Annotated in this window: 168 protein-coding genes, 2 tRNA genes, 3 pseudogenes and 2 riboswitches (1 of these 175 cut by a window edge); of the genes and pseudogenes, 75 read left to right on the forward strand and 98 right to left on the reverse strand. The window is 71.6% G+C overall.

Annotation, left to right across the window (positions count from 1 at the left end; genetic code table 11):
• Both ACIRQH_RS02640 and ACIRQH_RS02645 read left to right on the forward strand, forming a co-directional pair.
• Positions 1-813, forward strand: partial view of a bifunctional o-acetylhomoserine/o-acetylserine sulfhydrylase gene (locus tag ACIRQH_RS02640; RefSeq protein ID WP_388932170.1) — the 3' portion only. 546 nt of this gene lie to the left of the window's left edge; the window shows 813 of its 1,359 coding nt (coding positions 547-1,359); its start codon lies off the left edge, out of view; it ends in the stop codon at positions 811-813.
• Entirely contained in the window at positions 810-1,961 is a 1,152-nt protein-coding gene (locus tag ACIRQH_RS02645) for a homoserine O-acetyltransferase (RefSeq protein WP_404223987.1), read from the forward strand. Before ACIRQH_RS02640 ends, ACIRQH_RS02645 begins: the two co-directional genes overlap by 4 nt.
• Positions 1,962-2,063: 102 nt before the next feature.
• On the opposite strand, the gene ACIRQH_RS02650 is transcribed toward ACIRQH_RS02645, so the two are convergent.
• The 9 genes from ACIRQH_RS02650 to ACIRQH_RS02690 form a co-directional block, all read right to left on the reverse strand.
• A complete protein-coding gene (locus ACIRQH_RS02650; RefSeq protein WP_388932172.1) occupies positions 2,064-3,188 on the reverse strand; it encodes an LLM class flavin-dependent oxidoreductase in 1,125 nt (374 codons plus the stop codon).
• Between the two features lie 16 nt (positions 3,189-3,204).
• Positions 3,205-4,296 carry an LLM class flavin-dependent oxidoreductase gene (locus tag ACIRQH_RS02655; protein ID WP_388932174.1) on the reverse strand — a complete coding sequence of 364 codons (1,092 nt, stop codon included), beginning with the start codon at positions 4,294-4,296 and terminating at the stop codon, positions 3,205-3,207.
• Positions 4,293-5,669, reverse strand: a complete 1,377-nt coding sequence (locus tag ACIRQH_RS02660; protein ID WP_358821302.1) for an NtaA/DmoA family FMN-dependent monooxygenase — start codon at positions 5,667-5,669, stop codon at positions 4,293-4,295. The genes ACIRQH_RS02655 and ACIRQH_RS02660 overlap by 4 nt, the downstream gene beginning before the upstream one ends.
• A gap of 19 nt (positions 5,670-5,688) precedes the next feature.
• Positions 5,689-6,930 carry an LLM class flavin-dependent oxidoreductase gene (locus ACIRQH_RS02665; RefSeq protein WP_404223823.1) on the reverse strand — a complete coding sequence of 414 codons (1,242 nt, stop codon included), beginning with the start codon at positions 6,928-6,930 and terminating at the stop codon, positions 5,689-5,691.
• Positions 6,931-7,003: 73 nt separating this feature from the next.
• Positions 7,004-7,120: a putative leader peptide gene (locus ACIRQH_RS02670; protein ID WP_358821304.1), complete on the reverse strand. Its 117-nt coding sequence runs from the start codon at positions 7,118-7,120 to the stop codon at positions 7,004-7,006.
• Positions 7,121-7,230: 110 nt separating this feature from the next.
• Complete coding sequence (locus ACIRQH_RS02675; protein ID WP_404223826.1) at positions 7,231-8,004, reverse strand: GNAT family N-acetyltransferase; 774 nt, start codon at positions 8,002-8,004, stop codon at positions 7,231-7,233.
• Positions 8,005-8,095: 91 nt separating this feature from the next.
• A complete protein-coding gene (locus ACIRQH_RS02680; protein ID WP_388865365.1) occupies positions 8,096-9,121 on the reverse strand; it encodes an ABC transporter substrate-binding protein in 1,026 nt (341 codons plus the stop codon).
• Between the two features lie 190 nt (positions 9,122-9,311).
• Entirely contained in the window at positions 9,312-10,076 is a 765-nt protein-coding gene (locus tag ACIRQH_RS02685) for an amino acid ABC transporter ATP-binding protein (RefSeq protein ID WP_404223989.1), read from the reverse strand.
• A gap of 98 nt (positions 10,077-10,174) precedes the next feature.
• Entirely contained in the window at positions 10,175-11,179 is a 1,005-nt protein-coding gene (locus ACIRQH_RS02690) for an amino acid ABC transporter permease (protein WP_388865364.1), read from the reverse strand.
• A 459-nt stretch (positions 11,180-11,638) separates the two neighbouring features.
• Positions 11,639-11,784, forward strand: a riboswitch (SAM riboswitch).
• A gap of 36 nt (positions 11,785-11,820) precedes the next feature.
• On the opposite strand from ACIRQH_RS02690, the gene ACIRQH_RS02695 reads away from it, so the two are divergent.
• Both ACIRQH_RS02695 and ACIRQH_RS02700 read left to right on the forward strand, forming a co-directional pair.
• Positions 11,821-11,886, forward strand: coding sequence for a putative leader peptide (locus tag ACIRQH_RS02695; protein ID WP_323178258.1), 66 nt, complete (start codon positions 11,821-11,823; stop codon positions 11,884-11,886).
• A gap of 209 nt (positions 11,887-12,095) precedes the next feature.
• The gene (locus ACIRQH_RS02700; protein ID WP_404223829.1) at positions 12,096-12,845 is read left to right on the forward strand and encodes a glutathione S-transferase C-terminal domain-containing protein; all 750 of its coding nucleotides are present in this window, start codon (positions 12,096-12,098) and stop codon (positions 12,843-12,845) included.
• Between the two features lie 103 nt (positions 12,846-12,948).
• Here the strand turns inward: ACIRQH_RS02700 and ACIRQH_RS02705 are convergent, their stop codons facing one another.
• The 6 genes from ACIRQH_RS02705 to ACIRQH_RS02730 all read right to left on the reverse strand — a co-directional run bounded on the left by ACIRQH_RS02705 (position 12,949) and on the right by ACIRQH_RS02730 (position 17,857).
• Complete coding sequence (locus ACIRQH_RS02705; RefSeq protein WP_404223830.1) at positions 12,949-14,235, reverse strand: MFS transporter; 1,287 nt, start codon at positions 14,233-14,235, stop codon at positions 12,949-12,951.
• Positions 14,236-14,291: 56 nt separating this feature from the next.
• A complete protein-coding gene (locus ACIRQH_RS02710) occupies positions 14,292-15,551 on the reverse strand; it encodes a PP2C family protein-serine/threonine phosphatase (protein WP_404223832.1) in 1,260 nt (419 codons plus the stop codon).
• 90 nt (positions 15,552-15,641) lie between these two features.
• Positions 15,642-16,400: an IclR family transcriptional regulator gene (locus ACIRQH_RS02715; protein WP_358821311.1), complete on the reverse strand. Its 759-nt coding sequence runs from the start codon at positions 16,398-16,400 to the stop codon at positions 15,642-15,644.
• Positions 16,401-16,473: 73 nt separating this feature from the next.
• On the reverse strand, positions 16,474-16,932 hold the full coding sequence (locus ACIRQH_RS02720; protein ID WP_358821312.1) for a MarR family transcriptional regulator: 459 nt from the start codon (positions 16,930-16,932) through the stop codon (positions 16,474-16,476).
• Positions 16,933-16,993: 61 nt separating this feature from the next.
• Complete coding sequence (locus ACIRQH_RS02725) at positions 16,994-17,356, reverse strand: DUF6204 family protein (protein ID WP_404223835.1); 363 nt, start codon at positions 17,354-17,356, stop codon at positions 16,994-16,996.
• A gap of 117 nt (positions 17,357-17,473) precedes the next feature.
• Entirely contained in the window at positions 17,474-17,857 is a 384-nt protein-coding gene (locus ACIRQH_RS02730) for a hypothetical protein (protein WP_358821314.1), read from the reverse strand.
• Positions 17,858-18,224: 367 nt separating this feature from the next.
• Here ACIRQH_RS02730 and sigK point away from each other — a divergent pair, with 367 nt between their 5' ends.
• From sigK to ACIRQH_RS02770, 8 genes are all read left to right on the forward strand, one after another.
• A complete protein-coding gene (sigK, locus tag ACIRQH_RS02735) occupies positions 18,225-18,821 on the forward strand; it encodes an ECF RNA polymerase sigma factor SigK (RefSeq protein WP_388865352.1) in 597 nt (198 codons plus the stop codon).
• Positions 18,818-19,555 (forward strand): anti-sigma factor, encoded by a 738-nt coding sequence (locus tag ACIRQH_RS02740; RefSeq protein ID WP_358821316.1) that lies wholly within the window; start codon positions 18,818-18,820, stop codon positions 19,553-19,555. The genes sigK and ACIRQH_RS02740 overlap by 4 nt, the downstream gene beginning before the upstream one ends.
• A gap of 204 nt (positions 19,556-19,759) precedes the next feature.
• Positions 19,760-20,614: an MIP/aquaporin family protein gene (locus ACIRQH_RS02745; protein ID WP_388865350.1), complete on the forward strand. Its 855-nt coding sequence runs from the start codon at positions 19,760-19,762 to the stop codon at positions 20,612-20,614.
• Between the two features lie 24 nt (positions 20,615-20,638).
• Entirely contained in the window at positions 20,639-22,156 is a 1,518-nt protein-coding gene (glpK, locus tag ACIRQH_RS02750; RefSeq protein ID WP_358821318.1) for a glycerol kinase GlpK, read from the forward strand.
• A 252-nt stretch (positions 22,157-22,408) separates the two neighbouring features.
• Entirely contained in the window at positions 22,409-22,900 is a 492-nt protein-coding gene (locus ACIRQH_RS02755; protein WP_358821319.1) for a peptidylprolyl isomerase, read from the forward strand.
• Between the two features lie 523 nt (positions 22,901-23,423).
• A complete protein-coding gene (locus tag ACIRQH_RS02760) occupies positions 23,424-24,071 on the forward strand; it encodes a hypothetical protein (RefSeq protein ID WP_404223839.1) in 648 nt (215 codons plus the stop codon).
• A gap of 289 nt (positions 24,072-24,360) precedes the next feature.
• Positions 24,361-24,807 (forward strand): DUF485 domain-containing protein, encoded by a 447-nt coding sequence (locus ACIRQH_RS02765; protein ID WP_358821321.1) that lies wholly within the window; start codon positions 24,361-24,363, stop codon positions 24,805-24,807.
• On the forward strand, positions 24,804-26,435 hold the full coding sequence (locus ACIRQH_RS02770) for a cation acetate symporter (RefSeq protein WP_388865344.1): 1,632 nt from the start codon (positions 24,804-24,806) through the stop codon (positions 26,433-26,435). Before ACIRQH_RS02765 ends, ACIRQH_RS02770 begins: the two co-directional genes overlap by 4 nt.
• Before the next feature lie 28 nt (positions 26,436-26,463).
• Here the strand turns inward: ACIRQH_RS02770 and ACIRQH_RS02775 are convergent, their stop codons facing one another.
• Both ACIRQH_RS02775 and ACIRQH_RS02780 read right to left on the reverse strand, forming a co-directional pair.
• Positions 26,464-28,056, reverse strand: coding sequence for a helix-turn-helix domain-containing protein (locus ACIRQH_RS02775; protein ID WP_404223842.1), 1,593 nt, complete (start codon positions 28,054-28,056; stop codon positions 26,464-26,466).
• Entirely contained in the window at positions 28,053-28,364 is a 312-nt protein-coding gene (locus ACIRQH_RS02780; RefSeq protein WP_404223844.1) for a helix-turn-helix transcriptional regulator, read from the reverse strand. Before ACIRQH_RS02780 ends, ACIRQH_RS02775 begins: the two co-directional genes overlap by 4 nt.
• A 297-nt stretch (positions 28,365-28,661) precedes the next feature.
• Between ACIRQH_RS02780 and ACIRQH_RS02785 the strand changes: the two genes are divergently transcribed.
• Both ACIRQH_RS02785 and ACIRQH_RS02790 read left to right on the forward strand, forming a co-directional pair.
• Positions 28,662-29,036: a hypothetical protein gene (locus ACIRQH_RS02785; protein WP_358821325.1), complete on the forward strand. Its 375-nt coding sequence runs from the start codon at positions 28,662-28,664 to the stop codon at positions 29,034-29,036.
• 200 nt (positions 29,037-29,236) lie between these two features.
• On the forward strand, positions 29,237-29,659 hold the full coding sequence (locus ACIRQH_RS02790) for a metalloregulator ArsR/SmtB family transcription factor (protein ID WP_358821326.1): 423 nt from the start codon (positions 29,237-29,239) through the stop codon (positions 29,657-29,659).
• Between the two features lie 45 nt (positions 29,660-29,704).
• Here the strand turns inward: ACIRQH_RS02790 and ACIRQH_RS02795 are convergent, their stop codons facing one another.
• Positions 29,705-30,082, reverse strand: coding sequence for a toxin Doc (locus ACIRQH_RS02795; RefSeq protein ID WP_388865338.1), 378 nt, complete (start codon positions 30,080-30,082; stop codon positions 29,705-29,707).
• Positions 30,082-30,318, reverse strand: a complete 237-nt coding sequence (locus ACIRQH_RS02800; protein ID WP_358821328.1) for a hypothetical protein — start codon at positions 30,316-30,318, stop codon at positions 30,082-30,084. The genes ACIRQH_RS02795 and ACIRQH_RS02800 overlap by 1 nt, the downstream gene beginning before the upstream one ends.
• A 158-nt stretch (positions 30,319-30,476) precedes the next feature.
• On the opposite strand from ACIRQH_RS02800, the gene ligA reads away from it, so the two are divergent.
• Positions 30,477-32,570: an NAD-dependent DNA ligase LigA gene (ligA, locus tag ACIRQH_RS02805; protein ID WP_388865336.1), complete on the forward strand. Its 2,094-nt coding sequence runs from the start codon at positions 30,477-30,479 to the stop codon at positions 32,568-32,570.
• Between the two features lie 90 nt (positions 32,571-32,660).
• On the opposite strand, the pseudogene ACIRQH_RS02810 reads toward ligA, so the two are convergent.
• Together ACIRQH_RS02810 and ACIRQH_RS02815 are read right to left on the reverse strand one after the other, a co-directional pair.
• A pseudogene (locus tag ACIRQH_RS02810) lies at positions 32,661-33,167 on the reverse strand (GNAT family N-acetyltransferase); the annotation flags it as partial.
• A gap of 46 nt (positions 33,168-33,213) precedes the next feature.
• The gene (locus ACIRQH_RS02815) at positions 33,214-33,624 is read right to left on the reverse strand and encodes a Fur family transcriptional regulator (protein WP_358821331.1); all 411 of its coding nucleotides are present in this window, start codon (positions 33,622-33,624) and stop codon (positions 33,214-33,216) included.
• A gap of 524 nt (positions 33,625-34,148) precedes the next feature.
• On the opposite strand from ACIRQH_RS02815, the gene katG reads away from it, so the two are divergent.
• The 4 genes from katG to ACIRQH_RS02835 all read left to right on the forward strand — a co-directional run bounded on the left by katG (position 34,149) and on the right by ACIRQH_RS02835 (position 39,931).
• On the forward strand, positions 34,149-36,371 hold the full coding sequence (gene katG / locus ACIRQH_RS02820; RefSeq protein ID WP_358821332.1) for a catalase/peroxidase HPI: 2,223 nt from the start codon (positions 34,149-34,151) through the stop codon (positions 36,369-36,371).
• 181 nt (positions 36,372-36,552) lie between these two features.
• Positions 36,553-37,953: a dihydrolipoyl dehydrogenase gene (lpdA, locus tag ACIRQH_RS02825; RefSeq protein ID WP_404223848.1), complete on the forward strand. Its 1,401-nt coding sequence runs from the start codon at positions 36,553-36,555 to the stop codon at positions 37,951-37,953.
• 170 nt (positions 37,954-38,123) lie between these two features.
• Positions 38,124-38,957, forward strand: coding sequence for an ABC transporter ATP-binding protein (locus ACIRQH_RS02830; protein ID WP_404223850.1), 834 nt, complete (start codon positions 38,124-38,126; stop codon positions 38,955-38,957).
• Between the two features lie 254 nt (positions 38,958-39,211).
• Positions 39,212-39,931 (forward strand): FAD binding domain-containing protein, encoded by a 720-nt coding sequence (locus tag ACIRQH_RS02835; protein ID WP_358821335.1) that lies wholly within the window; start codon positions 39,212-39,214, stop codon positions 39,929-39,931.
• 73 nt (positions 39,932-40,004) lie between these two features.
• On the opposite strand, the gene ACIRQH_RS02840 is transcribed toward ACIRQH_RS02835, so the two are convergent.
• Positions 40,005-40,763 carry a siderophore-interacting protein gene (locus tag ACIRQH_RS02840; RefSeq protein WP_404223852.1) on the reverse strand — a complete coding sequence of 253 codons (759 nt, stop codon included), beginning with the start codon at positions 40,761-40,763 and terminating at the stop codon, positions 40,005-40,007.
• A 112-nt stretch (positions 40,764-40,875) separates the two neighbouring features.
• Here ACIRQH_RS02840 and ACIRQH_RS02845 point away from each other — a divergent pair, with 112 nt between their 5' ends.
• Entirely contained in the window at positions 40,876-41,484 is a 609-nt protein-coding gene (locus ACIRQH_RS02845; RefSeq protein WP_388865790.1) for a GNAT family N-acetyltransferase, read from the forward strand.
• 340 nt (positions 41,485-41,824) lie between these two features.
• Positions 41,825-43,399, forward strand: a complete 1,575-nt coding sequence (locus ACIRQH_RS02850) for an MFS transporter (protein WP_404223854.1) — start codon at positions 41,825-41,827, stop codon at positions 43,397-43,399.
• Between the two features lie 125 nt (positions 43,400-43,524).
• Here ACIRQH_RS02850 and ACIRQH_RS02855 read toward each other — a convergent pair whose 3' ends face one another.
• Positions 43,525-44,172 carry a TetR family transcriptional regulator gene (locus tag ACIRQH_RS02855; protein WP_388932343.1) on the reverse strand — a complete coding sequence of 216 codons (648 nt, stop codon included), beginning with the start codon at positions 44,170-44,172 and terminating at the stop codon, positions 43,525-43,527.
• A gap of 216 nt (positions 44,173-44,388) precedes the next feature.
• Here ACIRQH_RS02855 and ACIRQH_RS02860 point away from each other — a divergent pair, with 216 nt between their 5' ends.
• From ACIRQH_RS02860 to ACIRQH_RS02870, 3 genes are all read left to right on the forward strand, one after another.
• Positions 44,389-44,853, forward strand: a complete 465-nt coding sequence (locus tag ACIRQH_RS02860; protein ID WP_358821339.1) for a hypothetical protein — start codon at positions 44,389-44,391, stop codon at positions 44,851-44,853.
• A 169-nt stretch (positions 44,854-45,022) separates the two neighbouring features.
• Positions 45,023-46,192, forward strand: a complete 1,170-nt coding sequence (locus ACIRQH_RS02865; RefSeq protein ID WP_388865785.1) for a PP2C family protein-serine/threonine phosphatase — start codon at positions 45,023-45,025, stop codon at positions 46,190-46,192.
• A 104-nt stretch (positions 46,193-46,296) separates the two neighbouring features.
• The gene (locus ACIRQH_RS02870) at positions 46,297-47,946 is read left to right on the forward strand and encodes an FAD-dependent monooxygenase (RefSeq protein ID WP_404223857.1); all 1,650 of its coding nucleotides are present in this window, start codon (positions 46,297-46,299) and stop codon (positions 47,944-47,946) included.
• A gap of 76 nt (positions 47,947-48,022) precedes the next feature.
• Here the strand turns inward: ACIRQH_RS02870 and ACIRQH_RS02875 are convergent, their stop codons facing one another.
• Positions 48,023-48,475, reverse strand: coding sequence for a flavodoxin family protein (locus ACIRQH_RS02875; RefSeq protein ID WP_404223859.1), 453 nt, complete (start codon positions 48,473-48,475; stop codon positions 48,023-48,025).
• Between the two features lie 127 nt (positions 48,476-48,602).
• Here ACIRQH_RS02875 and ACIRQH_RS02880 point away from each other — a divergent pair.
• Positions 48,603-48,675, forward strand: a tRNA-Gly gene (locus ACIRQH_RS02880).
• A gap of 191 nt (positions 48,676-48,866) precedes the next feature.
• Here the strand turns inward: ACIRQH_RS02880 and ACIRQH_RS02885 are convergent.
• The 4 genes from ACIRQH_RS02885 to ACIRQH_RS02900 all read right to left on the reverse strand — a co-directional run bounded on the left by ACIRQH_RS02885 (position 48,867) and on the right by ACIRQH_RS02900 (position 52,360).
• Positions 48,867-48,940: transfer RNA gene (locus ACIRQH_RS02885), tRNA-Met, on the reverse strand.
• Positions 48,941-49,010: 70 nt separating this feature from the next.
• Positions 49,011-49,568, reverse strand: coding sequence for an AAA family ATPase (locus tag ACIRQH_RS02890; RefSeq protein ID WP_358821216.1), 558 nt, complete (start codon positions 49,566-49,568; stop codon positions 49,011-49,013).
• Positions 49,569-49,718: 150 nt separating this feature from the next.
• A complete protein-coding gene (locus ACIRQH_RS02895; RefSeq protein ID WP_358821217.1) occupies positions 49,719-50,150 on the reverse strand; it encodes a hypothetical protein in 432 nt (143 codons plus the stop codon).
• A gap of 224 nt (positions 50,151-50,374) precedes the next feature.
• The gene (locus ACIRQH_RS02900; protein ID WP_404223861.1) at positions 50,375-52,360 is read right to left on the reverse strand and encodes a DUF1996 domain-containing protein; all 1,986 of its coding nucleotides are present in this window, start codon (positions 52,358-52,360) and stop codon (positions 50,375-50,377) included.
• Between the two features lie 266 nt (positions 52,361-52,626).
• Between ACIRQH_RS02900 and ACIRQH_RS02905 the strand changes: the two genes are divergently transcribed.
• Positions 52,627-54,018: a PP2C family protein-serine/threonine phosphatase gene (locus ACIRQH_RS02905; RefSeq protein ID WP_404223863.1), complete on the forward strand. Its 1,392-nt coding sequence runs from the start codon at positions 52,627-52,629 to the stop codon at positions 54,016-54,018.
• Between the two features lie 17 nt (positions 54,019-54,035).
• Here ACIRQH_RS02905 and ACIRQH_RS02910 read toward each other — a convergent pair.
• The 4 genes and pseudogenes from ACIRQH_RS02910 to ACIRQH_RS02925 form a co-directional block, all read right to left on the reverse strand.
• A pseudogene (locus tag ACIRQH_RS02910) lies at positions 54,036-54,523 on the reverse strand (SulP family inorganic anion transporter); the annotation flags it as partial.
• 418 nt (positions 54,524-54,941) lie between these two features.
• On the reverse strand, positions 54,942-55,982 hold the full coding sequence (locus ACIRQH_RS02915; protein WP_404223865.1) for a hypothetical protein: 1,041 nt from the start codon (positions 55,980-55,982) through the stop codon (positions 54,942-54,944).
• Between the two features lie 125 nt (positions 55,983-56,107).
• A complete protein-coding gene (locus ACIRQH_RS02920; RefSeq protein ID WP_404223867.1) occupies positions 56,108-57,283 on the reverse strand; it encodes a DUF2306 domain-containing protein in 1,176 nt (391 codons plus the stop codon).
• 85 nt (positions 57,284-57,368) lie between these two features.
• The gene (locus tag ACIRQH_RS02925) at positions 57,369-57,899 is read right to left on the reverse strand and encodes a PadR family transcriptional regulator (protein WP_388865312.1); all 531 of its coding nucleotides are present in this window, start codon (positions 57,897-57,899) and stop codon (positions 57,369-57,371) included.
• 167 nt (positions 57,900-58,066) lie between these two features.
• Here ACIRQH_RS02925 and ACIRQH_RS02930 point away from each other — a divergent pair, with 167 nt between their 5' ends.
• Positions 58,067-58,384 carry a hypothetical protein gene (locus ACIRQH_RS02930; RefSeq protein WP_358821222.1) on the forward strand — a complete coding sequence of 106 codons (318 nt, stop codon included), beginning with the start codon at positions 58,067-58,069 and terminating at the stop codon, positions 58,382-58,384.
• 66 nt (positions 58,385-58,450) lie between these two features.
• Here the strand turns inward: ACIRQH_RS02930 and ACIRQH_RS02935 are convergent, their stop codons facing one another.
• Positions 58,451-59,878: an NlpC/P60 family protein gene (locus tag ACIRQH_RS02935; protein WP_404223868.1), complete on the reverse strand. Its 1,428-nt coding sequence runs from the start codon at positions 59,876-59,878 to the stop codon at positions 58,451-58,453.
• 8 nt (positions 59,879-59,886) lie between these two features.
• Positions 59,887-60,058: riboswitch (cyclic di-AMP (ydaO/yuaA leader) on the reverse strand.
• Positions 60,059-60,522: 464 nt separating this feature from the next.
• Between ACIRQH_RS02935 and ACIRQH_RS02940 the strand changes: the two genes are divergently transcribed.
• Entirely contained in the window at positions 60,523-60,747 is a 225-nt protein-coding gene (locus ACIRQH_RS02940; RefSeq protein WP_358821224.1) for a hypothetical protein, read from the forward strand.
• Between the two features lie 44 nt (positions 60,748-60,791).
• Here ACIRQH_RS02940 and ACIRQH_RS02945 read toward each other — a convergent pair whose 3' ends face one another.
• From ACIRQH_RS02945 to ACIRQH_RS02965, 5 genes are all read right to left on the reverse strand, one after another.
• Positions 60,792-61,538 carry an alpha/beta hydrolase gene (locus ACIRQH_RS02945; protein ID WP_404223869.1) on the reverse strand — a complete coding sequence of 249 codons (747 nt, stop codon included), beginning with the start codon at positions 61,536-61,538 and terminating at the stop codon, positions 60,792-60,794.
• A 446-nt stretch (positions 61,539-61,984) separates the two neighbouring features.
• Positions 61,985-62,158, reverse strand: a complete 174-nt coding sequence (locus tag ACIRQH_RS02950; RefSeq protein WP_404223870.1) for a hypothetical protein — start codon at positions 62,156-62,158, stop codon at positions 61,985-61,987.
• A gap of 145 nt (positions 62,159-62,303) precedes the next feature.
• Positions 62,304-63,002 carry a beta-glucanase gene (locus ACIRQH_RS02955; RefSeq protein ID WP_388865304.1) on the reverse strand — a complete coding sequence of 233 codons (699 nt, stop codon included), beginning with the start codon at positions 63,000-63,002 and terminating at the stop codon, positions 62,304-62,306.
• Between the two features lie 252 nt (positions 63,003-63,254).
• Positions 63,255-63,821, reverse strand: a complete 567-nt coding sequence (locus ACIRQH_RS02960) for an exonuclease domain-containing protein (RefSeq protein ID WP_404223872.1) — start codon at positions 63,819-63,821, stop codon at positions 63,255-63,257.
• Between the two features lie 76 nt (positions 63,822-63,897).
• Positions 63,898-64,353, reverse strand: a complete 456-nt coding sequence (locus ACIRQH_RS02965) for a MarR family transcriptional regulator (RefSeq protein WP_358821229.1) — start codon at positions 64,351-64,353, stop codon at positions 63,898-63,900.
• Between the two features lie 186 nt (positions 64,354-64,539).
• Here ACIRQH_RS02965 and ACIRQH_RS02970 point away from each other — a divergent pair, with 186 nt between their 5' ends.
• Positions 64,540-65,994, forward strand: coding sequence for an MFS transporter (locus tag ACIRQH_RS02970; RefSeq protein ID WP_358821230.1), 1,455 nt, complete (start codon positions 64,540-64,542; stop codon positions 65,992-65,994).
• 144 nt (positions 65,995-66,138) lie between these two features.
• On the opposite strand, the gene ACIRQH_RS02975 is transcribed toward ACIRQH_RS02970, so the two are convergent.
• Together ACIRQH_RS02975 and proP are read right to left on the reverse strand one after the other, a co-directional pair.
• Complete coding sequence (locus tag ACIRQH_RS02975; protein ID WP_388865297.1) at positions 66,139-66,786, reverse strand: GNAT family N-acetyltransferase; 648 nt, start codon at positions 66,784-66,786, stop codon at positions 66,139-66,141.
• Positions 66,787-66,955: 169 nt separating this feature from the next.
• A complete protein-coding gene (proP, locus tag ACIRQH_RS02980) occupies positions 66,956-68,452 on the reverse strand; it encodes a glycine betaine/L-proline transporter ProP (RefSeq protein WP_404223875.1) in 1,497 nt (498 codons plus the stop codon).
• A 439-nt stretch (positions 68,453-68,891) separates the two neighbouring features.
• Between proP and ACIRQH_RS02985 the strand changes: the two genes are divergently transcribed.
• Both ACIRQH_RS02985 and ACIRQH_RS02990 read left to right on the forward strand, forming a co-directional pair.
• Entirely contained in the window at positions 68,892-69,230 is a 339-nt protein-coding gene (locus ACIRQH_RS02985; RefSeq protein ID WP_358821233.1) for a UBP-type zinc finger domain-containing protein, read from the forward strand.
• 277 nt (positions 69,231-69,507) lie between these two features.
• Positions 69,508-71,706: an FUSC family protein gene (locus ACIRQH_RS02990; protein WP_358821270.1), complete on the forward strand. Its 2,199-nt coding sequence runs from the start codon at positions 69,508-69,510 to the stop codon at positions 71,704-71,706.
• Positions 71,707-71,724: 18 nt separating this feature from the next.
• Here the strand turns inward: ACIRQH_RS02990 and ACIRQH_RS02995 are convergent, their stop codons facing one another.
• From ACIRQH_RS02995 to ACIRQH_RS03015, 5 genes are all read right to left on the reverse strand, one after another.
• Positions 71,725-72,165, reverse strand: coding sequence for an Lrp/AsnC family transcriptional regulator (locus ACIRQH_RS02995; RefSeq protein WP_358821234.1), 441 nt, complete (start codon positions 72,163-72,165; stop codon positions 71,725-71,727).
• A gap of 43 nt (positions 72,166-72,208) precedes the next feature.
• Entirely contained in the window at positions 72,209-73,558 is a 1,350-nt protein-coding gene (locus tag ACIRQH_RS03000; RefSeq protein ID WP_404223877.1) for a transaminase, read from the reverse strand.
• A 239-nt stretch (positions 73,559-73,797) separates the two neighbouring features.
• On the reverse strand, positions 73,798-74,784 hold the full coding sequence (locus ACIRQH_RS03005; RefSeq protein WP_388865290.1) for an LLM class F420-dependent oxidoreductase: 987 nt from the start codon (positions 74,782-74,784) through the stop codon (positions 73,798-73,800).
• Positions 74,785-74,864: 80 nt separating this feature from the next.
• The gene (locus tag ACIRQH_RS03010) at positions 74,865-75,944 is read right to left on the reverse strand and encodes a membrane dipeptidase (protein WP_358821237.1); all 1,080 of its coding nucleotides are present in this window, start codon (positions 75,942-75,944) and stop codon (positions 74,865-74,867) included.
• Positions 75,941-77,332, reverse strand: a complete 1,392-nt coding sequence (locus tag ACIRQH_RS03015) for an amidohydrolase family protein (protein ID WP_388865288.1) — start codon at positions 77,330-77,332, stop codon at positions 75,941-75,943. The genes ACIRQH_RS03010 and ACIRQH_RS03015 overlap by 4 nt, the downstream gene beginning before the upstream one ends.
• Before the next feature lie 166 nt (positions 77,333-77,498).
• Here ACIRQH_RS03015 and ACIRQH_RS03020 point away from each other — a divergent pair, with 166 nt between their 5' ends.
• Both ACIRQH_RS03020 and ACIRQH_RS03025 read left to right on the forward strand, forming a co-directional pair.
• On the forward strand, positions 77,499-78,350 hold the full coding sequence (locus ACIRQH_RS03020; RefSeq protein WP_388865286.1) for an IclR family transcriptional regulator: 852 nt from the start codon (positions 77,499-77,501) through the stop codon (positions 78,348-78,350).
• Entirely contained in the window at positions 78,347-79,297 is a 951-nt protein-coding gene (locus ACIRQH_RS03025) for an ornithine cyclodeaminase family protein (protein WP_404223880.1), read from the forward strand. Before ACIRQH_RS03020 ends, ACIRQH_RS03025 begins: the two co-directional genes overlap by 4 nt.
• Positions 79,298-79,366: 69 nt before the next feature.
• On the opposite strand, the gene ACIRQH_RS03030 is transcribed toward ACIRQH_RS03025, so the two are convergent.
• From ACIRQH_RS03030 to ACIRQH_RS03050, 5 genes are all read right to left on the reverse strand, one after another.
• A complete protein-coding gene (locus ACIRQH_RS03030; RefSeq protein WP_404223882.1) occupies positions 79,367-79,657 on the reverse strand; it encodes a hypothetical protein in 291 nt (96 codons plus the stop codon).
• Positions 79,658-79,914: 257 nt separating this feature from the next.
• On the reverse strand, positions 79,915-80,541 hold the full coding sequence (locus tag ACIRQH_RS03035; protein ID WP_388865280.1) for a sigma-70 family RNA polymerase sigma factor: 627 nt from the start codon (positions 80,539-80,541) through the stop codon (positions 79,915-79,917).
• A gap of 221 nt (positions 80,542-80,762) precedes the next feature.
• Entirely contained in the window at positions 80,763-81,491 is a 729-nt protein-coding gene (locus ACIRQH_RS03040) for a DUF2071 domain-containing protein (RefSeq protein ID WP_358821243.1), read from the reverse strand.
• A 69-nt stretch (positions 81,492-81,560) separates the two neighbouring features.
• On the reverse strand, positions 81,561-81,824 hold the full coding sequence (locus ACIRQH_RS03045; RefSeq protein WP_388932255.1) for a hypothetical protein: 264 nt from the start codon (positions 81,822-81,824) through the stop codon (positions 81,561-81,563).
• A 257-nt stretch (positions 81,825-82,081) separates the two neighbouring features.
• Complete coding sequence (locus ACIRQH_RS03050; protein WP_358821245.1) at positions 82,082-82,330, reverse strand: WhiB family transcriptional regulator; 249 nt, start codon at positions 82,328-82,330, stop codon at positions 82,082-82,084.
• A gap of 278 nt (positions 82,331-82,608) precedes the next feature.
• On the opposite strand from ACIRQH_RS03050, the gene ACIRQH_RS03055 reads away from it, so the two are divergent.
• From ACIRQH_RS03055 to ACIRQH_RS03070, 4 genes are all read left to right on the forward strand, one after another.
• On the forward strand, positions 82,609-83,502 hold the full coding sequence (locus ACIRQH_RS03055) for an oxygenase MpaB family protein (RefSeq protein ID WP_404223885.1): 894 nt from the start codon (positions 82,609-82,611) through the stop codon (positions 83,500-83,502).
• A gap of 115 nt (positions 83,503-83,617) precedes the next feature.
• Positions 83,618-85,645 carry an ATP-binding protein gene (locus ACIRQH_RS03060; RefSeq protein WP_404223887.1) on the forward strand — a complete coding sequence of 676 codons (2,028 nt, stop codon included), beginning with the start codon at positions 83,618-83,620 and terminating at the stop codon, positions 85,643-85,645.
• 84 nt (positions 85,646-85,729) lie between these two features.
• Complete coding sequence (locus ACIRQH_RS03065; RefSeq protein WP_388865271.1) at positions 85,730-85,963, forward strand: DUF6480 family protein; 234 nt, start codon at positions 85,730-85,732, stop codon at positions 85,961-85,963.
• A 396-nt stretch (positions 85,964-86,359) separates the two neighbouring features.
• Positions 86,360-87,409 (forward strand): MerR family transcriptional regulator, encoded by a 1,050-nt coding sequence (locus ACIRQH_RS03070; protein ID WP_404223890.1) that lies wholly within the window; start codon positions 86,360-86,362, stop codon positions 87,407-87,409.
• A 69-nt stretch (positions 87,410-87,478) separates the two neighbouring features.
• Here ACIRQH_RS03070 and ACIRQH_RS03075 read toward each other — a convergent pair whose 3' ends face one another.
• From ACIRQH_RS03075 to ACIRQH_RS03110, 8 genes are all read right to left on the reverse strand, one after another.
• Positions 87,479-88,687 (reverse strand): cysteine desulfurase-like protein, encoded by a 1,209-nt coding sequence (locus ACIRQH_RS03075; RefSeq protein WP_404223892.1) that lies wholly within the window; start codon positions 88,685-88,687, stop codon positions 87,479-87,481.
• A gap of 169 nt (positions 88,688-88,856) precedes the next feature.
• Positions 88,857-89,342, reverse strand: coding sequence for a DUF427 domain-containing protein (locus ACIRQH_RS03080; protein WP_358821250.1), 486 nt, complete (start codon positions 89,340-89,342; stop codon positions 88,857-88,859).
• Positions 89,343-89,557: 215 nt separating this feature from the next.
• Positions 89,558-89,836, reverse strand: coding sequence for a GlsB/YeaQ/YmgE family stress response membrane protein (locus ACIRQH_RS03085; protein ID WP_081222608.1), 279 nt, complete (start codon positions 89,834-89,836; stop codon positions 89,558-89,560).
• Between the two features lie 77 nt (positions 89,837-89,913).
• Positions 89,914-90,828, reverse strand: a complete 915-nt coding sequence (locus ACIRQH_RS03090) for a YihY/virulence factor BrkB family protein (RefSeq protein ID WP_358821251.1) — start codon at positions 90,826-90,828, stop codon at positions 89,914-89,916.
• A complete protein-coding gene (locus tag ACIRQH_RS03095) occupies positions 90,818-91,399 on the reverse strand; it encodes a hypothetical protein (RefSeq protein WP_388865265.1) in 582 nt (193 codons plus the stop codon). The genes ACIRQH_RS03090 and ACIRQH_RS03095 overlap by 11 nt, the downstream gene beginning before the upstream one ends.
• Positions 91,399-92,502: a DUF6286 domain-containing protein gene (locus tag ACIRQH_RS03100; protein ID WP_388865263.1), complete on the reverse strand. Its 1,104-nt coding sequence runs from the start codon at positions 92,500-92,502 to the stop codon at positions 91,399-91,401. The genes ACIRQH_RS03095 and ACIRQH_RS03100 overlap by 1 nt, the downstream gene beginning before the upstream one ends.
• Positions 92,499-92,684, reverse strand: coding sequence for a hypothetical protein (locus ACIRQH_RS03105; RefSeq protein ID WP_358821254.1), 186 nt, complete (start codon positions 92,682-92,684; stop codon positions 92,499-92,501). The genes ACIRQH_RS03100 and ACIRQH_RS03105 overlap by 4 nt, the downstream gene beginning before the upstream one ends.
• Before the next feature lie 69 nt (positions 92,685-92,753).
• On the reverse strand, positions 92,754-93,293 hold the full coding sequence (locus ACIRQH_RS03110) for an Asp23/Gls24 family envelope stress response protein (protein ID WP_388865260.1): 540 nt from the start codon (positions 93,291-93,293) through the stop codon (positions 92,754-92,756).
• A 217-nt stretch (positions 93,294-93,510) separates the two neighbouring features.
• On the opposite strand from ACIRQH_RS03110, the gene ACIRQH_RS03115 reads away from it, so the two are divergent.
• Genes ACIRQH_RS03115 through ACIRQH_RS03125 form a run of 3 tightly spaced genes read left to right on the forward strand, consistent with a single transcriptional unit; the run spans position 93,511 to position 95,059 of the window.
• Positions 93,511-94,092, forward strand: a complete 582-nt coding sequence (locus tag ACIRQH_RS03115) for an RNA polymerase sigma factor (RefSeq protein WP_388865258.1) — start codon at positions 93,511-93,513, stop codon at positions 94,090-94,092.
• A complete protein-coding gene (locus ACIRQH_RS03120) occupies positions 94,089-94,724 on the forward strand; it encodes an Asp23/Gls24 family envelope stress response protein (RefSeq protein WP_358821257.1) in 636 nt (211 codons plus the stop codon). The genes ACIRQH_RS03115 and ACIRQH_RS03120 overlap by 4 nt, the downstream gene beginning before the upstream one ends.
• Complete coding sequence (locus ACIRQH_RS03125) at positions 94,721-95,059, forward strand: hypothetical protein (protein WP_404223896.1); 339 nt, start codon at positions 94,721-94,723, stop codon at positions 95,057-95,059. The genes ACIRQH_RS03120 and ACIRQH_RS03125 overlap by 4 nt, the downstream gene beginning before the upstream one ends.
• Positions 95,060-95,233: 174 nt before the next feature.
• On the opposite strand, the gene ACIRQH_RS03130 is transcribed toward ACIRQH_RS03125, so the two are convergent.
• The 7 genes from ACIRQH_RS03130 to ACIRQH_RS03160 all read right to left on the reverse strand — a co-directional run bounded on the left by ACIRQH_RS03130 (position 95,234) and on the right by ACIRQH_RS03160 (position 100,638).
• Positions 95,234-95,893, reverse strand: coding sequence for a fasciclin domain-containing protein (locus tag ACIRQH_RS03130; protein WP_388865254.1), 660 nt, complete (start codon positions 95,891-95,893; stop codon positions 95,234-95,236).
• 439 nt (positions 95,894-96,332) lie between these two features.
• Positions 96,333-96,788, reverse strand: coding sequence for an ATP-binding protein (locus tag ACIRQH_RS03135; protein ID WP_388865252.1), 456 nt, complete (start codon positions 96,786-96,788; stop codon positions 96,333-96,335).
• An 80-nt stretch (positions 96,789-96,868) separates the two neighbouring features.
• Positions 96,869-97,240 carry an STAS domain-containing protein gene (locus ACIRQH_RS03140; RefSeq protein WP_388865251.1) on the reverse strand — a complete coding sequence of 124 codons (372 nt, stop codon included), beginning with the start codon at positions 97,238-97,240 and terminating at the stop codon, positions 96,869-96,871.
• A gap of 156 nt (positions 97,241-97,396) precedes the next feature.
• The gene (locus tag ACIRQH_RS03145; protein ID WP_388865249.1) at positions 97,397-97,762 is read right to left on the reverse strand and encodes a PRC-barrel domain containing protein; all 366 of its coding nucleotides are present in this window, start codon (positions 97,760-97,762) and stop codon (positions 97,397-97,399) included.
• 210 nt (positions 97,763-97,972) lie between these two features.
• Positions 97,973-98,248, reverse strand: coding sequence for a hypothetical protein (locus tag ACIRQH_RS03150; RefSeq protein ID WP_388932282.1), 276 nt, complete (start codon positions 98,246-98,248; stop codon positions 97,973-97,975).
• A 368-nt stretch (positions 98,249-98,616) separates the two neighbouring features.
• On the reverse strand, positions 98,617-100,284 hold the full coding sequence (locus tag ACIRQH_RS03155; RefSeq protein ID WP_404223993.1) for a SpoIIE family protein phosphatase: 1,668 nt from the start codon (positions 100,282-100,284) through the stop codon (positions 98,617-98,619).
• A 177-nt stretch (positions 100,285-100,461) separates the two neighbouring features.
• Complete coding sequence (locus ACIRQH_RS03160; RefSeq protein WP_203659033.1) at positions 100,462-100,638, reverse strand: hypothetical protein; 177 nt, start codon at positions 100,636-100,638, stop codon at positions 100,462-100,464.
• Between the two features lie 169 nt (positions 100,639-100,807).
• Here ACIRQH_RS03160 and ACIRQH_RS03165 point away from each other — a divergent pair, with 169 nt between their 5' ends.
• Positions 100,808-101,269 carry an SRPBCC family protein gene (locus ACIRQH_RS03165; RefSeq protein ID WP_358821264.1) on the forward strand — a complete coding sequence of 154 codons (462 nt, stop codon included), beginning with the start codon at positions 100,808-100,810 and terminating at the stop codon, positions 101,267-101,269.
• 126 nt (positions 101,270-101,395) lie between these two features.
• Positions 101,396-101,980, forward strand: a complete 585-nt coding sequence (locus tag ACIRQH_RS03170; RefSeq protein ID WP_404223900.1) for a DUF4383 domain-containing protein — start codon at positions 101,396-101,398, stop codon at positions 101,978-101,980.
• A gap of 80 nt (positions 101,981-102,060) precedes the next feature.
• Here the strand turns inward: ACIRQH_RS03170 and ACIRQH_RS03175 are convergent, their stop codons facing one another.
• Complete coding sequence (locus ACIRQH_RS03175) at positions 102,061-102,420, reverse strand: hypothetical protein (protein ID WP_358821266.1); 360 nt, start codon at positions 102,418-102,420, stop codon at positions 102,061-102,063.
• Positions 102,421-102,676: 256 nt separating this feature from the next.
• Here ACIRQH_RS03175 and ACIRQH_RS03180 point away from each other — a divergent pair, with 256 nt between their 5' ends.
• Together ACIRQH_RS03180 and ACIRQH_RS03185 are read left to right on the forward strand one after the other, a co-directional pair.
• On the forward strand, positions 102,677-102,823 hold the full coding sequence (locus ACIRQH_RS03180; protein WP_358821267.1) for a hypothetical protein: 147 nt from the start codon (positions 102,677-102,679) through the stop codon (positions 102,821-102,823).
• Positions 102,824-102,947: 124 nt separating this feature from the next.
• Positions 102,948-103,349 (forward strand): STAS domain-containing protein, encoded by a 402-nt coding sequence (locus ACIRQH_RS03185; RefSeq protein WP_358821268.1) that lies wholly within the window; start codon positions 102,948-102,950, stop codon positions 103,347-103,349.
• 95 nt (positions 103,350-103,444) lie between these two features.
• On the opposite strand, the gene ACIRQH_RS03190 is transcribed toward ACIRQH_RS03185, so the two are convergent.
• Positions 103,445-103,804: a DUF5133 domain-containing protein gene (locus ACIRQH_RS03190; protein WP_388865242.1), complete on the reverse strand. Its 360-nt coding sequence runs from the start codon at positions 103,802-103,804 to the stop codon at positions 103,445-103,447.
• Between the two features lie 309 nt (positions 103,805-104,113).
• Between ACIRQH_RS03190 and ACIRQH_RS03195 the strand changes: the two genes are divergently transcribed.
• Positions 104,114-104,671 (forward strand): DNA starvation/stationary phase protection protein, encoded by a 558-nt coding sequence (locus ACIRQH_RS03195; protein ID WP_358822783.1) that lies wholly within the window; start codon positions 104,114-104,116, stop codon positions 104,669-104,671.
• 152 nt (positions 104,672-104,823) lie between these two features.
• Here ACIRQH_RS03195 and ACIRQH_RS03200 read toward each other — a convergent pair whose 3' ends face one another.
• On the reverse strand, positions 104,824-105,759 hold the full coding sequence (locus ACIRQH_RS03200; RefSeq protein WP_404223903.1) for an anti-sigma factor RsbA family regulatory protein: 936 nt from the start codon (positions 105,757-105,759) through the stop codon (positions 104,824-104,826).
• A 416-nt stretch (positions 105,760-106,175) separates the two neighbouring features.
• On the opposite strand from ACIRQH_RS03200, the gene ACIRQH_RS03205 reads away from it, so the two are divergent.
• The 4 genes from ACIRQH_RS03205 (at position 106,176) to ACIRQH_RS03220 (ending at position 114,948) form a co-directional block, all read left to right on the forward strand.
• The gene (locus ACIRQH_RS03205) at positions 106,176-107,057 is read left to right on the forward strand and encodes an RNA polymerase sigma factor SigF (RefSeq protein WP_404223905.1); all 882 of its coding nucleotides are present in this window, start codon (positions 106,176-106,178) and stop codon (positions 107,055-107,057) included.
• Positions 107,058-107,415: 358 nt separating this feature from the next.
• Positions 107,416-111,687, forward strand: coding sequence for a HAMP domain-containing protein (locus ACIRQH_RS03210; RefSeq protein WP_404223907.1), 4,272 nt, complete (start codon positions 107,416-107,418; stop codon positions 111,685-111,687).
• A gap of 138 nt (positions 111,688-111,825) precedes the next feature.
• Positions 111,826-114,270 carry a SpoIIE family protein phosphatase gene (locus ACIRQH_RS03215; RefSeq protein ID WP_404223995.1) on the forward strand — a complete coding sequence of 815 codons (2,445 nt, stop codon included), beginning with the start codon at positions 111,826-111,828 and terminating at the stop codon, positions 114,268-114,270.
• Between the two features lie 282 nt (positions 114,271-114,552).
• On the forward strand, positions 114,553-114,948 hold the full coding sequence (locus tag ACIRQH_RS03220) for an SsgA family sporulation/cell division regulator (RefSeq protein ID WP_388865776.1): 396 nt from the start codon (positions 114,553-114,555) through the stop codon (positions 114,946-114,948).
• Positions 114,949-115,037: 89 nt separating this feature from the next.
• Here ACIRQH_RS03220 and ACIRQH_RS03225 read toward each other — a convergent pair whose 3' ends face one another.
• From ACIRQH_RS03225 to ACIRQH_RS03235, 3 genes are all read right to left on the reverse strand, one after another.
• Entirely contained in the window at positions 115,038-115,895 is an 858-nt protein-coding gene (locus tag ACIRQH_RS03225; protein WP_358820645.1) for a DMT family transporter, read from the reverse strand.
• 228 nt (positions 115,896-116,123) lie between these two features.
• Positions 116,124-117,779, reverse strand: a complete 1,656-nt coding sequence (locus ACIRQH_RS03230) for a sulfite oxidase (RefSeq protein ID WP_388865233.1) — start codon at positions 117,777-117,779, stop codon at positions 116,124-116,126.
• Positions 117,780-117,894: 115 nt separating this feature from the next.
• Positions 117,895-118,632 (reverse strand): anti-sigma factor domain-containing protein, encoded by a 738-nt coding sequence (locus tag ACIRQH_RS03235; protein ID WP_388865231.1) that lies wholly within the window; start codon positions 118,630-118,632, stop codon positions 117,895-117,897.
• Between the two features lie 359 nt (positions 118,633-118,991).
• Between ACIRQH_RS03235 and ACIRQH_RS03240 the strand changes: the two genes are divergently transcribed.
• Positions 118,992-120,098 carry a PP2C family protein-serine/threonine phosphatase gene (locus ACIRQH_RS03240; RefSeq protein ID WP_388865229.1) on the forward strand — a complete coding sequence of 369 codons (1,107 nt, stop codon included), beginning with the start codon at positions 118,992-118,994 and terminating at the stop codon, positions 120,096-120,098.
• A 42-nt stretch (positions 120,099-120,140) separates the two neighbouring features.
• Here ACIRQH_RS03240 and kstD read toward each other — a convergent pair whose 3' ends face one another.
• The gene (gene kstD / locus ACIRQH_RS03245) at positions 120,141-121,949 is read right to left on the reverse strand and encodes a 3-oxosteroid 1-dehydrogenase (protein WP_388932297.1); all 1,809 of its coding nucleotides are present in this window, start codon (positions 121,947-121,949) and stop codon (positions 120,141-120,143) included.
• Positions 121,950-122,200: 251 nt separating this feature from the next.
• Between kstD and ACIRQH_RS03250 the strand changes: the two genes are divergently transcribed.
• Complete coding sequence (locus ACIRQH_RS03250) at positions 122,201-123,844, forward strand: GMC oxidoreductase (protein ID WP_388865225.1); 1,644 nt, start codon at positions 122,201-122,203, stop codon at positions 123,842-123,844.
• Positions 123,845-123,922: 78 nt separating this feature from the next.
• Here ACIRQH_RS03250 and ACIRQH_RS03255 read toward each other — a convergent pair whose 3' ends face one another.
• Positions 123,923-124,402: a carboxymuconolactone decarboxylase family protein gene (locus tag ACIRQH_RS03255; protein ID WP_388865773.1), complete on the reverse strand. Its 480-nt coding sequence runs from the start codon at positions 124,400-124,402 to the stop codon at positions 123,923-123,925.
• A 12-nt stretch (positions 124,403-124,414) separates the two neighbouring features.
• Entirely contained in the window at positions 124,415-125,488 is a 1,074-nt protein-coding gene (locus ACIRQH_RS03260) for a dihydrodipicolinate reductase (protein WP_358820650.1), read from the reverse strand.
• Between the two features lie 134 nt (positions 125,489-125,622).
• On the opposite strand from ACIRQH_RS03260, the gene ACIRQH_RS03265 reads away from it, so the two are divergent.
• On the forward strand, positions 125,623-126,243 hold the full coding sequence (locus ACIRQH_RS03265; RefSeq protein WP_164370179.1) for an L-threonylcarbamoyladenylate synthase: 621 nt from the start codon (positions 125,623-125,625) through the stop codon (positions 126,241-126,243).
• An 87-nt stretch (positions 126,244-126,330) separates the two neighbouring features.
• On the opposite strand, the gene ACIRQH_RS03270 is transcribed toward ACIRQH_RS03265, so the two are convergent.
• Positions 126,331-128,724 carry a M4 family metallopeptidase gene (locus tag ACIRQH_RS03270; RefSeq protein WP_388865223.1) on the reverse strand — a complete coding sequence of 798 codons (2,394 nt, stop codon included), beginning with the start codon at positions 128,722-128,724 and terminating at the stop codon, positions 126,331-126,333.
• 346 nt (positions 128,725-129,070) lie between these two features.
• On the opposite strand from ACIRQH_RS03270, the gene ACIRQH_RS03275 reads away from it, so the two are divergent.
• The 3 genes from ACIRQH_RS03275 to ACIRQH_RS03285 all read left to right on the forward strand — a co-directional run bounded on the left by ACIRQH_RS03275 (position 129,071) and on the right by ACIRQH_RS03285 (position 132,725).
• On the forward strand, positions 129,071-131,350 hold the full coding sequence (locus ACIRQH_RS03275; RefSeq protein WP_358820652.1) for an MMPL family transporter: 2,280 nt from the start codon (positions 129,071-129,073) through the stop codon (positions 131,348-131,350).
• Between the two features lie 10 nt (positions 131,351-131,360).
• The gene (locus tag ACIRQH_RS03280) at positions 131,361-132,092 is read left to right on the forward strand and encodes an AAA family ATPase (protein WP_358820653.1); all 732 of its coding nucleotides are present in this window, start codon (positions 131,361-131,363) and stop codon (positions 132,090-132,092) included.
• A 90-nt stretch (positions 132,093-132,182) separates the two neighbouring features.
• Complete coding sequence (locus ACIRQH_RS03285; RefSeq protein WP_358820654.1) at positions 132,183-132,725, forward strand: GNAT family N-acetyltransferase; 543 nt, start codon at positions 132,183-132,185, stop codon at positions 132,723-132,725.
• On the opposite strand, the gene ACIRQH_RS03290 is transcribed toward ACIRQH_RS03285, so the two are convergent.
• Complete coding sequence (locus tag ACIRQH_RS03290; RefSeq protein WP_388865217.1) at positions 132,697-132,933, reverse strand: DUF6296 family protein; 237 nt, start codon at positions 132,931-132,933, stop codon at positions 132,697-132,699. The two genes, ACIRQH_RS03285 and ACIRQH_RS03290, sit on opposite strands and share 29 nt — an antisense overlap.
• Positions 132,934-133,121: 188 nt before the next feature.
• Here ACIRQH_RS03290 and ACIRQH_RS03295 point away from each other — a divergent pair, with 188 nt between their 5' ends.
• Positions 133,122-135,854: a SpoIIE family protein phosphatase gene (locus ACIRQH_RS03295; RefSeq protein ID WP_388865215.1), complete on the forward strand. Its 2,733-nt coding sequence runs from the start codon at positions 133,122-133,124 to the stop codon at positions 135,852-135,854.
• Positions 135,855-135,947: 93 nt separating this feature from the next.
• Here the strand turns inward: ACIRQH_RS03295 and ACIRQH_RS03300 are convergent, their stop codons facing one another.
• The 4 genes from ACIRQH_RS03300 to ACIRQH_RS03315 form a co-directional block, all read right to left on the reverse strand.
• Positions 135,948-137,576, reverse strand: a complete 1,629-nt coding sequence (locus tag ACIRQH_RS03300) for an MFS transporter (RefSeq protein ID WP_388865213.1) — start codon at positions 137,574-137,576, stop codon at positions 135,948-135,950.
• 114 nt (positions 137,577-137,690) lie between these two features.
• Entirely contained in the window at positions 137,691-138,551 is an 861-nt protein-coding gene (locus tag ACIRQH_RS03305) for an ABC transporter permease (protein ID WP_388865211.1), read from the reverse strand.
• Positions 138,511-139,476 (reverse strand): ABC transporter ATP-binding protein, encoded by a 966-nt coding sequence (locus ACIRQH_RS03310; protein WP_388865209.1) that lies wholly within the window; start codon positions 139,474-139,476, stop codon positions 138,511-138,513. The genes ACIRQH_RS03305 and ACIRQH_RS03310 overlap by 41 nt, the downstream gene beginning before the upstream one ends.
• Positions 139,473-139,934 carry a MarR family winged helix-turn-helix transcriptional regulator gene (locus ACIRQH_RS03315; RefSeq protein WP_388865207.1) on the reverse strand — a complete coding sequence of 154 codons (462 nt, stop codon included), beginning with the start codon at positions 139,932-139,934 and terminating at the stop codon, positions 139,473-139,475. Before ACIRQH_RS03315 ends, ACIRQH_RS03310 begins: the two co-directional genes overlap by 4 nt.
• Before the next feature lie 267 nt (positions 139,935-140,201).
• Here ACIRQH_RS03315 and ACIRQH_RS03320 point away from each other — a divergent pair, with 267 nt between their 5' ends.
• On the forward strand, positions 140,202-140,579 hold the full coding sequence (locus ACIRQH_RS03320) for an STAS domain-containing protein (protein WP_404223915.1): 378 nt from the start codon (positions 140,202-140,204) through the stop codon (positions 140,577-140,579).
• Positions 140,580-140,855: 276 nt separating this feature from the next.
• Here the strand turns inward: ACIRQH_RS03320 and ACIRQH_RS03325 are convergent, their stop codons facing one another.
• Positions 140,856-141,287, reverse strand: a complete 432-nt coding sequence (locus ACIRQH_RS03325; protein ID WP_358820661.1) for a MarR family transcriptional regulator — start codon at positions 141,285-141,287, stop codon at positions 140,856-140,858.
• A gap of 228 nt (positions 141,288-141,515) precedes the next feature.
• Here ACIRQH_RS03325 and ACIRQH_RS03330 point away from each other — a divergent pair, with 228 nt between their 5' ends.
• The 6 genes from ACIRQH_RS03330 (at position 141,516) to ACIRQH_RS03355 (ending at position 147,470) form a co-directional block, all read left to right on the forward strand.
• Positions 141,516-142,688 carry a PP2C family protein-serine/threonine phosphatase gene (locus ACIRQH_RS03330; protein WP_358820662.1) on the forward strand — a complete coding sequence of 391 codons (1,173 nt, stop codon included), beginning with the start codon at positions 141,516-141,518 and terminating at the stop codon, positions 142,686-142,688.
• Positions 142,689-142,860: 172 nt separating this feature from the next.
• Positions 142,861-143,760: an STAS domain-containing protein gene (locus tag ACIRQH_RS03335; RefSeq protein WP_404223918.1), complete on the forward strand. Its 900-nt coding sequence runs from the start codon at positions 142,861-142,863 to the stop codon at positions 143,758-143,760.
• Positions 143,757-144,176, forward strand: coding sequence for an STAS domain-containing protein (locus tag ACIRQH_RS03340; protein ID WP_358820664.1), 420 nt, complete (start codon positions 143,757-143,759; stop codon positions 144,174-144,176). Before ACIRQH_RS03335 ends, ACIRQH_RS03340 begins: the two co-directional genes overlap by 4 nt.
• Before the next feature lie 47 nt (positions 144,177-144,223).
• On the forward strand, positions 144,224-144,619 hold the full coding sequence (locus ACIRQH_RS03345) for an anti-sigma regulatory factor (RefSeq protein WP_358820698.1): 396 nt from the start codon (positions 144,224-144,226) through the stop codon (positions 144,617-144,619).
• Positions 144,616-145,683: a SpoIIE family protein phosphatase gene (locus ACIRQH_RS03350; protein WP_388932314.1), complete on the forward strand. Its 1,068-nt coding sequence runs from the start codon at positions 144,616-144,618 to the stop codon at positions 145,681-145,683. The genes ACIRQH_RS03345 and ACIRQH_RS03350 overlap by 4 nt, the downstream gene beginning before the upstream one ends.
• Positions 145,683-147,470 carry a PP2C family protein-serine/threonine phosphatase gene (locus ACIRQH_RS03355; RefSeq protein ID WP_404223921.1) on the forward strand — a complete coding sequence of 596 codons (1,788 nt, stop codon included), beginning with the start codon at positions 145,683-145,685 and terminating at the stop codon, positions 147,468-147,470. The genes ACIRQH_RS03350 and ACIRQH_RS03355 overlap by 1 nt, the downstream gene beginning before the upstream one ends.
• A gap of 12 nt (positions 147,471-147,482) precedes the next feature.
• Here the strand turns inward: ACIRQH_RS03355 and ACIRQH_RS03360 are convergent, their stop codons facing one another.
• Both ACIRQH_RS03360 and ACIRQH_RS03365 read right to left on the reverse strand, forming a co-directional pair.
• Positions 147,483-147,977, reverse strand: a complete 495-nt coding sequence (locus ACIRQH_RS03360; RefSeq protein WP_358820667.1) for a MarR family transcriptional regulator — start codon at positions 147,975-147,977, stop codon at positions 147,483-147,485.
• Positions 147,978-148,157: 180 nt separating this feature from the next.
• A complete protein-coding gene (locus ACIRQH_RS03365) occupies positions 148,158-148,568 on the reverse strand; it encodes an ATP-binding protein (protein WP_358820668.1) in 411 nt (136 codons plus the stop codon).
• A gap of 443 nt (positions 148,569-149,011) precedes the next feature.
• Here ACIRQH_RS03365 and ACIRQH_RS03370 point away from each other — a divergent pair, with 443 nt between their 5' ends.
• Positions 149,012-150,226, forward strand: coding sequence for a phosphatidylserine/phosphatidylglycerophosphate/cardiolipin synthase family protein (locus tag ACIRQH_RS03370; RefSeq protein ID WP_404223924.1), 1,215 nt, complete (start codon positions 149,012-149,014; stop codon positions 150,224-150,226).
• A 97-nt stretch (positions 150,227-150,323) separates the two neighbouring features.
• On the opposite strand, the gene ACIRQH_RS03375 is transcribed toward ACIRQH_RS03370, so the two are convergent.
• Positions 150,324-151,043 carry a GAF and ANTAR domain-containing protein gene (locus ACIRQH_RS03375; protein ID WP_358820670.1) on the reverse strand — a complete coding sequence of 240 codons (720 nt, stop codon included), beginning with the start codon at positions 151,041-151,043 and terminating at the stop codon, positions 150,324-150,326.
• Between the two features lie 253 nt (positions 151,044-151,296).
• Here ACIRQH_RS03375 and ACIRQH_RS03380 point away from each other — a divergent pair, with 253 nt between their 5' ends.
• The 4 genes from ACIRQH_RS03380 (at position 151,297) to ACIRQH_RS03395 (ending at position 153,044) form a co-directional block, all read left to right on the forward strand.
• Positions 151,297-151,557: a WhiB family transcriptional regulator gene (locus tag ACIRQH_RS03380; RefSeq protein WP_081222660.1), complete on the forward strand. Its 261-nt coding sequence runs from the start codon at positions 151,297-151,299 to the stop codon at positions 151,555-151,557.
• A gap of 114 nt (positions 151,558-151,671) precedes the next feature.
• On the forward strand, positions 151,672-152,106 hold the full coding sequence (locus ACIRQH_RS03385) for an ATP-binding protein (protein WP_358820671.1): 435 nt from the start codon (positions 151,672-151,674) through the stop codon (positions 152,104-152,106).
• A gap of 109 nt (positions 152,107-152,215) precedes the next feature.
• Positions 152,216-152,521 carry a hypothetical protein gene (locus ACIRQH_RS03390; protein ID WP_388932319.1) on the forward strand — a complete coding sequence of 102 codons (306 nt, stop codon included), beginning with the start codon at positions 152,216-152,218 and terminating at the stop codon, positions 152,519-152,521.
• 169 nt (positions 152,522-152,690) lie between these two features.
• Positions 152,691-153,044, forward strand: coding sequence for a hypothetical protein (locus ACIRQH_RS03395; RefSeq protein ID WP_404223927.1), 354 nt, complete (start codon positions 152,691-152,693; stop codon positions 153,042-153,044).
• Between the two features lie 42 nt (positions 153,045-153,086).
• Here ACIRQH_RS03395 and ACIRQH_RS03400 read toward each other — a convergent pair whose 3' ends face one another.
• Both ACIRQH_RS03400 and ACIRQH_RS03405 read right to left on the reverse strand, forming a co-directional pair.
• Positions 153,087-153,545, reverse strand: a complete 459-nt coding sequence (locus ACIRQH_RS03400) for an ATP-binding protein (protein ID WP_404223929.1) — start codon at positions 153,543-153,545, stop codon at positions 153,087-153,089.
• A gap of 82 nt (positions 153,546-153,627) precedes the next feature.
• Entirely contained in the window at positions 153,628-153,801 is a 174-nt protein-coding gene (locus ACIRQH_RS03405; RefSeq protein WP_358820675.1) for a CsbD family protein, read from the reverse strand.
• 274 nt (positions 153,802-154,075) lie between these two features.
• Here ACIRQH_RS03405 and ACIRQH_RS03410 point away from each other — a divergent pair, with 274 nt between their 5' ends.
• From ACIRQH_RS03410 to ACIRQH_RS03420, 3 genes are all read left to right on the forward strand, one after another.
• On the forward strand, positions 154,076-154,456 hold the full coding sequence (locus tag ACIRQH_RS03410; protein WP_358820676.1) for a hypothetical protein: 381 nt from the start codon (positions 154,076-154,078) through the stop codon (positions 154,454-154,456).
• Entirely contained in the window at positions 154,453-154,920 is a 468-nt protein-coding gene (locus ACIRQH_RS03415; RefSeq protein ID WP_358820677.1) for a peroxiredoxin, read from the forward strand. Before ACIRQH_RS03410 ends, ACIRQH_RS03415 begins: the two co-directional genes overlap by 4 nt.
• Positions 154,921-155,236: 316 nt before the next feature.
• Complete coding sequence (locus tag ACIRQH_RS03420) at positions 155,237-156,184, forward strand: TauD/TfdA dioxygenase family protein (RefSeq protein ID WP_388865188.1); 948 nt, start codon at positions 155,237-155,239, stop codon at positions 156,182-156,184.
• Positions 156,185-156,213: 29 nt separating this feature from the next.
• Here ACIRQH_RS03420 and ACIRQH_RS03425 read toward each other — a convergent pair whose 3' ends face one another.
• The 6 genes from ACIRQH_RS03425 to ACIRQH_RS03450 all read right to left on the reverse strand — a co-directional run bounded on the left by ACIRQH_RS03425 (position 156,214) and on the right by ACIRQH_RS03450 (position 162,502).
• Positions 156,214-157,680 carry an FAD-binding protein gene (locus tag ACIRQH_RS03425; protein ID WP_388865186.1) on the reverse strand — a complete coding sequence of 489 codons (1,467 nt, stop codon included), beginning with the start codon at positions 157,678-157,680 and terminating at the stop codon, positions 156,214-156,216.
• 236 nt (positions 157,681-157,916) lie between these two features.
• Positions 157,917-159,410, reverse strand: a complete 1,494-nt coding sequence (locus ACIRQH_RS03430) for an integrin alpha (protein WP_388865184.1) — start codon at positions 159,408-159,410, stop codon at positions 157,917-157,919.
• A 177-nt stretch (positions 159,411-159,587) separates the two neighbouring features.
• The gene (locus tag ACIRQH_RS03435) at positions 159,588-160,781 is read right to left on the reverse strand and encodes an SPFH domain-containing protein (protein ID WP_358820681.1); all 1,194 of its coding nucleotides are present in this window, start codon (positions 160,779-160,781) and stop codon (positions 159,588-159,590) included.
• An 11-nt stretch (positions 160,782-160,792) separates the two neighbouring features.
• Positions 160,793-161,044 (reverse strand): hypothetical protein, encoded by a 252-nt coding sequence (locus tag ACIRQH_RS03440; RefSeq protein WP_358820682.1) that lies wholly within the window; start codon positions 161,042-161,044, stop codon positions 160,793-160,795.
• Between the two features lie 128 nt (positions 161,045-161,172).
• Positions 161,173-162,054 carry a hypothetical protein gene (locus tag ACIRQH_RS03445; protein WP_388865182.1) on the reverse strand — a complete coding sequence of 294 codons (882 nt, stop codon included), beginning with the start codon at positions 162,052-162,054 and terminating at the stop codon, positions 161,173-161,175.
• Between the two features lie 208 nt (positions 162,055-162,262).
• Positions 162,263-162,502, reverse strand: a complete 240-nt coding sequence (locus ACIRQH_RS03450) for a chaplin (protein ID WP_358820684.1) — start codon at positions 162,500-162,502, stop codon at positions 162,263-162,265.
• A gap of 197 nt (positions 162,503-162,699) precedes the next feature.
• Here ACIRQH_RS03450 and ACIRQH_RS03455 point away from each other — a divergent pair, with 197 nt between their 5' ends.
• Complete coding sequence (locus tag ACIRQH_RS03455) at positions 162,700-162,906, forward strand: hypothetical protein (protein ID WP_388865180.1); 207 nt, start codon at positions 162,700-162,702, stop codon at positions 162,904-162,906.
• Positions 162,907-163,000: 94 nt separating this feature from the next.
• Here ACIRQH_RS03455 and ACIRQH_RS03460 read toward each other — a convergent pair whose 3' ends face one another.
• Entirely contained in the window at positions 163,001-163,651 is a 651-nt protein-coding gene (locus ACIRQH_RS03460; protein WP_358820686.1) for a DUF4360 domain-containing protein, read from the reverse strand.
• A gap of 364 nt (positions 163,652-164,015) precedes the next feature.
• Between ACIRQH_RS03460 and ACIRQH_RS03465 the strand changes: the two genes are divergently transcribed.
• Positions 164,016-164,558, forward strand: coding sequence for a hypothetical protein (locus ACIRQH_RS03465; RefSeq protein ID WP_358820687.1), 543 nt, complete (start codon positions 164,016-164,018; stop codon positions 164,556-164,558).
• A gap of 27 nt (positions 164,559-164,585) precedes the next feature.
• Here ACIRQH_RS03465 and ACIRQH_RS03470 read toward each other — a convergent pair whose 3' ends face one another.
• From ACIRQH_RS03470 to ACIRQH_RS03490, 5 genes are all read right to left on the reverse strand, one after another.
• Positions 164,586-165,422, reverse strand: a complete 837-nt coding sequence (locus ACIRQH_RS03470; protein WP_404223935.1) for a hypothetical protein — start codon at positions 165,420-165,422, stop codon at positions 164,586-164,588.
• A gap of 107 nt (positions 165,423-165,529) precedes the next feature.
• Positions 165,530-166,045 (reverse strand): hypothetical protein, encoded by a 516-nt coding sequence (locus tag ACIRQH_RS03475; RefSeq protein WP_388865176.1) that lies wholly within the window; start codon positions 166,043-166,045, stop codon positions 165,530-165,532.
• A gap of 188 nt (positions 166,046-166,233) precedes the next feature.
• Complete coding sequence (locus ACIRQH_RS03480) at positions 166,234-167,622, reverse strand: FAD-binding oxidoreductase (protein WP_404223937.1); 1,389 nt, start codon at positions 167,620-167,622, stop codon at positions 166,234-166,236.
• Between the two features lie 112 nt (positions 167,623-167,734).
• Positions 167,735-169,861 (reverse strand): glycogen debranching protein GlgX, encoded by a 2,127-nt coding sequence (gene glgX / locus ACIRQH_RS03485; RefSeq protein WP_388932328.1) that lies wholly within the window; start codon positions 169,859-169,861, stop codon positions 167,735-167,737.
• A gap of 42 nt (positions 169,862-169,903) precedes the next feature.
• Complete coding sequence (locus tag ACIRQH_RS03490) at positions 169,904-170,419, reverse strand: pep a2 (protein WP_358820692.1); 516 nt, start codon at positions 170,417-170,419, stop codon at positions 169,904-169,906.
• A gap of 323 nt (positions 170,420-170,742) precedes the next feature.
• On the opposite strand from ACIRQH_RS03490, the pseudogene ACIRQH_RS03495 reads away from it, so the two are divergent.
• A pseudogene (locus ACIRQH_RS03495) lies at positions 170,743-170,934 on the forward strand (DUF5133 domain-containing protein); the annotation flags it as partial.
• Between the two features lie 106 nt (positions 170,935-171,040).
• A partial coding sequence (locus tag ACIRQH_RS03500; protein WP_404223939.1) for a maltotransferase domain-containing protein occupies positions 171,041-171,954 on the forward strand: 914 nt, incomplete at its 3' end.

A 171,954-nucleotide genomic window follows, 5' to 3' on the forward strand; every position in this document is an offset into this window, starting at 1 on the left:
AACGTGCTCGACGTACGGGCCGTGGCGGACGTAGCGCACGAGGCGGGCGTCCCGCTGATCGTCGACAACACCGTGCCGACGCCGTATCTGCTGCGGCCCATCGAGCACGGGGCCGACATCGTCGTCCACTCGGCGACCAAGTTCCTCGGCGGGCACGGCACCACCATCGCCGGCGTCGTCGTCGACGGCGGCACCTTCGACTTCGGTGCGCACGCCGACCGCTTCCCGGACTTCACCGAGCCCGACCCCAGCTACCACGGGCTCCAGTACTGGCCCGCGCTCGGCCCGGGCGCCTTCGCGGTCAAGCTGCGGGTGCAGTTGCTGCGGGACATCGGCCCGGCGCTCTCGCCGCACTCCGCGTTCCTGCTCCTCCAGGGCGTGGAGACGCTCAGCCTGCGCATCGAGCGGCACTCGTCGAACGCCCAGGCCCTGGCCGAGTGGCTGGAGCAGCGCGACGAGGTGGCCGCCGTGCACTACCCCGGGCTGCCGTCCAACCGGTGGTACGAAGCGGGGCAGCGCTATCTTCCGCGCGGAGCGGGCGCGGTCCTCGCGTTCGAGCTGCGGGACGGCGTCGAGGCCGGGAAGCGGTTCGTGGACGCCGTCGAACTGTTCAGCCACCTGGCCAACATCGGAGACGTACGCAGCCTGATCATCCACCCGGCCTCGACCACCCACAGTCAGCTGGACGAGGCGCAGTTGGAGGCGACCGGCACCTCACCCGGGCTGGTGCGGCTGTCGGTGGGCATCGAGAACCTGGTCGATCTCAAGGCCGATCTGGAGGCAGGTTTCCGCGCGGCGAAGGGTGCGTCCTGAACCGCGAGGTCACTCCGTCCGCGGTTCTCCTCCCGCCGGCCTCCGGGGGCTGGCGGGAGGGCGACCCGCCCGGGCGCCGGCAGTGGCACCTGCGCGACAAGGCGCTGCCCTTGGAGGCGGGTGGTGAACTGCCTGACGTGCGGCTGGCGTTCGAGACGTGGGGGCGGCTCGCGCCGGACGCGTCCAACGCCGTGCTGGTGCTGCACGCGCTCACCGGCGACAGCCACGTCGCCGGACCGGCCGGGCCCGGTCATCCGACGCCCGGCTGGTGGGACGGACTGGTCGGACCCGGTCTCGCCCTGGACCCGGACCGCTGGTTCGTCGTGGCGCCGAACGTGCTCGGCGGCTGCCAGGGGAGCACCGGTCCGTCCTCGGCCGGCCCGGACGGACTGCCGTGGGGCGGCACGTTCCCGTTCCTGACCCAGCGCGACCAGGTGGCGGCCGAGGCCGGACTGGCCGACGCGCTCGGTGTCGGCCGCTGGGCGCTGGTGATCGGCGGCTCCATGGGCGGCATGCGCGCCCTGGAATGGGCGGTGTCGTACCCGGAACGCACGGACGCGCTCCTGCTGCTGGCCACCACGGCGGCGGCGAGCGCGGAGCAGATCGCCTGGGCCGACATCCAGACGCGGGCGATCCGGAGCGACCCGAACTGGCGTGGTGGCGACTACCACGGCACCGCGCCGGGCCGGGGGCCGCACGCGGGCCTCGGTCTGGCCCGCCGCCTCGCCCACGTCACGTACCGCAGCGAGCCCGAACTGGCGGTCCGCTTCGGCCGTGCGCCGCAGGGCGCGGAGGACCCGTGGGACGGCGGCCGCTACCAGGTGCAGTCCTACCTGGACCACCATGCCGCCAAGCTGGTGCGCCGCTTCGACGCGGGCAGCTACGTGACGCTGTCGGAGGCAATGAACAGCCACGACATCGGGCGGAGCCGTGGGGGCACGCGCGGCGCGCTGAACCGGGTCACGGCGCGAACGCTGGTCGCCGGAGTCGACTCCGACCGCCTCTATCCACCCTCCCAGCAGGCCGAGTTGGCGGCGGGAATCCCCACGGCGGACGTACCCCGGGTGATCGAATCCCCCTACGGGCACGACGGCTTCCTCATCGAGGTGGAGCAGGTCGCCGCGCTCGTCCACGAGCTGGCCGGCTGACGGCCGGGCGGGAGGTCCGCCCGGCACGCGGCGGAGGGCGCCCGGACCGCGCGGCCACGACGGCGTCGTCCCGTGGCTGCCCGGCCGCCGTCCGGCAGCGGTTCAGCGTGTACGCCACTCCTCGGCCAGCAGCTCGTACGACCGCACCCGGTCCGCGTGGTCGTGGGTGATCGTGGTGATCAGCAACTCATCGGCGCCCGTGGCCTCCTGGAGCTGGGCCAGCCGGTCCGCCACCCGGCCCGGGGATCCGACGAACTGGGTGTCGAGGCGGTCCTGGACGAGCGCGCGGTCGGCGTCGGACCAGACGTGGGCGCGCGCCTCGTCCGGGGTGGGGAACGGGACGGCCCCCTCGGCGTTACGGATGCTGCGGACCCAGAGGCCGTAGCCGGTGGCGAGTTCACGGGCGGTCTCGTCGTCGTCGGCGACCACCACGTCCGCGGAGACGCTGATATACGGCTTGTCGAGCACGTCGGACGGCTGGAACGCGGCGCGGTAGCCCTCGGCTGCCTCCAGCACGGTGGCAGGACTGACGTGATAGTTGGCCGCGAACCGCAGGCCGTTGCGGCCGGCGACCTCGGCGCTCACGCCGCCGCTGCTGCCCAGGATCCATAGCTCCAGTTCCGCCCCCTCCCCCGGGACGGCGTGCGCCTCGACGCCGTCGGTCGAGCGGTAGGTGCCCGCGAGGAGGGCGAGGATGTCGTCGATCTGCTCGCCGTACTCCTGCGACGCCGCGTTCGGCTGCTGAAGCAGGGTGCGCTGCAGGGCGACCCGCGGTGATCCGAGCAGGTGCTCGAACGAGAAACGGGACGGAATGCGCAGCCCGTTGGGAGTACGCCCGTCGACGACGGGCGTGGTGCCCGGCCGGGCGGCGGGGCCGCCCGGAGGGGCTCCGCCCGAGCGGCCCAGTCCCAGGTCGAGGCGCCCGGGGTGCAACGCGTCGATCAGGCCGAACTCCTCGACCGTGGACAGGGCTGTGCGGTGGCCGAGTTGGACGGCGCCCGAGCCGAGCCTGATCGTCGAGGTCGCCGAAGCGGTCAGGGCGAGGACGACCGCGGGCGAGGTGCCGGCGACGCCCGGGTTGAGGTGGTGCTCGGCGAACCAGTAGCGGGCGTACCCGAGGTCCTCGGCCCGGCGGGCCAGGTCGACGGAGTTGCGCAGTGCCTCGGTGGCGGTGGAGCCGGACGAGATCGGGACCAGGTCGAGGACGCCGAGAGGGATGTCGGACATGGCGGGTCGGGGCTCCTCAGTGGTCGGCGGGCACGGGTTCGCCGGTGGACGGTGCGAGGACCGGCCCCCAGGGGAACGGCGGGTCGGGGATCTCTCGGCGCAGCACCGGTGCCACGTCCGACTGGAAGAGTTCCAGCGCCGTTCGGTGTTGACGGTCCGTCAGCCCGCCCGCGTCGGCGTGCAGATGCAGCACGCTGTGCCCGAACTGCTCGTGGTAACGGTGCACCTTCTCGATGATCTGCTGGGGGCTGCCGATCAGCGCCGAGCTGCGCTCCACGTAGTCCTCCAGGGTCGGGAACACGGGCTCCAGGCCGAGGCGCCTCTGGAACGCCAGGTTGCCTTCGAACACGGGCCGGTAGACGGCGAGTGCCTCCTGGGAGGTCCGTGCCGCGTAGAAGCCCGCGGTGCCGGCGCCGACCGCGAGGGCGGCCGGATCGTGGCCGTAGTGCTCCCAGCGTTCGCGGTAGTAGCGGATCAACTCGGCGTAGGGCTCGATGGGGTTGGTGACGTTGGCGGAGAAGAGCGGGTCGCCGTACCGGGCGGCCAGGTCGACCGACTCCTTGCTCGTGGCACTGCCGTGCCAGACCCGGACGGGCTGCTGGAACGGTCGCGGCCACACCTCCGCGTCCTGGAGTTCCGGGCGGAAGCGGGTCGCCGCGGTGACCTTGTCCTGCCGCCAGATGCGGCGGAACACCTCGTAGCTCTCGGCGTTGCGGTCCCACTGGTCGTCGGTCGTGATCCGGAACAGCTCGCGCTGGGCCGCTCCGTTTCCCTTGCCGACGATCAACTCCAGGCGGCCGCCGGACAGATGGTCCAGGGTCGCGTAGTCCTCGTACGCGCGGACCGGGTCGAGGAGGCTCAGGGTGGTGACGGCCGTGAACAGCCGGATCCGGGAGGTGAGCGCGGCGATGTGGCTGAGGACCACGGGTGGTGAGGAGGAGATGAAGGGACGCTCGTGGCGCTCCCCCACGCCGAAGCCGTCGAATCCCAGCTCCTCGGCGAGCAGGGCGTTGTCGATCACCTCGCGGAAGCGGTCGTTGGTCGGCTTCTGGATCCCCGTCACCGGGTGGGGAGCGTGCACGATCAGGGTGATCGCCAGGAACTTCATGACGCGGCCCGGTCGGTCCGCGCCCCGGCGTCGGGGTGGGTCAGGCCGAGGTGGTCGCGCAGGGTGCGGCCCTCGTACGCGGTGCGGTAGACGCCGCGTTCCTGCAGGAGCGGGACGACACTGTCCGCGAAGGAGTCCAGGCCGCCCGGTGTGATGTGCGGGACGAGGATGAAGCCGTCGGAGGCGTCGGCCTGGACGAAGTCGTTGATGGTCTCGGCGACCGTGGCCGGGGTGCCGACGAACGCCTGGCGGTTTCCCGTCTCGATGACGAGGTCGCGGATGGACCAGTTGTTGGCCGCCGCCCGCTCCCGCCACTCGCGGGCGGTGGCCAGCGGGTCGCGGTACATCCGGACCTGGGCGCGGCCCCGGGCGACGGTGTGTTCGCCGAGGTCCGGGTCGATGTCGGGCAGCGGGCCGTCCGGGTCGTAGGCGGACAGGTCACGGTTCCAGACGAACTCCAGGTGCTTGATGGCGGTGGCGCCGCTGACCTGGGCCCGCCGTATGTCACGGGCGTGCTCCTCGGCCTCGGCGTCGGTGTCCCCGAGGACGAACGTCGCGGCGGGCAGGATCAGCAGCTGGTCGTGGCGTCGGCCGTGGCGGGCGAGGCGTCCCTTGACGTCGGTGTAGAAGGCCTGGCCCTCCTTGAGGGTGGCGTAGCGGCTGAAGATGGCGTCGGCGCCGGCGGCGGCGAACTCGCGCCCCTCCTCGGAGTCGCCGGCCTGGAAGATCACCGGGCGGCCCTGCGGGGAGCGCGGGACGTTGAACTGGCCCTCGATGTCGAAGTGCCGTCCCTGGTGGACGAAGGCTCCGGCCTTGGCGTCGGCGAGGAAGGTGCCGCTCTCCTGGTCGGCGACGATCTCGTCCCCGTGCCAGGAGTCGAAGAGTTCGTTCGCCGTGGCCAGGAACTCCTTGGCGCGCGAGTACCGCTCGTCCTTCGGCAGGAAGCCGCCGCGGCGGAAGTTCTCACCGGTGAAGGCGTCCCAGGAGGTGACGACGTTCCAGGCGGCCCGGCCGTCGGAGAGGTGGTCGAGACTGGCGAACTGGCGGGCCACCTCGTAGGGCTCGTTGAAGGTGGAGTTGATGGTGCCGGTCAGGCCGAGGTGCTCGGTGACGGCGGCGAGCGCGGTCAGGATGGCGAAGGTGTCGGGGCGTCCCACGACGTCCAAGTCGTATATCTTTCCGCCCTGTTCCCGCAGCCGCAGTCCTTCAGCGAGGAACAGGAAGTCGAACTTGGCGCGCTCCGCCGTCCGCGCGAACCGCGCGAACGAGCTGAACTCGATGTGGCTGCCGGCCTCGGGGTCGCTCCACACGGTGGTGTTGTTGACACCGGGGAAGTGTGCCGCGAGATGGATCTGCTTGAGCGGCTTGCTCATGGTCGGGGGTCCTTCCGGCTCAGGCGGTCGTGGCGGGGGGTGCCCCCTGCTGGGAGAGCTGGGGGGCGAAGCGGTTCGCCGGGCGGGAGAGCCCGAGCAGTCCGCGCAGGGTGCCGGCCTCGTAGGCGGTCCGGAAGACGCCCCGGCGCTGGAGTTCGGGCACGAGGCCGCGCGTGATCGCGGGGAGGTCGTGTCCCACGACGGCGGGGCGCAGCCGGAACCCGGAGAGCCCTGCGGCGGCCAGCTCCTGGAGGAGGTCGGCCAGCTGGGCGGGTGTCCCGGCGAAGATCCGGGCGTCGCTCGTGTACGGCTCGCCCGCCAGCGCGTCCAGCCGTTCGCGGCGGGCCTCGGCGGCCCCCGGGTCGTCGTCGAGGAAGACCACCAGATCACCGAAGACGTGCACGGTGTCGTCGGCTCGGCCGGCCGCGTCCTGTTCGGCGCGGATCTCCTGGACGATGGCGTGGGCCTGGCCCGCGTCGTGCGGGGTGACGTAGCCGATGTCCGCGGCCCTCGCGATCAGCCGGTACGGGATCGTCGCGTGGGCCAGGGCGGTGACGACCGGCTGTCCCTGAGGCGGACGGGGTGTGATCGAGGGGCCCTTGACGCTGAAGTGCCGGCCCTCGAAGTCGATGTAGTGCAGCTTGTCGCGGTCGACGAAGCGGCCGGTGGCGACGTCGCGGATCTCCGCGTCGTCCTCCCAGCTGTCCCAGAGCCTGCGGACGGCCTCGACGTGGTCGGCGGCCTCGTCGAAGAGGTCGTTCACCACTTCCCGCACGGCGGGGGTGTCGTACTCCTCGAAGCGGAACGCCGGAATCGTGCGGCGTCCGAAGTGCGCGGCCTCGTTCTGGCGGGCGCTGACCTGGACGCGCAGGCCGGCGCGGCCGGCGCTCACGTAGTCGAGGGTGGCGATCGCCTTGGAGATGTGGAAGGGCTCCGTGTGCGTGGCGATCACGGTCGGCACCACGCCGATGTGGTGGGTGAGGGGCGCGATCCGCGAGGCGATGAGGACGGCGTCGAGGCGGCCGCGGACCTGGTCGGTGCGGCCGTCCGGTTCGGTGGGCGAGGAGGACTGGAGGCCGAGGCCGTCCTCGATGGTCACGAAGTCGAGGAGGCCGCGCTCGGCCTCGGTGACCAGCTCGGTCCAGTAGGCGGCGGTGAGCAGTTCGCGGGGGCGTGCGACCGGCTCGCGCCATGCGGCCGGATGCCAGCCCGCACCGTCCAGCGCGACGGCGAGGTGCAGAGGTGTGGGTGACGAGGACACGGGAGGTGCCTTCCTGATCGACCGTACGAGGAAGCCCGCCCCGGCGAGCGGGACGCGGCTGCGTGGGAACGGGTCAGGGGCGACAGAGCGCGCCGGCGACCCGCAGCAGATCGATGTGGGACCGGCCGTACAGGTGCAGGGGGCGGGGCGTGAGCGGCTTCGGCGCGCGGCGGTGGGACAGGCGGCGCACGGGCCTCACCTCCGCTCTCTCGCCCCGGTGCTCCGGGGCCCCTGGTCCGCCCGGTCCTCGCGGGTCCCCGGCGGGGCGCCACGTGGTCCTGGACAAGCACAACTGCACGGCTATGCCCTTTCTTCCGGCTGCCCGGATTCTTCTTGCCCGTTCCGGGTCTCCAGCGGGCCGCCGGGGGTGCGCACGAGGACGAACCGCGTTCGGCGGCGCAGGGTGAACCCGATCGACTCGTAGAGCCGGATCGCGTTCGTGTTGTCGGCGGCGGCGTGCAGGAAGGGGACGTCTCCGCGTTCCCTGATGCCGGCCGCGACCGCGCGGACCAGGCGGGTCGCCAGGCCCCGTCCGCGGTGGTCTGGGTGGGTGCACACCGCGCTGATCTCGGTCCAGCCCGGCGGGCGCAGGCGTTCGCCGGCCAGGGCGATCAGGCGTCCGTCCTTCCGGATGCCCAGGTAGGTACCGAGTTCGACGGTGCGGGGCAGGAAGGGGCCGGGCCGGGTGAGGGCGATCAGGTCGAGGATCTCGGGCACGTCGGCGGGTCCCAGCGGTACCGCTTCGGGAGCGGGGGCCGTGACCAGCGCGGTCGCGATCAACTGGACTCCGTAGCCGCTCTGTTCGGTCGTCCAGCCGTCGGGCACGGTCTGGACGGCGGTGACCGGGGTGAGCGCGCCGGGTCCGACGAGTTCGGCGAGATCGTCCCAGGAGCGGGGATCGGCGGGATCGGCGAGGGCGCTGAAGGGCGACACGTCGGCGGGATAGCGGGCGGCGCGGCCCACGCGTTCGGCGAGGTGGGCGTGCGGACCGGTCAGCGCGGCCCACGCCGCGTTGTCCAGGACGTGCGATGCGGTCGGGCTCGGGGAAGGGGCGGGGTCGACGCTGGTGGACATGACGGTGCGGGTTCTCCGTATCGGGAAAGCGGCCGGACGCGCCCCGGGACCCCGCCGGTCGGCGGCGGAGTCCCCTGAGGTGGGCGGTGGTTCAGGAGTTGCTGAGCGGCAGGCCGGGCGGGTTGACCTGGGAGGTGTCCACGGCCTCGTTGGAGAGGTTCCAGGCGGCCAGCCACTTTGCGTACTGGCCGTTCTTGACGAGGTGGTTGATCGCGTCGGCGAGGGGCTTGGCGAGCCCGCTGTCCTTCTTCGCGGTGGCCGCGATCAGACCCTGGAGGGTTTCTCCCGCGCCGGAGAACGTGCCCGCGTTGCGCGTCGGGTTGGGCGTCTTGGCGGTCTGGGTGACGTGGTAGGCGATGCCGGGGTTGGGGCCGAAGGAGACGTCGATCTTCCCGCTGGACAGGGCCAGGGCGGTGGCGTTGTTGTCCTGGTAGTACTTGACGTTGAGCTTCTTGCCCTCCTTGGCGAGCTTCGCCTTCCACTCCAGGAGGATCTTCTCCTGGTTGGTGCCGGCGCTCACCGCGACGGTCTTGCCCGCCAGGTTCCGGTAGTCGTCGTCGAAGTTCCAGGTGCTCTTCTTCCGCACCTCGAAGCCGAGGTTGTCCTGCCGGTAGGAGGCGAACTCGTACTTCTTCTTGCGCTCCTCGGTGTCGGTGACGTTGGAGAAGGCGACGTCGACCTTGCCGCTGTCGATGCCGACGAAGAGGTTCTCCCAGGTCGAGTTCTTCACCTCCGGCTTGAGACCGAGGACCGCGGCGACCAGCCGGCCGAGGTCGGGTTCGGCACCGGTGAGCGTCTTCTGGTCCCCGCCCACGTACGCGAGCGGCGCGAATCCGGCGGGCAGCGCACCGACGCCGATCCTCAACGTGCCGCTCTTCGCGACGGACTTGGGCAGTCCCGCGCTGATCGACTTCACCTCGGACACCTTCAGCTTCGTCTCCTTGGCGGCGCCGTTGGAGAGCGCGCCGACGGTGACCGATCCGGCCGAGACGTCCTGGGTCCGGGTTGCCGCGTCACTGTCACCCCCGCAGGCGGCGAGCCCGGCGGCGAGGGAGGCGACGGCCGCCGTGGCGGTCACGCCGCGAAGGATCCTGCTGTTCAGGGGGAGGGTGCGCATGGTTGTCCTTGTCGGGTGTGTGCGGTGAGGGTGTGGGGGGCGCGGTCCCGGCGGGCCGCGACATCGGGTGGGCGTGCTCGTGCGCGCCGGCGGACGGTCGGAGGTCCGCGGCGACAGGTGGCCGGCTGTTGCCGGCGTGGGGTCGGGGTGGGGTCGGGGTGGGGTCGGGTGCGGGCTGGGTCCGGGCCGGTCAGAGGACCTTGCTCAGGAAATCCTTGGTGCGCTCCTGCCGCGGGTGGTCCAACACCTGTGCGGGAGATCCTTGTTCGACGATGCGGCCGGCGTCCATGAAGGCGACCCGGTCGGCGATCTCGCGGGCGAAGCCGATCTCGTGGGTGACGATGACAAGGGTGGTGCCGCTTCTGGCCAGATCCTTGATGACGGCGAGCACCTCGCCGACCAGTTCGGGGTCGAGCGCGGACGTCGGCTCGTCGAAGAGGATGACCCCGGGCCGCAGGGCGAGGGCACGGGCGATGGCCACCCGCTGCTGCTGTCCGCCCGACAACTGCCGAGGGTAGGCAGCGGACTTGTCCGCCAGTCCCACGCGGGCGAGCAGATCGCGGGCCAGCCGCTGGGCCTCGGGCCTGGACAGCCTGCCGGTCGCCACCGGCGCCGCGGCCACGTTGTCCAGCACGGTCAGGTGCGGGAAGAGGTTGAAGTTCTGGAAGACGAACCCGATGCGGCTGCGCTGGCCGAGGATGACGCGCTCGCTCAGTTCCTTGAGCCGCTCGCCGTGCCTGCGGACCCCGATGAGCTCGCCGTTGAGGCTGACATGACCGACTTCCGGCTTCTCCAGGTGATTGATGACCCGCAGCAGGGTCGACTTGCCGGATCCCGAGGGTCCGAGGATGACCGTGACCTCTCCCGGCCGGACGGTCAACTCCACACCGTCCAGCACCTGGTGGGAGCCGTACCACTTGTGCACGTCGTGCACCTCGACCGCGGCGGGCCGGATGTCGAGCGTTTCCACGCTCCCGGCCGCGGGGGCCGGGTGTGTCGACCCGCGCTCCGGAGCCGCCCCGGTCCGCGCCGTCTTCGTACGCGCTTCGCCGCTCATGTCGCCGTCTCCCTGCGGAGTCGGGCCCGCGCGTCGCGCAGACCGTTCCGTACCTTCTGCAGCGGGGTCGGCGGCAGGGTGCGCAGCGCGCCCCGCGAGTAGTGCCGCTCGACGTAGAACTGGATGACGGACACGACGCTGGTCAGGATCAGGTACCAGGCGGTGGCGACCAGGAGCAGCGGCACGATGTCGCCCGGATAGGTGCTGCCCATGCTCTGCACGGAACCGAACAGGTCCAGCAGGGAGACGTAGAAGACCAGGGAGGTTCCCTTGATCAGGCCGATCAGCTGGTTCACGTAGTTGGGGGTGATGGAGCGCAGCGCCTGCGGGAAGACGATCCTCGCGAACTGGTACCGCTTCGGCAGGCCCAGCGCGGAGGCCGCCTCGTGCTGGCCCTGGTCGACCGAGAGGAGGCCGCCGCGCACCACTTCGGAGGCGTACGCCGCTTCGTTGAGGCTGAGTCCGATGACGGCCACGGCCATGTCGGTGGCGAGGCGGGACTCGTCGAAGGAGAAGAAGGCCGGCCCGAACGGCACTCCGACACTCAACGTCTTGTACAGGGCACTGAAGTTGTAGAGGAAGAGCAGGACGACGATGAGCGGCACCGAGCGGAACAGCCAGGTGTAGACCCAGCTCACGGCACGGAGCACCGGGCTCGGCGAGAGCCGGGCCAGCGCCAGCAGGATGCCGCCCAGCAGTCCCAACACCGCGCTGTACACCGCGACTTCGAGAGTGATGAGGAGGCCGTCGAGGATCGTCGGGCGCAGGAACCAGTACTGGAACCGGTCCCACTGGTAGAAGGGGTTGGTCACCAGACCGTGGGCGATCTGGGCGACCAGCACGAGCACGACGGCCGTGATGATCCAGCGGCCGGGACGCCGGAGCGGAAGGACTCGCTGCGCCGTCAGGGGCTTCGGCGCGGCGGGGACGTCGGAACGGGGGATCACCTCGGCGGGCGGCGCTGATCCGGAGGACACAGCTATGCCCGGAGATTCACTCATGGAGAGCTCCAGCGGATTCGGACACCCCGGACCACGGCGAGCGGCAGCGTGGTGTGGAGCCGGTACGGCTCAGCACACGACGCGACACGGGCGCACGGGGAACGAGGGCTGGACGGAGAGAGGGACACCGCGACAGCGGTGGTCGTCAGAGGCTCGGAAGAGGAGCCGTCAGCCTTGGCGGAGGGTGCGACACGTGCCCGTACACAGTGCGCTGTTGACGCGCAGAAGGTCTACGGAGCGGTCCGCGCACAGCACGTCGCGGCCGAGGCGCCGCCATGCGGCCGTCCCGTCAGCTGCGTACATCGCTGTCACCATCACTTCTCCGGCCCTGGGGCATCTCGTTGTGGGCCGCACGTTAGGCCCGGCCCGAAAAGAATGTCAATGCGCGTGCCCACCAGGTGAGACCGCGTCACCCGCCTTCTTGACGGCGCCGCGGGGCGCGTCGAGACTGGCATGGACGGTCACGATTGTCAGCGCCCACGGCGCGGGTTCGTCCCGCTCCTGTGGTCATCGGCCCCGGCTCGCTGACAGGCAACCCTTCCACCGCGACGGGGTGCCCCGGGTGACGACCGGGTCCCGCCGGTGCGGTGGGGCAAGCGTGGTCTCGCGTCCCGCGAGCCCAGGAGGTGGGACCGGTGAGAATGCCGAGGAACGACTTGACGAGGCGCCTGCACATCGATCTGTTGCGCGTCTCCAGCGCCTACTGATCCGCTGCCGGCCCGTTCGGTCCCGGCCCGCGCGTCCGGCGCGGTCGCTTCGCATTCAGCCGCTCATCGCCCATGCCCACAAGGCGGCGATGGCTTCCTCGTTCCCCCTAGGGAGAGTCATGCCCGAGACAGCTTCGCGCGGTTCCAGCACAGCCGGATCCCTTCCCTGCGGCCAGAGTTCACCCACGCACACCGCTGACGAGGAAAGCGTGTTCACCCGTACCGGTGGCCAGAGTCCGTTCCCTTCGGCCACCCGCTCCAGGACGTCCACGCCTCCCCTGCTCCCCCGTACCGCCCACAGCCGCATCGGTGTCGGCCTGGCCGGCGGCTTCTACCCGGCGCCGCACCGCTACGAGGTGTATCTGGCGGCGAGTTGTCCGCGCTCTCTGCGTATCTCGATCACACTCGGCCTGCTCGGTCTGACGAACTCGGTCGCCACGACCCTGCTCACCCACCCCGCGGGAACACCCGACGCCTTCGCCTCCCTGCGCCGCGCCTACGAGGCCACCGAGCACCACTACGGCGGGCCGTTCACGGCGCCCGCGCTCTGCGACCGCTGGACCGGACGCATCGTCAGCAACGACACCTCCGACATCCTCCGGGACCTCACGGGCCTGCCGTCCGGGCACGCGGCGGGTCGCGCGCCGTCGCTGCTCCCGCCGTCTCTGGCGACCGACATCGAGGCCCTCCGGGACCTCCTCGACCGGGATGTCACCCCGTCGGCACACCCCTCGGACCGCACCGCGGCCCTGGACCTACTGGACTGCCAACTCTCCAGCGCCGCCTACATGTTGGGGGACAGTCTGACGGCGGCGGATGTGGACGTCTGGGTGGCTCTCTCCCGACTCGCCCCGGCCGGAACCCTGTGCGCGCACCCTCGCCTGCGCGACTACGTCCGCCGCCTCGGTGAACTCCCCGCCTTCCGGACCGGGAACGACGGGGTGCGCGCCGCGGCGTGAGACCCGGCCCGTGAGGGGAAGGGGCCGAAGTCCTCGCACGCCTCTCCGAGGACCACCGCGGGCCCTGTCGAACGGGCTCCCCGGAAGCGGGAGCCACCCCGGGTCAGCCGGCCGCTTCCTCGCCCGTCTCGCACTCCACGGACCTGGGTGCGGGCACCGGTGCCTGGGCCTTGTCGACGGTGGCGCGCAGGGTGCGTACCTGGGGCGACAACAGGGCGGCCGCCGTGGCCAGGACGATCAGGGCGGCGCACCCCGCCAGGGCCCGGTCCGTACCCACGGCGGTGGCGACGGGCCCGGCGACGAGCAGCCCGAGCGGTGCGAGAGCCAGGGAGCCGAACCAGTCGTAGGAACTGACGCGGGAGAGAACCTGCTCCGGGATCTCCCGCTGGATGGTGGTGGCCCAGAGCACGCCGAAGACGTCCGACGCGACGCCCGCGCCGAACATGGCGCCGGCGATCAGCCAGACCGGGGCCGCCACGCTGAGCAGCCCGATCGGCAGGGCGGCCGGAAAGGTGCACAGGACGGCGACCAGGAGAGGGCGCCGCACGCGGACCCGGGCCGCGAGCCCCGCGCCGGCGACGGTGCCGACGGCCTGCGCCGCCACGATGACCGACCACGCCCTCGCTCCGCCGAAGTGCTGCTCGGCCGTCAGCGGGCCCAGGACCCCGACGTTGGCGTTGAGTGCCGCGACGACCACCCCGTACTGCGCCACCACGGTCCACAGCCACTGCCGGGAGGTGAACTCCCGCCGGCCCTCGCGCAGATCGGCCCATCCCGACGTCCGGCGGCGCGGCCTCGCGGTCACCCGCAGCCGGGCGGTCAGGAGCGCGCTGAAGACGAACGACGCGGCGTTGAGCGCGAGTGCCCACCCCGGGCCGACCAGCGCGACCGTGACCCCCGACAGGGCGAGTCCCAGCAACAGGGAGCTGTTGGTGGCCATCCGCAACAGCCCGTTGGCCCGTTGCAGCCGCTCCCGTGGCACGACGAGCGGCACCATGCCGTCCATCGCCGGGGCGAACAGCGCCGACGCGGTTCCGGCGGCCACCGCCAGCAGACACATGGCCGCAAGGGGCGCGTGCCCGGTGAGCACCATCGCGGCGAGTCCGGCGTAGGCCCCCGCCCCGAGGACGTCCGCGAGCACCATCAGCCGCGAGCGCGACATCCGGTCCGCGATCACTCCCCCCACGAGGACGAACGCCAGTTGGGGCACGGCCTGGCACGCGAGGACCAGCGACAGGCGGCCCGCGCTCGCTCCCGGCAGGGCGAGCACCGCGAACGCGAGCGCCACGCGCGCGAAGCCGTTGCCGAGCACGGAGACCACCCGTGCGGAGGCGAGCAGGAGGAACCGCTGGTCGCGCCACAACGTCGATTCACTCAGGGAGACCGTCACGGCCAGGCACCCTAGAGGGCCCCGGCCGGCGCACGACGTGATCCAGCCAGTCGCGGTTACTCCGCGCCCATGCCGCAGCCCACTCCGGAACCCGTGGCCGCGGGGCCGCTCCGGGCGACGGTCGTCAGGGAGCCGGCGCCCGTGAGGACGGCGGGCGCCGGGTCCGCCGGGCCCTGAACCGTCGGCTTGCGGAGCAGCAGCAGCGCAGCGTCGTCGTGCAGCCGTCCGCCCACGTGGGCCTGCAGTTCGGCGTCGAGGGCGTCGAGGGTGGCCGCCGGCTCGTCGGACACGTGCCGGGCCAGGCCCTCGGCGAGGGGATAGAACGCCCGGCCGTGGTCACGGGCTTCGGTGACTCCGTCGGTGTAGAGGAGGAGCTGGTCACCGTCGGCCAGCGGCAGCACCTGCAGGCTGGGCGTCTCACCCGTCAGCCCGCGCAGTCCGAGCGGCGGTGCCGGCTGGGCGGGATCGACCGACGACACGTGTCCGTCGGCCCGGACGTGCAGCGGGGGCGCGTGTCCGCAGTTGACGACCTCCAGCCGGCCCGGCTCCGGGTATCCGGCGACCACGGCGGTGACGAAGTCGTCGAATCCGAGGTTGCGTGCCAGGCTCCGCTCGATCCGGCCGACCACGGCGAGGAGGTCGGGTTCGTCGTAGGCGGCCTCGCGGAAGATGCCGAGCACGAGCGCGGCGGTGCCCACGGCGGGAAGTCCCTTGCCACGGACGTCGCCGATGATCATCCGGACACCGTAGGGCGTGGGTACGAGCGCGTACAGGTCTCCGCCGATGCGGGCCTCGGCCGCGGCGGCGCTGTAGCGGACCGCCACCTGGAACGGCCCGACGCTCGACGGGATGGGTGCGAGGACGGCGTGCTGCGCGGCTTCGGCGACCGAACGAACCGCCGCGAGCACCCGCTCACGGCGCCACCGGAGCGCACTGGCCAGGGCGCTCGCGAGAGTGACGGCGGCCAGGGCGGAGAGGACGGCGGCCGCCTCGGCGCTGTGGACACCGCCCTGGATGCCGAGCAGCGCGCTGAGGATCCCGGCGAGGAGACCGACGCAGAGGACTCCGCGCGGCCGGCTCGTGGCGGCGGCGAGCGCGGGAGCCGCGGCCAGCAGCGACAGCCAGATCACGGCCGTTCCGGCGGCCAGGTCGACGAGCACGACGGCGGCGACGACGAGCAGGGGAAGCACCGGGGTGCCGAGGGCGACGTGTGCGGCGGCGCGCTTACCGCCCGCCGCCGCTCCGGTACCGAGGATCCGGTTCCTGCCCGCACCTTTCCGTCCGTGTTCGCCGACGTACTCTCGGTCCTGACTCATATCCGGGCGCAGTCCTCACCTAGATTCTTCCTGAAATGTCCGTTTCATCTAGGAAATACGTTCGAGGTAAGTACCGCAAGGAGCGGGATTTCAGATAGTGAGCGACAGCCCCCGCGTCACCCGGTTCGCCGTCGGGATGAGCCGCGTCAGGACCTCCCGGATCCGGGGCAGCCGGTCGGCGGGCAGCGAGACACCGAGCGAGCCGAGCGTGTCCCCGCTGTAGACGGGCACGGCGACGCAGACAGTGCCGAGGGCGTACTCCTCCAGGTCCGTGACCGCGGGCGCCACGGGCGACGCGGCGAGCCGGCGCAGCAGCTCCGGCCGGCTGGTGATGGTCCGGGGGGTGAGGTCGGCGAGGGAGTGCCGGGCGAGGTAGTCGTTGCGGGACTCCTCGTCCATCTCGCGCAGGACGGATTTGCCGAGCGCGGTGGCGTGTCCCGCGTCCTCGAAACCTACCCAGAGGTCGACCCGGGGCGCCCGGGGACCGTCGACGATCTCCGCGACCCGGATCTCGCCCTCCTCGTAGAAGGTGAGGTAGGCGGCGCTCGCGAGTTCGTCGCGCAGCGCGGCGAGCGTGGGGCGGACCCGGCCGAGCAGTTCCTGCCCGCGGCCCCGGGTGTGCAGCGTGCGCACCTTGTCACCGAGGATGAACCCGCCGTCGTCGAGCTTGCGTACGTATCCGTCGTGGACCAGGGTCCGCAGCAGGTGATAGGCGGTGGCCAGCGGCAGGCCCGTCTCGCGCGCCAGCTGCTTCGCGGGCGCGCCGTTCTCGTGCGCACTCACCGCCTCCATCAGGCGGAATGCCCGCTGAACGGAGGTGATGAGCGTCGGCCCGTCGCGAGCTCCCATGTGACCAGGGTGCGCCGAGGTCACGGGACCGGCAACGCGCACGGGACGGAGGGCGGTCGCGGTGGCCGCGGACTCAGAGGCGGGTTGCCCCTCCGGGCGTCAGGCCGGTGCCCCCGAGCCGGGTGAGCAGGCCGGCGAGCCGCCCCGTCTCGTCCTCGGTCCAGGCGGGTTCGGCGAACACCTCGCGGGCGACGTGATCGGCGGTGGCGCGCATCTCCGCCAGCCTTTCCCGGCCGGTACCGGTCAGCGCCGCGTAGGCGACCCGGGCGTCACGCGCGTCGGCGTCGCGCCGTACGAGCCCGATGCGCTCCAGGGGCACCAGCCCCCGGGTGACGCCGGAGGCGGTCAGCCCCAGCGCCTCGGCCAGATCCACCCGGCGCATCCGGTCGCCCGGCGCCTGGGACAGCCGCAGCAGGAGGGTGAAATCGGCCAGGCTCACCCCGTGCAGCCCGCTGAGACTCGCGTCGAACCGCTTCACCAGGGCGGCCTGCGCCCGCATCAGACGCAGGGCCGCGTCCAGTCCCGAACTCATTGACACCTCCTTGACTGCTCAAGCATAGGCGCACGCGAAAGCGGCCAGGAGGTCTACGGGATCAGGGGGTCGCGCTCTGGGCGATCGCCCGCCGTTGCCGCTTGCCGAGGGGAGCCTGGGAGAGATCCTCACCCTGGGCCCTGAGGCGCTTGAAACCGTAGCCGCGTCCGACGAGCCAGGCCGTCGCGGCGGTCTCGGCCCGTTCGACCGCGTCCAGGATGTCCTCCTCGGCCTCCCCCTCGTCCAGGAACCGGAAGGTGAAGGCCGGGCGGGCGGCCAGGTCGTAGCTGAGGTGTCCCTCGGCGGTGAAGGCCGCCTGCAGGACGTCGTGCTCCGCCGCCCCGGTGAGGAGTTCGGCGCGTTGCTCGGTGCTGAGTCCGTCGAAGACGCCGCGGACGGTGATCCGGAAGGTGCGTGTGGTCATCCGCGCAGCCTAACGAGCGAGGTCCGGACCGCTCCACCGGGTTTGCGACGCTCCCCGCCCCGCACGGGCGGGGACCGGAGAGGAGTCGCTCCGGTCCTCACCCGTGGTCAGGAGTGCTCAGTGGTGGTGGCAGTCCCAGTGGCCCTTGACCCACTGGTGGTCCCAGTGGCCGGGGACATAGACCCACTGGTTCTTCCAGTCGTGACTGTGATGGCCCGGGTGCCAGCCGCCATGGCTGTCACGGAAGCCCTGGTGCCAGGTGTCGTGGTTGACCCACTTCTTGACCCAGTGGCCAGGAACCCACTTCTTCTCCCAGTGGCCCTTCTTCCACTCGCAGCGGTCGTGGTGACCCTGGTGGTCAGCGGTCACCACTGAAGGCGCGGACGTCGGCGTCGCAGCTGCGGCGGCGACACCGGACATACCGAGCGCGGCACCACCGGCCAGCAGGCCTGTCGCGGCGGCACCGGCCAGCAGGCGCCGGGTGCTGATGCGTGTGGTCATCGGACTCACCTCCCTAGAAAGCGTCATCGGCGTGCACAAAGGAAGCCGACGTGAGGGGAGTTCGCACCCTGGGCACTGGTACGCCCCGAGGCTCACGATGTGCGGGACACAAGGTATACGGAGCTGTAAAAGGTATGTATGAGGATAGACCCGTACGAGTTTCCGGGGGCACCGGGGCCGCGACCCCGGAGCGAAGGCCGATGCCCCGCCCGGGCCGGACGGCCCGACAGTCATACGCGGGGCGGGGTGGCTACGAATACACGGTGACGGCGAGGCCCGGCCGGAGAGCGCCCCGGGCTGCGGAAACAGCCCTCGGGCAGGAGAGTCGAACGGACGAGAAGCAAGCTACGGACGGATTCTGGGAGCGATGTCCAAGAGCGGCCAGGACGGAAGCGGTTCGCCACGGCGATCCTCGGCGGAGGCGTGGCTCGACGCCCGGCTCAAGCGCGCCGCGACGGGTGACCACGACGCCTTCGCGGACGTCTATGACACGCTCGCCCGGCCGGTCAAGGGTCTGATCTGCCGTGTACTGCGGGACGAGGCGCAGGCGGAGGAGGTGACGCAGGACGTGATGGTGGAGATCTGGCGGACGGCGGACCGCTACCGCCCCGAACTCGGCGCCGCCCGCGCCTGGGTGCTCACCCTGGCCCACCGGCGGGCCGTGGACCGGGTCCGGCACGCCCAGGCCAGCACGGCCCGCGAGCAGCGCAGCGCACTACTGGCCGAGGACCGCCCCTTCGACGAGGTCGCCGAGACGGTCGAGCGCCACGAGGACCGGCGGCACGTCCGGCACTGCCTCGCCGCCCTGGAACGGCACCAGCGCGTACCGCTGATGCTCGCCTACTACCAGGGCATGACGTACCTGGAGGTGGCCGCGTGTCTGGCCACTCCGGCCGGCACCGTGAAGTCCCGGATGCGTTCCGGGCTGCGGCAGCTCCGCAAGTGTCTGGAGGCCAGGTCATGACCGCCGAGGACCAGCACCAGCTCGTCGGCGCGTACGTCCTGCACGCCCTGCCGCCCGCCGAGGAAGCGGCGTTCGACAACCACCTGGCCGAGTGTGCGGCCTGCCGGGAGGAAGTGGCGGAACTGTCCGCCGTCACCCTCGAACTCGCCTCCGGCCACGAGGCGGAGCCCTCCCCCGGGCTGCGCGGGCGGGTCCTCGACCAGATCACCCGCACGCGGCAGGAGCACACCGCGCCCCGCGCCGCGATCCGCCGTCGCAGCCGGGTCCTGCGGGTGGCGCTCGCCGCGTGCCTCGCCCTCGCCGCCGCGATCGGCGGCGTCGCCGTCTGGCAGCACCAGCAGGCCGACGAGGCCCGCGCGGAAGTGTCGAGCGAGCGGGCGAAGTCGGAGGTCGTCACCGACATCATCACCGCCCAGGACGCCACGATCACGACACAGAAGCTGGACGACGGCGGCGACATCAGCGTGGTGGCCTCCCGGGCGCAAGGCCGCGCGGCGGTCGTCGCCGCGGATCTTCCGCACCTCGGCAAGGACAAGGTCTACGAACTCTGGTACGCGGCGAAGTCCGGCGACCTGCGCCCGGCGGGCCTGCTCCCCGGTTCGGGCGGCGGCTACGCCCAGGTGCTCAGCGGCTCACTGGAGGACGTCGCCGCCGTGGGCATCACGGCCGAGCCCGCGGGGGGATCGGAGCAGCCGACCACCGAGCCGCTCGGCATCGTCACGGTGCCCGCATGACCCTCTTCTTTCGCCGTGTCATCAGCACCGGCTCGCGAGGCCGCTCGACGCCCTCACCTGGGCGCACTTCACCCATCACACAAAGCATCAGAACGCGATATTTCCCTTTTGATGCGGTTAGCACTTGATCATCCTATGCTGATGTCAGGGAGGGCTCTGGTGGCAGTAGTCGGCCGGTCCTGAACCGGCGGGAAGCGGGCTTCCATGGCTGAGCGGTTTAAAAGGCTGGGGATTATCGGCGAGATGTCCGCCGAGTTCCTCGGCACGATGATTCTCATCCTCTTCGGATGCGGCGTGGTGGCCCAAGTGGTCGCGGGCGGAGCACTCACCACGCCACCGGGCGGTCTGGGCGACCACGACAGCATCGCCTGGGCCTGGGGTATCGGCGTCACCATGGGTGTCTACGTCGCGGCACGTATCAGTGGCGCGCACCTCAACCCCGCGGTGACTCTCGCGCTCGCCACCTTCAAGGGGTTCCCCTGGAAGAAGGTGGCGCCCTACATGGTGGCGCAGACGATCGGCGCCTTCGTGGCGGCGCTCATCGTGCGCTGGAACTACACGGACGCGCTGGCGAAGGCGGACCCCGGACACACCATCAAGACCCAGGGCGTGTTCTCCACCCTGCCGGCCAACGGCAACCCGAACCTGCCGGTCCACGAGTGGGGCGCGTTCCGCGACCAGATCATCGGCACGGCCATTCTGCTGCTGGTGATCCTGGCCGTCACGGACCTGCTCAACACGCCTCCCGGGGCGAACATGGGCCCGTTCATCATCGGTCTGCTCGTGGTGGGCATCGGTATGGCCTGGGGCACCCTCGCGGGCTACGCGATCAACCCGGCCCGTGACTTCGGCCCCCGGCTCGCGAGCTTCATCACGGGATACGGAGGAGCCTGGCGAGATCAGTACGGGAACATCTACTTCTGGGTGCCGATCATCGGCCCCCTGATCGGTGGACTGGTCGGCGCGGGCATGTACAAGCTCTTCGTCGGCAGGTTCCTGCCGACGGCGGAGCCCGAGCCCCCAGGACGCATCCCGGTCTCCGAGCAGCCCAAGCCCTGACACCCACAACTGAGGCGGCACTTCATGGCTGACTTCGTGGGCGCGGTGGACCAAGGCACCACCAGCACCCGATTCATGATCTTCGACCACGCCGGCAACGAGGTGGCGAAGCATCAGCTGGAACACGCACAGATCCTCCCGCGCTCCGGATGGGTCGAGCACGACCCGGTGGAGATCTGGGAACGCACCAACTCGGTGATCCAGAACGCCCTGCGCCACGGCGGCCTGTCCGCGGAGGACCTGGCGGCGATCGGCATCACCAACCAGCGCGAGACCACCGTCGTGTGGGACCCGCGCAACGGACGCCCGTACTACAACGCCATCGTCTGGCAGGACACCCGCACCGACTCGATAGCCGCCGCCCTCGACCGTTCCGGCAAGGGCGACGTCATCCGGCGCAAGGCGGGCCTGCCACCGGCGACGTACTTCTCCGGGGGCAAGATCCAGTGGATCCTGGAGAACGTCGACGGCGTCCGGGAGGCGGCGGAGCAGGGCAACGCCATCTTCGGCAACACCGACGCCTGGGTCCTGTGGAACCTGACGGGCGGCCCCGACGGCGGCATCCACGCCACCGACGTGACCAACGCCAGCCGCACCATGCTGATGGACCTGGAAACGCTCGACTGGGACGACGAGTTGCTGGGCTTCTTCGGGATCCCGCGGGCCATGCTGCCCACCATCAACCCGTCCTCCTCCGCCGAGGCGTACGGCACCACCCGGACCTCCCGGCCGCTGCGGGCCTCCATCCCGATCGCCGGAGTGCTCGGCGACCAGCAGGCGGCCACGGTCGGACAGGTCTGCTACGCCCCCGGCGAGGCCAAGAACACCTACGGCACGGGCAACTTCCTGGTCCTCAACACCGGGACGGAACTGGTCCGTTCGGAGCACGGCCTGCTGACCACCGTGGCCTACCAGTTCGGTGACAGCCCCGCGGTCTACGCCCTGGAGGGGTCGATCGCCGTCACCGGCTCGGCCGTGCAGTGGCTGCGCGACCAGATGAAGATCATCAGCGACGCGGCCGAGAGCGAGACACTGGCCCGCACCGTCGAGGACAACGGCGGGATGTACTTCGTCCCGGCGTTCTCGGGCCTGTTCGCCCCCTACTGGCGCTCCGACGCCCGGGGAGCGATCGTGGGGCTCGCCCGCTACAACGACAGCGGGCACCTGGCCAGGGCGACCCTGGAGGCCATCTGCTACCAGAGCCGCGACGTCGTCGAGGCCATGGAGCAGGACTCCGGAGTCCACCTCGATGTGCTGAAGGTCGACGGCGGCGTGACCGCCAACGACCTGTGCATGCAGATCCAGGCCGACGTGCTCGGCGTACCGGTCAGCCGGCCCGTGGTCGCCGAGACCACCGCGCTCGGCGCCGCGTACGCGGCGGGCCTGGCCACCGGGTTCTGGTCCGACACGGACGAACTGCGCACCCACTGGCAGGAGTCCAAGCGCTGGGAGCCCCAGTGGTCGGAGGACCGGCGTCAAGAAGGCTACGCGGGCTGGAAGAAGGCGGTGGAACGCACACTCGACTGGGCGAAGGTCGAGTAGAGCGGCCGTTCGGTCCCGCGCCTGATGCAGGGTCGCGAGGTTCAGCCCCTGACGCGTTTCACGTCAGGGGCTGAACGCTGCGCCGGGCCTCCCGCACGGAGAACTACCGGTGCGGTCCGGCGCCCGGTCCGCCCGCGGCGAGGCACTCGGCGACGACGGGCCACGTACCGAATGATCACCCCCGGTCACGCCCCCACCGCCGTGGGCTCTCTATGCTCGGGGGCGACCATGTGAATTCAGAGGAGCAGAGCAATGAGCGAGAACGTCTTTTTCGAGGTCACGGCCGACGGCGAGCCGATGGGCCGCATCGAGATCAAACTCTTCGACGACGTCGTCCCGAAGACGGCCCGGAACTTCCGTGAGCTGGCCACCGGCGCGCACGGTTACGGCTACAAGGGCTCGCCGTTCCACCGGGTCATCCCGGACTTCATGCTCCAGGGCGGTGACTTCACCCGGCAGAACGGCACGGGCGGCAAGAGCATCTACGGTGACAAGTTCGCCGACGAGAACTTCACGCTGAAGCACACCCGCCCGGGTCAGCTCTCGATGGCCAACGCGGGTCCGAACACCAACGGCTCGCAGTTCTTCATCACCACGATCGTCACCGACTGGCTGGACAACAAGCACGTCGTCTTCGGCGAGGTCGTCGAGGGCATGGACGTCGTGAAGGCGATCGAGGCGCTCGGCAGCCGCTCCGGAGACACGAAGAAGAAGATCATCATCTCCGACTCCGGCACCGTCTGAGCGGTCCGGCGACCGGGGGGTCACCCACGGACGAGTGCCGACGGAGGCGGCGGTTCGACCGCCGCCTCCGTCGGGCGTCCCCGACCCCGGGCCTCGTCGGCCGACGGCGCGCGCCGCCCTGACGGCCGGCGCGCCCTCCTCGGGCAGGCCGACGTGACGTAACTGACGCGCCTGCTTGCGATCACCTGCCGCGCCCCCGCGACGGCCTCGACCGGTACGCGGGCTCCAGCGCCTCCCCCATGAGTTCCCCGTCGACGTGGGACCCGTACACCTCGACGGGTGTCGAAGACCGTGATGCCCCGGTCCGACAGGCGAGGACTCAGGACCCACCGCTGCCCCGGGCGACGGGCCCTGCCCCCTGAGCGCTCCGGCAGGAAAGAGTTCGGCCTGATTGGTGGCCGGATCTCGCCCTCCGCACGGTCGGACCCCCTCCGATGGGTAGCCCTAGCCAGACGCCGAGGCGCGCGAGGGTTGGGGGGAGCTGGCCCGAGTGACATCCAGGGGGAGAACGCCCGGGAAAAGCTTGTCGGGACGGGCGCAGCGACGCTCGACGGTCCGGCGGCTGCGGGCGCAGGGGCGGTACGGTCCCGGGCTGCGCGAGGTACTGCCCGCGCTCGCCGGGGTCGTCGTCGTCCTCTGCGCGGTCGTGGCCGGACTGGTCGTGGGATACCGCGTGGCCGGCGTCGCCGTGCCCCTCGGCGCGTTGGCCCTCCTCGTCGTTCTCGGCCCGGCCCTGGCTCGCCGGCACCGGCCGCTGGCCCGGCGGCGGCTCGGCTTCTACACCGCCGAGGAACTCGCGGAGCTGGACGCCCAGGGCCTGGCCCTGGCCGTGTCGCGGATGCTGCGGCGCGACGGCTGGCGGGTGCTCCCCGCGCCGCGGGTCCAGGACCGTCCCCGTGTCCGCGCGCGGGACGGCTTCGGGCAGCGTCTGGAGGTGGCGTTCCGACCCGTGGCCGAGCCGCTGCCGGACGAGGACCCGCCCGCGCCCTCACGTCCCGGTCGTGCGGAGTCCGCGGGCGCCCCGCTCCGCCTCCTGGTGCACCGGGGCGCCTTCAGCCGCCGCGACGTCCAGTGGGCGCACCGCCAGGGCGGTGTCCACCTCATCGACGGTTCCTGTCTCACCCGGTGGGCGCACGGCACACCGCTGCACGAACTGAGCGAGTCCCCGTGAGCGCGCGCCTGCGTCGCCACCGGCTTCCGCGCGGCCCTCCCCCGGCGCGATTCCCGTCGCCGCGGAAGGCATCTGCCGGGACGCCACAACGCTCACTCGCAGCCCTCGGACAACAGCGGTTTCATCGACAACATCCGAGGTCAGCGGCATGGACGTAGTCCGACCAGGTACTTGAAGGAAAGCCCTTCGCACCGGCCGACGGGCCGAATAGCGTGCGAGGACCCGAGCCGCGCCCCACCCGTCCCGCGGTCCATGTACGCCGGGCCCGCATCCCCACGAGGAGACCGGCATGTCGTACGACAGTTCCGCCGCCCGTTCCGCGCGACAGCTCCACGGACAGCACGACGACGACGCCACCATCCCCGTCCGCCTCGTCCCGGACACCGGCGAACAGCCCCTGCGCGACGCGGCGTTACCGCGTGCCTGGACGGGACACCATCGTGATCTGCGCATCCTGCGGCGCGCCTATCGTCGACAGCGGCGGGTGACCACGTTCGCGGTGCTCGGCTACTTCACCCTCTTCCTCGGACTCTCCGCGGGCGCCCCCGACTTCATGGACCGGCCGGCCGCCGGCGGTCTCTCCGTGGGGCTGCTCCTCGCCCTCTCCCAGATACCCGCCACCTGGCTCGCCGTGCTGCTGTACGAGGGCACCGCGCGCCGCTACGTCGACCCGCTCGCACGCCGCGTGAACCGCAGTGTCCCCTGGGCCGGCGGCGAGCAGGAGCGGGAGCGGTGAGTCCCTTCACGGGCGCCACCCAGTCCTGGTCCCTCGTCGCCTTCAGCATCGCCGTCACGGTGACCCTGCTGCTGTGCGTGCTCACCGGCCCCGACAGCGACGACCTCGCCGAGTTCTACACCGGGTACCGCTCGCTGTCCCCGTTGCGCAACGGACTCGCCATCGCCGGCGACTACATCTCGGCGGCGACCGTGCTGACGGTCGGCGGAGTGATCGCCCTGTGCGGGTACGACGGTGTGGTCCTCGCTCTCAGCACGCTGCTGTCCCTGCTGGTGCTGATGTTCCTGCTCGCCGAACCCCTGCGGAACACGGGCAAGTTCACGATGGGCGACGTCCTGGCGCGGCGCATGCCCGGGCGCGCCGTGCGCATCACGGCGTGCGGTGTCACGATCGCCGCTCTCGTCCCGATGATGCTCGTCCAGCTCGCCAGCACGGGGCAGTTGCTGGCCTTCATCCTCGGATTCTCCGACAGCTCCATGAAGACCGGCTGCATCGTGGGCGTCGGCACGCTGATGATCACCTACGCCGCGATCGGCGGGATGCGCGGCACGGCGCTGATACAGCTGCTGAAGATGGTGGTGCTCCTCGGATCCGGGATCGTCGTCGCCGTTCTGATGCTCGGTCAATTCCATTGGAATCCGGCCGAGTTGTTCAACGCGGCGGCGAAGCGCAGTGGCGCGCCGCACGAGTTCCTGCACGGGGGGCTCCAGTTCGCCGGTGGCCCCCATCCCCGGCTCGACATGGTCAGCACGCAGTTCGCGATCGTGATGGGCGGTGCCTGTCTGCCGCACGTGACCATGCGGATGTTCACCGCGAACAGCGCCCGGCAGGTGCGGCGTTCGATGTCGTGGGCGGTGTCGTCCGTCGCCCTGTTCGTGATGGTCGCCAGTGTAATCGGTATCGGGGCGACGGCTCTGATCGGCCGGTCCCACATCGCCGCCGCCGACCCGCGGGGACACACGGCGTATCTGCTGGGCTCCCGCGCCGCGTTCGGTCCGGTGGTCTCCCGCGCCGAGACCCTGGTGTTCACGACGGTCACGACGGCGATCTTCCTCACCCTGCTCGCGTCGGTCGCCGGGATGACGCTCGCCTGCGCCAACTCTCTGGCCCACGACGTCTTCGCCGGCCGGAGGACCACGATGTCCCCGCAGCGCGAGACGGCGTTCGCCCGTGGCTCCGCCCTGGTCGTCGGCGCACCGGTGATCGCACTCGCGGTCCTCGTGCAGCACCGGAGTCTGCAGCCGCTCGCCACCATGTCGTTCTGCGTGGGCGCCTCGGCGATCGCCCCCGCCCTCGTCTACAGCCTTTTCTGGCGCCGCTTCACCCGCGCCGGCCTGCTGAGCACGCTCATCGGCGGCACGCTCGCCGTCCTCGTCCTGATGCCGGGCACCAGCCTGGTGTCGGGCTCCCCCACCTCGGCCTTTCCCGCGGCCGACTTCAACTGGTTCCCGTTCACCACGACCGGCCTGGTGTCCATTCCGCTGGGCTTCGCCTTCGGCTGGCTGGGCAGCATGCTCTCCGGCCGCCGCGCCGCGGACCGGGAACGCCAGGTGTACGAGGGGGTCGAGAGTCTGATCCTCGCGGGCCCGCGGCGGAAGGCGGCGCCCACGAGGGCGGACAGCGGGTGACCGGGACGGCCGGCGCGGACCAGGGGTGTCAGACCTCCTGGTCCGGCAGCCCGGGCAGGTTCCCGCCGACCGCGTAGGTGTCCTTGACCTTCACCTCCGCGACGCCGCGGCCCTCGGGGAACACCCCGCGCCAGTCCCCGGTCACGTGCAGTTCGTCGGTGCCCATCGCCCGGACGACCATGAGGCCCTCGTCGTAGGCCCGGTACGCCTTCATCCAGAGGTTCGCGAAGGCCTGCGAGCGGATGAGGTGCATCCAGTCGGGCCGGTAGAGCTCCCGGTTGTAGTTCGACTCCCCCATCGTGGAGACGAACTTGGAGTACATCGCCTTCACGTACTCCAGTGTCACCTCGTCGTCCTCGGCGATCGCCCGGTCCCGGGCGTCCTTGAGCGCGACGCGGAACTTCTCCAGCAGGCCCTCGGTCGCGCCGGAGGTGAACGACTCGTGGATCCGGGGAGGATCACACAGGCCGTACGTCGGTCCCGCAAGACGCAGCAGCAGCCGCAGCGTGGGTTCGGTGACCCACAGCGGGCCCGGCTCGTCGCGGTTGCCCAGGGGGTTCGGCAGGACCGCTTCGTGATCCCACGCGGAAGGCGTGACGAGGTGCACGCCGGCACGGCGACGGTCGTGCTCCGGTGACGTCGAGTGCTCCAACTGCCCGATCGGGAGATGGGTCTTGAGGGCCGACAGATAGGCGCCGTTGACGTCGAGCGCGGTGACCTCGTGCGTCCCGGGCGGAAGTTCGGCCCGGGTCCACTTGGGCCGGGCCTCCCAGATCCGGTCCGCGCCGCGGGCGCTCTGCTTGCGCAGCACGTCGGGGATCCAGGGGTGCGCCACCACGTCGTAGCGGCCGCCCCTGCGCGTCTCGTCCAGCAGCGCCATCGCGTCCGGGATGGCCCGCTTCACCAATGCGGCCGTGGCCGCCTCCACATCGCCCGCCGAGGCAGCGAGTTCGGCCGCTACGGCCCGGCCGATCAGGTCGGGTGCATCGGCGGCCTGCGCGCGTCGGCCGACCGGTACCACCTTCGTCGGCCTCGCCGGACGCCCGGGGACACTCCGGCCGGCCGGCTGCTCGCGCGGCGTCGACGCGGCCGGCTGCTCCTCGGTGACCTGACTCGGCTGCGGCGACGGTACGGGCGCCGCGCACTCGGCGGGATCGAGGTGCTGGGGGAATCCGGCGACCTGGTGCCGGGCCGGCTGCCCGCAGAGCACGCAGGGCCGGGGCTGCGCGAGGGCCTCGACGTCGTCGGCGGAATCGTCGCCCGCCCCCGCGTCCGTGCCTCCGTCGACACCGCCGTCATGGTCGTGCCGCGGGTCGCCGGGGCCGGTCTCGGTCTCCTCGGCCGCCACATCGACGGTTTCCTCGGCCCGCGCAGCCCGGTCCCGCAGTTTGGAGCGCGCGCCGTCGAGGAAGTACGCGTACTTCTCGCGGATCTCGCCGCTCGGATCCCGTCCGGACTCCCAGCCGCCGACCGTGGACGGGCCGACCCCGAGTGCCCTGGCCACCTGGGCACGCGAGAGGTTCACGCCCTCGCGCAGGGCCCTGCGCTCCTCGGCGATGGGCAGCGGAACCTCCTGCCGGGCTGCGGCGAGCAGGGCGTCGATCGTCTCGAAATCAGTCATCGTGCCGATTCCTCCCGTGCCAGAGGGAGGATCACGGTGGGACGCCGGCCCGGGGACCGGCGTCGGCCCTCGGGCAGCGCCTCGGAGGCCCGTGTCGGTCCGGACAGCAGGTCCAGCACGTCGATGCCGAAGTGGGCGGCCACGGCGTCGCAGTCGTCCAGGCTCCACGCGGCCGTGCCGGACTGACGGCGGCTCACCTGGGCCTGACTCACGCCCAGGGCCGTGGCGAGTTCGGTCTGCGACTCACCGGTCGCGTGCAGGAGCGTGGCCACCGCCGACCGGACCCGCTCCGCCAGGGTCATCCGCATACCGTGGAATCTAACACTCACATCCCATGCCTCATACGTATGGAGCATGTCTGGGCCAGGAGATCGAGAGGAACCTGCCGACCCCTCGGTTCCTCTTCGGCCACCCCATCATCCGGCCATCAGCGCTCAACGGCCGGCCAATAACGATCAACGAACAGTGCGAGGAAGGTCGTTTCGGTACTCCTTCCGCCAGTCCCGAAAGAACTCGGCTGGCCACCGGGGACGGTCCGTAGGGTCCGGAACATCGACGGGGCCGGAAATCCCCCGGCCGCGCGGTGACCAGGAGGGGACATCGGGATGGCGAATGTGGAGGTCTCCCTCAAGGAGACGATGACGTCGATCGAAGGCGCGCTGGGCGCCGCTCTCGTCGACTACACGAGCGGCATGGCACTGGGCACGCTGGGGGGCGGCGGCGACCTCGACCTGAACATCGCGGCGGCGGGCAACACCGACGTGATCCGGGCGAAGATGCGGACGATGGAGCACCTCGGGCTCAAGAGCGAGATCGAGGACGTGCTGATCACGCTGGAGAGTCAGTACCACGTGATCCGGCCGGTCAAGGGCCGTGAGGGCAACGGTCTGTTCCTGTATCTGGTGCTCAACAAGGCGACGTCCAACCTGGCCATGGCCCGCCACAAGCTCGCGCGCATCGAGGCGGACCTGGAGGTCTAGACGGCGGACCTCTCCTCGCCTCCGCACGCCCACGACTTGAAGACTTCTTCAATTGGGTACATCCAGATCAGGTCAATCCCCTGGGTGTGCGGAGGCGGAGCCGCGAGGATCGGTCCGTACGTCACCGCGCGTGGCGGCGCCTGAACAGCCGCCGTGCCGGTGGGAGAAGCAACCCGTCCGAGGCGGCAGGGAGCGAACGATTGACCAGACAGGTTCCCCTCTACCAGGCCAAGGCCGAGTTCTTCCGCATGCTCGGGCACCCCGTGCGCATCCGGGTCCTGGAGCTGCTGCAGAGTGGTCCCGTCTCGGTGCGCGACCTGCTGAGCGAGATAGAGATCGAACCGTCCAACCTCTCCCAGCAGTTGGCCGTCCTGCGCCGCTCGGGGATCGTGGTGTCCATCCGTGAGGGTTCGACCGTCAGTTACGCGCTGGCCGGCGGAGACGTCGCCGAGCTGCTGCGCGCCGCCCGTCGCATCCTCACCGAACTTCTCTCCGGACAGACCGAGTTGCTGGCCGAGCTGCGTCAGGCCGACCGCGACCCCGGACTGTCGGCCGGGCCGCACCCGGGGGCGCTGGTGACCACTGCGCCACCCCGGCCCGCCCCCGCGGTCCCGGGACGCTGACGGGGACCCGCCCGACCCACAGGACGGCAGCGCCCGGTGCGGGCCTCAGACCTTCCAGGACCGCAGCTGATCGGCGACCGTACCGATGGACAGGCGGGTGTCGCGGACCTTGCGCACGAGGTCGGACAGCGCGCCGTACGGCGGGTCGATGCCCTCGCCCGACTGGTCCATGTACTGGGCGGCGACGAACGCCGCGAACAGGCTGTTGCGGTGCGGCAGCGGCTCCAGCCGGACGATGGTGTGCATCAGCGCGGCCGCGCGCCACGCGGCGTCCGGGTCGGCCGAGGCGAGGGTCGGCAGCTTGGTCCGGTGACGGGCCACGGCCGCGACGAGCGCCGAGTAGTCCGAGACGGACATGTCCTCGTCGTCGAGGGCGGCTTCCTGGACGTCGAGCAGCCACGCGACGTCGACGTAGAGATGCATCAGGCGGCCGCGGCCCCGTCGCGCTCGGACGGTGGCACCTCGTCGGGGAACGCCTCGTCGAACTCCTCGCGCAGCCGGTCGGCCCACGCGGCGGCACCGGTGACGAACTGGCGGCGCTGCATCTCGCGCACCCCGAGGTCGTGCAGGTACTGCTTGAGGCTCTTGCCCTCGGCCGCGGCGGCCGCCCGCACGCCTTCGAGCTCGGCCTCGGTGAAGGACACATTCAGTGACGGCATGACCCGATGGTACCTAGTAGGTGCCTGGAGGGCGAGGGCCGGTACCTCCGGGAGGCCGGCCCCCGTACGCGCGAGGGCCGGGAGGCGTGCCGCGGACGCCGTTGCGCGACCCGGGACGGGGCCTCGGCGAGGGGGCGTTGTCAGTGGCGGCAGGCAGGATGACCTGCATGACAACTCCTGTTGCAGTGATCGTGGACGCCGTCGCCTACGCGCAGGCGGTCGAGGACGCCACCAAGGCCTCGGCCGCCTACTACGAGGGCGGCACGTCCGTGCTGGACGACGACGCCTACGACCGGCTGGTGCGGGGGATCGCGGCCTGGGAGGCGGAGCATCCCGACGCGGTGCTCCCGGACTCGCCGACCGGAAAGGTGGCCGGCGGGGCCGTCGAGGGGGACGTTCCGCACACCGTCGCGATGCTGAGCCTGGACAACGTTTTCTCGCCGGACGAGTTCACCGCCTGGACCGCGTCGCTGACCCGCCGGACCGGTCACGAGGTGGAGGCGTTCAGCGTCGAGCCCAAGCTGGACGGTCTGGCGATCGCCGCGCGCTACGAGCGGGGCCGGCTCACACGGCTGATCACTCGCGGGGACGGGACGGCCGGGGAGGACGTCTCGCACGCGATCGGCACCGTCGAAGGCCTGCCGGACGAGCTCTCCGAACCGGTCACGGTGGAGGTGCGGGGCGAAGTCCTCATGACCACCGCCCAGTTCGAGCACGCCAACGAGGTGCGCACCGCTCACGGGGGGCAGCCGTTCGCGAACCCGCGCAATGCCGCGGCGGGCACCCTGCGCGCCAAGGACCGCGCCTACACCGTCCCGATGACGTTCTTCGGGTACGGCCTGCTCCCGACGGCCGCGACACAGGCCGCGGTGGCCGGAGAGCTGGGGGAACTCGCGCACAGCGACCTGATGCGGCGGGCCGCGGGGCTAGGTGTGAACACCACGGCTGGCACGGCCGTTCCGGGGATCACCGCCGCGACGGCCGAGGAGGTCATGACCCGCGTCCAGGAGATCGCGGCACTGCGCCCGGAACTGCCGTTCGGGATCGACGGGATCGTCATCAAGGCGGACCTGGCCGCGGACCAGCGGGCCGCCGGATCTGGCTCCCGCGCACCGCGCTGGGCGATCGCCTACAAACTACCGGCCGTCGAGAAGATCACCCGCCTGCTGGAGGTGGAGTGGAACGTGGGCCGGACCGGCATCATCGCCCCGCGCGCCGTCCTGGAGCCGGTCGAGATCGACGGCTCGACCATCACCTACGCCACGCTGCACAACCCGGCGGACATCACCCGTCGCGACCTGCGGCTGGGCGACCACGTGATGGTGCACCGCGCGGGCGACGTCATCCCGCGCATCGAGGCGCCCGTCGCCCACCTGCGCACCGGCGAGGAACAACCCATCGTCTTCCCCGAGATCTGCCCGCGCTGCGGCTCCGCCATCGACACCAGCGAGCAGCGCTGGCGTTGCGAGCAGGGCCGCATGTGCCATCTGGTCGCCGCCCTCTCGTACGCCGCGGGACGCGACCAGCTCGACATCGAGGGCCTCGGCCACACCCGGGTCGTCCAACTCGTCGACGCGGGCCTGGTCGGCGATCTGGCGGATCTGTTCACGCTGACCCGTGAGCAGCTCCTCGGTCTGGAGCGCATGGGCGAGACCAGCACGGACAACCTCCTCGGGGCGATCGGGGCGGCCAAGGGCCGGCCGCTGTCGAGGGTGCTGTGCGCGCTCGGCGTCCGCGGAACGGGCCGCTCCATGTCCCGCCGGATCGCCCGGTACTTCGCCACCATGGAGCAGGTCCGTGCCGCGGACGCGGAGGCGATGCAGCGGGTCGACGGCATCGGCACGGAGAAGGCGCCGTCCATCGTCGCCGAACTCGCCGAGCTGGCGCCGCTCATCGACAAGCTCGCCGCCGCGGGGGTCAACATGAGCGAGCCCGGTGCCACCCCGCCCGTCGCGGCGGACGCGTCGGAACCGGGCGCGGAGGGCGACGAGCAGGCCGGAGGACCGCTGGCGGGGCTGACGGTGGTGGTCACGGGCGCGATGACCGGTGCGCTGGAGAAGCTCAGCCGAAACCAGATGAACGAACTCGTCGAGCGCGCGGGCGGCCGTTCGTCGTCCAGCGTCTCGAAGAAGACGAGTCTGGTGGTCGCCGGGGACGGCGCCGGTTCCAAGCGCGCCAAGGCCGAGACGCTCGGGATCAGACTCGCGGAACCGGAGGAGTTCGCGACGCTGGTCGCCGACTACCTGGCGTAAGGCGACGGGTATCCGATCCGAGGCGACGGGTGGGGCACGGCCCGTGGTTCCGGTGGTCGGCCTCGCCCCGCCCGTCAGCCGATCCGTCGTTCCAGCACCTGTCCCGGAGAGGAAGCTGTCGGTGGGGGTGAACCCGTTGCGCTCGTAGTAGGCGACCAGGTCGCCGCCGCCGCCCGCCCAGCAGTCGACCCGGAGCAAGGAGACGCCCGCTCGCCGGGCCTCCCCGACGGCATGGGCCAGCAGCACCGCTCCGATGCCCCGACCCGCGTTCCGGCGGTCGGAGACCAGCAGGCGCACATACCGCTCGGGTTCCTCCGCGGGCTTGATCATCGGCATCTGCGGGCTGGGCCCGGAGTCCAGCACCAGGGTTCCGACCGGGGTCCCGTCCAGCTCCGCGATGTAGGGGGCGCATTCGGTGGTGTACCGCCGCACCCTCTCCACCCCGCCCGAGGTGCGCGAGTACGGGACGGTGCCCCACTGCTCAGTGTTCCCCCGGCTGTTCATCCAGGCCACCGCCAAGTCCAGCATGTCCAGGACGGCCGGCGCGTCACCCGGGCCGCCCGGCCGGATCCGTAGGTCGTGCGTGCTGTCGTTCACGGGCGGAAGCCTAGGCACCCGCGGGCTCGGGCACGAGAGGCGGCCCTCAGGCGCACGAAGGGCACAGCCCCCGGTAGGTGACCTCGACGGCGGCCACCGTGAAGCCGAAGCGCTCCCCCGCCGGCAGGTCGGACAGCGGGTTCCCGGTCGGGTGGACGTCGCGGACGGTGCCGCAGCCGGAGCACACCAGGTGCTGGTGCGGGTGGTGCGCGTTCGGGTCGTAGCGCTTGGCGCGGCCGTCCGTGGCGACCTCGATGACCTCGCCCAGGGAGACCAGCTCCCCCAGAGCGTTGTAGACGGTCGCGCGGGAGATCTCGGGCAGGCGCTCCGCCGCGCGGGCGTGCACCTCGTCGGCCGTGAGATGCACATGATCGCCGTCGAGGACCTCGGCAACGACACGCCGCTGCGAGGTCATCCGCCAGCCACGCCCGCGCAGTCGCTCCAGCAGGTCACTCATGTTCGTTCACCTTTTCGGTTTCGGTGGGATGCCCGCAGTTTATCGGTGCAGATCCGGGATCCGATCGGATATGGGATTGGCGCCCTTCTTGACTTGGACTCTGTCCATCGTAGGATCGGTTCAGGCGCTAGCCAAGGGACAGGATGACTCCAGTACGGGCAGGAGAGACAGACATGTCGGGACCACCGTCGCGGGACTGCGCGGCGCCGGTCTGCACGTGACGACCTCCCAGGGCGCGAAACCGCATTCCGCCTCACGTCGCACACGGCCCTCCGTCCGCTCGCCGTGGCAGGACGCGTACCCCGCGCCGGACCGGTTCCCCCGGCTCGCCGCGCAGGGTGTCGCGCGTCCCGGCCGTCGGCTGTGCGGCCGGCGAGGCCCCCTGCCCGTGTCCGTCCCGGCATCGCGGCCTTCCCGTCGGCCCCATCGACGGTTCCGAGGCCGCCTCCCCTGGCCCCCGCCCCCGAAGCTTCACCCCCCTCAGTTCCTGAGCACCGAGATCCGCCCCGTCCGGAAGGATTCCCATGTCTGAGAACCACGATGCGATCGTCACAGACCCGAAATCGGAAGAGGCCGGAGGTGGCTGCCCCGTCGCGCACGGCCGCGCCCCGCACCCGACCCAGGGCGGCGGCAACCGTCAGTGGTGGCCGGAGCGCCTCAACCTGAAGATCCTCGCGAAGAACCCCGCCGTGGCCAACCCGCTCGGCGAGCAGTTCGACTACGCCGCCGCGTTCCAGGGCCTCGACCTCGCGGCCGTGAAGCAGGACATCGCCGAGGTGCTCACCACCTCCCAGGACTGGTGGCCCGCCGACTTCGGCCACTACGGCCCCTTCATGATCCGTATGGCGTGGCACAGCGCGGGCACGTACCGCATCAGCGACGGCCGCGGCGGCGCGGGTGCCGGCCAGCAGCGCTTCGCCCCGCTCAACAGCTGGCCGGACAACGGCAACCTCGACAAGGCCCGCCGTCTGCTGTGGCCCGTGAAGAAGAAGTACGGCCAGAGCCTTTCCTGGGCCGACCTCATGGTCCTCACCGGCAACGTCGCCCTGGAGCAGATGGGCTTCGACACCTTCGGCTTCGCCGGCGGCCGCGCGGACGTCTGGGAGTCCGAGGAGGACGTGTACTGGGGCCCGGAGACCACCTGGCTGGGCGACGAGCGCTACACGGGCGACCGCGAGCTGGAGAGCCCGCTCGGCGCCGTTCAGATGGGCCTCATCTACGTCAACCCCGAGGGCCCCAACGGCAACCCGGACCCGCTCGCCGCGGCCCGCGACATCCGTGAGACGTTCCGCCGTATGGCGATGAACGACGAGGAGACGGTCGCCCTGATCGCGGGCGGTCACACCTTCGGCAAGACCCACGGCGCCGGCCCGGCGGACAACGTCGGCGACGACCCCGAGGCCGCCCCGATCGAGGCGCAGGGCCTCGGCTGGAAGAGCACGTACCGCACCGGTAAGGGCGCGGACGCGATCACCTCCGGCCTGGAGGTCACCTGGACCACCACGCCCACCCAGTGGAGCAACGGCTTCTTCGACAACCTCTTCGGCTACGAGTGGGAGCTGACCCAGAGCCCCGCCGGCGCCAACCAGTGGAAGCCGAAGGACGGCGCGGGCGAGGGCACCGTCCCGGACGCCCATGACCCGTCGAAGAAGATCGCCCCCTCGATGCTCACGACGGACCTGTCGCTGCGCTTCGACCCGATCTACGAGCCGATCTCCCGCCGCTTCCACGAGAACCCGGCGGAGTTCGCGGACGCCTTCGCCCGCGCCTGGTACAAGCTGACCCACCGCGACATGGGCCCGAAGTCCCTCTACCTCGGCGCCGAGGTGCCGCAGGAGACGCTGGTGTGGCAGGACCCGCTGCCCGAGGCGCAGGGCGCGGCCATCGGCGCCGAGGACGTCACCGCTCTCAAGGCGAAGCTCCTCGACTCCGGCCTGTCCGTGTCGGAGCTGGTCTCCACCGCGTGGGCGTCGGCCTCGACGTTCCGCGGCAGCGACAAGCGCGGCGGTGCCAACGGCGCCCGTATCCGTCTGGAGCCGCAGCGCGGCTGGGCGGCCAACGACCCCGACCAGCTGGCCTCGGTGCTGCGCACGCTGGAGAGCGTCCAGCGTGAGTTCAACGCCGGTGGCAAGCACGTCTCGCTGGCCGACCTGATCGTCCTCGGCGGCGTCGCGGCCGTCGAGAAGGCCGCCAAGGACGCCGGTCACGACGTCCAGGTGCCCTTCACCCCGGGCCGCGTCGACGCGACGGACGAGCACACCGACGCGGAGTCGTTCGCCGCGCTGGAGCCGGCCGCCGACGGTTTCCGCAACTACCTCGGCAAGGGCAACCGTCTGCCGGCCGAGTACCTGCTGCTCGACCGTGCGAACCTGCTGACCCTGAGCGCCCCGGAGCTGACGGTCCTCGTCGGCGGCCTGCGCGCGCTGGGTGCCACCCAGGGACAGTCGGCGCACGGTGTCCTCACCGAGACGCCGGGCAAGCTGACGAACGACTTCTTCGTCAACCTGCTCGACCTGGGCACGACGTGGACGGCGACGTCCGAGGACGCGACCACGTTCGAGGCCCGCGACGCCTCGGGCAAGGTCAAGTGGACCGGTACGCGGGCCGACCTGGTGTTCGGCTCGAACTCCGAGCTGCGCGCGGTCGCCGAGGTCTACGCGAGCGACGACGCGAAGGCGAAGTTCGTGAAGGACTTCGTCTCCGCGTGGGACAAGGTCATGAACCTCGACCGGTTCGACCTGGTCTGACAGCCGCCGCGGAACGTCTCCCGTCCACGGTCTGACGACTGAGGACTGACGACCGCCGTCAGGGCCGGCCTCCTTCGGGGGCCGGCCCTGACGCGTGTCCGGCCCGCAGGACCCGGGAGCCGGGGCGTCGCCGAGCCGCCGCTCAGGCGTGAGCCGCGGGACACCCCATAGGCTGGCAGCCATGAGCGCACACTTTGACGTGGTGGTCCTGGGCGCCGGCCCGGGTGGTTATGTCGCGGCGATCCGGGCGGCCCAGCTCGGACTCAGTACGGCGGTCGTCGAGGAGAAGTACTGGGGCGGTGTGTGCCTGAACGTGGGATGCATCCCGTCGAAGGCGCTGCTGCGCAACGCGGAGCTGGCCCACATCTTCACCCAGGAGGCCAAGACGTTCGGCATCCGCGTGGACGGTGAGGTGACCTTCGACTACGGCCAGGCCTTCACCCGTAGCCGCAAGGTGGCGGACGGCCGAGTCAAGGGCGTCCACTACCTGATGAAGAAGAACAAGATCACCCAGTTCGACGGGCGCGGCACCTTCTCGGACGACCACACCCTCCAGATCGCCCTCACCGACGGCGGCTCGGAGACGGTCACGTTCGACCACTGCGTCATCGCGGCGGGCGCCACCACCCGGCTGCTCCCGGGAACGTCACTGAGCGAGCGCGTGGTGACGTACGAGGAGCAGATCCTGTCGGACACGCTCCCGGAGAGCATCATCATCGCCGGGGCGGGCGCCATCGGCGTCGAGTTCGCGTACGTGCTCCACAACTACGGCGTCGAGGTCACCCTCGTCGAGTTCCTCGACCGGATCGTCCCGCTGGAGGACGAGGAGGTGTCCGCCGAGCTGGCCCGGCGCTACAAGCGCCTAGGCGTCAACGTGCTGACGTCCACCCGGGTCGAGGCGATCGACGACTCCGGTGACGCGGTCAAGGTCATGGTGACCACGGGCGGCCAGCGGCAGACGCTGGAGGCGGGCAAGGTGCTCCAGGCGATCGGGTTCCAGCCGCGGGTGGAGGGCTACGGCCTGGAGAACACCGGGGTGAAGCTCACCGAGCGCGGCGCGATCGACATCGACGGCCGGGGCCGCACGAACGTGCCGCACATCTTCGCCATCGGGGACGTGACGGCGAAGCTGATGCTCGCGCACGCGGCCGAGTCGATGGGCATCGTGGCGGCGGAGTCGATCGCCGACGCCGAGACGATGGAACTCGACTACGTGATGATCCCGCGGGCGACCTACTGCCAGCCGCAGATCGCCAGCTTCGGCTGGACCGAGGCGCAGGCCCGCGAGCAGGGCTTCGACGTCCAGGTGGCGAAGTTCCCGTTCACCGCGAACGGCAAGGCGCACGGCCTCGGCGAGACCGCGGGCTTCGTCAAGATCCTCTCCGACGCGCGGTACGGGGAACTCCTCGGCGCCCATCTGATCGGGCCCGAAGTCACCGAGCTGCTGCCGGAGTTGACGCTCGCCCAGCAGTGGGACCTCACGGTCCACGAGGTCGCCCGCAACGTGCACGGGCACCCGACGCTCGGCGAGGCGGTCAAGGAGGCCCTGCACGGGCTCGCCGGGCACATGATCAACATGTGAGGGCGCTCGACCTCCCACTGGTCCGCCCGCGACCCCTCCCCGGTCCCTCCCTGCCCCCCCCTGGCCCCCTGGCCCCGCCCCGCCGCTGTCCACGAGGCGGACAGCACGAACAACAAGGTGTTGGGTGCATCTAGTGTGCGGGTACGCCGACCGCAGAGGGGAGCCCGGGGATGGGTGAGGTGCCGACCGAGGAAACAACCGAACTCCGAGAGGCGGTCGTCGCACTCCGCGGGGTGAGCGTGCGCCGTCACGCGACGGGTCAGGCGATCCTCTCGGAGATCGACTGGACGGTCCGGTCCGGTGAGCACTGGGCGCTGCTCGGCGCCAACGGCGCGGGCAAGACGACACTGCTGCGGCTGCTGGGGGCGCTCATGCACCCGACGTCCGGGACCGTCGAGGTGCTCGGGTTCCGGCTGGGCCGCGTCGACGTGCGGGAACTGCGCGCCCGCCTCGGCCACGTGAGCACCGCGCAGCGGGTGCCGCTGGACATGCCCGCGCACACGGTCGTCCTGACGGGCCACACCGGCACCGTGCAGCCGCTGTGGCGGAAGTACGACGACGCGGTGCGCGGGCGGGCCGACGAACTGCTGGCCGAGCTGGACATCAAGGAGCTGGCCGAACGGCCGTACGGCGTCTGCTCGGGAGGGCAGCGGGCCCGTGTCCTGATCGCCAGGGCACTGATGGCCGACCCGTCCCTGCTGCTTCTCGACGAGCCGTTCAACGCACTGGACCTGCCCTCCCGCGAGGATCTCGTGGACGCGATGCAGCGGCTGGCCGAGAGCCGTCCGGGCCTCGCGACGGTGACGGTGACGCACCATCTGGAGGAGCTCTCCCCGGCCGTCAGTCACACTCTGCTGCTGCGGGAGGGCCGTGTCCTCACCCGCGGCCCCGCGGACGAGACCCTGACCGATACGTGGCTGACCAGCTGCTTCGGCCGCCCCATCACCGTGGCCCGGCACGACGGCCGGTGGGCGGCCTACTCCGGTCGCTCCGGCGGTCGCTGACGGTCCGTCGGGAACCTGCGGCCGACTGGGGGCCACCACGGCGGATCTTCCCGTCGGTGTGTGCCGGCGGCGCTCCTGGGCATGATCCGACGGGGGCTCGTACGTGCGCGTGCGTGCGAACGGGGCGCACCAGGCGACAGAGTGAGCCCTGTACGCGCCCCCTGCCGTGCGGCGAAAATGCGCCTGTCGAGGGTCATGTGGCCGCGACATCGCGTACCCCGCCGCCAAGTCACCAGGAAAGCAGGTCGGCTGCCGTGCTGTTGCGTCTGCCCACGTCCGTGTCCGAAGCACAGGAGTGCATGGCCGAGGGGGCGGTGCCGATAGGCGGCGCGACGCTGGTGTGGGCCGCCTGGCAACGGGACGGTTTCCCGGAACTGGCGATGTCGCTGCGCGACCTCCCGGAGGCCAACACGATCGGGGGCGAGACGCTGGGAGCGGCCGTGCTGCTGCACCGGATCGACGACCGTGTACCGGAGGTGCTGCGCCGGGCCGCGGCCACCGTGGGGACCGGGGCGGTACGCCGGACGGCCACCGTCGGCGGCAATCTCGTCGGCAGCTCGTTGCGCTGTCTGCTGCCCGGCGCCCTGGTCCTGGACGCGCGCGCGGTCATCCTGGAACAGGACGGGGTCCGCGAGACCGATCTGGCGGAGGTCATCGCCAAGCGCCACCTGCTCCTCGGCCTGCGCTGGAGCGCTCCTACGGCCAGCAGTTACCACAAGTCGCAGGGCGAGGCGGGCGGGGCGCCGCCGCTCGTCGTGGCCGCCGCCCTGCATCCCTCCGCCGACGGGCAGTACCTCCTGCGCGTCGCCGTGCGCGACGGGTACGAGGTGCTCGACGACAGCATCGTGTGCGACACGGACACGGACTCCGTCCTCGGCACGCTGCGCAACGGCGACCTGGGCCAACTGCCGTCCGCCGCCTGGGACATCGTGAGCCGTCGGACCACCGACCTCCTGGCCCGCACCGCGGGGTGACAGGGCCACGCGGAAGACCCGGCGGGCATCGCGTCCGAGGACGGCGTTCCGGCCGGGCCTTCGGGTCCGCGGGCTACTCCCCCGCCGGGCCGCCGACCGCGACGGGAACGGGGGCCGCGCGCCAGTAGCCGAGAGCATGCACCCGCGGGCGGGGGACGTTCAGCTCCTTGCGGACGTAGGCGGAGAGGGTCCGCGTGGTCGTGGTGTCGCAGGTGATCCAGACGTACGGGTCGGGTTCGTCGCGCAGCAGTTCGGGCAGCTCGGCCCTCACCCGCTCGACGAGGTGTGCGCCGTCGTCCCGGCGGGGCAGCGGACGCAGCTCGTGCCGGGCCGGGTCGAGGGCGCACGGGAGCCCCTCGGGGTCGCCCTCGAACCAGATGGTCGCGGGTGCCGAACCCAGCGCGCCGATCAGGGAGTTGAGGGCGGGCAGGGCGGCCGGGTCGACGACGGCGAAGACGTGGGACGGCGCGGGCGCGGGTTCCTCGAAGTCCGTGCCCTGAACCGTGGCCTCGATCGTGTCGGCGGGCCGCGCGGCGCGCGCCCAGTCGCTCGCGCACCCTTCGTGCAGCGCGAACTCCAGGGCGAAGGTGCCCGTCGCCGGGTCCGGGTCGACCAGCGTGTACGCCCGCTGATGGGGCCGCCCCGCGTTGGCGAACCACAGGCGGACCCACATGGTCGGGTGGACGCCGGTCGCGGCGAGCAGACCCCCGTCACCGACCCGCAGGCGCCGGTAGAGCGGTGCCACGTCCTCCACGGCCGTCACGGTGAGGACGAAGTCCCTGGCCCTCAGCAGTTTGAGGACCGCACCCTCCCAACCACGTCGCTGCCCCATCCACCCTCTCCCCTCCGAAAACGATCTCTTGGCGATATTAGGCAAGCCTAACCTAATATGATCCGCCTCCGGTCACGACGGGCCGGCCGACACAAGGAGTTCCATGTCCGAAATGTGCGCCCCCGCCCGGCCGTTCGTGCACGAAGAGCACCTTCCCGGCGTCGGTACCTTCCGCATCCTGCCCCTCGACCCCGCCGTCGACTGCGCGACGATCCACGCGTGGGCCGGCCAGGAGCGCGCCGCCTTCTGGGGCATGAACGAGCTGACTTCCAGCCAGATCACCGACATCTACAGCGAGTTGGGAAAGTTGACGACCCACCACGCCTTCATGGTGGAGAAGGACGACGAGCCGATCGCCCTGCTGCAGACGTACGAGCCGGAGGCCGACCGCGTCGGCGAGTGCTACGAGGTCCGCTCCGGGGACATCGGGATCCATCTGCTGCTCGCGCCCGCGGGCCCGGAAGGGAGCCACGCGGGCTGGACGGCGTCCCTGTCCGCCGTGATCGCCACGTACGTGCTGTGCGGGCTCGACCGGCGGAGAGTCGTCACCGATCCCGACGTCCGCAACCAGAAGGCGATCGACAGACTCCTCAGACAGGGATTCGTGGCCGGACCCGTGGTCGTCCTGCCCGAGGTCGACCTACCGGAGGTTCATCTCCCCGAGAAGCACGCCCAGTTGGCCTTCCTGCCGCGCGAGGTCGTCTTCCCCGACGGCTCCTGAGAAACCGGCCGACCCGTCGGTGCCCAAGGCGGCGCAGCCCCCCGCCCGGCACGCCGTACCGCCGCGCGGAAAATTCAACAAGGGCCGCCGTCTCATCCGGATCGAGGAGCGCCGGCACCGGCGGCACCGTCCGAGAGGGATCGGAGCAGGGTACTCAACGCCGAGCTGACCTGCGTATTCACCAGGTGCGACTCACAGGGCCGCGGCCCTGTGACATCGTCCTCTCACCGTCCGCCGCAATCCGGAAGATTTCATCGGCGTGGAAATCGTCGCGCTGACTGCCGAGTCTGGTGTGAGGCACCGGGATCCACCCGGACCGCTCGGACGAAGGACAGAGGCCATGCCCTCCACGCGCGCCCAGACCGCCGGCTCCCCGCCGGCCGCACGTCACAATCTGATCCTGGTGGTCACGTGTCTGGCCCTGGGCACGGTGGTCGCCGCCATGGCCTCGTTGAACGTGGCCCTGCCCGACCTCGCCCGCGAGACCCACGCCAGCCAGACACAGCTGTCCTGGATCGTCGACTCCTACAGCCTCGTCTTCGCCTCGCTGCTGCTTCCGGCCGGTGCGCTCGGAGACCGTTTCGGCCGCAGGCGGGCGCTCCTCGCGGGCCTGTCGATCTTCGGAGCCGGATCGGCCGCGGCCTCTCTCACGACCGACCCGTCGACGCTGATCGCCCTGCGCGGAGTGCTGGGCGTGGGGGCCGCCCTGGTGATGCCGGCCACGCTGTCCACCATCACCAGCACCTTCCCGCGGGCCCAGCGGGCGCGGGCGGTCAGCGTCTGGGCCGCGGTCGCCGGCGCCGCCGCGCTCGTCGGGCTGTTCGCCACCGGCGCGCTGCTGGAGGGCTGGTCATGGCGCTCGGTGTTCCTGCTGAACGTGGTGCTGGCCCTGGTCGCGCTGATCGGGACCCTGCTCTTCGTACCCGAGTCCGCGGAGCCTCAGCAGCCCCGGCTCGACATCGGGGGCGCCCTCCTCGCCGTGGCCGGTCTGGTCGCGCTCGTCTACTCGGTGATCGAGGCGCCGACCCGCGGCTGGGCCGACCCGGTCACGCTCGGCGGCATCGGGCTCGGCCTGGTGGTCCTGGCCGGTTTCGTGCTCTTCGAACTGCGTCGCGCCAACCCGCTGCTGGACCCCCGGCTGTTCCGCAACCAGCACTTCGCCGCCGGTTCGCTGTCGATCATGCTCCAGTTCTTCGTCTTCTTCGGCTTCATCTTCGTGATGATGCAGTACCTCCAACTGGTCCGCGGAGACAGCGCGTTGATGGCCGCGACCTCCATGCTGCCGATGGCCGTGACGATGGTCCCGGTCTCGCGTGCGACGCCGCGCCTGGTGGCCCGGTTCGGCTTCCGCGGGCCGTGGGTGGCCGGTCTGGTGGGCGTCGCCGCGGGCATGGGCGTCCTCTCCCTGCTCGACGCGTCCAGCCCGTACTGGCTCATCGCCACAGGTCTCGTACCGCTGGGCGCCGGAATGGGGCTGGCCATGACGCCGGCCACGACCTCCATCACGGACGCCCTGCCGCGCTCCCTGCAGAACGTCGGGTCCGCGATGAACGACCTGGCGCGTGAACTGGGCGGGGCCCTCGGGATCGCCGTCCTCGGCAGCCTGCTGAGCGCCACCTACCGCGACCACCTGAGCCTGCCGGGCCTGCCGGGCCACGTGGCGGACGCGGCCCGGTCCTCCCTCGCGGCAGCCCACACCATCGGCGGCCCGGTCTCGGACCACGCGACGACCGCCTTCGTCGACGGCATGCATGTCGCGCTCCTGGGAGCCGCTGCCGCGGCGGTGCTCGCCGCGGTGACTGTCGCCCTGCTGCTCCGTTCCGCCCCGCGTCCGCAGCAGTTCGACGACGACGAGGTGACCGACGTGACGGGTTCCGCCGACACCGAGGCGCAGGAGCAGCCCGCGTACCGGTGAACTCGGAGGGCCGGGGCCCGAGATGCCTCCGACAACGCCCGGACCGGCGCCTCGCATCGAGCGGGGCGCCGGTTCCGTCGTGGGCGCGTCGAAGCGGTCCGTCCGCGGCACCCCCGGTCGGCGGGTCAGGGGCGAACCCCCGGTGGCCGCACCGGACGGATGCCGGGCGCCTGGCGGCCGGGGCCCCGCAGCGCCTGCCGTAGTTGCGGGCTCACGAAACGGACCACCTCTTCGACGCTCATGGACACGATCGGCTCCAGGCGCAGCAGATAGCGCGTGGTGATGAGCCCGCCGATCACCGTGGTGAACGAGGCGGCACGCTGCCGGGCGTCCCGTCCGGGCACGAGGCCGGCGATCCGTTCCACGATCTCCCGCTCGACCGCTTCCTTGACGAGATCGCCGAAGCCGTCGTCGTCGATCGCGCTCTTCAGCATGGCGAGCAGGGGCGGCCCCGACACCGGGTCGTCCCAGACGCCGAGGACCTGGCGCAGGACCCGTTCGGGGAACGTACTCAGGTCCCCGTCCTCCGCGACCTGCGCGAGGATCTCGGCCGGGTTCGCACCGAGGGCGAGTGCGGCACCGAACAAGCCCTTCTTGGAGCCGAAGTAGTAACTGATCAGGGCGAGATCGACCTCGGCCTCACCGGCGATCGAGCGCAGCGTCACCGCGTGGTAGCCGTCCTCCAGGAAGCGGCGCCGTGCGACGTCCAGGATCGCCGCCCGGGTGTCCGGGCTGCCCGGCCTGCGTCCGCGCTGGGACCCGGATTTTTTCATCACGGATGAATTCTAGGGTCCGTGCCTCTGACCGGATACGCCGGGCAAGCTGCGGATTCGTCCGGTGTGAAGCTCTCCGGAACGATTCTCACGAAATGATGTCGTTCATCCATATGAGTGGTGCATCACACATCGGGGCCGTAGCGTCATGGCAGAGACGGAAGCCGGTGATCACCTGCCGGCGACCGAACGACAGTCGTCCCGCACGGAGCACATATGCGCAGCAGCACAGCGAGAACAGCAATCACCCTCTGCGCGGCCGCCTCGCTCGCCGCGGTCATGGGTACCGCCTCGGCAGCTCCGCAGTCCCCGGAGGCAGCACAGGCTCCGCGGCCGAAGCAGTCGACGCCCGTCCTCGTCGACTGCCTCTGGAAGCCGGACGTCCGCCCCACCGACTTCATCCTGGCCTGCGGCGACGGGAACAGCCGCCTCGTCTCCCTGCACTGGTCGCACTGGAACCAGAACTCGGCGGTGGCCCGGGGCGTCAACATGGTGAACGACTGCAAGCCGTACTGCGCGGCGGGCAAGTTCCACTCGTACCCGGTGGTCGTGAAGCTGGACCACCCGCAGGCGTGGAAGAAGAAGCCGCACCAGCGGCACTACACACAGATGACGCTGGTGTACACCCACGACCGCCCCGAGGGGTTCGACCGCACGGTCAGCTATCCGTTGTGGAACTGACGTCGGCACGCCGCCGGACCACCCGCGCGGCGCACTGACGGCGGGCCCTGGGCCCGCCGGGATCGCCTCCGAGGACGGCCGTCGCGCCGGACCGCCGGCGGTCCCGGCCCCACCCGAAACCCGTCCCTTCGTAAATCAGGGCAAACTGGTACACGTGGGCAACCGGCGCATGTCAGTGGGCAGCCTCGTGGAGCAACCGTCGGGCCGCGGCCTGGTGGCGATCCCACTGGCGTTGATAGTCGTGATCGCCGTCGTGGACATCCGCTCCCCCACCGACGTGCACCTCGGCCCGTTGCTGGTCATCGCGCCCACGCTCACGGCGTCGTTCTCCGGCCCCCTGCTGACGGCGCTCGTCGGACTCCTGGCCGTGATCGCGCAGATCGTCATCGCCGTGCTGCACGGCGGCCTCACCACCACCAACCACATGGCGCAGATCATCGCCCTGATCGTGCTCTCCACCCTGGTGGTGTTCGTTTGCCATGTGCGGGAGCGGCGGGCGCGCGAGCTGGTGCGGGCGCGGTCGGTGGCCGAGACGGCCCAGCGCGTGCTGCTGCGGCCACCCCCGCGCCGGATCGGTCCGCTGCGCACGGCCTGGCTGTATCTGGCGGCCGAGGACGACACGCAGATCGGCGGCGACCTGTTCGCCGTCACCCGCGCCGCCGGCGCGTCCACCCGCGTGATCATCGGCGACGTACGGGGCAAGGGGCTGGCCGCCATCGGCGAGGCCTCGGTCGTACTGGGCGCCTTCCGCGAGGGAGCCCACCGGTACGAGACCCTGCCCGAGCTGACGGCGGCCCTCGAGGTGAGCGTGTGCCGCGACCTGGACGAGGTCGCCGACACCCGGCACGACCCCGGCGAGCACTTCGTCACGGCCCTCGTCCTCGACATTCCCGACACCGACGCCGAGGTCGGGATGATCAACTGCGGCCATCCCCCACCACTGCTCCTGCGCGACCGCGAGGTCACGGTGCTGCACGCCCGGCACTCCGTCCCGCCACTGGGCATGTGCGAGCTGCCCGCCGCGAGCCACCACACCGATCCGTTCACCTTCGAAGCCGGTGACTTCCTGCTGCTCTACACCGACGGCGTGATCGAGGCCCGCTCACCGAGCGGGGCCTTCTACCCCCTGGCCGAGCGGCTCGCGTCCTTCCCGGCCTCCGGTCCCGACACCCTGCTGCGCCACATCCACGACGACCTGGTCCGTCACATCGGCGACGAGCCGGCCGACGACGCCGCCCTCCTCGTCGTCGAACGCACCACCGCCCACCACCTGCGGATCCCCCATCGCGTGCAGCAGGCCGAGGGACCGCCGCCCCGGCCCGACGCGAAGACGTCCTGACCGGGCCGACGGCGCACGTCCGGTCGAGTGGCGGGGCCGGGCGCCGCGGGGCGACGATGGAGGAAGTGCTGCTCGGCAGCGGGGGCCAACGCAGGGAGGCGCCCGTGGCGCACATCTTCGCAACCGACGTCCTCGTCGCGGGCGCCGGCCCCGTGGGCCTCACCGCGGCCGTGGAGCTGCGCCGACGCGGCGTCCGCTGCCGGATCGTCGATCCGCTCCCGGCCCGCCTGCCCTACGCGAAGGCCGTGGGCATCCAGCCGCGCACCCTGGAGATCTGGGACCACATCGGGCTCGCCCGCACGGCCCTCGAAGCGGCTGTGCCGATGTACGGGCAACTGTCGTACGTCAACGGCGTCGAGCAGCCCCGGATCGACCTCGTGCTCCCGCCCGAAGTGCCCTATGGATTCGCCGCGATGCCGCAGTACGAGACGGAGCGGATCCTCGACGAGTTCCTCCAGCGGTTCGGGACGACCATCGACCGCGGGACCGAGCTGGTCTCCTTCGACCAGGACCTCGACGGGGTGACGGTCGCGCTGCGGTCGGCGTCCGGCGCCGAGGAGGAGGTCAGGGCACGGTACCTGGTGGGCTGCGACGGCGCGCACAGCACGGTGCGCAAGCAGCTGGGGCTCACCTTCGAGGGCAGCGCCTTTCCGGAGGAGTACATGCTCGGCGACGTCGAGGTCGACTGGGATCTTCCCCAGGGTTACGGCGTTCGGGCCATGCACCGGAGCGCCGACGGCGAGGTGGACGATCTGCTGGTCTGCATCCCGCTGCCGGGCCAGGGCCGTTACCGGATGTCGATGATGGTTCCGCCCGAACTCTCCGCCGCCGCACGTGAGTCGGAACCACCCGACGGAATCACCCACGGCCTGGAGAGCGGCACCGGTCCCACGCTCTCCGACATCCAGACCGTCCTGGACCGGCTCTCCCCCCGGCCCACCACGGCCTCCACCCTGCGCTGGTCCTCCGTGTTCCGCATCAGCCACCGGATCGTCGACCGGTACGGCGACGGGCGCGTCTTCGTGGCCGGCGACGCGGCGCACATCCACCCGCCGACGGGCGCCCAGGGCATGAACACCGGCATCCAGGACGCCTGGAACCTGGCGTGGAAGCTCGCCCTCGCGATCCAGGAGGGCACGCATTCCAGCCTGCTGGCGGCGAGTTACGACGCCGAGCGGCGGCCCGTCGGCGAGGAGGTCGTGGAGCGCACGGTTCGACACGCGGGCCAGGGCATCCAGGCCGACGCGGGCGACCCTGTGACCCTGTTGATGCGCGAGGCCCAGCTCCTCGTCGGCTACCGCGGCAGCCCGATCGTCGACCCCGAGTCCGCGGGCCCGGCACCGCAGCCGGGTGACCGCGCACCCGACTGTGCGGGCCTCGCCGTACCCAACGCGACCTATCCGCTGCGTCTGTACGACGTACTGCGCGACCGCGAGCACGTGCTGCTCCTGTACGGCGACACGGACCGGGACTGCGACGGCGTCCGGCAACTCGTCGACCTCGCCCGCGATCTCACACGCGACCGCGTCGACGTCTGCGTCATCCTTCCGTCCGAGGCCCAGCCCGACGCCGGGGGCCCGCCGGTCTACGTCGACACCCTCGGCGAGTTCGCCCGCCTCTACGCGGTGCCGGACCGGGCGACGGCCTTCCTGATCCGCCCGGACGGACATCTCGCCGCCCGCCTCTCGCCGCCCACCGTGGCCGGCCTGACGGCGGCCCTGGCCCGCCCCTTCGCTCCGCCGGGATACGCGTAGCGCAGACGCGGATTCCCTGAAGGGCCATCAACAAGCTTGACCAGACGTTCCGTCGAGCGGGCACGACGGGGCTCCGTCACTCCATCAACCGGGCGGCGAGGGTGGCTCCGAGTTCCCAGCAGGCCTCGATGTCGGCCTTGCCCGGTTCGCCGGTCACCGTCACCGCGTCGGCGGCCCGCCGCCAGCCGAGGCCGGTCGTGATCGCCTCGATGCCGCGCACCGCGCCCGTGACGTCGTTGCCGCCGTGCACGTAGTACCCGAAGTGCCGCCCGGCCGTCGCGTCCAGGCACGGGTAGTAGACCTGGTCGAAGAAGTGCTTCAACGCGCCCGCCATGTAACCGAGGTTCGCCGGGGTGCCCAGCAGGTAGCCGTCGGCGTCGAGCACATCCGAAGCGGTCGCACTCAACGCGGCTCGCCGCACCACCCGTACGCCCTCGATCTCGGGAGCGGTCGCCCCGGAGACCACTGCTTCGAACAGGGCCTGGCAGTTGGGCGAGGGCGTGTGATGGACGATCAACAAGGTAGCCACCCCCGCACCTTGCCGCCCCACCCCGCCCACCGCAAGCACCGTCCCGACGCCCGGCCCCGTCGGACCCACGCAGGCCGGCTGCTACGCTGAACACCGAGCCCACACCGAACATCCGGTGCCGGGCCCGGCGTCGGTGGTCCAAGGAAAGACGCCCCGCTTCCTGCGGGGAAATGCAGGTGCAAGGCCTGCCCGGCGCTCCACATACACCGCCCCCGGTTGTCCGGGGGCGGTGTTTTGCGTGCCCCTCCGGGAGGAGGGGGCCAGTGACAGTCGTCGTCGCGGAACATCCGTTCCTGGATCGACGCATGCACGACTGGGCGCCGCCCAGTGCAAGAAAAAGGAGTACGACAGAGGGTCCGGCACCATTGGTGCCGGACCCTCTGTCTTCGAGTAGCGGGGACAGGATTTGAACCTGCGACCTCTGGGTTATGAGCCCAGCGAGCTACCGAGCTGCTCCACCCCGCGTCGTTGAACACAACCCTACGCCATGTTTCGCGGGTTCAAGACCATGATCCATCGCGGGCTCGGGGAGTGATCACGGGTGGTGGCTCCGAGGGGGGCCGGGCGGAGGCCCGGCCAGGTGGGCCAGCCAGGTTTCCGTGGCCCGGGGTGTGCGGAGGTGGACGACCTTCAGAGCGGTCGGGCGGGGGGCCGTGCAACGGGTGGCGATGTGGGTTCTGCGCGTCTCGTACTGCGACCAGGCCCACCACACCGGGTGCTCGGCACTGAACCACGAGCCGAACGTCTCCACGTTCCCGCCGAAGACCCGGCGTCGGAGCAGTGTGCGGGCCGCCGACCTGCGCAGTACCCGGCGCATGACCACCGGACGGGGATAGTCGAGCCAGACGACGGTGTCGGCGCGTTCCCACAGGAGGTCGCGCACGCTCGGGTGGCCGAAGGAGTCGATCACCCAGCCGGGACCGTCACTGAGACGCGAGACGTCGTCGACCAGGCTGGGGTTCTCCTGCCAGCCGGGCCCCGTGATGGCCAGGGCGTCCATTTCGTGGAAGGGAACCCCGAGGCGTCCGGAGACCGCCCGCGCCAAGGTCGTCTTGCCGGCGCCGGTGCTCCCCGCGACCAGGATTCTTCGCATACCCGATCTTCACCGCACAACGTGATGCCGGGCAAGATCCCCGGGACGGACACAACGCTGCCGAAGCGAGGCATGTCGGCAGTACTCCGGCCCGCACCGCCCAGCCGTCGCTACGGCGGGCCGGCACAGGCCGGCGTACCCCGGTACGTCTCACACATCGGTGGGCAGACCGCTCACCTCGGCGATGCCCCGCAGTTCCTCGTCCTGGCGGTGGCGCTCACCGATGTAGTCGGCGATCTCCTTGCACCGCTCGGGATCGTCCGCCGTCCCCGAGTCCGTCACGACCCGGACGACACCGATCTCCTCGGTCTCCAGCTCGACGATCCGGTTGTCCAGGCGGCCCGTCACAGCCACCGCGACCACGAGGGAGGCCTCGTCACGGACCTCCTGCGGGACGTCGTCGGCGTCTTCGCCGTCCAGGTTCAGTTCGATCGCTCCAGCCCTTTCCTCCCTGATCGCTTCGAGTACGGGCTCGACCATGCGCAGCAAGAGCGCGTAGTCCGCCGGAGCCATGCGCAGGCGGAGCATTTCGAGGTACAGGTCGAGGGGCCGGTCATCCGGTGCCTGCTCTGATGCGTCCATGGAGCTTCGCCTTCCCCAATGTGGACGACATGATCGCGTCTCACCCCAGGATGCTGTGAATCGGCGCACACCGCCGGTCGAGATCGCCGCCCGGGATACCTCTGAGGGGGCTTGTGCCCAGCGTGGACCGGGCACAAGCCCCCTCAGGACTCATTCGTACGACCGGGCGTCCGACACTCCTCAGGACGCTTCCGTCAGGAGTCGTCCCTCGCCGGGCGGCGGTGTCACATGGCGCCCCGCCTGATCCTGCGGAGCAGGACGAATCCGGCGATGACGAAGATCCCGCCGATCGCGGCCGGCCACAGCTGCGCCCCGGTGTCGGCGAGTCCGCCACCAGCGACGGCCTGCGGTTCGGTCTGCGAGGCGGCCGACGGAACGGATCCGGCCACCGGTGCGGTCGACGCGGCGGTCCCCACGTCGCCCGAGCCCTCGTGCGAGCCGTCGTGCGAGTCACCGGACCCGGCGGCCTGACCCGACGAGGAGACGTCGGCCTTGGGCTCGACGTCGACCGGCGGTGCGTCGTCCCCGGCCGGCTCGGTGCCCGGTGTGTCGGCCGTGGGCTCCGTGGTCTGGCCGCCGTCGTCGTCACCGGGGGCCTGTCCGCCGTTGTCGTCGGACGGGTCGTCGGCGGTGGGTGCCGGCTGCTCCGTGGGCTCCTCGGAGGGGTTCGGGGGCTCCGCGCTCTCCGAGGGGTTCGGCGGCTCGGCGCTCTTCGACGGCTCCTGCGGCTTGCCCGACTCCTCGGGGTCCTGGGAGTTGTCGTCGCCCGCGCCGACCCCGCACTTCCGGCCCTGGTTGATGCAGTCGACCGCGTCCTTCATGAGGCCTTCGTCGAAGACGTTGATGAAGTCGCCGTGGTCGGTGACCGGCTTGTGCAGCTGCTCCGGGAAGGAGTCCACCGCGAACAGCGGAGACGTACGGCCGCCGTCCTTCAGGCTCGGCGCGTCGACGTCGTAGACGATGCGCTGCACCAGCTGCGGAATGGCCTTGAACCCGCCGGCGCAGTTGCCCTCGGCGTCCTGGAACGCCACGTGGGTGCGGTGGTTGGCGCTGTCGATGTTCGCGCCGTCCCAGCAGCTCTGGAACCTGAACGTGCGGACCACGTCGCTGCCCTGGGGGCAGACCGGGTACTTGTCCTTCAACTGCCGGTCCTCGAAACCGGTGCAGCTCCAGGAGGCGTTGGCGTTCGCGGTGCCGTTGACGAAGGCCTTGGCGTCACCGGTGATGATGCGCAGCAGACGCGGCATGGCGGTGACCTTGCCGCGCGCGTTGCCGACGAAGGTCAGCGTGACCTGCTTGGGCGTGACGATCTTGCCGGCGTTGCCCTCGGTGCCGCCGCCCGCCGCGTCGGCGTCGCGTTCGCGGGTGCCGTTCTGGAGACGCAACACCGGCCAGTAGTAAGTGGACTTGTCGCCGTCGTCCTTGCAGGTGGTGTCGGCGTTCGCCAGGTCGCTGTCACTGGCGAAGGCGTTGTTGGACTGGTTGCCGATGTAGTCGTGGAAGTGGTGGGCGCCGTTGGTTACGCCGGGAGCCACGATCACGTTGTCGGAGTTGAACAGGCCGTTCGCGTTCACACCGCAGCTCGTGACGAACTCGCCGGTGGAGGCGCCGTCCTGGGGCCGCGGGGTCTGCGCGGCGGGCTGGACGGAGTTGATGTCCGCGAAGTCCGCGGCCACGGGGCCGTTGCCGGCCGGCGCGTCGCCGCCCTGCTGACCGTCCTGGCCCTGGTCGCCCTGTCCCTGCTCTGCCTGGCCCTGGTCTCCCTGGCCCTGGTCACCGTTCTCGTCCGCGCCGCTCTGGTCGCCGCTGGAACGAAGGGTGCAGGCCGCCAGGTCGTCGAGTCCCTCGGGCCGGTCGCCCGCGCCGTCGACGGCGGTGACGATGCGGCCGATCGACTCGGTCCGCTTCTCCTTCAGCGGGTTCATGACCGCGTCGGCGCCGCTGTCGCCGTTCTGCTCCATCTGCGCCCCGTCGGAACGGAGTTGCTGATAGGCCTCGGCGATCTGCTGGTCCAGGGAGGCGAGTTCCTTGTCGACGTCGCCCTTCGCCGCGTCCGGAACGGTCGTCAACTTCTCGCCGACATCGGGGCAGTCGATGGTGGCCGCTCCGGCGGACAGGACGTGATTGCCCGCTCCCTGCGCACCTCCGCCCGCACCGCTCTCGGTCGCCGACGCGTAGACGTTGACGGCGACGAGCCCGCCTCCGCCCATAATCAGCGCGACTGCTGCAGAGGTTGCGCGTCGTGCGCCCGTGGGGCGTCTGCGCCTGTTGCGTCCCAAGGAAATGCTCCTACGCGTCGTGGTCGGCCCCGCCTGAAATCCCCCAGCCCTATACGCGAGAGAGCGGCGGAGTGTTCAGCCGTCCCCCGAATTCACAGCAACCCCGTATGGAGCAACGGCCCGAGGCGTCTTCGCGACCGCCCCCGCGCAGGCGCGCACCGGGCGTACGGGACCACCTGACGGCCTCCGGTGATCTCGTGAAGACTCCGCGCTTGCACCGGCCGCCGACCGGTGGCCTGATGGGAACACTGCACCACCCCTGGGCCAAGGCCATGGCCGAGCCGGTGGGACAGGGTCGAATGCTCCGCCGCTTCCACCGTGGGCACGACCAGGGCCACGGCGGGAGGCGGGTGAAGCAGGTGGCGGGAGTCGCGTTCGACTACACGCGCGTGTTCCACGCGCTGCCCGGCATGGTCGCCCTGCTCACCCCGGAGCTGGTCTACGTCGACGCCAACGACGACTATCTGGTCAGCTCCGGCCGTTCCCTCGAGCAGTTGGTGGGGCGCTATCTGTTCGACGTGTTTCCCGAGCGGCCCGACGATCCGGCGTCCGACGGGGTACGCAACCTCGAGGCGTCGCTGCGCCGGGTGGTGGAGACCGGGCAACGCGACGCCATGGCCCTTCAGCGCTACGACGTGGAGTCCCTGGAGCGGCCGGGTGTCTGGCAGGAGCGGTACTGGAGTCCGGTCAACGCACCCCTGCTCGACGAGGACGGCAACGTGGTGCTGCTGGTCCACCGGGTGGAGGACGTCACCGAGCTGATGCGGGCGCGCGGCAGGCGGACCGACTCCGACCCGGGCCGCTCTCTGGAGGCCGAGCTGTTCACGCGCGCCCGGGAACTCCAGGCCGTCAACGAACGTCTGCGGCGGGCTCACGCCCGCGAGCGGGAGGTCGCGCTCGCCCTCCAGGACGCGCTGCTGCCGGCCGCGCACTACATGGGCCCGCACCGGGCCGCCGTACGCTACCGGCCGGCCACCAGCGCTCTCAACGTGTGCGGCGACTGGTACGACCTGGTGGACCTGACCGACGGCCGGATGTCGATCGCGGTGGGGGACGTGGTCGGCCACGGGCTGTCCGCCGCCTGCGTCATGGGGCAGCTGCGCAGCGCCCTCAGTGCCGCGTCACGGGCTTCGAGCAGCCCCGCCAGGGCACTTGAGGTGCTCGGCCTGTACGCGCGTTCCGTCCAGGGCGCCGAGTCCACCACGGCGGTGACCGTCCGCGCCGACTGGGAGAACCACTCCCTCACCTACAGCAGCGCCGGACATCTCCCACCGCTCCTGTTGCGCGGTGACGGACGGGTGGAGTTCCTGGACCGGGCGACCGACCCGCCGCTCGGCGCCCGGCCCTACCACGTGCCCCGCCCCGAGGCCGGCACCGGCTTCGCCGAGGGCGACACGCTGGTCCTGTACACCGACGGTCTGATCGAGCGTCGCGGGGAGGACATCGACGTGGGGCTCGGGCGCCTCGCCGCCTCCCTGTCCGACCACCGGGCCGACGAACCCGAGGCCCTCGCCGACGCCCTGCTGTCGGAGCTGCTTCCGCCCGGCGGCGCCACGGACGACACCGCCCTGGTGATCCTGCGCCTCTGAGCGGGCCGCCGGGTATGCATCAGCGCGAGCCCGGCGGCGGTCAGCGGTAGACCGCCCAGGCACGTTCGTCAGCTCCGGCACCTACGCCAGGAAGACGAGGATCGTGAGGGAGTCGACGAAGCCGACCATCACGCCGCGCGGTACGAACCGCATCAGCTCGGCGATCCCGAGCGCGCCCGGCACGATCTGCAGGACACCGGCGAGGATCACGGCGACGAGGTGACCGAAGCCGTGCTCGCGGTTGAGCGGAGCGGTGACCAGGGCGACCGGGCCCGTCGCGGCGGAGATCATCGCCCGGCGCCCGCCGACGACGCCGATCGTCACGGCCATGGTGAACGAGGCGAACAGGCCGACGGCCGGGTCGACCCCGGCGATGACGGAGAACGAGATCGCCTCCGGAAGGGCGCGGGCCCGACGACCAGTCCGGCCGCACCTCGGTGCGCCAGCCCTTCGGGTCGGAGAGCCAGGCGGGGGCGGGCGGACGCAGCCGGGAGGCCGCGGACAGCCGTGAGAACGGGCAACCGTCTTCGTGTCGGGCGCCCGAGTCCAGACCCCGGACACACCACGCGTCGTGCTCGTTCGTCCCGTCCCGTCCCGACCCGTCGCGCTCGGTCTCCGGGGGACGAGGCGTCCTCGGTGCATCCCCCGCCGCGGCCCTGCGTTGCCGGGAGTGCGGGGCGACGGAACGCCGGCCGGGCGTCGTTGCCCGAAGTCCGTGCCGTCACCGGCCGCGGGTGCGTGGATCGCCGGGCCGACCGCCGTGAACGCCTAGCGGCGCGTCCGGCACGCGAAGACTCCGGCCTGGCGCGGGGATCGGCGAGGCACGGCGCGATGGGCCCCCGAACTCCCCGTACCGACGGGCCCACGACGGCTCCGTGACACCGGCGGCGCAGGCGGCGGCTGTCGCTACGATCGGACTGCCGCTACGACCGTGCCGGTGAGGTCCTGGTGAGGAGCACGCGCCCGCTCGCGCCGGCGAACAGCAGGCCCGCCACCATGCAGACCAGGGAGAGGGCCGGGCCGGAGTGCCAGTCGACGGCGGAGGCGCGGCAGGCGAGGACCACGGTGACGGTGACGGCGGTGCACGGCAGGGCAATCAGGGCCGCGCCTGTGCGGGTGAGGTCGTCCTCGGCGAGGGCACCGAGGACGCCGACGCCGAGAGCGAGCGCCCCCACGCCGAGGGCCTGGGCGTCCACACGATGGGTGCTCCAGGGCACGAAGGCGGCCCAGAATCCCGGCCGGGTCAGCAGCCCCGCGCCGATGCCGAGCCAGGCCGAGCCGAGCACCGCCAGGGCCGGTTTCGACCAGCCGGGAAGAGGCGCGGTGCGCGGACCGAGCGGTTCGGCGGGAGCGAAGTACTGCCAGGCCAGGGCGACGAGGGCGAACACGCAGAGCACGCCGAGGACGAACAGCCAGCCGAGGCTGAACAGGACGGGGACGACGGAGCCGCCGCGAGCGACGTAGAGGTCACCGGCGTTGAGCAGGCTCACCGCGAAGAGGCCGACGAGGACGACCGCCAGCGGGAGGACCAGGGTGCGGACCTCGTGCCACGCCCGGGCCCTGCTCACGGCGAAGAGTCCCGGCGCGGTACCGAGCATCGCCGCGCCGATCAGTCCCGGCGTCAGCGACTCGGGCGAGCGCCAGGCGCCGAAGACGTGTCCGGTGAGCCCGACGGCCATCAGGAGCCCGCCGACGAGGACGCTCACCACGGCCACGGCGGTGGCCAGCATCGCCACACCCGCGGTGAGCGGCCGTCCGCCACCGCCCCCGGCCGGAGGCGCGGCGGCTCTCTCCCCATCGTTGCCCGGAGCCTCGCGCACTGCGGACGCAGGGGTCGGCTCGGCCACGGCGGGCGGTTCCGGCGCCGTCCCACCGGTCGCGCCGGTCGGGTCCGCCGCCGGTCGCGGGGTCCGCGGGTCTTCCTCGGTGTCGTCGTGACGGGGCAGGTCGGATGCGTTGGCCATGGGATTCCGTTTCCGGACGGGGTCGATGACGAAGTGGTCGGGCCGGGCCGGACGGGCGTCGGGCACGGTCCGGGGCCGGCCCCTGCGGACACGCGGTTCCGGTTCCGGGTGCGTACGGCGTGCCGTCAGGAGACCGGCGACGAGAGGCGGGGAGCCGTGACGCGAGCGGGGGCGGCCCGCTTGAGGACCTCCCGGGCGTACATGACGCGCAGGCTGACCACGAGGGTCGCCGTGGTCGCCAGTGCGCCGCAGCCGATCGCCGCTCCCGCCGAGACCGCCGTGAGCCGGTCGAGGCCCAGCGTCCGTTCGATGAGCGGAGCGGCAGCGGCCGACAGCACCGGTGCCAGGCACAGGGCCGTCCAGTGCAGACGCCACTCCTCACGGGCCCAGAGGCGGCCTTCGCGGCCGGTACGCAGGGCGCAGGAGGCCATGACCGCGTAGGTGACGGCGTACGGCAGGAGATACGCGAGCAGCAGCCGACGCCCTGGGGCGCCGAAGTCCAGCGAGGAGCGGACGATCCAGGTGAGGGCAGCCGCTCCGGCGAGATGGGCGACGGCCAGGACGGGCAGCGGGGCCCACGACCGGGACATGCCGGCGAGCTTCCGGCGCCGGTCCAGGGAGCGCGAGGCGATCAGGGCGCCGAAGGCCACCACCGAGCCGAGGTGCATGGTGGCCGCACGGTTGATCTCCGCCATGGAGAGCCCGGGCATGATCATGGGCAGGCCGCCCCACTCGAACCGCAGCAGGGGCGCCGTCAGGAGGAAGGCGTAGCAGAGGAGCATCCAGCGCTGGTGCAGGTCCGGATAGCCGGCGACGGCGGAGAGCACGCCGAACGTCACGCTCAGGACGGTGCCCACCAGGATGGTGGCGAGCACGATCCAGAAGGCGGCCCCGCTGAACGCGTCCTCGGGCGCGGTACGCACCAGGTACAGCGCTGCCCCGGCCATCGACGCGTAGACGGTGACCGCGAAGACCACTCCGAGGGCGCGGTGCAGCCTGGTCCGCCGACGCACGGCGGTGAGCACCTGTGCGGGACCGAGGAGCATGAGCAGGCCGCCGAGGACGGAGTGCACGATCAGCGGGACGAGGCTGTGACGGTACGGCTCGATCCGGGTGGCCAGGGCGTCCGCCACGTAGCGGGGCGAGACCGCGTGCCCGAGGATCCATTCGCCGAACGCCGGGGCGCCGGGGCGCGCGTACGGCCACAGCTCGGTCATCGCGACGGGCGCGTAGCCCACGCACACGGCGGATACGGCGATGACGGCTGTGCGGCGCCAGGTGGTGCCCGTCGGACGACGCACGGCGACTCCCTGCTCGTGGTCGTGACCCGACCATCGATAGTCTCTTTTGGACTATCGAGACGGTAGGGCCGCCCGGGCGCCGCGGTCAACGGTCTGTCGCGTCCTCTTCCCGCCGCTGCACCCATTGCCAGAAGTCGACCATCATCCGCTCGTACCGGATGCCGAACTCCAGAGCGTCGCGCTGTCCGCGGGTCAGCAGCTCCCCCACGCTCTCCGCGAGCTCCTCGTAGTCGCCGAGGGTCTGCCGGTGCTCGCCGAGCTGTACGGGACCGAGCAGATCGGGCCGGCCGCCGAACCAGAGCTTGAGGATGCCGCGCTCCCGGGCCTCGACCGGGACGAAGGCGGTGTCGTCCAACCAGTCGCGCAGCGCGGCCCTGCCCTCGTCCGTCAGCGTGAGCACCCGGCGGTTGCGGCCGCTCTCCTGCCGCACCTGCGACAACAGGCCGGCCTCCAGGAGGCGGTCGCACTGCGCGTAGACCTGGGCGTGCGGAACGGACCAGAAGGGTGCCACCGTGCGCGCCGCCTCACCCTTGACGTCGTACGCGCTGGCCTCGCCGAGCTTGTCGATGACGCCGAGCACGAGGAACGAGGCGGTGGTCAACCGAGCATCAGCCATGCGTCCGACCGTATCGCCACCCGAACACCGCACGGCACACCCGTGACCACGCCGCAGAGGGCGCCCGACGCGAAGAAGCCGCGGGTGACCGTCACAATGCGGGGTATACGGGCGATCACACTGCCGACCGCACTCAGGCCCGCGGGGCACGCACGCTAGGAGTTCCTGTGACCACCTACGTCATCACCGTTCCCGGGACGTTCGTCCACGGCGTCTCGGACGCCTCCCGCGCAGACGTGGAACGCAGGCTGCGCCCTCAGGACCCGCAGAACACGGACCTGGGCGAGACCGAGGAGCTGAGCCTGCTCAGCGTGGACGAGAACCACACGTTCTCGGTCCGGCTGGAGGTCGAGGCGGCGGACCGGCGGACCGCCGAGGCGGAGGCCGTTCGGCTCGTCTCCGGCGCGCTGCGCGAGAGCGGCCTCTCGGAGAACGACGCTCCGCTGGGACCGGCCGCCGTCACGGGAATCGACAGCGAGTTCTGACGAGGCGAGAGAGCCGGAGTGGCCGGTGGGCCGCGGTGTGCCCGCGGCCGACCGGTCCCCCGCACCTCAGACCGGCCGCACGACGCTGTGGATCGCCGCCTGCCCGGCGTGCTGGACGGACTCCTCGCTGATCCGCCCTCCGGGGCTGGGCGCGTGGACCATCATGCCGTCGCCGACGTAGATGCCCACGTGGCTCAGGTCCCCGTGGAAGAAGACCAGGTCGCCCGGCTGGACACCTGCCAGGGCGATCGCCGGTCCGATCCGCGCCTGGTCGGACGTCGACCGCGGGAGCAGCACACCGGCGCTGCGCCAGGCGGCCTGGGTCAGGCCGGAGGGGTCGTACGAGCCGGGCCCGGACGCTCCCCACACGCACGGCCTGCCGACCTGGGCGCGGGCGAACGCGACGGCCTCGGCGGCCCGGGTGTCGTACCCGGTGACCGGCGGCGCCGCCACGGCGGTGATGCTCCCGGTGTCGTAGCCGGGGTTCGGAGCGGCGGACCAGGGAGCGCCGGGCGCAGGCTCGTTGACGGGCGCCGGCCACGACGGGCGCCAACTGTCGTCGACGGCCGGGGCGGACCACGACTCCCGCACCGGCCGGTACTCGACCGCGGCGGCCGGCAGCGGGGCACTCTCCACCTGGGGATGTCCGGCCTCCACGGCCGGCCACGCGGCACTCGCCACCGACGGGTACGTGGCCGGCGCGGCCGGCACCGGCACGTTCTCCGCCGGCCAGTACGGGGCCGGCGGGACGGCCGTCTCCGCGGCCGGCAGCTCCACGGACGGGTAGGCGACCGGCACCGCCACGCTCTGCCGGGCGTTGTGCCGGGTCAGCAGTTCCTGTGCGGCGGCCAGTTTGCGCCGGGCGCGGTCCTTGCGGAACCGCGGGGAGGACGTGTCCGGGGCGGGCGTGGGTTGTGACACCACCGGAAGGGGTCCGGTGGCCGGGGAGCCCCTGTCCGGCACCGCGAGGGCGCGCCCGGTCGTCGGCCCGGACACAGGGCCCGCGGTCAGTTCGAGAACGGGGCGCGCGGTGAGTTCCGCGACAGGTGCCGCGGTGAGTTCCGCGACCGGGCCCGCTGCCACTTCCCGTACGGGGGCCGCCGTCAACTCGGCCACGGCGCGGGCGCCTTGGGCAGGCAGCTCCCCGGGGCTTCCCGCACCCCCACCGGGCCGGCCGGCCACGCGCCCGCGGTCGGGCTGCCGGTCCATGGGCAGTACGGCCGCGACCGTGGGCCCGAGCCGGGAGCGCGCCCCGTCGAACCACTGCCGCATCAGGTCGCTTTGAGCGGGATCGACACCTCCGCGCTCGTCCGCGGCCGGGCGCTGGTCCGTGAGCCGTCGGGCCACGGCGCGTCGGTCGCCCTGGCGGGAGGAGAGGCTCGACAGAGCGCGGGTGGCGTTGAAGTTGCCGGTGTCGTCCTCGGCCCGGTCGTAGAGGGATGCGAGCCGTCGGCGGACTTCATCGCCACTGGGCTGGGTGCGTTCCGGCGCCATGGGGATGGCACTCCTTCCGTCGTCCGCCTACCGGGTTAGCTGTCGGGTTCGGGCGGACGGTTCCGGAAGGTATGCCCTACGGCCTGTGCCTCGTGAGGCAGTCGGCCGATTCACCCCAGGTTCGGTGGGTCCCCGGCTCCGGCTGCCACGAGGGCGGGCCGGACTCGGCGGAGGCCGCGCCGCCCGGCGAGCTTTCGCCGGAGGGAGTCGGGCGGCCTGGTCGTCAACTTAGCCATGTTGTGACCCCCGTGTGAAGATCCACGTCCCAGATGTCCGATACATTTTCGTGACCTTCGTCGCATCGCCCCGCTGTGCGACGACGGGAGCACGCCCCGTACGCGAACCGGCCGTCGGGACAACCGCGTTCGGCGGTGAGCCCCCTCCACGAGTCCGTCCTCGTCCAGCTCCGTCCACCAAGTCTCCACGGCGGGCCGGGGCTTCCGGTCGGCCCGGAACAGGCCGTTCGAGGTGCGAACAGAACTGGCGTTCCCTGACGGCTCGTTCGACATCGGCGGCTGTCGATGGTCATGCGGTGACCGGTTCTGGCCGACCCGGCCGGATGACCACCGCGTCGGCGTCGCGGCCCTACCGTCGAGGCATGGAAGGCCCGCGGAAGGCCCTGAGAGCGAGTCGAGGATCCCCACGTGCACGATGCACCGATCTATGCCCAACTGATCTCCGAACGCGGTGACATACCGACGCTCGTCCGGAGCGAGGCCCGGCGGCTGCAGCGCGACTTCGAGTGGATCCTCAGCTGGGATCCGTCCACGGGCGGTCCGCTTCCCGGGTCCGCCCCGCGCGTGACGGCCGGCTCGCGTCGTTCCTTCGCCCCCGGCCCCGATCCCGCAGACCGGCTGGAGTCCGCCTAGGGCCTGTCCGGCGGGAGCCGCCGCGTACAGGGTCGGACGCGGAACTAGAGGACGCCGGGTTCGCCGTCCGGCCCCTCGGCGGGAAGCCGTCCGCCCGGGCCGTCGGCCCGGGACACCAGACCGGCGACCGCCGAGCCCGTGGCCTCGTGCCAGGTCCGCGCGCGCCGCAGCATCGCGTGGTCACCGTTCGCCACCCGTACGGCGCTCGCGGAGGAGCCTTCCTTCGCGGCCCGGCGCACCAGGGCGAAGGACGCCGCGGGCTCGGTGATCCGGTCCCGGTCGCCGTGCAGCACGATCACCCGCTTGTCCCGCAGATGCGCCACGGGCTCGCCCTCCGGGCACCAGGGCGCGAGGGCGACCACGGCCCGGACCTGGGGAGCGGCCGCGGCGCGCAGCGCGGCGCGGCCGCCCATCGAGTGGCCGACGAGTACCACCGGCACGTCTCCCACCAACTCCGTGAGTTCGGTGAGGGCCCGGTGTACGTCGGCGACCGGATCGGCGGCGGCTCCGTTCCACCCGCGTACCCGGTAGCGCACCTGCCCGACGAAGACGTCCTCGTCCGGCACGGCCCGGGTGACGGAGCCCACGAAAGGCCGCATGCGCAGGCCGGAGACGTGCCAGGGCCGGGAGGGAGCGAGGCTGTCCGCCCTGCCCCCGTGCAGGATCAGCACCGCGGCCCGCGTCGGTCCCGCGTCCCCGCCTGAGAGCCGGCGCGGCACCAGCGCCGTCAGCGTCCGGGCCGCCCCGGGCCGCAGTCCGTCACGGGCGGACATCCGCGCAGAGCCTCGCATGACACCTCTTCACCGTCAGAGCGCTTTCCACGCCTCACCCTAGGCCGACGAGGGATCGTGCCGCCGGTCACTGGGTATCCGTAGCCGAGGCGGGCGCGGTTTGGTGAGGCCTCCGCCCGTCGGGGCGTGTACGCGCCGGCTTCCGTGGGGCCTGGTCGTCGCGACGTCGCGAACGGTCGCCGGGAATGCCCCGGGTCTTACGGGCGGCGGCGCGTTCTCGGCGGAGCTGCCGTTCCCGTGCCGTCCGGTTCGCCGCGATGAGCCGGTTCCGGACGCGTTCGCGGCTCACCCGCGGATCTGCCCGGGGCCCGCCCCCGGTCGTCCCTGTCCAGCTCGACCGGAGGCGGGCAGCAGGGGGAACCACAGCTCCCCCACGTCGTCCCGGCCGTGTGCGGTCACGAGACGGGGACGCGCGTCGGCGTTCGCGGCGGGCGGTCGGCGCGGTCTCACCCGGCTCCTCCGGGGCGGGTGCCGTAGCCGTTGCGCCACTCCTGGTAGAGCCGCCACAGTCGCTCGGCGTTCGGACAGCGGCCCGACTCCCGCTGGCACGTGCGGCAGCTGCCCACGTGGCCGATGTACGCGGCCTCGGGAGTCTCTCGCCCCGGTTGCGGATTCGTCATGGCCCTCGGCACCCGTCGGTGCGACGTGCACGAACGCGACGTCGCTACTGATGCCGTACTTCCGCGCCACGTCGCCCGTTGGATGCACCCGCTGGGACCCAATTTCGTTCTGGCCCACCCGACTTCGCCCGTCGCGCCCGCCGGGTCAGTCGAGCAGGCCGACGTCCACCGCCACACCGTCCGGCTCGTCGGACCCGGGTCTGCGGACGATCAGGCCGTCCACCGCGAAGTCCATCTCGGAGACGTCGGGAGTGGGCGGCGGGTGGTAACGCCCGCCGCACACCGACAGGTTGACGATGAGATACGCCTCCCAGTGCCTGCCCACCCCGCGCCGGTCGGCGAAGGCGCGGACGCCGTTCACCCACCACACGACGCGGTGGGCGCCGAACTCGACCACGAGGTCCACCCACGCCCCGGGCCGAACCGCCCCCTCCCTGTAGTAGTGATGGGCGTCTCGGACATGGTTGGAGAGTTCGAGCAGGTCGGGGTTGTCGGGGTGGTACTCGAAGACGTCGATCTCCTGGCCGCCGTCCCGCCACGTCCAGATGGCCGGCCACGCACCGAGGGCCGTGGGCAGTCTGACCCTGGCCTCCAGCACGTCTCCCGTGCGGACCATGAACGCGTCCTCGCTGCCCTCAGTGGTCAGAAGCCCCGCGTCCCACGCCCCGTCGGAGCGGCGGGTGGCACGGAAGACCCCCGTTCGGCAGTAGGCGGGGTCGGCCACCAGGTGGTCGAGCTTGTCGTCGCCCGGGTTGACCGGGCCGCCGTCGGGATAGGCCCACGAGTGGCCCGCGACCCATTGACGGGTGGAGGCGAAATCCGCGGTGAAGACGACATCGGACACGCGGGGCTCCCCGGGGACGGCGTTCACGAGCCAGGTTCTCCCCCGGGAGCCCCGCCTCACACGCCGTTCGCCCGGACCTGCCGGGAAACAACCCTTGGGAGTGAACGGGCCCGACCCCCGGCCCCGGACCACGGGGTCGCATCGCCGGCGGCCGTCCCGTCGCCGCGCTGGTTCTCGGTCTCGCCGTCGTCGGCGCCGGGCCGGTGCGCGGCGAGCCGGTACGCCAACGGTCCTCGCCGTGGTGTCACGGTCCTAGGGACCGTCCGGCCAGGCGCCCCGTTCGGCGAGACCGAGAACCAGCGCGGCGATGTTCCAGGCGTCGTCCTCGCCCCGGTGATGCCGTCCCTCCAGGGGCAGTTCGGCGAACCGCAGGGCCTGCGCCATGCCGGGCCGCTTACGCAGGCCGTGGGCGGCGGCGAAGGCGGCCTTGGCGTTCGTGTGCCGGTGACCGAACGGGTAGCGCGTGTCGGTGGCGGCGCACTGGCGGGTGAACTGGTGGCGGTCGTAGTCGCCCCAACTCGCCCACGGACGCTCCCCCGCGCGGTGTCGCACGGCCAACTCACGGCAGGCGTCGGCGAAATCAACCCCCAGGTCGACCTCGTCCCGGGTCAGCCCCGTCAGCTCCGTACAGAAGGCGCTCACGGTGGACCGGGCGGGCCGCACCAGCAGCCGGTGCTTCTCGCGCCGTACGCCCTGCTCCAAGTCGACGACCGTCAGACCGATCTCGATGATCTCGCTCACGGCGCCGGGCGGCGGTGTTCCTTCCCAGCAGGTCGCCTCGACATCGACGACGTTCAGCAGTCCCCCGGTCTTGTCCATGCGGGTGAGGCTAGGGGCTGCCGGGCCGGCCGGTCACCGGGTTTTCCGGTGGCCCGTCCCCCGGCCGGCGGTCGGGTCAGGGACGCGGCCAGGGGCGTCCGCCGATGCGCTCGATGTCGGCGTTGAAGCGCCGCAGGTACGACGCGAACGCGGCGATGTCGGACTCCGGCCAGTCGGCCATGACACGGTCCAGAGAGCTGATGAGCCCCTGCCGCTCCTGGTCCAGGAGGCGTGAACCCTCTTCCGTGATGCGGAACTTGCGGGCCATGCCGCCGTCGGGGTCGGGGATGCGGTCGACGAGACCGGCACGCATGGCGGCCGCGGTCTGCCGGTTGAGGGTGGAGGCGTCGAGCCCGAAGGCGTCGCTCAGTTCACCGATCGACATCGGCCCCTGGACCCGGATGCGGCTGAGCAGGATGTACGCGCTGCGCTCCAGGACGCCGTCCTTGGTCCGGCCACCCTTCTGGTGCATCAGGCCGTGGCGGCTCAGCAGCATCTGCTCGTACTCGACCTCATGTGTGGGCCTGACCATCGCGCCTGTCGCCTCCCGCTCTCGCACGGGCCGCGCGTCGCACGGATGGGCACGGCCCCGCACCATGCTCCCACATCAGCATGCATGAGCCACATCACATGCGCGATACATACGACGTGTACGATGCACATCCCTTGCCCCGCAGGCAGTCACCAGAGACACGCCGAGACACCCGAGGAGTCCCTCATGGACGCCCCCCAGCCCACCGCCCGAGCGGGCGGTGTGATCGCCACACTGGCCTTCGCCGGCACCGTGGCGGCGATCATGCAGACGCTGGTCACTCCGCTCATCGCCGAGCTGCCGGAGATCCTGCACACCACCCCCGCGAACAGCGCCTGGGTGATCACCGTGACGCTGCTCGTCGCCGCCGTCTGCGTTCCGGTCTCCGGCCGGCTGGGCGACCTGGTGGGCAAGCGGCGGATGCTGCTGGCCTGTTCCGTCCCGCTCGTGGTCGGTTCCGTCGTCTGCGCGCTGTCCTCGTCCGTCACACCGATGATCGTCGGGCGCGGGCTGCAGGGCATGGGCATGGGCATGGTTCCGCTGGGCATCGCCCTGCTGCGCGACGTGGTGCCCGCGGAGAAGCTGAGTTCGTCGATCGCGCTGGTCAGCGCCTCCATGGGCATCGGCGGCGGCCTCGGTCTGCCCATCTCCGCGGCGGTCGCGCAGTACGCGAACTGGCGGGTCCTCTTCTGGGGTTCCGCGGTCCTCGCCGTCGTCATCGGGACGCTGATCTGGTTCCTCGTCCCCGACGTGCCGGCCAGCGCCAAGGGGCAGCGCTTCGACGTCCCCGGAGCGCTCGGGCTCGGCGTCGGCCTGGTGTGCCTGCTCCTCGGTGTCTCCAAGGGCTCCGACTGGGGCTGGGGTTCCGCCACGACGCTCGGGCTGCTCGTCGGCGCCGTCGTGGTCCTGCTCGCCTGGGGCGCCTGGGAACTGCGTACCAAGGACCCGCTGGTCGACCTGCGCACGACGGGCCGCCCCCGCGTCCTGCTGACCAACGTCGCCTCGATCTTCGTCGGCTTCGGCATGTACGCCAGCATGCTGATCATCCCGCAGCTGCTCCAGTTCCCCGAGGCCACCGGCTACGGTCTGGGGCAGTCGATGCTCGCCTCCGGCCTGTGGATGGCCCCCGGCGGCATCATGATGATGATCGTCTCCCCGTTCGGCGGGAAGCTCACCGACGCCCGGGGCCCGAAGTTCACGCTGATCTGCGGTGTCCTGGTCATCGCCCTCGGCTACGGTCTGTCCCTGACCCTCATGGGCTCGGCCTGGGGTCTCATGCTGGTCGGCATGGTGATCAACAGCGGCGTCGGCCTCGCCTACGGTTCGATGCCCGCGCTCATCATGAGCTCCGTACCGCTCTCCGAGACCGCCGCGGCCAACGGCTTCAACACCCTCATGCGCTCGCTCGGCACCTCGGTCGGCTCGGCGGTCGTCGGCGTCATCCTCGCGCAGATGACGACCTCGGCGGCCGGCTACTCCTTCACGTCCGAGAACGGTTTCCGCACCGGGCTCGCCGTCGGCGGCTGCGTGGCCCTGGTCGCCGCGGCGATCGCGGCCGTCATCCCCGCAGTCCGCGCCGCGGCCGGCACCGACAAGACCGGCCCGACGACCGCGCCCGAGGTGACCGCGGCCGCGCGCTGAGGCCGGAGACCGAAGGGCCGTTCGTTCACACCGGTTCCGGCGGGTGGTCGTCGTCCGCCCGCCTCGCCGGAACCGGTGCCCACCGTCACGAGCGCACCACGGACTTCCGGATGTCCGTGGAAGGCCGTGCGGCGCCCGCGGGCGTCAACTCCCTTTCGGCGCCCGCCCCTGCGCGACCGCCGTGGACCTGCCGAGATACGTGAGCGGCCCGGGGTCCTCCACGGCAATCTCGTGGAAGCCGAGACGGTCGTAGAACGCCCGGGCCGCCTTGTTCGCGGTGACCATGCCGAGATGGACGGCGGGCACCCCGCGGTCGTGCAGCGCGGTCAGGAAGGTGTGCATCAACGCCCTTCCATGACCGCGGCGTTGGTGTTCCGGCAGCAGGTCGATGTGCAGGTGCGCCGGATAGGCGGCCAGTTCGGGCAGGATCATGCGCTCGGGGGTGTGCAGCAGCCCGACCATCTCCTCGGTGGGCGTGCGCGGCGCCCCCGCGAGGGCCGGGTAGCGGTGCGCGACCCGCGGGATCCACGACTCCCGGAATCGCGCCGCGAACGCCTCGGTGTCACCCGTGCCGACGACGTAGCCGACCGCCCGCCCGCTGCCGTCGTCGAGGACGAAGGCCAGTTCGGGCTCCAGATGGCAGTAGGGCTCGGCGAAGATCGCCGGCATCAGCCCCTCGTCGGGGTACCGGGCACGCGAGTCCCCTCCCTCGTCCGCGGTGCTGACACAGACGTCGGCGACGGCTGAACGGTCGGCGGGCCGGTAGGGGCGAATGCTCGGCGATGCGCTCATGGACGGCATCCTGACGCCTTGGGAGCGCTCCCACAAGAGGCGGGGACTGCCCGGCCAGAAGGCACGGCAGCAGACTTCCGCGGGCCCAACGGGCGCGGCAGCCGTACGGGAACGGCTGCCACGCACCGGACACACCCGGACGCTTGCGACCGGAGACGAGCCCCGGAGCTCAGAACCGCGGAACCGGCGCCTGACGTTCCACCAGTTCGGCGGCCTCCTCCGGAGTGCCGACGGCGGGCGGCGATCCGGCCAGCGGCTGCCGCGCGGTCTCCTTCATGCAGGCCACCGCGATGACGCCGACGAGGGCCGCCGCCATGGCGTAGTACGCCGGCATCAGTTCGCTTCCGGTCACCGAGATCAGCGCGGTGATCACCAGCGGGGTCGTACCGCCGAAGAGGGAGGCGGAGAGGTTGTAGCCGACGGAGAGGGAGCCGTAGCGGACCTGGGTCGGGAACAGCGCGGGCAGGGCCGCCGACATCGTGCCCAGCATGCAGACCAGGGAGAGCCCCAGCATCAGCATGCCCGCCGACACCGCCATCATGCTGCCCTGCTGGACCAGCAGGAAGGCGGGGACGGACAGGAAGAGGAAACCGAGCATGCCGGCCATGAGCAGCGGCTTGCGGCCGAAGCGGTCGGAGAGCTTGCCCACCTGGCTGATGATCAGCATGAGCACCGCCATCGTGACGATCAGGATGATCAGCCCGTGCGTCTCGCTGTAGCCCATCTCGTCGGACAGGTAGGTCGGCATGTAGGACAGCAGCATGTAGTCGGTGATGTTGTAGGCGCCGACCAGGCAGACGCACAGGATGAGCGTCGGCCAGTAGTCACGGAAGATCTTCGCGAGGTCTCCCTTGGCGGTCGTCTCCACGGCGGAGGCGGCGTCGGACGCCTTGTGCGAGGACTCGTCCTCCAGCTTCTGGAACGCCGGGGTCTCGTCCAGCCGCAGTCGCAGATAGAGACCGACGAGTCCGATCGGCCCCGCCACCAGGAACGGCACGCGCCACCCCCAGGACTCCATGCCGCCACTCCCCAGCGCGGAGGTCAGCACCGTGACCAGGCCCGCCGCGCCCACGTACCCGGCGAGCGTGCCCAGTTCCAGGAAGCTGCCGAAGAACCCACGGCGCCGGTCCGGCGCGTACTCGGCGATGAACGTGGAGGCGCCGCCGTACTCACCGCCCGTGGAGAAGCCCTGCACGAGGCGGAACAGGATCAGCAGGACCGGTGCCCAGAAGCCGATGGTGGCGTAGGAGGGGATCAGCCCGATGGCGAAGGTGCCGACCGCCATCATGATCATGGTGACGGCGAGCACCTTTTTGCGGCCGACCCGGTCGCCCATGGGCCCGAAGACCATGCCGCCGAGCGGGCGGACCAGGAAGGACACGGCGAAGGTCGCGAACGACGACAGGAGCTGGACGGTGCCGTTCCCTGACGGGAAGAAGACGTGTCCGATGGTGACGGCGAGGTAGCTGTAGATGCCGAAGTCGAACCACTCCATGGCGTTGCCGAGCGACGCCGCCTTCACCGCGCGCTTGACGGCCGCCTCGTCCGTGACCGTGATGTCGGTCCGCCTCAACGGGGGATTCCTGCGCCTCCGTACGGCCCTGAACAGCGTGCGATGACGCTTGACCGCCTCCGGATCGACAGGGTTGGTCTCGGTGACTGCCATGAAGCGCCCTCTCCGCCTTCTGTGTCTTCGTTGCTCTGAGCCCGGGAGATGTCCAGAGACTCGTTTGCTCGTTCGTGGCAGATGCAAACAGATTCGCGGCAACGATGATCTTCGTCACGGCATCGCAGGCGCGGTGCCGCCCCCGGCGCCGTGTCCTCGCCCGGCGCTCACTCGTTCACCGGCCATGTCACCAGCTGATCCGATCAACGGGCCGAGGACCGTCGGTACCCAGCACACGGCGGCGCCGGCCGGCCGGGCCTCGCATCGCCCCGAAGCGCCGGCCGCACCGGCCGCCCGGCGGTCCGAAGGCCCAGGAGCGCCGCCCGCACCGGACCGGTCCGCCTTCGTCAACCGTTGGTGCACCGTGGTCTTCTGACCGGCCCCGCTCCGCGGTCCCGGACGGACTGCGTGGCCCGTGCCGGGCGGGGAGACTCGACGTATGGCACCCGACGAGACAACGGCACAGGGCTGGGTGGTCGCCGCCGACGGCGGACGACCGGAGGGACGGAGCTGCTCCCACCTGGAGCGGGCCGTGCCCGGGATCGGCTTCTCCGGCGCGGAAGGCTGTGCGGAGTGCCTCGCCCGGGGCAGCACCTGGGTGCATCTGCGCGCCTGTCTGACCTGTGGCCATGTCGGCTGCTGCGACAGTTCGCGCGGGCAGCACGCCACCGCTCACCACGAGCGGTCGGGCCACCCGCTCGTCCGCTCGGTGGAGCCGGGCGAGACCTGGGCCTGGTGCTACGAGGACGAGGTCTTCCTCCGGCCCGAGCCGTGCTGAGTCCCCGCCCGCTGCCGGCCGCGTCCGCCGCGTATCCCCGTCGACGCGTGGCGGCTCGCCCCCGGCCGGAACGCGGTGGTCCGCGTCCTGCGGTCGCGTCGGCCGAGGAGGCGGGACGGTGGGGCAGCTCGGACCGTGTGACCCCCGCATGCCATGCTGGAGTTCCGGATCATGACGCGGGAGCGGGGAAAAGCGCAGCGTGAGGACAGTGACCAAGCCGAGTCGGGCGGGGATCTGGGACCGGTACGCGGCCTCCGACCCGGGGTTGCTGCGGCTGATGGCCGGCCTTCGGACCGTCGGCGCCATCGCGCTGGCGCTCGCCGTCCTGAGTCTGCTCGGCGCCGATGTCACTCACATGGTGGCCGGTTCGATGACGGCGATGGTCGGCACGTTCGCGATCAAGGAGAAGCAGCGCGGCGACCAGGCCCGCACCCTCCTGCTCGGCCTGCCCGTGGCCATCGTGGCGATGACGCTGGGCGCGTGGCTGAACCACCATGTCGTCGCGGGCGACCTGTTCTTCGTCGCGCTCATCTTCACGGCGGTCTACAGCCGCCGGTTCGGGGATCGCGGGTGGGCGCTCGGGCTCATCGGGTTCCAGATCTACTTCGTCTCGCTGTTCGTCGGAGTCACCTTCTCCACGCTCCCCGGACTGATCGCGACGCTCGCCGTCGCCTTCGCCTGCAGTGCCGTCGTCCGGTTCGGTCTCGTCGTCGAGACACCCGAACGTGTCCTGCTGCGGCTGCGCGAGGCGTTCCGGGCGCGGCTGGCCCAGCTGGTGTCCGTGCAGATCGACCTCCTCGACGCCACTCCCGACCGGGCCGAGAAGGCGCTGGAGGACGTACGGCAGAACACCGCGCGGCTGCACGAGAGCGCGATGATGATCCAGGGCCGCCTGGAGGAGGGCACGAGCGACAGCACGGTCGCCTCGCTGCTCCAGCGCCGGGTGGCCGACGCCGAGATCTCCGCGGAGCGGCTCGGTGTCCTCATCCTCACCGCACGCAGCGCCGAGCGGGCCGACACCCTCACCCTGCATCTGCCGGACGCGCCGCTGCCCGCGCCGGGCGACCGGCTGCGGGCGCAGGACGACACCACGGCGGTCCTGCGGCGCGACCTCGAGGCGCTGCGGCTGCTCGTCGCCCGCCCGGCCTCCGGTGAGCGCGGCACGGGCGTCGCCCAGGTTCGCAACCGCCTTCTGGGCTACCGGGACGAGGAGAACCTGCCGCGTGCCTCGGCCGCCGTGCAGGACGTGTTCCGCGGTATCGGCGAGGCGGCGCGCTCCGTCCTCGGTCTGCGGCTGGCGCTCGACGGACCCCAGGACGAGTCGGACGACTCGCCGGAGACCACGCGTTCCCGCGAGGAGCTGGACGCCGAGGACGTCGCCATCGCGGGCGCCGAGGAGGCCGAGGAGGACGAGTCGGCGCGCAAGGGACTGCAGCGGCCGACGACTCGGGCGGCGGTGCAGGTCTCGGTCGGTTCGGCCCTCGCCATCGTCGGCGGGGAGTTCCTGTCCAGCCAGCGCTGGTACTGGGCGGTGCTGACCTGCTGGGTCGTCTTCCTCAACACGTCCTCGACCGGGGAGATCCTGGTCAAGGGCTACCGTCGGCTGCTCGGCACCGTGCTCGGCGTGATCGCGGGTGTCGGACTCGCCGGCATGGTCGGAAACCACACCTGGATCGCGTTCACGCTGGTGCTGCTGTTCATCTTCGCGATGTTCTTCACCGCCCCGCTGTCGTACGCCCTGATGTCGTTCTTCGTGACGGCGATGCTGGGACTGCTCTACACGCTGCTCAACACCTACAGCGCCTCGGTGCTCTTCCTGCGGATCGAGGAGACGGCGCTCGGTGCGGCCTGCGGTGTGGTCGCGGCGGCCCTGGTGCTGCCGGTGCCCACGGACCGGCGTACCGACGAGCTCCTCGCCACCGTGCTGACCCGGCTCGGGGACGTCAGCAGCGCGGCGGTCGAGCAGCTGAGCGGCGGGGTGGCGCTCGACCTGCTGGACAAGGCCCGTGATCTCGACACGGCGCTGGAGGATCTACGGTCGTCCACGCAGCCGTTGACGCACCCGATCACGCCGCTCAGGGCCCGCCGCCAGACCGCCCGCTACCTCGTCGCCCTGCTGGAGACCTGCGCGTACCACGCCCGGTCGCTGGCGGCGACGGCCGAACTCCTGCCCTACAGCCGGACGGTGGCCGCCGACCCGCGGCTCAAGCTCGCGGGCCGGCGCATCAGCCACAACATCGACGTCCTCGTCGCGCGGGTCGAGGACGAGAGCGCCGACGGGGTCGCGGAGACGGGTGCGAGTCTCGCCTCGATGCTGGAGCCGGACGCGCCGGGTTCGCCGCGCCACGACCGCGTCACGGGCCGGGTCCTGCGTCATCTCCAGCGCCTGGACGAGGGCGTGATCGGTCTGGCCCGCCCGCTCGGCCTTCAGGTCGCCACGCCCGAGAAGACGTCGCCGCGCAGTGCGGCGCCGTGACCCCCGCGGAGCGCTCGTTCAGCCGACGTTCCAGAGGAACCGGTGCGTGTGGATCCCGAAGTACGGGAACGACTGCACCCGCCGGACCCCTTCGACCGGCCGCACGACGTCGTTGACGAAGTCCAGCAGCTCGCGCGGGCCCGGACAGACGACCTCGGCGAACAGGTCGAACCCGCCCGAGGTCAGCACGGAGTAGACGACCTCGGCCCGTTCGGCGAGCGCGTCGGCGACGGCTCGTGGATCCCCGTCGACGCCGATGCCGAGCAGAGCCATCGCCTGACCTCCCATGCCCATCGGGTCGGTGACGCCGACGACCTGCACCGCCTGGGCGTCGAGCAGGCGTTGCAGACGCTGGCGGGCGGCCGACGCCGACAGGCCGACCTTCGGGCCGAGTTCGGCGTACGCGATACGGCCGTCGATCTGCAGTTCGCGCAGGATGGCCTTGTCGATCTCGTCCACGCGGTTCCTTTCCGTCCGGCTCGCGGCGGTCGAACGACGCTGCTCAGCCGACCAGTTCGGCCAGGGCGCCGGCGAAGACCTCGGTGTGCAGGTCGACGTCCCGCTCCGTGGTGTCGGGGCACATCAGCGCCATGTTGTGGAAGGGGGTGAGGAGGATGCCCCGGTTGGCGAGGTACAGGTGGAGGAAGTCCTCGAGTTCCGTGTCGGCGGCGGCGGCCGACGCTGTGCCGGTACGCGGCGCGGGATCGGCGAACCGGTACTCGGTGCGGGCGCCGAGGCGGCTGACCGACCACGGCAGTCGCCACCGCTCGATACCCGCGCGCACCCCGGCCTCGAACCGCTCGGACAGCTTCGCCATGGCGGCGAACGCCCCGTCGGTGAGGACGTGTTCGAGGGTCGCCCGCATCGCGGCGACGGAGAGGGCGTTCCCGGCGAGGGTGCCGCCGACACCGCCCATGTCGATCAGGTCGAGGTCGGCGCGGCCCAGCAGCTTTTCGGCCAGGTCGGCCGAGAGCCCGTAGGCACCGGCCGGGATGCCCCCGCCGATCGCCTTGCCGATGGTCAGTATGTCAGGCTCCAGGTTCCAGGCGGCGGTGCAGCCGCCCGGTCCGGCGGAGAAGGTGTGCGTCTCGTCGTTGATGAGGAGGGTGCCGTAGCGGCGGGTGAGCTCGCGGACTCCCTCCAGATAGCCCGGTTCGGGCAGGACGATGCCGATGTTGGTGAGCGCGGGCTCCATGAGGACGGCGGCGACGTCTCCGTGGGCGAGTTCGCGCTCCAGCTGGGCGAGGTCGTTGAACTCGGCGACGCGGCTGGTGAGGGTGACGTCGCAGGGTGCGCCGACGTTTCCGGGGCGGGCGGCGCCCTGTCCGTCGGGGCCGACCACGATCAGCGATTCGTCGACACTGCCGTGGTAGCTGTAGCTGTTGACGAGGATCTTGGGGCGTCCGGTGACCGCCCGGGCGAGGCGGATGGACCAGCGGTTGGCGTCGGTCGCGGTGAGCGCGAAACTCCAGCGGGCGAGCCCGAAGCGGCGGGTCAGTTCGGCGCCGACCCACTCCGCCTCCTCGGTGGGCAGCATCGCGGTCGCGCCGCCGCTCTCGGCGAACCGGGACCGCACGGCCTCGGCCACCACCGCCGGGGAGTGTCCGGCCATCGCGCCGGTGTCGCCGAGGCAGAAGTCGACGTACTCGTGACCGTCGATGTCCGTGAGGCGGGCGCCGCGAGCCGTGTCCAGGTAGCGCGGGAAGGCTCCGGCCGTCTTGTTCATCCAGGTCATCGGGACCCTGCCGAAGAGATGGTCGGCCCGGTCGTAGGCGGCCCTGGACCGTGGGTTGCGGCGCTCGGCCTCGGCACTCTCGCGGGCCAGGAGCTGCTGCAGACGGGTGCGGTCCATCGAGAGGCTCCTCCGGTCCGGTGAACGAATACGCCGATGCTACGAACGGATACGCCTCCACATCAAGAGCTGACGACGGATTCGATTGTCGGGACGCGTGAATCGAGCGCCACCGGGTGCTCGGCCCGCCCGTCCGAGCGTTCGTCCCCCGGGCCCTCGAAGGGGCGCGGGCGACGGGTGGCGGGCACGCGCTGCCCGCGACGACCCGTCGCCCGCGTCCCTTCCCAGCGGGCCGTTCCTCAGATGCCGTCCGGTCGTGCGGCCTTGCGGGCGCCCGGCGCCAGCGCGGCCAGGGTGCGTTCGCCTCCCGGGTCACCGTCGGTGGCGGGGACGAGGGCGATCTCGTCCAGCCCCGCGGCGGCGTAGGCGGCGATCCGGGCCTCGATGGTGGCGAGGTCGCCCACCAGGCCGACCGTGGTCGCGGCCTCTTGCGGGAGCTTCGCGAGCAGGGTCTCCCGGTCGGTACCGGACCGCGCCTGTTCGACCGAGTCGCCGAAGCCCGCCGCGGTGAACATGTCGCTGTAACCCGGCACCGTCAGGTAGCCGACGACACTGCCCAGGATCTGGCGGACCGACTCCGGCTCGGGGTCGACGGCCGCGGGCAGCCAGGCGGCGAGGGTCGGCGGTGTCCTGCCGACGCGTTCGGCGGCGGCGACGAGTTTGGCGCGCAGCCCGGCCACCTGCTCGGGGGAGACGACGTCGAGGAGCATCCGGTCCGCGTGTTCGGCGGCCGCCGCGATCGCCCGGTCGCCGAAGGCCGCCACGGTGAGCGGCCCGCCCGGCGGCCGCTGCCGGCGGCGGAAGGAGCTGCCGGGCACGATCGGCTCGCCCGGTGCGCCGTGCAGGAGGGCGCGGACGGCCTCGGCGGACCGGGCGAGTTCCGCGGCGGGCCGAGTCCGGGGGCGGCCGTGCACGCCCTCGACGACCCGTTTGCTGGAGGTCCCGAGGGCGACACCGACCGGACGGCCGATCACGGCGGCGGCCGACGCGGCGCCTCTGGCGATGGTCAGTGGGTCACGGACCGAGACCGGCACCGGTCCGGCCGTCACGGAGACGCGCTCCGTGACCTGTCCGACGGCCGTGGCGAGCACGAACGAGTCCCAGGTGGGCCCCTCCCCCGCCCACACCTCGTCGTACCCGAGCCGGTCGGCGACCGTCGCGACCCTCAGGGGTTCCTCTACCGGGCTGTCGTCCTCTCGCGCTGCGGCGACCACGCTGATCTTCATGCCTGCCACCGTAGTCACGCCCGGAGCGGGGGCAACAGGGGCCCCCGGGAGCGGACTTGTGCCGGCGGGACACGGGTGGGCTACCGCGCGGCCTCCGGTTCCCACACCCGGTCCGCGTAGTCGAGGAAGTTCGTGCCGAGGATCTTCTCGATGCGCCCGGAGGTGTAACCCCGCTGCTCCAGAAGGCGGATCAGGTCGCGGAACTGGTCGACTCCGCGGAGGTCGATCACGAACGGCAGCGTGTCGTCCCGTTCTCCCGCCGCGCCGACGCCGGCCTCGCGGCGCAGGGCCACGTGCTCGGCGAGGTGCGCGCGATAGGCGTCGAGGTCGTCGATGGAGGTGACGGTGCCGTCGGTGCCGATGCCGACGTGGTCCTCGCCGCACACGTTCACCGCGTGGACGATGTGCTCGACGACGTCGGCGGCGCTCGCGTGACCGGACGGGTTCAGGAACGGCATGAAGTAGATGCCCACGAAACCGCCGCGCGAGGCCACCAGGCGCAGTTCCTCGTCCGTCTTGTTGCGGGGCAGGTCGGCGACGGCCCGGCAGCCGGTGTGGTTGATCGACACGGGGAGCCGGGCGGCCTTGGCGGCCTCCAGGCAGGTGCGTTCACCGCTGTGGGAGAGGTCGACCATGAGGTGGTGCTCGTCGAGGGCCTCGACGACGGCGCGGCCGAACTCGGTCAGGCCCCGGTTGCCGGGAGCCATCGAGCCGTCGCCGATGTGGTTGGCCTGGTTGTACGTGAGCTGGACGACCCGCACCCCCCGCTCGGCGAAGGTGGCGACGCGGCTCGTGTCGTCCCCCACGGCGACGGCGTTCTGGAAGCCGTAGATGACACCGATCCGCCCTTCCTGCCTGGCGCGGTGGACGTCGGCGACCGTACGGACCTTGAGGAGGTCGGCCGTGTTGTCGCGGATGATCCCGTCCCACACGTCGATCTCGTGCAGCGTGTGCTCGTACGGGGGCAGGTCCCCCATGGTGTAGCCGAGCGTGATGTTGACGGCGGTGAGGCCCGAGGCGTGTGCGTCGGCCAAGGTGCGCGCGTCGATGGTCAGTTGCTCGCTCGAGGGGTTCAACTCGGCGGCGGCCTCAGCCGACCCGGGAGCGTTCGGGTTGTCGAGCTGCCCGAGCGCGTTGACGATCAGGGGGAGGGCGGTCATCGGGTCTCCTCGGCACGGTGGGTCGGTCCGGGCTCTTCGGCCTCGGGGGACGGGACGGGGGCGGGCCGCTCCGCGTGGGAGTCGGTGCCGTCGAACGCACGGCGCTCGAAGCGGTGGCCTCGCTTGACGGTCAGCGTGACGCTCCGCAGGTTCTCGATGTCGTGCAGCGGATCGTCGGCCAGGACGACGAAGTTGGCGAGCTTGCCCGCTTCGACGCTGCCCATGACGTCCTCGGCTCCGGCGCTGCGGGCCCCGATCAGCGTGGCCGAGCGCAGCACCTGCTCGGGTGACATCCCGCAGCGGTGCACGAGGAAGGACAACTCGTCGAACAGCGCCGGGAAGGGCGCCTCGGGGTCGGTCTCGTAGTCCGTGCCGGTCGCGATGTCCACGCCCGCCCGGTGGGCCTGCGCGGTGAGCACCGCGGCGAGTTCGGTGTTGGCGGCCGCCCGCTCCGCGTCCTCGGGTCCGTCGCCCGCGAGGGCCTCGCTCGCCCACATGCCGGCGGTGGCGTCGAGGACGGTCCCGCGCTGCCGCATCAGGGCGAACAGTTCCTCGATGCGGGGGTCGTCGCCGGCGGCGAACCTCTCGTACGCGACGCGGGGCTTGTGCTTGTAGCTCGTGAGGGGCTCGTCCGCGCCCTCGAAGGCGAGCAGGGTGACATGCGAGACGCTGTCCGCGCCGGCCTCGACGATCTCACCGGGTGAGGCCGGGAAGACGGTCGCGTGGGCCCAGACCGGGACGCCCTGCCGGTGCGCCTCCGCGGTGATCGCGGCGACGGTGGTGTGGTCGAGGTCCGCGTACACCTTGATCGCGCTGGCGTGGGTTCCGCGGGCCAGCGCGACCGCCAGCGGCAGATCGGTGTCCTTCGTGATCGCCTGCATCCACGGCACAGCTCCGGGCGTCTCGCCCTGTGACACCTGGTGGGTGCGCGGGTCGTCGAAGAAGCCGGGGCCCGCCATGAGCGCGGCGTACCGGATGTCGGGGCCGGGGATCTCGCCGACGAGCGTGGCCCGCGCCAGATCTCCGACCTGGCGCAGGTCGTCGGCCATGTCGCGGATGGCGGTGACACCGCTGTGCACGAGACGGCGGAGCACGGCCTCGGCGGCGGGGCGGTCGGGCGGCGTCGCGATGTGCTGGTGCGCGTCGATCAGTCCCGGCACGACGAAGCTGCCGTCGAGGTCGAAGACCTGTGCGTCGGCGGGCAGTTCCGCGGCGATCGCGGCGTCGTCGCCGACCGCGCGGACGACCTGACCGTCGACGACGATCGACGTGCCGGACCGGGCGGGGCGCCCGGTCCCGTCGAACAGCGTCGCGCCGCGGTACACCGCGACGGTTCCCTCCACCGCGGGAGCGTGCGGGGCGGGTGCGCCCGAAACCTCGTCCGTCATCTTCACCTCGTCATAGCTCTGCCTGAACCCCGTCGCGGCCGGACTCCGGTCCGTCCGATCGACGCCTGTCGGGATCTTGTTACGGTGTGTGTAACAGGCGTATCGCCTCCCGAAACATGCGCTACCGTACGCTCGCATCCGACGGCATCACAAGGAGGGGCCGGAATTGCCCGCAGAGACACGGACCGCGGTGGACAAGGCCCTCGACCTCGTCGAGGCCGTGGCCCGCGCCGACCGGCCGCCGCGCCTCACCGACCTGGCCGAGGAGGTCGGCCTGCACCGGGCGACCGCCTACCGGGTGCTCGTCGACCTGGTCCGGCGCGGCTGGGTGCTGCGCGCGGGCGATCGCTATCTGCCCGGCACGGCCGTCCTGCGGTTGTCGTCCTCGGCCGCCAGGAACTCGCTCGGAGCGCTCGCCCGGCCGGTGCTGGACACGTTGTCCGAGCGCACCGGCATGATGGTCAACCTCCAGGTGCCGGAGGCCGACCGCTCCCGCGTGATCGACGTCGTGCGGCCCGACCGGCTGGCGATGATCAGCCGGCTGATGGGCGAGGCCCTGCCCGTCCACCGGTTCGCGGGCCCGCTCGCCCTGGTCGCCGCCCTCGAACCGGCCGACCGGGCCCCCTATGTGCGGGCCGCCGAGGCGGACGGTTACCCGCTGGACGGACCCGACGGGCTGCTGGCCGACATCGAACGGACCGCACGCACCGGGTTCGCCGTGGAGTACGGGCGCAACGAACAGCCCGTCGCCTCGCTCGGCCGGGCGGTCGTCACGCGTCCGGGCGCGCCGGTCTGTGCCGTGACCGTGGTCGGCCTGGGCGCCGAGATCGACGAGAACCGACTCGGCCTGCTCCAGGAGGTGCTGCGCGAGGCGACGGACGCACTGGGCCGGATCCTCTCCGGTCCCGGATCGCCCACCCCGGGTTCACCGCCTGAGGAGACACCCTCGGCGGCCGCCACCGATACGACCGCGGCCACACCCCCGTCCCCGTCTCAGTCCCTGGAAGGTCCGGCATGAGCGAGATCCGCTTTCTCGACGGCGCGCAGACCCGGGCCGCGCTCGATCCGCGGCGGGTGATGGAAGCCGTGGCGACGGCCCTGATCGCCGTCAGCAGGGACCAGGTCTCCGCGCCGTCACGGATCGCGGCGCACACTCCGGGCGGTCTGCTCGGCGCCATGCCCGGTCACGTGCCCGGCCTCGGGCTCGCCGCCAAACTCGTCTCCGTGTTCGGCGACCCCCAGCGGCCCGGGCGCAGCAGTCACCTCGGCATCGTCGCGCTGTTCGACGCGGTGGACGGCCGCCCGCTCGCCCTGATGGATGCCGAGCCCCTCACCGAGATCCGTACCGCCGCGAGCGCGACCCTCAGCGCCCGCGCCCTGGCCCGCGCGGACGGGGGCCCGGTGGCCGTCGTCGGAACCGGCGCCCAGGCACGGGCCCAGCTGACCCTTCTCGCGGCGCTCGACCCGAAGACCCCCGTCCGTGTCGCGGGCCGCGACCCGGAGCGGGTGGCGAGCGCTGCGGCATTGCACCCCGCAGGCCGGGCCGCGCCCGGCATCGAGGACGCCGTGCGCGGGGCCGGAACGGTGTTCTGCTGCACCGGAGCGGTACGGCCCGTGGTCGACCGCGACTGGCTCGCCCCCGGCGCGCACATCAGCTCGGTGGGCGGTTCGCATGGTCCCGAGATCGACGCGGCGACCGTCCGCGACGCCACTCTCTTCACCGAATGGCCCGGCGCCGCCACGACCCGACCGCCGTCCGGCGCGCACGAGTTGCAGGGCCTGCCGCCCGAGCGCCGGGTGACCCCGCTCGGCGCGGTCCTCGCCGGGGACCGTTCCGGCCGCCGCGACGACGTCGAGCTCACGCTGTTCAAGTCGACGGGGCACGCCGCGCTCGATGTCGCGGCGGCCCATGTCGCGCACGCCGTCGCGGTCGCGGAGGGGTGGGGCACCCGGCTCGCCATGTAGGCGTTCACGCGGGGGTGTTCCACACCTGAGGACGGGTGGGCGCTCAACAGGGCGTCCGCACAGGGGAGTTCACGAAGGCGGACGGCGACCGGTCTCCGGTGCGGGCTCGGTCCGCTCGGCGCGCACCTCGGCGAGAATCGCCTCCCACACCCGCGCGGGCGGGCTCACGAGAGGTGCGTGGGGATGGCTGTCGCGGGCCGCCGCACCGACGCGCTCGAAGGCTCGGACGCGGTCCCGGCAGAGGGCGCAGTGTCCGAGGTGGTCGAGCCCCTCGGGCGGCCAGGGGGTGCGCGGCCCGTCGAGAACGTGCTGGGCGAGGTCTGCGGGCGGGAGATGGCCCGACGGCCGGGCGCCGCTCATGTGTCACCTCTTCACCTGCCGGAGCCGCCGCGCGGACGTCGCGGACACCTGGCCCCGGTGGCGCGAGAAGTGGCCCGCCGACGGGACCCCGGACCGTGACATCCGTCCTTCGCTCCTGCTTCCCGGCCTGCCGCCCCGTCGGATGCACCGCCGGGGGCATGTCGTCCGCGCCGCGCGCCCAGGGACGTACTCCGCGCCCCGGGGTTCACGGACTGCCGGACCTCCGCGCGACTGCTCCGCCGCCGGCCGTCGTCACCTCACGCCCGCAGGCCGTCCTCCCGAGCGTCCTGCAGGCAGCGGCTCAGGCCGTGCAGCCCACGGCGGGCGTGGCTCTTGACCGTTCCCAGGGGCAGGCCGGTGACCTGGGCGATCTGGGTCTGGGTGAGGTCGTCGTAGAAGGCGAGGCTGAGCACCCGTCGCTGCGCGGGAGGGAGCTTCGACAACTCGTGGCCGACCAGCACCCGGTCCAGTACGGCGTCCGGCTCACCGGCCCGGTCCTGGGTGCGGAGCGCCATCACGGCACCGGCGGCCGCCACCAGGTCGGCGCGGCGGGTGCGGGCCGACAGTGCGTCGGCGATCTTGCGCCGGGTGATCCCGACGAACCAGGCCGCGAGGGCACCGCGCCCGGGCGCGTAGCCGGCCCTCCCCCGCCAGGCGGCCAGGAACACGACCTGGGTGACGTCCTCCGCCTCGGCGGCGTCCCCCAGGGAGCGCCGGGCCAGGGTGTACACCAGCCGGCCCCAGCGGTGGTAGGCGGCGGCGAGTGCCTGCTCGTCGCCGCGGACGAACGCGGCGGCGAGTTCCTCGTCGTCGAGCGACTCCTGTACCGGAGCCGCCCACGGAGCGCCGTGCAGCGGCTGCTCGGTGGTCTGCTGTGCGGTCATGGCGACTGCTCCTCGGACCGTGCGGTTGCGTCCCGCCTCCGGTCTGCGGCCGTTCCTCGTGGCAGCACCGTCCCGAAGGCGTCGGGCGTGCCGGGCACGCGGCGTGAATCCGCGATTCCGGCTCTGCCACCATCCGCAACATCGATGCACCCCGGCAACTTGCATCGACTTTGCATCGCATTGCTCCGGCCGCGGCACTCCGGGCTTCGACCCGCCCCCGCTCACGTGCCGGGAAGGGCCACCGGGGTACCGAACCGCACCGGCACACCCGGGGCGTACAAGACGCTGAACGGCTCCTCGCGCGGTTCGGGCAGTCCGGCGGCCGCGATGAGCGAGTCGTCCCAGTCGAGCAGGCCGCAGCGGCGGAAGGTCCACGCCGGATGGGTGTTCGGCAGGTAGTACGACCTCCCGAAGGCCCGTCCGTGCAGTCCCCAGCGGTTGGTCAGGAACTCCTCGACCGGGTCCGGCGCCACCGGGTCGGTGCCGACGTCGAGCCACACGCGCGCCCGCGCTTCGGGCGCCCCGCGGCGGCTGGTGCGGTACAGCAGGCGGGTGTCGAACCATTGGCTGTGGATGCGCGACCACCGGTACGGAAGGCGGAAGGACGCGTCGGCCGCCAGCACGGGCAGCAGCCGGTCGCACTCCAGCGAGCGGAACACCACGCCTCGGCGCCCCTGGGCGTCCCTGCTGTAGAGCCGGACGTTGACTTCGTCGAACGAGCCCAGGTACGGGACGGCGGGGGTGCCACCGAAGGTGAGGTCGCGCAGCCGGAAGAAGACCAGCCCGACGTACGTGCGGCCGTTGTGGAGGTCGGGGACCGTGCCGGGCGGCAGCAGTCCGGCCACCTGGAAGGGGTCCGCCTGCCAGTGCAGGAACACCAGGTCGCGCCAGTTCTGCCGGAACAGCGTCCGGCGCACCGGCCTCGGTGCGAGCGGCGTGACCGGCTCCACGGGACGCGTGGTCCGGTGGTGCTGTCGGGACTCTCCCCGGCCGGGCACGTGACTCCCCGTCCGCCCCTGCTACCGGACCACGTCGAGGGACGCGCCGATGCCCGGCCGCACGAGCCGGGCGCCTCTCGTGAGCGCGTCGACGATCGCGTCCACCCATTGGTCGGCTTGGTCGACGTGGCGAGGAGTGTGGCCGCAGGCCGGCGACCCCCGAGCGAGTGCGGCGCGGCCGGCGACGGCCGCCGCGGCGCCCCGCGCGTGCAGACGCGACGCCGGGGCGGCGCCGAGCGCTCCGGTCGCGCCGGGCACCGGCATCCGCGCACCCGTGATCCGCATGCCGTACCTCCTACGGCCCGGTTCTGCGGGCCGTCCACGTTCGTCTGCCTATTCGGTGGGTGATCGATGCCCGGATGCGGCGGCGAGCGGCGCTCTGCGGGTTTGCCGGCGGCGGGCACTGCGGGTGGGGACGTGCGTACGGCGACGCTCGTCCCCTGCCACCCGTGACCGCCGGGAGGGGACGGTTCCGTCACCGGCGCTCACCCCATCCCGGGGACTCGTCGTCTCGCGATGCCGGGCCCCGGCCGCCGTACCGGTCAGGGGTCGTGACGCCCCGAAGCGGCCCGGAATCTCAGGGCGCGGCGCTCCGCCGCCGTCATGCCGCCCCACACCCCGTCGTACTCCGCGTTCAGCAGGGCCCAGCTCGCGCACGCGCGCAGCACCGGGCAGCGGTGGCAGACCGCGCGGGCCTGCGCGATCTGTCCTCTGGACAAGCCGTCCTCACCGAGAGGGAAGAAGAGTTCCGGATCCTCGGTGCGGCAGGCAGCCGATTCACGCCAGTTCATGACTCATCCGGTCCTCCGCCGGTCGCCGCGTGCTCGCGGGCAGGTCGTCTCCGCGGTGCTCCTGGCACCGCCCGACCCGGCAGAGGTAGGCATCAATCTAGGCTTTCCCGGCGAATTCGGCCATGCTGGGGAGTGCCTCGGCCGGTTCGCGTGACGGGCCGGAACTCGCCCTCACGGGCTGCATCCGACCGGTCGCGCCCCGGCGAATTCACCGGGGGTCGGTCCGCTGTGCGACGCGGGCCGCCCGGAGGACGACACGGAGGGAGGCCGCCCGTCCCATGAGAGTCACCGGACCGGACACCGCCGGAGTGCGGGAACGGCTGGGCAGCGCGCTCTTCGCCCGCGTCGCGGGTCCCGAGGGGCCGAAGAACCGCGCCCGCATCCACGAGACGCCCGGACCCCGCTGGTTCGGGCCGGAGCGGCCCATCCGCAGGGTGCACGGGGACGCGTCCATGTTCATCGGCGGGCTCTCCGCGCTGCTGCTCCAGTCGCTCCACCCGCTCGCCATGGCCGCCGTGTCCGCCCACTCGGGATTCCGCGGAGACCCGTGGGGACGGCTCCAGCGCACGAGCACCTTCCTCGCGATGACGACCTACGGGACCGCCGAGAGCGCCCAGGAGGCCTGCGACCGGGTCCGCGCCGTCCACGAGCGGGTCAGCGGGACGACCTCGGAGGGCACGCCGTACCACGCCGCGGATCCGCATCTGCTCGCGTGGGTGCACGTCGCGGAGGTCGACAGCTTCCTGCGCGCGCACCAGCGGTACGGCGTGCGTCCGCTGAGCGGGGAGGGATGCGACGGCTACGTCGCCGACACCGCCCGCGTCGCCGCCGCGCTGGGCGTTGCGGACCCGCCGACGAACCGCGCCGAACTCGCCGAGCGGCTGGACTCCTACCGCTCCGAGGTGCGTGCCACCCCGGAGGCACGGGAAGCGGCGCGGTTCCTCCTGCTGAACCCGCCGGTGCCGCTGGCCGTACGCCTCCCGTACGGGGTCCTCGCGGCGAACGCGGTGTCCCTGCTGCCCTCCTGGGCCGCCGCCGAACTGCGCCTGCCCCGGCTGCCGTTGGTCGACACCGTGTGCGTCCGCCCGCTCGGCTGCGCCATCACCTCGGTGGTCCGCTGGGCCATGGCGCCGTCGCGCCCGACGGCCCCTGCCCCGGCGTCCGCCGGGTGAACCGCGACCGCGACGGCACGCCCGTCCCGGCAGGCCGTTCCCTCCCGCACCGAACCCGGGGACCGAGTCGGCGAAGTCCGTGCCATGCAGGATCCAAGGCCGAAAGACTGTCCCCGTGTTGAGGAACCTGCCGTCCGTTCCGCCCGACTTCGTAGGACGCGGGGACGAACTGGCGCACCTCGCCGGGGCGTTGCGCGACCACCGCGTCGTCACCCTGACCGCGGCCGGCGGTGTGGGCAAGAGCCGTCTCGCGCTTCACGCGGCGGACCGGCACCTCGGCGGCAGCGGGCGCGGAGTGGCCTGGACGGACCTCTGGCCCCTGCAGGACGACCGGCTCCTCGTCGCCACCGTGGCCGACGCGGTGGACTTCTCCGACCACACCACGAACATGGCGCTGGACTCCCTGGCGGACTGGCTGTCCGGCAAGGACGTCCTTCTCGTGCTCGACTCCTGCGAGCACCTGGTCGGACCGTGTCGCCGCATGGTGGCCCGCCTGGTGCTCTCCTGCCCCCGGCTGACCGTCCTCGCGACCAGCAGGGAACCGCTCGGCGTACCCGGTGAACACCTCGTCGCCGTCGGCCCGTTGCCGCCAACGACGGACGCCGTCGAGATGTTCTGCCGACGGGCCGCGGCCGCGGGCACCCCGGTGTCGGCCCCGGCGGACATGGTGGCCGTGGCCCGGCTGTGCCGGCGGCTCGAAGGGATGCCCCTGGCGGTGGAACTGATCGCGGGGCAACTGACGCAGCGCACGGTCGCGGAGGTCGACCTGGAACTCGGCCTGCGTCTGGACATCGCGGCCGACACCGTCCTCGCCGGGCCGCCGCGGCACCGCGCGGTGCGGACCACGATCGGCTGGAGCCACGAGCTGTGCACGCCCGCCGAACGTCTGTTGTGGGCGCGGATGTCGGTGTTCCGGGACGGCGTGGACGCGCACACGGCCCGCACGGTGTGCGCCGGTGGTCCGCTCACGGCGGAGGACGTCGACGGGGCCCTGGAGGGCCTGTCGAGGAAATCGGTCCTGACGCGTGTCGGCGCCGCCCACCGGATGCTCGACACCGTCCGGGAGTACGGCACGATGTGGCTCGAACAGCTCGGAGAGAGCACCGAGTTGGCGCGGCGGCACGCGGACCACTTCCTGGCGATGGCCCGCGAGTCCCACGACGGCTGGCTGGGCGAGCGGCAAGCCCACTGGTACGCGCGGCTCGACGCGGCGCACACCGATCTGTGCGCGGCGCTCGACCACCTCCTCGACGACCGGCCCGACACGGCCCTCGACCTGATCGGGCTGCTCGGCTTCCCGTGGAGCTGTTGCGGCCGTCTGAGGGAGGCCTCGGCCTATCTGGAGGACGCCCTGGCCCTGTCCGACACCTCCGGCCCGGAACGCACGCGGGCCCTGTGGGCGCTGGGCGTGACCCGTGTGCTGCGCGGGGAGCACGAACCGGCCCGCCGGCTCGCCGAGTTCTGCCAACGGCGTGCGGACCTCCAAGACGATGTGGAGGGAACGCTGCACGCCGCGTATCTGCTCGGCCTGGCCCATCTCCTCCAGGGCCGGCCCATGACGGCCAGGCACCACGTGGACGGCGCTCTGCGGGGCGCGGGCGGGACCGCGTTCACCTCGGCGGGGCACCTCCTGTGCCACCTGGTGCGGGTCTTCGCCCTGACGGCCGAGGGGCTGCTCGACCACGCCCGCGGGGAGGCGGAGGAACTGCGGCGCGGCTGCGTGGAGCGCGGTGAGTGGTGGACCCGCTCCTACGCCGACTACCAGTTGGCGCTCATCTCCCTGTTCGCCGACCGTGCCGAGGACGCCTCCGCCCACGCCCTCTCGATGCTGGACGGCAAGCGCCGTATCGGGGACAGCTTCGGCCTTGCGCTCGGCCTCGACCTGCCGGCCTCCGCACTGGCCGCGCAGGGCGCGGGCGAACGGGCGGTCGCCGCGTTCGGTGCCGGGGAGACGTACTGGAGCGCGGTGGGCCATCCGCAGCGCGGCACGCCCGAACTCGGTCCGGTCCGCGAACGCTACGAGGACACGGCCCGTTCCCTGCTGGGCGACGACGGGTACGAGCAGGCGCTCCTGCGCTCGGCGCTCGCCGACCCGGAAGCGGTGCTGCGGCAGTTTCTCGACAGTTCCGGCCGGGGGTCCTGAGGCCGGGGTCGCTGTCCGGAGCGTGGTCCCGGCATCGGCCCGGTCCGGTGCGGGCGGCGCCCGGGGCACAGCCTCGGACACGGGTTGCGTCGTCGCCCCGAAGATGCGCCCTCACCCGTTCGGGCGGACGGTGGAGAGATGGCACATCCACTCGTACCACCAGGCGAGACCCCGCCCGCCGAGGGCTCCATCGCGGAAGCGCATCAGGAGCGGCCGGACGGCGGGATCTGGGAGCACCCTTATTTCTGGCTCGGGCTGATCATCATCGGCTCGCTGGTCGTCGCCGCCTTCTTCGTGGCCAGGATCAGCGGCCTCTGACCCTGCGCACGCGTCCTCCCCGCAGAGCCATCGCGCTCCGCGGGGAGGACGCGCTGCCGTGCGGGGACGGGTGACCGCGGCGTCGGTGTGCCCGAAACCGCTCGGGACTCCCCGCCAGGCATGACGGGCGCCTCGTCCGGCAATCGCATACCGGCCGTCGGCCCGTCGAAGGCGCCTCCCCGCACACCGGTCACCGTCGCTGCATCCGTCCCGCGTCCCGGGGCCGAAGGAGGGGTGAGACCGGCGGACCAGCCGGTCCCGGACGGCTTCGGAAGCGAGGCGAGCCCCTGCCATGACCTGCTACCGCCGTGCGCCGGAGCCCGCAGCCCCGAACCGGGCCGTACCCGTCGACCGATTCGCGCCCACCGTGCCCGCCGCGTCTCGGGAGGCCGGGCCATGGAGCTGAGCGCTCACGCGGACGCGGACACCGAGAGCGCCGAGGGCGCCGACGCAGGAGTGACCACCGGCTTCCTGGCCAGGAAGCTCGGGGTGTCGCCGACGACACTGCGGTCCTGGGACCGTCGGTACGGACTCGGTCCCGCGGTGCGTCCCGACGGACGGCATCGCCGCTGGTCCCCCGACGACGTCGCCATGGTCCAGGAGATGTGCCGGCTGACGGCGGTCGGCCTGCCCCCCGCCGAGGCCGCGCGCGCCGCGAAGGGGACGGCGCGGGGCGCTGGTCCCGGCTCCCCTCTCGCGGTCGCGCGGCATCCGGCCGGCGTCCGCATCCCGGAACGGCCGTCGGCCACACCCCGGCGGGAGGGGCCCAAGGCCTCGCGGTCCCCCTCCGGACTCCCGCTCGGCGACGTGCGCCAGGAATGCCGGGGACTCGCGCGGGCCGCCGTACGCCTGGACGCCTCGGCCATCCAGGAGCAGTTGACGGCGGCGGTGCGGGCGCACGGCCTGACCAAGGCGTGGGAGGAGGTCATGGTGCCCACGCTGCGCGCGGTGGGCCGTAAGTGGGAGTCGTCGGGCGACCGGTACGTCGAGGTCGAACATCTCCTGTCCTGGCACGTCTCCGCCACGCTGCGGCACGTGTACGTGTCCGCGGCAGGCCGTGGACGGGACGATGTCGCCCCGCCCGTCCTGCTCGCGTGTCTTCCCGGCGAGCCGCACACCCTGCCGCTGGAGGCGCTCAACGCCGCGCTGGCTGAGCGCGGGATTCCGGTCCTCATGCTCGGCGGTGCCGTGCCGCCGGAGGCGCTGATGACGGCGTTCCACCGCGTCGGACCCTCGGCGGTGGTCCTGTGGTCGCAGTCGTCGGACACGGCGAACCTGCCGCTGGCCCGTCACATCGCCGCCACCCGCTGGGGTGTACGGGGCGCGCGGACGCAGAGCCAGGTCCTGCTGAGCGGACCCGGCTGGGGCAGACAGTCGGTTCCTGGCCTACTGCGCCCCCGCCACCTGGCCGACGCCCTGCGCCTGGTCGCCGCACGGGAGAACTGACCTGCCCGCGACACCACCGTCGGAGCCGCGTCGCTGTCTCCGCCTCTCCCCGTCTCGGCCCGTGTCCCGCTACGACCGCCAGAACGCGGCCAGACCCTCCAACAGCCGTGCCACGTCGTCCTTGTCGTTGTAGGGCGACAGGCCGACGCGCAGTCCGCCCGTGTCGCCGAGGCCGAGGTGCCGGGACGCCTCCAGGGCGTAGAACGATCCCGCCGGCGCGTGCACACCGCGATCCGCCAGGAACCGGTAGGCGTCGGCCGCGTCCCGGTCCTCGAACGTCAGCAGCAGAGTGGGCGTGCGTTCGGCGGCCCGGGAGTGGACGGTCACACCGGGAAGCGCGTCCAGCCCCACCTCCACCTCCTCACGCAGTGCCTCCTCGTGGTGCTCGACGGCCGCGAACGCGGACCGGAGCCGGTCCCTGCGTCCGCCCGTCGCGTCCGGTGCGAGGCCGGCCAGGAGGTCGACGGCGGCGGTGGTGCCGGCCAGCATTTCGTAGGGCAGCGTGCCGAGTTCGAAGCGCTCGGGCACGGCCTCGGTGGAGGGCAGCAGCTTGTCCGGCCGCAGCCCCTCCAGCAGGTCCGGGGAAGCGACCAGGACGCCGTGGTGCGGGCCGAGGAACTTGTAGGGCGAGCAGACGAAGAGGTCCGCGCCGAGCCGGGCGAGGTCCACGAACGCGTGGGCGGCGTAGTGCACTCCGTCCACGTGGAGCAGGGCCCGCGGGTGGCGGTGGACGAGCTCGGCGATCGCCGCGATGTCGGGGACCGTGCCGATCAGGTTCGACGCGGCGGTCACGGCGACGAGCCGGGTACGGTCGGACAGCAGGTCGCCCACGGCCTCGGGCGGGAGCTCACCCGTCGCGGGGTCGAAGTCGGCCCAGCGCACCACGGCCCCGGCCCGCGTCGCCGCCTGGATCCAGGGTCGGATGTTCGCGTCGTGGTCGAGGCGGCTGACCACGACCTCGTCACCGGGCGCCCAGTCCTTCGCCAGGGTGTACGCGAAGTCGTACGTGAGCTGGGTGGCGCTGCGGCCGAAGACGACGCCGGAGGGATCGGCGCCCACCAGGTCGGCCATCGCCTCCCGGAACTCGCGCACGCAGGTCTCCGCGTTCGCCTCTCCCGGCGTCAGCCGTCCCCTGATGGAGAGCGGGCCCGTGAGCGCGTCGGTGATCGCCCGGGCGACCCGGGCCGGGGTCTGCGTTCCGCCCGGGCCGTCGAAGTGGGCGACACCGGACTGCAGGGCGGGGATCTCGGCGCGCAGCGCACCGACGTCGAAGGTCACTCGGGCTCCTCACGGACGGGTCGCGCCCCGCGCCGGGCCGGACCCGGGACACGCTCGGGCGGGCCGGGGCCGGTGCCCGGACGGAGCACACGGTGTCCGACGATCATCGCAGGACGGCCGCCGGACGGGGAGGGCGCCTTCGCCGCCGGGGGCGGGCATCCTGGGCGGCTCACCAACCCCGCGTTCCGGGGCCGCCCTTGAACGGCCCGCGGATCTCCGCGGTGATCCAGCCGCCGTAGAAGTCGCCCTCCTGTGCCGTGACCGGCTCGCCGTCCACCGTGCACCGGTCGACCCGCGTCGGGTAGAAGGCGAAGTGCCCGGCGAGCGAGGCGTACGCCCGCACCGGTTCGGGGTAGCTCCACGCGGCGCTCGGCCGGACGTGGGCGCCGACGGCCAGGTCCCAGTAGACGGCGGGCCCTTTCCACTCGCACCGACTGCGTTCCGTGGTGGGGCGGAGCAGGTCGGTGCGTACGTCGTCCGGCGGCAGGTAGAAGACCGGAGGGTGGCTGGTCTCCAGTACCCGGAGGGCTCGGGTGGTCTCCGCGATCCGTACTCCGGCGCTCTCGACGACGACGAGCCGATCGTCCTGTTCCGTCGCCGGGGGACGCGGATAGTCCCATACCGATTCGGGACTCAGGTGTCCGTGCGGTGCCATGACCACTCCTGTCCGCGCCGGGACGCCGCGCTCGCCCTGTCCGGCCGGCGTTCACGAGGACTTCGGGGATCACCGTGACCGCGGATGCACGGTGGGCGGGCGCCGGCCCGGGTGGGCTCCCGGTGCGCGACGAACGGCTCGGGGCCGGCGTCCGGAGGATTCCGGTGCCGGCCCCGAGCCGTGAGTCATCGGTGCGCTGCGGGAGTACGGACTCCTCAGGCGTGTCGGTGCGAACGACGGTTGCCCGTCAGCACCCGGTACAGAATCAGCAGGATCAGCGATCCGACGATGGCGGCGATCCACGTCGACACCTCGAAGAAGCCGTCGACCGAGTCGACGTTGAAGATGACCTTGCCCAGCCAGCCGCCCAGCAGGCCGCCGGCGATGCCGATCAGCATGGTGATGATGATGCCGCCCGGGTCCTTGCCCGGCAGGAGCAGCTTGGCGATGGCACCGGCAAGCAACCCGATCAGAATCCAAGCGATGATGCCCACAGTTCCTCCACCGTCCGTACAGAATGTGACTTCCTCAGTCCGTGTGCGCCGAACGGGCCGACACAAACCTTCGAATCTCAAACTGTTGCCTTCTGGTCGGCCGTCGCGGCCTCGCTCAGTTCGGCCGCGAACTGCGCTCCCGCCAGCAGCGCGAGGTTGGACAGCCACAGCCAGACGAGGAAGACGACGAGCCCCGCGAGTGAGCCGTAGAGCCTGCTGTAGGTGCCGAACATGGAGGCGTACACGGCGAATCCCGCGGAGACCACCAGCCAGAGGAACGCCGCGAGGACGCCGCCGGGCAGGCTGTAGCGGCGTCGGCGCGCGACCACGGGGCCCGTATGGAAGACGACGACGACCAACAGGGCGACCAGGCACAGCAGCAGGGGCCAGCGGAGCACGCCCCACGCCACGGCCACCTGGCCGTCTAGGCCGAACACCCGGCCCGTGGCCTCGGCCACCGGGCCCGTCAGCAGCAGAACGAGTGCGCTCACGACGAGCAGTCCGAGCAGCGCCAGCGCGGTCAGTACCAGGCGGTGCGCGGTGCGCCAGGCCGAACGGCGGTCCGCCACGTCGTGCATCCGGTGCAGGGCACGGCGGAACACGGCGAGATAGCTGGAGGCCGACCAGAGCGCGCTGGCCGCCCCCGCGACGAGCAGGGTCCAGGCCGCCGACCGCTGCCGCAGCATCTCCCCCAGCGCCTGGTGCAGTTCCGCCCCAGACTGGGCGGGCGCGTACGCCGTGACGTGGGCGATGAACTGCTCCGCGGTGTCCGGACTGATCAGGCCGAAGGCGACGACCATGACGAGCATCGCCGGCAGGACGGCCAGGATCGCGTAGTACGTCAGCGCGGCGGCCCAGTCGGAGACGTCGTCGTTCCACATCGACACCGGGGTGCGGCGCAGCGCCGGCCACCACAGGGCGGGACGGGGGCGTGGCAGCCGGGTGGGCCGCACCGTCTCGATCGCGCCGTTGGGTCCTGGCTCAGCGGACATGCGCGGTCCGTTGGGAACGGCTGCTGATCCGTACGTGGGTGAGGACCCGGCACGGGGCGGCCGCGGCCCGTGCTTCCTCCATGAGCGCGGCCAGGGTCAAGAGAACTCCGTTCGGTGCGGTGTCCGGGGCGAGCCGGACGTGGGCACGTACGTACAGCCGTCCGCGGCGGGCACGGACGGCGACGCGGCTGTGGGCGACGCCGGGGAGGGCGGACGTACGCCGGGTGAGCAGGTCGGCGAGGGCCCGGGTCCGCAGGACGGCACCCCGGGGGGTGAGGGCCAGGCGCGGGCGGGTCCCGCCGCTGATCCGGCTCGCCGCCCACAGGAGGCAGAGGAGCGCGGCGAGGGCCGTCGCGGCGACGGCCGCCGGAACCCACCATGCGTGCTCGCGCAGTTCGGCCACCTGACCGGCGGAGACCCACACGGCGTCGGCGTCCGCTCTCGGCCACCACCCCGGCATCCGGTCCGCCACGGACGCGCCGGCGGTCGCCGACCAGATGCCGGCCGACAGCAGGACGAGTCCCGCCGCGGCCAGTGCGGCACGGTTGACCGTGCCGGACGGCTGTTCCATCACGCCTCGCTTCCGGCGGGCCGGGCGGTCTCGGCACGGGCCGGCGGGTCCGCCGGCCGAGGCCCGGAGAACCGCGGCTCCGCTGAGGGGTGTTCCACGGATCGTGGTCCCGCAAGCGTGGGTCCCCCGGTCAGGGGCGCCACGGGCCGGGGTTCGTACGGTCCTGATTCACCCGACCGGGGATCCGCCGGCCGGGACTCCGGCGACCCGGGTTCCGAGCCGGGCGGCTGCCACGCCCGAGTCGGCCGGACCGTGACGCGCAGGCGCGGAGCCCGGCGCAACGCGCAGCCGTCGATGGCCCGGTGGGCCGCGGCCACGGCTGCCTCGGCCGTGGCGTCCCGCTCGCCGAAGGCCAGTGCGGCCCGGACACGGGCGCGCCTGCGGCCGACGCGTACCCGTACCTTCTCGGTCCCGGGCACGTCCGCGACGGCGTCGCGGATCACCGAGGCCACCGCCGTGCGGTCCACCGCGGCGTTCAGGCCGGGTGGAGCGGCGCCCAGCAGGCCCCGGCGGCCGGGTGTCAGAGCGAGCACGCACAGCCAGAGGCCGACTCCCGCGAGGGCGATCCCGAAGGCGACCGGCAGGTCCGCAGGACCGCGCTGTTCCAGCGTGTCCAGCAGCCCGGTCCGCCAGGCGGCGGCCGGGTGCCCGGCGAGATGGACCCGCAGCACGTCGACGGCGACCGCGCCGCAGCCGAGGGCCACCGCGAGAGCGAGTCCCACGACGGGGACGCGCCGCGCCGACCAATGACGCCGGGGTGTGCGGCCGGAGGCGGGGGGCTTCGCGAGCGTGGGTGCCGACGGTCGAGCGGGACCGGTGAGTCCGGTCACGGTGACCCGCGCGGGCCCCACACGCAGGCCGGTGAGCCGGCCGGTGCGGGCCGTCACATGCCGTTCGACGCGCTCGGCGGTCGCGGCGAGCGGTGCCGGGTAAGGGAGGGTGATGCCGAGGGACACGACGGCCGTCCGGCCGCGAACGGACGCGGAGCCGCGGGCCGACGGACGCGCCTGACCCGGGAGGGCCTCGGCGACCGCGCGCTCGGCGATCTTGCGTACGGCCTTCTCCGAGACGGTGGTGGTGCCGCGCACCGCCGCGTCCGTCATCGGTTCCTCCGCTCGAAGAGGTCCCGGAGGTCCTCACGACGGACCCCACCCTCCAGGTAACGGCCCACGCCGTAGCCGACCGCGCCGAGTACCGCCACCAGCAGGAACGCGCCGAACCCGCCGAAGTAGCCGGCGAACGCCAGGGCCATGCCCACGAACATGCCGACGATCGCTCTGCTCATTCCTCACCTCTCACCGCCGGTCGGGCCGGCTTCCGCGGCCGCGGGTTTGTTCAGGGCCTGTCGGGGCTCTCATTCCACGCGCGAGTCCCCGTACGCCTCCTCACCGTCGTCCTCCGGAAGATGCACGTCGTTGACCGTGACGTTCACCTCCACGACCTCCAGGCCGGTGATGCGCTCCACCGCGGAGACGACGTTCTCGCGCACGTCGCGGGCGACGTCGGTGATGGGCACCCCGTACTCGACCACCAGGTCGAGGTCGATCGCGGTCTGCCGCTCGCCGACCTCGACCTTCACCCCGCGGCCCACGTTCGGGCGTCCGCCGGGCACACGGTCGCGCACCGCGCCGATCGTGCGGGACAGCCCGCCGCCCATGTCGTGCACACCGGGAATCTCCCGCGCGGCGATTCCGGCGATCTTCACGACGACGACGTCGGCGATGGACGTCCTGCCCCGGCTCTCGGCCGGCGCGCCCGCGCCGGACAGGCCACCGCTCAGCGTGGTCGATCCGGTGGCCCCGGCGCCGCCCGCCACACGCGCCGAGGGCGTCGGCTCGGGGCGGGAGGGGGCGGTCTCGCGGCGGGACTCCGGCGCTGTCTGCTGGGTGGTCATGACGATCTCCCACTTCACTCGGTGTGAACTGCCTTCTCCACGACAGACCCGGCCGGGGCCGTTCTGTTACGCGGCCCGACCACGTTCTCTTTCCGGAGTGCGCCCTCCTCCGCCGGACAACAGGACGCAACGGATGCATCCGCGGGCGCCGCGGGTGCGTAACAGGGAACCGCGCAGGCGTGTCCAACCCGCAGAGGCGAGCGAGAGGAGCCACCGAGTGCCGGGGGCCCAGAGACAGATCACCCAGCCTGAGGACGTCGCGTCCGACGACGTACTGCTGGCCACGCGGGCGGCCGAGGGCGACGAGGAGGCCTTCGAGTCGCTCGTACGACGGCATGCCCCGCGGCTGGTGGGGCTGGCGGCGCGGCTGCTCGGCAGCCGTTCGGAGGCCGAGGACGCCGTGCAGGACGCCTTCGTGAGCGCGTGGCGCAAGCTGCCCGAGTTCCAGGGCCGGTCCTCCTTCGGCACCTGGATGTACCGGATCGTCACGCACCGCTGCCTCAACGTGCTGCGCGCCCGGCGGCAGGAGAGCGGCCTCGACGCGGTCGCGGAGATCGCCGCTCCCGAGCACGTCGCCTCGCCGGCGCGGCTGGCGGAGTCCCGGGCGGCGCTGGGCGAGCTGCAGACCGCGCTCGCGGACCTGTCGGCGGAACAGCGCACATGCTGGGTGCTGCGCGAACTGGACGGCCGCTCCTACGAGTTCATCGCGGACACCGTCGGGATCAGCCAACAGGCGGTCCGCGCCCGTGTCTTCCGCGCACGACACCGACTGACACAAGCGATGGGGGCTTGGCGATGACCCACCACTCCGGTCCGCCGGACCGCCGGCTCGGGCCCGACGAGGACGACGAACTGCTGCCCTGTGGGCGTCCGCTCTCCGAGGTCTGGGAGATCGCGGAGGACCCCGCCCGTACCGACTCCCACGGGGAGCGGTGCCCGCACTGCGGGCGGGCCCGCGACGAGTGGACCCGGCTGGAGTCCCTCGTCGGCGGCCTCCGCGACGAGACGGACACCGTCGCCTCGTACGACGCCACGCCGCTGACACGGCGGGTGATGGACGTCGTCCGGGTCGAACTGCGGCCCGGCAGGCCCCTCCCGCTGGGTGACCCCGCCGAGGACCTCTGGATCATGGAAGCGGTCGCGGCCCGCACGCTGCGTACCGCCGGGGAGACGGTCGCCGGCGTCCGTGCCGGGTCGTGCCGGATCGTTCCCCACGCGCTGTCGGCGCCGGGCGACTCCGCCGGGGTGGACGTGCGGCTGGACATCGTCGCCCCCGCGGGTGCCGCGCTGGAACACCTCGCCGAGCGGGTGAGGGAGCGGGTGCTCGACGCGGCACGCACCCGCCTCGGGATGGACGTGACGGCCGTGGACATCCGCATCACCGATCTGACCGGCCCCGTGGCCGACTTCGAGGAAGGCCAGGACCGATGACGCGGTTCGCCGTGCACGACACGTTGACGGAGGCGCTGGCACGGACGGTCCTCGAGGTGTCGGGGGTCGCGTTCCTGAAGCCCGGCCTCGGCGATCTGCTGCGCTCGCGCACGGGTGCGGGGGCCGGACGGTCCGGCGGGCAGACGGCGGGGATCCGGGTGACACGCTGCGACGGGTCCGAGCCGTGGGAGGTGGACGTGCGGATCGTGGCGCGCAAGGAGCGCCGCGCCGCGGACGTCGCCCGCGCCACGCGCCAGGCGCTGGAGGAGTCACTCACGACGCTGCTCCCCGACAGCAAGGCCTCGGTACGGGTCACCGTCACCGGACTCGTGTAGCGGAACGGGCCCGTCGCACCCCGGCGCGCGTGCGATGGCCCTCAGGGGATGGAGGCATGGGGACAGGGAGTGCCCGGAACGGACGCGCGTCCCGGTCACTCCCCTTTCCTGCCCGCCACAGGAAACCCCTGGCGGCCCCGCGGCCGTCTCCCGCGGGGCCGGCGATGCGCCGCGTCAGCTCTTGGGCATCAGGACGGTGTCGATGATGTACACGTTGGCGTTGGCGGTCTTCACATTGCCGCACACCACCTTGGCGGAGTCGTTCACGGTGTACGACTCCCCCGAACCGCTGGTCGTCAGCTTGCTCTTCTCCAGCGTGTCGAAGGAGCCCTTCTCCAGGTCCTTCGGCGCCAGCTTCTGGCCCACGACGTGGTAGGTCAGAATCTTCGTCAGCTGCGCCTTGTCGGCCAGAACCTTGTCCAGGGTCGCCTTCGGAATCTTCGCGAACGCGTCGTTCGTCGGCGCGAACACGGTGATGTTCTCCGCGTTGTTCAGCGTGTCCACCAGACCGGCCTTCTTCACGGCCGTCACCAGGGTCGACAGCGCCGGGTTGTTCGACGCCGCCGTCGCGACCGGGTCCTTGGCCATGCCGTCGAAGGATCCCGCGCCGTTCTTCGGGACCGAGGCGCAGCCCGGTCCGAACGGCTCGTCCGAGCTGCCCGCCATCCCCGAGGAACCGGTGGAAGCGTCGTCCGAGGCCGACGCGGAGGCGGACGCCTTCGCCGAACTCGACGCGTCGCTGTCCTTGCTGTCGCTGGAACAGGCCGTCAGGGCGATCGGCAGTACAGCGGCAGTGGCGAAGGCCACCGCGACGTGACGGATACGCATGCTCATGAGGTTCTCCTGTCGGAACGATGCAGCATTCGCGGCGCTGGCCGGCAAATGCCGTGGTTTTCGAGCGGAAATTCCGTGGAGGACGAAAGGGCGGTCCTCAAAGAGGCACCTGCCGTACGCCCGGGGGCGGTTGTCGAACTCCTCGTTTCTCGGCTCACACGGGGAATCCGACGCGGGGGCGGTCCTGGATTGGTCGGAGTTCGCGCAATCGCCGATTCGGGGGAAATCCCTTCCACGACCAATCCGGAACGCGAGCAGCTTCGGAGAAGGCGCTCGCACCCCTCGTCGGCCGACCGTCCGCCGCCCGGCACCCCCGACACGACTCCAGCGCGCCTGGGTCGACGCCCCCCTGACGCACCGGCGTACCGGCGTACCGGCCCCGAACGCGTCGAAGCCGCGGCACGGTGGCCGCGGCTCCAGGACAGGAGACGGGATCGGTTCAGCCCAGGGGGACGAACACCCGGATCGACTTACCGCCGTCCGGACACGGCTCGATGGTGATGTCCCGGGAGAGACGGATGATCAAGGGCCATCCGTACCCGTTCGCCTGACGGTGCTGCGGGATCTCCCCGGTGCCGTAGGCCTGGGTGGGGACGATGTCGCTGCGGTCACGCACCTCCAGCCGTACGCCGCCGTCGGTCGGGGCCGCCGCGAATCCGGCGAGCCCGTCACCGTGCCGGATCGCGTTCGTGACCAGTTCCGAGACGACGAGCAGCAGGTCGATGACCGCCTCCTGTTTCATCCCGCAGGCCGGGGCTCCCGGGTGCTCGCGCAGGACCGTCTGCACGTGGCGGCGCGCGGTCGCGGCGCTGGTGACGGCGAGTTCGACCGTGGGCGGACGGGCGAACGGCTCGGTGGGAGAGACGAGCTGCGGGGCTTCGTTCTGGTGCGTCACGGTGGCGTCCCTGAGATCCGACTCCCCCGAACCGCCCGCTCCCGCGCTTCGGCCGGCCGCGGGAGGGCGGTTGGCGGGGGTCATCGCTCGCTCGCCCTGACCGGGAGTTCCAGCGCTTCCTGGACACTGTCGGCGAGGACGAAGAAGCCCGCGGTCCCTGTCACGTCGAACAGCCTCCGAACGATGTCACTGAACGGTCCGCAGACCACCATGGGTGTGCCGCAGGCCCGGTGGGCGCGCTGTGCCTCGAGGAGGACGTGCAGGATCGACGAGTCCGCGAAGGTCGTCTCCGACAGGTCGACCACCGTGCGGGACGAGCCCACACGCTCCGCGAGGTCGAGCGCCTCTTCGAGATGGCACGCGGTCTCGTAGTCGATGTCGCCACCCACCCGCACGACGAAGGCGTCTTGGGCCGCCCGGTGCGTCACGGAGGCCGCCGGCCCGTCGGGCATCTGCACACTCTTTCCCGTCTGATCGCGCAAGGTCACCCCTCGATCCGGGCGTCATGGTCCGTGCGTGGCTCCCGTGCCGCACGGCACGGGAGCCGTTCATGGATGCACGGCCACGGATCGCGGCCACCGCACCCCCGGCCGACGCCTGACGGCGACTCACGCGGGCTGCCGCGGCGGCAGACCCCGGTAGTAGCTCCCGACACTGGAGAGGTACGTCGGGTCGAGCGTCTCCCGGTCGGTCTTGAACACGGGCGCGGACTTGATCTCCTCGCGGCTGCACGCCACGGTGATCTTCTGCGTCTCGGTGTCGATGCCGTCGACCACGCCCACGGGAACCAGCACGCTCTTCCCGAACACCCACACACCTGTGTCGACGACGAGGTGCCGCATCCCGGCGTCGTCCGCCTGCCGGTCCACATGCCCTATGGTCCCGTCGGTGGCCTCGACGCTGTAGCCGGCCAGTTCGTGCACCTCGGGGTGGTTGAACTCCGGTGCGTACGACCAGATTCTGTCGACGGTCATGTCGTCCTCCTTCAGCTCGCCGGTCCGCCCTGCCGTCGACACGCTCATGGCGCGTACGCGGCAGGGAGCAGGCCAGAAGGCGGGAATCCGCCTCCGTGCCGCCCTCTGAGCTGCAAATACCCTGCTATCCGGTCTGCATTCGGTGGAATCTCTCCGCGCATCAGGGCCCTTGGGGTCGAATGCCCCCATGGCCCGGCGGCACCACGCCCCTCAGCCCGTTCCGGGGTGTTGCTCGCCGTCCCTCACGTCGCAGGGTGCCGTGAGGTGGTCGAGGGTCCCCGTGATCTCCAGCAGCCGTTCCAGCTGCGGCGGGCGCTCGTCCAGGTGGAGGCGCACGCGGGCCGCGTCGGTACGCCGCCGGATCATCAGCGGGACGGACAGTCCCATCGAGTCGATCCCGCTGAGTCCGGCGAAGACGAGACGCGGGTCGAGGAGCCGTCTCTCTGCGGTGTGCCGGACGGCGAGGTTCTGTTCGACGGTGCTCATCAGCTCGTCGCAGGTCTCGTGGTCGAGGCTCCGTCGACGCGGACCACCGGATCGGTGGTCTCGGCCTCGACGGTGAGGGTGAAGGACGGTGGACGCGAAGTCGTCATGCGAGCTTTCCGGGGCGGGGGATCGTGAAGAGGGGCGCTCCTCGGGTCCGGAGCGCCTCCCGGGGCGCCGGCCGGCGTGCGGCAGGCGCGCGGGAAGTCCTTGGGCCGGACGGCCGGCAGGTCGCGGGCGGGGCAGAGGATCTGGTCGGGGACACCGCCCGCGGCGAGGACGACTGTGGTCATCCGTGTGGACGGCCGACCACAGGCTTTCCCGGGCCGGACCGAGCGCCGTTCCCTCGACATACCGGGCGGGAGGAGCGGTCATGCGGTGTACCTGCCCCTGGTGTGGCCGTTCACCGCGCTCAGGTGCGCGTGGTGGGGGGCGGTGACCGCGACGGTCGCCATGTCGTCGTGGAGTCCGCGTCCGACCCACCGCGCGGCGAGCATCTGGACGTGCTCGACCACGGCCTGGGCCGGCATGCCCGCGCACCGGGTGAGCGCGGTCTCCAGCCGCTGGACGCCGAAGAGTTCGTCTCCCGACGGTCCTCCCTTCGCCTCGGTGATGCCGTCCGTGAAGAACAGGCAGGTCTCACCCGGCGCCAGTTCCACGTGGGCGGTGGTGGAGCTGATCTCCCAGAACGCGCCGACCAGTGCCCCCCGGGTCTTCGCCTGCTCGACCAGACCGTCGGCGCGCACGATCAGCGGCGGCGGGTGGCCCGCGCTGGTGACGCGCAGGTGGACCATTCCGCCGCGGCGGACGACGGAGGCCATGGCGAGGGTGGCGAAGCGGGTGTGGTGGGAGTTCATCAACGCGCCGTTGAGCAGGCCGAGTAGGCGCTGGTGGTCCGAGGCGAGTGGCAGGAGTGCCTGCACCGTGTTGCGGATCTTGCCCGTCAGCACGGCGGCTTCGAGTCCCTTGCCGCACACGTCGCCGAGGATGACGAGGGATTCCTGTCCCTCGTCGGTGCCGGGGTGGACGTCGTAGAAGTCGCCGCCGACTCGCTCGGTCCGGCCCGCGGGACGGTACTTCCCGGCGAACTCCACGCCGTGCACGCTGTGCAGCCGGGGCGGCAGCAGTTCGCGCATGAGGGTCGTGGTGATGGCCGCCTGCCGGGCGTACATACGGGCCGCCGACATGGCCGCGCCCGCGCGTGAGGCGAAGAGGCGGGCGAGGATCTCCTCGCTCTCCGTGAACGCGGCGTGGTGGCTGGAGCGGAGCAGGATCAGGGCGCCCGCCGGTGCACCGTGACCGGGCAGCGGTGTCACGAGAGCGGAGCCGACGGGTTCGGTGAAGCCGTCGGGGACGATCCATCCGGGGACACGGGCAGGATCGATCCAGCGGGCGGGCACGGGCGGGAATCCCCGCAGGGCGTCGCTGAGCCCGGGCAGTTGACCGACGTCCTCCAGCACGGTGCGGTGCACCAGGACGCCGTCCGGACCGCAGACGGTGAGGGGCACCGTGCGGCCGCACGCCGGGGCGACGATCACGGCGGCGTCGGCGAGGTGCTCCGCCGCCAGGCGGGCCGTGACCTCCATGCACCGCTCGACGTTCAGCGACGCGAGGAGGGCGCTGGAGGCGCCGGCCAGGAAGGCGGTGCGTTCGCGCTCGCTCTTGAGGGCGTCCTCTGCGAGGCGCCGGTCGGTGTCGTCGACCAGCCACCACATGACGTCGCCGTCCTCGGTGCAGGTGGGGTGCGCCTCGAACGTACGGTCTCCGACGCGGCCGCCCGCGGGCGGAGCAGGACCGGCACGCCGGGGGCCCGGGACGTTCGTCCGCAGCCGCGCGTGCGCGTCGGCCATCCATTCGGGTACGACGTCGCGCAGCGGCCCGCCGGTGACGGCACCCGGGAAGAGGGCGGCCGCCGCGACGTTCAGGTCGATCACTGCGCCGGATGGGTCCGCGACCACCACGGGGTAGGGGGCGGAACCCCACGTGACGCCGGGGCCGACGCCACCCGGGCTGGCAGGAGGCTGCTGGGAAGTGTCCACGAGCAAGGGCGCGCGTCTGCGGGCCCACCACCTTTCCGGACGACCAATTGTTTCCGTCCGGCAACCATCTCTCGGCCGGTCCGCCCACGGCAAGCCGCTCACGCGAAGTCACACGAACAGGGGACACCCGGGCCGGGGTTCCGTCGCGTCGGCGCCGACGGGACCCCGCCCGAGGTGTCACCGGCGGCGGCTGCGCGTGGCCCAGCCGCTGCCCACGCCGGCGACGTGCAGGGCGAGGAGGGCGAGACCGATGAGCATGACGTTCGTCGAGGTGAACACGTCGTTCGTCGATATGTCCGCCGCGTTGATGAGGAACGAAATGAAAAACAGTACAGCGGCAACGATGCCGAGCATGAGGTCTCCCTGTGTCGAAGTGGTGGAGACCGGATGCCCAGAGGTTGCGACTCGACACTCTGTCGGGTGCCGATTCCGCTGCATCCGCCGCGCGGTCCCGCCCGGAAGAGGGGAGAACGCGCCGCATTCCGTACACCATGCCCTCCGATGACCGCGTAAGGGAGATTCGATGATCGAGGTCGAGCGCACGCTCACGCTGCACCACCCCCTGCCCGACGTGGTGGCGTACCTGGCGGACTTCGCTCACACGGAGGAGTGGGATCCGGGAACGGTGAGCTGCCGTCCGGCCCGGCCCGGTGCTCCCGTCACCAAGGGATCCGAATGGCAGAACGTCTCGGAGTTCCGCGGGCGGCGCACCGAACTCCTCTATCGGCTGGTCCGTTGCGAGGACCGGCGGCTGACCTTCGTCGGGCGGAACCGGACGGCCACCTCGACGGACGACATGACCTTCCGCGAGGAGGACGGGGGGACGCGGCTCACCTACCGGGCCCGTATCGAGTTCCGCGGAGTGGCCAAGCTGGCGTCCCCGTTCCTCCGCAAGGAGTTCGAGCGACTGGGGGACGAGGTGGTCCGGCGGATGCCGGAGGCGGTGGCCGGCCACCTCGGCGCCGAGGGGCAGCCCGCCGGCTGATCACGTGCTCCCCCATTTCCCGCTCCGCCGGTGCAACCGAGCAGCCATGTCCGCCGGAATAAAGGGGCAAAGCACAGGTAACGGGCATCGCGCGTGTGCCCTCTCCCGGTAGCGAAGGGAAGTTCCATGAAGCTCCAGGACGAACTGCCGGTCGACCACCAGTTGGGTGCCGTGTACCGCTGGGGTGCCGCCTTCTGCGGTGTGGTGTTGCTCGTCTTCGGCAGCCTCGGCTTCGCCGACGCACTCAGCCCGTTCACCACGGACGGGAACACCGTCGCGGGGCTGTCCAGCAACGGCGCTCTCAGCCTCATCTCCGTCCTGGTCGGCGCCGCGCTGATCGCCGGCGGCTTCATCGGCGGGAACTTCGCCTCCGGCCTCAACATGGTGGTCGGAACGCTGTTCCTGCTCAGCGGGTTCGCGCACATCTTCATCCTCGACCGGCCGGCCAACGTCCTCGGCTTCGGCATGACCAACGTCATCTTCAGCTTCGTGATGGGGCTGGTGATCCTGACGTTCGGCATGTACGGGCGCGTGTCGAGCAAGCTGTCGCACGACAACCCGTACTGGCAGCGGCGCCACCCCCGCGAGGCCGCGCAGGAGTCCCTGGCCCGGCGCAGGCAGCCCACCCCGGCCGGAACACTTCCCGCGGGCGGCACGCGGACGGCCCTCGACGGCCGGACCGGCACGCCCGGCCGGCGGGGCACCGGCTGAACGGCTCGACGGCTCGACACGGCAAGGGGCGCTGCCCCGGGCGGTTATCCCCGGGGCAGCGCCCCTCTCACGAAGTCGCTCTAGGAAGCGGCCCCGGCGGAGGCCCGTACGCCGTCACGCGTCACCGCGCCTTCCACCGGACCGGTCGCCCGCCACACGCTCTCCTCGCCCTCGGCCAGCCCCAGTTCGGCCAGGCCCTTGAGGTGGCCGAGCACGGTCGAGCGCTGGAAGCCGACGGTCGCACTCAGCTCACCGACCTCGGCTCCGCCCGTACCGGCTTCGGCCAGCCGCTCCCAGGTACGCACGGCGTGCCGGCTCAGCCCGCTCTCGCTGACCTTCCTCGACACGACCCCGGCCTTCTCACCGGTGCTGTCCTGCCCGGGGATCGGAGCACTGGTCCGGGTCGCCCCGGCGTTCCGGGTGACGGCCTGCTCCTGCACTGCGCGCGGTGATCTCCTCGGTCCGACCGGACGCGGCGTCATGTTCACCTTGCGGTGCCTACGGCCCTTGCGGTGTCGGCTCATCGATTCCTCATCTCCGCCTCGACGATGCTCACAGGAGGAGAACGAGCGGGACCCGACAAGGTAGTTCAGCCGTTCGAAGGACAGGGCCGCGCAGACACCGCCGGGCCTGACACGGCGAGGACGGGGTAAGCGGGCCCTGCAGAAGCCCGACCCCCGCACCGGAAGGAATGCCATGCCAGGAATGGTGCAGCGTCTCAAGGAGTTCGCCAGGAGTCCCCAGGGACGGCGTACGGCCGAGGAGATTCGGCGTGCCGCGGCGGATCCCCGGCGTCGGGCCCAGGCGCAGCGGCTCTTCGGCAGGCTGCGCGGACGTCACTGACCCCGGCGGCGACGGCCGTGGTGAACCCCGATCTTTGCGACGATCGGGGTTCGAGGTGCGTCGAATCGAGCATCCGGGGTAGCCAGGCCTCCTATACCCATATTTTTTTACGTAGGAGGTAAGCGTGTCCGCAGACCTGGAGCCGCTGTCCATCGATGTCACTCTGCCCCGTGAAGACGCCGTGCTGTTGACCGTCGAGGGTTCGCTGGACATCGACACGGCCACGGAGCTGCAGCATCACCTGGCGAACCAGTTCCATCACGGGCGCCGCCGGTTCCTGATCGACCTCTCGGCGGTCCCGTTCATGGACTCCTCGGGGATGAACGTCCTGCTGCGGAGCTACCAGGAGGCGCGCAACGTCTCGGGCAGCGTGCACGTCATCGCGCCGACGCCTGCCGTACGACGGGTGCTCGACCTCACCGGAGTCAGCCTCACGGTGTCGGTGTCGGAGACCCTCGACGAAGCACTGGCGCTGGTGGACTCGCTGCAGGAGGAGGAAGAGCGGACGGGAACGTCGGCACCCTGATCCGGCCGGCCCCTTCTGTTCGGCGGCACTGTTGGCACACGACATGAGGTGGGGCGGACCCGATCGGGTCCGCCCCACCTCATGTCAGGCGCTCATCACATGCGCGGACCGGGCACGCCCACGCCCTGGCCGGCCAACGTCCCGGCCTCCGTGTGCGTCCGTGCCATCGGTGCGGGGACCGTCGTCATGCCGTTCGTCGCGACAGCGGTCGGCCCACCGCTCCCCACCAGCGCGCTCTTCTCGGTCTCCCGCCGGTTGCCGCCGGCCGCGAGCATGGCGTCGGCCGCGACGACGGCGTCATGGACACCGGTCTTCCCCGTCATCACGCAAAGGGTGTACGTGACGTCCTCCAGCCGACGCGCCGTCTCCAGCGTCTCCTTCTCGGCATAGGCGATCTTCAGAGCCGCGTAACGCGTCAGCAGTCTCCGGACAACCTTCGGGTCGGGCACGAGCACGGCGAGGGCTCCTCTCTCTATTTTCCGACCGTGTGCCCGGTGAGCGCCGATTCATTCACAACAGCGGCCTCACACAACCTCTTTGGCTCAACACTTTCTCCGTGGCGACATCTCGTCGCACCGGGTCGGTGTACGGCACAGGTGTGGCCTGGAGGAACTCGGGAACTCGAAAGTCCGGGCGATTACCGTGGCCTTCGTGGCCGCTGGTACCGCAGGCAGCCGCACCGGAACCGCCCGGGCGGCGGACGCCTGCGAACCCCCGAGAACCTCGACAGAACCCGCGGGAATTCTGTGCGGAAGGAAAGGAACATGGCGACTTCCACGACACCGAAGTACACCGTCCCCGGCATCAGTACGCACGACGGTGGCCGGATCATCGAGGTGCTGGGCAAGCGCCTGCACGCTCTCGACGACCTTTCGCTGACGCTGAAGCACATTCACTGGAATGTGGTGGGCCCGCATTTCATCGCCGTCCACGAGATGCTCGATCCCCAGGTGGACCGCGTCCGTGAGATGGCCGACGACACCGCCGAGCGGATCTCGGCGCTGGGCGGCGTGCCGCACGGTACGCCGGGCGCGCTCGTCGCCGAGCGGACCTGGGACGACTACAGCGTCGGCCGGGCCGACGCCATCGCCCACCTCGGCGCCCTCGACCTCGTCTACACGGGCATCGTCGAGGACCACCGTGCGGCCGTCTCCGAGGTCGGCAAGATCGACCCGGTCACCGAGGACCTCCTCATCGAACAGCTGCGCTCGCTCGAACAGTTCCAGTGGTTCGTCCGCGCGCACCTGGAAAGCTCCGGCGGCGCCCTCTCACAGGGCGACGCCCACACGGAGCAGGACGCCGCGCGATCGGCCGCGCGGTAGCGGCGGAAAGAAGCGGTGGCGCGCAGCAGTCGCCAGTGGGGCCCGGACCGGGAACGGTCCGGGCCCCACTGGCCTTCCGCGTCACGCCGAGCCTCCCCGACTTCTCCCCCGCCCACCCGGCGGACGACGCGACCACCACGCCGGCTCGGCACTCAGCCGCGCGCGATGCAGCTACGTACGGTCGTGCCCGTGACCCCCGTGTGGACGCGGACCAGGTCCGAGACGACGTGCACGAGGAACAGGCCGCGTCCGCCGATCTGCTCGGGCCGCAGGGGGCGCCGGCCGGCCAGCGGATCGCCCAGCCGTCCCCCGTCCTGCACCTCGCACACGATCTGCTCGCTCTCCGCCCAGATCCGCAGCGTCCCCGACCCGCCGCCGTGCACGACACTGTTGGTCGTGAGCTCCGCGACGACGAGATTCAGGTCCTGGAGGCGCTCCGGTGCCATTCCGCGCTCCCGGGCCTCGCTCGTCGCGAAGTCGCGGACGGCGGGAAGGTGTTCCGCGTCGAACCGGAGGGCGGCCGCTCCGGGCGGGTGGCGCAGCGTCTCGTTGCAGCGCTCCAGCACCGCGTCCGGATCGAACGCGCGGCTGACACGCTCCCGCCCGCCGCTGATGACGACAGGATGCGTGGCGTGCGCGTCGGCGATCACCTCGTCGGAGAGGGCCCGCGCGTCGTACGGGCAGAGAATCGTTACGTCATGTCCGCCGAACGCCCGGTTGATCAGAGCCTCGTGCTGGAGACAGGCCGGGTACTCCGCGGCCGTACGCCCGTGCCACACGGGTTCGCCGATGATCCGGACCCGGCTGCCCCGATGCGCGTCGGTGAACCTGCGCAGTACGGAGGGGATGATGCGGCCCGGGTTCCTGCCGTCCCGGGTCATGTCGATCCAGCGGACGCCGTCGCCGAGCGGTCCGAGTTCGCGTCGGATCAGTTCCAGTCGGCGGGCCGGCACGGCCACCGCCACCGGTTCCGCGGCCGCTACGCCCTCCGCGACGAAACGCGTCGTCGCCTCCACGTATTCACGGTCGCCGCGATAGAGGAGCGCCGGGTGGACGAAGGGTTCGTCGCACGGTGCCGCCGACGTCACGAACCGGCCCCCGGGTTCCCTGCGGTGATTCGCACGGCCGGTCCGGCCCTCCGGTGCGCCGCGGCGGATCCCGTCCGCGCGCCGTCCTCTTGCCACTCGATCTCCACCGACTCACCTCGCCGACCGTTCTGCGCGGCAGGGTCCGGCCGACCCGGTTCCTGCCACGTGGCCCGCGCCGTATCGGCCGCGCCTGGTCCTCACTTGCCCCGCTTTGCCCGCCGGAACCGTCCAGGTCTCCGTTCGAGCGTTGATACCGTCGGAGTGCATCCGAACAGTGCCAGCGGCCGGAACGCCTCCCGGCCGGGACGCCCCGCACACGGATCTGAAGAAAGTTTCGAGTCGGGGGGCATGAGCGGTGTGATGCAGGGCAGACGGGTTCTGGCATCAATTCCTTCGGACGATTTGGGGTGGACGGCATGGCAGCCGTGACGGCAGCGAAGGCAACGCACACGGCGCAGTCGGCAGTGACGACGGTGGAGAGCACGCTCCCGCAGATCGCCCAGCCGCTGAAGGTCAGCCCGAAGGATGCGCGTGAACTGTCCCGGCAGTTCTTCAACCGGCTCACGGTGCTCGAAGAGGGCACGCACGAATACCAGTACGCGCGCAACACCCTCATCGAGATGAACCTCTCCCTCGTCCGGTACGCGGCGGCGCGCTTCCGCAGCCGCAGCCAGGGTGAGATGGAGGACATCGTCCAGGTCGGCACGATCGGGCTCATCAAGGCCATCGACCGTTTCGAGCTGACCCGCGAGGTCGAGTTCACCTCCTTCGCCGTGCCCTACATCGTCGGTGAGATCAAGCGCTTCTTCCGTGACACCAGCTGGGCCGTGCACGTGCCGCGCCGCCTGCAGGAGGCCCGCGTCGAACTCGCCAAGGCGACGGAGGAGCTCCGCACCCGCCTCGGCCGCACGCCGACCACCCGCGAGCTGTCCGAGCTGATGTCGCTGTCCGAGGAAGAGGTCATCGAGGCCCGGAAGGCGTCGAACGGCTACAACTCCTCCTCCCTCGACGCCGCGCTCACCGCCGACGGCGGCGCCGACGGCGAGGCCGTGCTCGCGGACTTCCTCGGTGAGGACGACCCGTCGCTGGAACTGGTCGAGGACTTCAACTCGCTGGCCCCGCTCATCGCCGAGCTGGACGACCGCCAGCGCCGGATCATCCACATGCGTTTCGTCGAGGAGCGCACCCAGGCCCAGATCGGTGAGGAGCTCGGCATCTCGCAGATGCACGTCTCCCGGCTGATCACCCGCATCATCAAGCGGCTGCGCACGGGCCTGCTGGACCCCTCGGTCGCCTGATCCGCCCGCTCGTCACACCCGGTTCGACGGTCCCGTCGTTCCCCGCCAGGACCCCGGTCCGGCGCGGGGCGGCGGGACCTCGCCGTGCGTAGGCCCGTCCACCTGGACGGAGAGGGTCCTGTGTGTCCCCTTCTCGCGCCCTTATTCCTGTCCTCGGCAACATTTTCCGGCTGCCGAAGAGTTATCTCTCACGCTTTGTTCACAACCCGCGTTCTGGGTTAGCCTGCGGCGTATTTTCTTGGCGGGACGACCCGCGATCCGCCGGAATTTCCACGGACAGGTGTGGGGGCCGCCGTGGGCCCGGCGTGGTTCCGAGTTCCGTGTCACGGGACTCCAGGGGAGCGGAACGAGGGTGGGCATGACCAGGGCAGCGAGCGGGACGTCCGGACGGACCCCGGGCGAGCAGGAGTTGCGTCAGTTGCTGGCCGGCCTCACCGCCGTGCGCGACGGCGACTTCGGCACCCGGCTTCCGGACGAGGCCGGCGGTCTTCTCGGCGACATCGCGACCGTGTTCAACGGCATGGTCGACCAACTGTCGGTGTTCACCTCCGAAGTCACCCGGGTCGCCCGGGAGGTGGGCACGGAGGGCACGCTCGGGGGGCAGGCGGAGGTGCCGGGTGTCTCCGGTACGTGGGCCGATCTCACCGACTCCGTCAACGCCATGGCCGGCAACCTGACCACCCAGGTCCGTGACATCGCGCAGGTGGCCACGGCGGTCGCCAAGGGCGACCTGTCGCAGAAGATCGACGTTCCGGCGCGCGGCGAGATCCTCCAGCTGAAGGAGACCGTCAACACGATGGTCGACCAGCTGTCCGCGTTCGCCGACGAGGTGACCCGCGTCGCCCGCGAGGTCGGCACCGACGGACGCCTCGGCGGCCAGGCCCAGGTGCCCGGCGTCGGAGGTGTCTGGCGCGACCTCACCGACTCCGTCAACTTCATGGCCGGCAACCTCACCGCCCAGGTCCGCAATGTCGCGCAGGTCACGACGGCGGTGGCCCAGGGCGACCTGTCGCAGAAGATCACCGTCGACGCCCGCGGCGAGATCCTCGAACTCAAGAACACCATCAACACGATGGTCGACCAGCTGTCCGCGTTCGCCGACGAGGTCACCCGCGTCGCCCGCGAGGTCGGCACCGACGGACGCCTCGGCGGCCAGGCCGACGTCAAGGGGGTCAAGGGCACCTGGCGCGACCTCACCGACTCCGTCAACTTCATGGCGGGCAACCTCACCGCCCAGGTCCGCTCGATCGCCCAGGTGGCCACGGCCGTCGCGAAGGGCGACCTGTCGCAGAAGATCACCGTCGACGCCCGCGGCGAGATCCTCGAACTCAAGGAGACCATCAACACGATGGTCGAGCAGCTTTCGGCGTTCGCCGACGAGGTCACCCGCGTCGCCCGCGAGGTCGGCACGGCCGGCAACCTGGGCGGGCAGGCCACCGTGCGGGGCGTCTCCGGCACGTGGAAGGACCTCACCGACAACGTCAACGTGATGGCGTCGAACCTGACCGGCCAGGTCCGCTCCATCGCGCAGGTGGCGACCGCCGTGGCCCGCGGCGACCTGTCGCAGAAGATCACCGTCGAGGCGAAGGGCGAGGTCGCCGCCCTGGCCGACGTCATCAACACGATGGTCGACACGCTGTCCGCGTTCGCCGACGAGGTGACCCGCGTCGCCCGCGAGGTGGGCACCGAGGGACGCCTCGGCGGCCAGGCGCACGTACCGAACGTGGCGGGCACCTGGAAGGACCTCACCGACAACGTCAATTCGATGGCCAACAACCTCACCGGACAGGTGCGCAACATCGCCCTGGTGACGACGGCCGTCGCCAAGGGCGACCTGTCCAAGAAGATCGATGTCGACGCCCGCGGCGAGATCCTCGAACTCAAGACGACCATCAACACCATGGTCGACCAGCTCTCCGCGTTCGCGGCGGAGGTCACCCGGGTGGCGCGGGAGGTCGGCAGCGAGGGCCGGCTCGGCGGCCAGGCCGAGGTGGAAGGCGTCTCGGGTACATGGAAGCGGCTGACCGAGAACGTGAACGAGCTCGCCGGCAACCTCACCCGCCAGGTCCGTGCGATCGCCGAGGTCACCAGCGCCGTCGCCGAGGGCGACCTGACCCGCTCCATCACCGTCGAGGCCTCGGGCGAGGTCGCGGACCTGAAGGACAACATCAACTCCATGGTGGAGTCGCTGCGTGAGACGACGCGCGCCAACCAGGAGCAGGACTGGCTCAAGACGAACCTGGCGCGGATCTCCGGCCTGATGCAGGGCTATCGCGACCTGGACGTCGTCGCCGACCTCATCATGGACGAACTCACCCCGCTGGTCGCCGCGCAGTACGGCGCGTTCTATCTGGCCGAGGAGACCGCCAAGGGGACGGAGCTGCGGCTCGTCGGCTCGTACGGCTACCCCGACGAGGACGGACGGCCCACCCGGATCCCGCTGGGCCGTTCACTCGTCGGCCAGGCCGCGCGCAGCCGCCGCGCCATCACCGTCGACGACGTGCCGCCGGGCTACGTCACCATCTCCTCCGGCCTCGGGCGGACGGCCCCGACCGCTCTCATGGTGCTCCCCATCGTTGTCGAGGAGCAGGTCCTCGGCGTCATCGAGCTGGCCTCGGTGACCCGCTTCACGCAGGGCCACCGGACCTTCCTCGAGCAGCTGATGGAGACCATCGGCGTCAACGTCAGCACCATCGTCGCCAACGCCCGCACCGACGAGCTGCTCGGCGAGTCGCAGCGGCTTACCGCCGAACTCCAGGCCCGTTCGGAGGAGTTGCAGGTCCAGCAGGACGAACTCCAGCGGTCCAACGCGGAGCTGGAGGACAAGGCCTCCCTGCTGGCGACCCAGAACCGCGACATCGAGGCGAAGAACCTGCAGATCGAGCAGGCCCGGCAGGAACTGGAGGCGCGGGCGCAGCAGCTGTCGCTGGCCTCGAAGTACAAGTCCGAGTTCCTCGCGAACATGAGCCACGAGCTGCGGACGCCACTCAACAGCCTGCTCATCCTTGCCCAGTTGCTGGCGCAGAACCCTTCGCGCAACCTCACGCCGAAGCAGGTCGAGTACGCCGGGATCATCCACTCCGCGGGTTCCGACCTGCTCCAGCTGATCAACGACATCCTCGACCTGTCCAAGGTCGAGGCCGGAAAGATGGACGTCACCCCCGAACGGGTCCCGCTGCGCCAGCTCCTGGAGTACGTCGAGGCCACCTTCCGCCCCATGACGTCGCAGAAGAGCCTGGACTTCACGGTCAGCACCGCTCCCGGCGCCCCTGTCGACCTCCTCACCGACGACTCCCGGCTGCGCCAGGTACTGCGCAACCTGCTGTCGAACGCCGTGAAGTTCACCGAACGCGGGCGCGTCGAGCTGCGGATCGAACCCGCGGCGGACCAGGAGATCCCGCCGGGCGTCCGGCGCGGCGGAACCGTGGCCGCCTTCCGGGTCAAGGACACCGGCATCGGCATTCCGGAGCAGCAGCTGGAGACGATCTTCGGCGCCTTCCAGCAGGCGGACGGGACGACGAGCCGCAAGTACGGCGGGACCGGGCTCGGGCTGTCCATCACCCGGGAGATCGCGCATCTGCTGGGTGGCGCGGTGACCGTCGACAGCGTCCCGGGGCAGGGCAGTACGTTCACGCTCTTCCTGCCGGTCGCCCGGCCCGAGTTCGAGGCGCTGCTGGCCGGCGGCCGGAAACCGGAGGGGGGACCGGACGCCTTGGCGCCCGCGGAGCCCCGGCACGCGATCACCGGTTCGACCCGTCCCGACCGCTCCCGCCGGCGCCGGCTGCTGGTCGTCGAGGACCGGCCTCGGGGCCTGCTGACGCTGGTCGCGGAGAGCGCGGTCGGGGACGTGGCGCGCAGCCGTGACGAGGGCGACGCACGCGAGTCCGTCGACGTCGTCACGGTCGTCGGGGCGCAGGAGGCGGCGAGTGCCCTCGCCGCCGAGCCGTGGCACTGCGTGATCCTCGAACTCGGCCTGCCGGGCGGGGAGACGGCCCGGTTCCTCGAAGCCGTCGAGGGCGACTCGGCTCTCGCGACCGTGCCGGTCCTCGTCCACAACGGCAGCCGCGTGGACCTCGCGCAGGAACAGGCGCTGCAGTCCCGCTCCGGCGCCCGGTCCCTGGAGTTCCTGTCGAGCCTGGACGAGTTGCGCGAGCGCATCGCCCTGCACCTGTCCGCCGAACAGCCGGGCGACGTGGTGCCGCTGGTGCGTGCCGAGGAGGCGAGGCGCCAGCCCGCGCAGCCGATCGACGACGCGTTCCGGGGCCGTACGGTGCTGGTCGTCGACGACGACGCCCGCAACCTCTTCGCGCTCAGCGGCATTCTGGAGCTGCACGGCTTCCAGGTGCTGCACGCGGAGAACGGCAGGAAGGGCATCGAGACGCTGCTGGCCCGGCCCGAGATCGCGCTGATCCTGATGGACGTGATGATGCCCGAGATGGACGGGTACACGGCGACGGCCGAGATCCGGAAGATGCCCCGGTACGCCGGCCTGCCGATCATCGCGGTGACCGCGAAGGCCATGCCGGGAGACCGGGAGAAGAGCCTGCTGTCGGGGGCCAGCGACCACGTCACCAAGCCGGTCGACACCAACGACCTCATCGCCTGTGTCCACCGCTGGCTCGGAGAGTGACATGGCGTTCGGCACCGACAGGTGCGGCCGGGCGGCGGGAGAACCCCCCGCGCCGGCGCCCCTCCCCCACGCCTTCGGGCGTCCCCGCCGAGGAGTAGTCGCACGGTGAACAGTCCTGAAGCTACCGACGCCGACGACGTGTCCGGGGCGTCGGAGGTGGGACGGGCCGGGGGCCCCGCGGGCACGGGCGGCACGTCTCCGGTCGGCCGGCTGGCGGCCACGGTCGAGCGGCTGCGCCGAGAGGTGCGGGCGGCCCATCTGGAGGCGGACGGTCGCGCGCTGATCGAGCTGGCCAAGGGCATCCTGGTCGAGCGGTTGAGTTGCGGTCCCGCCCAAGCGGCCCGCCAGCTCGCCGAGTTGGCCGGGCAGGCGAGAGTGTCGCAGCTCCAGCTCGCCGTCGAGATCATCAACCAGGCTGCGCACGACCGGCTTTCGGAGGTGACCAGCACCTTCCTCGCCGTCACGGCGGCCGGCGCCTCCGAGGACGACACCCCCGCCGTGCGGCTGCGCGCCGCGGAGAGCGGCGCCCTGGCCGCGAGCGACACCCAGGCGGTCGCCGACTCCCTGCTCCAGCACGCGCTGGCCCCGCTCGGGGCCGTCGCCGTGGCCGTCTGGGCGGCAGGCGCGGACGGTTCGCTGTCGCTGGCGGGCAGCGCGGGGTTCTCGGCAGACGAGGCCGGACGCTGGCGCTATGTGCCGCCGGGCGTGGCGACCATGGCGCGCCTCGCGCTGACCGAGCGGTCGACGCAGTGGGCCGCTTCGCTGTCCGGCACCGGGCTGCCCTCCATCGGGCACGCGGCCCTTCCGGAGGGCGGACGGGTGGCCGTCCCGGCCGGTTCCGGAGGCCGTGTCCACGGCGTCCTCGAAATCGCCTGGCCGTCCGCTCCGGCGCCTCAGTCCCCGCAGGTCGTACGTCAGGTCGAGGCACTGGCCGAGCTGTGCTCGCACACGCTGGAGACGCATGCGCCTCCGGGCGAGGACCGGGACGCCCGCGGGACGACGGAGGTCGCCGAACTGGTCGACCTCGCCGACGGGTTGCACGACCCCGCTCTCGTGCTGGTGCCGCACCTGGACGGTCAGGGGCGGTTGGCGGACTTCCGTATCCGCCACGTGAACAGCCGGTTCCTCGACCCGGCGGGCCGGCGCCGGGGATCGGTCCAGGGCGCGCTGCTGCTGGAGGCCTACCCGATGGCAGCCGGGGACAGCGAGCTGTTCCAGTGCATCGAGCGGGTGTACGCCACCGGGGAGCCGTTCCGTGCCCGGCGGATGGATCTGACGGCGCTGGTCGACCAGGTGCCGCTGTCGTCGGTGGCCGACATCAGCGTCAGCCGGCACGGCGGGGCGCTGCTGTTCATCTGGCGCATCGAGGACGAGACCGCGCGGCTCGCGAGCCTGCTCCAGCACGCCCAACGGCTCGGCAGGATCGGCGGGTTCGAGGAGAACCTGCTCACCGGCGAGATCATCTGGAACGACACCCTCTTCGACCTGTACGGCCGCTCCCCCTCGGTCGGCCCGGTGCCGCTGGAGGAGTTGTCCGCGCACACGCATCCGGACGACGCCGTCACCATCGGCCGCTTCCTGCGTACGGTCCTGCACCATCGGCGGCCCGCGTCGGCGGCGTTCCGGCTGCAGCGGCCCGACGGGGTCACCCGGCACATCCGGATGGTGGCCGAGCCGGTGCTCGATGCCGAGGAACGGCTGTTCGTGGTCCGCGGCGCCTACCAGGACATCTCGGCCCAGCACTGGACCGAGGTCGCGCTGGCCGTCACCCGTGACCAGCTCGCGCACACCGAGCAGCAGGCCCATGAACGCAACCGGCTGACGCTCCAGTTGCAGCACGCGATCATGCCGCCCACCCAGGCCCCGCTGCGGGCGCCGGGACTCGGCGTGGCGGTCCGCTACCGGCCGGCGGAGACCGAGCAGCTGGTCGGCGGCGACTGGTACGACGCCGTCGTGCTGCCCTCCGGTCTGGTCCTGCTGTGCGTCGGGGACGTGGCGGGGCACGGCATAGAGGCCGCGACCAGCATGGTGGTCCTGCGCAACGCATTGCGCGGACTGGCCGTGACGGGTGCCGGACCCGGTCAGCTGCTGTCGTGGCTCAACGCCGTGGCGCACCATCTGACCGGAGGAGTCACCGCGACCGCGGTCTGCGGGATCTACGATCCGCGCCGCCGCGTGCTGCGCTGGGCAAGGGCGGGGCATCTGCCCCCCGTGCTGGTCCGTGACGCGGACGCCACCCCGCTCCCCCTGGTCAAGGGCATCCTGCTCGGCGCCGTACCCGAGGCGACGTTCGAGGAGGACGAGGTACAACTGGCCGTCCACGACACCCTGTTGATGTTCACGGACGGCCTGATCGAACGGCGCGACCGCTCGGTGGAGGTGTCGTTGCGCCAACTGCTCCAGGCGGCGCGTACGACCTCCCGGACCCTGGACCACCAGCTCGACCGGCTGCTGACGTACAGCAGGTCCGACACGGACGACGACACCTGCATCGTCGGTATCCAGGTGGAGGAGGCCGGACCCGGGGACGGGACCGAGGAGGCGGGGGAAGGGATCGACGGGTCCGGAGGCGCCGTCGGCTGACGGGCGCCGGTCCGGGACCGGAACAGTGAGGCGGCCCCGCCGACAGCCGGGGGGGGTGACTGCCTGCGGGGCCGCGAAGCTCGGGTCCGCCAGGGGGGATGGCGTCCTCAAGCTGTCTCAGGATGCTGGTGCCCCGGTCTCAGCGATGCATGCACACGAGTTTCCGGGATTCTTTCCCCCGGATGGAGCAGCATGACGGGGCTGGTGCGGGTACTAGGGAGTTCTCCGTCCGTCCTTCCCCAGGGGCCTGTCTTGATCACATCCGTGCGCCGAACGCTCGTCATGCAGCTCGTCACCGAGACCACGGGCCGTTCCCCCGTCATGGCTCATCTCGCGTATCGCGCCGACGACCCGTTCGCCGTCACCATGACCTTCAGTCACGACGGTCTGGTGCTGGCCCGGTGGCGGCTCGACCGCGAGATGCTGGCCGAGGGGATCGAGCGTCCGGTGGGTGAGGGCGATGTGCGCATCGGCCCGCGGGCCACCGGAATCTGGCGGGAGGTGCGGCTGGAGTTCTTCGGCCGCCCGCACTCCGACGGCGGACGCCAGCACGCGGTGGTCGTCGGATGGGCTCCCGCGATCCTGTCGTTCCTGGACGAGACGCACCGGATCGTCGCCGCCGGCGAGGAGCAGGTCTCCCTCGACGGGTTCCTCGCGGAGGTCATCGCCGGCGGCTGACGCGACCGGGTCCTCTGCCGGAGCGGGTCGCGTCGCCCTCCGGGGTGCCGCGACCGTGAGCGCGCCGGGTGCGACCGCGCCGTGGCCGGTCAGCGGGCGACTTCCCCCACGTGCGGCACCACCCGGGTCAGCCGCAGGACGCCCCACAGGACGAGGCCGGCCCCGGCCAGTTCGGGGAGCAGCCACCAGCCGGTGCGGACCGTCTCGCCGAAGAGGAAGACGCCGAGGAGCAGGCTCACCGTGGCGTCGCCGATCGTGAGGGCGGGCTGCGAGGCGGCCAACGGGCCCGCCTGGAGGGCGTTCTCCAGCAGCAGCACGGCGCCGATGCCGGTCACGACGAACCCGTACGTCTGCCACACGCTCAGGAAGGCGACGAAGCCGTCGTCCTCCAGTGTGCCCACGGCCGACTTCAGGAGCGCGGCCGTCAGGGCGTTGCTGATGGCCGAGGCCGATCCCAGCACCGCCGCGCGGAACAGCGGAGGCCGTCCGGGGCGCGAGACCGCGACGGCGACGGCGACCGCCGAGAGGCACAGGATCAGCATCGGGATCCAGCGCGCCATCGGGGCGGACGTCTCCGCTCCCGACGGGTCGGCGGCGACGAGGACGAGACCGAGGCCGGCCACCACGCCGGCGACGGCCCACCATCCCGCGCCGGGGAGGCTGCGGTGCAGCAGCGGAATGGCGATCATCAGGGCGAACGGGAGCTCCAGGATGAACAGGGGCTGGACCAGGGACAGGGGCCCGTTCACCAGGGCGAGGGCCTGGAAGAGCGCCGCTCCGGCCACGCCGGCGATGCCGATCAGCCACGCGGGCTGCCGCGCGAGTTCCAGGATGAGCCGCAGTCCGCCGCCCTGGGGGACGCGGGAGGCCGCCTTGCGCTGGAACGCCGTACCCATGGCGTTGCTGGCGGCTCCGAGCACGGCGAACAGTACGGCCAGCGCTATCACCCCTCCACCATGCCCCGGGACGGCGGGCCGTGGCATCCCGGGCCGACCGGTCGGGCGGACGCTCGCTCGCTCGCTGGAGTGATCAGAGCCGGGCGGGACCGGGACAGGAGCAGCCGGCGCGCCCCGTCACCGCCGCCTTCCCATGGTCCCCGCCGGTGGCACTCGCCGTCCGCTGCGGACCGGTGGTGATCATGAGGTGGACGAAGACCAGCCGCGGGTCGCGAGATGTCAGTCGACGGTGACGACGACTGAGTGCCTGCCGCTGGCACCGTCCGGGATGGTCTGGGTGCGCTTGGCCGTCTGCACCCGGCCCGTGCGGTCGGTGGCCCGGACCGTGAGGGTGTGGCCGCCGCTCGTGGCCTGCCAGGGGAACGACCACTGCCGCCAGGTGTCGACGGTGTCCTCGGAGGCGAGGCGTGCCTCCTGCCAGGCGCCGTCGTCGACCCGCACCTCGACCTTGTCGATCCCCCGGTGCTGGGCCCAGGCGACTCCGGCGACCATGACGGTGCCCGCCTTCGGCCGCGCGAAGGGCTTCGGGGTGTCGATACGGGACTCGGTCTTGATGGGCGCCCTGCGCGCCCACTTCCGCTTCACCCAGTACGGGTCGTAGGCGTCGAAGGTGGTCAGCTCGATGTCCTTGATCCACTTGCACGCCGACACGTAGCCGTAGAGGCCGGGGACGAGCATCCGTACCGGGAAGCCGTGCTCGAACGGCAGCGGCCGGCCGTTCATCCCCACGGCGAGCATCGCGTCCCGGCCGTCCATCACGTCGTCCACGGGACTGCCGATGGTCATGCCGTCGACCGAGCGGGCCACCAGCTGATCGGCCGGGCCGCCCTTGGACGGCGGCCGCACGCCGCATTCGGCGAGGAGGTCGGCCAGCCGCACGCCGATCCAGCGGGCGTTTCCGACGTAGGGGCCGCCGACCTCGTTGGACACGCAGGTCAGCGTGACGTTCCGCTCGATCAGCTCGCGCCGGAGCAGGTCGTCGAACGTGAAGGTCATGGGGCGGGTCACGCCCTTGCCGTGGATCTTCAGCCGCCAGGCGGTCGCGTCCACCTTGGGGACGACCAGGGCGGTGTCGACGCGGTAGAAGTCGCCGTTCGGCGTCACGAAGGGGCTGATCCCCGGGATGCGGAGCTGTGCGCCGCCGGGGGTGGGCCTGGCCCGGGAGGACGCGGCGGGCAGCACCAGTCTGTCGCGCGAGGCGACCGCGTCCTGGCCGCGGTCGCCGTTCAGCGACCGGCCCAGAGCTCCCGCTCCGGCCGAGGCCGCGGCCGCCGCTGTGGCGGCGATGATGAATCCGCGCCGGTCCCAGCCGGAGTCCCTCGACGCGACGGCCGGGGCGGCAGCTCCGACGGTCGCCGCGGAGTGGTTCTCGTCCGGCTGGGGGTCCGGCGCGGAGGGTGCGGGCAGGGCGACGGTGAGCCGTCCGACCAGCACGTACAGGAGGGCCGCGCCGCACAGGGCTCCGACCACCGACGGCAGGGCGTCGGTCCAGCTCGTGGAGTCGGGCCGGCTGAGCGCGGCGGCGCCGCCGATGACACCGAAGAGGAGCACGCCCGCCGCTCCGGCGCGCCGGTGGCGTACGGCGAACGCGCCGAGCACTCCGGCGAACAGGGCGAGGACGACCAGGATGCCGAGCTGGAGGACGAGCTTGTCGTTCGTGCCGAAATGCCGGATCGCCCAGTCCTTCACGGCGGGCGGCGTGCGGTCGATGGCGGCGCCCCCGACGGCCACGATCGGACCCGCTTCCGGCCGTACGAGCGCGGAAACCAGTTCGGCCGTGGCGAGTGCGGCGAATCCGGCGAGAAATCCGCTCAGCGCACCGAGCGGGTAGCGCACCCAATTCTTCCGCGCATTCCGGTCCTTCTGTCCTGTCATCACGGTGGGAATCCGATTCCGGTGGCCCGGCGGATTGGTCCGGACGGGAAATTCATCTCGTACGGCCATTTCCTCCCGGCCGCCCCGGTGGGGTCCGTCGTCCGCATCCGGCCCCTCAGGCGTGAAAGCCGAGCAGTGCCACGGGCGTCGACGTGGGGTGGGCCGAACCCCGGGCGGGCTCGACGGTGACGCCCAGTCCGGAGGCCGTGCCGATGCCGCCGTCGAGGAGGACGGTGACGGGGTCGCGGGAGGGGTGCACGAGTCCGGCGGGCCGCATCACCCCGGCGTCGTCGAACCAGAGTTCGTACACGCGGCCCCGCCCCGGTGAGGGGACGGTGTCGGCGGCGAACAGGGCGCGGTCCACCTGGTGCGAGACGACCAGGCGGGCGGTGGCGTCACCGGTCAGCGGCAGGGACTGCGTCTGGGTGTCCGGGGCGGCCAACAGGGCGGTGACGAGGACCAGTCGCTGTTCCGCCCGGGCCTGTTCGGCACCGGCCCGCTGGTTCTGCGACACGCTCGCGCCGCCGAACGCGAGGGCGCCGGCGACACAGGCCGCGACGGCCCAGCGCGCGGCGCGGCGCGACCGTCCGCTGTAAGCCGGGAACCTCGTCCGCAGCATGTGGGCCGGGACCTGCCGTGTTCCCTCGATACGCGTCAGCACGTCCTGCCGGAACTCTCCTCGCGGGCGGACCGTCGCGGCAGCGGCGAGGCGGGCCGCGGTCTCCCGGAGTTCCTCCGCCTCGGTCCTGCAGACCGGGCAGGAGCCCAGGTGCCGCTCGAACTCGGTTCGTTCGGCGGGGTCCAGCGCGTCGAGCGCGTAGGCACCCATCAGCAGATGCGGGTCGTTTCTCATGGCGACGTCCGGGAGACGGCCGCGAAACGGAACCGCCCGGCGAACGCGGAGCGATCGGGCTCCGTCCCGGCCGGGAATGCACCTGCGAGAATTCCACGCGACATTCGGAGTCCTTTCCCGGCGCACAGCCCATCGACGGTAATCCGCAGCCGAAGGGGCCGCGGATTGGTGTGCGATTCCTCACGGGCCCGGGTGAAGCACCGCGCGCCGGGCACCCGAGGGGTGGAGCCCCGTCACCCCCTATCCCCGTGGTGGCGGGGCTTCGCGCGCCCACCAGGCGGCAGGGTCCGCCCGGGCCGGCCGGCCGGAATGCGCGGCCGTCCGGAATGGAGGAGCGTGGTGGCGTAAGGAGGAGTGCCATGGCCACGAAGGCCGCGCCCGGCGAGCGGGACGGTGGGGACCGGGGCTGGCTGCGGGGCTCACCCCCTCCGCGCTGGGTACGGCTGCTTCCGATCGTCCTGCTGGTCGGCGTCTGCGTCGCCGAGCTCGCGACAAGCCGCGCGCTGGACATCGGGTTCCTGCTGGGCGCCATCCCCTCGCTCGCCGTCCTGTCCTACGGGCCGGTGGCGACGGCGGCGTTCGGTGTGGTCGTCGTGGTCCTGCTGAACATCCCCGCCATACAGCTCAACCATCCGGGCAATGCCGACCTCGTCACCGTCATCTTCATCGCGCTGCTCAGCGTTCTCGTCGCCCTGGTCCGCAGCCGCAGGGAACAGCACCTGGTCACCGTGCGGTCGGTGGCTGAGGCCGCCCAGCTCGCCGTGCTGCCCCCGCTGCCCGACCGGGTCGGGCCGGTGCGCTGCGAGGGTCTGTACCGGCCCGCGCAGCGGGAGACGCTGGTCGGTGGCGACTTCTTCGACGTGCGTGACGGTCCCTTCGGTGTCCGGGCCGTGATGGGTGACGTACAGGGGCACGGGCTGTCCGCGGTGGGGACGGTCGCGTCGCTCCTGGGGGCGTTCCGGGAGACCGTCCTCGACCAGCGCGACCTCGTCGAGGCAGCGGCACGGCTGGACCGCAGGCTGGTCGTGGACTCGTCGGGCTGCGAGCACGCGGAGATGTTCGCGACCGTGCTGCTGCTGGAGTTCTCGCCCTCGGCGGACGCGGTGCGGCTGGTGTCCTGCGGGCATCCGCGTCCGCTGCTGCTGCGCGGCGCGAAGGCCCTCGAACTCGACAGCGAGCCGGGACCGCCGGTCGGCACGGGGTTCTTCGGGCTGGCCCCTCCCGAGTGCCGCACCGTCGACCTGGAGCCCGGCGACCGGCTGTTCCTGGCGTCGGACGGCGTGAGCGAGAGCCGCGATCCGTCCGGCGCCTTCTACCCTCTGCCGGACCGCCTCACCACGTTCGCCGACGAGCAAACGGACGCCCTTCCCGAACGCGTCTGGAAGGACCTCACCACCTTCTGCCCCTCGATCCGCGACGACGTGACGATGCTCGTACTGGCGCCGCTGTCTCGCGACGGGGCGTGACCTTCAACGGCCCTCGGACCGGCCTGCCCGGACCGCTGCCCCTCAGCGTGCCGCGTTCGCCGCGATGTCCCGTGCCGCGATGTATCCGAACGTCATCGCCGGGCCGATCGTCGAGCCCGCGCCCGCGTAGCTGTGGCCCATGACGGCTGCGCTGGCGTTGCCCGCGGCGTACAGGCCGGGGATCGGTGTGCCGTCGGGGCGCAGGACGCGGGCGCGGGCGTCCGTGCGCAGGCCGCCCTTGGTGCCGAGGTCGCCCGGGACGATCCTGAAGGCGTGGAACGGGGGCAGCCACAGCGGGGCCAGGCAGGAGCTGGGGTGGACGGCGGGGTCGGTGTAGTAGTGGTCGTAGGTGCTGTCGCCCCGGTGGAAGTCGGGGTCCCTGCCGTTCAGTGCCTGGCTGTTGAAGCGGTTGACCGTGGCGCGGAGCGCGGCGGCGGGGACGCCGATCCGGCCGGCGAGGGCGTCGAGGGTCCACTCCTTGTGGGCGGCGCCGGAGCTGTACCAGGAGTCGGGGAACGGGAACGTGGGCGCGACGTCCTTGAACAGGTAGCGGTTGCGGTAGTTCTGGTCGACGACCAGCCAGGCCGGGATGTCCGGCGCGCTCGTGTTCCGGTCGTACATGGTGTGCACGACGTCGCTGTAGGGCCCGGCCTCGTTGACGAAGCGCGCTCCGGCGGCGTTCACCAGCAGGCCGCCGGGCAGCGTGCGTTCGGCGAGACAGAAGTAGGGCTCCTCGGGGAGCGGTATCGCGGGGCCCCACCACGCGTCGTCCATCAGGTCGAGGGCGGCTCCGGCTCGCCGCCCCGCCTGGATGCCGTCTCCGGTGTTCTCCTTGGCTCCCACCGTCCAGTCGGTGCCGATGGGCCGGCGCTGGTACTGGGCGCGCATCGCGGCGTTGTGCTCGAAGCCGCCCGAACCGACGACGACGGCCCGACCGGCCCGGACGAGGCCGGGCACGCCGTCCCGGGTGACGACGACGCCGGTGACGGCGCCGTTCTCGATGAACAGGTCGGACAGCGGGGTGTTCAGCCACACCGGGACCTGGGCGGCGAGCAGTCCCGCGCGCAGACCCGCGGCCAGGGCCTGGCCCATCGTGAGCGGTTTCTGGCCGAGCAGGGCGGCCTTGGTGCCGCGGGCCAGGCATGCCGTGGCGACGGCCGCGCCCTTCGCGCTCACGGCGGCGAGGGTGAGCCACTTGTAGTCGGCGCTGAAGACGACCATGCCGGCCGGGACCGCCATGTACGCCGGGTTAAGGCGGGCGAGTTCGGCGCCGAGGATGTTCCCGTCGAGCTGGTCGGGCTCCATGGAGCGGCCGCCCGGAAGGCCGCCGGGCAGCTCGGGGTAGTAGTCGCTGTACCCCTCCATCCAGCGGAAGCGCAACGGGCTGTTGGCCAGGACGAAGGAGATCATGGCGGGCCCCTGGCCGAGGAAGGCCGCCTGCCGGTCGGCGGAGACGTCCGGGCCGACGACGGCCGCGAGATAGGCGGCGGCCTTCGCCGGGGTGTCGGGGACCCCGGCGGCGAGGATCACCTCGTTGCCGGGGATCCAGATACCCGCGCCCGAGCGCGCCGCCGAGCCTCCGAAGGTGGCCGCCTTCTCCACGACGACGCAGGTCAGTCCCTGTTTCGCGGCGGTCAGGGCGGCGGTCATGCCCGCCGCTCCGGAGCCGACCACGACGACGTCGTACGTGCCGAGGGCGGGCAGGTCGGCCGCCGTGGCGCCGGTGGCCGTGGCGAGTCCGGCGGCGAGCGCGAGCCCGGTTCCCGTGGCCGCGCCGAGCACGTGGCGCCGCGACGGGCGGGGCGCCGGGGCGGAGCCGGCAGGTCTGGCGGGGTCGGTGTTCGAGGACATGGCAGGTCGCTCCAGCAGGGCGGGGAAAGGTGGGGGCGTTGCGCGCTCCGGAGGCCGACAGGCCCCCGCCGTACCGGTTCTGATGCAGCGTCAGAAATTTCGCGCAAGGGTCTTGTGAAGTCAAGAGCGAGCGGGCCGGACCCGGTCGGACCACCCAAGATCGGACACAAGTTACCAACAGGTATGTAGTGACTTAACAAGCCAGTAACAGTAGAACGTGTTCCCACTCATCCCAGAGTGAGGAGCGTCACATGAGTGACATCAACCAGCCCAGCAAGGATTCCAGAGGTGTCTCGCGTCGACGATTCATTGCTGGAACAGGTTCTATTCTTGGGGCCGTGAGTCTCGCCGGAGGCGCCGCCGCGGCCCCGGCGCCGACCGTCACGGCCGCCGCCTCCATCCCCTCCGGAGCACACGTCCCCGTCCTGGTGATCGGCACCGGCTACGGCGGCTCCGTCGCCGCGCTGCGGCTCGCCCAGGCGGGCGTCGACGTGCAGATGGTCGAGATGGGCATGGCCTGGGACACCCCGGGCTCGGACGGCAAGATCTTCGCGAACACGACCAGCCCGGACAACCGTTCGTACTGGCTGCGCACCAAGACCAAGCAGCCCCTGAGCAACTTCCTCGGCTTCCCCATCGACCGGTCGATCCCGCGCTACACGGGGATCCTGGACGCCGAGGAGATGGGCCAGATCATCGTGTACCAGGGCCGCGGCGTGGGCGGCGGCTCGCTGGTCAACGGCGGCATGGCCGTCACCCCCAGGCGGGAGAACTTCGGCGCCATCCTCCCATCCGTGAACACCGACGAGATGTACTCGACGTACTACCCGCGCGCCAACACGAACCTCGGCGTGGGACTGGTGGACCCGGCGTGGTTCGACACGACCGACTGCTATCAGTACGCCCGGGTCGGCCGTAAGCAGGCCCAGCGTTCCGGCTTCCCGTTCGTGTTCGTGCCCGACGTGTACGACTGGGACTACATGAAGCAGGAGGCCGCCGGCACCGTGCCCAAGTCGGCGCTCGCCGCGGAGATCCTCTACGGCAACAACTACGGCAAGAAGTCACTGCAGAAGACCTACCTCGCCCAGGCGAAGGCGACCGGCCGGGTCACCATCTCCCCGCTGCACAAGGTCACTTCGGTCTCCCCCGCGGCCGGCGGCGGATACACCGTCCTGATCGACGAGCTCAACACCAACGGTGACGCGACCGCCTCAAAGACGGTGACCGCGGACCGGGTGTTCTTCGCCGCCGGAAGCGTCGGCACCAGCAAGCTCCTGGTCAAGCTGAAGGCGACCGGCGCACTGCCGTCCCTCAACGGTGAGATCGGCCAGGGCTGGGGCGACAACGGCAACGTCATGTGCGGCCGGGCCAACCACCTCTGGGACCCGACCGGTTCGCTCCAGTCCAGCATCCCCTGCGGCGGCATCGACAACTGGGCCGCGGGCGGCGCGTTCGCCGAGGTCGCGCCCCTGCCCACCGGCATCGAGACCTTCGCGTCGTTCTACCTGTCCATCACCAAGAACCCCAACCGCGCCCAGTTCACCTGGAACGCGGCCACCGGCAACGTCGACCTGAACTGGCAGACCGCCTGGAAACAGCCCGCCATCACCATGGCGAAGTCCATCTTCGACAAGATCAACGCGAAGGAGGGGACGATCTACCGGACCGACCTCTTCGGCACGTACAAGATCTGGGGCGACCACCTCACCTACCACCCGCTCGGTGGCGCCGTCCTCAACAAGGCGACCGACAACTACGGCCGCCTCCAGGGCTATTCGGGCCTGTACGTGATCGACGGCGCGCTCATCCCCGGCAACACCAGCGTCAACCCGTTCGTCACCATCACCGCGCTCGCCGAACGCAACATCGAGAAGATCATCGCCACCGACCTCTAGCCGGCAGCCGGCGGTCGACGTCCGAGACGGTCCGGGCCGCCCGAGCGGCCCGGGTCTCCTCCGTCCGTCGGTCGTCTGTCAGTGCGTCGGCAGCACACACACGCTGTCGAGGCCCAGCACGTGGTTGAGCCGGCCGAACGCCAGCCACGAGCCGATGCTCATGCTCAGCTCCACGATCTCCCGCTGGCTGTAGCACGCGGTCATCCGGCCCCAGAACTCGTCGTCCAGACCGTGGTGGTCCAGGGCGTACCGCTCGGCGTACTCGGCGGCCAGCCTGGTCCGCTCGTCGAGGGCGTCGGCGGTACGCCACCGGGTCACCGCGTCCGCGAACTCCTCCTCGACCTTCAGGCCGTCCCGCTCGGTGCGCCAGTCGAGGCAGAACATGCAGCCGTTGATCTGCGCGACGCGCAGCCGCGCCGCCTCGAACTCGCGCAACCCCAGCGTCGTGTGGGCGTACACCGACAGCGAGAAGTTCGCCGCCGCCATACCGATGCCGGGGACCATGTCCCCCCACACGTACCCGATCGGCTCCTGGCCCTCGGGGATGTCGATGTGCATGGTCATGGGTCCTCACTTCCTTCCCAGTCGGCCGACTGCGGGGCGCAGCGGGACGTCGAGTGCGTCGTAGAGGCCGGGCTCCGCGTCCACGAGCCAGTCCACGGCGCCGACCAGCCGGCCGACCGCGGTGGCGTTCCCTCCCGCGGAGCGGTTCTCGCCCTCGTCGGTCGCCTCGACGGTGACCTCGATCCGCGGACGGCCCTCGATGATCACGCGGTGGGCGCCGTCGCCGTCGGGCGGCGCCGGCCAGTCCGGTGCGCAGGAGGCGTGGATGCGGGTGACGTGCTCGATGACGATGAGGGGTTCGCCGTCGACGATCCCCTGCACCTCGAAGCGCACGGCGCCCTGCGTGCCGGCCGCGAACTCCCCCATCGTGCGGGTGGTCACCGTCGTCGCGAGCGGACGCCGTTCCAACGTCTCGCGGATGTCGTCGAGTTCGACGCCGAGGGCCCGCGCCATCAGTCGTATCTGGCCGCCCCACACCATCGTCGGGATCGACGGGGCGAGCATCAGCGGCTCGTAGTCCATCGGCTGTCCCATGCCGACCAGGTAGCGGACGGACTCCTCCTGTTCGTAGGTGGAGTAGTCGAAGATCTCCTGGCAGCGGATGGCGTCGATCCTCGTGCCGAGTCCGCTGATCAGCAGGGGCAGCACGTCGTTGCCCCAGCCGGGGTCGACGCCTGAGACGAACAGGGAGCCGCCGCCGTCCGCGATGGCGGCGAGCATCGGCTCCCGGAACTCCGGCGGCGCGTTGCGCTGGTCGTAGAGCGGATAGAGAGCGGGGGTGACGACGACCGCGCCGGCCCGGATCGCGCGGGCGATGTCGAGGAGCGCCTCGTCGGGTCGGATGTCGCCCGAGGCGGCGTAGACCACTGCCCCCGGGCCCTGCGCCAGGACGGCCTCGATGTCGTCGGTCGCGGCGAGGCCGAGGCCGTGGTCCAGCCCGGCGAGTTCGCCCGCGTCGCGGCCGACCTTCCCGGGATCGTGGACGAGCACGGCCGCGAGTTTCAGCTTCGGGTGGGCCTCGACGGCGCGGATGGCCGCGCGGCCGACATTGCCGGTACCCCAGACCACCGTGGAAATCATGCGCGGAGGGTAGCGAGCCGACCGCGAGGTTCCCATAGCCGTGACCGGGGAAAAGAATCCGGCTCCGGACCGGCCCGCCCCCGAGGCCGAGCGAGCCCCGTCCGGTCCGGTCGACAGGACCTAAGCTCGGGTGCATGGCCAAGTACTTCGACGTGCACCCGGACAACCCGCAGCGCCGCATCATCAGCCAGGCGGTGGAGATCGTCCGCAGCGGTGGACTGATCGTCTACCCGACGGACTCCTGCTTCGCGCTCGGCTGCGCGCTCGGCAACAAGGACGGCATCGACCGCATCCGGTCGATCCGCCAGCTCGACGAGCGGCACCACTTCACCCTGATGTGCGAGGACTTCGCGCAGCTCGGGCACTTCGTACGGATCGACAACGCGGTCTTCCGGACGGTCAAGGCGGCGACGCCCGGCAGCTACACCTTCATCCTGCCCGCGACGAAGGAGGCCCCGCGCCGGCTGCTGCACCCGAAGAAGAAGACGGTCGGCGTGCGCATCCCGGACCACGTCGTCGCGCAGGCGATCCTCGCCGAACTCGGTGAGCCGCTGCTGTCGAGCACGCTGCTCCTGCCGGAGGAGGACAAGCCGCTGACCCAGGGCTGGGAGATCAAGGACCGGCTCGATCACGTGGTGGACGCCGTGATCGACTCAGGCGACTGCGGTACGGAGCCGACGACCGTCGTCGACTTCTCCTCCGGGGAGCCCGAGATCGTACGGCTCGGGGCGGGCGACCCGTCACGGTTCGAGTAGGGCGGGAGACGGAGCCGCGCCGTGGGTCGTCCTCGCGGAGGACCCACGGCGCGGTCACGGTCTTTCAGGCTGTGCGGTTGGTGCCGGTCAGCTGGTCGTCAGGGCGGTGTCGTCCACGACGAAGCTGGTCTGGAGCGAGGAGTCCTCGACGCCGCTGAACTTCAGCGCGACGGTGGAGCCGGCGAAGGAGGACAGGTCGAACGTCTTCTGGACGTAGCCGGTGGCCTTGTTGAGGTTCGAGTAGGTCGCCAGCGTGGTCGATCCGGCCGTGACCGTGAGCTTGTCGTACGCGGTGCTGGTGGTCGTCTCGGCCGTGTCGACGTGCAGGTAGAACGTCAGCGCGGCCTTGCAGCCGCTCGGTACGGCCACCGACTGGGACAGCGTGTCGGTGTGGGTCGAGCCGTAACCGTCGAGCCAGGCCTTGTAGGAACCGCCGTGCGCCGCCTGGCCGGTGTCGGTCGTGATGACACCACTGCTGGCGGTCCAGGTGGTGTTGCCGGACTCGAAGCCGGGGTTGACGAGCAACTGCTTGGCGGTGCAGGTGCCCCCGCCGCCCGAGGAACTGACCGTCCACGTGAACGTCGCGGTACCGGTGGCACCGGTGCTGTCCGTGACGGTGACGGTCGTGCTGTACGTCCCCGCGGTCGTCGGGGTGCCGGTGACGGCGCCCGTCGAGCTGTTGATCGACAGACCGGCCGGCAGACCGGACGCCGCGTAGCTGAGGGAGCCGCTGTTGGTGCTGCTCGCCGCGATCTGCAGGCTCACGGCGGTTCCGACGGTGGCGGACTGGCTGCCCGGGTTGGTGACGGTCACGCCGCTCGTCGGCGGGGTGACGTGGCTGCCGACGTTGATGCCGGCGAAGGCGTTGGCCACCCCGGCGTACTGGGCCGAGCTCGCGCCGTACAGCGCGGTCGCGGCGTTCAGCGCGGCGGTGCGGGCACTGGCGTAGTTGGTGCTTGACGTCATGTACGTCGTCAGCGCCTTGTACCAGATCTGCAGGGCGGCGGCCCGGCCGATGCCGGCGACGGCGACACCGTCGGAGGTCGGGCTGTTGTAGGTGACGCCGTTGATGACCTTGGTGCCGCTGCCCTCGGAGAGCAGGTAGAACATGTGGTTGGCGGGGCCCGAGGAGTAGTGGACGTCCAGGTTGCCGACGCCGGAGTACCAGCTGTCCGCGGAGCCGCCGTCCTTGCTGGGCTTGTCCATGTAGCGCAGCGGCGTGCCGTCACCGTTGATGTCGATCTTCTCGCCGATGAGGTAGTCGCCCACGTCGGAGGTGTTCGCCGCGTAGAACTCGACGCCCGTGCCGAAGATGTCGGAGGTCGCCTCGTTCAGGCCGCCGGACTCCCCGGAGTACTCCAGGCCGGCGGTGTTGGAGGTGACACCGTGGCTCATCTCGTGACCCGCCACGTCCAGCGAGGTCAGCGCGTGGGTGCTGCTGGTGCCGTCGCCGTACGTCATGCAGAAGCAGCTGTCGTCCCAGAAGGCGTTGACGTACGCCGAGCTGTAGTGGACGCGGGAGTAGGCCGCGACGCCGTTGTTCTTGATGCCGCTGCGGCCGAAGGTGTTCTTGTAGAAGTCCCAGGTCATCTGGGCGCCGTAGGCCGCGTCGGCGCCGGCGGTCTGGGTGTTGGAGCCGGCGCCGGTCCCCCAGGTGTCGTCGGCGTCCGTCATCAGGGTGCCGGTCCCGGACGTGGCGTTGTTCAGGCTGTACGTCTTGTGGCCGCCGCGCGTGCTGTCGGTGAGCTGGTACGTCGAGCCGGACAGCGTGGTGTTCAGCGTCACGGTGCCGCTGTACTGGGTGTTGCCGGTGCCGGTCTGGACGCCCTCGTACCGGCTGAGTTCCTTGCCGGTGGTCGCGTCCGTGACGACGTGCAGCTTGCTCGGGGTGCCGTCGTCCTGGAGGCCGCTGACCACGGTCTCCCAGGCGAGGCGCGGGGTGCCGGTGCCGGCCCAGATCACCTTGCGGGCGCTGTCGGCGGCGGGCTTCTCCGCCTTGAGCGCCTTGGCCGCCTTCAGTGCCTGGGCCCCGGCGGCGGTCCTGGTGAACGACGCGGCGGTGGTCGCGACCTTGATGGTGTGCTTGTTGTTGAAGGTCGTGCCGACCGTTCCGGTGGCCCGGGAGGCGGGCGGAGTGTGGACGACCACGTCGCCGCCGAGCACCGGCAGCCCGGCGTAGGTGCGCTCGTAACGGGTGTGCAGGGTGCCGTCGTTGTCCTTGACGACGTCCTTGACGACCAGCTTCTCCTTCGGGCCGAGGCCGAGGAGCCCGGCGGTGTCCGTCGTCTGCTGCGAGGCATTCTTCAGCAGGGCCGTGTGCTGAGCGGGGGAAAGCTTCGTTTCCAGTCCCCCGGTGCGCAGGGGGCTGGTGTGGGGGGCGGGCTTGGCGGCTGCCGGGACCGTCTGTATGCCGACGGCCAGGAAAGCGGCGGTGGCCACCAGGGCTCCGGCCGCGGTCGCCTGACGGGGGATACGTCTCACTCGTACTCCTACTGCTTCGGCCGCGGTCGGCGGCCGGTGACAGACCGGGCAGACGGGATGTGCTGTCCGGGACGAGCTGAGCAGGGGCGTGCGGGAACGCGACCGTGGGCAGGTCGGACGCGACCTGCCGTACAGGTGGGGGAAGGATTGCACTGTTGACCGATGCATGACATCGCCTCGTCGGCGATCGAGGGTTATCCCTACGCCGTGGTGACGGAACCCCCTGTCGCCCCCCGCGCGGCCGCACGTCGACGGCGTCCCCGTGCCCCGCGTCTCGCCGGGCCGGGGTGATCGTCCCGTCGTTTAATGAGGGCGTCGGAGGGTCGTCTTCCCCCAGGAGCAACGCATGTCGGCGACGCAGGCCACTTCAGGGGGCGGGCAGAACAAGCCCGGGATGCTACGGCGGCTGGGCGAGTGGTGTGCCCGGCACTTCGTGATCGTGATCGTGGCCTGGCTGGTCGTACTGGCCGTACTACAGGTGCTGAACCGCTCGTTCGGCGGAGAGTACTCGGACAACTTCACACTCCCCGGAGTGCAGTCCACGAAGGGCGTGGACGTCCTCAAGGAGCACGACCCGGCAGCCGGCGGCTACAGCAGCCAGGTCGTCCTGAAGGACACGCAGAAGCCGCTGACGTCACTGAGTTCCCAGGTGAACCAGACGGTCGGCGACCTGCAGAAGCTGCCGCACGTGCTGTCGGCGCAGAACCCGCTGCCGCCGCCGGGTTCGCAGTCCTCGGGACAGTCCCAACAGCCGAACGTCGGGCCGCTGTCCGACGACGGGAAGACGGCGTACATCACCGTCCGCTTCGACGTGCAGCCCTCGACGCTCGGCGACGACTACCTCCACGGAGTCGACAGCGCCGTGCAGCCGCTGCGGTCGGCCGGCGTCGACGTCGAGTACGGCGGTCCGCTGGGTGAGCTGGCCCGCCCCCCGGCCAACGACCGGATCAGCGAGGCGATCGGCTTCGCGGTGGCGATCGTCGTCCTGCTCGTCGGCTTCGGCAGTGTGATCGCGGCGGGCCTGCCGCTGGTGACGGCGCTGATCAGCGTGGTCGGCGGCCTGGCCTGTCTGGGCCTGCTGGCCGCCGCGTTCACCTTCGCGACCGTGTCACCGACCCTCGCCACCATGATCGGACTCGGCGTCGGCATCGACTACGCCCTGTTCCTGATCACACGTCACCGGCAGAACCTCATCGACGGCATCGATCCGGTGCACGCTGCGGGGCGGGCGACCGCGACCAGCGGCCGGGCCGTCCTGGTCTCCGGCTGCACCGTCATCATCGCCCTGGCAGGGCTGTCCGTCTCCGGCGTCTCCTTCATCAGCAAGCTCGGCCTCGCGGCGGCCGTCACGGTCGTCTCGGCGGTCGCCGGTGCGCTCACCATCGTCCCGGCCCTGCTCGGACTCATCGGGCGGCACATCGACCGCTACCACCTGCGCAAACCCGTCGCGGAGACGGACGCCGAACCCGGTCAGCCCGCGCACGGCACCTGGCACCGGTACGCGCAGCGGGTGGAGCGACGCCCCTGGTGGTTCCTCGCCGGCGGCCTGGTCACGGTGGTGGTGCTGGCCATTCCGCTGTTCTCCATCCAGCTCGGGCACATCGGGGACGGCGCGGACCCGACGTCCTTCACGGACCGACGGGCGTTCGACATCATGTCGGACGCCTTCGGGCCCGGCTCCAACGGTCCGCTGACCGTGGTCATCGACCAGACCGACGTACCGTCGGACCAGCGTTCGGCGCTGGCGTCGCAGGCGAAGAAGTCGCTCACCGACGTGCCCGGCGCGGCCACCGTCACCCCGCTCACGGCCACCCAGGACGGGGACGTGCTGGTGGGCACCGTCTTCTCCAAGCAGTCGCCGCAGGACCATGTGACCACCGAACTGACGAACCACCTGGTCGACGACACGCTCCCGCAGGCCGTGTCCGGCACCGCCGCCAAGGGCTACGTCACCGGGACCACGGCGGCCCAGGTCGACTTCCTCGACATCGTCGCGAGCCGGCTGCCGCTGATCATCGCCGTGGTCGTCGCGCTCGCGTTCATCATCATCCTGATCGTCTTCCGCGGACTGCTCGTCGCGCTCAAGGCGGCGGTCCTCAACGTCCTGTCCATCGCCGCCTCCTACGGTGTCGTCGTCGCCGTCTTCCAGTGGGGCTGGGGCGGGCCGGCGCTCGGGGTGGCGGGCAAGGTGCCCATCGAGAGCTACGTGCCGATGATGATGTTCGCGATCATCTTCGGGCTGAGCATGGACTACGAGATCTTCCTGCTGTCGCGCGTCCACGAGGCCTGGGTGCGCACCGGCGACGCCAAGGCGAGCGTCGCGCACGCCCTGGAGATCACCGCCCGCGTGATCACCTGCGCCGCCCTCATCATGGTGAGCGTCTTCGCCGCCTTCATCCTGAGCGACAACATCGTCGTGAAGATGCTCGGACTCGGGCTCGCCGTCAGCGTGCTGATCGACGCGACCGTCGTACGGCTGCTGCTCGTTCCGGCCGTGATGACGCTGCTCGGTGCCCACGCCTGGTGGACCCCGCGGTGGCTCGACCGGATGCTGCCGCACATCGACACGGAGGGCGAGCCCGCCCCGCGCGCCGCGGATCCCGTACGGCCGCCGGCCGACGGGTGACACCGGCCGCGTGATCGTCGACCGCGCGTACGTCCATCTCCCCGCCGCGCACGGCCCGCAGGACGGTGCCGACCCGGCCGGCTGGCCCTGGTCGGTGCCCTGCGTCCGGCAACTGCTCGACGAGGGCCTGCGGTTCACGGCGCCGGTGACCTTCCTGGTCGGGGAGAACGGGTCCGGGAAGTCGACGCTGGTCGAGGCGCTCGCGGAGTCGTTCGGCCTCGACTCCTACGGCGGTTCGCACGACTGGCGCTACGCCTCCGCACGCGAGAAGTCCGTGCTGGGCGACCGCCTACGGTTCGACGCGGCGCCCCGCGGTCGGCGCATGGCCGCCAGCCGGGCGGCCCGCAAAGGCTTCTTCCTGCGCGCCGAGACCGCGCTGGACGCGCTCGGCAGGGAAGGGTTCGCACCCGAGTCGGTCAGCCACGGGGAGGGCTTCCTCGCCGCGTTCCGGGGGAAGTTCACGCAGCCGGGGCTCTACGTCCTGGACGAGCCGGAGGCCGCGCTCTCCTTCTCCTCGTGCCTCGAACTCATCGGCCACGTCGACCGGCTGGCGAAGGACGGCGGCCAGGTCGTCTGCGCCACCCACTCCCCTCTCCTGACGGCGCTGCCGGGCGCGGACATCGTCGAGGTCGGCGACCACGGCATGCGCAGGGCCGCGTGGGCGGACCTGGACCTCGTGAACCACTGGCGCCACTATCTCGCCGACCCGCGGGCCTATCTGCGGCACATCGTCGAACCCTGACGCCCGCCGGAGCCCGAACGCCGCTCCGCGTCAGGGGCTGGGCGGGAAAACCCCGGTGCCGCGCACCCGACGAATCCCTAGCATGGCCCGGTGCCCCGCCTCGAACTGCTCCACCAGGACCACGCCGGCGCGCTGCTCGCGTTCGAGCGCGAGAACCGCGCCTACTTCGCCGCGTCGATCCCCGACCGCGGCGACGCCTATTTCACCGGCTTCGACGCCCTGCACCGCGAACGGCTGGCCGAGCAGGCGGCCGGCCTGTGCTTCTTCCACCTCGTGGTGGACGACGCGGGCGCGGTGCTGGGCCGAGTGAACCTGGTCGACGCCACGGAGGGCGCGGCGGACCTCGGATACCGGATCGCCGAGCGGGCGGCGGGGCAGGGGCTCGCCACGGCCGCCGTACGGGAGGTCTGCCGACTGGCCGCGACCGCTTACGGGCTGCGCACCCTGCGGGCCGCAGCCACCCTCGACAACACGGCCTCCCGCGCCGTACTGGCCCGCACGGGCTTCCTGCCCGCCGGTGACCTCGTCCTCAACGGCCGCCCGGCGCTCCGCTTCGAGCTGCAACTCCCGTCGGCGGGCCATGCGGCCCCCATGGGAGACGGCCTCATGCCACCGGTTCGGCGGCCGGGTTGATCGTTGTCTGATAGGCGCCGCTGGCCAGCATGCGCACCTCGCCCGCCGGGCTGATCTCGGCGCGCAGGATGCCGGTGGGATCGCTGTACACGGGATGGCCGCCCGGCCCCTTGGCCTCCGTCCGTTCGACGATCACTTCGTCCGCGACCATGCTCGCGTCCGGTCCGGGATGGGTGAAGGTCAGCCGGTAGCGGTCCACGGTCTTCATGCAGGCCTCCCGCGCCGAAGCGACAACATAGACAAAAGGGGTACGTGTCCATGATGCCGTCAGTTGCCCGCGGCAGCAGCGCCGCTCCCGCCGACCGGCCCCCTGGACGGTCGCCCGACCGCAACACGAGGCACTCACTGTGGGTGACGCCCCTCGCCACCAGCCGCCGGGCAGTGTAGACATAGCACATGGTCGGACTATTGGGTCGAACCCGGGCTCAGTCGACCCGCCGCCACAGCACAGGGCACCAACACCGTGGGTCACACGAAGGCAAGCACCGACGCGGCCCCTCCAACGGGCTTCGCTCCGTACTCGGCGGCCGCAGCGTCGCCGGACAGGTCTTCGTGCTGCAAGTGGTCATCGTGCTGCTCCTGGTCGTCGCCGCGGTCGTCGCCCTCGTGCTCCAGGTGCGGCACGACAGCACGAACGAGGCCCGCAACCGGTCACTCGCCGTGGCCGAGACCTTCGCCAACGCGCCGGGCACCCGGGCGGCACTCAGCGCCCCGGACCCGACCGCGGTGCTGCAGCCCAGCGCCGAGGCGGCCCGCAAGGCGTCGAAGGTGGACTTCATCGTCGTCCTGAACACCGACGCCATCCGCTACACCCATCCCAGGCCGGACCGGATCGGGAAGAAGTTCGTCGGGACGACCGCGCCCGTCCTCGCCGGGCACTCCATCACCGAACAGGTCGACGGGACCATCGGACCGCTCGTCCAGGCCACCGTCCCCATCAAGGCACCCGACGGCAAGGTCGTCGGCATGGTGTCGGCGGGCATCACCACGAAGAACGTCGGCGGTGCCGCCGACCGCCAGCTGCCGCTCGTGCTGGGCGCGGCCGGCGTGGCGCTCGCGCTGGCCACCGCGAGCACGGCGCTCGTGACCCGGCGTCTGCTGCGCCAGACGCACGGCCTCGGCCCGTACGAGATGACCCGGATGTACGAACACCACGACGCGGTGCTGCACTCCGTCCGCGAGGGCGTGATCATCGTCGGCGGGGAGGGGCAGCTGCTGCTCGCCAACGACGAGGCGAACCGCCTGCTGGACCTGCCCGCGGACGCCGAGGCGCGGTCCGTCGAGGAACTCGGCCTCGACGCGGACACCGCCGAGCTGCTCGCCTCCGGACGTGTCGCCACCGACGAGGTGCACCTGGTCGGCGACCGTCTGCTGGCCATCAACCAGCGGCCGACGGACCTGCGGGGCGGCCCCGCGGGCAGCGTCGCCACGCTGCGCGACTCGACCGAGCTGCGCGCGCTCTCCGGCCGCGCCGAGACCGCCCGCGAACGCCTCAAACTCCTCTATGACGCCGGGGTCGGCATCGGGACCGGCCTGGACGTCACGCGCACGGCCGAGGAACTGGCGGAGGTCGCCGTTCCGCGGTTCGCGGACTTCGTCACCGTGGACCTGGCCGACGCCGTGCTGAGCGGACAGGACCCGGACACGGCCATCGGTCTGCGCCGCACCGCCTACGGCGGCATCCGCAAGGACGCCCCGCTGTACCCGGTGGGCGAGCACATCGGGTTCATCCCCTCCTCGCCGCAGGCCCACAGCCTGCGCACCGGCGAGGCCGTCGTCGAGCCCGACCTCGGGGGTGCCCCGGGGTGGCTGGACCAGGACCGCCCGCGTACGGCACAGATCCTGGAGTACGGGATCCACTCCCTGATCACCGTCCCGCTGCGGGTGGGGCCGATGGTCATGGGCGTGGTGAACTTCTGGCGCTCCGAGAAGCCGGAGCCCTTCGACTCCGAGGACGTGGCCCTCGCCGAGGAGCTGGTGGCCCGCGCCGCGGTGTCCATCGACAACGCACGCCGTTACACCCGCGAGCACACGATGGCCGTGACGCTCCAGCGCAGTCTGCTGCCGCGCAGCCTGCCCGAGCAGAGCGCTCTCGACCTCGCCTACCGCTATCTGCCGGCGCAGGCGGGTGTCGGCGGTGACTGGTTCGACGTGCTGCCCCTGCCCGGCGCGCGGGTCGCCCTGGTCGTCGGTGACGTCGTCGGGCACGGGCTGCTCGCCGCGGCGACGATGGGGCGGCTGCGTACGGCGGTCCACAACTTCTCCTCGCTCGACCTGCCACCGGACGAGTTGCTGGGCCTCCTGGACGAATTGGTCGGCCGTATCGACCAGGACGAGCTGCCGGAGGGCGGAACGGCCGCCGTCACCGGCGCCACCTGTCTCTACGCCGTCTACGACCCGACGACCCGGCGCTGCACCTTCGCCCGGGCCGGGCATCCGCCGCCCGCGGTGGTCCACCCCGACGGCAGTGTGGAGTTCGCCGACGTGCCGGCGGGTCCCCCGCTCGGTCTCGGCGGTCTGCCGTTCGAGACGGCGGAGCTGGAACTGGCGGAGGGCAGCCGGCTGGTGCTCTACACGGACGGCCTGGTCGAGGACCGAGAGCGGGACATCGACGTCGGTCTCGAAATGCTGCGCACCGCGCTGACCGGCGCCGACCGTTCCCCGGAGGACACCTGCCAGGCCGTGCTGGACGCCATGCTGCCGGTCCGGCCGAGCGACGACATCGCCGTGATCGTCGCCCGTACCCACGCGCTGGGTCCCGACCGGATCGCGGAGTGGAACGTGCCGTCCGAGCCGTCCGCCGTCGGTGAGGTGCGTGCCGCCGTCACCCGTCGGCTGGCGGAGTGGGGACTGGACGAGATGGCGTTCACCACGGAGCTGATCCTGAGCGAGCTGGTGACCAACGCGATCCGCTACGGCAACGGCACCATCGGGGTGCGCGTGCTGTACGACCGCACCCTGATCTGCGAGGTCCTCGACGGCAGCAGCACCTCACCGCACCTGCGGTACGCGGCGTCGACGGACGAGGGCGGGCGCGGCCTGTTCCTGGTCTCGCAGATGGCCGACCGCTGGGGCACCCGCTACACCCCCGAGGGCAAGGTGATCTGGGCGGAACAGCCACTGCCCTGACCACGGCCGGCAGCCGCAGGGCGGGCGGTGGCCCGGACGGCGCGTGAGAAGGCCGGGCCAGGGTGACCGGGCCCGGCCGGGATCCGCACCGCGTCAGCCGGGTGGCGGTGGCCCTTCGCGGGAGTCCCGCGTGTGCGTCGAGCCGCTCACGCCCTCGCCGGCACCGGAGCCGTCCGCCGGTGCGAGCGAGGCCGCGCCGCCTTGGAGGCGTTCCAGGTCGGAGGGGCGTACCTGGATGACGATCAGCGCGACCAGGGCCGCGAAGACGGCGAAGGCGGCCGCGGCGACGAAGGAGCCCGAGATACCGGACGTCAGCACCTGGTCGCTGAAGGGCGCCGGAAGCTGTCCGGTTCTGCGGAACTCCAGCCGCTGCGCCGGTGTCGCGGTCGACAGGAACTTCTTGACCTGGTCCGTGGCCTCGTTGCGACTCGCCGTGCCGAAGATGGTGACCAGCACCGACAGGCCGAGGGAGCCGCCCACCTGCTGGGTGGCGTTGAGGATGCCGGAGGCGGCGCCCGCGTCCTTGGGTGCCACGCCGGACACCGCCATCAGGGTCAGCGACACGAACTGGAGGCCCATGCCGAAGCCGAAGACGATCGTGGGGCCGAGGATGCTGCCGAGATAGGTGCTGTCGACGTCGGTCAGCGTCAGCCAGCCGAGGCCCGCGGCGGCCAGGATCGCGCCCACGGCCATGAAGGGTTTGGGACCCCAGCGGGGCAGCAGGTTCGAGGCGACGCCCGCGCCGATCGCGATGACCACGCTCACCGGCAGGAACGCGAAGCCGGCCTTGAGCGGGCTGAACCCGAGGATGTTCTGCACGAAGAGGGTCAGGAAGAAGAACATCCCGAAGATGGCCGCGGAGAGGCTCAGCATCATCGCGTAGACGCCCGCGCGGTTGCGGTCGCGGAACATCCACAGCGGCGTGATGGGCTGTCTCGACCGGCGTTCGACGGCGATGAACGCGATCAGGAACACGACCGCCGCGCCGAAGGCGCCGAGCGTGATGGAGTCGCTCCAGCCCTCCTCCGAGGCCCGGATGAAGCCATAGACGAGCAGCACCATGCCGAGCGTCGACGTGAGGGCGCCCAGGAGGTCGAAGTGGCCCGGGTGGCGCTCGGACTCCCTGATGAAGCGGGGGGTGGCGAGCACGATCAGCAGGCCGATGGGGATGTTGACGAAGAAGACCCATCGCCAGTCGAGCCATTCGACGAGAATGCCGCCCGCGAGCAGTCCGATCGCGCTGCCGCCCGCGGACACGGCGGCGAACACCCCGAACGCCCGGTTGCGTTCGGGTCCTTCGCGGAAGGTCGTGGTGATGAGGGACAGCGCGGTCGGTGACGCGATGGCTCCGCCGACGCCCTGCAGTGAACGCGCGGCGAGCAACTGCCAGGAGTCCTGGGAGAGTCCGCCGAGCAGGGACGCGAACACGAAGAGCAGCACACCGAACATGAACATGCGGCGGCGTCCGAGGATGTCCCCGGACCGCCCGCCGAGCAGCAGCAGACCACCGAAGGTCAGCGTGTACGCGTTGATGACCCAGGAGAGGTTCTCGGTGGAGAACCCGAGAGCCGTCTGGATGTGCGGTAGCGCGATGTTCACGATGGTGATGTCGAGAACCACCATCAGCTGACACGAGGCGATGACGAGAAGGGCGATGCCGCTTCCTCTGCCCCGCTGCGGAGAGTCGGCGGACTCGGAGGATGTCACGTGATCGGCCGTCATGGAGAGGGCCCCGCATCTAGGGTCGGCGATGAACGTGCATGGTCACCCAACCGACGTTATGCCCGAGCGCCCGACCTCACCAATCGATCATCATCTCCGGCCTGAGACCCCGTCTCACCTGGCCAGTCGCCCCAGCAGTGAGGAGGCGGACAGGATGCCGAGGGCCGCGGCCAGGACGAGGACGCCGTAGTCGAGGGCCAGGTGCGCGTGGGTGCCGAGCAGCAGCCCGCGAAGGGCGTCGACCTGATAGCTGAGCGGGTTGACCTTGCTGACGGCCTGGAGCCAGCCCGGCATGACCGCGACCGGGTAGAGCGCGTTGGAGCCGAAGAACAGCGGCATCGTGATGGCCTGGCCGATGCCCATCAGCCGGTCGCGGGTGAGAACGATGCCCGCGATCGTCATCGAGAGGCACGAGAAGAACGCCGAGCCGAGGATGACGGCCACCGCCACCCCGAGCAGCCGCAGCGGATTCCAGGTCATGGCCACCCCGAGGAGCGCGGCGATCACCACGACCACCACGGCCTGGATGAGCGCCTTCACCCCGGCGGCGAACGCCTTGCCGGTGATGAGCGCGGAGCGGGGTGTCGGTGTGACGAGGAGCTTGGTCAGGATGCCCGCGTCCCGCTCCCAGATGATCATGATGCCGTAGAAGATGGCGATGAACATCGCGGACTGGGCGATGATCCCGGGCGCCAGGTAGTCGAGGTACGGGATGCCGCCGGTGGGGATGGCGCGGATGCGGGTGAAGGTCTCTCCGAAGATGAGCAGCCACAGGGCGGGCTGGATCGCCCGCGTGTACAGCTCGGTCCGGTCGTGCCGGAGCTTCTGGAGTTCGACCACGCACATCGCGGCGACCCTGGCGGGCAGCACCCGCCAGCCCGTACGGGCCCGTGGCGGGACCACGAGCAGGTCGAGGCTCGTGAGCGGGGTTGCTTCAGCCGACACGGGAAGCGGTGCGGCGGGTGCTTCGGACATCCCTGAATTCTCCTGAACGGTCGTCGAGTCCACTGCCGGCGATGTCGCGGAACACGTCCTCCAGCGTGGGCAGTTCGCCGTCGCCTGTGGTTCCGCGGCGCTCGCCGAGGCCCCTCCTGAGCTGCTCCGGCGTGCCGAGCGCGCGAACGTGTCCGTGGTGCATCAGCGCGACCCGGTCGCAGTACTGGTCGGCCTCGTCCATGTAGTGGGTCGTCACGAGGACGGTCATGCCGGTGGCGGCGCGCACGGCGTTGATGTGTTCCCACACGCTGGTGCGGGCGATCGGGTCGAGGCCGATGGTCGGCTCGTCGAGGATCAGCAGCCGGGGTGCGCTGACCAGCGCCTGGGCGAGTTCCAGGCGCCGGACCATGCCTCCGGAGTACGTCTTGGCGAGCCGGTCGGCCGCGTCGGTGAGGTCGACCGCGGTGAGCGCCTGCGCTACCCGGGCGGCGCGCTCGCGGCGGGACACGTCGAAGACACGGGCGAACAGTTCGACGTTCTCCCGGCCGGTGAGCCCGGAGTCGGCGGACAACTGCTGCGGGACGTAGCCCAACAGGCGGCGTACGGACATCTGTTCCCGCGTGGCGTCGTGCCCGAAGACGCGGACCTTCCCGGCCGGGACGGGCAGGAGGGTGGTGATGCAGCGGATCGCCGTCGTCTTGCCCGCGCCGTTGGGTCCGAGCAGTCCGAACACCTCGCCGTCGCGCACGTCGAGGTCGAGGCCGTCGACCGCGGTGGTCTCACCGAAGGCGTAGACGAGCCCGGAGCACGACACGGCGTTCGGCGCGGCGTCCGTCGCGGCGGCCGCCCCGGTCGTCCCCGCCGCCTCGGCGGCCTCGGCGGCCTCGGCGGGTGCCTCTCCCCCGGCGGCCACCGGGCCGTCCCGCCGCGCGGGCTCCGCCGGTCCGCTCCCGTACCGTGTCATGACTCCTCGGCCTCCTCGTGCAGGTTCGCGGCCAGTTTGTGCAGGGCCGGCAGGGCGGCTTCCAAGGCCGCGCGCTCGGCGGGGTCGAGCCGGTCGACCTGGCGGCGCACCAGCACCGCGCGCCGCCGCCGCCAGTCGCGCAGCCGGGTGTCGGCGGCGGGTGTGGTCAGAAGCCGGGCGGCCCGCCGGTCGGCCGGATCCGTGGCGCGGATCAGATAGCCGTCCCGGACCAGCCGGTTGACCAGCGTCGAGACCGAATTGCCCGCCAGGTACAGCTCCTTGGCGGCCTCGGACACGCCGAGACCGGGCCGCTCCGCGACCAGCCGCAGCAGGTCGACCTCGGCACCGCGCAGCCGCGGCCCGTCCGTGCCGCCACGCAGCCGCCGTCTGATCAGCCGTTGCAGTCCGGCCAGGGCGTCCGACAGCGCCTCGGGGAAGCTTTCCGACTCCGATTCCACGTCTTCGAGATTAGCTCTGCGTCAGAGGTATTTCGCAAAAGGGAGGGTCAAGAGGCGGCAAGCAGTGGCACCCCGGCGTCCCGTGCGCCGGAGTGGGCTCCGCGCCCCGGAGCGCGCGCCGCGTGACCCGGAACACTGCGTCCACAGGGGCCCTCCACGGCGAAGCCGAAGGTGTGCAGCCCGATTCGGGGGGTAACCGTTGACCTGCTCACCGGCGTCACCGGCGCCGGACGATTCCCGACGGATCAATGTCCTTTGGAGGTAAGCGTGCCGGCCGAACCAACTCCTGTGTCCATCGAGGTGACCCCGTACGGCGACGGCATCGCCCTGGTCACCGTCGCCGGGGAACTTGACGTCGAGACGGCTCCCGAGCTCCGGAACCGGCTGGCCGACCAGATACGCGCCGGCCGTCGGCATCTGCTGCTCGACCTGTCCGAGGTTCCCTTCATGGACTCCTCCGGCCTCAACGCGCTCCTGAAGGCGCACGACGAGGCCGGCCACGCGGGCGGCAGCGTGTGCCTCGTGTCGCCCGCCCCGATGGTCCGCCGCGTCCTGGACCTCACGGGCGTCAGCCTCACGATCGCGTCGCTGGACGGCGTCGAAGCGGCGCTGGCTCACGTGGGCGAGGGGACCTTGCCCCACTAGGGTCGGCCGGTCCGTTCCGAACCTCGCGCGGTCCCACGCGAACCTCGGCCCCTCCACCTCGCCGGCACCGGCGACCTGCGAAGAAAGACATGAGACCAAGATCATGCGAACAATAGTTGCCATTTGACAACTGTGAACGTGAGGCAACAAAGTGATCGCCCCCGACGAGCGGAGAGGACCCGAGATGGCGCAGTGGGTGAGGCGGGCGAAGCCCGCACGGCTCGCGCACCGGACGGCCCCGACGGCCGACGGCTCCGGTCCGCGCCGCCCCGCGGCTCAGGCCGTACGGACCGCCGGCGCGTCGTCCTCGTGGAGCTGCGCGGCCGCCGTCGCGCAGAAGGCCGCGAGGCCCTCCGCGAGCGCGGTCCGCTGTGCCGCCGGCATCTGGGCGAGCACCGCTTCCACGGCGCGCTCGCGCCGTGCGCGCAGCTCCGTGAGGAAGATCCGGCCGCGCGCGCTCAGGAACAGACGCAGCTCCCGGCGGCTGATGACGCTCGGCGCCCGCTCGATGTACCCCACGGCCTGGAGACGGTCGCAGAGCCTGCTCGTCGAAGGCGGCGTGGAGCCGAGCGCGTCGGCGAGCGTGCGCAGGTTGATGCCTTCGTCGTGCTCCAGGATGAAGAGCACGCGCAGCTGGGAGGCGGAGACAGGAGCCGTCGAGGCTCTCCCCCACAGAATCTCCAGCAGCTCGGCAGCCTCGGAGGTCACACGAGCCACCTCACTGGGCTGTGGACGCGGGCCGGAGGAAGTCACGGTTTCACTCTCCCAGTCTTCTCGGGCACTGTCAGCCTGTCGGGGGCAAGGACAGGAGCAAAACACCTGTCAGGGGCTGGGACAGGAACAAAGCAGTAGATACCGGGTCCTACGTATGCCGGTCCGGCTTCCCGGAGCTCGGACCCGGCATCGTACTAGTCGAAGAATGGCGTATCCGACATCGTGAACAGATTCGTGGCCGCGGAGCGGGCGTTGCGCACCGCGGCACCCCACCAACTGCTCGACGCGGTCCGTGCCGTGCTGTGCGATCGCTACGCGGCCGAGTCCGTCGAGCTCTTCATGGCCGACTACGGTCTCACCGTGCTCCAGCCCGTGTCGGTGCTTCCGCACACCCTGGAACCGATCCCGGTGCACGGCAGCCCCGAGGGGAGGGCCTTCGGCGCCCAGGAACCCTTCGTCGAGGAGCGCACCGGCCGGCGTGTACGGGCGCACCTCCCGGTGACCGTGCGCGGCGACCGGCTCGGCATCCTGTCCGTCACGCTGCCCTCCGAGGCGTGCGACGGGGAGACGCTCGCCGAGCTCTCCGAGGTCGCGGAGGTCCTCGCCCACGAGGTGCTCGTCGCCGAGCGGGACACCGACCTGTACCTGCAGGCGCGCCGCAAGGACCGGCTGACGCTGGCCGCCGAGATGCAGTGGCAGCTGCTGCCGGGCCGGTCCTGCTCCCGCCCCGAGTACGAGCTCGGTGCCCAGCTGGAGCCCGCCTACGCGATCTTCGGCGACAACTTCGACTGGTCGGCGAGCGCCGACCGGCTGCTGCTGTACATCACCAACGGCATGGGCGAGGGGATCGAGGCCTCGCTGCTCACGAACCTCGGTATCAACGCGCTGCGCAACGCGCGCCGTGCGGGGATCTCCCTCCAGGACCAGGCGGCCCTCGCCGACCAGGCGATCTACGCCCAGTACCGGGGCACCTCGCACCTGTCCGTGCTGATGCTCGACTTCGAGCTGTCGACCGGCCGGCTGCGGGTGATCGACGCGGGTTCGCCTCAGATGCTGCGCCTGCGGGGCAGGTCCGTCGAGCGCGTCGGTTTCGAGGCCCAGCTGCCCCTCGGGATGTTCGAGGAGACCGACTATTTCGTGCAGGAGTTCCAGGTGGAGCCCGGCGACCGTCTCCTGTTCGTCAGTGACGGTGTGCACGCGGTCGCCGGTCCCGGCGGGGAGGAGTACGGGGAGAGGGCCCTCGCGATGGCGATCACCTCCACCCAGCTGCTGCCCGCGACGGAGGTGCCCCGTGCCGTGCTCCGCGAGCTCACCGGACACCGGGGCAGGCCCAAGCCGGAGGACGACGCCCTCGTGGTGTGCCTCGACTGGCACGGGCCGCCGGCGGCGGAGTAGCCGGCCCACGGACTTCGGGCCCGGGCGACCGCGCCGGCACCCGTGCCGCGGGCCCCTGACGGCGAGCGGGTGCCGGACGCGAGCGGGCCATGGCTACAGTTGCCGTACGACAAGAGATTATGCCCGGACGGGAACACGCTCGTCGGCGCGGCAGACGGACGAAGGAGAACACGTGGCGGACCATCAGGCAGCGGTGCAGCAGGAGTCGGCGGCCAAGGAGGTCGGCGAGTTCCTGCGCAGCCGCCGTGAGCAGATCGCCCAGCGCTGGGCCGACGAGGCGCTGTTCCGCACCGTCTTCACCGTCTCGCGGGACGAGGCGGTGGAGGCCGGCCGGGCCGTCGTCGAGGCCCTCGCCGCGGTCGCCGCCGCGGGCCGCGTCGAAGACCTCGGGGCTGCCGGGTTCGCCACCGTGCGCGACCAGTTGGGACGCATGGCGGCCTCCCGTGCCCGGACCGGTGCCACGTCCGCGCAGATCGCCGACGAGGTGGCGGCACTGCGCCCCGCGGCCTCCGAGCTGCTGAGCGCGGATCTCGCCGACGGCTCCCGCGAGCGGGCCGAGGTGTGCGCGGTCACCCTCACCGCGCTCCTCGGCACCCTCCGCCTGGTCGTGCTGGAGACCACGCTCAGCGCGGGACAGGAACTCATCGACCGCCAGCGCCTCCAGTTGCTGGAGGTGGCCACGCCCGTGATCAAGCTGTGGACCGGCGTGGTCGCCGTCCCCCTCATCGGCACCCTCGACAGCGCCCGCAGCCAGGTCGTGATGGAGAGCCTGCTCGACGCCGTCGTCTCCCAGCAGGCCCACTTCGCCATCCTGGACATCACGGGCGTGCCGACCGTGGACTCGCTGGTGGCCCAGCACCTCATGAAGACCGTCGCCGCCGCCCGGCTGATGGGCGCGGAGTGCATCGTCTCGGGCATCCGGCCCGCGATCGCGCAGACCATCGTCCACCTCGGCATCGACCTCGGCGAAGTGGTCACCCGCGCCAGCCTCGCCGACGCTCTCGCGTACGCCCTGAACCGCCAGGGCATCGCGATCGTCGACCAGGACCGCAGCGGCCAGAGCGCGCGGTGAACGCCCTGATCACCGGGCCCACGGGCGCCCACGTCCCCGTACTGAAGCTCGGCGACGTCCTCCTCGTCACGTTGCAGGGCGACCTGCACGACGAGGCGGCCGAGCGGCTGCAGCGGGACATAGGGGAGGCCATCGCCGCCAGTTCGGTCACCGGTGTCGTCATCGACATCTCCGGGGTGGAGATCGTCGACTCCTTCCTGGGACGGGTGTTCGCCGAGGTCGCGGCGCACGCGAAACTGCTCGCGGCGCAGACCGTCGTCGCCGGCATGCGGCCCGCCGTCGCCATCACCCTGGTCGAGCTGGGCCTCACCCTGCCCGGGTTGCGCACCGCACTCGACGCCGAGGAGGCCATGCGCCTGCTCACCACGGCGCCGACGGCCCTTCATCACGGTCCAGCACGCCAGGAGCGCCCGTGACGGAAACCTCCGGCCGCGTCACCGCGTGTCTGCCGATCCGGACCGACATGGATCTCGCATGGGTACGCCAGCACGTGCGCCAGGCGGCCGCAGAGCTCGGTTTCGGGCTCGTGGACCAGACGAAGCTCGTCACCGCCGCCAGTGAACTCGCCCGCAACACGCTGGTGCACGGCGGCGGCGGCCAGGTCGAGTCCACCGTCCTGCAGACCGGGGCGGCGCGGGGGCTGCGCCTGACCTTCTCCGACCAGGGGCCCGGCATCACCGACATCGAGCGCGCTCTCGGCGACGGCTACACCTCGGGCGGCGGCCTCGGCCTCGGTCTGGGCGGAGCACGCCGGCTGGTGCACGAGTTCTCCATCGACAGCCGTCCCGGCGAGGGCACCGCGGTGACCGTGATCTGCTGGACCGCCGGTCCCCCGCCGCCCCGCCAGGAGAGCCGATGACGCGTGTCTGGGACGTTCCCGTCCACGATTCCACCCGGGTCCGGGACGTCCGGGTGGCCGCCGAGGCGGCCGCCGGCCACACCGGGCTCAACCGCGACCGCACGGCCGTCGCCGCGCTCGTCGCGACGGAGCTGGCGACCAACCTGCTCAAGCACGGGGGCGGCGGACAGATACTGATCGACACCGTGGACGCCGACCTCGCGCTTCCCGGAGCCGGCCGTGGCCCCGCCCTCCAGATCGCCGCGATCGACCACGGGCCGGGCATCGCCGACCTCGGCTCCGCGTCGCGTGACGGCTTCTCGACGACGGCCTCGCTCGGCGCGGGGCTCGGCACCTGCCGACGTATCGCCGACCACTTCGAGGTGCACTCCGTGCCCGGGCAGGGCACCGTCGCCCTGGCGCGGGTCCACGCGGCACGCGGGGACCGCCCGGGACACCGCGTCCCCGACACCGCCGCGGTACGGGCCGGAGGGATCAACATCCCGCTGGCGGCCGCCGACCACTCGGGCGACGCCTGGGCCTGCGTCCGGGCCGGTGACCACGTCACCCTGCTCCTCGCGGACGGGCTCGGACACGGCGAGGCCGCCGCGAAGGCGTCCGGGGCGGCCGTGGAGCAACTGCACCTGTTCGCGCACCTGCCTCCCGCGGAGCTGCTCGGGCAGCTGCACAGGGCGCTGCGCGACACCCGGGGCGCGGCGATCGCGGTGGCCCGGCTCGACCTGGTCACCGACCACCTCGACTTCGCGGGGATCGGCAACATCGGGGCCCGGCTGCTGACCGGGGACACGTGGCGGCCGCTGCTGTCCCACCCCGGCATCGTGGGGGCGCACCGGCCGGCGCGGATGCCGCAGTGCCGGGTTCCGTGGACGCCCGACAGCCTCCTCGTGCTGCACAGCGACGGTCTGCCCAGCCGCTGGGCTCCGCCGGCCGTCGCTCCCCTGACCGCCTGGGACCCCGCGGTCACCGCCGCGGTGATCGTGCGGGATTCCAGCAGCGCCGCCCGTCCGGTGCGGGACGACACCACCGTGGCCGTGCTGACCCCCACCCCGCAGGATCGCCGCTGATGACCGACACCTGGCAGATCACGACGGTCGACGACGCCGCGCGTGCCCGTATCGCCGCCGCCCGGCTCGCCGCCGCGCACGGTGTGTCCACGGTGGAGCGCACCCGCCTGGTCACCGCCCTCAGCGCCCAGCTGCGGCAGTCCCTCGTCAAGGGCGGCAGCTGGGTCATGACCGTGCGCAGCACACCTCCCGCGGAGTCCGGTCCCGGCACGATCACCGTCGCCCTCGGCGCGGAGGCCAACGGGTGCACGGGCAAGCCGAGTTGGCAGGCGAGCGTCGCCGTCGAGGAGCCGGGACGCGGCGAGGGCGCGGTGCGGGTGCCGCGCGACCGCAAGGCGTTCGCCAACGCCCTGCTCAGCGCGGACGAGGACACCTCCCGGGTCCTGGACCGACTCGGTGAGCAGGAGCAGCTGGTCTCCTTCCACCGGGAGGAACTGCACCAGACCAACCAGGGCGTTCTCGCGCTGCACGCGGAACTCGACGCGGCCGGGCGGGTGCAGCGCGAGCTGTTCGCCGCCGAGCGCAAGGCCCGCACGGAGGCCGAGAGCGCCCGACGGCGGCTGACGTTCCTCGCCGACGCCAGCGCGGCCCTGACGGCCTCCCTCAACCACGAGGAGATCCTCAGCCGGCTGCCCCAACTGCTCGTCCCGTCCTACGCCCGGAGCGTCGACGTATGGCTCTTCGCCGACGACGAGACCCGCAAGCGCTCCCCCCACCCGGCCGCCGCCGTCGCCGCGGCCCGCACCGGACGCCCGCAGTACGCCGCCGACCATCCGGGCGGGCTGCCCGGGGTCGACGACCTGCCGCCCTCGGCGCTCCACCCCGACCGTCCGCTGCTGTGCATCCCGCTGCCGACCCGGCACGCCCCGCTCGGGGTGGTGACGCTGACGCCGCCGGAGTATCCGTGGAGCCCGGACGACGCCGTGATGCTCGTGGAACTCGCCCGCCGGGCCGGGATCGCGATCGACCACGCCCAGCGGTTCGAGCACAACCGCGACATCGCCGAGACCCTGCAGCGCGCGCTGCTCACCGACCTGCCCACGACACCGGGGCTCAGTCTGGCCGCCCGATACCTGCCGGCCACCCACGGGCTGAACATCGGCGGCGACTGGTACGACGCGTTCCAGCAGCCGGACGGGGGGATCGTCGCCGTCATGGGTGACGTGACGGGCCACGGGCTGCGGGCCGCCGTCATGATGAGCCAACTCCGCACAGCCCTACGGGCGTACGCGGTGGACGGCGGCACACCGGGCCAGCTCCTCACCCGGCTGCACGTGTTCCTGCACCATCTCCAGCCCGACCTGTACGCCACAGCCGTCATCGCCCGCTTCCACCCGGACGAGTCCACCGTCACGTGGGCCGCCGCGGGGCACCCGCCGCCCGTACTGCGCACTCCCGGCGGAGGTGTGCGCGTCCTGGACGCCAAGCCCGGTGCCATGCTGGGCATTCCGCTGCACCAGGAGATCCGCGACCACACGGCCGAGCTACCGCCGGGGTCCACCCTCGCGCTCTACACCGACGGGCTGGTGGAGCGGCGTGCCGAGGGCATCGACCCGGGCATCCGGCGGCTGGCCGAGGCGCTCGGCGCGCAGCGCGCGGCGGACCTGGACCTGGATCTGGAGGGCGCCGCCGACCGGATCCTGGACCCGATGCTCCGTGACTCGCAGCGGGACGACGACGTCTGTCTGCTGCTGTGCCACGTCGGTGACACCGGGGCGCTTCCTGATCCCGGGCGGGCGACGCCTGACGGCCGGCGCCGCCCACGGGCGGGCACCGGGCGCGCGTGACGCGTTCGTGCGCTATCCGCCGGGCGGGAACTCGGCGGAGGATGTGTCGCGCGCCCTCTGGAAGGCCCGCAGTCCCTCCTCGAACGATCTCCGCTGGAGCGGTGTCATGCCCGCGAGGACGGCCGCGAGGATCTGGGACCGCCGCTCGCCGACCTCCTTCAGGACCCTGGTGCCCAGCGGCGTGAGCAGCAGGTGCAGGGCGCGCCGGTTGCCGGGGTGCGGGACGCGTCGCAGCAGGCCCGCCGCCTCCAGCCGGTCGCAGAGACGGCTGGCGGCGGGAAGCGCGATGCCGACACGTTCGGCCAGGCCGGTGAGGGTGAGTTCGGGCCGCTGCCGCACGGTGCCGAGTGCTTTCAGCTGGTGGGCGGAGAGGCGGGGGACGACCGTCTGGCCGGCCGAGATCCACAGCTCCACCAGTCCCTCGACGGCTTCGGCCGTCCGTCCGGCGACCGCCTCGGGACGGCCGTCGGGCTCCGCGGCTCGGTTCAGGTACCCGTCATCCGCCACGGGTCATCACGCGCTCCCCGCGAACCGGGGCACGGCCGGCCCACCGCGCGGACGGTCGGCGATCCCGTACGCACGGGATCCCTCACCCCATGGATGGGGAGCCCTGCCGCGGGGACGGAGAACTCGGTCGCGGTCGACGGTCGCAGCTGGATCGCGGATGATGCTCGTTCCTCGGAATCGTCAGAATTGCACGACGGCGTGCACGGTCTTGCCGTCCGGGCGGGAGAGAACGGTCAGCTCGGAGCACAGGCGGCGCACCAGCGGCCAGCCGAAGCCGCCCTTTCCGGTCAGGTCGAACCGGCGTTGACGCGGCGGCTCGGGGTCGTCGTCGGAGACGGAGATCCCGATTCCGTGGCCCATGTCCCGCAGGTCCACGCTGCAGTCCCGGCCGCGCGCGTGGCGCACCACGTTCGTCACCAGTTCCGAGACCACGAGGCTGACGGCCTCGGCGGCCTCGCGCGGCACCTGCCGGGGCAGACTGCCGAGGAACGCCCGGGCCATCCCCCTGGCGTGCACCGCCGCCTCCGGACTTCTCTCCAGACTCGCGCCGGAGACGGAACAGACGTCGGAGGGCTGTTCTACGGTGGTCATCCTTCACCTCCCTTGCCGTGCTTCCCGTCCGAACGCCGAGGACGCGGCGCCACTCCGTTTCGGACCGGCGTGCGGGGCGGGCTGTCCCCCTTATTCCCGGACCCCCGGAGGCCATGTCACGGCTTCACGCACCTTCACAACGCGATCACAGGTGGCCGGTCGCCGTGCCGTCGGGACGGCGCGTGCCGGACCGGTCTTCGGGGCCGCCGAGGAGTGGCGCGGCGTTTCGGGGGCACCTGTGATCGGGTCGCGAACGCCCACGGGCATCCCGCGACGTCGCTCCCGTGGCGGGCGAAGGGGCCGGGCGACCCCGAGGCCGACACGGTCGAGCGGGAGGGGTGGTGGCCCGTACGGGCAGGTCCCGGACAGGGTCACCACTCCCCCACACCTCTTCACACCGCCCGGGGTGAGGAGGCGGCACACGGCACAACAGGAGACGGTGGATGTCCCAGACCATCACGGCACGCGTCGAGGGGAACGGGCCGGTGGATCCGGCCGAGGCGGCGCGGCGCAAGCAGCGGCTCCGAAGACGACTGGAGCGGCTCATCGGCATCGCCGCGACCGAGGGGAACGAACTCCTGCCGCTGCGCAACGGGGACCGGATCTTCGCCGCGATGCTCGACGCGGTGCGGTCCGCCGAGCACACCATCGACATGATGACCTTCGTGTACTGGCGCGGGCAGATAGCCCGCGACTTCGCGGCCGCCCTCGCCGACCGGTCCCGCGCGGGGCTGCGCGTACGGCTGCTGCTGGACGGCTTCGGGGCGAAGCGGATCGAGGGGGAGCTGCTGGAGTCGATGACCTCGGCCGGTGTGCAGGTGGCGTGGTTCCGCAAGCCGCTGTGGCTCTCGCCCCTCAAACAGAACCACCGCTGTCACCGCAAGGCGCTGGTCATCGACGAGCACGTCGCGTTCACCGGCGGCGTGGGCATCGCCGAGGAGTGGTGCGGGGACGCGCGCGGACCGTCCGAGTGGCGCGACACGCACGTCCAGGTACGGGGACCGGCCGTGGACGGCATCGCCGCCGCGTTCGCGCAGAACTGGGCGGAGTGCCACGACGAGCTGTTCGACGACCGTGACCGGTTCACCGCGCAGGACCAGCCGGGCACCGCGACCGTCCAGGTGGTGCGCGGGTCCGCCAGTTTCGGCTGGCAGGACATGCAGACCCTCATCCGCGTGGTGCTCGACTCCGCCGAGGAGCGGTTCCGTCTGTCCACGGCCTACTTCGCACCCGACGAGTACTTCGTGGACCTGCTGTGCGCGACGGCGCGCCGCGGGGTGCGGGTGGAGATCCTGCTGCCGGGTCCGCACACCGACCAGAGGGCCTGCCAGCTCGCCGGCCAGCACTACTACGACGCGCTGCTCGCCGCCGGTGTGGAGATCCGCCAGTACCAGCCGACGATGCTGCACACCAAGATCATGACCGTGGACGGGGTGGCGTCCCTGATCGGCTCCACCAACTTCAACCGCCGGTCGATGGAGCACGACGAGGAGGTCATGCTCGCGGTGCTGGACGAGACGTTCACCGCGGTCCTCGACGGGGACTTCGACGAGGACCGGGAGCAGGCCGTGGCCATCGAGCCGGGGCGCTGGCGGCGCCGGTCCCTGCTCCAGCGCGTCAAGGAGCTGGCGGTCGCCCCCTTGCGCCGCTTCCTCTAGTCGCCCTCCGTCGATGACGCCGCGCCGCCCCGGGGAAAGAGGCACGCACACCGTCGTGGGAGCCGTACGGCCCGGCAGTGAAGCCGGGCCGTCGGTGTCAGGTGGGACGCTCGCCGGTCTCGCAGACCTTGCGGGCGATCTCGCGCAGCTTGATGTTGTGGTCCTGGGACGCCTTCTTCAGGACGTTGAAGGCGTTGTCCTCGCTGAGGCCGTGGCGCTCCATGAGGATGCCCATCGCCTCGCCGATCTCGTGACGGGTCTCCAGGGCGTGGGCGAGCTGCTGGTGCGTCCGGGCGGCGGAGAGCGCCACCGCCGCGTGCGAGGCGAGTATCCAGCCGGCACGCTGGGCCGTCTCGTCGAACATGTTCGGCCGGTGCGAGTACACGTTGAGTGCGCCGAGTTCGTCGTCCTCGGTGAACAGCAGGAAGCCCATCATGCTGCCCATGCCGAGCTTCCTCAGCTCGGGGGCGAAACGGGACCACTTCTCGTGGGGCCGCCGCAGGTCCTCGATGGCGTACAGCTGCTGCCGCTCGGTGACCGCGTCGAAGCACGGCCCCTCCCGCAGGTCCTGCTGGATCCGGTCAGCCATGCGGACGACGTCACTGGTCGCGGCCAGCGCGCTGACCTCGCCGCGGCGCACGGTGAGGATGCCGGCCTCGTCGCAGCCGTTGATCAGCACGCTCGCGTGCTCCACGATCCGGTCCAGGGTGTCCTTCACCGAGTCCTGTGCCAGCAGGTCGCGTGCCATGTCCGCCAGGGAGACGGCAAACTTCTCCCAGACGTCGCCGGACTCCTGCACCATGGGCCACCTGCTCATTCGTCGAATCGCAACCGCCGTTCACCCGGGGTTCCATCTTGCCACCCCGGCGCACCCCCCGCGCCGATCGGGTGCGAGGGGACGGGCCGCGTGCGGTTTCCCCGCGGAGCGGCCCGCTGCCGCCTGGGCGGCCCTTTTTCGGAATCCGCAGGATCTTTGCACGCCCGGCCCGTTTCACAGGGGCGATCACTGGTGACCCGAGAGAGGACCGAACACCGAAGAACGCATCCGCTTCGCTCACAGGAGGCCCGCAATGGACAACTGGCGTGATTCCGCGGCTTGCCGCAGCGTCGACCCCGACCTGTTCTTCCCGATCGGCAACACCGGTCCCGCCGTGCTGCAGATCCAGGAGGCGAAGGCCGTGTGCGAAGGCTGCCCGGTTCGCGAGGCGTGCCTGGACTGGGCGCTGGAATCGGGCCAGAGCGTGGGTGTCTGGGGCGGTACGAGCGAGACCGAGCGGCGTTCGCTGGCCCGCCGCCGGGCCCGCCGCCGTACGCAGGACGCCTCGGCCTAGCCGGAACAGCGGGGAGAGGCCGGGTCCTCGGAACAGGACCGGGTACGGATCCAGATGGCCGGCTCGCGACACAGCGCAAGAGATACCGCCGAGGAGATCCGAACGAAGGGCGCAATGGAAATCGATCCGAGCGGAAACAAGAAGCCGTCATACGAGGAGTTCGGGACGCTGACCAGCGCGTTCGGCGGAGAGCTGCGCAACGTGACCGACGCGCGGCTGGCTGCGGACGGCTATCTGCGCGCCCTGGCCCGGACGACGCCGCCTTCCGCGGAGGAACACTGGGACGACATCCTGCTGGTGGTCACCGAGCTGGCCGCCAACACGATCCAGTACGCTCCCGGCCCCTTCGAACTGCTCATGCGTCCCACCTTCGACGGTGTGCACGTGACCGTGCGCGACGGCAGCACCACCCGGCCCGCCCCCCGCCGCTTCCGCCCCTCGGAGGGCGGGGGCGGCATCGGGTGGCATCTCGTCAACGCCCTGTGCGACCAGGTCAGCGTGATCGTCCGGCCCGACGGCAAGGACATCCACGCCTTCCTGCCCTGGTGAGATGGGCCGTCCGGGGAACCGCCGACGGACCCACAGGTGTCCTTTCCTTCGAACAGGGCACACGGGTCCGATGAAGGAACCGGTTCCCCCACACGATCAAGGTGACGCATTGAGCACGGAACACGAGCCGTCCGAACAGGAGCACGCCGCGTGGGAGCGGGTCCGCGAGGCCGCCACCGGGATGAACCACCACCAGGCGAAGGCGGCCTTCGAGAAGGCCGAGCAGGCGGCCGAGGACGGTGCGTCCGACGGGCCCCGGTCGCTCACGACGCGGGCGGAACTGGACGAGTGGGAGCGGATCACGGGCACGCTCGCCGACCACGCGGGCTCGTACGACCCCGCCGCGGACCCCTTCGTCCAGGGGCAGCTCACCGCCCGGGCCAACCGTGCGCAGGCGTCCGCGCGACGCCACTGAACCCGCTCCGCCCGCGTTGTCAGTGCGCTGCGGAACAATGCCGAGCAGCGAGAACGTCACCGCCCCGGGCGATGCGTGATCCGACCCGTCCGTCGAAAGGCCGCATGTTCATGACGCTCACCCCACACCCCCGTACCGCGCCGCGAGGCCCGATCGGAGGATGGTGACCATGCTGCGGCCGCTCCCCCGGACCCACACCCCGCTCAGCGCCGGCGGGGCCGAAGTGCTGCGTCTGATAACCCAGCGGCGGTTCGCCGTCCGCCTCACCGTGCACGCGAACGGCCGTCGCCGGTACGGCTATTGGATGCCCCTCGATCCCACCACGGGGCGCGGGGGCTGCTATGTCGCCCTGCCCACAGGCGAGTGCGACGCGCTGCACGCCGCGGGCCGGATCGTGCTGGGGAACCCCCTGGTCGATCCCGCGAAGACCACGTACCAGGTCCAGGCGGCGGCCCGCTCCTCGGCCACGGACACGAGCGCGTCGCGGAGGCCCTCCGCGTCCTCCCACGCCCTGACGGCCTGAGCCGTCCCCATCGAGGCCGACAATCCTGCGGGGCGCGTGAGTTCAGAGGCGTGCGGCGGACGGTGAGAGCGGCACCACGGCGGTGATCCGCTTGCCTCCCGTCCGCAGCGGCGAGACGGCGATGTCGCTGGCGAGCGTGCAGACGATCATCCAGCCGTGCCCTCCCACCCGCAGACGTCCCGTGTCGTCGAACCGTCCGGCGGACGCGGGGCGTTGATCACTGCGGTCGCTCACCGACAGCCGCACCTCCCGCTCGGTCGGCGTCACCTCGAAGCCCGTGACACCGCCACCGTGCAGCATCGCGTTGCTGACCAGTTCCGAGGCGACCAACAGCGCGTCACCGACGGCGTCCTCGTCGGCCCACGAGAGGTCCCCGGACCGCGCCGCGAGGGCGCGCCGGACCTCCTGCCGCGCGTCGGCCGGGCTGTCGGGCCCCGTCGAGGTCATGTGCCGCGCAACGGCCACCGTGTCGGTGGACGACCTCTGGTACTCCCCGCACATTCTTCGCTCCGCCTCTCCTGCCCGGAATTTCACAGGGTCCGTCGCGGAATACACGCGACGGACCCTGGGGAATTGGCCGCCATCAGTGCCGAAATGCGTCCTTGGCCTTTTCCTTGGCCTGCCGGGCATCGCCCTTGGACTGTTCGATCTTGCCCTCGGCCGCCAGGCGATCATTGCCGACCGCACGTCCGACGGCCTCCTTGGCCTTGCCCTTCGCCTGTTCGATCCTGGCTCGGGTCCTGTCGTTCTCGGCCATCGCAGTTCACGTCCTCACTGCTCGACAATGCCATTCAGTACTACGGCTGACCGTGAATCGATTGCCCAAACCCGGAGACCCCGGCATTCCGCCGAGTTCGCCCGACGGGCCGAATAACGCCTCGGCCGCCGGCGGACTCCACTCCCGTACCGCCCCGGGGTGTGGCACCGAGCGGTTATCCGGGCCCAAGTGGCACGCAATCGATGCTTCCCGCCCGCACCACGGACACTTACCCTCCAGTAATATCGCGCGACAGGCCCCCTGAGGAGGAACCGTGCCACGGTCCGAACGCTCACCCTTGTTGCTCGCAGGCCTCTTGGCCTCCGCGGGCGTCGCGCACTTCGCCGTACCGCGGCAGTTCGACGCCACCGTCCCGCGCGTTCTGCCCGGAGCGGCGCGGAACTGGACGCGGGCGAGCGGCGTCGTCGAGTTCGCCCTCGCGGCCGGGGTGGCACTGCCCCGCACCCGCCGGGTCGCGGCCCTGGCCACCGCCGCCTTCTTCGTCGGGGTGTTTCCCGCGAACGTCCAGATGGCCATGGACTGGCGGAACCGCCCCGCGCCGCTCAAGGCGGCCGCCCTCGCGCGGCTCCCGCTCCAGGTACCGCTGGTGATGTGGGCACGCGGCGTCGCCCGTGCCGAGGAGGGACGGTCATGACGACACGGGTGAACGTGGGCGACACCGTCGAGGACTTCACGCTGCCGGACGAGACCGGCACGAGCCGAAGTCTGTCCGAACTGCTGGGCGAGGGCCCGGTGGTGCTGTTCTTCTACCCGGCCGCCCTCACCAGCGGCTGCACCGCCGAGGCCTGCCACTTCCGCGACCTGGCCACCGAGTTCACCGGCGCGGGCGCCAGGCCGGTCGGCATCAGCGGTGACGCGGTCGACCGGCAGAAGGAGTTCACCGACCGTCACACGCTCGGCTTCCCGCTGCTGTCCGACGTCGACGGCACCGTGCGGGAGCGGTTCGGGGTCAAGCGCGGCTTCTCGCTGGCCCCGACGAAGCGGGTCACCTTCGTCATCGCGCAGGACCGCACCGTCCTGGAGGTGGTCCGCAGCGAACTGCGCATGAGCGCCCACGCCGACCGCGCTCTCGCCGCGCTGCGCGACCACAAGGGCTGATCCACGGTCCACCGGGCCGGTCGGACCGGCCGGTCGGCGAACTGCCGTTCCGCGCCCGACGCTTCGTGACGTGTGAACGGACCCCGCCCCTATGCGGATGGGGGGTGGGGCCCGTTCACTGTGCCTCATTCTCGACACCCGGCATGCCCCGCCACCAGGGAGTGCGACGGGTCGGCTGCGCGACGCGGCGCACACCCCGTGTGTGCGGCGCGCCTCCCGTGTGCGCCGACCGCCTTCCGCAGGAGGTGCCCTGTCGGGTGTCCGGCCCACCGGTCATGCTGGACCCGACACGGACAGGACGATCAACGGAGCCACCATGACGGACCAGGTCGCACGCCTCGAAGTGAAGCCGGCGGCGGGACACATCGGCGCCGAGATCACGGGGGTCGACCTGGCGGAGGAGTTGCCGGACGAGGCGGTCGCCGCGATCCGGGCGGCCGTGCTCCGCTGGAAGGTGGTGTTCTTCCGCGGCCAGCGGCTCGACCACACCACCCATGTCGCGTTCGCCCACCGCTTCGGCGAGCCGGTGCGCCTGCGTTCCCGCGGCAGCGCCTCGCCCAAGGACTTCCCCGAGGTCGAGACGACGGCCGACCGCCTCGAACTGGGCGGACGGTACGGCATGGACCACGAGGAGTGGCTGCGCCGGCGCCGCCACTCGCTGCTGCGCGGCTGGCACTGCGACCACGGCGCCCGCGTCGACCCGCCGGCCGCGACGATCCTGCGGGCCGAGACCGTGCCCCCGTACGGCGGTGACACGACCTGGTCGAACCTGGCCGCCGCGTACGCGGGACTGTCCGCCCCCGTCCGTGCCTTCGTGGACGGGCTGCGCGCCGAGCACCGGCTGGGCGTGGGGTACCAGACGCGCCCCGGGGAGGACGCGTACGCCCGCCATCTGCTCGACCGGCAGATCGCCACCGACCATCCGCTGGTGCGGGTGCACCCCGAGACGGGTGAGCGGGTCCTGTTCGTGAACGGCTACTACATCGAGCAGATCCCCGACGTGTCCCGGCCGGAGAGCCGCGCGATCCTGGACATGCTGCTGGAGCAGGCGGTCAGGCCCGAGTACACCGTGCGCTTCCGGTGGGAGGCGGGGAGTGTGGCCTTCTGGGACAACCGGGCGACCATCCACCTGGCGCCGAGCGACACCGCCCACGTCGACCACCCCCGGGTCATGCACCGGGTGATGCTGGCCGGTGACGTCCCGGAGGGCGTCGACGGAAAGCCCTCGGTGCCGATCGTCGGCAGCGAGCCCGGGCGCTGGTGAGCCCGGGGCCGGACTGCGACGGCGGCGCGTCAGAAGATGCCCTGTCCGGGGACGAGGATTCCGCGCGGGTCGTAGGTGTGGCGGGCCGTGGCGAGCCGGCGCCATTCGGGGCCGAAGTGCTCGCGCCAGTCCGCCGGGCCGAAGGGGACGGAACCGACCGGGTAGTGGGTGCCACCGGCCGCGTGCACCGTCTCGTACGCGGCGCGGTTGGCGGCGAGGAGGCGGTCGACGGTAGCGGTGTCGTCGGGCGGGGTCGTGCGCAGCACGGCCAGCAGATAGGGCACCGGGTCGTCGGGCGTGCGCAGCAGCGGGGTGTGCAGGTTCTTCCGCAGCACCGGGTACAGGAGCACGACGCCGGGTCCGAGGTCGGCCGGGGTGAGGTCCTCCAGCAGCGCCGCGGTGAGCGTGGCGGCCGAACGGCCCGGCAGCCACAGGTTCAGCCACGGGTGGGCGAACGCCCAGAGGCCGGCCTCCTTGAGCGCGGCGACGCTCGCCGCGAGCCGGTCGAGGAAGTCGTAGTAGGAGAGGTCGCTCGACTGGACCCCCGCCGGGTCGTGGCGCAGTCCGCGCAGCAGCGCCGCGTCGTCGGGGGCGGGCCCGACGGGCGGCCCGTAGGCGACCGCTTCGATGAGATAGCCGTTGAAGGCGCCGTCGGCGTCGGGGGTCACCTGGCCCTCGACGTAGTCGAACCGGCCCTCCTGGACCAGCAGCCGCTGATCGTCCAGGAAGGTGCGCAGGTCGGTGTACGGGAGGAGGTAGTGGCGTACGGCTCCGGGCGCGGGGATGAGGCGCAGTGTGGCGCCGACGATGATCGCGCACTGGCCGAGTCCGCCGAGCACCGCGAGGAAAAGGTCCCGGTGTTCGGTCGGTGAGCAGCGGACGAGGTCTCCGGCGCCGGTGACGACCTGGAGTTCGCGCACGTTGTCGACCTGGGCGCCCTGCTGGTGGGTCTGGCCGCCGACGCCGCCGACCGACAGGGTTCCGCCGACGGAGAGTTCGAGGTAGTCGGTGAAGGTGGGTGGTGTCAGCCCGTGGGCCAGCGTGGCCTTGACGACGTCGCTCCACTTGGCGCCCGCGCCGACGGTCACGGTCCCGCTGCCGCGCGCGACCGGTCCGATGGCCGCGAGCGGGGTCGTCTCGATGACCAGACCGCCGTCGACCTGGGCCTGGCCCTGTGTGCCGTGACCCTGGCCGCGGGGGGCGACGGACAGCTTGTGCTGGTTGCAGAACCGGACCATCGCGACGATGTCGTGGACCGAGCCCGGCCGGAGCACCGCGAGGGGGCGCCGGTGGACGATGTGGCCGAAGTCGTCGGCGGCGGACACGAGCGACGCGTCGTCGGTGCGCACGCTCCCGTCGAGCCGGGGCAGGCGGGCGAGCGGCCGGCCGGTGTCGGTGGCCGCCCAGCTCCGGGTGAAGGGATCGAATCCGACGACGGCGGCGCCGGCGGCGGCGAGGCCCTGCAATGCGGTACGTCGCGAGGGTATCCGGGGCATGCGCTCCTCCTGGGGCGGCCGCGTCGAACGATCAACTTGGGCAGAGTGTAAGGGACTTGGGCGTCCCAGGAGCCTCTTGATTCGATCGTGGTCCCTGGTGCGCCAGGTACGCGGGGTGCGTGGGTGCTCCGCCGGAACGACGCGGCCGCCGCCCCGGGAGGGACGGCGGCCGGTCTCAGGCGATGGCCCCGCGGATCACCAGGCAGGTCGCGTGGACCGTCTGGGCCCGAGGCGGGTCACTCGTCGACGGCTGCGCCGAAGCGGGAGTCGCCGTCCGGGACGCCGAGCGCTCCGGCGCCGTAGAGCCAGGAGCCGCCGGTCACCAGGCCCTTGGTACTCGCCGGAAGCTGCCAGACGACACCGTCACCGGTGTCCTCACCGGGCGCGGCCGCCAGGAGTTCGGTGCGGCCGTCCCCGTCCGTGTCGGCGAGCCGTAGCTGCGCGCCCCACTGGTCGTCGGCCTCGGCGGTGCCGGGCACGTCGGGGCTGTTCTGGTCGAAGGACTGCGCGCCCTTCGCGGTCAGGCCGTCGGCCGAGCCACGCAGCAGCCAGACGGCACCCGCCTCCCGGACCGTTCCGATGTCCTCGCCGGGTGCGCCGATCGCGACGTCCGCGTAGCCGTCCCCGTCGACGTCGCCGACGGACAGTTCGGTGCCCCAGGCGTCACCGTGTTCACCGGCGCCGGGCACACCGGGCGAGTTCTGCGACCACCACTGCGGGGTGCCGTCCTCGCTCTCCAGACCCTTGGGTCCGTCCTCGCTGCCGTAGTACACGCCGACGAGTCCGCCGGTCATGCCCTCGCCCTCCTGGTCGGGGCTGCTCACCAGACCCGTGACCAGGTCGTCGTACCCGTCGTGGTCGATGTCGCCGGAGGCGGTGGAGACGCCGCCGCGCACGTCGCTCAGGTGGGTCAGGCCGCTCGCGCCGCCGCGGTAGACGGACGACCAGCCCTGCGCGTAGCCGTCGTCGGGGCTGTAGCCGGAGACGACGAGGTCCGCGTAGCCGTCGGAGTCGTAGTTCCCGGTGGTGAGGTAGGCGGGCTGGACGGCACGGCCGGCCGGGTGGGCCGTGGTGTCGAGGGTCCCGGTGTGGTGCAGGGCGCCCCCGGTGTAGGTGAACAGCTCCGCGCCCCGCATGTCCAGGGCGGCGACGACGTCGCCCGGGGTCTCTCCCGTCAGGCGCGCCGCGGTGACGGCGAAGCCGAAGCGGTCGCCGGAGGCTGGGTCGGCGGACGTGAACGTGACGCTGCGGGCGGCGCCGAGGCCGTTGCTGGAGCCGTAGAGCACGGTCACGCGGCCGGCGTTCCCGGCCGTGCCGACGTCCTCACCCGGAGCCCCGATGACCGCGTCGTCGTAGCCGTCGCCGTCGAGGTCCCCGGAGGCGACGGCCGTGCCGAAGCCGTCGTAGGTCTGGGAGGTGCCCGGAACGCCCGCGGTGTCCTGGCTGAACACCGCCGTGCGTGCCGTGGGAACGCTGTTCCTGGTGCCGATGCCGTTGGGCGCCCCATACTGGACGGTGACGAAGCCCGCGCCCGCCGTGCCGCCGACCGTGCCGTCCGGTGCGCCGATCAGGATGTCGTCGTAACCGTCCCCGTCGAAGTCGGAGTTGCGGTCGTCGGCGTACGTCCCGCCGGGTGTTCCGGCGTACGCGTGGGCCGCGGCGATGCCGAGGCCCCCGAGCAGGAGGAAGGAGGCGGCTGCGAGTGCGGCCGTGCGCGCCCTGCTGTTCATGGTGTCTCCCCGTTGGAATGCTTCGTTCGTGTCGAATACCGGTCGCGGGTGAAGGTCGCGAAAGAGCGACTTGCCTTCACCCGCGACCGGTTCGACACGAGACGCACCGACGGGGTTGTGGTGGCCCGGAGGGCCGTGACACGGCGGTGACGGCCGTGGCGGAACGCGGACTTCAGCTCAGCTCGCCGAGGACGAGCCGCCCTCCGTGCCGTCTTCCTTCTCCGGACGGGAGTAGCCCGGGAGTTCGAGCCGGCCACTCGGCTGCTCGGTGCCCTGGCCGTTCTGGCCGTTCTGGCCACTCAGGTTCTGACGGACCGAGTCGAGGATCGTCAGACCCTGCGCGACCAGGCCGGCCGCTATCTCGCCGAGGCCGTCGGCGCCGTTGAGGACGTTGACGTTCGCTCCGGCGAGACCGCCCGCCGCCTCCTTGACGATGAGGGGGAGCTGGTCGATCAGCATCCGGTCGAGCGCGACCCGGTCGTGCGAGGCGGCCGCCTCGGCCTGGATCTTCATGCGCTCGGCGTCGGCGATGGCGAGCACCTTGATGCGCTCGGCCTCGGCCTCGGCCGGCCGGACGATCTCGGCGACCAGCTGCTGCTGACGCAACTGGGCGGCGCGCTCGGCCAGTTCGGTCTGCGCCGCCAGCACCTCCTGCTGGGCGTGGGCCTGGGCGAGCGGGCCGGCCTGAGCGGCCTGCGCCTGTGCCCGGTCCACCTCCGCCGAGTACTCCGCCCGGACGATCGCGGTCTGCCGCGCGTACTCGGCCTGGTTGCGCGCCGCGACCTGCTCCGCCTCGACGGAGGCCTGTGTGGCCTGCGCCTGGGCGATCTGGGCCTGGCGCTGGATGGCGGCCTTGTGCGGTGCGGACATCGCGTCGATGTAGCCGGTGTCACCGTCGTCGATCGACTGGATCTGCAGCGAGTCGACGATCAGGCCGATCTTCGCCATCTCCAGCTTCGAGGTGTCCAGGACCTCGGCGGCGAGCTTCTGCCGCTCGGTGACGATCTCCTCGACCGTCATCGAGCCGATGATGGACCGCAGATGGCCGGCGAAGATCCGGCCCGTCAGGATCGACATCTGGTCCTGGTCCGACAGGAAGCGCTGCCCGGCGTTGATGATGCTCTCGGTGTCGTTGCCGACCTTGAACGCGATCACGGCGCGGACGTGCAGCGAGATGCCCTGCTTGGTCACACAGGTCTCGGTGACCTCGGCCTCACACATCGACAGGGTCAGGAAACGGGTCTTGCGGAAGACCGGCAGCACGAACTTGCCGTGCCCCGTCACCACGCGGAACGGCGCGCCCCCCAGTCCCCGCCTGCCACCCGAGATCAACATCGCCTCATCGGGAGCGGGAACGCGGTAACCGAACATACTTCTCCTCCTCAGCCTGCGCCGACGGCGTCGCCGTCGAGCGCGTCCAGCGGATCCGTCCACGGGATGACGCCGACCTCACGGCATCCACGGGACTCGATCACCAACACGGTGGCCCCTGTCGGCAGGGGCTCCCGAGACCAGGCGAGGAAGGTCTCGGATCCGCCTCTCACTCGCACCAGGATCTCGCCGGGACCGGCGGATCCACGTGTGCCGATGAGCAGTTCCCCCGTGCAGCCGATCACGGCTTCGTCCTCCACCACAGCCGGCCACCCCCCATCACTCTGAATCTGCCTCTGACGATAGACCTACCCAGCTCGGGCGCGTACGCCCCCCTTCGCCACGGAGGCCGTCCGAGGGGTACGCGCCCGCTCCGTCACCGAAGTGTGGGTCAGCTCCTGGTGAAGCGGTAGGTCTTGCTGTCGGTCAGAACGCAGAAGCCCGGCGACACGACGATCACGCGCAGGGTGCCGGTGCGCCGGTCGTAGTCGATGCCCTCGGCCTCGAAGGTGCCCGAGCAGGAGCTGCGCAGAGGCAGTTGACGCAGCGCGGTGACGTGGCCGGAGACGTCCGCCGTTCCGTTCGGCTCGGCGGTCAGGTCGATCTGCAGGAGCGGCTTGGTGATGCCGAAGAGGGTTCCGGCCGGGTCGTCGGACGAGCACAGCAGCCGGGTCGAGGTGACGAAGTCGCAGCCCTGTACGTCCCGTACGCCGTGGTCGAGGTGGACGGTGGAGGCCTGCGGAAGGTTCGCCCCGGGCGAGGTCGCCGGGTTGACCCCGGGGGTCGGGAACACCAGGAGTCGGTCCATCGTGCCGTACTCGCCGGAGACCATCCACGATCCGCCCGGGGTGACGGCGACGAAGGAGTTGTTCAGCGCCTCTCCCGCGCTCAGCGCGTGCACGTACTCCGACCAGCCGCCGCCGGGCGCCTGCACCCGGAACATCTTCGAACCGCCGGAGTCGCTCTGGTACGGCTCGATGTAGTGACCGTCGTAGGAGGTGTCGGGGTCGCCGACGTGGTTCCAGCCGCGGCTGCTCACTCCGACGGGGATGGTGCCGATGCCGGTGTAGCGGTTGGGGCTGTTGGCGGGCACCTCGACGGAGGCGAGGCCCTGGCTCTCGGTCAGCGGGTCGGCGCGGTCGGATCCCACCTCGTTCCAGGTGTCGGCGGCGTCGGCGGGCGCGCCGGTGACGACGGAGAGGACGGCGGCGGTGGCGAGTGTGACGACACCGGCCAGTACCGGGTGACAACGTTGCCGTGCGGTCGTGCGCATCAGGTCTGCTCCTCGGTGGGGGGTGACTGGTCGGCGCACAGTCTGACCCCGCCGGGATGGGCATGTACAGACCAAGACGGTGGACGCCGGGCAACGACTCACCGCACAGGAGGAGTTCACCGGGAACGACGAGGAGCCGGCGGGATGAACCCGCCGGCTCCGGCCGCGCGCCGGGCAGGGACGGACCCTGCCCGGCGCGTCACGATCGTCAGCCGTTCTCGCAGTAGTTGCCGAGCGCCGGGTTCAGCAGCCCCACCACGTTCACCGTGTTGCCGCAGACGTTGAGGTCGAGGTCCACGGGGATCTGGACGACATTGCCGGACAGGACGCCGGGGCTGTTCGCCGCGACGCCGACCACGTCGGGGCCGGGGTCGGCGGCGGCGGTCCCGGCGGTGGCCAGCAGAGCGGCACTGGCGAGTCCGGCGGCTGCCATCAGACGAATACGCATTCCAAGCTCCTTCGATGGTGGGGGTGCGAGCTCCTCCACCATCACCTCCGCAGGCGGCGATGGACATCGCAGTTCGGCCGAACGGGGGCACCGCCGCCCGCGGCCGGCCGCGGGCCGGGAGGGCCACGGGTGCGTCGCGCGGGGTGTACGGAATGCCCGTAGCGTGAGAGACAGATCAGGCGGAACAGGGAGAGACCATGTCAACGAGCCAGCCCGACGCGTCCGTACCCCCCGAGGACCGGGCGACCCCCGACACGCTGCTGCACACCGGGACCGAGGGGCCGGTGACGGCCGAGGACCTGGTGCTCGCCGCCGGCCGCGACGTCACACCGGAGAACCTCGCCTGGGCGGAGCGCAAGCTCGAGGAGGAGGGCTCCGCGGCGGTCGACAAGCTGCTGCCCTAGGCACTCCTCCGGCGGCGACGCCGGTGAGCGCGCGGCTCGGCCTGGCTCCGGTACGAAGGAGCCGGGCCGAGCCGCTGCCCGTCGGGCCGACGGGTCAGGAGTCGGGGCACTCCTTCCAGGCCAGGTGGTAGACGGTGCTGATGTCACCGTCCGTCGAGTCCATGGTCATGAAGCTGCTGCTGCCGGGCGTGGAGGTGCCGGCATTGACGCGCAGCTCCGTGTTGATGTTGAAGTTGCGCTGAACTCCACAGGGCGCCCAGACCAGTTGGGACCACTCCGTGGTGTCCGTGGTCTGCCAGTTGTCGTCGTAGGGGCCGCGGAACGGATGCGTGATCGCGGCCGTGCTCGAGGACCCCTGGAAGTAGTACGAGGCCTTCTCCGAACTGGCGGCGCCGCGCTGCAGCGAGGCGAATCCGCGGTAGTCGGCGCTGGCGACGGCGTACGTGAATCCCTGTGGGACGTGGACGATCAGGTTGAGCTGACAGTTCCTGCGGAACGCGGTGGGGTCGGCGTTGCCACCGACCTGCGCGAGATACTCGCTGTAGGTCACCGTGAAGGCCGTGTTGTCGGGAGAGACGGCGACGGCGGCGGTCCCCTGGGGACAGCCCGAGCCGTTCACCGTGGCGACCTTGATGACGATCTTGTCCGGGGGCGGGTCGACGATCCCGGAGGACGGGTCGGACAGGGGGAGCGCCGCGGCGAACAGGGCGGCGATCGCGCCACCCAGAAGCAGTCCACCAGCCATGGTGTTCCAATCCGTTGCGTGTCGGTGTTCCTGCGGCGGCACGGATGTGCGCCGCGGTGAAAGGGGGGTGCGGTCCCCCGGCGTACGGGGAACCGTCGCGGACCGTTGCGCTGGATCACGTCCGGCTCTTTTGGACATGCGCATGACATGTGGGCACGCACAGCCCGCCCCCGGTTGTGAAGGAGCCGTGAAGCCCGGGGAGCGACCGAATCGTATGGAGGGCCGACCGGGGCGGACAGGACGATCCCCGGCCATTCGGCACCCGTCGTTCACACCTGGCCCGGCGGGGGCCGAAAGACGACGTGCCCGTGCGAATCGCCCGCCCCCTCCTCGCGCCGCGCACGCCCCTGCGACACTGAGGCCCATGGATCCACGACACCTGAGACTGGGCCGCCGTCGCATATGGATGAGCAGTGCCGTCTGCTTTCTGGTGCTCGGGCCGATCGGCTGGTTCCTCGGTGGCTGGGTCCCGTTCACGCTGCTGGCCGTCGCCCTCGTCGTGGCCACGACGGTCTCGCACCTCCGGGCACCCACCTGGCTGGCGCCCGCCGTCGCGAAGGGCCAGTCGGAGAGCCGGCGGGACGTCGCCACCTTCTGCGTGGTGATAGCGGTGAGCGGTTACGCGCAGCCGCCCGTGCGGCCCGCCCCCTCCCCCGCGGATCTGGCCGCGCTGCGCCTGGAGGCGTACCGGGCCGCCGCGGACGACGACCTCGCGGAGGAGCTGCGCCTGCTCGCGGCCGACGCCCTGTCCGCCGCGGACCGCGCCAACGACGAGGACAGTCCCGCGAGCTGGCGGGCGGCACGGGCGGGCGCCGAGCGACTGGCGCACGCCGCCCAGGAGGGCAATCCCTACGTACGGCAACTGCTCATCCAGTGGGTCGAGGGCAACCCGGCCGGCGACCGCTGAGCCCCCGCGTCCCCGCCGCCCCGGGCCTCAGGGACGCTCGAAGAACTGGATCACTCCCCCGGCCGAGAAGCACAGCGCTCCGGCGAGGGTCCCCCAGTTGGCGATGTCGATGTTCACGAGGCTGCCCGTCTCTGGGCGGGTGAAGGCGGCCAGCGCCGAGACGAGGAAGAGCACCGATCCCAGCTGGTTGATCGCGACGATCCACCAGCCCAGCTCGTGGGCGAGCACCCGCGGTCGGCCGTGGCAGACCTCGACCAGCGCGAGATGCCCGGAGATCAGGAACAGCACGCAGCCGACGAGGTCGGGCGCCCAGATCAGCCTGTTCACCTGTTGTACCGACAGGCCCCGCAGCAGCGAGTCCAGCAGGTTGACGCCGAACACGAGCGTTCCGACGAACAGCACGAAGGTGCTCAGCCAGTCGATCCGGCCGGGTTCGTAGCTCCACCATCTCCAGCGCCGCCCGGCGAGGGCACCCGACGCGCTGTCCTGGCGCGGGGCGTTGACCGCCTGGAGCAGGGAGGCGTAGCCGCCCGTGTTGAAGAAGAGGCCGCCGGCGAAGTAGATCGAGGCGCCCGAAGCGCCGTGCGATCCGTACTGGGCGACCCCGGCGCCGAGGGCGAACAGGGCACCGCCGACCGTGAACGCGGCGGCGGCGACGGTGTTCAGTCTCCGCAGCCGGCCGATCGACACGGTGTCCGCCCGCCGGTAACGAGCCGCCGTACCACTCGGTTCACGGACGCTGAGCAAGCCCCGCTTGCGCGCCCGTCGCGACTCCCAGACCGCCGTCCGCCCGTCCCTGAGACGCCAGGTCAGCCGGGTGGTGAACGGGCCCGCCCCTTCGGGGCGCGCTTCGGTTCGGCTCATCCGCCGACCCTAGCCCGGCAGAACGAGGCGCACCTTTTGCCCCGCACCGTGTCGCCGGGACGGCCGCCTCGGCCGAGGTGAACGGAGCCGAGCCCCGGGGAGCGGGCTCAGGACTCCGCTTCGCGCCGGAGGAAGTTGCTCACCTGACAGGCCAGGCTGTCCCTGGCCGTGTCGGGCCGGGCGTCCGCTTCGAGGATCTCGTCGTTCTCGACGCCGCCGGCCCAGAGGTAGCGCTCGGCCCACTCGTCGTCGACCTTGAGCGCCACCTGGATGTCGACGCGGTGCAGCGCAGTGTCGGGTCCCGCGGCGAAGAGGACCGCCGTGGCCCGGCGCAGCGGATAGACGTCGAAGCCCTCGATGAACTGGGAGTTCCGCCAGTCGAGGAAGGCGCTCTCGCCGTCGGACCCGACGCGGATGTCGATCTGGCCGTCTTCGAGGTGGATGCCGAAATGCTCGGTGGTGCGGTTCTCGACGGTCACCCGGAACCGGAAGTAGGTGAGGTCCTCGGCGGCGTCGTCCCGCCCTCGCGGGGGTTCCGCCTTCTCCACCCCGTGGACGCGCACACGCAGGCCGGCATGCTCGTCGTACTCCTGCCAGTCCCCGACCACGTTCGGCTCGCGCACGGTTCACCTCTCCACTTCAGAGAGTTGTTCCTATCTGTGCCCCGAACGAAGTGTCAAACGGGCCGAACGCCCTGTGGCCAGGTATTTCGCTTTCCTTGATCGGCGATCAAGCCGTGCCCAGCCAGAACCTTTCCGCGTCACCCGGGAGGGCTAATCCGGCGCGTGCTGCACATCACGTTTCCCGGACGTCACGCCGGCTCGATGTTCTGGTGCAGACGGAACAGGTTGTGCGGGTCCCGGTCGGCCTTCACCCGGGCCAGCCGGTCGTAGTTCTGGCGGTAGCTGGCCCTCACCCGCTCCTGCCCCTCGTCCATCATCATGTTCACGTACGCGCCGCCCGCGGAGTACGGGTGGAGCGCGTCGGAGTACCCGACGCTCCACTGTTCGACGAGGCCGGCGTTGGCCGGGTCGGAGTCCACCCCCGCGAAGACCGAGGCCCAGCTGCTGTCGCGGTAGCTCCAGGCGGTGTCCTCCGCGGCGTAGTCGTGGACGGCGCCGTCGATGGGATAGAGGTGCATGGTCGACTTCCAGGTCGGCAGTTCGGAGCCGAAACGCGCGTGCAGACCGACGGCCTCGTCGGGGATCTCGTCGACGAAGTCGGCGCGCCAGTACCACTGGTCGCCGGGCGGGTAGACACCGTCGAACGCGGACTGCAGCGCGGGGTGCGGCATCGGCGCCGGGCCGTGCAGCAGGGGCGCGGGCAGGGCGTCGAGCAGCGGTGCCATGGCCCGGGCTGCGGCGTCGGTGTCCTCGCCGATGTGGCACCACACCACGCCGCAGACCTTCCGCAGATGGATCTCCTCCGGGAACGGCGGCCCCGGCGGGACCGAGCCGAACAGGAAGAAGGCCCCCACCTCACGCGGGGCGTCGGGGATGAAGTCGCGGTACGCGGTGAGGACCTCGGCGCCGAGTTCGGCGGGCCAGAAGGTGGGCCCGGCGACGACCGTGTCCACCTCGTGCAGCCGGAAGAGGAAGGAGGTGACGACGCCGAAGTTGCCGCCGCCGCCCCGGATCGCCCAGAAGAGGTCGGGGTTCTCGTCGGCGCTCGCCCGGACCCGTTCGCCGCTCGCCAGGACGAGGTCGGCCTCCAGCAGGTTGTCGATGGTCAGCCCGTACTTGCGGCTGAGGTGGCCGAGGCCGCCGCCGAGGGTGATGCCGCCGACGCCCGTGGTGGAGATGATGCCGCTCGGCGTGGCCAGGCCGTGTTCGTTGGTGGCCCGGTCGACCTCGCCCCAGACACAGCCGCCACCGACCCGCACCGTCCGCGCGGCCGGATCGACCTCGACGTCCTTGAGCGGGGAGAGGTCGAGCACCACCCCGTCGTCGCAGGTGCCGAGGCCCGCACCGTGGTGGCCGCCGCCACGGACCGCGAGCGGGAGTCCCTGGTCTCGGGCGAAGCCGATCACCCGGGCGACGTCCTCAGGGCCGGTGCAGCGCGCCACCAGGGCGGGCCGCCGGTCGATCATCCCGTTGTAGACGGCACGAGCCTCGTCGTACCCGGGATCGTCGGGGCCGATCAGCTGCCCCTCGAAACCGGAGAGTTCCTTGCGCGCAGCTTCTGCCGACGTCATGGACATGTGGGTTCACCGCATCCGGGGACCGCTCGGGGTTCCGGTGCCGGTCCCTGGGCCCGTCGCCGGTCCCGCCGATAGGTCCGATGCGCCCGTTCCAGCCCGATTCAGGACCAGCCTACGCCTGACCCACGGTCCGGGGCGGTCGGGACAGGAGCACGAGACTGCGGGACTCGACCCGGACGTCGGTGGCCGCCTTGCGTTCCGACTCCTCCGGTTCACCGTGAGGGTCGGCGGTGTCGATCCGCGCCGTCCACCGCTCGCCGTACGTCGTGTCGGGGAGGCGGAAGACGACGGGCTCCCAGTGGCTGTTCAGCAGGAGCAGGAAGGAGTCGTCGACCACCCGGCCGCCGCACGGGTCGGTCTCGGCGATCGCGTCGCCGTTGAGGAAGGCCGCGACGGCGTGGGCGTCGGGGCGTGCCCAGTCCTCGTCGGTCATCTCGCGGGCGTCGGGGCGCAGCCACATCAGGTCGGGCAGCGGCTGACCCTCGTGCGTCACCGTGTCGCCGAGGAAGAACCGGCGGCGGCGCAGGACGGGATGGGCGGCGCGCAGGGCGATGGCGCGCCGGGTGAACTCCATGAGTTCCCGCTGCTCGTCGGTGAGGTGCCAGTCGATCCAGGAGATCTCGTTGTCCTGGCAGTAGGCGTTGTTGTTGCCGCTCTGGGTGCGGCCGAGTTCGTCGCCGTGGGAGATCATCGGGATGCCCTGGGACAGGAGCAGGGTGGCGAGGAGGTTGCGCTGCTGCCGGCCGCGCAGTTCGAGGACGCCCTCGTCGTCGGTGGGCCCCTCCGCGCCGCAGTTCCAGGACCGGTTGTCGTTGTCGCCGTCGCGGTTGCCCTCGCCGTTGGCTTCGTTGTGCTTGTCGTTGTAGGAGACCAGGTCGCGCAGGGTGAACCCGTCGTGCGCGGTGACGAAGTTGATGCCGGCGCGCGGCCGCCTGCGGTCGTGCCGGTAGAGGTCGGAGGACCCGGTAAGCCGGGAGGCGAACTCGCCCAGTTTTCCGTCGCCGGAGCGCCAGAAGTCCCGTACGGAGTCGCGGTACTTGCCGTTCCACTCCGACCACAGGGGCGGGAAGTTGCCGACCTGGTAGCCTCCGTCGCCCACGTCCCAGGGCTCGGCGATCAGCTTGACGCGGCCGACCACCGGGTCCTGCTGGATCAGGTCGAAGAACGCCGAGAGCCGGTCCACCTCGTGGAACTGGCGGGCGAGAGTGGCCGCGAGGTCGAAGCGGAAGCCGTCCACGTGCATCTCGGTGACCCAGTAGCGCAGCGAGTCCATGATCAGCTGGAGCACGTTGGGGTGCCGCATCAGCAGACTGTTCCCGGTGCCGGTGGTGTCGTAGTAGTGCGCCGGATCACCCTCCACCAGGCGGTAGTAGGCGGCGTTGTCGATGCCGCGGAACGCGAGGGTGGGGCCGTTCTCGTTGCCCTCGGCCGTGTGGTTGTAGACGACGTCGAGAATCACTTCGAGGCCGGCCGCGTGCAGCGCCTTGACCATCGACTTGAACTCGGCGACCTGCTCACCGCGGGTGCCGTGGGCCGCGTACGCGTTGTGCGGCGCGAAGAAGCCGATCGTGTTGTAGCCCCAGTGGTTCGACAGGCCGCGGTCGCGCAGGAAGCCGTCCTGAGCGAACTGGTGCACCGGCATCAGCTCGACAGCCGTCACCCCGAGCGAGGTCAGGTGCTCGACGGCCGCGGGGTGGGCCAGGCCCGCGTAGGTACCGCGGAGCTCGTCGGGCACCCCCGGGTGCGTCCGGGTGAGGCCGCGCACATGGGCCTCGTAGATCACCGTCTCGGCGTAGGGGCGCAGCGGCGGCCGGTCGTCGCCCCAGTCGAAGGCCGGGTCGGTGACCACGCCGAGAGGGATGTGTCCCGCGCTGTCGGCGGGGGACGGGCCGCCGGGATCGTGCTCGAAGAGGGAGGGGTGGTTGTCGGCCTGCCCGTCGACCGCCTTGGCGTACGGGTCGAGGAGCAGCTTCGCGGGGTTGCACCGGTGGCCCGCGGCCGGGTCCCACGGGCCGTGCACCCGGTAGGCGTAACGCTGCCCGGGGCCGACGCCCGGGAGGTAGGCATGCCACACGAAGCCGTCGACCTCGGTGAGCGGGACCGTCCGGACGTCGTCGAGCGCGTCGATCAGAACGAGATCGACGCGCTCGGCGACTTCGGTGAACAGAGCGAAGTTGGTTCCTTCGCCGTCGTATGTCGCCCCCAGCGGGTAGGGGCGCCCGTTCCAGGTGGTGAGCACATGATCACCGTACGGTGATCACCACCGCCTGTCCTGGCGGGTTCATCCGCGGGCGGCGACCGCCTCGCTGTCGTCGCGGGCGGTGGACAGGACAGGCCCCGGGAGCACCAGGTACCGGGGCGTCCGACGCGCCTCGCGCAGGCTGGGCGCCGGCAGCGGCGGTTCCAGCGGAGCGCGTTCGGCGGCGCGTGCCCGCCACGAGAACCAGATGATCTTCCCGCCGACGCCGGTGGCGCAGCAGCCCCAGCCGTCACTCATCGCGGCGATCTGGGCCAGACATCCCTGGGGTGCCTTGTGCGGGCCGATGTCCTGGCTGTTGTCCGAGACGGCGGTGATGAGGTGCTGGCCGTTCCACCACATCTCGATGGTCGTGTTCTTGTCCGTGGCGTGCTGCTCGATCGTGCGGAGCAGCGCTTCGGCACAGTGACAGACGGACTCGACGAGATTCTCCAGGTTCCAGTACCGGAGGTGCGCGGCCAGAATGCGCTCGACCTGTCCGACCTTTTCGAGGCTGAGCTCCACGTCGAGGTGGTAGTAGCAGGGAACTGCGGCTTTCATCGTCGTTTGCTCCTCACCGGCGAGGCTCTCGCCCCTTCCCGATCCCTGCGGGACCGGACCCCGAACACGAAGCGTGAGCGGCGATCGCTCCTGAGTCACTCCCAGAGTGGGAGTGCTACTCCATCCGTGCAACTCGAGAGCGGCCGAGGGTGCCGAGAGCGACGCCTGCGTAGTTGAAGAGCCAACAAGACGCTCGGTGCCCGTGCAGGCACCATGAGTGAGGGTGTCGGTCCGTGACAGACCGGCTCCCCTTCGCGTACGGCCCTCACTCGCCGCCCAGGCGAGCCGTGCGCGGTCGAGAGATCGGGAAGGTGACCAGCGTGATGCTGCTGCCTGCCAAATCCGAGGTCGCCCGGCATCTGGAGCGTTACCGGGCCTGGGAACGCCTGCATCTGGCGACCCCCACCGACCACGCGGTGCGGGGGAATTTCGAGAACACGGGCTACACCCTGTGCGTCCTGATGGGGAAGCGCTGCGCGCGCGAGGCGGCCGACGCCGCCGAGGTCTACATCCAGGACGTTCCGGCACGGATCTGAAGGACGGTCACAAGGACCGCACACGACAGGGACCTTCGACGGCGAGCGTGACGCGTCGGGCCCAGAGACCGCGGAGGCGAGACGCATGGACGCGCACACGGACACCGGCCGTATCCCCGTCGTGGACGTGCGGCCGGTGGTCGATTGCGGCAGGCGGCCCGCGAAGGCCGTCACCGGTGAGACGTTCCAGGTCACCGCCACCCTCTTCGGTGAAGGTCATGACGTGGTCGGCGCCGATGTCGTCCTGTGCGACCCCGACGGCCGCCCGGGCCCCTGGACCCCGATGCGCGAACTGGCCCCCGGCACCGACCGATGGGGCGCCGACGTCACCCCCACGGCCGCCGGCCGCTGGACCTACGCGGTGGAGGCGTGGAGCGACCCGGTGAACGAGTGGCGGCGCGCCGCGGAGGTCAAGATTCCCGCCGGCCTCGACATCGGTCTCGTCCTGGAGGAGGGCGCCGCGCTGTACGAGCGGGCCACCGCCGGCGTTCCCGAGGGCGCGGCCCGGGACGGCGTGCGGGCCGCCGCCGACGCACTGCGCGACGACTCCCGCACACCCGCCGACCGGCTCGCGGCGGCTCTCCGCCCGGAGGTGGACGCCGCCCTCGCCGGCCACCCCCTGCGCGAACGACTCACCCGTTCGCTCCCGTTGCCGTTGCTGGTGGAGCGGGAGCGGGCGTTGTACGGCTCCTGGTACGAGTTCTTCCCGCGCTCGGAGAGCGGGCAGCTCGACCCGCCGGCGCACGGCACGTTCCGCACCGCGGCCGAACGCCTGCCCGCCATCGCGGAGATGGGCTTCGACGTCGTCTACCTCCCGCCGATCCACCCGATCGGCACCACCTTCCGCAAGGGCCCGGACAACACCCTGTCCGCCGCCCCCCAGGACGTGGGCGTGCCCTGGGCGATCGGCTCCCCCGAGGGCGGCCACGACGCGATCCACCCCGACCTGGGCACCCTGGAGGACTTCGACGCCTTCGTGGCCCGGGCCGCCTCCCTGAA

Source organism: Streptomyces sp. NPDC102279, assembly GCF_044766365.1.
In the GTDB taxonomy this organism is placed as follows: Bacteria; Actinomycetota; Actinomycetes; order Streptomycetales; family Streptomycetaceae; genus Streptomyces.

Coding starts and splice junctions, on each gene's coding strand:
- ACIRQH_RS02650 (WP_388932172.1), bottom strand. CDS start 3,188: ATGTCCGACATCCCTCTCGGCGTCCTCGACCTGGTCCCGATCTCGTCC.
- ACIRQH_RS02655 (WP_388932174.1), bottom strand. CDS start 4,296: ATGAAGTTCCTGGCGATCACCCTGATCGTGCACGCTCCCCACCCGGTG.
- ACIRQH_RS02660 (WP_358821302.1), bottom strand. CDS start 5,669: ATGAGCAAGCCGCTCAAGCAGATCCATCTCGCGGCACACTTCCCCGGT.
- ACIRQH_RS02675 (WP_404223826.1), bottom strand. CDS start 8,004: ATGTCCACCAGCGTCGACCCCGCCCCTTCCCCGAGCCCGACCGCATCG.
- ACIRQH_RS02680 (WP_388865365.1), bottom strand. CDS start 9,121: ATGCGCACCCTCCCCCTGAACAGCAGGATCCTTCGCGGCGTGACCGCC.
- ACIRQH_RS02690 (WP_388865364.1), bottom strand. CDS start 11,179: ATGAGTGAATCTCCGGGCATAGCTGTGTCCTCCGGATCAGCGCCGCCC.
- ACIRQH_RS02710 (WP_404223832.1), bottom strand. CDS start 15,551: ATGAGTCAGGACCGAGAGTACGTCGGCGAACACGGACGGAAAGGTGCG.
- ACIRQH_RS02715 (WP_358821311.1), bottom strand. CDS start 16,400: ATGGGAGCTCGCGACGGGCCGACGCTCATCACCTCCGTTCAGCGGGCA.
- ACIRQH_RS02720 (WP_358821312.1), bottom strand. CDS start 16,932: ATGAGTTCGGGACTGGACGCGGCCCTGCGTCTGATGCGGGCGCAGGCC.
- ACIRQH_RS02725 (WP_404223835.1), bottom strand. CDS start 17,356: ATGACCACACGCACCTTCCGGATCACCGTCCGCGGCGTCTTCGACGGA.
- ACIRQH_RS02730 (WP_358821314.1), bottom strand. CDS start 17,857: ATGACCACACGCATCAGCACCCGGCGCCTGCTGGCCGGTGCCGCCGCG.
- sigK (WP_388865352.1), top strand. CDS start 18,225: ATGTCCAAGAGCGGCCAGGACGGAAGCGGTTCGCCACGGCGATCCTCG.
- ACIRQH_RS02740 (WP_358821316.1), top strand. CDS start 18,818: ATGACCGCCGAGGACCAGCACCAGCTCGTCGGCGCGTACGTCCTGCAC.
- ACIRQH_RS02745 (WP_388865350.1), top strand. CDS start 19,760: ATGGCTGAGCGGTTTAAAAGGCTGGGGATTATCGGCGAGATGTCCGCC.
- glpK (WP_358821318.1), top strand. CDS start 20,639: ATGGCTGACTTCGTGGGCGCGGTGGACCAAGGCACCACCAGCACCCGA.
- ACIRQH_RS02755 (WP_358821319.1), top strand. CDS start 22,409: ATGAGCGAGAACGTCTTTTTCGAGGTCACGGCCGACGGCGAGCCGATG.
- ACIRQH_RS02765 (WP_358821321.1), top strand. CDS start 24,361: ATGTCGTACGACAGTTCCGCCGCCCGTTCCGCGCGACAGCTCCACGGA.
- ACIRQH_RS02775 (WP_404223842.1), bottom strand. CDS start 28,056: ATGACTGATTTCGAGACGATCGACGCCCTGCTCGCCGCAGCCCGGCAG.
- ACIRQH_RS02780 (WP_404223844.1), bottom strand. CDS start 28,364: ATGCGGATGACCCTGGCGGAGCGGGTCCGGTCGGCGGTGGCCACGCTC.
- ACIRQH_RS02785 (WP_358821325.1), top strand. CDS start 28,662: ATGGCGAATGTGGAGGTCTCCCTCAAGGAGACGATGACGTCGATCGAA.
- ACIRQH_RS02795 (WP_388865338.1), bottom strand. CDS start 30,082: ATGCATCTCTACGTCGACGTCGCGTGGCTGCTCGACGTCCAGGAAGCC.
- ACIRQH_RS02800 (WP_358821328.1), bottom strand. CDS start 30,318: ATGCCGTCACTGAATGTGTCCTTCACCGAGGCCGAGCTCGAAGGCGTG.
- ligA (WP_388865336.1), top strand. CDS start 30,477: ATGACCTGCATGACAACTCCTGTTGCAGTGATCGTGGACGCCGTCGCC.
- ACIRQH_RS02815 (WP_358821331.1), bottom strand. CDS start 33,624: ATGAGTGACCTGCTGGAGCGACTGCGCGGGCGTGGCTGGCGGATGACC.
- katG (WP_358821332.1), top strand. CDS start 34,149: ATGTCTGAGAACCACGATGCGATCGTCACAGACCCGAAATCGGAAGAG.
- lpdA (WP_404223848.1), top strand. CDS start 36,553: ATGAGCGCACACTTTGACGTGGTGGTCCTGGGCGCCGGCCCGGGTGGT.
- ACIRQH_RS02830 (WP_404223850.1), top strand. CDS start 38,124: ATGGGTGAGGTGCCGACCGAGGAAACAACCGAACTCCGAGAGGCGGTC.
- ACIRQH_RS02840 (WP_404223852.1), bottom strand. CDS start 40,763: ATGGGGCAGCGACGTGGTTGGGAGGGTGCGGTCCTCAAACTGCTGAGG.
- ACIRQH_RS02845 (WP_388865790.1), top strand. CDS start 40,876: ATGTGCGCCCCCGCCCGGCCGTTCGTGCACGAAGAGCACCTTCCCGGC.
- ACIRQH_RS02850 (WP_404223854.1), top strand. CDS start 41,825: ATGCCCTCCACGCGCGCCCAGACCGCCGGCTCCCCGCCGGCCGCACGT.
- ACIRQH_RS02855 (WP_388932343.1), bottom strand. CDS start 44,172: ATGAAAAAATCCGGGTCCCAGCGCGGACGCAGGCCGGGCAGCCCGGAC.
- ACIRQH_RS02860 (WP_358821339.1), top strand. CDS start 44,389: ATGCGCAGCAGCACAGCGAGAACAGCAATCACCCTCTGCGCGGCCGCC.
- ACIRQH_RS02865 (WP_388865785.1), top strand. CDS start 45,023: ATGTCAGTGGGCAGCCTCGTGGAGCAACCGTCGGGCCGCGGCCTGGTG.
- ACIRQH_RS02890 (WP_358821216.1), bottom strand. CDS start 49,568: ATGCGAAGAATCCTGGTCGCGGGGAGCACCGGCGCCGGCAAGACGACC.
- ACIRQH_RS02895 (WP_358821217.1), bottom strand. CDS start 50,150: ATGGACGCATCAGAGCAGGCACCGGATGACCGGCCCCTCGACCTGTAC.
- ACIRQH_RS02900 (WP_404223861.1), bottom strand. CDS start 52,360: ATGGGCGGAGGCGGGCTCGTCGCCGTCAACGTCTACGCGTCGGCGACC.
- ACIRQH_RS02915 (WP_404223865.1), bottom strand. CDS start 55,982: ATGGCCAACGCATCCGACCTGCCCCGTCACGACGACACCGAGGAAGAC.
- ACIRQH_RS02925 (WP_388865312.1), bottom strand. CDS start 57,899: ATGGCTGATGCTCGGTTGACCACCGCCTCGTTCCTCGTGCTCGGCGTC.
- ACIRQH_RS02935 (WP_404223868.1), bottom strand. CDS start 59,878: ATGGCGCCGGAACGCACCCAGCCCAGTGGCGATGAAGTCCGCCGACGG.
- ACIRQH_RS02945 (WP_404223869.1), bottom strand. CDS start 61,538: ATGCGAGGCTCTGCGCGGATGTCCGCCCGTGACGGACTGCGGCCCGGG.
- ACIRQH_RS02950 (WP_404223870.1), bottom strand. CDS start 62,158: ATGACGAATCCGCAACCGGGGCGAGAGACTCCCGAGGCCGCGTACATC.
- ACIRQH_RS02960 (WP_404223872.1), bottom strand. CDS start 63,821: ATGGACAAGACCGGGGGACTGCTGAACGTCGTCGATGTCGAGGCGACC.
- ACIRQH_RS02965 (WP_358821229.1), bottom strand. CDS start 64,353: ATGGTCAGGCCCACACATGAGGTCGAGTACGAGCAGATGCTGCTGAGC.
- ACIRQH_RS02970 (WP_358821230.1), top strand. CDS start 64,540: ATGGACGCCCCCCAGCCCACCGCCCGAGCGGGCGGTGTGATCGCCACA.
- ACIRQH_RS02975 (WP_388865297.1), bottom strand. CDS start 66,786: ATGAGCGCATCGCCGAGCATTCGCCCCTACCGGCCCGCCGACCGTTCA.
- proP (WP_404223875.1), bottom strand. CDS start 68,452: ATGGCAGTCACCGAGACCAACCCTGTCGATCCGGAGGCGGTCAAGCGT.
- ACIRQH_RS02985 (WP_358821233.1), top strand. CDS start 68,892: ATGGCACCCGACGAGACAACGGCACAGGGCTGGGTGGTCGCCGCCGAC.
- ACIRQH_RS02990 (WP_358821270.1), top strand. CDS start 69,508: ATGGCCGGCCTTCGGACCGTCGGCGCCATCGCGCTGGCGCTCGCCGTC.
- ACIRQH_RS03000 (WP_404223877.1), bottom strand. CDS start 73,558: ATGGACCGCACCCGTCTGCAGCAGCTCCTGGCCCGCGAGAGTGCCGAG.
- ACIRQH_RS03005 (WP_388865290.1), bottom strand. CDS start 74,784: ATGAAGATCAGCGTGGTCGCCGCAGCGCGAGAGGACGACAGCCCGGTA.
- ACIRQH_RS03010 (WP_358821237.1), bottom strand. CDS start 75,944: ATGACCGCCCTCCCCCTGATCGTCAACGCGCTCGGGCAGCTCGACAAC.
- ACIRQH_RS03015 (WP_388865288.1), bottom strand. CDS start 77,332: ATGACGGACGAGGTTTCGGGCGCACCCGCCCCGCACGCTCCCGCGGTG.
- ACIRQH_RS03025 (WP_404223880.1), top strand. CDS start 78,347: ATGAGCGAGATCCGCTTTCTCGACGGCGCGCAGACCCGGGCCGCGCTC.
- ACIRQH_RS03030 (WP_404223882.1), bottom strand. CDS start 79,657: ATGAGCGGCGCCCGGCCGTCGGGCCATCTCCCGCCCGCAGACCTCGCC.
- ACIRQH_RS03035 (WP_388865280.1), bottom strand. CDS start 80,541: ATGACCGCACAGCAGACCACCGAGCAGCCGCTGCACGGCGCTCCGTGG.
- ACIRQH_RS03045 (WP_388932255.1), bottom strand. CDS start 81,824: ATGCGGATCACGGGTGCGCGGATGCCGGTGCCCGGCGCGACCGGAGCG.
- ACIRQH_RS03050 (WP_358821245.1), bottom strand. CDS start 82,330: ATGAACTGGCGTGAATCGGCTGCCTGCCGCACCGAGGATCCGGAACTC.
- ACIRQH_RS03055 (WP_404223885.1), top strand. CDS start 82,609: ATGAGAGTCACCGGACCGGACACCGCCGGAGTGCGGGAACGGCTGGGC.
- ACIRQH_RS03070 (WP_404223890.1), top strand. CDS start 86,360: ATGGAGCTGAGCGCTCACGCGGACGCGGACACCGAGAGCGCCGAGGGC.
- ACIRQH_RS03080 (WP_358821250.1), bottom strand. CDS start 89,342: ATGGCACCGCACGGACACCTGAGTCCCGAATCGGTATGGGACTATCCG.
- ACIRQH_RS03090 (WP_358821251.1), bottom strand. CDS start 90,828: ATGTCCGCTGAGCCAGGACCCAACGGCGCGATCGAGACGGTGCGGCCC.
- ACIRQH_RS03095 (WP_388865265.1), bottom strand. CDS start 91,399: ATGGAACAGCCGTCCGGCACGGTCAACCGTGCCGCACTGGCCGCGGCG.
- ACIRQH_RS03100 (WP_388865263.1), bottom strand. CDS start 92,502: ATGACGGACGCGGCGGTGCGCGGCACCACCACCGTCTCGGAGAAGGCC.
- ACIRQH_RS03105 (WP_358821254.1), bottom strand. CDS start 92,684: ATGAGCAGAGCGATCGTCGGCATGTTCGTGGGCATGGCCCTGGCGTTC.
- ACIRQH_RS03110 (WP_388865260.1), bottom strand. CDS start 93,293: ATGACCACCCAGCAGACAGCGCCGGAGTCCCGCCGCGAGACCGCCCCC.
- ACIRQH_RS03120 (WP_358821257.1), top strand. CDS start 94,089: ATGACCCACCACTCCGGTCCGCCGGACCGCCGGCTCGGGCCCGACGAG.
- ACIRQH_RS03125 (WP_404223896.1), top strand. CDS start 94,721: ATGACGCGGTTCGCCGTGCACGACACGTTGACGGAGGCGCTGGCACGG.
- ACIRQH_RS03130 (WP_388865254.1), bottom strand. CDS start 95,893: ATGAGCATGCGTATCCGTCACGTCGCGGTGGCCTTCGCCACTGCCGCT.
- ACIRQH_RS03140 (WP_388865251.1), bottom strand. CDS start 97,240: ATGCCCGACGGGCCGGCGGCCTCCGTGACGCACCGGGCGGCCCAAGAC.
- ACIRQH_RS03145 (WP_388865249.1), bottom strand. CDS start 97,762: ATGACCGTCGACAGAATCTGGTCGTACGCACCGGAGTTCAACCACCCC.
- ACIRQH_RS03150 (WP_388932282.1), bottom strand. CDS start 98,248: ATGAGCACCGTCGAACAGAACCTCGCCGTCCGGCACACCGCAGAGAGA.
- ACIRQH_RS03160 (WP_203659033.1), bottom strand. CDS start 100,638: ATGCTCGGCATCGTTGCCGCTGTACTGTTTTTCATTTCGTTCCTCATC.
- ACIRQH_RS03165 (WP_358821264.1), top strand. CDS start 100,808: ATGATCGAGGTCGAGCGCACGCTCACGCTGCACCACCCCCTGCCCGAC.
- ACIRQH_RS03170 (WP_404223900.1), top strand. CDS start 101,396: ATGAAGCTCCAGGACGAACTGCCGGTCGACCACCAGTTGGGTGCCGTG.
- ACIRQH_RS03180 (WP_358821267.1), top strand. CDS start 102,677: ATGCCAGGAATGGTGCAGCGTCTCAAGGAGTTCGCCAGGAGTCCCCAG.
- ACIRQH_RS03195 (WP_358822783.1), top strand. CDS start 104,114: ATGGCGACTTCCACGACACCGAAGTACACCGTCCCCGGCATCAGTACG.
- ACIRQH_RS03205 (WP_404223905.1), top strand. CDS start 106,176: ATGGCAGCCGTGACGGCAGCGAAGGCAACGCACACGGCGCAGTCGGCA.
- ACIRQH_RS03210 (WP_404223907.1), top strand. CDS start 107,416: ATGACCAGGGCAGCGAGCGGGACGTCCGGACGGACCCCGGGCGAGCAG.
- ACIRQH_RS03220 (WP_388865776.1), top strand. CDS start 114,553: ATGCAGCTCGTCACCGAGACCACGGGCCGTTCCCCCGTCATGGCTCAT.
- ACIRQH_RS03230 (WP_388865233.1), bottom strand. CDS start 117,779: ATGACAGGACAGAAGGACCGGAATGCGCGGAAGAATTGGGTGCGCTAC.
- ACIRQH_RS03235 (WP_388865231.1), bottom strand. CDS start 118,632: ATGAGAAACGACCCGCATCTGCTGATGGGTGCCTACGCGCTCGACGCG.
- ACIRQH_RS03240 (WP_388865229.1), top strand. CDS start 118,992: ATGGCCACGAAGGCCGCGCCCGGCGAGCGGGACGGTGGGGACCGGGGC.
- kstD (WP_388932297.1), bottom strand. CDS start 121,949: ATGTCCTCGAACACCGACCCCGCCAGACCTGCCGGCTCCGCCCCGGCG.
- ACIRQH_RS03250 (WP_388865225.1), top strand. CDS start 122,201: ATGAGTGACATCAACCAGCCCAGCAAGGATTCCAGAGGTGTCTCGCGT.
- ACIRQH_RS03255 (WP_388865773.1), bottom strand. CDS start 124,402: ATGCACATCGACATCCCCGAGGGCCAGGAGCCGATCGGGTACGTGTGG.
- ACIRQH_RS03260 (WP_358820650.1), bottom strand. CDS start 125,488: ATGATTTCCACGGTGGTCTGGGGTACCGGCAATGTCGGCCGCGCGGCC.
- ACIRQH_RS03265 (WP_164370179.1), top strand. CDS start 125,623: ATGGCCAAGTACTTCGACGTGCACCCGGACAACCCGCAGCGCCGCATC.
- ACIRQH_RS03275 (WP_358820652.1), top strand. CDS start 129,071: ATGTCGGCGACGCAGGCCACTTCAGGGGGCGGGCAGAACAAGCCCGGG.
- ACIRQH_RS03290 (WP_388865217.1), bottom strand. CDS start 132,933: ATGAAGACCGTGGACCGCTACCGGCTGACCTTCACCCATCCCGGACCG.
- ACIRQH_RS03295 (WP_388865215.1), top strand. CDS start 133,122: ATGGTCGGACTATTGGGTCGAACCCGGGCTCAGTCGACCCGCCGCCAC.
- ACIRQH_RS03300 (WP_388865213.1), bottom strand. CDS start 137,576: ATGACGGCCGATCACGTGACATCCTCCGAGTCCGCCGACTCTCCGCAG.
- ACIRQH_RS03305 (WP_388865211.1), bottom strand. CDS start 138,551: ATGTCCGAAGCACCCGCCGCACCGCTTCCCGTGTCGGCTGAAGCAACC.
- ACIRQH_RS03310 (WP_388865209.1), bottom strand. CDS start 139,476: ATGACACGGTACGGGAGCGGACCGGCGGAGCCCGCGCGGCGGGACGGC.
- ACIRQH_RS03345 (WP_358820698.1), top strand. CDS start 144,224: ATGGATCTCGCATGGGTACGCCAGCACGTGCGCCAGGCGGCCGCAGAG.
- ACIRQH_RS03350 (WP_388932314.1), top strand. CDS start 144,616: ATGACGCGTGTCTGGGACGTTCCCGTCCACGATTCCACCCGGGTCCGG.
- ACIRQH_RS03355 (WP_404223921.1), top strand. CDS start 145,683: ATGACCGACACCTGGCAGATCACGACGGTCGACGACGCCGCGCGTGCC.
- ACIRQH_RS03365 (WP_358820668.1), bottom strand. CDS start 148,568: ATGACCACCGTAGAACAGCCCTCCGACGTCTGTTCCGTCTCCGGCGCG.
- ACIRQH_RS03370 (WP_404223924.1), top strand. CDS start 149,012: ATGTCCCAGACCATCACGGCACGCGTCGAGGGGAACGGGCCGGTGGAT.
- ACIRQH_RS03375 (WP_358820670.1), bottom strand. CDS start 151,043: ATGAGCAGGTGGCCCATGGTGCAGGAGTCCGGCGACGTCTGGGAGAAG.
- ACIRQH_RS03380 (WP_081222660.1), top strand. CDS start 151,297: ATGGACAACTGGCGTGATTCCGCGGCTTGCCGCAGCGTCGACCCCGAC.
- ACIRQH_RS03385 (WP_358820671.1), top strand. CDS start 151,672: ATGGAAATCGATCCGAGCGGAAACAAGAAGCCGTCATACGAGGAGTTC.
- ACIRQH_RS03395 (WP_404223927.1), top strand. CDS start 152,691: ATGCTGCGGCCGCTCCCCCGGACCCACACCCCGCTCAGCGCCGGCGGG.
- ACIRQH_RS03400 (WP_404223929.1), bottom strand. CDS start 153,545: ATGTGCGGGGAGTACCAGAGGTCGTCCACCGACACGGTGGCCGTTGCG.
- ACIRQH_RS03405 (WP_358820675.1), bottom strand. CDS start 153,801: ATGGCCGAGAACGACAGGACCCGAGCCAGGATCGAACAGGCGAAGGGC.
- ACIRQH_RS03415 (WP_358820677.1), top strand. CDS start 154,453: ATGACGACACGGGTGAACGTGGGCGACACCGTCGAGGACTTCACGCTG.
- ACIRQH_RS03420 (WP_388865188.1), top strand. CDS start 155,237: ATGACGGACCAGGTCGCACGCCTCGAAGTGAAGCCGGCGGCGGGACAC.
- ACIRQH_RS03425 (WP_388865186.1), bottom strand. CDS start 157,680: ATGCCCCGGATACCCTCGCGACGTACCGCATTGCAGGGCCTCGCCGCC.
- ACIRQH_RS03430 (WP_388865184.1), bottom strand. CDS start 159,410: ATGAACAGCAGGGCGCGCACGGCCGCACTCGCAGCCGCCTCCTTCCTC.
- ACIRQH_RS03435 (WP_358820681.1), bottom strand. CDS start 160,781: ATGTTCGGTTACCGCGTTCCCGCTCCCGATGAGGCGATGTTGATCTCG.
- ACIRQH_RS03445 (WP_388865182.1), bottom strand. CDS start 162,054: ATGCGCACGACCGCACGGCAACGTTGTCACCCGGTACTGGCCGGTGTC.
- ACIRQH_RS03450 (WP_358820684.1), bottom strand. CDS start 162,502: ATGCGTATTCGTCTGATGGCAGCCGCCGGACTCGCCAGTGCCGCTCTG.
- ACIRQH_RS03455 (WP_388865180.1), top strand. CDS start 162,700: ATGTCAACGAGCCAGCCCGACGCGTCCGTACCCCCCGAGGACCGGGCG.
- ACIRQH_RS03460 (WP_358820686.1), bottom strand. CDS start 163,651: ATGGCTGGTGGACTGCTTCTGGGTGGCGCGATCGCCGCCCTGTTCGCC.
- ACIRQH_RS03465 (WP_358820687.1), top strand. CDS start 164,016: ATGGATCCACGACACCTGAGACTGGGCCGCCGTCGCATATGGATGAGC.
- ACIRQH_RS03470 (WP_404223935.1), bottom strand. CDS start 165,422: ATGAGCCGAACCGAAGCGCGCCCCGAAGGGGCGGGCCCGTTCACCACC.
- ACIRQH_RS03480 (WP_404223937.1), bottom strand. CDS start 167,622: ATGTCCATGACGTCGGCAGAAGCTGCGCGCAAGGAACTCTCCGGTTTC.
- ACIRQH_RS03490 (WP_358820692.1), bottom strand. CDS start 170,419: ATGAAAGCCGCAGTTCCCTGCTACTACCACCTCGACGTGGAGCTCAGC.